This is a genomic window from Vibrio sp. PSi01, assembly GCF_054960695.1.
Genome location: NZ_JBHNYN010000004.1, coordinates 1 through 230,686 on the forward strand (window position 1 = coordinate 1; position 230,686 = coordinate 230,686).

Consider the following 230,686-nt stretch of genomic DNA (forward strand, 5'->3'; position numbering starts at 1 on the left):
TAACGAGTGCGGTATCGGGCTTTCGTGTTTCTATGCTAGGTAAACCTGAATGATGGGCCAGTTTACTTTTAATCGCGCATGTTCAAAATTAGAACCGCAGCTAATGCCAAAAACGCTGTCATCATTAGGAATACGTCGTTGTAGGCCATGATTGCGGCGTCACGTTGCATGGTTCCTAACAGGCTAGCCTGAGCTTGTTGCATTGCTGTTGCGGCATCGCTTCCTGATTGGATAAAGAACGCTTGTTGATCTTTGAGTGTTTGCCAACCTAATTGACTAACAGAAGGCAGTGATTCCTTAATATGAGCCAAATGCTCACGTGTTTTATTATCAAGTAGCGTCGCAATAATCGCGATACTAAAAGCACCACCTAAGTTACGCATCACATTGGTTAAGGTCGAAGCATCAGGTGTATCCATTTTACTGATGTTCTTCATCGCAACCAAAGACAGTGGAACCATAATAAATGGGCTGCCAATCGCGCGTAGAACCATCGATAGAATCAGCTGCTGACCACCAAAATCGATTGTCATGTGTGTGTTTACGTAACAACTTAAACCAAACATTGCGAAACCGAAGGTCACTAGGTATTTAGGTTTAATTATCTGTGTGAGCTTAGGTACAATCGGGAAAATCAGTAGCTGTGGAAACCCCATCCACATGAGCACCTGACCAATTTCCATCGCGTTATACTGTTGTATTTGTGTTAAGTACAATGGCAAAACATAAATGGACCCGAGTAACGCCATTCCTAAAATCAGGTAGGCGATACACGACATGGCAAATTGAGCATCCCGCAATAGCCGCAAATTAACCAAGGGCTTTTTGTGTTGGAGTTCGTTTATCACGAAGTAAACCAGACTCACCGCCGACACAATACTCAAGCCAATGATGAAACTTGAGCTGAACCACTCCTCGCGGTTACCTTCTTCCAGCACCACTTCTAAGCAACCCAATCCGAGTGCCATGGTGGCGATACCAAACCAATCGGCCTTTTTAAGGGTACCAAGATCGAGTTTTTCATCGTCTAAGCCATAGCGGATCATGGTGATCACGAGTAGGGCTGGCGGAATGTTGATGTAGAAAATATAGTGCCAAGAGAAGTTCTCCGTCAGCCAACCACCAAATGTCGGGCCGATCGATGGAGCAAAGGTCGCGGTTACACCAAACAATGCCATACCCACAGCCCGTTTGTTAACCGGCAGTAACTGAATCACCAATGAGAATGCGAGCGGGATTAAAGCACCACCACTGAAGCCTTGCATCGCACGGAACACGATCATCGAGGTCATATTCCAAGAAAATGAACACAGCAAAGATGAAATGGTGAAGATAGCCGTCGTCCACGTTATGTAACGGCGTTTACCGAGCGCTTTAGAAAGCCAACCACTGAGTGGGATAGCGATCATCTCTGCAACTAGGTAAGACGTAGAGATCCAAGAGCTTTCATCCAAAGTGGCAGATAGTGCGCCTTGAATGTCTTTAAGAGACGAGTTGGTGATCTGAATATCTAAGATCGCCATGAACGCGCCAACTAGCCCGCCAAATAGGGCAATCCAATGGCGAGTGGATACCTCGTGATCATCATTAGTTTGGGTGACAACACCAGCGTTGCTCATGGTCTAGCCTCGTTTGTCTATGGTCGCTACCACAGATAAACCAGGAAGAAGACGACCTTTTAACCCTTGCTGATCTGGAATCGTAATTTTTACTGGGACACGTTGAACAATCTTGGTGAAGTTACCCGTTGCATTCTCTGGTGGAAGCAGCGCGAATTTAGCACCAGTAGCAGGGGAGAAGCTATCGACCACGCCCTCAAGCGGCTGACCCGGAAAAGCGTCTAGCTCTACTTCAACTGTTTGACCTTTGTGTATACCACTGAGTTGTGTCTCTTTGAAGTTGGCTTCAATCCACACTTGATTATTTGGCACTAAACTCATCAACGGTGCTCCAGCTTGAATCAACAAACCTTCACGCACACTGCGTTTACCAATAACACCGTCGGTAGGAGCGTACACTTTAGTATAATCAAGGTTTAACTGTGCTTGTTCTCTTTGTGCTTGAGCTTCTGTTACCGATGCATTGGCTTGCTCTATCTCACTCGCAATTACAATTAACTGATCATTGGTCGCAACGAGATTAGCTTTTGCTTCTTCCAAATCGGCTTGGGTCACTTTTTGTTGTGCTACCATGCTGTCGACTTCATCTTGAGAGGCGTAATTGCGTTTTAATAGGCTACGAGAACGAACTACTTGTTGAGTCGCACGTTCGTATTCAGCTTGTGCGGAATCAACACGGCTTTCAGCTTGGTTTATTTTGCTACGTTGTAACGTCTGTTGTGCTACAAGGTTTTTCACATCGGATTGAACGACAGATAAATGGGCACTGGCCTGAGCAAGAGCCGATTGGTAATCACGGTCATCAATTTGCACCAACAAATCACCAGCTTTTACCGATTGGTTGTCACTCACGTAAGACTTTACAATATAGCCTGAGACTTTAGGGCTAATGTTAGTAATGTCGCCTTGAAGGTAGGCATTGTCGGTTGATTCAAAGTACTGACCATAACCGTACCAATATCCCGCGCCTGCTAAACCCAATGACAGCATGATCGCAGTGGCAATAAGCGGAGCTTTTTTACGTCTTGTTTTGCTTACTGTGTGCGAAGCGTTGTTTTTCTCTGTCATTTCTTTTTTTCATTTTGTTTTTATTTAGATGTAACGAATTGTAAATGAATATCATTAATTGATAAGATAGGAAAAAAGAGAAACACTGTTGCAAAAATTTTATTAATGATAGTTTTAGGAATACGTGATGGACTTAAATGCTGTAACTGTTTTTACACAAGTTGTTGATTGTGGGAGTTTTACGCAGGCTGCTGAAACACTTAACATGACTAAGTCGACCGTAAGCCGAAAATTGGCAGAGTTAGAACAGCATTTAGGTGTGAGGTTGATCACTCGATCGACCAGAAGTTTGCTGCTAACACCAGAGGGAGAACGATTTTATCAATCAAGTATTCAAATGCATGAAATCATGAGCCAAGCCGAACTCGAAGTATCCGCAAATCAAGATCTGATTCGTGGCCCTTTAAATGTGGTACTCCCCGTCGAACTAGGTCACCAAGTGTTGGCTAAATATATACACAGTTTCTTGAAAGAACATCCAAATGTCACATTGAATTTAGAGCTGACGAATCGCGAAGTTGATATCATTTCGGAAGGTATCGACCTTTACGCGCAAATTGGTGAGCTAGTGGATTCAAGTTTGGTTTCTCGATATCTGACAACATCAAAACGTGTACTGGTAGCGAGTCCTGAATATTTAGAACAGTTTGGTGATATCAAAACTCCTACAGATCTAAAGTCACCATTTAGGTTGATTGAAGTCGTTAACAAAGCAGCACGCTTACCTAAATGGCATTTGCAGCTGGAGGATGGAGAGTCGATTTTGATAGAGTTGCCGTGTCAGTTGAGGGTAAACACGATTACAGCCTGCCTTACTGCTTGTGTCGATGGGTTGGGGATAGCCGTTTTACCGGAGTTCATCTGTCGAGATCACTTTCAAACAGGCAAATTAGTACGACTATTGCCTGAGTATGACATGCCTGAGGTATCCGTGAGTTTGGTGTATGCAGACAGGCAGTTGATGCCAAAACGCAAGAAAGTCTTTATCGATTACCTATTAACAGCCTTTCAAAATAGAGTTAACGAAAGAACTGAATAAAGGCATATTGTATTGGAAGCAACAAAAGTAATCGGCTGCTTAACTCTAGCTATCTAGATATTCGGGTTAACTCATTAACAATGCTTAACAGCGCTCACAGAAAAACGAACTTTCTAACAAGTCCGTTTTTCTGTTTCTGATGACTCAATGTGGTTGTAAGCCAAATTTTAAATTAGCTCTTTTTCTCTGTGTACTCTAGCTTGTAGAAGTGAGCTTCACTTTGTCCATTTGTAAATTGGTTATATACGCCAGCTTTGAAGTAGCTTAATAGGTGGCGCCAATAATCAATATCCTGCTCAACTTTACGTTCACCGTTTACGTCAACAATGAGTTTCTTATCACCAACGATTAGGTCAAATGCTGTTGGTTTGCCTTCTGGCGCTTTACCTAAGTCGAACTGAGAATATGCTACGTCTGATTTGCACATTTCCTTATCTTTGTTCTTCTTACCAAACGTTCCTTTACAAATGACAGCGTTGTTTTTAACGATTGCCCAGAAATGCCCTTCAATACCATTATTGTCACGTTTCCACACAACACGCAGCAAAGGGTGAGGGACATTGTGAGTACCGAGGTTATCTAGGCCTTTGTTGTGTACTTGTAGAAAAGTAATCTCGTCTTGTTTAGAGTCTGAGTTCTTCATCGACTCTTCAGGGTTTATGATCTCCACTTCCGAACTCAATATGTATGTTTCATTTGCTAAGTCTGTGCGGAAGTTCTCCTGAACGCGTAGCTCGTTACGCAGGTGGTCATTTTTCATGGTAAAGACTAGCGCTTCACTTTCTTTGTCGACATAGAAATTGTTGTTCACTATGCCGTCGTAGTTATTATCGAGTGCAAAATAGCCTTTGTTGCCTTTCTTTCCGTTAGGATCTGAAATTTGAAGTTCAGATTCTGACAAAACATTTTGGTATTGAGAGTAATTAGAAGGTTCGCCTAAAGCTCCTTCTGGGTTCGAAAACTGAACATTAGCCGTTGCCGCAGAAGAAAAAGCAAGAAGGGCGTAGCAAGCGAGTAGGGTCTTATTCATCAAAAATATCTCTTTTGTATTATTATCGGTCAATATTGATATTGATATCACTTTTGAGGTTTATGTGAAAATATCTGTGTTTGAAATTGTGGTCGGTATCCAATTTTCTTGCACAAAAATAGAGAGAATTAGGTCTCGATAGGGATTGATGCTTGAAAGCCAAAAGGTGGATTTTTGCTTTAGTTAAATCGTGGTTGAGATAAGTGAGGTTATAGAGCCTGTTAAACGGAATATTTTGCAAAGAAAAATGGAATGTACAGTAAGTATCATTTTAATGAGTTAAACTAGATAATTGTGTACTTATTGTCGTTATCGGGCGGATGGAGGGGACTATACTGGACTCATACCTAATCAGAGGAACCACCATGAAAACACTCATTAAATCAGTATTGGCACTTAGTATCTTAACAGCTGGCTCGGCTCAGGCATTCGAATTAACGAGTAATGATATTCAAGACGGTCACCCAATGGCGAAGACGTTTGAATACTCAAGTTGGGGTTGTAACGGCGATAACCTATCACCACAATTGATGTGGAAAGATGCTCCAGCAGGAACCAAAAGCTTTGCAATCACGGCTTATGATCCAGATGCTCCGACTGAAAGTGGTTTCTGGCACTGGGTAGCGTTTGATATTCCAGCAACAGTGAGCGAGCTACCTCGTGGTGTCGACATCTCTAAAATGGGTGGCAAAGAAGGCCGCATAGATTATGGAACGGTAGGTTTCGGTGGCGCTTGTCCTCCTGAAAAAGATGGCATGCACCGCTACCAGTTCACGGTTTGGGCATTGCCAACGGATAAGCTCAACTTAGACGAAAACACGCCGTCGGCTGTGGTTGGATTCACGTTGAACAGCATGGCTCTAGACAAAGCGAAACTGACGGCAACTTATACACGTTAATAGCTTTATACACGTTAATAGCTTTATACACGTTGATAATTTACACACGCTAATAAAGCGACCAGTTATTGATGCGATAGCTGGTCGTTGATAATAAGTAAACAAGGGGATGAGATGAATCATCAATATCAAGTGACGATCTTTCGTGCAGAGCAGTTACAAAAGCTGCGTAATGTGAGGATTCTATATCCTAGTATCATTCAGATCATTACAGGCAGTAAGCGCCTGTTTTGGAAAGATTCAGCTGCAGAAATCTCACATTCTGAGCTGCTGTTGTGTGAGGCATCAGCGTCATTAAGTTTTGAGAATATGCCTCACAAAGGACGTTTCTTGTCGCGAGTATTCAGCTTTCAATTCCAACCTTCTCAAGGGATGCTTGATTTAAGTGAGGAACGCTCGAATGATCTGGGGCTGCCGACAGTACAAGCGGACAGAAGCTTACAAGACTCACTCAACGCTCTGTTTTCTTTTGATAGACAAAGCATGAGTAAAGAGACCCAACAGTTTTGGTTGCAGGGCTTATACCAGCAATTAGCCGAAAAAGGGGTATTGCATCGATTGTTTGCCAGTGCCAACGTTTCGTTTAGCCAAAAGCTCAGTCATTACCTTTCTCATTCACCTGATGAGAAACATCCGCTAGAGTCGGTAGCGGAACGCTTTGCGATGAGCCGTGCCACGCTTATCCGTAAATTGAAACTTGAAGGAATGCAATATCGTGAGGTACTGGCTGAAGTTCGGTTGAGTCATGCGCTTTATCTGATGCAAAACGGACAGCAGAATGTTGCTGTGTTGGCTCAATCTTGCGGTTACCAATCAGAAGGTCGTTTTAGTCAGCGCTTTAAAGGCAAATTTGGTTTGTCGCCAAGCGAATACATCAAGACAGTCGTCAGCAATAGAGTCGCGAGCAATAAAGTCGCGACGCCATAACCATTCGGTTTGTCCTAAACGCTCACTTTCTTATCTCGTGCTGCCAATGCCGCAAAAATCGTGCACGCGAAAGCAACAGATGCGATCAGCAGAATGGGAACACTCCAAGAATCGGTTTGAGCATGAAGCTTACCCACTAGCGTTGGGCCTGTTGCCGCTAAAGCATAACCAATTCCTTGAGCCATACCAGACAACGAAGCCGCTTGACTGCTATTCGATGTTCTCAGGCCAACAAAAGAGAGCGCGATAATAAACGTAGAGCAGTTGGCTAATCCAAAGAGTCCCACCCAAAAGATTGCAAACTCAGGCAAATACAACAGCCCAATTAATCCAAGAAATACACTCGAAGTACAAAGCGTGATGAGCCATTGTTGGTTATCGCTTTTACCTAAGAACGGCAGTAACAGCAATCCCGGAACCATGGTCGAAAATTGTAGAAATCCATAAATGTAGCCCGCGTCGATTTCGCTGTAGCCAAGGTCGTTCAAGATCTGTGGAAGCCAGCCTGCCAAAGAATAGAAGGTAAATGAGTTAAGCCCAAGAGCTAGTGTCACTTGCCATGCAACGCTACTCTTGATCATCTTCTGCATCGGAATAGGCTTTTCTTGATACTTGTTATTGGTTGCTGAAGAAGAGCGCTTTCTGATCTTAGGCAACCAAATCATCAAAGCTAATATTGGGAATATTAGGTTCATTAACAGTGCTAATTGCCAACCCGTAATCGTGAATAAGGTTAGATTCGAAAACGGCACCATCAAACTTGAGCCTAACGTCGAACCGATGCCCATCGTAAAAATGTACAAAGAAGTGACTGTCGCAATACGAGTAGGGAAGCTAATTTTCACTACTACGGGCAACAACACATTACCAATCGCGATACCAAGTCCAATCATTACTGTGCCGATGTATAACGTCGGAATTGCTCCAAAAGAACGCAGTGTAATACCCGTAGTGATCAAAACTAAGCCTAAGAGCAAGCTTGGTTCTAGACCAATTCGTTCGGATATTTTGGTGACTAATGGTGAAAATAAGGCAAAAGTTAACAGTGGCAAAGCTGTTAAGAAGCCAGCAGCCGACGACGTAAGGTTGAGGCCTTCCATAACCTGAGAAAGCACAGGAGCTAAGCTCGTAAAAGGCCCACGCAGGTTAAGTGCTAGAAATAGAATCCCTAACATGACGAAAATGCTATTACGAAGAGAGACGCTCATAGGTTGTTCTACTGTTTGCTTATGAGAAGAAAAGCTAGCCTACAGGTCATTGAATGATTACACAAATACCGTTTAAATAGGTTTACTAATGATTGAACGTGCGCAGTACGCGCTTTACCAGAGAAGGTCACCCATGACTGAATTGAATATCGATAAACTCATCTCACATTTCCCATTACTTCAACAAGTGATTGCATTGGAAGAAGTGGTTTGGTTTAACCCAAATGTGACGACTCTGGAGCGCGGTTTACCTTATGTGGGATTGGGCGAGCAAGATATTCATGATGCGAGTTTGAGGTTACAAAGGTTTGCCCCTTATCTGGCGAAGGCATTTCCTGAAACTCATGTGACGAATGGCATCATCGAATCTGAGCTTATCGATATCCCTGCAATGAAGTTGGCATTAGAAACTCATTATCAGCAGCCAATAAAAGGGCGTTTGATGATGAAGAAAGACAGCCATTTGCCGATTTCAGGTTCAATCAAAGCGCGCGGAGGTATTTATGAAGTACTAACGCATGCCGAGAAGCTTGCGATTGAAGCCGGGTTACTGTGTGAGAGCGATGACTACAGTAAGTTGCTCGAACCTGAGTTTCGTAACTTCTTCCAACAATACAGCATTGCGGTAGGTTCAACGGGTAACCTAGGTATGTCGATCGGTATCATGAGTGCCAAATTGGGCTTTACGGTCTCTGTTCACATGTCGGCAGACGCGAGAGCTTGGAAGAAAAGTAAACTGCGAGAGCACGGTGTTAACGTAGTCGAGTATCAACAAGATTATGGCGTTGCAGTAGAACAAGGACGGAAAGAGGCAGAACAAGATCCTCGATGCTTTTTCATTGATGATGAAAACTCACAAACACTGTTCCTTGGTTACTCTGTCGCAGGAGAAAGGCTTAAGCAGCAATTCGAGTTACAGGGGATTGTGGTTAATGAACAGCATCCTTTGTTTGTTTACTTGCCATGTGGAGTAGGTGGTGGCCCCGGTGGTGTCGCATTTGGATTGAAAATGGCTTTTGGTGATCACGTGCACTGTATTTTTGCTGAGCCGACTCATTCGCCTTGCATGTTGCTCGGTGTTCACTCGGGTTTGCATGATGAGATCGCAGTGCAAGATCTGGGGATAGACAATCTAACTGCTGCAGACGGTTTAGCGGTGGGGCGTGCTTCTGGCTTTGTTGGTCGTGCGATGGAGCGTTTGCTTGATGGTTACTACACATTAACCGACGAGCACATGTATCAATTACTAAGTGAACTGAATCAAGCCGAGGGGATTCAACTAGAGCCTTCAGCACTCGCGGGCATGCCGGGCGTGATTCATGTTGAGCAAAATAGCGAATACCTTGCTCGTCTACAAATTGATGAGTCGACGCTAGCGAATGCAACGCATCTTGTGTGGGCAACTGGCGGAGGCATGGTGCCGAAAGAAGAAATGGCCGCTTACTTGGAAAAATTGTCGGTTTAGCCCTAAAGCGTTTATAAGCTCGCTGTTTGTTGATGCTTAGCTGTTACAAATATAAGCATTTAAAAAGATCAGTCATGATAGAAGAGTGTTGTTTATCGGTTGAACGCACTCTTTGTTACTCCTAAATCCAGTCGTTATTCAAACAATAACTTGCGCAGATCGTTATCCGAAACACATATTTTATAAATTAGGCTTCTTAGGTGTTCTAACTATCAGTTAGGTTGAGTGGCATTCAACTTGATAGGGATTTAGCAATGCAAACGGATAAAGTGATGCAGACAAGACACATAAACACACCAGAAAAATTACTCCAGCGTTTAGATGCGATTGGGGAGTCTTTGGAAGCATCGGGTAAGGCTCATGCTTTACTGGGATTGGGCTCCGTAGGTATTGAAACGGAGCGACTTGATCAGTATTCAGATGTCGATTTTTTCGCGATAGTACAAACGGGACATAAGCAGTATTTCTTAGACAGCTTGCATTGGCTATCTGATATTCACCCAATCGACTACGCAGTGAGAAACACCGTCGATGGCTATAAAGTCTTATACGCTGACGGAATCTTTTGCGAATTTGCGGTGTTTGAATCCCATGAGTTAGCGCATATTCCATTTGCTGAAGGGCGCATTGTTTGGCAGCAACCTGAATTTGATACGCAGTGTTGTGTTCCACCAGTAAAAGGGGAGGCACACGCAAACTCTCAAGAGTGGATCATTGGTGAGGCACTAACCAATCTTTATGTCGGCATGTCTCGTTATAACCGAGGCGAAAAGCTGTCGGGCAGTCGGTTCGTTCAATCTTACGCACTCGATCGTTTGATCGATCTTGTGGATCAAACTGAACAATCTGAGCCTGAATTCGTTGATGAGTTTATGTCGGATAGAAGGCTAGAAGCACGCTTTCCTAAGTTTGCTCAATTGCTACCAACCTTTACACAAGGTTACGAGCGCACGGCTGAATCGGCACTTGCCCAATTAGCATTTCTCAACACCCACTTCACGGTCAATCAAGCCATGTGTGACCGAATTACTGAACTGTGTTCCGGTAAAGATTAAGCCTATAACCTGTTAATCTTAAGACCTATTTTCCTGGTGCGCGTAAATAACAGTTGTCGCTCGTCTGTATTGTTGATAGGTTTTAACCATGAAATTTAATTCTGCTTCAACTTCAACTTCAACTTCAATTTTCTTTTGGTGGTGCTCTCAATAGAGCAGCACGGAATACTTACATTCTTTAGCTGCTGGACGGTAGCTAAGAATGTCATCAAAAATGTCGCCTCTTTTTATCTCCAGTAGCCTTTTTAACTTGGAGATACACCATGAATACCAACTCAAAAAGCCATATCGACAGCAACAATAATACTGGCAGTAAGAACAATACCAACAAGCCTGAAATCATTCTGACTGGGGATAGGGCAACTGGGCCTTTGCATTTGGGTCATTATGTCGGTTCACTTAAACAGAGAGTCTCTTTGCAGCATATTCACAACCAAACGATCTTGGTCGCTGATATGCAAGGGCTTACCGACAATGCCCATAATCCCTCGAAGGTTTCTTCCAACATTCTCAATGTAGTCGCTGACTATCTTGCGGTGGGTATCGACCCGACCAAGACCACGATTTGTCTGCAATCACAACTGCCTGTGTTAGCTGAGCTCACGATGTTCTACAGCAATCTTGTTTCTATCGCTCGTTTGGAACGTAATCCAACGGTCAAAAGCGAGATTCAAAACAAAGCATTTGGACGCTCAATTCCAGCAGGCTTTCTCACTTATCCCATATCTCAGGCGGCAGACATCACCGCTTTCAACGCAACTTTAGTACCTGTCGGCGATGACCAACTACCGATGTTAGAACAAACCAATGAGATAGTGAGGAAAATGAATTCGTTGGCGGGTAAGCCAATCTTGAATGAATGCAGGCCACTTCTCAGTAATGCATCTCGTCTCCCTAGTACTGACGGTAAAAGTAAGATGTCTAAATCGATGGGCAACGCCATTAATTTGGGTGCGACAGAGAAAGAGATCAGAGCTGCCGTTAAATCCATGTATACCGACCCAAATCACCTACGAATTGAAGACCCTGGCAAGGTAGAAGGGAATATCGTGTTCACTTATCTTGATGCTTTTCACGCAGACGCTAATTATGTCAGTCAACTAAAAGAGCATTATCAAAAAGGTGGGCTGGGCGATGGTCAAACCAAAAAAGTATTGGAGGAGTGCTTGCAAGAAATGCTTCGTCCGATTCGCGAAAGAAGATCTGAGTTGCTGAATGACAAAGCGCAACTCATCGATATTTTACGCAGTGGCACCCAAGTCTCCAGAGAAAGAACGCAAAAGGTATTGTTCGATGTGAGAGAGGTATTCGGTTTAAATATACTTTAGCATACGGGCTTAAATTATCGATAAGGTATGAGTGCTTTTACTAGCAGGTTCCGTAATTCTAGCGACTGATATGTAAATAAAGTCAATTGATTTGAATGAAGAGGGCGATTGATTTATAAAATCGCCTTTGTGATTAGTTCTTGATGTTGATATGACCAAGCACACTGTCAAAGCCATATCTTCAAGTGTTGGTAATTAAATGAAAAATAAGGCATTACTCTCCATCTCATTTTCGGTTCTGGCTTTAATGTCTGGCTGTTCAGATGTCGTTAGGAGTGAATATGCGACTTATGCGCAAGCCAAAAAAGAGCGATTATTTGATAGAGGTTGGTTACCCGACATTCTTCCTGCCTCAACTAAAAAGATTGAAGTGAACAACAACCTAGATAGCAACACATCAGATGGGCGCTTTATTATCAATGACCCTGAATTATCGGAATTTATTGCAACATTGGAACCGAATGAATCTAACAGCGAATTTCAGTTTATCAAAGGCGACAATGTTTGGGTATTCAAGGTTGGAGACGACGATTTAATTACCTATACACTTGGTAAGCTCGAAGATCCTGAAAGCAATCTGATTGAGGACTCTCATTATTAAGCTTAATAATGAGCACTAAACCCGTATACTCTTTCGAAAGCGGACTTTTCATATTTACTTGTCTTATCACTGGATGTCGTCAACTAAATAAAATACAATCGAACAATGTTTTATTGATTCATGCGTTGTCATTATGGTGAGAAACTTAACCACATTCATCGTTAGCCTGTTTTTCTTAACTGCTTGTTCGACTGCGAGTAATAACAAGCTCGAAGACAAGGCTCTGAGCAACGAAGATACTGTGTCAAAAGGTGTAGTAGAGGAAGAAAGTCATCTCGATGTCATAAAGATACATGCTGACACAAGTGTTGCGCTTTTACATGACGAGGTAGCTAGCCACGATTCTAATGTGACTTTAGACTCCAACACGCAGTCTGACTCAAAGCAAGACTCTAATTCAAATACAAATACAGAAGCTGAATCTGTCGAAAACTCTCAAGCCGATGCGAAACTGGCCTCAGAAGATAGTGTTGAAGCTGGAAGTGAAAAAGGTATCGGAAGTTACTTTTTGCGCAATAACACACCGACCCAGAAAGTGATTAAATCTCTAGAAGGCGTGACAGACGCATTGAACGTCATGACATTTGGGATATTTGCTACAGGTCACGGGTAGCGGTTACACATTAGCTCCAACTCTACAGAACAAATCAAACGATGAAAGCGAGCCATGGGTTCGCTTTTTAGATCTTACCATTCTTTTTCATTGCTCTAATTGGTTTTCGTCAACCAGTGTTCTACGAGTTTGAGTCACGAGACCGTCAACGAAAGTAGGAATTTATTCGTTATGGAAGGGACTCGCGGAATTTGCTGCACTTGACTTGTTATATGCATCAAGGGTTCTAATATTCCTCCCTAATTAAGCAATGAAATCTAATCTTACAGAGACAACCCTTATATTCATTGGTGAGCATAGTAAAATCTTTGCTGTAACGTGTATTTGGGTTTAGTTATCAATATTCTAGGGAAGAGATATGAAGAATAAGAGTCTATTTTTAAGTGTCGCGATGGTGATGTTGTCAGCTCAAGCGAACGCATCAGATGCGAGTCATGAGTCTGTGGCAGACAGTGTTATCGCTGAACAAAGAGCGAACCTGTCCGAAAATACTCAAGGGAAAGGTTTCGGTCCGCAAGCCCCTCGTGATTTGGGGTCTTTAAAGGGGACCAACGCACGTTTGTTTTCGGATGCACCAGATTCTACCGCAATGAACTTGTGTAATATTCACTTCCACAAAAACGCTGAGCACAAAGGTGGAGAGTTTACTCAATACGCCGGCAACGGTGATGGTAAGGGCTTCCAAAGTGGTTTCAAATACACAGGTAAGCTAAGTGCGGCTGAACTTAAACCATTCGATCAAAAGGTTTGTCCAAGTGACCATGGTTCTCTTCACTCGGGAGATACTATTGAGGTGCATTACGTATATTCAACGGCGCAAGTTGAACCGGGTGAAACATTGGGCGCTTGTTTTAATAATGCAATTACCAACCCGCAGCTGCGTGTAGAAACCCAAGTTTTCGTGCTAGTCAATGACGGCAAAGCTCTCGACTTCGAAGCATTAGCGAAGCACTCTAAAGTCAACGGTTTAAACCAAGCTCCAAATATTCCACAAAATACGGGGTCAGCTATTCAATACGCAGGCTCTACAACGGGCCCTGGCTATAATGAACAAGGTTCGCCGTTCCAAGTAACATGGAGCGTGAGACCACAAGTAGCGAAAGTAAACATTGCGACGGTTGGCAGCTGGTGTGAAGGCAATGACTTCAACGAAGATCACGCGCATGGAGTGAGAAACATAGTTGTAAACCCAGAGTTGTTGTCACCAATAGCGAACTAATCTTGTCACGTTGATTTGTAATCAATATTTTTCAAAGGCGAGCCACTAGGTTTGCCTTTTTATGTCTTAACGAAAAATACCTTGGTTCTTGCTTACTAGACATGCTTACTGGGTAAATTACGTGTGACACTTATTCAAAACATGCGCAGCGCGAATCGTTGTTAGTCAAAAACGTTCTTTACCAGAATCAAGGCTGCATGGTACGTTCTGGATCAATCATGCTGACTTATAAGTAAGGACAAGCCGATGTCATTGGAAGGTGCAGTTACATTCTTTATTGCCATGTTTATATTTGGTATCACTCCAGGACCTGGAGTCTTTGCCATTTTAGCTCGTGGCATGGTTCAGGGATGGCGAAAATGCATCACTCTTTCGTTAGGAATGATATGCAGTGATCTTATTTATCTTACGCTTGCCTGTTTTGGTCTCGCGACGATTGCTGAGAATTGGTCGTTTTCTTTCGAGGTGATTCGCTACGTTGGTGCCGCTTATTTGATTTACTTAGGCTACAAGATGTTTAAGAGCCTACCTGAAGTGCAAGGTTCAGCGGAGCTCGCGGCCAAGCAAAGTCAGAAATCAGAACTCGCCAGTTTTGCGCAAGGGTTTTTAATTTCGGCATCAAATCCCAAAGTAATTTTGTTCTATATTTCGTTCTTGCCAACTTTCGTTGATCTAACGGTTTTGCGTTCACAAGATATCGTCTTGGTTTCTGTTTTAGCATCTGTTGCTCTGATGTCCGGTTTAATGCTAATTGCAATGGGGGCGGGCAGAATGGCAAGTTTACTTAAAACGCCACGCGCACATAAAAGATTAAACCAAAGTGCAGGTGGAATAATGATTGCGGCTGGATCATATTTGGCGATAAATCGATAAACATGACTTTTTAAGCACGATTTTCATACAAGAAGGCGAACCAAATGGTTCGCCTTTTTTATTAGACATAGACGGATTATTAGGTATCGATCAAAGCAATTTTCATAAAAATCTAGCGCTTACAAAAACGTTTACTGACGAGATCTAAGCGTCTACGAAAATTACTTCACCAGTAAGGAAGCCATCGACTGAACGCTCGAAGGCTTTGCCTACTAATTTGCTTGGTACAGGTTCAAAGCCTGGCATCATTTCACCGTAAACATCCCATGCTTCAGCAAGAACGGTCGGGTTAATGACATTGATACGAGTATTTCTTGGCATTTCATAAGCGACACACTTTACGAAGGTGTCTATCGCACCGCTGGTGGTTGCGTCGGCAATTGCAAAAGGGATTGGTTTAACGTTCAATATGCCACTAATCAGCGTAAATGAACCACCGTCAGCGATGTACTTTTGGCCGATACGAACAAGGTTAATTTGTCCCATCATCTTGCTCATTACCGTGGTCATCCACTGTTCTTCCGTCATATCCGCAAAGGTATTGTATTCGCAGAGGCCAACGGTGTTCACAACCGCATCAAAGTGTCCAACGTTCTTGTACAGCGCTTCAATTGATTGTGGGTCAGTGATGTCAACAATATGGTCTACATCGCCAGAGCGACCCGCAGTGATAACGTTATGATTGCCTAAGCCCATTAATGCTGCTTGACCCATCTTGCCACGTGCGCCAATTAGAATGATTGTTTTCATGTTGTTCTCCGATCTGTATGTGTTTCGTTTCGATGGAAGAACTTTAACCAAATAACTAAACAAGTAGAAACAAAGCTTAATTGTGAGTGTTACTGGTTTTTCTTGTGCAGTGTTACACTCACAAAGAATCCAATTTCAGAGCGGTAGGTAAGTTTGAGCAAATTAGACCGATTAGACATAAAGCAACTCAGGGTTTTCCAAGCGCTAATACGTGAAGAGAACGCATCCAAAGCCGCCAATCAATTGGGGCTGACTCAGCAAGCTGTTAGTGAGCATTTGAAGAAACTAAGAGAAGTGTTCGACGATAGGTTATTTGTAAGGAAAACTAATGGCTTTGTCCCGACGACGTTTGCACAAGAGCTATCGATAGGAGTGGATCGTTTACTTATCGATTTCAATTTGTTGTTATCAAAGACCAACTTTGTGCCGGAGAAAGCTAACGGGACGTTTGTGATTGCGGCGACGGATTATGCCCAGCAGATCATCCTACCAAGCTTAATTGCAAAGCTAAGGGAGCAAGCGCCAAAGTTAAAGTTGATTGTGCGTGACTTCGAAATCGATAATCTGCAGGAGCTAATGGAAAGCGGTAAGGTGAACTTAGCCATCGCATTCCCTGATTACATTCCAGATAGTTATAAAGTCATTAAGCTGTTTGAAGAGAACCATGTGTGTGTTACTTCACCTCATTCATCTATCGCACAAACCACGCCTTCATTAGAAGAGGTTGCAAGTTATCCAACCATAATTGCGTCACCATCACGTCCAAACTTTAAAGGGTCGATTGACGAATGGTTTGGGAAGTTCGGATTAAAGCGCAATGTCGTAGTATCCGCCCCGTGTTTCTCGATTGTACCTATGTATTTAAACACCACTGACTCGATTGCTTTCTTACCATCCAGAGCGATAGAAGGGCTGAACCTAGTCAAACTTCCAATGGAACAATCGCCTGAGAGTTTCGATGTGATAGCCGCTTGGCACCCGAGATATAATGACGATCCGCTACAAAAATGGGTTACATCTTTATTAGAAATCGATTAGTGGGAAGAGTGTCTTTGCATCGCAACGCATCAAGGAAGGCTCTTATTGGGCTGTCTATGTGATTTGATTATGTTGTTCCTACCTGAACTGACGCTACATTAACGGGTGTTTTTGCACTTATTTATTAAGCGATATTTCTTCCCTTTAACTTGATATCCAACTACTTGATTTCCAATTAATTGACTTTTTTGAATGATTTTTCGTGTTGCACAAATGTGATCAGCATATATTTTTTATATTCTTCAGCTAAAGTTATCGGGCTTTTAACAGATAAAGGAATAGTGGTGAGCTTGAACACGAGAGAAAACGTGCGAGCTTTGGTTTCATTTTTTGAAACCTTTAGAGAAATTTTAACAAACTTGCGTCGAGACAACCGAAATGAAGAAAACAATCCTATTTGCCGTTTTTATAATGTTTGGCATTGCCGTCGCTGCGAGTATGGCGTCAACTTATTTCATCTCAAGCGAAAAAATTGATGAGATAATATTGAACAAATCTCAAGTTCAAGCTGAGTTCTTGGCTGGGAACGCTGGGTATATCTTAGAGAATTCGGACAACCCAGTTCAAGATTTACAAAAGCTGGTGGGTGAACTGAAACAGCGATCTGATGTGACTTATGCCATTGTTATTGATAGCAACGTAAGTGCTATCGCACACAGCGATAAAAATAAGCTCAATAAAGTTTATGAAGATAGTTATACCGTTGAAGGTGCAACCAAAGGCGTACAACAGTATTCGAAGTGGTACGCAGATGTTCAACAAGTGTGGGTGTTTGACATCATGGCACCTATCTACGTCAACGGTGAGCTGTACGGTACTTTTGATATCGGTATCCCTATCACAGAGGTTAGCCAAGCAACGAATGGCATTATTAGCTATCAGCTCGCTTCGATGGTTTTCATTTTTGTTGTTTGTCTCGTTGTTCTATCGTTTCTTCTGAACAAACTGATGCAGCCTCTCTTGGTACTAAAAAACACACTACGAGATATTTCTGAAGGTGATGGCGATCTATCAGTACGTCTGCCGATCAAAGGGAATGATGAAGTTGCTCAAATCTCAACGGCTTTCAATGTGTTTGTTGGTAAGGTCCACGAGATAATTACCCAAACGGTGAATACGGGTGTTGAATTAAATAGCACCGCTATTGGTCTTCGTGAGCAATCGCAGCAAGCATTGCAAAGAGGACAAGAACAGAACGAACAAACTATGTTGGTCGTGACGTCTATGAATGAAATGATTGCCACGGTCAATGAAATTGCATCTAGCGCGGCCAGTGCGGCCAGTGCGGCAAATATGGCTGCGAGTGAAACTCAAGAAGGTCATAAGACAATCGAAAAAACGTCGACTTCAATTTTGAATCTTGAAGCAGAGATGAATAGTGCTTCTGACATCATCGTGAGCCTTGCTGATAATACACAGTCCATCGGTACGATTCTTGACGTTATTCGAGGTATCTCTGAGCAAACAAACTTGCTTGCACTAAACGCTGCAATTGAAGCTGCGCGTGCTGGTGAGGCTGGCCGAGGCTTCGCTGTCGTTGCTGATGAAGTTCGTAATCTTGCGACAAAAACTGCGCAGTCTACCGATGAAATTGACAACATGATCAACCAACTTCAAACCGAAGCTAAGAACGCTGTTAGCTCGATGAGTAATAGTAAGAGCTTAATTGAAGACGGTACGACTGAAACAGAAATGGCTCGCCAAGCTTTGGAGAAAATTTCTACACAAGTTTTGGCCATTCTCGATATTAACACTCAAGTTGCCACAGCAACTGAGCAGCAATCAGCGGTGGCGAATGAAATTAATATGAACATGGATACGGTTAATAGCTCAGTCAAAAACGGTTTGAGCGCAAGTGAGAAGTTAGAGCAATCAAGCCAGCAGCTGGCAGAGTTGTCACAAGTTCTCGATCGTTATGTTGGTTCATTTAAAATCTAGACTTCCCAACATACCTCTTTAAGAGATGTGTGAGTCTCCAGTTATTGAATAGCGCTTATGTCATACATGAGCGCTATTTTTTTGCGATATGCAGACGCAGATACTCCGATAGAGCGCAACAGAAATGAAGAATGTACCTGCAGTGTAATATCGTGACAATTTAGCTCATTCAAAACAACGCGATCAAATAAGACAGCGACAACAAGGCGTTAATTTTCATCCTCTCATGCGCAAGGTCTAAAAATCGACTAAACAACAACTCTGACGCGACACATAAGGTGTCCCGCATCTCATCACGATGTATAGTTATTGATAATTCATTCAGTAATTGTATCTGTAGTTGTCAGTTGATGTGGGTGTTATGAAGAAAAACGGATTTACTTTAATGGAATTAATCATTGTGATCGTGATACTTGGAGTATTGGCCGTTACAACAGCCCCGAGGTTCCTCAATATTCAAGAGTCAGCGAGAGAAGCAGTACTTGAAGGTGTTGCGGGTGCGATGGAAGGCGTGATCACGCAGGTGACTTCTAAAGCTATTATCGCAGGGCTTGATCCTGACGCATCAAATCCAGGTGATCAGAGTAACTATGTAATCGATTTTGGTATCGGTAGCGTTGAGGTTGATTGGGGAACGCTTTGCCCAGAGAGCCGGGGAGAGTCGGGCGACAAATTGACGATGATCGACTTTATGACTTTGTCAGATGATGACAGCTTAACTTCTGATTTTGGTAATCGACACACTGTGGTCGGGTATGACTACGATTTTACCCAAGCTGAATTAGATAGTACGAACATAACTGACGCGGATCTAGAAACGCGCCAAGGTTGTTATGTTCTTTACGATTCTTTTGGTGGGCGAGTAACCGGAAATGAATGTCCTGCTGGTGGTTGTGAATGCACCGTTCGTGTAGTGAATGACGAATGTTAACCCAAATACATTAACTGACTTATAGAAATTCAATAAAAAAGCGCGTTATTGCCGAGTAGCAATAACGCGCTTTTTTGTATTAGCTTAATGGTCTATCTTAGTTTGCTATTGCTGCATCTGCTGGCGGCAAGTCACGCTTCTTAATCACGTATCGCAAGCGAATTAACATCAGCGTCGCTGAAACGCTCAATCCCGTTAGGATACCAATCCAAAAGCCTTCTTCACCCATTGCAGGTACAATGTGGTCTGTTAAGCCCAACACCATGCCCAGTGGTAGTGCCAAGCCCCAATATGAAGCGATAGCTAAGATCATCGGGATCTTAGTGTCTTTATAGCCACGCAGTGCGCCGTTAGCAGACGTTTGCAATGCATCGCTGAATTGATACATAGCTGTAAAGGTCAACAATACCGCTGCCGTTGCGCTTATCGCAGGGTCGGTGGTGTAAAGCCTAATGATCCACTCAGGGAACAGAAGGAACATCGCAACTGAAAGTAATGAAATCAACGCCGCAACCAAGATGCCGACTTTGCTGCGTTCAATTGCGCCTAGTTCGTCCTTCTCGCCTAGTGCATGTCCAACACGAATCGTAATGCCAAATGAGATACTCATAGGAATCACGTAAGTCAGGCTCGAGATGTTAAGTGCAATTTGCGCGGCTGCCACGTTCTCTGCACCAATACGGCCAATCATCAACGCGATTACCGCAAAGATACTGCCACATACCGCGATGTTCATCCCGATAGGTAAACCTAATCTTAGAAGGTGAAGCATCTCTTTTGCTTTTGGTTTAGCGTCTGCAAAACTAATAATGGTTTTGTAGTGGTGATGACCTTTAATGTAGGAATAGAGCATTCCCGACATTAACCAATACACTAAGCTTGTTGCCCAGCCACAACCCACAGCGCCCATTTCAGGGAAGCCAAACTTACCGTAAATAAGCACGTAGTTGACTGGAATATTAATCAGCAAACCTATTACCGAAATGATCATCGGTACTTTGGTGTTGTTCATACCCTCACAGAAGCCGTTTAAGGTGTAGAACAGAGCAATACCCGGTACACCAAAGGCTAGGGCGAACGCATAGTCACTGCCAATTGGAATGATCTCAGCGGCTACACCAATCCATTCTAAGATCGGTTTTGCACTCACCAAATAAGCGATGAGTAATACGCTAGAAATTAATGCCAACCAAACCATCTGGAAGAATTCAACAGAGATACTTTGAAAGTCACGTGCGCCGCGGTGGTAAGCGACAACAGGCGTTAACGCCATAATCACGCCACGCAGTAGCAGTAACACTGGGATCCAAAGGCTAGTGCCAAGTGCAATAGCGGCGAGATCGGCAGGGCTTACTTGGCCAGCCATTGTCGTATCGACAAATCCCATGGCTTGGGTAGCTATTTGAGTCAAAATGATTGGAATCGAAAGATGCATAAGCGCACCCGATTCACGAGTAAAAGGACGAAATTTCGTTAGCATGGAAGTTCACAACACCAATATAAATACACGAATGATGGCAGGATGGCCGGTGTGTATTTTAGGATGTGCCCGTTGGGCGGGCGACAATATAAACACCTTACCGTATAGGGTCAAGCATTGGATTTATAGGGGCTAATTTGCTCTGGAAGAACGCCAGATTTACATGGTGTTAGATACTGTTTCTATGTACATAACCTGATGATTTTAATGTGAATCATACTAGATAGAAAGTTTCTATATTTGCTTGTTGAATTTCAATGCGCACATCATAAGTCACTGTTATAGATGAACCAAATTTAGTACAATTGATGGCATAAGAAACTAGATAGAAATATTCTATATTTAAATGCAGAATTTTCTATCTAATAGCTGTTATAACTTAGAGGGTTTAAAGTGTCAGTTTTACTTACAGTAGTTTCAGGTTTCTTAGTTTTTGTTTTGGGACAGTTTGTTTTGAAATTAGTGCTAGAACCGATAGTTTCCTTTAAAGAGGCTCTTGGTTCACTGTCAGCATTTTGCCTAAGAAATCGTGCAAAAATTACTAATGCAAACGCTTCTCTAGATGATCAAAATGAGCTGCGCCAGATAATATCTACAATTTTATCAAAAAAAGAAGCAATCCCATTTTATTCAAAAGTGGCACGCTTGCTGAAGCTTCCTCGTGAAGTAGATTTACTTAATGCTTGCAAAAACCTAAATTTTGTCGCGTATGAGATGTGTAAAGATACAGCTACTCACAAAACAGGTACGGTAGGTTGCACACAAATTGTGTTTGAACTTCATGCAACAAGCGACTTATTAGATTTGCGCTTGGATTTTGAAACGTTATAACAAACAATTTAAGAGTGACTCCCCACGCTTGGCATTTTTGGTTTGGGTCAAGTTCAGTGATTACGGTGTCTAAGTCTAGTTTAGTGGTAGCGTGGCTCACACCTTAATTGGGCGTTATAAGTACGTTGAGTTCTCAGTATGAAATTAGATTTTAATCTTGCTACAAAAGTTGAACATGGGTACTTATTGACCCCTGAGCCAGCAAAAGGGTTGGTAGATTTTCCAGATGTCTATGATCGAGTTTGCAGTGTCATTTACCATTGTTCGATGGTATCTGGTGAGCCAGTAAAAAAGTGTATACCTTTGAGTGCAAAGGAAGCGACTCATATACGGTCAGCTTTATGTGAATTTGTTGGTCTTGAAGATTTATTGAAACAACTATATCCGACGTTGAGCAATGCGGAGTTTGCTATATATAAATCTAAGAACCCTATTCTTCACATGATAAAGTTGTTAAGAAACTATAATGTTCACATTTCGAACAGTGAACTAAGTCAGAAATCAATGAAAGTTAGGACACTCGTTGACAAGTATGGTGAATTTGATGTGACTGTTAAATTTATTTCGAACCTATCTCTTGAAAGCTTGAAGCTAATGTACAGCGCGAATCAATATAGCGACTCACAGTTAATTGGTATGATCGACATATTTGAGATTGAACAACATGAGTTTGGTGTAACAACTCTTATCTTGAAAGCTGTCATCGACTACTCTGAACACTTAGCTAAAGTGCTCAGTTCAAATCAAGTAACGTAGAAACTGTACTTATAACAAACGACTATGGCGCCAATAGCAATTTGGCGCTATCTACCCCTTACTTAACCATCACTTCTTAGATTCAAACCTAGTTACATTAGCTTCTACTGCCACAACGCCAGCAGAAACACAAATAACCCAATCCCAAGCGTGACTTTTAGAAGCAGGCCAAGAGGGGCTCCACCTTTTGGCGCTTTGTTACAACATCCCATAATCATTTCCTAATTCAATGTTGGTTTAGATCAACCTTAAACCTTTCCCTTACGGTAAGGTCAATGCATTTGTTTACCGTGAATTTCGGAAAACAAAAAGGCGAACCGTTTGGTTCGCCTTTGTTATGTTTCGCTGCTTAGCGCCGCTACGAATTAGTCTTCGTAGTTATCGATGCTTGGGCAAGAACAGATTAGGTTACGGTCGCCGTATACGTTGTCTACACGGTTAACTGTTGGCCAGTACTTCGAGTTCTTAGTTGCTTTCGATGGGAAGCAAGCCAGTTCGCGAGAGTAAGGGCGATCCCATTCTGCGCCTGAAAGGTCAACTTGTGTGTGCGGTGCGTTCACTAGAGGGTTGTTGTCTAGTGGCCATTCACCCGCTTTCACAGCTGCCATTTCGTGACGGATTGCGATCATCGCTTCACAGAAACGGTCTAGCTCTTCTAAATCTTCTGATTCAGTTGGCTCTACCATTAGTGTGCCCGCTACTGGGAAAGACATCGTAGGAGCGTGGAAACCGAAGTCCATTAGACGCTTAGCAATATCTTCTTCGCTGATACCTGTGTCTTCTTTAAGCGGACGAATATCGATAATACATTCGTGTGCTACGCGGCCGTTAGTGCCACGGTAAAGAACAGGGTAGTGAGGACGTAGTTTTTCCATCACGTAGTTCGCGTTCAGGATCGCAACTTTAGTCGCGTCTGTTAGGCCAGGTTCGCCCATCATTGCGATGTAAGCCCAAGAGATAGGTAGGATTGAAGCACTACCTAAATCTGCTGCTGATACCGCGTAGTCAGAACCTTGTACACCGTTTTCGATATGACCTGGTAGGAAAGGTGCTAGGTGCGATTTAACGCCGATAGGACCCATACCCGGACCGCCACCACCGTGTGGGATACAGAATGTTTTGTGCAGGTTCAAGTGAGATACGTCTGAACCGATGAAGCCAGGTGAAGTTAAGCCTACTTGAGCGTTCATGTTCGCGCCGTCTAGGTAAACCTGACCGCCCGCTGCGTGTACTTGTTCACACACTTCTTTCACTTGCTCTTCGTATACGCCGTGCGTAGAAGGGTAAGTGATCATGATGCTTGATAGGTTTTCTTTGTGCTTCTCAATTTTCGCTGCTAGGTCTGTCATATCGATGTTGCCATCTTCATCACACTTAACAACCACTACCTTCATTGAAACCATTGATGCTGTTGCAGGGTTAGTACCGTGCGCAGAGCTTGGAATCAGACAAACGTTACGGTGAGCTTCACCGCGGCTTGCATGGTAACGTTGAATTGCGATTAGACCTGCGTATTCGCCAGATGCACCAGAGTTAGGCTGTAGTGAGAAATCGTCGTAACCAGTGATTTCACATAGCTTCTCTTTAAGATCTTTCGCTAGCGCTGTGTAACCAGCTGCTTGCTCTAGAGGTGCGAATGGGTGAATTGAACCAAACTCAGGCCATGTTACTGGAATCATCTCAGCAGCAGCGTTCAGCTTCATCGTACAGCTGCCCAGTGGGATCATGCCGTGCGTTAGTGAGAAGTCTTTGTTCTCAAGCTGTTTTAGGTAACGCATCATTTGCGTTTCGCTGTGGTGCGTATTGAATACTGGGTGAGTTAGGAACTCTGATTCACGACGGCAGTTTTCTGGAATTGCTGCAAACTCGTTTGATGCAATGTCAGAAGATAGTGCTTGAACGTCTTCTTTCACGTCGAAGATTGCAAACAGTGAGTTCACGTCGTCGATCGTTGTAGTTTCATCTAAGCTGATACCGATTTTACCCTTGAGAAGGCGAAGGTTGATGTCTGCTGCTTGTGCTTTCGCATACAGTGCATCTGTCTTCTCTTCAGAGTTGATCGTGATGGTATCGAAGAAGCTGTTGTTTGTTAGCTCGTAACCCGCTTTAGTCAGGCCAGCCGCTAGGATAGCTGTCATGTGGTGTGTACGACGAGCAATAGTGCGTAGGCCTTCTGCACCGTGGTAAACCGCGTAGAAAGACGCCATGTTTGCTAGAAGTGCTTGAGCTGTACAGATGTTCGATGTCGCTTTCTCGCGGCGGATGTGTTGCTCACGAGTTTGCATTGCCATACGTAGTGCTTGGTTACCGTGAGTATCGATAGATACACCGATTACACGACCTGGCATTGTACGCTTATGCTTTTCACGAGTACCCATGAATGCAGCGTGTGGACCGCCGTAACCCATAGGAACGCCGAAACGTTGCGCTGAACCGATGACTACGTCTGCGCCCATTTCGCCAGCTGGCTTGAGTAGAGCTGAAGCAAGTAGGTCAGTAGCAACTGTTACCAGTGTTTTGTTAGCTTGAGCTTTAGCAATGATGTCTGTTAAGTCGCGAACTTCACCCGTTGTACTCGGGTATTGAAGAAGCGCACCAAATACGTCTTGCTCAGGAAGTGTTTCAAGAGCGCCAACCATTACTTCAAAACCGATGTACTCAGCACGAGTTTTAACAACTTCTAGTGTTTGAGGGTGAACATCGTCAGCAACGAAGAATACTTTGCTCTTGCTTTTGCCAGCACGCTTACACAGTGTCATTGCTTCGCCAGCCGCTGTCGCTTCATCAAGAAGGGATGCGTTCGCGATTTCCATACCTGTTAGATCCATTACCATTTGTTGGTAATTTAGTAGAGCTTCAAGACGACCTTGAGAAATCTCTGGTTGGTATGGTGTGTAAGCTGTGTACCAGCCTGGGTTCTCTAAAACGTTACGCAGAATAACGTTTGGAGTGAATGTGTTGTAGTAGCCTTGGCCAATGAAAGTACGTTTTACTTGGTTTAGGTTCGCGATCTCCTTAAGAGAGGTCAGCATGTCCATTTCGCTCAGTGGCGCAGCAAGTGTCATTGGTTTTTCAAGACGGATTTGTGCAGGAACCGTTTCATCGATCAGTGCGTCTAAGCTAGTCGCGTTGATCGCTTCAAGCATTTTTTGCTGGTCTGCTTTATTAGGGCCGTTATGACGAGCAACAAACTCGTTTTGAGTACCCAGGTCTTTCAGTAATTGGCTTTGAAGTAATTCAGTCATGATATGTTCTACTTTCTCTCTGGAGCCGTGAGCTAGCCCCTAAAATTAAGCTGCTCACAAGAGCAGCTTTATCGTAATGAGGTTACCTATTAATCTTCTTCGATAGAGCTTAGGTATTCTTCCGCATCTTTAAGGTTGTTTAGTTCAGACGCATCAGACATCTTCACTTTAACAATCCAGCCACCTTCATAAGATTCTTCGTTAATTAACTCAGGGCTATCTTCTAATTCTTCGTTGATTTCTACGATTTCGCCAGAGATTGGTGCGTAGATATCAGAAGCTGCTTTCACTGATTCAACGAGAGAGAAGCTTTCACCAGCTTCTATTTCGTCTCCAGTGTCAGGCAGGTCAACAAACACAACGTCACCTAGCATTTCTTGAGCGTGCTCAGAAATACCGATAGTCACAGTACCGTCACCGTTGTCTTTTACCCACTCGTGGCTGTCTGCAAACTTTAGTGTATTGTCCATTGCTTATTCTCCAAAAATTTATGAGGTTTTAATTTAAATCTTAAAAACGGTTTAACGGTAAAGAGGGAAGCGCTTGCAAAGCTCTTTAACTTGTTTGCGAACACGTTGCTCAACTTCAGCGTTGCCTTCAGGGCTCTCAACTAAGCCATCAAGTACATCACCGATCCATTCACCGATAAGTTTGAATTCTTCAGTGCCAAAACCACGACTGGTTCCAGCTGGCGTACCTAAACGGATACCAGAAGTAATCATAGGCTTCTCTGTATCGAATGGTATGCCATTTTTGTTACATGTGATCCCTGCACGTTCTAATGCTTCTTCAGTTACGTTACCTTTCAAGCCCTTAGGGCGAAGGTCAACCAACATCAGGTGCGTGTCTGTACCGCCAGTCACAATGTCACAACCGCGAGTTTGCAACACTTCAGCGAGAACTTTTGCGTTGTCGATCACTGAATCAATATAAGTATTAAATTCTGGGCCAAGAGCTTCGCCAAACGCCACAGCTTTAGCCGCGATAACGTGCATTAGTGGGCCGCCTTGAAGGCCAGGGAACACTGCAGAGTTGATCTTTTTGTTGATGTCTTCGTGGTTAGTAAGAATCATACCGCCGCGTGGGCCACGAAGTGTTTTGTGAGTTGTTGTAGTAACAACGTGTGCGTGTGGTAGTGGGCTAGGGTGAGCACCTGTTGCGATGAGGCCCGCGATGTGTGCCATATCTACCATTAGGATTGCGCCAACTTCGTCAGCGATTTCACGGAACTTGGCAAAATCAATAACGCGTGGGATAGCACTACCACCAGCAATAATCATTTTAGGTTGGCTTTCGATAGCTAAAGCGCGTACCGCTTCATAATCGATTTCTAGAGTATCGCGGTCTACACCGTATTGTACTGCGTTGAACCACTTGCCCGACATTGCAGGACGTGCACCGTGTGTAAGGTGACCACCAGCGTCTAGAGACATACCTAGGATAGTGTCGCCAGGTTGAAGTAGCGCAAGTTTAACTGCTCCGTTTGCTTGAGCGCCAGAGTGAGGCTGCACGTTTACGTATTCACATTTGAACAGCTGTTTAGCGCGTTCAATCGCAATAGATTCAACGGTATCTACGTGCTCACAACCACCGTAGTAACGACGGCCTGGATAACCTTCCGCGTATTTATTGGTTAGGCAAGTGCCTTGAGCTTGCATTACTGCTTTAGAAACGATGTTCTCAGAAGCAATAAGTTCGATTTGTTCGTTTTGACGAGTGTTCTCTGCTTGGATTCCAGCAAATACAGCATCGTCAGTACCAGATAGGTTTGTAGAGAAAAAACTGTCTAAGCTATGGTTTTGGTAAGCGTTCATTGTCGAGACCTTTCATTAAGCTAATGGTGATTGTTTTTATAGTCCATTAGGTCTTACGTTGATTTCTGCATCGGTATCGTTTGCGCTATTATAGGTATAAATAAACGTGAATAGCGTTATAAATATACTCTTACAGCGTCTAAGCGATCGTTGTAGGGTCAATGCAGCACGAATTGTTTCCCAAAAAAGTTCGGGTAAAAACAGCTCTTACAAATGTTAAATTTATCATTTGCAGCAAGCTGAAGTAGCATCTCTTCATCTAACAAGTCGATAACATAGCTCCGTTAAATTCAATTTTCAACAAAAATTTCCAATAGGAAACAACTTTTCTGGTTTTGCTACGGGGAGCACGCTTTATTTCTGTGTGCGCTCTTTAATCAACAAAGCGCTTCATGCAACAATGAGTTTAATAGACAGGAAGTAAGAAATTAATGAGGGACCTATGTCAGAAGACATTTATGATGAGTACCCATCTTTAACGTTGGCGAAAGAAACGTTAGACCAGAATATTGAACCACTTAGGCTCGGTCAGCGTATTAAAGATATTCGCAGCAAGCTTGGGATTACGCTAGAAGAGGCGAGTCAGCGTACTGGCTTAGCTCGTTCTACGCTCAGTAAAATCGAGAACGAACAAATTTCGCCAACCTTTCAAGCTATGCAAAAATTAGCGATGGGTTTGCAAATAGATATGCCGCAACTATTTGAACCACCTAGAAAAAAAGTTGCAACAGGTCGGCGAGATTTAACTAAAGTCGGTCAGGGTAAACCTCATCCAACCCCAACATACGAGCATGAACTGCTTGCAACAGAGCTGTCTAATAAGAAGATGATGCCATTTAAGAGCCGCGTGAGAGCTCGTACTTTTGAAGAGTACAATGATTGGGTTCGTCACGACGGTGAAGAGTTCTTAATGATTATCTCCGGCGATGTGATGTTCTACTCAGAATTCTACGAACCGGTGCCTATGAGTGAAGGTGATAGCATGTATTACGATGCCAATATGGGTCACATGCTTATCTCGACTAGCGCAGAAGACGCGCTCATTTTGTGGGTGACAGCAAAATAAATTAACAAAGATCGAATTTCTTATAGTGGATGCAAACGTTTGCTTTTGTTTCTAACGTTTGCCAAATGACGCGATATTGATGTGAAAATCATCAATATCGCGTTTTTGTATGCATCGAATAATTGTTTTTAAATTGTTAAATGTCACATTTTGAGCTGTTTTAATCTTGTTAAGGGTGTAAAACTGACTCAGCCTTGTTTATTATAGTGAACACGGTTTACTCATGTTGATTGAAGTTTACTGAAGTGAATTCTTAGAAAGTGAGTTGTAGAGTTTTTGTACTGCTGTCTGTTTTTATAACGCTAGCTTTATAAACCTATATAAAAGACATCACTTTTTACTATCTACTGTTTCTAACGGTAATCACTATCGTTAGGGCGACTCTAAATAGAGATATAAGCGGCAGATTCGATTTAGGAAAGCCTGCAACGCTTCATGGAGAATAAAATGACTCAAGAACACGCAAATCAAGACCTACTAAAAACACCACTGCATGCACTTCACGTTGAAGAGGGCGCAAAAATGGTTCCTTTCGCTGGCTATGACATGCCAGTTCAGTATCCATTAGGTGTAAAGAAAGAGCACTTACACACTCGTGATGCTGCCGGTCTTTTTGATGTTTCTCACATGGGGCAACTTCGTCTTCATGGTGAAAACGCAGCTGCTGTCTTAGAATCTTTGGTTCCTGTAGATATTATTGACCTTCCTTCTGGTAAGCAGCGCTACGCGTTCTTTACTAACGAGCAGGGTGGCATTATGGATGACCTGATGGTGGCAAACCTAGGTGACCACCTGTTTGTTGTTGTTAACGCAGCATGCAAGACACAAGATATCGACCACCTAACGGCGCACCTTCCAGCTGACGTGGAAATTGAAGTTATTGATGATCGCGCTTTATTAGCACTTCAAGGCCCTAAAGCGTCTGAAGTTCTTGCTCGTTTCCAACCTAGTGTTGCAGATATGCTTTTTATGGACGTTCAAAAAGTCGATATCGATGGCGTTGAATGCATCGTGAGCCGTAGTGGTTACACGGGCGAAGATGGCTACGAGATCTCTGTACCGAACGATCACGCAGAAGCGTTAGCGCGTAAGCTGACTTCAGAAGCTGAAGTTGAGTGGATCGGCCTTGGTGCTCGTGATTCACTTCGTCTTGAGTGTGGTCTTTGCCTATATGGTCACGATCTAGATACAACGACAACACCAGTAGAAGCTAGCCTTCTATGGGGTATCCAAAAAGTGCGTCGTACTGACGGTGAACGTGCTGGCGGTTTCCCTGGCGCTGATATCATCCTTGAGCAAATCGCAACGAAAGACGTACAACGTAAGCGTGTTGGTCTTGTTGGTCAGACTAAAGCGCCAGTACGTGAAGGCGCTGAGTTGTTTGATGCTGAAGACAACAAGATTGGCGTAGTAACAAGTGGTACTGCGGGTCCTAACGCTGGTAAGCCAGTTTCTATGGCTTACGTTCGCACTGACCTAGCAGTTATCGGTACTGAAGTATTCGCTGAAGTTCGTGGTAAGAAGCTACCAATGACAGTAGAAAAAATGCCGTTTGTACCTCAGCGTTATTATCGTGGCTAATCTCTTCTGAGAGAATTATTCCACATTGACAAAAAGCCTATTGTGTTTTCTCTGGATGGAGAAATAAGACAATGGGCTTTTTTGTTATTTGGAGCGTATCTAATCCACTCAGCTTGGTTCGAAAATCAGCTTAAATAGTGAGATGTGTGACCATTTCGTTATAAATACTTACTATACTGATGGTTATGGCGTGTTATGGTGGCGACTCATCATTTTTGTGTATAAGTGGTAGGGGTTACAAGGAGTTAACTATGAATGTGAACCATACAATGAGCCCGGTTCGTAAGGCCGTTTTAGGACTTTTAGTACCATTGATTTACACATCCAGTGTAATGGCAACGGAAAGTGCGTTCGAAATTACTCCTGATGCAGGTGTAACACCTTATATTGTGAATGGCAGTAATGCATCAGTAACTGATTTCCCTTCGATGGCGAGCTTGTTCATTGATCGTATTGATTATGACGGTGTTTACTCTACAGGCCCATACTGTGGAGCAACAATTTTAGATCCAACGCATATTCTGACGGCAGCACACTGTATTTACGGCAATGAAGAAGGGCAGTTATTTACGGTTGTCGTTCCTCAAATTGAAGATACTTCTCAGTTTCCTAATGGGAATATTCAAAAAGCGCGAGTCTCAGAAGTTTACTATCGCAGTGATTATTCAAATGCGTTGAGTGATCTATTACGCAATGATGTTGCTATTCTTAAGTTAGAAAGCGCACTTAATATCGATTCAGTTAACGATGTGGTTAAGCGTCCTTCCGATGAGAGTTACCGTGTTGGTGTTAATGACTTTGTTGCTGTTGGGCATGGTGATACACGATCAGGCTTTGACGGGACAACTTTGTTGCAGAAGGCTGACTTGAATTACGTAGACAACGCTACTTGTGCTTTAGCCTTTACTGACGGTTCATCGTTAACTAATAATCAAATCTGTTTTGTTGGTGACAGGGCTACTTCTGGTTTGTACGGTGGTACGTGTCAAGGCGATTCAGGCGGCCCAGTGTATTGGAAAGATGGTGCTGATTATAGACAAGTTGGTATTACCAGCTTTGGACCAGATACTTGTGGTGGAAATTCAACCGTAACGTCTGTATTTACGGAAATCCAAGACTATGAAGCTTGGATTGACAGTGTTATTGCTGGTACTGAAACCGCTAAGTTCGTTTCTACTGATGCTAAGCGAACAGCTTATGTGAATGCACATACATCGACTGGCTCTGGTAGCAGTGGTGGTAGTGTTTCATTTGGATTGCTCGGGATGCTGATGTTGCTTGCAGGCTTGAGATCTACTCTATCACGCAGAACTTAATGTAATGTGTAAGTCGACATGATGTCTCTGGATATCGTCGACTTACCTGTTGTTCGCTTTTTCTGTCGACTATGCACCATCCCCAGATGGTAGCTCAAACCTTCTCTGTTAGTTCAATTCTAGGGTCGATTTCCTGCCGTATTTCTCAATGATCTCATCGATCTCTTTAACAGTATCGTTAATTGTCTTGATACCACTCTTTACTATCTGTTTCTCTGTTGAATTGAGTGCTTCAAAAGCTTGCTTCATTTCCTTGTCATCTAACATACTCTGGTGAAGTAATACTTCTTTATAAGTTAGAAGCCTATGTTGTATTGCTCTGATCTCACTTAGCGCATACTTTGATTTTAAAGCCTGTTTGATACAAGAAAAAGCCAATTCATATTGACTCGCAATTTCCCATTCGACATTTTTTTTATTCGCAATTTGCAATTTTAACTACTTCCCAATACTCGAATATTCAAGTTTTTAGACTGCTCGTTCATCACGGTTAATGTGTGAAGGTTTATGAAACATAACGCTTTTTATAGGGCGAATAATATGCCTTTGATAGCTTATGTAAACTGTTGTTCGTCAATATGGTCTGTTTCTTGCTGAAATTAGGTCATAACTGTCCATTTAGGAATAGATAATGTCTCAAGAACCTATCGTGATAGCGCTGATTGAACGTAGAAAACAAGCCAATTTATCGCAAGAAAAATTAGCTTTCAGTTCTGGAATGAGTTTAAAAACGTACCAACGTATCGAGCGCGGTGAAGCGGATATCAAAATGTCTCAATATCGTTCGATTATGAGAACCTTGAAAGTAACGGATTTGGATGTCGTTCTTGATGTTGTTGGGGCATCTCAACCGACAGAGGCAGACGTAGCCGCGGCGAGTCGCTTGTTAAGCAGTGAAGAAAGAATGTTGTTAATCAAACTGATTTTGTCTGTCAAAAAGCAGCAGTAGTGTCGGTTTAGTTATTCTTAAGGAACGTTGATTTACTATGTTTAGATATTCAATATTAGTGATTGTGTTGATGGTTCGATTTACTTGAATAAACAGAGCTGTGCTGCAGTAGAGTGGTGTTCTATAGACGGCTTAGAATCGCCTAACTTACTCTTCCACGGAGTTGTTTTGTTGTACTTCTTTGCTTCTTACTTTCCAAACGTCTCTTTTGAGATCCACGCGTCGGCTTAGTTGCTCTTCTGACTTTTTGCACTTTAGTCGCCTCCAAGATCAACTCCTTCAAACGCAATAGGGCATCATCTCGATTTTGTTCTTGAGTCCTATACTGTTGAGCTTTAATTATAATCACGCCATCTTTGGTGATGCGGTTATCTTTATGTGCTAACAGTTTTTCTTTATAGAAATCAGGTAGTGTTGAGTGGTTAATGTCAAAACGCAAGTGTATCGCGCTGGATACTTTATTGACGTTTTGACCGCCAGCTCCTTGTGCTCTGATCGCAGTTAACTGAATTTCCCAGTCTTGAATTGAAACAGAGTTTGAGATTTGTAACATAAACATCCATTTTGAACGGTAATATGGGGTCATGATACTGAATATTGGTTATGGTATCAGTAACTTTCTTAAAGAGTGGTAGTAGTGATGAAAATAGATTTGGCTGCATATGAAGGACTAATCTTTGATATGGACGGTACGCTGATCGATACGATGCCTGCCCATGTACAAGCATGGCAAAAAACGGCAGAGCAGTTCGGCTTTCATTTTGAGGCATCTTGGCTGCACAGTTTAGGCGGGATGCCTAGCTATAAAATAGCAGGTGAAGTGAACAGTAAATATGGCTTATCGCTTGACCCACAGGCTGTATCTACTTTTAAGATGGCTTCATTTGCGGCTATTGAAGACAAAGGCGATATTATTCCTTGTACGTATTCTTTGTTGTTAGAACACTTGGGTAGTAAGAAAATCGCTGTAGGGACGGGGAGCCAACGTAAAAGTGCCGAGCAATTGTTAGAGAAAACCGATATTCTAAACAAGCTTGATATTTTAGTGACCGCCACGGACGTTAAAAATCACAAGCCAAACCCAGATACATTCCTTGATGCTTGTTTTGGAATGGGTTTGAAGCCGGAACAGTGTGTTGTGTTTGAAGATACAAATCTTGGTAAGCAGGCAGCTCACGCGGCGAACATGGACTGTATTCTTGTGGTCGAAGGGAATAACTTAGAGTTTTATCCTGCGCCAAGTTGAATGAATTACTAATAGGTGGGCAAGCGCTTTGGTTAACAACCTAAAGGAACGGCCTTGATTTTCTGTTAGGCGATTTCACTCATCTCACTGTCTAGGAATAAACATACGTTGTTTCGACCCGCAGCTTTCGCTTCGTATAGGGCAAGATCAGCACACTTGTAATTGAGGGCAGGGTCGTTCGTTAGGTTGGTAATTCCACCACTAATGGTAACGACGTTGTCCAGTTCGATGCACACAGCGATTCTTAAACGGTTGAGTACGTATTCTGCTTCTTCGGTTGTGGTATGCGGCAGAATGATGCCAAATTCTTCACCGCCGATGCGCGCAACAACATCGGTTTCACGGCACTCACGTTGTAGTACCTGAGCGACTGTTTGAATGACGCGGTCACCGTAATCGTGCCCAAACCTGTCATTTATACGTTTGAAGTGATCAATATCTAAGATCGCCAAGCAAGATTGCTCTCGGGTTGGGTAACGGTTGACACGGGAACATTCATCGCGAAGTTCAAGATCGAATTTACGTCGATTCCAACACTCTGCTAGTGCATCTTTTTCACTCAGGTTTCGCAGCCTTTTCTCAAGTTCTTTGTGTTTACTGATATCAACAAAAGACGCGACATAAAATTGGATGACACCTTTAGAATCTTTAATGGTCTGAATTCGAAGTATTTCAGTAATTAAGGACCCGTCTTTGCGACGATTGACTACTTCACCTTCCCACATGCCTTTTTTCTGAATTACGCTCCACATTTTAATGTAAAACTCTTGATTATAGCGTCCAGAAGCAAACATTGATGGTTGGCGGCCTTTTACATCTTCCAGTTCGTAGCCACTGACACGAGTAAACTCTTGGTTCACCTTGATGATTCGGTTGTTTCTGTCGGTGATAACCAATGCAGACATACCGTTCATTGCTGCCTTGGCTAATTGGCTTTCAATACTATTTTTTTTATGGTTTATATTCCAAAGCACGAAACCGATTGAAATCATTGATATTAATACAACTAAAGTAATCGTCTGAACCAGGATTGAGTGTTGCTCTCGTTGGTATTGACTGTTTACTTGCTGATTTTTTATATGAAGAACCATATAAATAGGCCCTTCAAACTGTTTTATTTTTGGACTAATGTTTGAATGGAAATACCAGTTTTTGCCATCAAAATAGCTTGAAGAGCGATCATCTTGAATCGCTCGCCAAAGTTCTGGATAAAGCTTGGCGTAAGTTTTATCAGCACGAGATTCAATAAGGTGTCCAAATGATTCTTCAATATCGGGCCCCATGATGACATGCCCCGTTTGGTTGAGTATGACGGGAACAGCATACGATGTGCCGATTTGATACAGAAGGCGGTCGTATATTTCAAGCATGTTTAGGTTGGCAATAAAATATCCGAGAATACGGTTGCCTGAAGCAACTGGCGTCATTATTCGCAGTGCTGGGATCAGTGGGTGGACGATCTCACCATTTTCAATCTCCAGATCAATCCCATTAGAGCTAACTTCTCCAATTTTTAACTGCTGAAGTGTTTTAAAGTAACCACGAGCTGATTTGTCTTGTAACTTGTTATTTGGAACTATCTTTGCTTTTTTATTGTTGTAATTTATACGAAAAACTTCATTACCCTCTAGATCGAGATAGCGAAGTTGAGAGTAATATTGTTGGCCACGAGCCAGCATTACCCAAAGATCTTCTAATGTTTCTCTATTGATAGTTGAAGGCTCTTCAATTGCGCGTAGCAGTGTCCGTGAATCGGCAATGGCAGGAACAGAGTTTGAGATTTGATCGACAATAACAGCAAGCTCATTGAAGCTATATTCGATTTGATTTTGGCTAGACTGTTTAATATTTAACGCGTGCTGAGCCTCGACCCTATCAAGCTCGGAGTTAATATAGAGGGCAGGGACTAATCCTAGCGCAAATAAGGTGCACAGAAATTGACTGATTAGCTTTTTTATACTTGTATTCATCGCTGTCCTTAAAGAATCAGCGCAATACTATATATTTTATAGGGTTTTTAATGTGATCTTGACCCAGAACTTAAAACAAGATTTGCATATTATTATGGTTTTAGTGCAACTTTTTGCAATTGGGGTTGCTAATTGATTGATTAAGTAATAATAAACAACGCTAAATGATGCCTACTCGTAACAGGCTAATTCGTTAGATGGCGAGTAGGCAAATCGTTGGTGAGCTTCTCAATTGAACTAAGATATTGTATTGATTAACTTAACCCGATGATGTCCCCTTTGTCATCAATATCCAACGACATAAATGCAGGTTTATCAGGTAACCCAGGCATGGTCATCACATTGCCACACAAAGCATAAATAAAGCCCGCACCAGCACACAGTTTTAATTCTCTAATAGGAACGTCAAAATGAGCCGGCGCTCCTTTTATGTGTGCTTCTGTCGAGATAGACAACGGCGTTTTTGCCAAGCAAACCGATAGGCCGTTAAAGCCGTGTTTGTTAAATTCCTCAAGCTGTTGTTTCGCAAGATCTGATAATGTAATGCTTGATGCCCTGTAGCCAACTTCAGCAACTGCCATCAGTTTCTCTTCCAAACTCTGTTCAGATTGATACAACGGCTTGAACTCATTGTTATCTTGGCAAGCTTTTACGACGGCATGCGCTAGTTGAGTGGCACCTTCACCGCCTTTGCCAAATGCTTCGCTTATTTCAACGCGAACACTTGGGTCAAAATCGATGATCATCTGTTTTAAAGCGTTTAGCTCTTGAATTGAGTCTTGTGGGAAGCGGTTGATTGCAATGACAATAGATACACCGTACTGTTTGACATTGTTGATATGCCATTTAAGGTTTTCAAAGCCTGCTATCAGCGAGTCTTGGTCATCACTAAAAATTGAATCTGGTAAGGGATTCCCCGGTCTTAAATCGTATAATCCAGAGTTCGCCTTTAAGCCGCGTAATGTTGCAACGACAACTGCGCAGTCAGGTTTCTTGTTCGACGCCTTCACTTTTATGTTGCACGCTTTTTCAAAGCCCATATCTGAGCCGAACCCACCTTCAGTTACAACAAAGTCACTAAGCTTCAATGCTATTTTATCGGCAATGATGGATGAGTTGCCATGTGCAATGTTTGCGAATGGCCCAGCGTGAATTAACGTAGGAACGCCTTCAAGGGTTTGCATCAATGTAGGCTCGATAGAATCTTTCATTGTTACGGTCATCGCCCCTGCAACGCTGAAGTCATCTGCCGTTAGCGGTAAGCCGTGCTGGTTATACGCAAGTACCACTCGACCGATACGTTTACGCAAGTCTTGAAGGTTATTCGCCAATGCGAGTATTGCCATTAACTCTGAAGCTGCTGAGATATCAAATCCGTCTTCACGCTCAAAGCCATTAATCGTTTTACCGGCTTCATTTTTTCCAACGGTGAGCATACGAAGTGCGCGGTCATTGTGATCGAGCACACGACGCCACACGATTCTGTTGGGATCGATATCTAAGGCTTTTAAGCCAGAGCGCGCTTCAAAAGCTCCTAAACCTTCACGTTGCTCGTGATACAAACGTGCGTCAATCGCGGCAGATGCGAGGTTGTGAGCAGCTGTTACAGCATGAATATCGCCAGTCAGATGCAGGTTTAATTGTTCCATTGGGGCTACTTGAGAATATCCACCGCCTGCAGCACCGCCTTTAACGCCGAATACTGGGCCCATTGAAGGCTGACGAATACAGGCCATTGCCGATTGGTTAATCTTAGCGAGCCCTTGTGCTAGTCCGATTGTGGTAACGGTTTTACCTTCACCGAGCGGCGTCGGAGTAATCGCTGTTACGACAACCAACTTACCATCTTGTTGGTTAGCGAGACGCTCCAGTGACGTTAGAGACACCTTTGACTTATATTGCCCTAGTGGCTGGTGTTCGTTATTTTGTAAGCCAGCGTGTTTGGCAACCTCACTGATGTTTTTAAGGGGAGTTGAGCGACAAATATCAATATCAGATAGCATATTTGATCCTTATATCAGAACCGAAAGGTGGTACGTAAACGTTTGCGTGGCGATAGTACTGTATAAATTTGCCAAGTAAAGGCAAACCACACGAATTATGTGCTGGAAGATAACAGATCTAAAGAGTCATTGCGCGAGATCAAATCTTAAACGAGCAAAATATTCGATTTGATTACCTTCGGTTGTACTTACATTATCGTTTGATACAAAAAGGGCTGCATATAGCAGCCCTTTTAGTTCTGGAAAGTCTCACCAGCTAATAAAGCTAATTAGTTAATCATCTAATTAGCTAAAGCCTGATTAACGATCCCAGTATGTTTCTTCTAAACTATCTTCGCGTTCTGGTAGCGCACGAGAAAGGCGAGGAGAGTGCTGAGTCAACACTTCGTAGCTTACACGGTTTGCGTACTTACAAATTTGGGACAATGACGAGTACGTTAGGCACGTGTATTCATGTTTTTCTGAGTTCGGCACGTTCACGTGGTGGTAGCTGTTCGCTGCCATATCGTGTAATAGAGCAGAAAGCGCGCCATCGCCAGCACCGTTGGTGTTTTTAATCTCTAGTGGACCACCTAAGTAAGGGCCGATGTGAGAGTATACTTTCACTGGGTCTTGGCAGTCTTGCTTACGCATTGCACGGCTGAATTCATACTTATTGAACTCTGGGATGTTACCTGGTAACAATGGCAGAGTCGTTTCACGCTTCGCTAATTCGTCTGTGTAGCCAGCCATGTAAAGACCGATTGGGCCAGCAGTACATAGCACTAGGTCTACCCATTCAAGTGCTTTATTAGCCGCAAGTAGAGGATCTTTCTCGCCAGTTAGAGCTTCACCCTCATCTTCGTTCATCGCAACGATAGTAACGTTTTCTTTTAGGTATTCTTGCCACCATTCAGCATTTCCTTCGATCACGTATTTAGTACCAAGTGTGAGTACAACAGGCACATTGTGCGCTTTCGCGTATTCAATTGCTTTTTGCACGGCTTTTGGCATTGGATCTTCTGGCTTACCGCGCATTAAGTATGAAGAGACGACTAACGCTGAGGCCTTTTCGAAAACCTGCTCAGGAATGCTTTCAGGAAGCAGTTGATTCATGTGTCCTTCGTTGATCGCGAATGTACGTTCGCCATCTTCGGTAATGAGCGTATAACAACGACCAATAGGACCATCAACAGTTTGTAGGTGGTTTAAGTTCATACGAGAAGAAGTGCGGCATAGGTAACGATAACCAAATGAGCCAACTTCAATTTTCTTAGACATGACGCCAAGCAGAACAGATTTGCTGTCTGCGAGTACGGAATAATTGTGCAGTGTATTACCAATAGTATCGCCAGGGTATTGATGTGTGATCAAACCGCGCTCAACTAACTCTTCATATAGCGCATCTGCTTTACTTTCTTCCAATACTAGCGAGTGACCTTTACTCAGCTCGTATTTTTCTAAGAACGCGTTATCAACACGGGCTTCGATATCAACAATCGTTTGACCAACACCGACAATTGTTGCGCGGTGTAGCTTGGGTGTTTGTTGAATTTGGTTGACCAACGGATCACGTGCGTGAGTTGGAAAGTAGTGCTTAGATTTACGCTGTCCAGGAAACTTCATATGAAAAATACAGTGAAAAAATTTTGCCGCATGATATCACATTTTATTTCTGTTTCTTTCATTTTTATTACATTTTGAATCACCTGTACAATGTCTGTACAGGTGATTCGCTTGACTATTTACGTAAGACTATTCGCTTGTCGCTATTCTGTTGGTACTAACGTTGCGGGATCAACGTAAGCCTTTGTACCCCATAGCGGAACAGTTGAAAGGCTGTGTTTGAAGCTACCTTCTGTTTCCTTTGTAGTGTAAGACAAGTAGAGCAGTGATTGATTCTCTGCATCGTAAATACGGCGAACCTTCATTGTCTTGAAGAAAATACTCTTTGATTTCTTAAATACCACTTCGCCTGACTTGCTTTTGTCAATTTGATCAATCATTTCTGGTGTGATTTCACCTGTTTGACGACAAGAAATAGAGCTATCACTTGGATCAGAAAGGCTGAGGTTTGCCTCTATTGATGCGATATGGCAAGTCACACCTGCGATCTTATCGTCATCTAAAGAAGACATCTTGATATCTTTCATTGTGAAGAAACCCAGTGAGACGTCGCCAACCTCGTTGTCCGAACAGCCAGTTAACATTGCGATGATACCTGCTGTTATTAAGGCTTTTTTCATAAGAAGTCCTTTTTATTTATATAGTTCTGTTTACTATAAGGATATTGAAAGCTTGAATACGAGTGTAGAGCTTTTCGTTAAGTTCTTAAAGGATGTTGTTGGATAATGAAAAAGATGAAGCATTTAAAGTACTTGTTGGCTTTGATCATGCTCTGTATCCTTTCTGCTTGTAGTTCGGCACCTCAGTCGACCATATGTCTTCCAAATAACTGTGATATTTGGGGATACTAACCGTGGGTACTAAAAGAATGAATAACGAAATACCTGAAATTGCACACCAGAAAAATAAATGGCTATTTAGTCAACTCGATATTGCATATCCTGCAAAAGAGAGCCTCCTCGGTCGAGACATCTATAAAAACCAACTTTCTCAAAAGACTTACCAACTCCTCCCGCAAGACCAAACTCCTACTCAAATTGATGAATTGCACAAAGTCGACTTCCATAAACTGACCGTACTTTTCTCTCTTAACCAAGCCAGTGCCTATCAAAATGAAACCGAAAGAGCGCACATGTTGGAATTCTTAAGCCAGATAATGCTGTCGGACGAACATGAGCTTTATGTAGGGACAACAAAAGGCGATGTTGTGGCGAGTGCGATTGTGACTCAAGGTGCAAGTTGTCTGTTGATATCGGATGTTGTTAATAAGAATGATCAAGATATCAACGGCTTTGCTAAACAGTTACATGATTTTTGGGCACAAGATCATGCTTCTGGCGATCAAGTATGGGTTGAGAACTAAAGATTCTTTGAGAAAGCGTTAATCTGAGTACAATACCCCATCTTTTAAAAAGGGTTTTGTATGTACAAGCTATTGATATCAATCGCTGTATTGTGTGTTAGCGCTTTTTCTCCTGTTACACATGCTAAAGACTGGGATATTAAACAAATTCTAGTTCTGCACTCCTACGAACCTTCCTACCAATGGACCGCGGATTTCCAAAAAGGAATCGAAAACGCGTTCAAACACTCAAAAGCTGAAATAAAGCTCTCTGTAGAATACTTAGATACCAAGCGTATCCATAGCCCTGAGTATTACGACGCTTTGGCAGCATACTTCGAAACTAAATATTCGGAGTATAAGTTTGATGGCGTCATTGTCACTGACGATAACGCAGCAAATTTTCTTAAGTCGTTAAGCTCAGTGATTGATCGTTCGACACCTGTTGTTGCTGCTGGTATCAATGATATTAGTACTGATATGTACGCGGTCACCGACAAGGCGACCGTGCTGTATGAGAATGACCATATTGATATTAATATTGCGCTTATTGCGCAATTAAGACCAAACCTTAAGAACTTATATTTTGTAAATGATTACAGTGTCACGTCTGAGTTGATACGAAAAGAAGTGCATAAAGTAATGGCTGAATTTCCGCATATCAACTTGATTGAAATTGGAAGTCAAACGCTTGAACAAGCGAGCCAATACTTAAAGACAATTTCTGTTGATGACGCTGTGTTACTCAGTCACTACAACACAGAGCTACATAAAGCAATTTACCACTCTTACAAAGAGGTAGCGGAGATCCTGTCAACTTCGAGCGCGGCACCTGTATTTGCGCTTTGGCAATTTAACATCTTAGGTGATGTATTCGGTGGCTATGTAAATCATTCACAAAGTATGGGGGAAGAGGCGGTCAATGCTTTGGATAAATACGTGCCGCTCGGATTTTCTGCCCCTTTAATTCCGGGTGATAATATACGTTTTGTCTTTAATTACCCTGCAATGAATAAGTTTGGTATTAACAAGAGTGCACTTCCTGAACAATCGGTAGTCATCAATGAACCAGCTTCTTTCATACGTAAGAATTTCCAAATACTGTTGGGTTTGATCATGGTGATTGCAGGGTTGAGTCTGATTATCGTAATGCAGTTCATTACTTTACGTCAGAAGAAAGAGTTAGCGAAGAAGAACAAACGAATCCTAGCCCTTCAGAAGCAGACACTAAATGTTCAAAAGGACATGATTCATGTATTGGGTGAGGCCATTGAAACCCGCTCTGGTGAGACAGGGAATCACGTTAAACGTGTCGCTAAATTATCAGCATTACTCGCCAAGCATCACGGCTTAAGTCATCGTGAGGTCGAGATGATTGAGATAATCAGCCCGATGCATGATGTCGGAAAAATTTCGGTACCGGAATCGATCTTGGATAAGCCTGGCAAGTTAACGCCACAAGAGTGGGAGGTGATGAAATTACATACTACAGCTGGCTACAACTTATTGAAAAGCGGTGCTGGTGACATTACTAACCTTGCTGCGATCATTGCTAACGAGCACCATGAGCGTTGGGACGGAGCGGGTTATCCTAGTGGTAAGGTTGGTGAGGAAATTCATCTGTTTGCTCGCATTACTGCAGTGGCTGATGTATTTGATGCACTACTTAGTACTCGTTGCTACAAAGAGCCATGGCCATTAGAGATGGTTGTGGACTTGTTTGAGCGAGAGTGTGGTTATCAATTCGACCCTAAGCTGACCAAGATCTTATTGAATCACTTAGCTGAGTTCGTCGCGATAAGAGATACTTATCCTGATACCGAGGATTCACGTCACGTGATCAATTTACAAGGTCCTGTTGATTTACAAGCTACTGTCGCTCCAAAAGATGCAACTGACCTACAGCAAACAGTGTCTGCAAAGAGTGAGTTAAGTACTGTGTAGGCGATTGTCGCCATCATTAGCTTAAGCAGATGCTCTCTTTAACCTTTATAACACTCTCCAGTTGGCCTTTTTCTTCAGAACATTAGCCAAGTCCCTTTATATTTTGAACTGATATTCATTTGCTTTTGTAAACATGGCAGCATTTGGTTCTAATAAAGTTGATTTAATTTGGTGAAACCTGTTGCTTAACTTTAGCTATTAAGTGATCAGCTGCATATTTTGCGAAGATAAATAAGTGCGCATCGGTAAACTGTTACCTAAGTCATCTCTAGCATTAAGATAACTCTATAGGATAAAGCTTGGATTTGATGTGAGTGAAATACCTATGCGGCTAGAACAGACTAAATGTGTGATTTTTGATTGTGATGGAACGCTGATTGATAGTGAGAAGCTTTGCTGCCAAGCTTTAGTGAATGTGTTTGCTGATTTTGGAGCTAGTTTAAACGTCAATGATTGTTATGCTCACTTTCAAGGCGGGAAGTTAGCCGATATATTGATGGATACACAGGAACGTTTAGGGCTTTCTATCTCGATCGATACGCTTGAGCCGTTATATCGAACAGAACTAGAAGCAATGTTCCAGCGCCATTTAAAGCCAATGGATGGTGCTATAGAGCTTATTGAATTCCTTAAGCGACAAGATATCGAATTTTGTATTGCTTCCAATGCACCTAAATCTCGAGTTGAATCTTCATTAGCGATGACAGGTATGCTTGACGACTTCAAAGGCAAAGTGTTTTCGGCTTTTGACGCCAATAGCTGGAAGCCAGAACCTGACCTTATTATGTATACAGCTATGAATATGGGCTTTTTACCCAATGAATGTATTTATGTGGATGACACTTTGAAGGGGATTGAGGCTGGTGTGCGTGCTGGTATTCAATCGTTCCGACTGCGCCCAAGTATTGAAGAATTAAGCGTATATCCAGAAGCCGGCTCTACAGAACTAGCGGCTCAGGATATATACAGTTTGGAAGAAATTTCGGTTTGGATTAATGGCAAGCACTGTTCAAGTGGGGGTATACCGAGTTCGGGAGCTTTGGTGGGGTAGAGCCGAGCTCAAGACTAATGACTTTACTAAATTGTTTGGTATGAAAACCGCAAGATGCGCAAGTAAACTTCTCTCCACTTTCTGAAAGCAGATATTCGTCGTGTTGGCATAAAGGGCACGTGATGTTTTCGGTGTTCGGTGCTTCTGTTTTATTCATTATGTGTCACCTGCAGCAAGAGGGTAAGCGAAAATAAGACCCGTACTATTAGATTACTCCTAAGCTCGATTATTAGACAGTTTTGACTGCTTATAATCTCTCCTTTGCGACTAACTTCATGGTAATGATAATCTGATAGTTAACGGGCATACAGGTGGCCATGTTGCATTGTTTTTACTCTGTGAGTTTTCTGAGTAATGGGTTGCTTAGCAGTCTAACGATGTCTCTTTGAAGCATTCTGGACCAATTTTTCTTGTTTATTTTCTGTTTCCTTTACCCGCTATATCCCCAGTACTTAGTATCTTGCGACGCTAAGCTTAGTTATCTATGGTTAATTAGATACACAAAACCCCAATAAAAAAGGACTCTTACGAGTCCTTTTGGGTTAACTGGTTTTGGAACAAGTTGCTTCACGCTGCTTGTCTCGTATATCTCGTCGTTAAGTGCGGTATCTCGCTAGTGTCTGAGACAGAGAAACCGATGCTTCTGTCAGCTTAGATACACCATTTGAAGAATTCTGTGCGACGTCTTTAATTACATCAGATTGGCTGCGAATATCATTAAGCTCTGCAGCAATCGTGTTCGCAACATTACTTTGTTCATCGGCCGAGGTCGCTATTTGAATACTCATGTCCATTAACGCTTGCGCTGAGTCAGCGATAGAGTGAACGTCATGGCCAATATCCGAAATTAGATGACTACTGGTTTGTGCTTGGTCAACGGTTTGTTCGGTAATCTTTGCAATATTTTGGCTTTCTTGTTGAAGACGCTCAATCATTGTTTGGATCTCAACTGTAGCAGACTGAGTTCTACTTGCTAGGGTTCTTACTTCATCAGCAACAACAGCAAAACCACGACCTTGTTCACCCGCACGAGCCGCTTCAATCGCAGCATTTAATGCAAGTAAGTTAGTTTGCTCTGAAATAGCGTTGATCGTCGTGATGACTTCATTAATTTGACTAGTGTTTACGTTGAGGCTAGTAACAGAAGAAGAAGTTTGCTCAATCAAAGAAGAAAGGGTGGTGATCTCTGAGATGGCTTGCTGAACCTTAGCGTGGCTATCGTTAATTTGTTGTGCGTCTTGTTCTGTTTGTTCTGTTGAACGAGCTGAAATATTAGAAACTTCATTGGCTGACGCGGTCATTTGGTCCATTGCTGTTGCAACGGAATCCAGTGACGCGTTTTGGCTCATAATTTGAGTTTCACTGCGTTTCATCTCTGTTTCAAAAGATGCAGACGTTTCGCTTAGTGTCGCAGCGCTGTGGTTTACATTGTCTACGAGCTCGCTAAGTGTGTCCATTGAGCGGTCGAGTGCACAACCAATCGTACCAAACTCATCACGGCCTGGGTGGAAACCAAGTCGTGAGGTTAAGTCACCGTCACCAATCTTTTGAGTGGTTGAATAAAGTACCCAAAGCGCGCCGCCTAAGAAGGTCGCTACCCAATAGCAGAAAATACCAAAAGGGACACACCATAAGAGACTGAGTAAGAAGGTGTATAGTGCTTGTTGCTTTTGATTTTGTGTATTGATATCGGAAACAGTCAGTGAGTAGTAGTTACCATCTTTCGCTAACGCGGTTGCCGTAACAGAACCATTGTTGAGTACATTGGTTTCTTGAGGGCGTGATTGTTGGCGAACTGAGTCGATAGAGGCAGGTGATTCTGATGCAGACAAAATACCTTTAAGTTGATACTCAACCTGCTGTTTTGCACTAGCGTCAATTTGGTCCATTTTACTGACGTAGTTTAAACCAGATAAGCTTACCACTGCGGCCAAAAATATTAAGAAAATGACCCAAAACTTATCGTTAATAGACATTTTGATAAACAACTTGTCTATCGTTCGAAACTGTACTTCTTTCATAAAAACTCCACGGTAAATCCTTTACCGTGGACTCTAAATAACCGACCCTAATAAAAATGTGATCTAATCCAGGTAACTGTGAAAATTAATGATATGGAGATGTCAGTTATGAGATATCGATCAACTTATTCAATCTCGGATCCCTTTATTAGCCAAGTGACGGTAATAACCCTACTGAAATCAAGATTTGGATAGCAATGATAAATATACCAATAGTGCCAGCTAAAAACAGTGCTTTGCTTCCACCTAATACTTGGTAAGTCGTTCCTGTTCCTTGCGATTGAACAGAGAAGTCAGTGTAACGAATCTTGTAAACCATGACGGTAGGTAAAAGGATTGCCAGCACAGAAAGCGCAATAGCTGCGTAGCCCAATGCTGTGATGAATCCTTGAGGGTAAAACAGAGCAAAACCAAGTGGTGGTAAGAAGGTGATAGCCGCTGTTTTTGCACGTTTGCCGTTGCCAAGCTTATTGCTAAGAGAATCACCCATGAATTCAAATAGCCCTAAACTTACCCCAATAAAAGAAGTCAGTAGTGCAAGGTCCGCGAATACACCGACGATCACGCTCAGGTTGGATTGGTGAACGGTTTGCGATAGAGATACTAAAAGCGCGCCCAAGCTTGTATCTGACAATAGTTGTTCTTGGCTAATCACACCTAAAGTCACACTCTGCCAGAAAACGTAGATAACTAAAGGTAGTGCTGAGCCAATAATCATTACTTTACGTAAAGAGCGAACATCGCCATCTAAATAGCGAACGATCGATGGAATGCTGCCGTGGAAACCGAAAGAAGTAAATACGACAGGAATTGCTACAACAATAAGACCTTGCTGCAATGGCATACTCATTAGGTACTGAGAGGTAATGTTTGGTGCTAAGAAACTTAGAACTAAAACCATTGCGATTAGCTTTAACCCAAATAAAACGCGGTTAACTTTGTCGACACTGTGTGTACCAATAGTTACAACGCCTGCAACTAACAGTGTGAATAGAAGAGTGGTGATTTGAGAGTTGAGCTCGATACCCGCGATATCCGAAATACGTTGGTTAAACTGGGCACCACCGCCCGCGATGTATGCCGCACATAAAGCGTAAAACAGAAACATCACCGCGAAGCTCGCAATCCACTTTCCTTTTGTCCCTAAAATTGTGTGAGCTAAAGTGTGTAGGGTTGCGTCAGATTCTGCGAATTGATGAAGCTCTACCATTAATAGAGCCGTAAATGCCATTAATGCCCACAAACCCAACATCAAGAAAAGTGAAGTGGAAAAGCCGATACCTGCAGAAGCAAGGGGAAGAGCGAGCATGCCAGCACCAATCGTGGTACCAGCAATGATCAAAGTACTACCAAAAACCTTTGATTTATTCATTGTATATAATTCTTTACGTTAGAGTGTATTTTCATTGTAATTCTTCTAGCTTAAGTGCATAAACCCAAAGAATATCTCGATTTTCAAGTATTCTGATTGAGTTTAATTCCAAATGCAATGCTTTGTGTAATTAAAAGCATCCAGTGTAAATCTTGGTTTACACTGGGGCGTATTTTCAAAAACTTGATGGTCTAAGCAAACGTTTGACTATGATCTGGTTCAAAATTGTTAGAGTAAATGGTTGTACTTAGTGTAAGGTGGCAGTACATATGTCGTTCGCGTATACCCCTTTAGCGTAAAAAGGCGCTGATGACCGCGAGTAGCTTTAAGCTATAAATATGGAATGGGTAAAGTAGAGTGCGTTCATCAAAGTGACATAATATAAGTCCAAGATGGTGCACTAGTTAACAGGACATTATGTCCACACCAAGGAATAGAGGGGGCACTATGAGTGACCAATCTTTTAATGACGAAAGTCTTGAGTTGTTAGATGCCATGGAAATTGGTATTGATTTATCTGACTATGAGCAGACGGTTAAACAATTAGCAGAAGAACTTTTTAACTCTTCAAACTAAAGTTTTATTAAGTTTTGGGTATACTAAAGCTCAATACTTCCATAGCTCAATGTTTCCCAAATTAGACAACTCTTAAACTGAGCAAACCTCATTTGCTCACACGTCAATCAAAACTATCCTCATTAAAGTTCGCGAAGATAAACGAGTACGTTTACCATATTACTTAGTTCTCGATACTTTAATGAGGTTCAATGAACTTTCTCGCACATCTTCACATCGCGCAACATTGCAAGAGTAACTTGGCAGGAAATCTGTTAGGTGATTTTGTTAAAGGCGATCCGAATAAGCATTATTCAACTTCGCTTGCAAATGGCATCAGACTTCATCGATTCGTGGACAGTTACACCGACCTCCATGATGTGTCGCGCTCAGCCAAATCACTCTTTTCAGTTCAAACACGGCGCTTTGCTCCTATTGCTCTCGATGTATTTTGGGATCATTGCTTAGCCAATCATTGGGAGCAATTCTCACAACAGACACTGGAACGTTTTTGCCTGGATTCCCACCAACAAATTTTCGCACATCAAGAACCACATTGGCCTGAGAGTTTTATTACTATCCATCAGAAAATGGCGGAACAACGATGGTTAGAAAGTTATCAAGACATGTCTTCAATCGATATGGTACTGCAACGAATGGCTATAAGAAGGCCCAAACTAGGCATGCTCAAAAACTGTTATGCTGACCTTGAGTACCACTATGATACGTTGCAGTGTCACTTTAATGAGCTTTATCCATTGGTTTTAGAGCAAGCTAACCAGTTTAGTACGCTTCAATTGAAGAAAAATCAAAAGGAAAGGTAAACAGCGTAATGCAGGTTTGCTACAATCCGCGCCTATTTAATCGTTGAGCATCATACTATGTCTGAATCTACCAAATCTTTTAACCAACTTGGATTATCTGAGCACCTTCTTGCTACGTTAGCAGAGCTTAATTTTACGGCTCCTACCAGTGTTCAAGAACAAGCGATTCCATTGGTATTAGAAGGCAAAGATGTATTAGCTGGTGCTCAAACGGGTACAGGCAAAACAGCGGCATTTGGTTTGCCGATTATTCAAAGATTAATCGAGACCAAAGACAACATTATTCCAAATCCAAAGTTAGTGCGTGCGCTTGTGTTAGTGCCAACGCGTGAATTAGCACAACAGGTGTTTGATAACGTAACCGAGTACGCAAAAGGTACCGATATTAAAGTCGTTGTGGCTTATGGAGGTGTTAGCATGAAGGTTCAAACTGATAACCTGCGCGGCGGCGCTGATATTCTTGTAGCGACGCCTGGTCGTCTTATTGACCATATGTTTACCAAGAACATCATGCTAAGCCATACCGAAGTATTGGTACTGGATGAAGCGGATCGCATGTTAGACATGGGCTTTATGCCGGACATTAAGCGCATTCTTTCTCGCATGAACGAAGTTCGTCAAACCTTGTTCTTCTCAGCAACGTTTGATAACAAAATCAAAGCGATTGCACATCGTATGATGCAGTCGCCAAGTGAAATTCAAGTCACGCCAAAAAACAGTACAGCAGAGACAGTTACCCAAATGGTTTACCCTGTAGATAAATCGCGTAAGAGTGAACTGTTGGCTTACTTAATCGGATCGAAGAACTGGCAACAAGTGTTGGTGTTCACGAAAACTAAGCAGGGCACTGATGCTCTAGTTAAAGAACTTAAGCTAGATGGCATTAAAGCGGCATCTATCAATGGTGATAAGAGCCAAGGCGCGCGCCAAAAAGCATTAGACGATTTTAAATCGGGTAAAGTACGAGCGCTTATTGCGACAGACGTAGCAGCTCGTGGTATCGATATTCAGCAGTTAGAACAAGTTGTGAATTATGACCTGCCATTCAAAGCAGAAGACTACGTTCACCGTATTGGACGAACTGGCCGTGCAGGCAACAGCGGTTTAGCGATATCTTTGATGAGTCAGGATGAAGCTTATCTCCTGGGTGACATTGAGCGATTACTTGATACACGCTTGCCTCAAGAGTGGTTAGAGGGCTTTGAACCAAGCCTTGAAAAAGACGTGGCACCAGAACGAGGGGGGCGTAGTAAGAGTCGTTCATCAGAAAAACGTAAGATGAAAGCAAAGCTAAAAATTCACCAAAACCGCGGTAAAGCGCGACGCTAGTCTTGTTGGAGTTGATGTTTATCGCGTTTATTAATTCGAAAGTATTAACCTGAGCCAATATAAAAATGCCCCATGACTGTCATCAGTCATGGGGCATTTTCGTATCAAGGCAATTTAAATGTCGAGTACAAAGGCCTCAGCGTTACTTAGTCTTGTTCGCACTTCCATACGCAAGGTACGTCATAAACTAATTCTTCGATCGAGGTAGGATTCAGTGCCCATTCTTCATTGATGTTGAACGTGCTGAGCATTTGTGTGTTGAATAACTGCCAATGTTTTAATAATGCTTCTTCAGGTGTTGACTGCATCTCGCCTTCGTTCCATGTGCTTTCCATGAACGGAGTTAGGCATACGGCTCCATGCGCGTACATGATCATTTGCCACTTAATCTCATAAATGTTGATCAAGTTTTCAGGATTCGCCTCATTATACTGCTCAGCTAGCATATTGATTTCTTTTTCAACATTGCCAACATTGTCGATAAAGTAATCAACTAAGTTATCTTTTTGGCGAACAGAGTCGGTGATAAGTTGCATCGGCTTACGTGAGTGAATCATGTTGCTAAAGAGGCGCATACTAAATAAATAGATAGTAATGTTTGGCGCTGCATCTTTTGGAAGCTCATCCATGATTTTAGCAATATAAGACTGAAAATAACCATGTAAACAATCGCTTATAGCATGCCAAATCTTTTCTTTGCTACCAAAGTGGTGGCGGATAAGGCTATGCGATACGCCTGCTTTTTCACTGATGTTACGAAGCGAAACGCTATCATAACCATGCTCACAGAACATATCCGCAGCAACCGTCATGATCAAAAATCGCGTCTCCTCCGCGTCTTTTGCACTTCTTCTACCTTGTTTCTTTTCTGTCATCTTTACTTCACACGTTTACCTGATTACCACATTCTACACTGTTTTTATTAAAATAAAAAATACTGCACAGGTGGAAAGTAAAGCTTGAGAATTATCTAATTTTAAATATACTGCCCGCCTGTGTAATAAAACATAATAATTAAATGGAGAAGCATCATGCAATCCAATTTGTCTATCGAAACCAGTTTAAGAAAGAATGCGTTGCTAGCGATCGCCACGATCATGCTTGCGGGTTCTCTAACTGGGTGTAATAAAGCCCAGTCCGAAGAAACTATTCAAGTTGTTAAACCTGTAAAGCTTTTTGAAATTCCTCAACAAAGTGATGTTGACCTAGATAGCTTTATCGCCAAAGTTGACGCAACCGATCGTGCTGCGCTTTCTTTCCAAGTTAGTGGAGACATTGAAATATTTTCTGTTCGAATGGGGCAGGAAGTGAAGAAAGGCCAAGTATTAGCAGCGTTGGATGCAACGGATTACCGAATTGCGCTTGATGCGGCTCAAGCAAGATTTGACTTGGCGAATAGCCAGTTCAAACAAGCTTCAAAGTTATACGCGAAAAAGCTAGTAAGCACTGATTACTATGACCAAGCTTTAAATACATTTACTGCCGCTGAAGTTGAGTTGGACCAAGCAAAAACAAACCTTGGTTACACCACATTAGTTGCTCCATTCGATGGCGTAGTGTCTATGGTGTTCGGTAAGCAATACCAATTAATCGCAGAAAAGCAGCCAGTGCTTAACATTTTGAATCACAGCGAAATGGACGTGACGTTCTCTATCCCGGTATCAAAGCTTGAAGACCGTTCTATTCAAGACCTAACCAGTTCAAACATGTGGGTAGTGATGGATAGCCACCGAGGCATTCGTATTCCCACTCGTTTTAAAGAGATATCGACTCAGCCCGACGAAGACACCAACAGCTATCAAGCGGTTGTGTCTATCGTAAAACCTGACGGGATAAATCTGTTGTCCGGCATGACTGCCCAAGTTGAAGTTCAGAAAAGTAAATCTCAGCTAGGCATCGGAATCGTTGACTCTGCATGGTTAAGCAGAGAAACGAACCACGGCGAGCTTTGGCGTTATAGCCCAGAGTCTCAATTGATTTCTAAAGTACAAGTATCTCTTGACCCACAAGGCAACGTTATTGATGGCTTGTCTCCTGGCGACCTTATCGTTGAAGCGGGTGTCGATGTTTTATCTGAGGGCCAGCAAGTCAAGGCGTGGCAACGTGAGGGCGGTATTTAATGAACCTTTCTAAATTATCATTTGTCGTAGCATCTACTTTGTTTCTTCAAGCCTGTAACAGCGAGGCTGATCACCGCGAGCAACCTTCTCTTTTCGTTTCTACCTTTGAAGTTGGTGCTCCTCTCACTGAACAGTTCAGAAGCTTTAACGGTCAAGTGATGCCTGCTGAGTTAACGCCTTTATCTTTTAAGCTGCCTGGTGAAATTAAGCGAGTCTTGGTCGAGGCCGGAGACAGAGTAGAAAAAGGGCAATTGCTCGCAACGCTTGATAACGATACCTACCTGCAAGGTTTGACGGACGCTAAATCTCAATTTGAGCTAGCGAGTAAGCAACTTGCGCGTGGTACTGAGATGTTCAGCAGCAAGATGCTATCTCAATCTGAACACGATCAACTAACCGCTAACTACAAATTGGCATCGGCTAACTTGGCTGCGGCAGAGCGTAAGCTGAGTTACACCGAGCTTTTAGCACCATTTTCTGGAACGGTTTCAACAGTAGATAAACAGCGCTTTGAAAATGTAACACCGGGTGAAACTTTATTGAGCTTGTATCAAAACGAAAAGGTGTATGTGCGAATTCAAGTCTCAGATTCAATCTTAGCGTCAATCAGCCCAAATATGCGGTCAAACAGTTACCGCCCTCAAGCGACTTTCGGTGGGCATACTGGTCAATATCCATTGACGTATTTAGAACACACCAGTGAATTACACCCACAATCTCGTTCTTATGAATTTTGGATGCAGATGCCACAACCTAAGAACGAAGTTTTACCAGGTACAAGTGTTACGGTAAATGTAGATATGGCTAAAGCGGGTCTAAGTGATGTTCAAGGCTATGAATTACCAATGACAACGCTACAAGCTGGGGGTGAAGCAACCCAGTTTTTTGTATGGAAACTCGAAGATGGACAAGCGTTCAAAAGCGAAGTTGAAGTTGAAAAGATCAGTGGTAAAGGCGCACTTGTCGCTCACGGTGTTGAGCAAGGTGATCAACTCGTAAATTCAAATTTAAGAAAACTCCGTGACGGAATCAAATTGTCAGGAAAAGCAGAATGAACATCGCAGAATATTCAATAAAGAACAAAGTAATCAGTTGGTTGTTTCTCGTCATTTTGGCCATCGGTGGTGTCACATCTTTTGGTAATCTATCCCGTTTAGAAGACCCAGCTTTTACCATCAAAGATGCCATGATTATTTCAACTTACCCTGGCGCCACATCAATGGAAGTTGAAGAAGAGCTGACGTATCCACTTGAAAAAGAGATAAGACAGCTCCCTTATATCGATAAGATTACGTCGACCTCATCGAGTGGCATGTCTCAAATAATGGTCAGTATGAAGATGGACTACGGTCCGGACGAGCTACCACAGATTTGGGATGAGATGCGTCGTAAAATTAATGATCTTCAACCTACGCTTCCAAGTGGTGTTAATTCTGTTCAGATTATCGACGATTTTGGTGATGTGTTCGGTGTCATGATTATGCTAACGGGGGACGGTTATGATTCTGTTGAATTGAAGCAATACGCTGACTACCTAACACGTGAAATTGAACTTGTAGAAGGCGTTGGGAAAGTCAGCATTGCCGGTGATCAACAAGAACAAATGTTTGTTGAAATGTCACTTGAACGCTTAGCTGCGTTGAACTTAGATATGTCGACCGTAACCTCCTTATTAGCACAGCAAAACAGTGTGGTATCGGCTGGTGAAGTGATGCTAAACGGTCAAAGCTTAACGATTAGACCTAATGGTACGCTCAATACCGTTGAAGAACTTGAAAACCTGATCATTCATGGTCGTGACACGGGTAACTTAATTCGCCTTAAAGATGTCGCTGATGTTACGCGTGGCATTCAAGAAAAGCCTGGCAATGTGCTTACTTACAACGGCAAGCCGGCTATAAACCTAGGTATCGCCTTTTCGTCAGGTGTAAACGTAGTCGAAATTGGCAATGCGCTTGATACGGAGTTGGATCGCTTAGAAAGCATTAAACCTGCCGGTGTAGAATTGAACTACTTCTATAACCAGGCACAAGAAGTAGACAAATCAGTTGCAGACTTTTTGATTAGCTTAGTTGAAGCGGTTGCTATCGTTATCATTGTGCTGCTGTTTGCAATGGGTTTACGCAGTGGCTTAATCATTGGTTTGGTACTTTTATTGACGGTGTTTGGTACCTTCATTCTTATGGACTACAACGATGTAGAACTGCACCGTATCTCACTGGGTGCACTGATTATCGCATTGGGTATGCTGGTGGATAATGCGATTGTTGTTGTTGAGGGTATTCTGGTTGGCTTGAAAAAAGGTAAGACCAAACTTCAAGCAGCGAAAGACATCGTGACACAAACACAATGGCCACTATTGGGTGCGACCATTATTGCTATCACAGCCTTTGCGCCTATCGGCTTGTCGAAAGATGCAACAGGTGAGTTCATGGGCTCGTTGTTCTGGGTACTGTGCTTCTCGCTATTCTTAAGTTGGGTAACGGCGCTAACATTAACGCCTTTCCTTGCTGAAATGTTGCTTAAAGAAGAAGACAAAGTTGATGAAAACGAAGACCCTTACAAAGGCATCTTGTTCGTTGTATTTGGTGTGTGTCTGAAAGTAGCGCTTCGATTTAGATGGCTTACTGTTGTCAGTATGGTTGCGCTATTAGCAGTTTCCGTAGTCGGCTTTGGGATGGTGAAACAGCAGTTCTTTCCACCATCAAACACACCAATGTTCTATGTAGACATGTGGATGCCGGAAGGCACTGATGTTCGTGAAACGATCAAGCAGACCGAAAAGGTTGAAAGTTATATTCGCCAGCAAGATAACGTGGAGTTTGTGACAACAACGGTTGGGCAGGGTATGCAACGTTTTGCGCTTACATATCAACCAGAGAAAAGTTACGAAGCGTACAGTCAGCTACAAATTCGAACGACTGACCGTGACACCATGTTTGAAGTGCTAGAAGAGTTAGACAAGGATTTAGCCAACCAATTTGAACAACCGACGTTCCAATTCAAATTGATTGAGTTTGGCCCGTCACCAGCTTCAAAAATAGAAGCACGTATTAGTGGCGCAGACCCACAGATACTTCGCAGCATCGCGGTTCAAGTAGAAGATATTTTGTTAGCGGATCCGGGATCTCGAAATGTTCGTCATGACTGGCGTGAACGTACTAAAGAGTTAGTGCCACTGTTCAATGAATCAAAGGCTCGTCGTCTTGGCATTTCAAAGACTGATTTGTCTGAGACGTTACAAATGGCATTTGGTGGTTACAACATTGGGTTATTGCGTGATGGTACTCATATGTTGCCTATCGTAGCGCGTTTGCCTGAAGCCGAACGTTTTGATTTTGAATCACTGAATAATGTGAAAATCTGGAGTCCATCGTTGCAAACATACATTCCCGTTGAACAAGTGATCGATGGGGTTGAACTTCAATGGTCTGAACCGCTGATTCAACGTCGTGACAGAAAACGCACGTTAACCGTACTTGCCGACCACGATGTGTTGGGTGACGAAACGCCAGCTAGCTTGTTCGCTAGGGTAAAACCAAAGGTTGAAGCACTCGTTCTACCTGCAGGTTACGAGATTAGTTGGGGTGGCGAGTACGAAAGTTCCAAAGATGCGCAAGAATCTCTATTTGGTTCACTACCAATGGGTTACTTGCTGATGTTTATCATCACAATGCTTCTGTTTAACTCGGTTCGTAAGCCGCTTGTGATTTGGTTTACGGTTCCACTTTCAATCATTGGTGTTTCGATTGGTTTGTTAGGTACCAATATGCCATTCAGCTTCACTGCGTTCTTAGGCTTACTAAGTCTAAGTGGCATGATTTTGAAGAATGGTATTGTATTGCTTGACCAGATCAACACTGAATTATCAACCGGTAAAGACCCATACTTAGCGGTTGTGGATAGCGCGATCAGCCGTGTGCGACCGGTTTCTATGGCAGCGTTAACGACTATCTTAGGCATGATACCTTTGGTATTTGATGCATTTTTTGGCTCGATGGCGATCACCATCATGGCAGGCTTAGGTTTTGCTACAGTACTAACGCTAATAGTAGTACCAGTGATGTTCGCTATCCTTTATAGAATCAAACCGTCCACTGCGGGTTATTAGGGATTGATATAAAACAGATTCTTTTAAGCCAGCCCAGTCATCTTGACTGGGCTTTTTTATAAGTGCTAAGGCTAAGCGTTAAGTTTATAAAAGAGAGTTAACCAACAGGAGTTAAAAAGCCGCTAATCAATGGAAAAGCAGCTTCTATAGATAAGCGGTTTTAGATAGCGAGGCGTATATCCAACTCAATCGGCTGTGGCATGGCTAAGTGGTAGCCTTGATACATATCGAAGCCTAAACTTTGCATTGCAACGAGTTGTTGCTGAGTTTCAATTCCTTCAATTACGGTCTTGGCGCCAATTTGGTTAGCAAGCTCTAGTACTAAGGTCATTTCACGAGTGTTGCCTTTTTCGAAGTCGAGCATAACAGATCGGTCTATTTTTATTATATGAGGATTGATATGACGAACGCGTTGCTCGGTTGAAGCTTGTGTTCCAAAATCATCGACTGCGATTTGAAATCCATTTTGTGCGAGTGAGTGGGCGGCGTCTTTCAAGCGCTCTTCACTTTCTGCATTAAGTTCAACCAATTCCATTACTATTTGAGACGATGATAGGTTAAGTTCATGGAGGCGTTTAGCCAACAGACTGTCGCTTACTTTTTCTGCGGCAAACAGCTCACCAACGTTCGGGAGCACGTTCAAAAACAGGTGTAAGTGACGAATTTTTGATTGTGCAAAGTTGCGGATATGGATAGCTCTACTCAGCCTTTCTACATTGATCTTATCAACGCATAAAGTTTCGTCGGAATGGAAGAAGTGATCAGGACGAACAATTTCACCCTTGCCGTTCGATAGGCGAACTAAAGCCTCTACGCCTATCTGAGCCATAGAACAATCAAATATCGGTTGATAGACACTTTTAAGTGTTAGATCTTGGTATTTAGCAATAAACTGCATATCGGTATCCACGGATATACAGCTAATAAATTCACTTCTGTTTGATAGAATCATAGTCGTTAGTAAAGGTGTTTATTCAGTGACGAAAACATTCGCCATGGCTGTCACAATATTGACAGGTGTTAGTAAATTGTCAATTAATAAAAATTCATTTACAGCGTCAATATTTAAATAAATATAATTAACGAAAAATCAGGATGATAAATGATATCAGTAATTAGTCTCAATTATCACTTCCTGTCGTTTCATTGCTGCAGTGAATTTAATGGCTAAGGAACCTATCGCATAGTAACCACACCTAATATAAGGCTAGAGCACCAGTACACCAGAGAAAACTAGGGTTAAAGACTTAGATTTTGGGAGGGCATCAAAGTTAAGAATTAAAGAGACTGTACCAGTTACATAGAAATGATATCTATCTCTCATAATCGATAAAGTTAGCGTAAAGGTTATTAATCATTCAAAATTGACATTTGGATAATTAATGAACACAAGAAAAGTTTTCGGTTATAAAATACTTTGTGAAAGTCAAAAATTTACTTTAAATATTAAATTTAAAAATTGACTCGTATTCTTATTGCCATTGAAGTACTGCATAAAGTTGTAAGTATTTACGAACTAATTGTTGATTTCCTGACCGTTTTAAAGGATGTCCGAATTTAATAAAGCACGGGCTAATTCTAAAATTACGATTTAAATCAGTAGCAAACTGAGATTCGCTCTCTCTTAATGTGATGCCCTGTTGGTTGTATTCGGATATTTCGTCAGGCAACTCTCCCATCCACCAGTGCAAAAGCTCACCGCTAGTCTTACTTCTGCTGATCCAATGGTCAGAGACAATAATCAAAAGATCGTTAGGTTGAATGGCAAATCCGTACTCTGATTGCCATTTATGAATGTCTAGCATTAACTTTTTGCGGCACGTTTTTCCGGCGCTCACCATATGATGGCTAATCATCCAAACCGTACCAATTTCAGAAGAAATTCGGAAGTGACGAGGGCTATCACCAGAAGAGAACATTTCGAGTGGGCTGATGTTGCTCACATGATTAAAACTCACGAAGGTGTGTTCCATTCGTCGAGCAAACGCTTTTCCTATGTGGTGTTCACTGATCCCTTGGTTGTGTACGGTAGGGTAATGGTGTTCACAGAGCTTTAGACAGTCGTCTTGAAATTGATTAACGCTTTTAATCACGAGATCTAATAACAATGAAGTCCCTTATACATAGTTACTATCTTATTGATGGGCAATAGTACGGTAATTTGTGTGCCATTACCTATGAGCAAAACGTGAGTTCTTGATCCCTCTATCAAAATTAGCTATTCCAAGTCTTTTTTATGGATAGCACTGGCAGTCTAGTGGTCTGTCTTCTAAATTATGTGGAATTATAGTGAGTTACTAGGATTACAGTGAGCAACCAGAATTGTAGCCATCTCTCATTATCAATTGCGTTTAGCTCACCTAATCTTAGTCAGCTAATCACAGTTCTTCTACTCGTATTTATTCGGAAACATTTATGACTATTCAATTAGATTCAAAACAAAAGTCTGAGCTTACTGATGCTCTTCAAAAGTATCTGCAGGATGAGATCGATATAGAAGTAGGGCAATTTGATACCGAGTTTATAGTGGACTTCATCAGTAAAAAATTTGGTGCGATTTATTACAACAAAGGGATAGAAGATGCTCAAAAAGTGATGGAACGTAAAATGTTAGATATTGCAGATGAGCTTTACGAGATTGAACAAATCGTTGAAATTTAAAAACAATGCGCGTTGTTCAGGTAAAGAGCGACTGGTTCAAGAAAATAGTCACTTGTTCAAAAAATTTGAATAACTCGTTTAGATTGAAATGATGTAACTAATGTAAAGCTTGGTAAATAATATGTTACACAAACTTGGTGTAGGGTACGCTTTTTAAAACTACACTACTCGTTAACATTCGGAAAAGATGCATGGACAACAACGTTAGAAATTACAACCCTTTAGCACGAGCGATGCATTGGATTTCAGCTCTAGCAATTTTTGGCTTATTTGGTGTGGGCCTGTGGATGGTTGATCTTTCGTACTACAGCGAGTGGTACAAAACAGCACCAGACTATCACCGTTCGGTAGGTATTCTTTTAGCTACAGTGACCGTTGTTCGCTTGCTTTGGAAACTAGTTACCACGTCACCCAAGGTGGAAGGTAAAAGCTATGAAGTCGCAGCTGCTAAGATTGCTCACGGTTTTATGTACATAAACTTAGCGGTTTTATTTATTTCAGGTTATTTGATTTCTACATCAGATGGTCGCGGGATAGAGGTATTCAATTGGTTCACTGTCCCAAGTATGGGCGAACTGTTTGCAAACCAATCTGATCTTGCAGGAACGATTCACTACTACGCTGCATGGGTACTGATCATTATGGCATCAGTACACGCCTTAGCGGCGATAAAACACCACGTTATCGACAAAGACGATACGCTACGAAAAATGATAGGAGCTTCAAAATGAATAAGTCAATTATCGCTACAGGATTAGCATTTGCTATGGCAATGCCTTTCGCTGCGAACGCCGCTGATTACGTGATTGATACAAAAGGCGCACATGCTTCAGTTAATTTTAAAGTTAGCCACTTAGGTTACAGTTTTATCCAGGGTCGTTTTAATACGTTCTCAGGTGATTTTTCATTTGATGAAAGCAATATTGAAGCATCAAAAATAAATGTAACTATTGATACAACAAGCCTAGATTCAAACCACGCAGAACGTGATAAGCACATCCGTAGCTCTGACTTCATTGATGCAAGCAAATTTTCAGATGCCACTTTCAACAGCACAAAAGTGGTTGATAAAGGCGACGGCAAACTTGAAGTAATGGGTGACCTTAAACTTCATGGTGTCACTAAGCCTATCGTTATCGAAGCTGAATTTATTGGCGCTGGCCAAGACCCATGGGGTGGTGAGCGTGCTGGTTTCGTTGGTACGACTCGCCTAGAACTTGCTGACTTCAATATTCCTGTAATGGGCGCTTCAAGCTATGTCGATATGGATTTGCACGTTGAAGGTGTAAAGAAGTAATCTAGCTATTCACAATGGTCGTCTGATATCAACATTTTAAGAAGTATCAAAAGTTTAATTGATATCAAGAAAGCGACAGTTAGAAATAGAGAAAGGCGCAAAGTTTTCACTTTGCGCCTTTTTTATTGAGATAAATGGCAACGCGTTTAGGTCTGTTTTGTGTCAAACCTTTTGTTACGTCAAAAGCCACCATTTGCCTCTAGCCAGTCAACGTTGCTATGACTGAGTTATCCAGTTGAACTACTAATCCCTAATAGTTCAGCTTTAGATTCGTTAATCTGTTTCTAGCTTTGCAAGTAGCCGTTAGTTAAGCCGTTTCTAGCTCAGCTTGTGGAACCACGTTTAGTCGGTCGCCATAGATAGGACGCAGTGCTTGCATAACTTCAATGCGAGTCAGTACACCTACCATCACGCCATTTTCTAACACTGGAAGCATGTGTGGTTGGCTTACTTTCATCGCTTTTGCACGCTCTTCTAGAGAAAGAGAAGTCAGGCGAGTGGCGAAGCCCATACTTGTTGTTGGATATAGTTGCTCTTTGTCGATACATAAGAACTCAGCAACATCGACTAGCTTGTCGTTAGCATCGATAGCGACTACGTCACGACTCATTAGGTCTACCACTTTTTGACCTTTAGTAGGGATGTAATCCTGGCACCATAGGTCAACCATTACGTCATGAACAGAGAAGATACCTACAAGGCGGCCTTCAACATCACAAACAGGAGCGCTAACAAGTTGAGCGTCTAAAAGTGTATCAATTGCAACAGAGGTAGGCATTTCTACGCTAAGTGTAATTGGTTGAGTGTTCATGATTTGCTTGATAGTAGTTGCTGTGTTCATAGTGATTTCCTTAACTGACGTGATTTCTGTTGTTTGTGTAATTGCTGTAATTTTTGTTGCTTTAAGTTGTGGGCGACGGTAGATGCTCCAATTAGCTAAGCCGACTAATACCGAGCCACCTACGATGTTGCCTATTGTCACTGGTATTAAGTTTGCGGTAACAAATTGCACGACATTAAGGTCTGCGTACTGAGCTGGTGTCGCGCCAATCTGCATCCAAAAACTCTCTGGTGCGAACGCTTGAATCGTGATGCCTAGTGGAACCATGAACATATTTGCCACACAGTGTTCAAAGCCTGAGCTAACGAACATCGCTACGGGTAATACGGTCATCATTGCTTTAGTCATCGCATTCGCAGAACTAAACGTTAACCAAATTGCTAAACACACCAGTAAGTTACAAAGCACACCCAAAGCAAAAGCTTGAACAGGGCTGTGGTGTAGCTTGTGCTGAGCAATGTTAAGAGCGTTTAAGCCCCACTGTCCGCCATCAAGTTGATACAAGCCTGCGGCGCTGACTAACGCCAGAAGGAACATCGCACCAACAAAGTTACCTACGTAAACCTTGCCCCAGATTGAAAGCATCTTGGTGAAAGTAATCTGCTTGTTTGCCCATGAGATGCTTGATAACACCGAACTGGTAAACAGCTCACCACCACAAATAACAATTAAGATTAAACCCATACTGAATGCTAGGCCGCCAGCTAAGCGACTTAATCCCCATCCCGCATCAGCGCTACCGGTGGTAACCGTGATGTAGAATAAAAAAGCAAGCCCTATGAATGCACCAGCCATGATTGCCAAACTCAATGTCATGCTGCTGGTTTTACTTGCCTTACTTAGTGCAAACTTCTCTGCTTCCGCCATCATTTCTGTTGGTGAGAACAGTTGATGATTTTCAGAAGTGCCTGTTGCCATATTCCCCCCTTGAACAATCCGTCATGTTTAATTCCTAGTGTTAATGACTGAGTTAATCAGTAGTGTTTTACAGGGCTCGTTGTGTCCTGCCATTACAGATTAGGGGGTTGAGAGGTAGAGGTAAAATTGATAATTTTTAGAAACCACATCAAATTTATTGATATAGATTTGGTTACGCGTAGAATGAAATTGATTGCTCATCGGCTTTATAAAAAACGAGCATTTGGACACAAATAATTAGAAGCATTAAGGATCAATTTTGCGTTATTCATTGAAGCAACTCGCGGTATTTGATGCAGTAGCAGATTCCGGGAGTGTTAGTCAGGCAGCAGACAAGTTGGCGTTAACTCAGTCGGCGACAAGTATGTCTCTTGCACAGTTGGAAAAAATGCTTGGCAGGCCTTTGTTTGAAAGGCAAGGCAAGCAAATGGCCCTTACTCATTGGGGCATGTGGTTGAGACCAAAAGCGAAGCGTTTACTGCAAGATGCGCAGCAAATTGAGATGGGTTTTTATGAGCAGCATTTACTGAGTGGTGAGCTCAAATTAGGTGCAAGCCAAACCCCTGCGGAACACCTCGTCCCAGATCTCATCAGTATTATTGATAACGACTTTCCTGAGATGCGAATCTCACTTGGGGTGCAAAGTACGGATGCAGTAATAGATGGCGTATTAGATTATCAATACGACTTGGGCGTAATCGAAGGTCGTTGTGACGACAACCGTGTTCACCAAGAAGTATGGTGTACTGACCATTTAACGGTGGTTGCGTCGGCTCATCACCCGTTTGCCAAGCGAGAACGAGTAAGTTTGGCGCAATTAGAGCAAGCGAAGTGGGTATTACGCGAGCACGGCTCAGGTACCCGCAAAGTTTTTGATAGCTCTATTCATCATTTAATTGGCGATCTCGATGTTTGGCGAGAGTACGAACACGTTCCTGTTTTAAGAAGTTTGGTTGCAAACGGCCCATATTTAACGTGTTTACCTTATCTAGATGTCGAACAATTTGTTGAGTCAGGCCAACTGGTGACGTTGAATGTTCCTGAGCTAGAAATGGAAAGAACGCTGTCCTTTATTTGGCGTGCTGACATGGCAGAGAACCCACTCGCTGAGTGCATTAAGCGTGAAGGTAAACGCATGATGAAAGGTAAACGGTCGGTTCTGTAACCTAGATTTGATAAAACACTAATAACCAAATATGTTGAATAAGCGATTTCTGTCTCTATATAGTGATAAATGCACATTCGCATACATTATTAATGTGATCATGATCGGCTAAATCAGAGCTCTCTTCACATAATATACTCACTTGATTTTAAGTGAGGCTAAATCCGGTTGTAGAAACCCTACAGTTAGGCTTTAGAAATAGTATGAGTACATTAGTCGCGATTTCATTAACAACAGGTATCTTGTCAGGTCTATGGGGGTGGATTGCTATCTCTTTCGGTCTGTTGTCATGGGCAGGTTTCTTAGGTTGCACCAGTTACTTTGCTTCGCCAACGGGCGGTGTAAAAGGGCTAGCAAGCAGCTTATTAACCAATATGACAGGTGTATTCTGGGCAATGGTGATTATCGAAAGCTCAACCTTCGCAGGTCTAGAGATTTTAGGCTATATGATTACCGCTATCGTTGCTTTCTTTATGTGTATTCAAGCGAAACAAGCGTGGCTAGGTTATATCCCCGGCACCTTTATTGGTTGTTGTGCTACGTTTGCTGCAGGTGGCGATTGGCAACTTGTAGTGCCGTCTTTGCTGCTTGGTGGTGTATTCGGATACTTGATGAAAGCAACGGGGCTATGGCTTCACGAGAAATCGACTCAATCTTCGGAAGTTGTTGAACAACACGCTAAACAGGCAAAGGCTTAATAAATACGTTAAGTATTGACGCTTTAGTCACGGTTAACTCTTGCAAGATAATCCCCAATTAATTTGTATATCGATTTATACAGGCACACCGTTTGGTGTGCCTTTTTTGTTTGATTGTTATTGTGATAATAAGCTTAAGTATTTGTTTAAAATTGAAATTATAACATCGATCAGACAAATTGAATGCTAGGTGCTAGGTGCTAGGTGCTAGGTGCTAGTTATTTAAGTATTCCCGTTTGCCATAGTGATGACGCGTTTTAGGGTCCACCTCAGCAATAATGGAATACATTCTTGCCCCTGATTTTCGCAATGAGAAACTATCGCCAATGCAAGGTCGGGTTTTGCGTGTTTTTTGAGTACCTTAGCGACTACTTTCTTTGGAGGAATAGGGTGATCGTATGGAATTTTCACCATGTCACGGAAAAAGTTCTCGAAGCCATTCATATACAAGTAATGTTCTATGTCTTTATCAGGTAATTCAGTTAAGCGGTGTCGTTCTTGGTCATTACCAAGCTTTGATAAAACGGTCGCTGCGTATTTTTTACCTGCCGCGTCGCCATCGGTCACTACATGCCAGTCGATACCAAACTCTTGTGCAACCTTAATGAGCGCTTTAAGACCTGACTGAGCGAACTCGATAATTTGAACACCTTCAGCGGCAAGGTTATAGCCACATTGGTTAGCTAATTCGTTGAATAACCAAACTTCGGTTTCACCTTCCACTAATAACCAGCAGCGGGCAAACAATGCACCAGAGCGGTGGAAACGAATATGGAAACCTATTCGTCTCAACTCATCTTTGCTGAAGTGATTCATGTTGAGTTGGTTAGCGATGGTTTTGTCTGAATGGCGAACCAATCGACGAATCGATTGTAGAGGTACCGCAGCTAGAAGGTCACCACTGTTGGTGGTGAGGATTTTCTGCATCGGTAATTTCTGCATCAAGCTCCAAGCCCTTGCCAAGTGCGTTGGGTGTAAGCGGCCTTCTGGATCTTCGAGGATCAAAAGGGGGCGTGCACATCGCCTTAATTCATTCGGCCCTTTTGCTTGAAGGTAGGCATTGAGCAAACCCATGAATAATAGGCGAGTTTGTTTGTTTTTAGTTTCTTCTACAAGCTGATGAATGCTCTTATCGTTTGCGCCTGCAGAGTAGAGTAAACCGTCCCTCGGTTTTCTAGGGTTGCGGCGAGCAGTGCTTTTGAAAGAAAAGTAATGCTCAATTAGGCTTTGCATAGACTCTAGACTGCTACGCATTTCGCCTTTGTTTACATGGCCAGGGATTGCCATCAATCGTCGGCATGTATTATCAATTCGTTTCTCTATTCGAGCTTGACGCCCATTGCTATTGTGCCCGTTTCCATGACCAGTACTGGCGTGGCTATTCGCGCTACCATTTTCGTTGTTGCCGTTACCATTATGCCCATTGGTATGGAGATGAGCATTGTGGTTGAGTGATTTACTATTGAAAGGACGATCAAAATGTCTTGCATCACGCAGACGGATCACTGGGTGCAATGTCATCAACTCTTGAGCGAGCTTTTCAGAATGGTGCAACTTTAGTGGGTTTCCCTCTATATTTAAGAAAGCATAATGAGTGGTGGCTTCATATTGCTCTAACGTCGCACTGATTCGGTAATAGATACGGAACACACCGAACTCATCTTGAACCCAAATGGGTTTTAGTTTGCGATAACGCCCGGCATTTAGTTCACTTTTATCGCTGGCTTTTAATGCGAGAACTATTTGGAGGTGTTGAGATTGTGGGTGTGAAACAGAGTAATCGACATGAAAATCGGTCATTTTAAAATGATATGGAACGCCATCTGATGGAAGTACGACGGATAGAGCATCCAATAATGAAGACTTGCCCCAAGTGTTTTCACCAATCAGCGTGGTTAACTCATCAAACGCAAGAGACATGCGCTTTATACCTCGAAAGCCAGAAATCTCGATTCTTTCTAGTTGCATAGGCTTACTCCTAACGGAAGGCTCTGCTAATTGTTTGAAAGCTAACAGATATCTTTAATCATAATCGAAAAACACGTGTTCAGTATGTTCGCTTGTCACAAAAACCGCTCTTTATTAATACGGTGCAAAATCAGATTTTTGATCTATATCGAGTATTTTTTTGCAGTGCAGTTTCATAAAATTCACGATTCTGTCATGATTCTCGACCTAGTATGAAGGGACAAAGAGAGAACACAATATGACTAAAAATAATAAGCCGACCAAAATAGTGTTGGCACACATTAACGACACCCACTCATACTTTGAACCAACGTCATTACAGCTATCACTTAAAATGAATAACCACATCATTGAACCTTATGTCAGTGCTGGTGGCTTTGCTCGAATCTCAACGCGCTTTAAACAAATAGAACAAGATGCGCAACGACAAAAGGTTGGAACCTTGTTTTTGCATGCTGGAGACTGCTTCCAGGGCACCTTATACTTTTCATTATTTAAGGGGAAAGCAAACGCCGATCTGTTGAATGCTCTTAATATTGACGCCATGACGCTCGGTAATCATGAACTTGATATGGGTAACGAGCCAGTTGCAATCTTCGCCAAACGAATCAAATTCCCACTGTTGGCGGGTAACTGGAACTTATCGAATGAGGATATCAATAAAATTCATACTTTAGCGGACAACGACATTGTTAAGCCTTTCCTGACTGAAACCCGAAGTGCTTCTTTTATAACGAAAGAGTTTGATGGAGAGAAAGTTGCGATATTCGGTTTAAGCATCGACAAGATGGCGGGTATCGCTAACCCTGATATTGACACACCATTTGAAAATGCATTAGAAACGGCAAAAGCCACAATAGAGCAAATTCACCAAACGGGTATTAATAAGATCGTATTACTCAGTCACCTTGGTTATGAAGCTGATTTAGAATTAGCGGCAAACGTTACAGGCATTGGCGTGATTGTTGGTGGTCATAGTCACCGCCTGCAAGGTGACTTCTCTGATATTGGTTTAGTTAAAGATGACGATTATGGTGTGAAAGTTGGCGACACGTATGTGGTTCAATCTGGTTTTCACGCAATGAGCCTAGGGCACTGTGAAATCGAGTTCGATTCTAAAGGTAAGGTGACTCACTTTAATGGCAAAAACGAATTGCTGTTGGGGCGTCGACTGTTTATAGACGCTAAATTAAGTGAAGTAGGTCAAGACGATGCCCATGATATGGCGTGTGAGTTCTTGAACAACCACCAGAATATTGCGGTATGTAAAAAAGATCCTGAACTGCAAAGCATACTTACTGACAAATATCAGCCTAGAGTTCGAAAACTGCAGAAACAGGTTATTGCTCATGCAGATACGAAACTGCGTCATGTGCGCATTCCTGATGAAAAAGGGCCAAGCCAACTGGCACCGTTGGTTGCTCAGTCTTTCCATTACTTGATGAACGAAAAAGGTCATCAAGTAGACTTCGCTATTCACAATTCTGGCGGCGTTAGAAATTCGCTCAACAGTGGTGATGTTTCGGTTGCCGATATTGCCGGAAAACTGCTACCGTTTGCCGTACCTATTGGTGTATATGACGTAAAAGGTGAAACGATCGCGGGTATGTTAGAAGGTGCGATCAATAATGCGTTAGACAATGGCGTTGTTGGTACTGGCTCAGGTAGCTTTCCTTATACTCACAACTTGAGATTTTGTTATCACAAAGAGGCGCCATTAGGGCACCGAATTCACCACCTAGAAATACACACTGATGAGGCTGGTTGGCAAGATGTTGATCGTGAACAGGTATACCGCGGCGCATCGTCTGCCTACACAATGAAAGGTAAAGAAGGTTATGATGCAGTATTAGATATGATAGGGAATGGTACAGTGACCACCGATTCAATGTCAGACTGTTTTATTGCGTTTCTTCAAGACAACCCAGAGTCACTTCAGCAGAGCGAAATATTGAATTGCATGGAGTGTTTTAGGTAATCCCATTTAGCCTATTTAGACGTATTATTATTGCTTAAGTAAATCTATAAAATTGGCACTGTTTATGCTTAGTTTTCCATGTAACTTTCTGTGGAGGCAAAGCATGGATAAGAAAGATTGGTTCGACGCTGCAGCTGTTGTCGGTTGGGTGTCTGTTTGGTCTGCATTGGTGTACTTAGTACCTACTGCAGGTTTATAACTTGTCGATTTTATAACTTAACAAAGCTATAAGATGATTCGGTTTGAACGCGATTTTCAAACCACAACAACATAAGGGTTGCAGGCTTGGAATGACACTCAGTTTCAAAAATCGGTGAACCTCTTAGGGGGATTATTTGAATCAATACAAGTGTCGCTTTGATAAGCTTACAGCAATAAAAAAGGAGCCTTGTGCTCCTTTTTTATTTATTTTTAAAATTTATCTAGACGAAACAATGTTAGAGGAATATTATCCACGCGTTTGGGGAGTAGTTAGCGCAAGTTTACATATCGTCATCTCGTTAGGCCAAGAGTCTATCCGGTATGTAAAGGTGAAATCCCATATTTCACTTCAACGAGACCAACGCAATCACAATCAAGATCCGTCGTGGAGCTTGATATGTTTTGTTTGCGGAAGGTCTTTGTAAAGTTCTTCCGCCCGGAGGAATAATGAACTCAACTCAATCTCTATTATCTACCAATAGTGAATCCTTTTTTTCATCGCCAATCATGACGACATATGCGGGCTTTTTCCTGCTGACTGTGATTCTTGTTTCTATTGATATCTATCAGACTCGCGGAGGTAATGTCACCATCAAGAAAGCGGTGATCTGGAGTGTTTTCTGGTTTGTGCTCGCATTTTTGTTCGCTGGTTCTATTTACTTGTTTTGGGACCTCTATGCGCCGAATAGTGAATACACAGCTCAAAAAGCAACCGTGTCATTCATTACCGGTTACTTGCTAGAAAAATCCCTTAGCGTAGACAACCTATTTATATTCGCGATGATATTCGCTCAGTATCAAGTTCCAGAGCACTTAAGACCGCGTGCGCTTCTTTGGGGGGTTATTGGTGCGTTGGTACTTCGTGCAATCATGATCGCGTTAGGCGCGCAATTATTAGCTGAATACCACTGGGTACTTTATGTATTTGCTGCGTTTTTGATTGGGACTGGTATCAAACTGGCGTTAGATAAAGACGAAGAAGAGAGTATAAATACGCTACCTGAAAAGCTATTACGTAAAGTGATGCCGGTTACTGAAGACTTCCACGGCCTTGCATTAATGATTAAACAGGGCACTAAATGGGTCCTAACACCAATGATGCTGGTGATCGGTGCAATTGCAGTGATGGACGTAATGTTTGCATTGGATTCGATTCCTGCGATTTTCGCCGTTACGCGAGAGCCATTCTTAGTGCTGGCTGCAAACGTTTTTGCGTTACTTGGCCTTCGTTCACTGTACTTCGTACTCCAAGGTATGATGGACAAGTTCATCTACTTGAAGCCAGCGCTTTCATTCATCATGGTCTTTATTGGTGTGAAAATGCTGCTAGTTGATAGTGAGTGGGCAATCCCTACGCATTGGTCACTTTTGGTACTTATCTCTACGATGGCCATTGCTATTATAGCGTCGATTTATGCGAAGAAACCTGCCATTGAACAAGTAAATTAAACCAAATATAACTTATCGAAAACTCGATAGTAAGTCCGTGGCCGATGAAGTGGATAATTTATTTATGTAAATTTTCTGTGACATCGGCCGCTTTGTATAGGGGGTTATTTGCTCTAAATGCATGATTTTAACGTCTAAGTGAATTTATAAGCATAGTGGGTGAATATATATTTTCCTGGCTTGTTAATGGTTTGTTTTATTAGAAAAACTAATCTGAATTTCCAATTTTAGTCATTTTTTAACGGGTAAAATATCACCTATTATTCTTGTCATCAGAACGAAATACTTAAACAAGTTTATAGAGAGGCAATCATGGCTCAAGCAATGCAAATGAATACTATCGCTGTTCCTAACTCTATGGATAAGAAGACCTACTCGGTTAACTTCAAAGGATTGATTGCACACATTTTCGATATTCTTTTCGTAGACAACTCTCCACGTAGTTACTACGCAAGCGACCTATCGGGTCACATGCAGCGCGATATCGGTATCAACCGTTAATCTCAGCGTAAATGCATAGAATTAAAGAAATACAGAATTAAGAAACGCCAGCTTTTGAAGCTGGCGTTTTTGTATCTGAAATAAACTCTATCTTTTCGCAAACTAAGCTCCTGAAAGAAAAAGCTAGGCGTAACGGTCTGTATTTGAGCGCCAATCAATTCGCTTTGTACAAGGAGCTCGGTATGTCACACGCCAAACTCAATCCATCATTGATTAAACTTTGTTTATTTGCCTTACCGATCAGTTTGTATTCCTCAGTGTCGCTTGCACAAACCTGGAGTAATGAAGGGCAACCTGCTCAGGTGATCGAACTGTTCACCTCTGAAGGTTGTTCGAGTTGTCCGCCTGCTGATGAATACCTCAGCACTTTTGAAGAACATCCGAAACTCTGGACACAAGTTATTCCGCTCGCTTATCACGTTGACTACTGGGATTACCTAGGATGGGGAGACAAGTTTGCCAGCAAAGCGTTCAGTCAGAAGCAACGTTTATACAAAGCTTATGGGGTAACAAGTGGCGTTTATACGCCAGGCTTTGTTGTCGACGGTAAAGAGTGGCGCGGTTATTTCAATTGGCTTGATAGAACGCTGCCTTCGCTCCCCCAACAAAATAACCCCAAGCTTACAGTCAATCATAAAGGCGACACGTTCAGTGTCAGTTATGAAGGAAAAGGGGACTATGTCGCTCATATTGCCTTGTTGGCGATGAACGAAGTCACCAGCGTTAAAGCGGGCGAGAACAGAGGTAAGAAACTTGAGCACGATTTTGTCGTGGTTTACGATGGCTACCAACGTGGTGAGTCTGAATGGCAATTCAATATCGACTTCTCCCCGTTAGTTGCCACACCTGACGCAGTAGCCGTGTGGTTAACAGAGCCTAACTCGTATGAACCGGAACAAACAGTAGCAGGGTGGCTGAACTAAATTTGCGATAACTTGGTATCTGGATGTGTTTTAGAGGGGCTTAATCGCTGAAACACGGGAGAAAGGGGCGATTTAGTTACGTAATACGGCTGAAATACGTTAGTATAGCGCGCTATTATTTTAGCTTTGAGTTCCTGCAATTAATGACTAACACCACAACACCAACCAACTTTTCTGATCTTGGCTTAATTTCACCATTGATGGCTCGTCTTACCGAGCTTGAATACCAACAGCCAACGCCTATCCAAGCGCAAGTTATTCCGAGTGTGTTAGCAGGACGCGACCTAATTGCAGGCGCAAATACCGGTTCAGGTAAAACCGCGGCATTTGCACTTCCACTATTACAGCAGATCCATGAAGATGCACCTTTAGACCGTCGTTCGGGCAAAGGTAACTATGTTTCTGGCCTTATCTTGGTTCCAACACGTGAGCTTGCTAAGCAAGTTGCCGATAGCGTTAAGTCTTACGCAGTGCATTTCAACGGTGCAATTAAAACCGTTTGTGTATTCGGTGGTGTGTCGGTGAACACTCAGATGCAAGCGCTACGTGGTGGTACAGATATCTTGGTGGCAACACCAGGCCGATTGCTTGACCTGATCTCAAGCAACGCTATCAAACTCGATAAAGCAAAAACGTTAGTACTTGATGAAGCTGACCGAATGTTAAGCCTTGGTTTTACAGAAGAACTAGACGCGATCTTGAAACTTCTGCCAAGCAAAAAACAAACCTTGTTGTTCTCTGCGACTTTCCCCGAGCAAGTTAAAACGCTGACTCACGAACTACTGAATGATCCAATTGAAGTTCAACTTCAAAGTGCTAATGCGAGCACATTGGTTCAGCGTGTATTCGAAGTAGAAAAAGGTCGTAAGACAGCATTGTTAGCGCACCTGATTCAACAGCACGAATGGCGCCAAGCTCTTATCTTCGTAAACGCGAAAAACAGCTGTGAGCACCTTGCAGACAAGCTATACAAGCGCGGTATCATCGCAGAAGTATTCCACGGCGATAAAGGGCAGGGTTCACGTACTCGTATTCTTGAAGATTTTAAATCTGGCGAGATTGACGTTCTTATCGCGACAGACATCGCGGCACGTGGTCTGGATATCGAAAAGCTACCAGTAGTAATCAACTTTGATTTACCGCGTAGCCCATCAGACTACATGCATCGTATTGGCCGAAGTGGTCGTGCGGGTGAGGTTGGTCTAGCGCTATCTTTGATCGACCACGAAGATTACCATCACTTCACAATCATTGAGAAGAAGAACAAAATCCGTCTTGAGCGTGAGCAAATCGAAGGCTTTGAAGTAGATTCCGAAGCGGTTGCTGAGCTGGTTGCAGCGCTCAAACCTGTTGCGCCACCTGCTGGCACAGGCAAGAAGAAAAAGAAGAAAACACCTAAAAACCAAGATGTTTGGTTGAGAAATAACTAATATAGAGTCAGTAAAAAATAAAATTTATAAAGGCGCTTAATTGCGCCTTTTTTGTACTTACATTTTGGCTCTGGTAATAACCTAATCTTAGCAAAAAGCCCGGTCGCTAGTTCGTAGGGTCAGATCCTCCATAAGAGATTCAGCGATTTAACGCTTTGCTCATAACCTGTTCGGGTTTTGAGCAAATTGGGTAACCGCGTGAAGACCTCGATTAAACAATTAGTGCTGGTAGCTTCATTTTTCCTGTTTACCCAACACTCTTCGAGAGCTGCTGAATTTGAGACTAAAGGGGTTAATAAAACTCTCACCGAAAACGTAGAATTATACTTAGAACCTTTGGTTGATGTTCCTGCTTCACAGCTATCGAAAACTAAGCTATCTAAACGTATTCAAGATGCGCTCAATCCTTATGGTTATTATCACCCTCAGCTAGATATCGAATTCAATGATTCTGATAACGTGATCATTAACATCGATTCTGGCCCTGTCATGCGCATCGCAGAATCGATAGTAAAAGTCACAGGCGAAGCGAGTAAAGATGAAGAGTTCATCAACATACTCAACCATAGCAAGTTAGGCTCAGGTTTAACTTTGTCTCATCAAGAATACGACCATACTAAGCGTGCGATTTTTTCTTTAGCGAAGCGGAAAGGTTATTTTGACGGTAGGTTTATCGAGTCAAAGATTGAAGTTATTCCCAGCGAGAACATCGCCAACATTTACCTGCACTTTTCAAGTGGGCCACGATACAAGTTTGGTTCTATAAGTATTCCAGATGATGGCGTTGATCCTACCCGTATCGAGAAAATACCAACTTTCAAAAAAGGTGACGACTTTGACACTATCAAGTTAGGTGAACTGCAATCCGATTTGTCTGACACTCAATGGTTTCGAAGTGTCATCGTACATGGTGACTTTGATAAGCTTGATGACAACCTAGAAGTTCCAATTGATATCATTGCCGAGCCAAGTTCTCGTAATATTGTGCAGGTGGGTGGCGGTTATTCTACCGATCTCGGTTTACGAGCCTCGCTCAGTTGGTCAAAGCCTTGGTATAACCGAAGAGGCCACAGCTTTGAAACACAGACATATTTGTCTGAACAAGAGCAATCACTGCAGTTGGGGTACAAAATCCCAACGGAAAAGGTCACAACTGATTACTTTGGTATTCAGTTTGAATCGAAACGAATTGATCATCGAGACACCAATAGTTTTACAAACGATCTTAAGTTCGAACGTTACTGGCAATTAGATAGTGATTGGCAAAGCACCATTTACGTCAAGTACTTGCACGAACAGTACATTCAGGCGTCTGAGGAAGACCAATCGCAATTGTTGCTACCTGGCATCAGCTTCTCTCAGGTTGATCGTAAAAATGATCAATTGGAGATTAATCATCGACACATCTATTCTATTGAATATTCTGACCCTAATCTGTTCTCTGATTCAAGGCTGTTGCGGTTGGAAGGAAACAGTGTAGTTTCGTGGGATATTAGTGATAATCAGAAGCTCCATTTCCGTTCAAACGTTGGCATTAACATTGCGAAATCATTGTTGGACGTACCGTCTTCACTGCGTTATTTTGCTGGTGGTGATGGAAGCTTAAGAGGTTATGGTTATGAATCGATTTCTCCGAAAGACGATAACGGCGAACTAACCGGCGCGCGCTACATGTTAACGGCAGGCCTTGAATATCAGCATCAGGTGTATCAGTCAATTTGGATGGGCGCGTTTCTCGATGTTGGTGATGCGTTTGATGATGAAGCAGATTGGAAGCGTGGCACAGGCCTTAGCTTGATTTGGAAATCACAATTCATTCCTGTAAAACTCGATTTTGCATACGGTTTAGATGCCCCTGAAGGTGATGAGTTTCGTATTCACTTTTCTTTGGGTACTCAATTCTGATGCTCGTACTTTGTTTGAGCTCTCGCTAATGGGTATTCAAGCCAATTAAAGAGTCGAATCCAGAGTTGAAAGTCGGTATTTATCAACGGCAGGAGGATGTGGGCATACTTACGATGCGGACCTACTAAACTACGTTAGAATGGTCAATAACGTGGACAATAGAACCATTACACCAAGCATGTAAGATTAGTTTTTCTTCAGACAAAGAAACCGCGCATGTGACGCGGTTTCTTTGTTTTATGGTTCAGAGATTAGTTTACAGAGTTTTGCTCTAGCTAAGACAAGCATTCAGCCATTGGATTACAGCTCAAACTCGCCGTTCATTTTTCGAAACAACCAATCCGGAAATTTATTCAATGGACTGTAGTTTGGGCTCTTCGTGTGTGTTTGTTCGCCTGAAATCCAAATAGTCTCGCCTGATTGGGCTCGCGAAACAGCCCAGAACAAATCCTCTTTCTGACGCGTTAAGTAGTGTGTCACTTGCTTCGCAAACTCTTCACTCTCAATCAACACACCAAACTCAACGTTCAAAAAGTCTGATCTTGGATCGAAGTTAGAAGAGCCAATATAGGTCACTCGTTCATCTAAAATGACGGTCTTGTTATGGTAGTAGGTATCAACATGAAAGTAGTGATCATCATTGATAGCTTGGCTTTTGTACTCATAGATACTTACGCCTCTGTCGAGTAAAGTCTCACGGTGTTTTTCGTAATACGCTGGCACAAAGCCTGAATCATTGGAAGCAGATGAGTTGGTTAGTAAGGTTACTTCAGCTTGGTTCTCTCTAAGCGCACCGACAAACACAAACTGGTTATCGCTTGGCACCATATAAGGCGTAGAAATTATAGCCTTAGATGGGGTCGCTACTTTTTGCTTCATTAAGTACTCTGTACGTTGACGAAAGTAGGGTTTGTTGTCATCGAGCTTCTTTAACGAATCAAATAGAGGAGTAACCGATGCTTCAATAAAGTTTGGTTCACCTAGGTGATTTATCTGTTTCTCAACATCGAACGTGATCTGTTCTTTATTCTTTTCGCCATTGTTCATTGCTTTAATAAATGCTTTGTATTGACCTTTGACTTTAATTCGTTCTTGAATTGGCACAACATATTCGCTCTCCCAAAGTGCTTGGTAGTTGCGATCGAAAGACGCTATTACCGTACCTCGAAATAGAACGTCCATATCAAAGAAATTGGCATTTTCGCTATAACCAAAGTAATCATTACCGATGTTTCTTCCGCCCAAAATCATCGATTGATGGTCAACATTGAAGTACTTCTCGTGAAGTCGATTATCCAGTCGCTTTTGGTGAGTCGAGAAGTTGAACGCACGGCCAACCCAGCCAGCTTTACGTGACTCAAAAGGGTTAAACAGTCGAATCTCAATATTGGGGTGTGAGTCCAATTCCGCTAACCATTTATCATTAAAAACCAGTAGGTCATCTAAGGTCAGTCGGATGTGAACCTCACGATCCGCTGCTTGCTTTAGCTCGTTTAGAAGCATCAAACCTAGCGTGTCACGTTCCCAAGAGAAGTAAGTCATATCTATCGAATGTTGTGCTCGGCGAACGAGGTCGATACGACGAGCGAAGGCTTCTGGCGCAGAAGGAATCAAATACACTTCTGCTTGGTGTTCGGTGCTTTGCCAGTTTGCTTCGAAGTCTGTTTCAACATCGGGGTAAGGTTGGGCACATCCTGTGACCAAAGCAATTAACATCATTGTGCATGCTGTTTTTAGTTTGCTAAGTGTCATAACTAACCTGCGTTTGAGCGTAAAATTGGATATAAAAACGGCCAGCGAGCTGGCCGTTAAAGTAGGAGGGGGGGAATATGTTTAGTTTAGGTACCAGTCCCAAGGCATAAGACCTTGCTCTGTTAGACCCGTTAAGCGACCTTCACGAAGCTTAGGATCAACACCTGGGTTTGTGACATAGTCCCAGTCATAGGTTGTGTTATCGCTAAAGCCTTGAGATTCGATAACTAATACATTGTCGGCAGAATCGCTGTACTGGTAGTTAGTGAATAGTTCTTCGCTAAACCATAGGCGTGACATTTCGTTCATCAATGCCTTCTCATTACTTGTTGGGTGAATCTCACTACCGTCAAAACGTACAGCTTTGTTGAACATAAATGGTAGTTCTGAACCGTTACATGCACCGCTGATGCAACCAATCGTTTTGAATAGATCAATGATTGACAGTTGGTCGTATTCGCCCGTTTCTTCATTTAGAGCTGTTTTAAAGTTCCACATGTTAAAACTTGGTTTGTGCTCAAAGTAGTATAACGTTGCTTGTACTTCGCTGTTTGCTGCCATATAACGAGCAGGGCCATTGAATAGTGTGTCATTTAGCAAGGTTTTAAATTGCTTCATGTTCGCTGTTGCGTCGCCCAGAGTTGCTTCTGAGTTAGGGTAAAAATCAGTTAGAGCCAGAATGTCTTGGGTTTGTTGGTGGCTAGTTATATCAACAATGTCGACCAAGCAACCTAAGGTACCCGCAATATCACTGGTATCAATGCATCCAGTCATTTCAAGTAGATCTCCTTCTAGCTTGGCACCATAAAATAAACTCGTTACAGCGCTGTAAGCGCTGCTTGGCAATACAAGCTCTGCTGAAACTTCATCACTTGCTCGCTCAGATAGTTTTTGCTGAAGAAGAACGATGTTGTTTTGATCTTCTAACCAGTTAACCATTGCAAGTGCAAGCTGTGCTGGCTCTTCGTTAGTAAGCAGTTCAGGCTCATCATTTGCTAGTAGTTCAATGACTGTCGGAATCAAGAACGTTGTAGTAAAGAGCATGCCAAAGCTGTTCGCTTCATGTGCATTTTCACCGAAGACAGTAGGTACTGAGAAGCCTGCTTGTATTGGTGATTCTGCTGATTCGCTACAGCTACCAAGTAAGCTAGTTTTTTCACACAAGATGTAGGGAGCAAAAGGCATCAGGTTTGACATTGGAGTTTCATCTGCTGCTGGGCTCAGAATTGGGATTTGCAAAGAACCTAACAACCAATTTTTTAGCTGTTCAATACCATTCAAAGCTGTTTCTTGCGACGCCATGATCTCGTCGATCGAAGTGTTTGCATCAAAATCATTGTTGCGGTCCTTAGCCACGTCATAGCTAGCGTACTCAAAACCATACGGGTTGCTCTGCATGATGGAACGTTGGAAATATTGACCTGCGATATCGTCATCTTGCTGCAAGAAACCAATAGACATAGCACCTGAGCCTTGCCCAATAACGGTTACATTTTGAGCATTACCACCGAAATCGGTAATATTATTGTGTACCCACTCTAAGGCGCGCTTTTGGTCACCTAGGCCATAGTTGCCATCTTCGTTTGCGCCTTTAATCCATTGAGTACCTAACTGACCAAGACGGTAGTTCAAGCTTACATAGATGAAAGGCTTACCATCGTCGCTTCCTTGAGCAACCACGGTATCACCGTGCACAAGTGCTTCAGAACCTGAGCCATATTCAAAGTCACCGCCGTGGATGAATACATAAACCGGTAGATCTGCATCAGCATCTAAGTCTACTGGACGCCAAATGTTAAGGTTCAAACAGTCTTCAGATTGTGTCTGTGAAACGGTCTTCAATTGAGGGCAAGCATCACCAAACGCAGTCGCATCAATGTCAGTCCCAAGATCGATAAGTTCACTGTGCTCAAAGCGCTCTGCCTCAGCAAATTTAATACCTTTAAAAGACTCAACAGAAGTCAGTTTGTTGTCTTCGGTATTTGAAGTAATAACCAGTTCTTCTTTGGTCGCTTTAATCGTTACGTCACCGATTTGAGCGGTAAAAGGTTCAACAGGTGCCGGAACTAGCGGTTCTGGTTTGTCTGGCAATGGAACTGTAGGGGCAGTATCAGTATCGCAACCTGCTAACGCAGCAGCAATAGTAAGGGCGATCATAGAGCGGTATGCAATAGTCATAAAATGAGTTTCCACAATAGTATTCGGCGTAGTCTGTTTAATCGTCATCTACGTAGATAACAGAGCTACAAAATTTCTTATCAAGAACAACCTAGTTTTAAGGTTAGGCTGGTATCCCAAGCTCAGTGACTAGAATCGGTAGCCAAGATTCAGCGTTACAGCCGAACGAGTTTCACCTTTGGTGTACAACACGGTCATGTTGTAATGCTTGCCGATCTGTTTGTTAACCCCTGTTAGGAATGCCCACTGATCGATGTCGACACCAACGTCATAATCAAATTCGATGTCATCAGTTTTTACAGTGCCTTGCATACGAGAATTTAGACCTTGGTATTCAGCGCCAACGAAAAACTGAGCTCGATAATCGACTAATTGATAACCCAACATAGGTTGAACCGTAACAATGCCATCGCCCCAATCATCCATTCCTTTCAGGCGTGTTTGTGAATAGGTACCTGTGACTGAAGCAAAGAACTCTTTGTAACCAACAGATAATGTGGTGCCCGCACCGCGTAAGTCATATTCAAGATGAAGTGGTACATTCAAACGGCCACTGTTACATAAGGCAGAGACACCTTCGCAAAGTGCGTTACCTAGCCCAGGTAATTTGTCATTGAGTTTGTCTTTTAGGTATTCACCTGCTGCGCCGGTATAAGCCGCATCCACATTCGCATCAACGTTTACCTTTCCTACATATCCGAATACATTCCAGAATGGCAGGATATTAACGTCACCACGTATAGAAAGACTCTCAGCCTTAACCGTCGCAACGCTATCTTCAGGATCAAATAAGTCGTTCAAGCGAACACCACCAATCACGTAATCAGTCATTGGAATGTCCATGTCTTGGTTGCGATAAGCCACTGATACGCCGAATGGAAGAGGTAAATCAATGCCTTGACGTCGTACCATGTCACCCATTAACGGAAAAACTCGGTCTAGCTTGACGCTCGCTTCTAACATTCTTGGGTCTGATACTTCTTGAAGCCTCGCTTCGTTGACCACTTGTACGCCGTTATCCTCTTCATAAAACGCGACTGGTTCGATGATGCTCGTCATCTTCATTGGCTTGTTCTTGGTTGTACCAACCACTTCAGTTGTTTTATTTGCGATGACTAACTTATCCGTCGGTAAAGTGTGAAACTCAATCTCTTGCTTATAGCTTTCTACCTTGTAGGTATGGTGTTTGAACGGCTTGTCATTGCTGATCAGCATTCGTTTTGGTTCACCGTCGACTAACTCAATGTCGACATTCAAAAAACGGAAATATGCGATATCTTGAGGGAGTCCATACTTCGAATAATCGAAGCTGATGATTACTTTGTTATCGTCGATTTCTTTTACTCGAACCGAAGATGAATCAAAGCTTTCTGCATAGTGACGTAAGCGATATTCGGTACGTGTGAAGGCTTCTATTTCATCGAGTAGGTTTTCGTTATCATCCAGCTCATCTGGGTTATATTTGATACGAAGGTCGATGTTGCCTTTAGTGTCGGTGTTCTTGACGAGGTAGACGCTTGAGTCACGAACATCATCACCAACTTGCAGTGTACGATGTGCGTGTTCAACTAGGTGCTGACCTTGTACTAGTGAGCTTATTGCTAGCTTTGGCAAGTCATGACTTATGCCATATTTGTCAAACAGTACTCGACCTTGCTCTTTGACTTCGGTGTAAGTCTTGGTTTTTGCTGCTGACGCAAAAGTGGGAGTAATAAGTAATAGGGCGCTCGCTAACACAGAAAGAGTATGGGTCTTACAGGCGCTGGTGCGTATTTCAAAAAAACTCATGACGGTTTCCACGCTGAGTGGCCTCAAACCTTCGAGACTCAAACAGTCGATGTAATACTGAACGTCGTGTTCAGTTGTTATGTATTTATCCGTTAGGATTGCTAGTGTGAATGTCGCGACTAAAAATGCATTGCGTCAATCAATGAGAGGATTTTAAGAGGAGGTGGCAGATCGCGTTAATCGCGTTTGATGGACGCTATCCTACTTTAATGAATAACTACTCTAACATTCTGATTTATATGATTTATATGATTTATATGATTTATATGATTTATATAAGATAAAAAACGGCCTGCTAAGTAAAATACTGGGCAGGCCGTATTGTTGAAGTGGTTTATGTATTGAGCTTTAAGCGGTGACCTTCACCCTAAATAGATCAGTAAACAGCTTGGCTATCATTAAAATGATTAAGATATTAACCAACATTAATAGCGGTGTTTCAATTTGGTAAACGGGCGTAAGGTTGAGAGCTCCAGATGTCAGTACGACTAACAAATTAACACCTAGTATTCGATGCACCATGAGTTTAGGCGTGGCGAACACTTTCCATATCACCATAATGTTAAGGAAGTAGAATAGACCGAGCGCCCATAACTCCGTCATTGAGGGCATCACAAAGATGTACTGCAACAGAATCACCGATCCTGTGCCCAATACACCATAGAAGGCATCCTTAATAACGCTTGGTGGCATTGTCGGCACCATAGAAGAGAATACACCGGCTAACATAGGAAAGATAAACCCGCCCGGCACTGGAAGATAAATCCAAATCAATAGTGATGTGATAAACATCGACACGCCTTGCAGCACTTTGCGCCCATCTTCATTCAAATGTTCAACAAACGTGCGATGAGCATGATGCCAAGAAACTTCTTTATGATCGCCCATTACATTGAGTTCGCCTTCAACAAGAGATTGTTCTGGTGTTAAGACATCGAACGTCTTCAAGTTCTTAATAATAACCGACCACTGGATACCCAAGTTAGGTTCACTGTTACTTTGTTTGATTAATGCATCTTGGATATGCGCCATTTCATCGATACGCAAACGCCATGTTTGGATGTTCTCTTTAAGATGATAACTTCCGGTCAGTGGTAAATCTAAAAGTTGATACAGCTTATCAATATTTGCGGTGTTGCTTTCAAGTGCGGCAATATCGATGTCGTCTGATTTTTCCATTGCATCTAACAACGCTTGTTTACTTGTTTCGAAACGTTGTACAAAGTTGAGCTCAGTATTCACAGGCCACACGATGCGATACACAAAAGAGAAGACCACAACTCCTAGTAGTGTCTCTTGAAGCCTAAGAACAGCAAAGTGAAAGGTGGTTTGGCTATCAAACCCGCCCATGCATGAAACAATTGAACACACGGCAAATCCAATTGAAAAGATATAACCGTACTTCTCGTCGCTCGACATGAAGATACACACCCCAAGGAACAGCGTAAAAAATGCTAGAAACAAGAAACGATCTTGAGAAAACATGGCGATAAGGAAAAAGGCATAACCGGTCCCTAACAAAGTTCCCATTAACCGGTTATGGCCTTTGTTTATTGAATGGGCGAAGCTTTCGTTCAATGTCATCACTGCAACGGCTATCGCAGCCCAATAGGGTTTTTCCCAGCCAAACCACAACGCTAGGCAGATTGCAATAACGATAGACAGTGCGGCTTTAATCGCGTCTTTAGTCGATGCAGTGAACATTAGAACCACCTAGCTATTTTTGATTATTTTAATCGAGGCAGTCATACCAACACGCAGTTGTACGTCCTCAGGTATTTTGTCTAACTTAACTTTGATAGGAATGCGTTGAGCGAGACGTATCCATTGGAAATTTGGATTCACATTTGGCAATAAATCATTACCAGTGCTGCCGTCTTGCTTGGCAATACCAAAGCCAATACTTTTGATATGTCCTTCTAGTTGAACATTGTTGTGCATCATTAAGGTCACATAGGCAGTGTCCTGAACGTCGACGCCGACTAAATCAGTCTCTTTGAAATAACCTTCAATCCAAAAGCTATCTTCATCAATTAGCGCAACCACAGGTGAATTTGCGACGACTTGAGAACCCACGCGTAGGGTCAGGTTAGTAATATAGCCGTTAGTAGGTGCATATACCTTGGTGTACTCAAGGTTAAGATGTGCTTCTTCTACGTTAGCTTTTGCCAGTTCGACATTCGCGGCGCTTGTTTCTACCGCGTTGTTTAAGTTGTTTAGAGTAAGCACGGGCACGGCACCGGGCGTTCTTTTCTCTAAATTCAAGGCGCGTTGTTCTTCATTTTTGGCTTTGGCGAGTAGGGCAAACGCTTGTTTTTGTGTGGCAAGTGCTTTTCTGTAGGTCGCCTTGTAAATACTCGGATCGATTTCAAAAAGAAGATCGCCTTTTTTCACTTTAGAGTTGTCTTCGACATGTACTTCAATCACTTGACCCGTTACTCGAGGTGTAATCGAGACAATATAAGCACTCACTTGCCCGTCTCTGGTCCACGGGTTACTTGAGTACGACTGGTAATAGCTATAAACCACAGTTCCCGCAGCAGCCAATAATAAAAGTGTGATGAGATAACGTTTGATCAAAGTAAGTGCCTCAAAAAATGGTAATAAAATGGCCGATAGCGCCAGTAAAAATCACGATCAAGCTCAGTTCTGCTATTGCAGGAAAGGCGACGTACTTATGAAGGCCAAACCTGGTAGCGATTGACCCTGTTAGCATTGTCAATATGTAAGCCAGTGCGATAACCAATAACAGCGGTGGGAAGTAGACTTCACCCCACACAAGTTCATGTGGCATTGTGTTCATGGTTCTTTTCTCTATTTGTTTGATGAATACAAAGATAACGGAATTCGATTTATTGTGATAATCGCGTATAGAGGACCGGATCCATCAAAAAATCGACTTTACTAGGTAGCTATGCCAGCCATGTCTTTCTTTAGTATCGCAAGCCATTAGAACAAGGCCAGGTAGGTTACCGTTCAGGGTTTAAAAACAATTAATCGCAATTTATTTCGAAAATAACTCATTTCTGCTGGTGCCAGATGAATGCAGTTAAAACAACGACTTTAGAAGTAAATTACGCTTTAAGAGTTATCCAAATAGTCAAAGTGATGATCTGATCCATCAAATGAGATTACATATTAAAACCTTTTGTTCTTAATATTCGGTTCGAAGCAACGAGATGCTTTATTTATTTTGAATAATCCAACAAATATCATTATTAAGTTATTCGTTAGATTATTTACTCCTTATATTTAGTAACAAGAGTAAATTTGTCATGGACATTATTTCTAATCTGTTTGACATGGCACCATTTGTCGCACTATTTATTACACTCTCATTGGGTTATATGGTTGGTAAAATTACTATCGGCCGATTTGTTTTAGGCGGGGTAGCCGGAACATTATTAATGGGTGTAATTATTGGGCAATTTGGTGTTCAGATTGATCCCGGCGTAAAAAGTATTTTCTTTGCGCTCTTTATTTATGCTGTGGGTTATCAAGGCGGCGCGCAATTTTTTAAAGCCCTTAACTTCAGAACCATTAACATTCTGCTCTCTGCGGTTGTTATGACGGTTTCAGGCTTATTGTGTGTGCTTGCTGCCGCGTGGTTATTTGATCTAGATAGAGGTACAGCTGCAGGTCTAGCGGCTGGTGGCTTAACTCAATCCGCGATCATTGGTACTGCAGGCGATGCGATTGCACGTTTAGGCGGCGCATCTGAAGAAGCCAAGCACCTGATGCAAACAAACGTAGCGGTTGGTTACGCGGTAACATACATCTTTGGTTCTTTAGGACCAATCTTGATGGTGACTTGGGTATTCCCAACACTGATGAAATGGGACATTCGAGCTGAAGCGATAGCCCTAGAAGAGAAAAACTCTAACGGCAAACGCGATTTAGCAGAAGGCGAATTTAACGCAGTCACCGCTCTAGTGACACGTGCTTTTAAAGTAACTCACGACGATAAATTGGTTGGGAAAACGCTAGCACAACTGAATCAATCATCACTTGCTGCGTGTATCGAACTTATTGAGCGCGATGGAAAAGAGCTAAGTGCAGACAAGTTCACTGCGCTTAAAGCCGGCGACCTTGTTGTGGTTACCGGCCGTAGAAATGCGGTTCATGAGCTACAGAGCAAGGCACAAAGCAATGAAGTAGCATTACCGGAAAGCTATGAAGTTATTGAAGAAAATCGTCAACTTATCGCTGATAACCGCAAGCTAATAGGTCGCTCGCTAAAAGAAATCAAAGACAGCTCAAACGAACGCTCATTCCGTGGCGTGTATGTGACAGACTACATGCGTGCAGGTACTTCAGTGGCGATTACTGAAGACCTTATTGTTGAGAAGAACGATGTTATCCAGCTAACGGGTACCGCTCAAGACATTAACCGAGTTGAAAAATACATCGGTAAGCGCATGGGTTCTGCGACTATGACTGACTTCATCGTACTGGGTTTCGGTATGGTGTTGGGCCTTCTTATTGGCTTAATTAGCTTCAAGATTGCAGGCATTCCCGTCACGATTGGTTCTGGTGCAGGTTGTTTGATCTCTGGTTTACTTGTTGGTTGGTTACGTAGCCGAAACCCACATGTGGCTCAGTTCCCAGTGGGTGCAGCAAACTTCATTCGTGACTTTGGTCTAGCGGCATTTGTAGGTATTGTTGGCCTACAAGCAGGCCCTCAAGCGGTTGATACCATCAAAGAACACGGAATGTCACTTCTGTTCTTGGGTATGGCAGTCACCATCATTCCACAGATTATTTCATTCTTCTTCTCGTACTTTGTGTTGAAGATCAAGAACCCAGTAGAAGCTTTAGGTTGTGTGACTGGTGGTCGAAGTGCAAACCCAGCATTCGCAGCATTGATGGAGAAAACAGGCAATGCAACGCCAGTATTTTCGTTCACCGTGACTTACGCTGTAGCCAACGTGTTACTGACTCTATGGGGACCAATTATCGTCGGCATTATTACCGTTAATGCGGGTATGTAATTGAACCTAAGAATTCATTACAGATTTAAAAGACACTAAAAAATTATCACCTTATTTAAAGACCTGCCCAATAACGAAATAGGGTAGGCCTGAATAATCACACTTAAGTAAAACACTTCATTCTAATTGAAAGTGTTTAAGATTAAATTATTAGGTAAATATCATGACTACACAAAATACAACTATCGACTTTTCTAAATTCGCTGATTTAAGCCCGTTTGAATTAAAAGACAAATTAATTGAAGTTGCGCAAACAGTGCCAGACCGTACTTTATTAGATGCAGGTCGTGGTAATCCAAACTTCCTAGCAACATTGCCACGTAAAGCATTTATTCGCTTGGGTGAATTCGCCGTAATGGAAGCGGAGCGCACATACTCTTACTTAGACGGAAGTTTTGGCGGCATTCCAGATGGTGTTGGTATTGTTGAGCGCTTTGATTCTTACGCAAACAACAATCAACAGAACCCAGGTGTTCAATTCATTGAAAAAGCTCTGAGCTACGCAAAAGATCGCTTAGGTATCGAGAAGCAAGTGTTCTTAAATGAGCTAGTGAATGCGTATTTAGCGTGTAACTACCCAGTACCACCACGAATGCTGACGAATGTCGAAAGCGTTGTAAAACAATACATTGCAGAAGAGATGTACGGTCCTATGCCAATGACGACAGATTTCGATCTGTTTGCAACGGAAGGTGGTACGGCATCAATGACGTACACATTCCAAACCATGTTTCACAACGGTCTACTAAAGAAAGGCGATAAGGTTGCGTTAATCACACCAATCTTCACACCTTACCTAGAAATCCCTGAGCTTTCAGAATACGAACTTGAGATTGTAGAACTTCGTTTAGATGAGACAACATGGCAGCTACCTATGTCTGAAATCGAGAAGCTTGAAGACAAAGACATCAAACTGCTATGTGTGGTAAACCCAGCAAACCCTGCATCAGTGAAGTTCTCTGATGAGACTCTGAATAACCTTTCAGACTTCGTTAACACACAACGTAGTGATCTGTTCATTATCACCGATGATGTATACGGTACATTCGCAGACGATTTCGTTTCACTGTTTGCCAAACTTCCATACAACACGCTTTGTGTTTACTCATTCTCTAAGTACTTCGGTGCGACAGGCTGGCGCCTTGGCTCGATTGCGATTCAGCACAACAACGTGTTCGATGATGCAATGCGGAGCCAACCAGAAACTCGTCAGCTGGAACTGGATGATCGCTACAAGACGCTAGACCCGGAACCACGCGGCATTAAGTTCATTGACCGTATCGTTGCAGACAGCCGAAGTGTTGCATTAAACCACACTGCCGGTCTTTCACTACCACAACAAGTTCAAATGGCGCTGTTCTCATTGAACTGCTTAATGGACTCAGAGCAAAACTACAAAGAAGCGTGCAAACGTATTATTCGCGAGCGTTACAAAACTTTGTACAAAAATATGGGTATTGAAATTGAAGAAAACAAAGACCGTGTGGACTACTACACATTGCTTGAGCTCGACACTTTGGGTGGCAAATTGTATGGCCCAGCTTTCCTTGAATGGTTCAAAGCGAACGAGAAGGGTAAAGACTTCCTGTTCCGCCTTGCACACGAAACTGGCGTTATCTTGCTTCCTGGCAAAGGCTTCGATGTAGTACACGCTTCTGTTCGTGTGTCACTGGCTAACTTGACTCACCACGAGTACGAACTGATTGGCCGCGCAACACGCAAGGTGTTAGACGAACACTTCGCTGAGTTTCAAGGCGAATAAGTTTTAGTCAAACTTAAAACTGAAGACTCGATTTTAAGTCAATGACGTTCAACTCACTAAGAATAAGCCTCGGCGATGTCGAGGCTATTCCGACCAAATAAGCACAGTGGTTAGAAGGCAAAAACTGCCTATCTTGACGTTCCGTTGTGTTTATTTAGTCGTCTTACCCTAGTAATCCAAAATCTAATTAAAATTGAAAAAAGAGCGGCGTATGAAAAGCATTATTTCTATTCAATCTCACGTGGTTTATGGACATGCAGGCAACAGCTCTGTGGTTTTTCCAATCCAAAGAATGGGGCTCGATGTGTGGCCAATCCATACTGTACAGTTCTCTAATCACACTCAATATGAACAAGGTTGGACGGGGCAAACATTTAGTTCGGACGATATTCGAAACTTAGTTCGAGGCTTAGACAACATCAGTGCGTTGAAAGATTGTGGGGCGGTCTTATCGGGCTATCAGGGAAGTGCAGACCAATGCAAAGCGGTTGCCGAGGCGGTGAACCTCATCAAAGAAAAGAACCACAGTGCGCTCTATATTTGTGACCCTGTAATGGGAGACCCGGACAAAGGTTGCATTGTTGATGTAGGCGTTAAAGCGGCTATTGCTAAGCATTTGCTACCTATAGCTGATGTGATCGTACCAAACCAATTTGAGCTGAGTGAATTGACCGACACCAAAATTCACTCGCTTTATGATGCGGTTACAGCCTGTAAGAAAGCTCTGGAGCTTGGGCCAAAAATTGTGCTAGTGAAACATCTACACTCATTACCGGACGACGCATTCAGTATGATCCTCGCAACGAAAAAAGCATGCTATTTAGCTCAACGACCGAACATCGAATTTGATAAACAACCGGTTGGTGTTGGCGATCTTATTTCGGGCTTATTTACTGCAGGATTAATGAAAAAAATGTCTCCGGTGGCTGCACTCCGTCACGCAAACAACGCCGTCTACGGTGTATTGGAGCTGACTAAGAGCTATGGCACTTGGGAACTACAAACGATTAATGCTCAATATGAATTTGTTGAGCCTACTCACGACTTCAACGTAGTTAAAATAGGCTAGAGCGTTTAACTCCAACAGTGTTTAAGACGAAGGCTAACAGGGTGACTATTCGATGGATAGCGTCCTACAAACGAGATTACGAGTTAAGCCCGATTCTAGCTATATTACGACCACAAAGAGATGGACTTCACTTTATCCTATTTATTAACTTCTCTGCTTTTTAATTTTATTAAACAGAGTCTCTGAATCACGTTAGAGAAAATTAAATGAGCCTAAATATGAACCGTCTAATCTCTTCGGGTCTTACCGTTGCTTTGTCATTTCTAGTAGTGGCTTGTAGTTCACCTCACACACTGGATGTACGCGTAAACAAAGACAATTACAAAGACGTCATTGTAGAAGATGCATCATCAGTAGAAGAGCCACTGCGTATTTGGGCGAGTGAGGCGCCAGACTTCTTATACTCTGCAGACGATCAAACCACGCCGATTACCGTATCAGGCGATCAACTGAACATCTTGGCATTGTCAGGAGGTGGCGCAAACGGAGCTTTTGGTGCGGGTATCTTAATAGGGCTTGAAGAATCAGGCCAACTGAAGGACTACTCGATAGTGACTGGCATCAGCGCAGGAGCATTAATGGCACCATTTGTGTTTATCGGGGGAGATGCGTTTTCGAAGATGAAAGAAGTAATGTTGAACATCAATGATAAATCAGTGCTTGGAAAAAAGAACTTTTTAAATACTGTCTTTAAAGATGCGTTTACCGATGGAGAACATTTGTACCAGTTTATTGCTGAGGCTTTCCCTGAACCGATGATTGAGCAAATTGCAACGCAACATCGCAGCGGCAAACGTCTGTTTATTGGCACCACACATTTTGATTCTGGCGAGCTTGTCATTTGGAATGTGGGCGCAATAGCAAACAGTGAAATGCCAAATAAGTCTGAACTCATTTATAAGGTCTTGGCGGCAAGCGCTTCCATTCCCGGAGTATTCCCACCGCAGTTTATCAATGTGGAACATGAAGGTGTAATTTTTGAAGAGTTGCATGTCGATGGCGGTTTAGCGACTCAAGTGTTCTTCAATCCATCTAACTTCGATTATCAACAGATCTCAGATTCACTTGGGTTAGAGACATCACCACAACTCGATATTATTCGAAATGGCTCGCTGAAAGCACCGTATCACTCACTCAGAGATAAGGGGCTCGATTTGGTAGCAAAGAGCGTATCAAGCCTGACTCTTGCTCAAACACGTGGTGACCTATATCGAATGAAATACATCTGCGAAATCAATAATATCGATATGCAATTTACTTATATGGAACAAGACTTTAGTTATGCAAAACGCACCAAAGACATGTTTGATGAACATTACCTATTAACCATATACAAATATGGTTATCACAAAGCAACACGCGGGAAACCTTGGGTAACCGAATTACCTTAGTTAGGGATATTAGAAAATGAGAAAAACAACATTAGCGATACTTTTAATGACAACGTCTACCTGTGTAATGGCCCAAAACGCGACCTTAATGGAACAACAGAAAGTCGATAATGACATGCTACAACTGGCCGACGTTCAGCAAGAAGCGGCGTTGATCATGGTTGAGGAAAATTCAGACTATGTGGCGATTGATTACATTGGTCTGTGGGTTGAAGTGAACAATTACGTTACACACAAAGAAGCCAAGCAAAGCCAGCTTCAAAAAAACACCAAAAAATACATTTACTCGCAAACGGGTGAAACTCTAGAGTCCATTGAGCAGCGTATTGCTGAACATATTCAAGCGGATCAACCTAGATATTTTAGTGTCGATGTTTACCGCAATTACCACGGTGATTCAGGCAACTTTAACTACTTGGCACGAATTATCGAATACATTTAAGTATTCGTTACACGTCAATGATAGAACCTACTGACTTAAGTAGGTTTTTTTTTAAACCAGACAAATTCATTTCACTATTATTATTCTGACAAAGTAGATATTTCGTCAACCTGTGATAATTTAAATACATAACAACTAAAAGTAAGCACAACAAAATGAATTTCAGCATTGAACAACTTCTCGCGTTTGTGACTGTCTATGACCAACTGTCTTTTAGCAAGGCTGCGGTTAAGCTTAACAAGCACAGAACAACAATCGGCCAGGTTATTACTAACCTTGAAGACCAACTCGCGGTAAGTCTATTTGAAAGGGTTGGAAGATCGGTTAAGCCAACAGAAGATGGGCACCATCTCTATCACTATGCTAAGCAAACGATTGAACAAGCACGCACTTTCGACAAGGTAGCCTTGAGCTTGTCTTATGGCGGTTTGGAAAACATTACTTTTGCTTATTCAAGTGTGATACCTCATCAAATCCTTGTGGATATTCGAAAGAAGTTGCGTCGTGATTTCCCGATGATGCGAGTGAATTTTCTTGTACGAAATAAAAAAGACATTAAGCAAGGCCTTCAGAGCGGTGAGTATCATTTTGGATTGGTCAACGTGCATGACAGTCGTGGAATACACAGTTTTGATGCCACCTTTTTAGGCCATATAGAATTTTTTCCTTTCGTTCAAAAAAATGGTGAGTTTTCATCTTTGGCAAAAGAAGATGTACTTTTAGCGCTAAGAAATGCGAAGCAGTTTGTCTTAAAATCCTTCATTGAAGAAGGAATGTCCGAAAAAATAACCGTTAGTTCTGACAATGAAGAAGTCGACCAATTAGCGCTAGTTATCAAAATGGTTGAAGCAGGTCTAGGATGGGCACTTCTACCAAAAACGTTCGCTCATTCTGAATTTTCGCATTACGACATCGAACCTATACAATCGTCTGAAATGGAACAAGGATTTAAATTTGGCTTTGCACTATGGTGCCCTCATTCTAAACAAATTAGCGAAGTTAAGTCATCAGTATTATCAGTTATCAAAGAAAACGTAGAGCGATTGCTAAAGCGAGATTAATGAACCAATAACACAGTTTACTTGTTCACAGAGGCTCATTTATATGAGCCTTTTTCGTATTTGTCATCTTTAGAATGATTTGATTTTGTAGGGCTAGATCCTCCATATGAGAGTAGGGCAATGCCACAGTTTGACCTACTCTAACCCAGTCGATTAAGGACCCCCTTTATTGGCAATAAGTGTTTAATTTCTATGTTTATTGCAAGGAAGCAAACTTTCGGCCGGGTAATTACCCGGCCTTTTTATTGAGGCCAATCTTATGAATCGCTGCGGCGGCTTTGCTCTTTTTTCTTGCTCTTTGCTTACGATAACACCTTCCTTTGCATCGTTTTATGATCCTGTTGATAGTCAATTTGATATGGGACATCACATTGCAGAAAATGCGACGGGGTTTTTACCTATACCTATACTAATTACCGAGCCTGCGGTTGGTTATGGTGGTGGTGTTGCTGGGTTGTTTTTACACGAGGGCGAAGAAGAAAAACGAATCCGTAAAGAAGCAGCGTTAAAGGCTATTGATGGTGGTGCGCAACTTGTTCCATCTGCGATGAGTGTTGTTGGTGCTTTAGGAACAGAAAATGAAACCTGGTTTGTTTTTGGTGGCCACAGACGTTCATGGATGAATGATTCAATTCGTTATACCGGTGGCGGTGGTTTCGGTGTTGCGAATATCGATTTATATAAGCAACTTTCTTTTGGTGGCAAAGAATTAGACTTGAAATTTGGCACATCAACGTCGGTCGCGGTACTTTCACAAAAGGTGCAATTTAGAATCGGTGATACACCTTGGATGATAGGTTTGAAACAGTTATTCGCCAAGTCTAAAGTTGAATCTGATAATCGTTTGGTCGACAAACTCATGGAGTTTACCCTAGGCACTGAATCAGTGACATCTGGTTTAGGTATTGAAGCTGAGTTCGATACAAGGAACAATTTGTTTTATCCAACAAAAGGATACCGATTTTCTGCAGACTACATGGTATTTGACGAGGTGATTGGTAGTGATTCAAACTATCGAAACTTAAATATTGAAGGGGCAGGTTACATTCCAGTGTCAGAAAAGTGGACACTTGGGTTAGCGGGTAACTATCAAAATTATGAGCAAGGTGATGGATTTGTGTCTCCCACAGCTAAGCCCTATGTTGAATTAAGAGGTGTGTCTTCATTTCGCTATCAAGGGGATGAAGTTGAAACCCTTCAAGGGCAGCTGAGTTACAGTATCAATCATCGTTGGAAAGTATCAGGCTTCTATGGTTCAGGAAAAGCAACGGAGCGAGCTGATCAAAGTAACAAGGTGAATGCGGGTGGAGTGGGCTTCAGATATCAAATTGCGAGACGTTATGGTTTACACCTTGGTATGGACTACGCGCAAAGCCATGAAGAACGCGCTATCTACTTTAATATAGGCAGTGGTTTCTAGAACTACTAAATCGGTTTGATTTTTTCTAATAAAAAAGGCGCTAATTATTCATTAGCGCCTTTTTAGATTTTGTTCAGCTAAAAGAATAATTACTTTTTACGGCAGAACTCAGCGATTACGTACATTGATTGACCGCCGTTTGTTTTACCAGAAACAAGCTTAGGATCGTCACCAACGCTGATACCACGGATAACAGTACCTTGCTTAATCACTTGGTTAGTACCTTTGATTGGCAGATCTTTAATTACTGTTACGTCGTCACCTTTTTTTAGTTCAACGCCGTTCACATCAAGAGGCTTGTCATCAGCAGACATACCGATTTGTGCCCAAACTGATGTTTCTTCTTCAAGGTACATCATATCTAGCGCGTCTTGAGCCCAGCTTTCAGAGTTCAGACGTGTTAGTTGACGCCACGCCATTACTTGAACTGGCGCTTCTTGGCTCCACATGCTGTCGCTTAGGCAACGCCAGTGGTTGATGTCTTTAGGATCGTCAATCTCACCAAGGCATTTGTCACATACCATGATGCCGTGATCCACTGTTACGTGGCTGTGTGGCGGCACTGCGTATGCAGTAAGAGAAGAATCAGAACCACATAGTTCACATTTAGATTGGCAGCGTTCTAGCATAGTAGCTTCAGAAGACATAATGGACTCACATTTATTAGGTATTAAATTACGAGGCTATTATCCACTTTATTTACAATAAAGAAAGAGGTCGTACGGTATTCTGTCTTGATTAATTTTAGCTGAGATCAACCATTTGTGTTTTAAGGTTCTATGCAAACGGTTAACGAGGGAGATTGTTCGAACGACAGATACAAAAATGCCAGCGGTTAAGCTGGCATTGGTTTCATTTAAAACTCGTTGTTATTCCAATACGGAACCAGTAATAGACGCTGCAGTTAAAGCATTATCTATTAAGAAGTCTACAGCTTGCGTCTGCATACTTACGTGATGGTTTAAATCTAATGGTAGAGGCGTAGTATCATCTTGCGGTGCCACGAATGTGCTGTGAACAGCATCTTTGCCAAATTTAACAAAGTCGCTAGTACCGTTTGGCATTGTATTGCTTGCATCTACAACTGTTAAGCCAAGTTTTGTAGCAAGCGGTGTTGTTCCAGCAAAAGGAGCATTCGCAACGGTGTTTGGTACTGTTTCGTCACCTTGCACTTGACCCATGTAGATTGGCATAGGAGTAGTAGCATCCAACAAGTAATCAGCATTTGTGTAAGGGTCAATAGTATCTAACACGGTTTGAGCTGCATACGCGAACTGTTGGAATGCTGCGGTCATTGTTGCCAGTTGTGCTGTGGTTGCACTGCCTTCAAACATTTCGTAGCACAGTTTATCCGAGCTGTTTGTACAGCTAGCAGCTGCATAGCTTGCGTACTCTGTCGAAGCCCCCAAGGCTACGTTGTGCTTAACTTGTGGGCCAAAGAAAGGTGAACCCAACAGAAGGTTAGATATTTGGCCACCAGAGTTTTCGATAGCAGCAGCGCTGAATGAATAAAGAGCATCAGCAGTTGTACTACCTAACGTACGGTTAGAAGACGCAACAGCTGTCGTTCCGACAATACCTCCTAACGAATGACCTAGAAACTTAACTTGTGAGCCAGTAGCTATGTTAAATCCCTGCAAAGGTGAACTAGTAAGTAAACCAGCTTTCAAAGATGCTGTTAATGAAGCTCTCAAACCCATAATATCTAGTGCACTTTGACGAACGTTATCACGCGCTACAGGCAAGTTAGTAAGATTTAAATAAGCTAAGACATCGGCATTTGCTGAACGTTGGTCATCCAAACTACGAGTACCGTGTATTGGTAAGTCAATAGCTAAGACAGCAACTCCAGCTCTCGCTAGGTTGTAAGCGAACGCGTAAGCATTTTCTTTTGCAGAGGTGATACCGTGTTGGTAAATGACTATATCAGTAGGATCTGTACCATTAGGCGTAAATAGCAAGAATTCGACAGATTCTAATGATTTAACTTGAGGAACTGGAGAGTATTTCGTAATAACTCTTTCGCTATCAAGTGGAGAACCATCGGCCATCGTTAAGTTTAATCCGATTAACTTTAGTTGTTCGGTTTGCTCTGTCGCTAATATGCTTGTGTCGATACCAGCAGCAGCTAACTGAGTAGCCATATTTGCTTGCTCGGCACTATCACTTAAAGCACTTGAAATTTTTGCTAAGCTAGGCATGCCCGATTCGAATGGCTGTGAGTTCCATTCAGTAGCACTAGTTTCTAGATAATAGGGTAATTGAACAAAACCTTGGGTTACATCAACGTTGTCAGTAGCGCCATACAATCCATTAATCGCGCCTTTAAGGGTTGCGATCGTTGTTGCATCGTTACCTGCAACATACTTATCAAAGTCAGTATCGTTTGCTAAAGCTGTTGTGAACAGTTCTGTAGTACCAAATTGCATCACATAAGCTGTTGTCAGGTCAACAGAGTTAGGGTTCGCACCGCCTTTCCAGACACCATTAAGATTTGCTGAGGCCAATCCAGTTGCTGTAGCCGCTTTGGTAGCGAAAAGAGAATCGCCGACAGACTCTGTAGTAAACCACGTAGAGTAAATGATGTTTTCAGTATCAAGGTTAATCGCACCTGCTGCAGTCGCTCCGGCGAAGATCTTTTCAACACCTTGAGTGACTTGTTGTGCTTGAGCTAGGCTACCTTCAGTATACGTTACCGCACTAGATTTTAGTGCAGCATAACTTGCCGACATGCCAACAGGATCACCATTAACATCCGTGAGTTCATTTGATAGCGCCAACACGTATTCGCTCGAAGCAGCGAGTGAATCGTTGAAAACTATCGTAAAGGTGTCGGTTGAAGCACTAGACAGAACATTAAAATGAGTGCCTTGTTCCAATACGCCAGTAACAGTTGGTGCCGTCTCAGAGGTGAGTGAGTCGCTAAGCTTTAATAGGTAAACCCCGCCAGTAGCTACACCGTCAGCTAAGCCAGTACCTTCAAAATCCATGATGATTGGCATTGAAGTTGACCAGCCATCCATTGTATTCATTGCTGCGATAGGGTTAGTTAATGAGTCATCATCACCAGTCGGTAAACCAAGTGTCCCATCGGTTGCATCCATTAATGCGAAGCTAGGAAGAGGAACAGCAATATCAGCACCGGTTAGTTGAAACTTGATGTTCGTTGCTCGTGCAAGTGAATCTTGAATATATTGCTCATATTGAATTGTTGTTGAAGCCCCGGAGCTAGATGTGTCATCACCACAACCGGCAAGAAACATTGCTGAAGCAAGCAGCGAAATATTAAATAACTTTTTCATGTTTATAGTCCGTTTAGTTGAAGGTGTAGTTCATTTGAATTGCAGATAAGTAAGCTACGGCATCACCAGAGAACTCAAGTTTTTGACCTAGCTGATTAGTCTCAGTGAAGTCACCATCTTTACTTTGTACAAGTGCGAAGCCGGCGTCGATAGAAAGGTCAGGGCTGTATTGGTAAGTAAAGCCAGCGCTGTACCAGTAACGGTCACTGTCTGGGATACTCAACGTAGCTTCACCAGCTTGTTCGTCATAAGCCAAACCTGCTCTTAATGTCCATTGTTTATTCAACTGATAAGTAGCGCCTAGCGAGTATCGGTTGTTGTCATCGTAATGCTCTGTTTTTTTGAAACACTCCCCATTGGTACAATCTGGGCTTGTTGCTTTAAGCTCTTTAAAGCTGCTCCAACCAGTTTGTTGCCATCCGTAATGAATAGCCCATTGGTCTGTGAGTTGATGGAAAGCTGAGATTTCTATAATTGAAGGCAAGGTGATTTTAAGGCGACCTGTTGTCGTTGTCGCGTTACCTTGTACTATGCCGCCTGTATAATCAGTAAAGTCGCCATCGTCAAAGTCAAGATCTACCTCTGAACGATAAGCGATAGAAAATCGATTATTTTCGTTCAGTTCGTATAAACCTCCCACGTTCCAACCAAAAGCGAATGTTTCACCGGTCATGCTGATCAGTTTTGTAGAAGCTGGATCCCCCGTAATATTTGAAATAGAACCTTGGTGACGATTTAATTCAGCTTCAGCGTAAACTAGGTTTACACCACCACCGATGCTGAACTGATCATTAATTTTGTAAGCTACATTTGGGTTAAGGCTCACAGACACAAGAGAAGTATCACCCGCCAAGTCTCCTGCATATATATCGTCAGGATAGTCAGTTGCAACTCCGTAATTTGAAAACATGCCAAGACCCCAAGCCCACTTATCGTTAATCGGGCTGATGTAGTAAGCTGCTGGAACAACCTGGAGAGGAGCCACATCTTTTGAAGTTTGACTTTGACCACCAGAACCTGGGACGTTGTTTTGAGTAATATTTACCTCTGGATCAACGATAGAAACCGCGCCTGAAAATTGGGCTGTATCAAATAGGGTCATCGCGGCGGGGTTTCTCGCTAGTACACTTGCGTTGTCCGCTACCGCGCCTTCACCTGAAAATGCGCGACCAAGACCTGAGGCAGAGTGCTCAGCAACTTGGAAACCAGCCGCAAGTGAGTTACATGCAAATAGCACAGAAAGTGAAACGAGAGAGCGTTGTATTGTTTTCATCCTTGACCCTCCTAGGGCATCAAATCTCATTCTTATTGTTGAAAACACAGGGAGCATTCTTGTGAACGATGCTCTAATGTAAATAACATGTTAAATTCATGTTTCATGTAAAGTCAAAGAATGAGTTATCATTTTGTGAAGTTATATTTTTAGGGGGCGGGACTTTAACATCAATAATATGCATGTAATCAATGATTTGTTCGTGGTTGGAGGTGTGACCAGAATGTTTATGCGCACTATCGGCATAAATAGTGTCCAATTGCTCAATATGTAACAGTTTTGTTTATGTTTACCGTTTGTCACTAAATCGGCATAATGTTGATTCGTTTTGAAAGTCATTAGATTGGAATTTAAATTTGGAATTACTCGCTGTAGAATTTCTTGGGAAGCCACTTCGTTTAGAAGGGTCAATGGCAGGATGGCAGCAATTATTTTGGGACAATACGTTAGTGTCGCAACTTGATGCAACTACGGAGTTAGATAACGCTCGAATTCATACATTTACGCTACGTGCTGGTGAAGATACGTTGCAGTGTCACGTTGAAGCCTTGGTTCAATGGCAACCGTTTGAGATGACGTATAAAGCGTCAGTTAATGGCCAAACCATTACTGAAGGCACTCGTAATACTAAAGATATCGAGCAACAAACACCCGTTGTAGCACCTAAACCAGAGAAGCGTTTTAGCTTAATCGGTTTAGTATCACTTGGTATGAAAGCGCTCAAAAGCGCTAAGTTGATTAAAGTAGTTTTAGCCTCTGCAAGTTTAGCGGCTTATTCATGGTTGTTTTCTATTCAGTTCGCTTTGGCCTTGATCGCTTGTCTAATGTTTCATGAATATGGTCATATCAGAGCGATGAAGTACTTTGGTATGAAGACTAAAGGCATCTATTTAATACCATTCCTCGGTGGCTTGGCTCTCTCTGACGAAAAGATTAATACACGCTGGCAAGACGTGGTGATCTCGATTATGGGACCACTGTTTGGGTTGATATTGTCGTTGGTATTTATGGTGTTGTATTGGGCAACTGGTGAGATGTTCTTTGCCGGGCTTGCAGTATTTAATGCCTTGTTAAACTTATTCAATCTGCTACCGATCTTGCCTCTTGATGGCGGCCACGTGTTGAAAAGTATCAGCTTTTCGATGAACAGCGTGTTGGGTATTGTACTCTGTGTCGCAGCCGCCGTTGCAGGTGTCGTGTTGAGTTACCAATTGAACTTAACCCTGTTTGGTTTCCTATTAATTATGGGTAGTGTTGAGATTCTGTTCGAATGGAAAGGGCGTCATCACAGTCACTTGCTGCCGTTAGATAGGTATGGACAAGTAGTGTCATTCGTCTGGTATGTTGGTTCGGTGAGTAGCTTGATTGGCGTTATTTGGTATTTCGCGTCAACAGGTGATGAACTACTAAGCCTTCCGTTACAAATTCTAGGCACTTAATCTGTGAGTTGAGCCAGTTCGAATAGCTCATGAAACCAACAAAAACGCCCTAACCAAAATGGATAGGGCGCTTTTGTATTAAGCCATGTTACTGATGGGTAAATTATGCTTTGCAATTTGGTTTCGTGGCACCAGACTGAGGTAACGTTTTGATGGTTGCTTGCAGATCCTTGATACGCGTGCTGTGAGAAGGGTGCGTAGACAACAGTTCTGGCGGTTGACTTCCACCTGATGCTTTTGCCATGTTTTGCCACAAGTCGACGCTCTGGTTAGGATCGAAGCCAGCCTGAGCCATATACTCTAAACCTACGACATCGGCTTCTGACTCTTGAGTTCGGCCATAAGGTAGAATAACACCGTATTGAACTCCTAAACCTAGGGCTGCCATCGTCATCCCTTGGTACTGTTTGTACTCCGAAGCTCCCAAGGCGACGCTAGTGATAGATAAACCTGTATTAGCTATTTGAGACTGAGAAAGACGCTCATTACTGTGATCCGCTAATACGTGTGCAACTTCGTGGCCGATAACTGTCGCCAATTGGTCTTGGTTAACCGCAACATTGAGCAAACCCGTGTATACGCCAATTTTTCCGCCAGGTAGCGCAAAGGCGTTCACTTGGTCGCTATCAAAAACAACGACTTCCCATTCACTAAAGCCTTGTTTAGGAATGTGTTGAGTAATACTGTTCGCTACACATTGAACGTACGCGTTGGTTTTTGCATCTTTACTGATTGGTTGTTCTTTCTTCATTTGTTCAAAAGACTGTGCTCCAAGCTGAGACATGTCTTGATCTGAAAAAAGCAGCAATTGGTTTCTTCCTGTCGGGGAAGCGCTACATGCGGTTAGGCCTGCAAGTGTGAGAAGCGAGGCAAACTTCATCCATGACGTCATACAATATCCTCTGTATATTCGGTTTTTATGCATGTTAACATCAACTTGCGTAATAACTAATAGTTGTAAGATAACTTATAGCTTTAAGACAAAAAAAGCGGCTCACGCGATAGCAAAATCAATAATTAAGGACCCAACATGACGATCTGGAAAAAGCCCGTTGACCTCGATATTTTCAACGCGACCTCAAAGAATACCTTAATTGAGCACCTCGACATTGTTTACACTGAAGTTAACGATCGTTCTTTAGTGGCGACGATGCCGGTTTGTCACTTTACGCACCAACCGCTGGGCATGCTTCATGGCGGTGCATCGGTAGTTTTAGCCGAAACGCTAGGTTCACTCGCAGCAAACTTCTGCGTTCCTGATGGTTACTATTGCGTTGGATTAGACATAAATGCCAACCACGTTCGTTCAATGCGTGAGGGCCATGTTATCGGCACTGCCGAGCCTATTCACCTTGGCGTGTCTACCCAAGTATGGCAGATAAACATTACTGATGAGCGTCAACGCTTAGTCTGTACAAGCCGGCTAACTATTGCAGTGAAGAAGCACAAACGTTAATTCGATAAGAAAGGCTGGGGACAGGAATCAATCCATCCTCAGCTTATTAACCTCATATAAACTGTTTATTTTAGTTAGAGAAATCCATGGTCATAACGTTTAAAAGTGGAAAAGTCATCGCAACAGCACATGAGCTAGTTGTTCGTCTGAATGGTGAGCATAGAGTCACACTGCAAGCGCAAGTTGATGCGATTCAACTGATCGGAAAAGGGGCAAACGTTATTTCTGCCAACGGTTCAGAATGTAAATGGTCGATTAAATTAGACAATGAACAACAGCTCCGTGACATCGCCAATGAAATTGGCTGCGATGTGATGTAATTACTGGCTATGACAGCGTTTATTCAAACCTTTCGCTTTCTGTTAAGGATACTAAACCGACTCACATTCATAATCTCTGCGTAATAAATCATAAGTTCGATTGATTTTGACTCGTAAAATAGGGAAACTGAATTCAATATCCTTTGAATAAGTTTTCCTCTTTATGAGTAGCCCAAGACTTCGTGTTCAATTTGAAACTCTATTTGAACATTTTGACGGTAAAGATTCTGATGTTCAGTTAGACGACATCACAGATGTCCTTTGTTGTACGCGCCGAAATGCCCGAATGGTTCTCAACAAGCTCGAAGAAGAAGGGTGGGTAGAGTGGTTACCTGCTGCGGGGCGGGGTAAATTATCTCAACTTATCTTTAAGCAGAATCGTTGTGATGTAAGCGAAAACTTAGCTACGCGCTATTTACAAGAAGGCAAAATTGGACAGGCACTTTCAGTGCTCGACCACAATGCTGCAAAACTCACTCAAGTTATACAGAACTATTTAGGTGTACAGTATCAAGAGGGTGAACAGGTCATACGTTTACCTTATTATCGTCCACTATCAATGCTCAACCCTACCAAATCAATGCGCCGTTCTGAACAACACATTGCTTGTCAGGTTTTTAGTGGTTTAACCCGCCTAGACGAAAATGATCAACTACAGCCGGATTTAGCTCACTCTTGGCAAAAGATAAATGACTATCAATGGCGATTTTTCTTGAGACCGGGGGTCCGCTTTCATAACGGAGAACCGCTATTAACTAATCATGTAGTGGATACGCTTTTACAACTTGAGCCGCTCAATATGTTCTCTCATATTAAAGATGTCTCATCGCCAGCAAATTGCGTCGTCGATGTTTTTTTAACGCGTCCGGATAGGCATTTCCCCCTCGCTCTCACTGAATCGGTTGCTAAAGTCACGTTACCGATGACTTTACGTGGCGAAGATTATGATATTAGACCTATCGGCACCGGCCCGTATCGCGTAGAGAAGAACGACGAAAAGCAACTCGTGTTAAATGCTTTTAATGGATACTTTGGTTTTAGGCCTCTGATAGACCGTGTTGAAGTTTGGGTTGTCGATGAGGCGTATTCATCAATGGTTTATCCAAGTCTTTCTAAGCCTGTGATGGCAGACCGTGGCGACAGTGATGAAGTTGAACTTGATCCTGGTTGTACGTATTTGTTACTGAACAGAAAAAAGGGGATTGCAAAAGATCCGGCGTGGGCAGAGTTTTTATCGAACACCTTGAATGCGGCTGATCTGTTTGTGCATATTCCCAAAGAAACTGTCATAGACCTGGGCGTACTTCACGCATATGGAATCAAGCCTGGTTGGTATGACATCAAATTGAAGACTCCAGTTTGTCCACCAGCAAACAGTAAACCGACTATAAGACTGGCGTACCAATGCCAGCATCCAATGTTTCCAACGTTAGCAAAAGCGATTGTCACAGTATTAAAGCAATACAATGTTGATGTTGAACTTCACGGTTACAAAACCGAACCACCACATGCCGATGACGTTGATATTTGGATCAACCCAATGGGTATTGCTAATAATCGAGACGATGCGTTGGCGGGTTGGTTGATGGATTACAGTTTTCTCGATGAATCTAGCCCAGCGGACGATTTTGACCAGTGGTGTCATATGATTGATCGTTGGCGGTCCGGTGAATTTGAGCAATTCCCTGCAAGACAACTTGGTAAACAACTCGTACAAAGTAATCAATTGATACCTATGTTCCATTGCTGGTTAGGTGTTAATAAAGATCAATGCGGTACGCTGCAAAATGCCAAGTGCAATGCACTTGGTTGGTTCGACTTTAGCCAAGTTTGGGTTAAGCCTGAAGTTGATTGAAATACTAGAAAATGCAATTAGGACAAAACAATGCAAACTGCGATGATCACACTTATTACGCTGGTGGCCTTTGCTGCCAATTCAGTCTTGTGTCGCTGGGCATTAATGGATCAAACGATTGATCCTTTGAGTTTTTCGATCGTGCGTATCTTGTCTGGTGCGGCGACACTTCTGATTTTATTAACCTTATCTTCCCAATCTAAATCGACATCTGAACCTAAGCTTGTGGAGTCAAAAACAAGTGCATCCGCTCTCACAAAGCTTAGGTCTCAATTTCAATTGACTTCAATATTGTCGCTGCTCGTTTATATGTTTGGTTTCTCGTTTGCTTACTTGGAACTTGGAGCCGGGCTTGGTGCTCTCGTGCTCTTTGTCGCTGTGCAATTTACTATGATTGCGGCACACTTGTTGTCAGGAAATAGAATGTCATCACTTGAGTGGGGGGGATGTCTATTGTCTGTCACAGGTCTCGCTTACTTATTGATGCCGACAGGATCTGCTCGTTCACCAGATTTGCTCTCTATTGTATTGATGTCATTAGCAGGAATCGCGTGGGGTATTTACACGTTAGCAGGTAAAAAATCCACAGACGCTCTTCAATCAACGACTGCCAATTTTGCATTCGGTTCACTAGCCATTATCGTAGTGTTAAGTATATTAGTTGTTCTACCTAGCGTGTTACCTCAAATATCTATCACCGAACAAGGCATGATTTACGCGGTTATGTCAGGTTCTGTTGCTTCGGGAGTGGGTTATAGCGTGTGGTATTACGTCGTGAAAAAGCTCAATACTGTGGTTGCGTCGATCGCGCAGCTTTCTGTGCCAGTAATAGCAACGCTTGGAGGCGTATTATTACTATCTGAACCAGTAACCATGCAGTTTGTTGTTTCATCTACGGTTATTTTACTTGGGATCAGCTTGGTTCTTGTCGCACCTAAACTTAAGAAATAAAGAGTTGAATCATTAACTTCTATGGCTAAACCAAATAAGAAACAACCGATCAAAACGGTTCAGATTTTCTGTGCGAAATGTAAAACGCAACTTTTTAAGTATCGCAAAGGTGGCAAAGGTGCACTCGTGAAGTGTTTTAAGGAGCGTATTGTTGAAGACTTCACGACAGAGCCATGTGTGTGCCCTGAATGCGGGGTTGAATTTGCGCGAGACACCTTGGTTCGAGGGACGCCTGCTTACAAATTTGTTGGTGGAAAGGTCACAATGAAATAAACAGTCATTATCAAATACCAAGTATGATGACCCACTAAAAATGCCACAACACTGTTTGTGTTTGGCATTTCAACGTTGCTTTTGATACTCAGAATAAAAGATTGAGCTCAATAAGCTCTGACAATCCCTTGAAGCTTAAGAAGCAGTAGTGAAACAATTGCACCCGTGGTATCACACAGCATGTCTTTCTGTGCATCCCAAATATCACCTTGTGAACCAAGGAACGAGATACCTTCATCACCACCTGCAATCTCCGCGTACCACCACTCTATAATTTCATAACTTGCAGCCACACTCATGATCGCAAATAGCGCAAAGAAACAGGCCAATATCGGTTGAGCCAGCTTTTTACGAATCAAGAACTCAGCGAGTGGGTAAGCATAAAGACCAATAGAGAAGTGCGCCACGCGGTCAAAGTTGTTACGTTCAGAACCTATCATGTTATTGAACCAATCAAATGGCACTTCTGCGAAAGTATATTTCGCGCCAATCGTGTGCAAGATAAGCCAGATAAACATTAGAGCATAAGACGTTTTTGAGAAAGTAAGCTTAGTCGAAAGCCACCAAATACCAACGAGAATACATAATGCAGGTACAATTTCCGCTATCCACACAGCTCTCGAAGAAGGCGAAAATGCAGAGAATAGAAAGATAACCAAATAGAAGGCGGTTAACGTAAGTAAAGGTCTATTTTGAACAAGTGGTGTAGTTGTCATCATCAGATCCCAATATAAGTTTCATTAATAGTTACACAGTTTTGAACACTGTTCAATTGGGGTGTATTACCAAATTTGTTGAAAATTAGTGTTGTAGCCCAGTATCTAGACAAACGATTGCGAGAGTTTCACAAAAGTTTGATTTACAACAAAGCGAACCATAAAATCTCTCAATCACTACATAACAAGAAAGAAAGTCATGAAACTGGAAACTGTCGATTATCTTGCTGACGACGCAGCAGAACAATTTGTTCGCTCTCTACGTGAAACTGGATTTGGCGTACTAAAAAACCACCCAATTCCGAAAGAGCTTGTTGAGTCTATTTACGAAAACTGGTACCAATTTTTCATCTCTGAAGAGAAAGAGAACTTCCACTTTAATGTTGAAACACAAGATGGATATTTTCCACCTTCAGTGTCTGAAGTTGCAAAGGGCCACACTGTAAAAGATATCAAAGAGTACTTTCACGTATACCCTTGGGGCCAGATTCCTGATCAGTTGAAAGAACAGATTCTAGATTACTACCAACGTGCTAACACTTTTGCTCAAGAGCTATTGGGTTGGGTTGAGGCGCATGCTCCTAAAGAAGTACAAGAGAAATTCTCAATTGCTCTGTCTGAAATGATTAACGGTAGCGAGCAAACATTACTTCGCGTACTTCACTACCCACCAATGCAAGGTGACGAAGAGCCAGGCGCTATCCGTGCAGCAGCACACGAAGATATCAACCTACTGACTGTTCTTCCTGCTGCAAACGAGCCGGGCCTTCAAGTTAAAGCTCAAAATGACGAGTGGTTAGATGTTCCATGTGACTTCGGTAACATGATCATCAACATCGGCGACATGCTTCAAGAAGCGTCAGGCGGTTACTTCCCATCAACGACACATCGCGTGATTAACCCATCGGGCGAGCGCCAAGAGAAGTCACGTATCTCTCTTCCGCTATTCTTACACCCGAAACCAGAAGTGGTATTATCAGAAAAATACACTGCGAATGAATATTTAATGGAACGTCTACGAGAGCTTGGCGTTATCTAATTAAATAAGTTTTATTCTCTAAAGGGCCAGCGTAATGCTGGTCCTTTTGCTTATATACGTTTAACTGTTTGAATTTTTTTTATTTGAAACTCGACAAATTTCCATAAATCGCTTTCAATTAAAGAACTTCAGGTACTTGGCCACGGGCCCATTCATTATGCTAGACAAGCTAAATACATCGAGCAATCAAGACATAAGCTGTAGTTTCCAAGCTCATATGGAAAACCCTTTGCTTTGGCCAATTATGGAAGTACTCAAACATAAGCCAAGTGGCTGGAAAGTGCATACACTAGCAGCGCACCTCAATGACCTTGGGCTTGTTCCAGTGTTAGATGCTGTGGCTGAGAAAGAGTTGTTCAAAAAGAACTTCCTCATCATGAATGCGCTTTATCAGCTTCAAGAAACCTTACACCCTGATAGCTGGCTGCAAGTCCAAGCGATGGATATCGAATTGATGAATGGTCGTTATCACGAAAGCAGTCACTGCATCGATCATCAAGACCCACTTAGAGACTACTACATTAACTGGGTTAACTATGAAGCTGATGAAGGCGAAGTCAAAAGGCTGTTGAACGAATTTTGGACTCGATACAGGAAGTTTGTTGGTGGTGATGAGCTCGATATGGATCGAAACCGAGCGTTGAGCTTATTTGAGTTACCTTTAGACGCCACTCACCATGAGATTAGAAAACGATGGAGACAACTGGCGTTGAGATGGCATCCAGACAGAGACGAAGGCAACACGGCAAAATTTCAAACGCTCTGTGAAGCGTGGCATGTATTGCGAAGCTCGTAATCGAACGTAACTTTTTGATACCTAGTTGATTTGAAGCCCAAAATAGAAGGCCCTACCTAGTGAGTGAAACAAGTAGGGCTTTCTTTGTCGTCATTACGTCTATGTGCTTTAACATACGTTATGTGTTGGTGCTATTTTATTTGTTAGTGCTAGGAGTGATCTTTGTTCTGACCACTTTTATGCTCAAAAGCATAATCCAGAACTTTGCGGATATAAGGCGCACCTACTTTTGAACCACCGTTACCATGTTCAATTACAACAGTTGCGACATATTCAGGGTGTTCATAAGGTGCAAAGGCTGTGTAAAGAGCGTGGTCGAGTAGGTGCGTTGCGAGCTTTTTAGAGTTGTAAACTTGATCCTTCGCCAGATCAAACACCTGTGCCGTCCCTGATTTCCCACCACTAGTATAATTAGTTCCCTTAAATGCACGTCTGCCGCTGCCTCTACTACCGTGGTTTACGAGTCGCATTGCGTTGATCGGCACATCCCATATATTATCTGGCACCTCAGTGATAGACGGCATTGAATCAGATTTAACAAGTTGTTGCGTGTCAAAATCTTCTCCGTGATCTAACGTTGCTCGTAAAATATGGGGAGGCATGACTTTACCGTGATTAACCAAAACTGACGTTGCTTTAGCTAATTGTAGAGGTGTAGAAGTCCAGTAGCCCTGGCCAATACCGATTGGAACTGTATCACCTTGATACCAAGGCGTACGATAGCGCATCATTTTCCACTCACGTGTCGGCATATTGGCGTTACTCTCTTCATAGATATCAATTCCTGTTGGTTTGCCAAAGCCAAAGCGATTCATCCAAGTTGAAATACGATCGATGCCCAGATCAAAAGCGGTTTGATAAAAGAATGAATCAACCGATTCTTCAATCGCTTGTGTCACATCGACAGGACCATGTCCCCAACGCTTCCAATCTCGCCATGCTTTCGAATTGGATTTAGAACCTGGAATTCGCCATATACCATGATCATTACGAACGGTATTTTCTGAAATGACATGCTCTTGTAGCCCAGCAACGGCCATAAATGGTTTAACTGTAGAGGCGGGCGGGTACACGCCTAACGTTGTGCGATTCACCAAGGGATGAGCAGGATCGTTCAGTAATACTTGATAGTTTTTACTCGATATACCATCAACAAACAGATTTGGGTCATAACTAGGACTGGATGCCATCGCTAAAACACTGTTGTCTTTCGGATCAAGAATCACAGCACTACCAGTGCGATTTTCGAGTTGCTCGAACACGTACTTTTGTAACTCGATATCGATGTTGAGAACGATGTCTTTACCTGCGACGGGGGGGACGTATTGGATTGTTCTCACAACACGACCACGGCTATTGACTTCAACTTCTTGATAACCTTTTTGTCCGTGGAGTAAGTCTTCGTAATATCGCTCCACGCCGAGTTTACCTATGGTGGTAGTGGCTTGATAGTTAGCGTCTTTACCTTGTTCTTCTAGCTTTTTTAGATCGCTATCATTGATATGAGCAACATACCCTAAAACATGAGTTAGTATTTCACCGCTAGGGTAAAAACGTTTTAGGCTGGTATTGATGGATAAACCCGGAAATTGATATTGATGAACAGAAAACTTAGCGATTTCTTCTTCTGTGAGGTTTTCCAGTATTGTTACCGACTTAAAACGGCGAGTGTTCTTAAAGCGCTTTGTGAAACGAGCGATTTGTTCCTCATTTAGAGGAATAAACTTATTGAGCTTTTCGATCATCAACTCAACGTCATCCGTTTGTTCAGGAATCATTGTCAAATCATAGACGAGTTGGTTTTCAGCCAATAGCACACCATTGCGGTCGTATATCAGCCCACGAGTCGGAGCGATTGGCAGTACTTTGATTCGATTACCATCGGCGCGAGTTTGGTAGCTCTCAAAATTTTGGACTTGGAGTCTATAAAGATTTCCAATCAAGACGAGGGTGAAGATCACAATCCCGAGAAATGCCACGATGACACGATTTCTGAATAAATTTACTTCGCTTTTATGATCACGCATTTTTACGCGTTTGTGGTTCATCAAAACCTCAGTCAGTTACATTTAGTTACACTTGTCGAGGCAGGACTTTATCTGAATATCACCATGGCTTTGTAAAAGCTGTGTCATTATTTACAAGATTGTCTGATATTACGAATGCAATAAAGAAAACTGAATTAAATTAGACGGGGATCCACGAGAAATTTAGAGAATACACGCGAAAAAATGGCCCTCATGAGTGAGAGCCGAAGATATGTATTAGTGCTGTTGGGTATATCTAGTTCGAAGGTTTGAACTGAGATTTACGCATACGGTTTAGAGCCGCCATTACATCGAGTATTCTTGGTTTTGCTAAGTCACCATATTTCGGCATGTTTGCGTACCATTCATCACTTAGAATTGCGTTGAATTCTTTTGCAGGGTTGTTTGACCAGCCCGGCGTTTGTGCAAACTGGAACCAAGCCCAACCAATCGCGTTCACTTCTGAAGTCGACTCTAATTGCTCTAATGCTGAAAGGTCTGCAAATTCCTTACCAAAACGCAGTGACTCTTTGCCTTTCGCGTTAACTCGGAATTTTCCGTCAGTAAGAATGTTCATTAGTGCAGCGCGGTTTAACGAGCGAGGAACAAACGTTTCTAATGCCGTCTCACATTCGTTAGTTCGCTGAGTAGGATGTTGAGCGATCACTTCTTGAGCTTTTTCAGTGACGTCTACGGCTTGGTAGTCGTGCATTTGAATCACAGTATCTGCCACATCTAAGTAATCGCCAGAACCACCCATTACTACGATAGTTGATATGTCCATCTCTTCGCGAAGTTGACCAATACGGTCAACAAGTGGAGTGATAGGCTCAGCCCCTTTTGATACCAGCGCTTGCATACGCTCGTCACGAATCATGAAATTAGTCGCTGACGTATCTTCATCGATAAGGAGCGTTTGTACACCCGCTTCAATCGATTCTTGTAACCAAGCAGCTTGAGACGTAGAGCCAGAAGCATCTTGAGTACTAAAATCAGACGTATCTTTTTGCATCGGTAAATGGTTGATGTAGTTAGATAAGTTCAAGTTATGTACGCATCGGCCATCTTCCGCTCGGATCTTCATTGTATCCGTAGCTGTAACAATGCCTTCACGACCATCACCAGGAATATGGTTGTAGATAGAACGTTCAACGGCGTTCAATAGTGTAGATTTACCATGGAAACCACCACCAACAATCAGTGTGATACCTTTTGGAATACCTAGGCCTGTCACATCACCTTGGTTTGGTGTGTTTAGCGTCACACTCAAAGACTCTGGTGCTAAGAAAGGAACCGCACCTTTCATTGGCAGGTCACAGTTACCTGCAATACGAGGTAATACACTGCCATTTGCAACGAATGCCGCTAGGTTGTTTTCTTCTAATTGAGCACGTAATGCGTCTTGGTCTTCAACAGCTTCACAATGTTTAATCATCGCTTCAATGTTGAGTTCGCGTTCAAGCGTTGCGCGACGAATAAACTTAGGCAAATAGAATGTAATGATGTTAATTGCTTTCTTTGCAAGAATACTGCGACCATCAGCAGGTAGGTTGATACGAAAACGAATTTCGATACCGTGATCAGTGAAAACAACAGCAGTATTGTCTAAAACGGTTTGACCTGTCAGTGCAATAGAGACCGTCGCTTCTTGCTTAGCAAACTCAGAGAAGCTGCGTGCAATAAAATCACGAGCTGCTACTTGGTATTCATAAGATTTTTCTTTAAGCCAATCTAACCCTGTTAACGACCAGGCGCGTGTTGCGCGAAAACGTGAAGATGATGCATACGGGTCACCTTGAACGTGGTCGATGTGTAATTCGAAATCAGCAAAGTCGTATTGACCTTTAATTTGTTGATATGCGCGGAAGTTTTGTTTTTCGAGCTTTTTAAGCTTTGCAGTCAACTGATCCATAACGAGGAATGCCTATATAAAGGGAAGATAAAAACAGAAAGGCGGCGATTATAAAAATCACCACCTTTAGAGTAAAGAGAAAGTAGGCATAAATCCAAAACTAACTGATCTTTTTCGCTTTAAGCGTAACGAGTTGTCCCTAAATAGTTTTGATTGATTAAGCTGTGTTCGAATTCTTGGCTCGGCATTGGTCTACCGTAAAGATATCCTTGAGCCACATCACAACCCTCATCAATAATAAACTTCTCTTGAACTTCAGATTCTACTCCTTCAATCGTCACTTTTAAGTCGAGCTTTTTGGCTATTTGAACAATAGATCGGACAATTTCTGAGTCTTCATTTGACTTGAGCATTTGGTCGATGAAACTCTTATCAATCTTAATAACATCAAACGGAAATTTCTTAAGGTAACTGAATGATGCGTAACCGGTACCAAAATCATCTAGTGACAATGTAACGCCAATGTCGTGTAGTGATTCCAATGTATTCTTGGCAACAACTTCATCTGCAATCAGTCCACTTTCAGTGACTTCCAGTTCTAATAAATAGGGCTCAAGGTGGTAAGTTTCTAATAGGTGAACGACTTGTTCTGCAAAGTGGACGTTCTTGAGTTGGACTGCTGAAACATTAACAGCCATTTTGAAGTCTTGAACGTGTTTCGACCATTCTTTGGCTTTTTCGATCGCATGACGTAGAACAAAGCTACCGACTTCAAAAATCAAACCGTTTTGCTCAGCCATGTGTATCAAAGTTTCGTTGGAGATGTCTCCCAAAACTGGGTGACGCCAACGTAGTAGAGCCTCTGCACCAACCCAGCGATGAGTTAATGGACAGACTTTGGGTTGAAAATAGAGCATGAGGTCATCATTACGAACGGCCTGTAGTAGGTAACTCTCAATCTTATTGATGTGACTTTGTTCTTCGGCATGGGTTTGCGAGTAGTAAGCAAATTTTTGTCCTGAATCTTTACAAGCAAGCATCGCTTCTGATGACTTTTGCAATACACTTTCCGCATCGTCTTCACTATCCGTTACCGCAATCCCAATAAATGCATGTAAGTGAATTTTATCGTTTTCAATATCGAACTCGGAATGTCCCACTCTAACCAAAGTTTGACAAAGCTCTTCAAGGCGATGGTCTAAATCTTTAACACTGAACGCAAGTACGAGGTCAATCGAAGTAGGGCGCGCGGTTAATACCTCAAGATCGGCTATGCTGTCGATTCGTTGTCGATATTCGACGAGCACTTGATCTAATGCGTTGTAACCATAGCGTGCTTGGATGCGTCTTCCGTTAGTAAATCCAATATGGACGACAGCGAATGAACGGCCAGTTAGCGTTGTTTTGGCTGAAAGTTTGTTGTTTAAGCGGGATTCAAACGCATTGCGGTTTAAAAAACCGGTTCCTAAATCATGATTCTTTTGAAAGTTTATCTTTTGCTCAGCGGCTTTTCGTTTATCAATTTCTTGATTTAAGGAATAGTTGAGGCTTGCGAGATCCTTGGTTCGAGTATAAACGCGATTTTTCAAGTCTCGATTCATTTGAGTCAGCTTAGCGTGTTGAAACAGGGTTTTTAGCTGAGATTCTATAGAGATTCGAAAGCTTTCTAACAGCTTGATGTAGGTAGGTGTGTAATGGTTTTCTTTAGAATCTAAAATACATATGGTGCCGAAAAGCTCACCATTAGGCCATAGCAGCGGAATACCACAGTAAGAAACTAAGCCGAGCTCGACATCTGGGTTGTTTTTCCATTTTGGATCGGCCAAAGCGTTGGGCACAACGAGCTGTTGTTGAGACTCCATAACGCTTTCACAATAAAGCCCGTTTCCCAATATTTCTGTATCGCCTTTCTTATATGGGTTGTTTTCACTGCTGCTAGTAGAGAATACTTCAAGGTAATTGGTGTGAACACGCATGATGAGTGCAGCGGGCACTTGAGTGATTTGAGCTAAAAGGTCAACAATATTTTGCCAACTAGACTCCATATCGTCTGGGATGTCTAAATCTAGAGTTTTGATTTTCTTCATATGACTCCGAGTCTATTATGCTAAATGCATCAACACATCCTGTGTCAATTATGATGAACCAAAAACTGTGAATCTTACGTAAACTAAGTATAAGAAATGTTATAGAAAAAAACCTCTGCAATTTCACAGAGGTTTTCAAATATGAATCTGGGTCTCAGTAATGAGATAAGTTTCAATTAAGGCTTTAACTTTATAAAATCTTCAGTGTTAAGTTTCTGATTATAGTCTACGGATGGCTGAGCAAATCCATTTAACTGCAGAAACTCCTCTTTAAACCCTTTGTAGTCACCCAGGGTTTGGAAGTTATTTCCATCCATAACATCAAGTAACTCTGCAACATGCGCTTGTGTCTCAGGATCTAACTCCCAATCATCCATTCTTATCAGGCGTTCACCATCAAGTGGTACTTTTGATTGGCCATATAATTTGCTGCTAAAAAGACGCTGCATCTGCTGGATACAACCTTCGTGTGTCTCCTTTTCTTTCATTACTTTATACAGAGCAAGTAGGTAAGGACTTAATCCTGGAATGAATACGCTTGCCTTAGTCACCAATGCCTTACAAACCGTCGCGTAAGCGTTACCATCAAAGTTTGCCAACTCAAGGTTGAGCGCGTGGCTGGTTTGGTGAAGATCTATCTTGGCACGACCTAAAGTGCCGTCTAGATAAATAGGGTGTGTCACTTCTGGGCCAACATAAGAAAACGCAATTGTCTTACACCCTGGGGCAATAGATTCTGCGTTAATGAGCTCATCTATCCAGTTTTCCCAATCTTCTCCGCCCATTACCTTGAGTGTACTTTCGGCTTCTTCTTCCGTCGCAGCTTCAAGCGTATTGGTCACCCAGTTGTCATGTTGAAGAGAGATGGTGGCGCCAGTAACGCTTTCGCCAATAGGTTTAATCGCGGAGCGCCAGAATTCATCGGAATCGGGTTTAGGTCTAACGCCAGCAGCTAAGCTGTATACAATGAGATCGACTTCACCTTCGAAGTAAGTTTCAATGGCTTCGACAACTTGTGCACGTGTTTCTTTTGAAAAAGCATCTCCAACGATGTTTATCGCAGTACGTTGTTCACGTTCGGCTTCTTTTTTGAAATAGATGTTGTTGTACCAACCGGCGGTCCCTAGCGATTTTTCATTAGGACCACGTTCAAATGAAACACCGATGGTGTCTGCTTTAGCCCCGCCAAAAGTAAGAGCGATACGAGAGGCGAGGCCGAAGCCCGAGGAAGCGCCGAGAATCAGTACTCGTTTAGGGCCATCTTTGATTTGCGGCGCACTCTTAACAAATTTAATTTGTTGCTTGACAGCTTCTTGACAGCCGAGAGGGTGTGCGCTTTTGGCTACCACACCCTTGATAATAGGTTCGATCAGCATAAATAACCTTACAGTTAACGGTGATATGCACTCAGGCTAACGTAAAGCTGTGTAAAATTTATTGAGCTAGACCATTAAAACCTAAAGATACTGATATAATTCTTCGGCGACAAATTCAGCGATCCAAGGTTGAGCTTCAGGTTTTGGATGCAATCCATCGTTCATCATCCACTCAGGTTTAAGGATGATATGCTCCAGGAAAAATGGCAAAAGCGGTACATTTTTTTGATCAGCAAGTGACGTGAAAACGTATTCAAATTGTTGGTTATAACGCTTACCGTAGTTAGGTGGGATTTTTATCTGCATCATGATTGGTGTGGCGCCCGAGGCTTTTATCTGCTCAATGATTTGGTCTAAATTTGCAGACATCAGCTTAGGTGGGAAGCCACGAAGTCCGTCATTCGCTCCTAGCTCAATAAGAACGGTGTCAGGCGCATGCTCTTCAAGTAGCTGCGGTAAACGTGCTAAACCGTTGCCTGTTGTGTCACCAGAGATACTACCATTAACCACGGTAATCGCTTTATCATGCTTCGTAAGAGCGTCCGGCAGCAAACTTGGCCAACTCTGTTTGATATCCATGTTGTAGCCAGCACTCAAACTATCGCCAAGTATCAATAAAGTAGCGCTTGGAGCTAACGTAGGATTTCGAACTAGGTCAGTATTTTGAGCCAACGAAGCGGTTGAAAATAAAATAAAAAATAAAAAGGAAATTAGTCGAGTCATGCATACATCCATCATAAAAGCAGAAGCTGTTTCCAAGACAGTGTCTACTAATCAAGAACATTTAACAATCTTAGAACACGTCGATATCGATATTCGTGAAGGCGAAACTGTGGCGATTGTGGGAACATCCGGTGCTGGTAAATCGACCTTAATGACTTTGCTTGCGGGTCTTGATGTACCAACAATGGGCGAAATCAGTTTATTAGGCCAGCCTCTATCACAACTTGATGATGAAGCTAGAGCAAAAATCCGCAGTGAATCTGTCGGGTTTGTATTTCAGAGCTTTTTGTTAATCCCAAGTTTATCTGCACTGCAAAATGTCACACTACCTTGTTTGCTTAAAGGTGAAGACGAAGACATCGAACGTGCGACCGCTTTATTAGAGTCTGTCGGATTAAAAGACAGGCTCGATCACTTACCATCTCAACTATCTGGCGGCGAGCAACAAAGAGTAGCTTTAGCCCGTGCCTTTATGATCAAACCAAAAATCTTGTTTGCCGATGAACCTACCGGCAACCTAGACCAACAGACGGCAGCAAAAATTATCGAGCTGTTGTTTGAGCTCAACTCTTCCCACGGAACAACGTTAGTCTTAGTGACACATGATCCTAAGCTTGCACAACGTTGCCAGCGAACTTTGAAAATGCACGTCGGTCATATAGAGGAAGTCTAAATTGAATTCATCAAAGGGACTCAACAAACGCCTGTTTTCATGGAGTATAGAAGAGATTCGACACGGACAACTGTGGCCAGTATCGATCGCTTTAACGCTAATTATTGCCTGTGTATTCGCGTTGTCAGCGTTGGCGGAGCGTATGGAACAAGTCATTGTTAAGCAGGGAAAGGATGCTTTAACAGCGGACAGTGTGTTTATTTCGGCGAACCCAATCCCACAGCTCTTACTCGAACTCACTGAAGCTGAGCAGTTAGAAAGCTCCCAATTAACCCGTTTTTCAACCATGGCATTTAGTGACCACTCAATGCAGTTAGTCACGGTTAAGGCTGTTGAAAGCAATTATCCATTACGCGGCGAAATGATACTTCAGCAAGCTAATGATACGTTTAGAAATCACGTAGAGCCGGGGGAACTTTGGCTGGATGAACGTATATTTGCTCAACTTGAAGTTGAAATTGGTGACAATGTCACGATTGGCGATGCGGATTTAACGATAACAGGGCGAATCACCCAAGAGCCTGGGTTGAGCTTTAACCCATTCCAACAGATGCCTGCAGTATTGATACACGAAAGTGATATCGATGCCACAGGTGCAATTCAACCGGGCAGTCGCGTTAGCTTTAGATTGTTTTTGAACGGCGATAAAACACAGCTTAAATCCGCTCAAGACAGTATCGAATTAACACCAAGCGATCGATGGCGCACGCAAGATTCAGCAAGCCGCACCAATGAGATGTTTGAAAGCACCACGCAATACCTGTCACTGACCGTTGCCATCGTGGTGATTATGGCTGCAACGACTTTAGTTTTAACTTGCCAGCACTATGTGGCGAGTCGTCGTAAAACCATCGCGATGCTTAAAAGCTTGGGGGCGAGTAAGCAATGGATCATTAAATGGCTGTCAGTACAGGTCTTTCTACTTGTGGTTATTGGCGCAGTATTAGGCATCGCTATAGGTATAGGCCTAGAGTTTTTGCTTCGAATTCCGCTCGGAGACTTACTGCCAACGCCGCTTCCTAGCTATGGTGCAGAACCTGCTATTTTGGCCATTTTATCTAGTCTTTTGATTGGTGTTCCTGCACTCGGAATTCCATTGATTGGCTTGGTCTCGACCTCAGCAATCAGCGTGATTCAATCGAGCCACCAGTCAAACGAAAGTTATAAGAAGTACTTGTTATTGCTCGTTCCTATTATTCCAATGATGTTGATGTACGGCGATAACTTGTTGGTATGGATAGTCTTAGTGGGTATTGCATGCCTGTTCCTAGTGCTAGCAATAGTGAGTACGGTTGTTCTTCGCCTATTCAGTAAGTTGCCAACGTCAACATCGATGCGCTTGGCGTTAAGCCGAATTAATCGGACACCATTAGCAACGGGCATCCAATTTGGCTCTTTGGCTTTGTCTTTAATGTTGTTATCGATTATTTGGTTAGTAAGAAGCGATTTATTATCCGATTGGCAACAAACCTTACCTGAAAACGCACCCAATGCTTTCGCACTGAATATTGCGAGCTATGAAAAAGACAGTTATCTCGCGACCATTGACTCGAATGAAGTAGAGCGTACTCAAGCGTTTCCAATTATTCGTGGACGATTGACGACAATCAATGGCGTAGAGGCAGCAGAATACAGCGATACATCTGATCAGACCGACGCCCTTAGTCGTGAGATTAATTTCACTTGGGGTGATAGTTTGCCTGAATACAATGAGGTGCTAGAAGGCAGTTGGACACAAGAGCAGGGCGTGTCTGTTGAATCTGATGTGGCTGATCAACTTGGATTGAAGATTGATGATGAACTTTCGTTTACCATTAATAGCCAAAGCGTTTCCGCAAAAGTGATTAGCATCCGAGAAGTAGAGTGGCGCGAAATGAAACCGAACTTCTATTTTATCTTTACTCCTGATGTTTTGAGTTCGATTCCGTCAACCTGGCTAGTGAGCTTCAGGCTCGAAGAGCAACACAATCAAATGCTCAACGAACTGTCCCGAAAGCATCCAACCGTCAGTTTGATGGATATTCGTAAAATGGGTAGTAAGATCCAGGAACTACTCAAGCAGATTGTTTGGTCTATTACCGTGCTTGCGGCTTTGGGTGTTGTAGCGGGGCTGTTACTCATTTTTACCTTACTAAGGTTGAGTTTATCCCAAAGACAACAAGAAATACGCTTGTATCGAACTCTAGGGGCAAGTAAGAAGCGGATTCTCAACACGATTTGGTGTGAATATGGCTTAATGGCTTTAGTCGCGGGTTCTATTGCTGCTCTAGGTTCAGAACTTAGCGTAGCCGGTGTAATGAACTTTGGTTTTGAGTTAGAACCATCGCTTCACCCAATGCTCTGGGTTGTTTTACCAATTCTTACTTTCATCACGCTAGCTGCTGTCGTGAATAGTTTGATTAAACGATTGTTAGCGCCAATGAACAAAGATTTTGGTTAAAAACCAACAGACGGCAAGTAAAGATTAAAAATTAACGAAATCGAGTCAAACGGTCTAAAGTGAATTTTTTATACTTAATCATGCACTATCTATAATACACCGCTTTAGATCGTTTTTTATTTGACCAACTCGTAGTATAAGTAAAAAATTTCACACCTTAAAATCGACATTTTTTAGCATTAATTAAAAGTTATTGAGCAATAATGCCGATTTAATGAACAACGGTTAGTCCCTGTAAACAAAGGGTTTGCGCAACTTAGCAAGAACGTTATCAACAGTTATCCACAAAAACGGTGGATAACTTTAGGGATAAGTTAACATCATTGTTTTACAAGTATTGAGGCAGCCTTTATGTGGCGTCACTTAGGGCAAATTCGACTGTTAGAATAACCTTTAAAACTCTATCTGGAGTTATTGAGTCAAGAGATTATTTATATTTTTTACATAGATATTAATAAGTGCCCAACTAAGACCTTGATAAAAATGTGTTTTAATTCGTCGCAGAACAAAAGTAGAATAGAGACAGTTAATCATATTCTACAGAACACGATGAACCACAACAAAACGGATACAAATCAACCTTCTATTGCCATTGTTGGTGGCGGCATTGCCGGAACGACAAGTGCGATTCACTTTAGTGAGTTGGGTTTTAATGTCACTATCTTGGAAAAAGGGCCGAGTTTGGTTAATGGCCCACCTATTTGCCACCTGCACGCGGGCGGCAATTTGTATCGAGATATTTCTGTAGAGCAATGTCTACAACTTCTCACTCAGTCTATTGATACCGTCCGTTTATTCCCACACACCATCAATATACGCCCAACAATCATTGCTGTGCCGCATAGTGATGGTGGGGAACCAATGGATCTACTTCCTCGTTTAAAGATAATCAAAAACGCTTACGCTGAGCTTGTTAAACAAGATAACAGCAATCAAGTGCTTGGTGACCCGGATGAGTACTACAAACTTTATAGCAAAGATGAGTTGTTAGCCCTTTCTACAAAAACTCAGCCTCTAAAACCGATTTCACTCGACGACTGGTGCATTCCTTTTGCTAAGCATACTAATTTAGATACGCTTAAATACCCGGTCGCAATGGTTCAAGAGTATGGCTGGAGTGTATTTCGACTTTCGGCGACGGCTCAACTGTCTTTAGGTAAGCAACCGAATTGTACTGTGTTGACCAACAGTCGCTTAAAGTCTGTTGAATCGACAGGACAAGGCTGGTCTTTGACTTACTCAGACCATGAAAACCAAAACCAACATCTGACGACTGACTACTTGATCAATGCTAGTGGGTTTGAAACAGGTATTGTGGATGATTTTGTCGGTTCGAAACAACAAAGACTTGTTGAGTTCAAAGCTGCATACGTGACAGAGTGGCCATATTCTCAAGAATGCAAAGAAGAGTGGCCAGAGGTAATCTTCCATGGCCCGAGAGGCACCCCGCAAGGTATGGCGCAATTAACGCCGTATGCTGATGGTGTGTTCCAACTTCACGGTATGACAGAAGGGATTACTCTGTTTGAGGGTGGGCTAGTTTCTTCATCAACAGATTCGTCCCAGCCACAGTTGCCTTCAAAGCTTCTTAAGAAAATCGTATCCGGTTGGAGCGAAGAGCAACTTGAATTAAGAACTCGTGCTGCAATTACGCATATGTCTCAGTTCATCCCAAGTTTTAGTTCTGCAATGGTTGGTGGCAAACCTCTGTTTGGCGCGCAGCAGATTCCAGGAACCGATCCGAGTCTAAGAGCTTCAGATGTTTCATTCTGTGGTGATCGCTATGCTCGACTTGAAGTCGTAAAGGCGTCTTCAACACTAGAGGCCGCGCAGAAGGTTGCTCAACGTTGGTTTGGTGTGACCGAGACTATGCCGATTGAAAGCGCACACTCAGTGACAATGTCACTTAACATAAATGATATTGAAAACAGTGCGATAGACTTGACCAAGGAACGTGGTTACCCGGACGCTCTTGCTAAAATATCAGGGCAAGAGCACCACTAAAAGCTTATTCAGCCTTGTTTGTTACCCAAACCAAGATGCCAAAAGTCAAACCCAGCTTACTAGCAAGTAGTAAGCTGGGTTTATAATTTAAACGCCTTTTTATGCGAACATAGTCGCGGAAGCTTCGAATAGCCATTCTAAACAGAAAAGATCAATAACCAAAAAACTGTGCCCACTGACACCATACATCTTGAAGCCCTAAGCGATCGCCTCTACTAAACGAAATTGGATGCCCTGGTTTGGCTTGTGCCAAGCGCGGTAAGTCGATTCTCGCAACACATCCAATCTTTGGATAACCCCCAATGGTCTGTCTGTCATTGAGCAATACGATCGGTTGCCCATCTCGTGGGATTTGAATCGCACCAAGGGCGATACCTTCGGACAATAGAGAAATATCAGGGGAATCGACTGGCTCGCCATTGAGTCGATAGCCCATTCGATTCGAATTCTGGTCAACGTTATATTGCGTATTATACAACGTCTCTTTTGCTGGTTCTGAGAAGAGGTTGCTTTGGTAACCTTCGATAACTCTTAAATTTACTGGTAGGTTGTAATCCGGTTTATAGCGGAAGGTCACACTCAACGCTTTAAAAGGGCGAGTAATACGATGCTTGGAAAAACCAATTTGTTGCCCTTGTTTACAGGGTTCTCCATCTTGATCAAGCCCACCAATCTGTTCTCTCGTTACAGTCGAACAGCTATGAAGGGTGGAAGGAACATCGAAGCCTCCTTTAATTGCCAAATACGCTCTTAATCCATTTTTCGGTAGACCAAATGAGAGGACTTGTCCTTTAAAAGCTTGGAAAGTACTCCAGTTCCCTAAAAGCATACCATCTAACTTCGCTTGTAGATCGCCGCCGCATAACGCCATCTCACAATCAAAATCTATTTTTAGCGCACATTGACCGAGTGTAATTTCCAACGCCGCTAAGTTAACGGCATTTCCTAATAGATAATTAGCCCAACTATAAGAGTAATCATCAACTGGCCCGCCTTGTGTCAACCCAAGGTGAGCGACACCAAATCGGCCAAAGTCTTGAATCAAACTCAAAGGGCCTGGTTTAACTACTGTAAGTGTCGGTTTATTATTTAATTTACCCATATGTGATATCTCCACCAAGCGCTATAAACCTAAGATCCATAAACTCATGTTTTGATATCGCTTTAAAACGGACAGTATCACCTACATTCAGCAGTGATAGCGGAACTTGTGTAGTATCTGCGTTCTTCAATTGGCTGTGGTCAAACAGCGACAAAGGGCAGTTGCCAATAATGTTCCAACCACCTGGTGACTCCGATGGGTAAACCGCCGTTTTTGATCCTGCAATTGCGATACTTCCTTTAGGAACACTTAAGCGCGGGGTTGAGTGACGTGGTAACGCAAGCCTACTCACCACATCCGACATAAAGGCAAAGCCGGGAATAAATCCTATCGCGCTGACACTGTAGGTCTGAGAGGTGTGATATTCAATGATATCCTCAATCGATAAGCCTTTCTCCTGATACCTATCTAAATCAAGCGCGGTTTCAGGTGAGTAATAGGCGGGTAGTTCAATAACATTGAGCGTTTCTTGAGTCTCTGAGAAGGAAGAAAGCGCTGCAGCTAATAGCGAATTAAGCTGTTTGATAAACTGTTGCTCTGAGATTCGATAAGGTAAGTAGTCAACCAATATAGTGTGGTAAGCGGGTGTCACATTCATCAATACGGTTGTTAAGTTCTGGCGAATGGCATCAGCAAAATGAGCCATATACTGCGCATTGATCGCATTAGTATCACCTTTTAAATGCGGCAACGTTAACGTGATTAAAACGCTACATTCGGCAACCGGCGCTATATTAAATTCAATCGGATTCGTCGTCATTTCGTTTCCATACATTTTGATATTCTTGTTTTTCAACTTAGCTTTAGCTTTTTAACTTCCATGTCCTAAGTCACATAGGATTTAACAATCATTACTTAATAATTAGCGTGCGATAGACTTACGCTTCGTACTAATTAAACGTATTAAGATCTTGTCTGATTTTTCTAATCAGAGCGATGGATTGAGGGTTATCACCATGCACGCAAATTGTATCTGCCTCAATGGGCAGTCTTTCACCCTCAATCGTCGTTACTGAACCATAATTAACAATTTGCATGACTTGGTTATAGATGTCATCTTGATTAACGTAAACCGAACCTTTCCGGGTTCGCGGCGCAAGTTGGCCATTATTCAAGTACGCTCGATCTGCGAAAGCTTCAAACAAAAGAGGTAAGTCTTGATCATCAGCAATATCTAAATACTGTTGGTTATCAGAAGAAGAGAGAATCATCAGAGGAATATTAAACTCAGCTACCGCTTGAGCGACTGCGTTAAAAACATCGGTGTTCGCCATCATATCGTTATAAAGGGCACCATGAGGTTTCACATACCCAATAGAGGTATGGTGATAGCGGCAAAGCGCTTGTAATGCGCCCACTTGATAACAAACTAATTCACTTATTTCATCCATGGTATGCGGGATTGAGCGACGTCCAAACCCAACCAAATCTTGGTAGCCCGGATGAGCACCAATTTGAGTATGGTAATGCTGCGCAAGTTTGATTGTCTTTGACATCACGTGAGGGTCAGACGCATGGAAGCCACAAGCAATGTTTGCCATATCGACCCATTCCATAACCGACTCATCATCGCCCATTTTCCAGTTGCCGAAACTCTCTCCCATATCGCAATTAAGCAAAATCTTCGTCGTCACTTGTCGCTATTCCTTTAGGTTTGGGTATCTGATGACACTCGTATATATGAATAAATTAAACAGTGACCGAATTCAAATTTTTACTACTGTTAATCTAGCACTCATTATTAATGCAGAGTGAACGCTTAATGTTCGGTTAAAGAATGTTCGATTCTAAATTTTGTGACTGGACCACTCAACATAATCACACGATATATTGAGCCAAATGAAAAGAATGTGGCCAGTTGATGCTCTTTAAAGAGCATCAATGAAACTAGGCGTTTGTGAACTCACTGTAAGTTGTTGTATCATAAGTGATAGGTTGAATATTTTAATTAAAAGGTCTGCTAAACATGAATGTTTTAGTTACAGGTGGCATGGGCTACATTGGTAGTCATACAAGTATCCAAATGATCAATGCAGGCATGACGCCTGTGCTTTTTGATAACTTGTACAACAGCAAACCAAGCGTTCTAGAACGTATCGAGAAAGTGTCTGGTGTTCGCCCTAACTTCATTGAAGGTGATATTCGCAATAAAGCGCTTTTAACTGAGACGATGAAACAACACGACATCGAAGCAGTTATTCACTTTGCGGGTTTAAAAGCAGTTGGTGAATCAGTTGCTAAGCCTCTTGAATACTACGACAACAATGTTAATGGTACGTTAGTTCTTGTTGATGCGATGCGCGAGGCTAATGTTAAAACGTTGGTCTTTAGTTCGTCAGCGACCGTTTACGGTGATCCTGCAAGTGTACCAATTACTGAAGACTTCCCAACAAGTGCGACTAACCCTTACGGGCGCAGTAAGCTAATGGTTGAAGAGTGCTTAACAGATTTCCAAAATGCAAACCCAGATTGGAGCATCACTTTGTTGCGTTACTTTAACCCTGTTGGTTCTCATCCCAGTGGTGAGTTAGGAGAAGATCCACAAGGTATTCCAAACAACCTAATGCCATTCGTATCTCAAGTAGCTGTTGGCCGACGTGAATTCCTGTCTGTATTTGGTAGCGATTACCCAACAAAAGACGGTACTGGCGTACGTGATTACATCCACGTTATGGACCTGTCTGATGGGCACATTGCAGCACTGGAGAAAGTAGGGCGCAAAGATGGTCTTCATATCTACAATCTTGGTACGGGTAACGGTTCAAGTGTGTTAGACATGGTTAAAGCATTCGAACAAGCAAGCGGTAAAGAGATCCCTTACAAGCTAGTTGAACGCCGTCCTGGTGACATCGCAGAGTGTTGGGCAGATCCAGCTAAAGCTCAGAAAGAACTGGGCTGGAATGCAAGCCGCACATTGGCTGAAATGACCGAAGATACATGGCGCTGGCAGTCAACAAACCCGAATGGATTCCCTGGTTAACCTAGTGGTTTCGTGAATGATTCAAAAATTAAAAGATGCTTTCGGGCATCTTTTTTGATCTTAATCGAATAAAAAGTAAATTAGTGGTTAAAAAGTATCATTCTGTATCCGCTGTGTTATTATGCTCGCGAATTATATGTTTAATGTTAATTTTCTTTGGAGTTAATCATGGAACTAGGCCTAATCATCACTTTCATCGTTGCTGCTGCAGTAATGGTTAAAAAAGAGATGGCAGAGAAGTAATTTCACTTATTACCTTTTTTATACAATTTTTTAGTGAAATAAATTAAAAGCCAGCAATTAAGCTGGCTTTTTAGTTTCTGCTGTATCAGATTCTGTCGTTAAGTTTTCTAACGAGTTAGAATTCGTATTTAGCTGAAATACCGTAGTTTCTTTCCGCTTGAGTGTTCTCTTTGTAAAGTTCATCATCACCGCGAATATCATTCCAACGGTAGTACTCTTCGTTAGTTAAGTTGAACACACCACCACGAATCGTCAGATCCTTCATTGGTTTGTAGTAAGCTGTTAAATCAACAACTGTTGCGCTTGGAAGCTCAGCCTGGCCTGCGTTACCGCCACTTTCGTCATCGAAGTTGATGTCTGAACCAGATTTGTCAGCTGTGTAGTTTAACTTAACGCTAGTACCCCAATTTTGGTTTGGCGCATCATAGTTAAGACCTAACACCGCATTCCAAGGGTTAACACTATTTAGTGCATTTCCGTTTCCGTCCTCACCCTCTGTGTATGAAGCTACGAAGTGAGTTGAAATACCCTTAGGCGCACCAACCAAGACATCCCAAAGTAACGTGTTCGAGAATTCAATCCCCTTTATCGTTGCCGAATCCAAGTTAACGTTAGAATAGTGCGTTGTTCCACCAACCTTTTTCGTAACCACTGTCTCGATAAAGTCATCGTAGTCACTGTAGTAGGCCGCGATTTCAGATGATGAAGCTTGAGTGTTGTGACGATAGCCTAGCTCGTATGAAATACTGGTTTCTGATTTAAGATCTGGATTTGGATCATTTACGTACCCATGTCCAGGGTTATCATATGTATAGTAAAGTTCATCAAAAGAAGGGGCTCTAAAGCCTTGGCTAATTTGGCCAAAAATAGTGCCTGTATCTGTAAGTTTGTATGTTGAACCTAAACGACCAGTTACCGCAGAATCTGAGAAATCACTCAACGTCTCAGTGGTGTTGTTACCAGGATCAGTTGAGAAATAGTCAAAGCGTACACCAGGGGTAACAATAAGTTTGTCATTCACTAAGCTAATTTCGTCTTGAATAAACAAGCCAAATTTTTGCTCCTTAGCATCTGGAGTATATACATAAAGTTGGTTATCAGTAGCAGGATCAGAGTTATACTCCATATTGGTGTTGCTGATGTCACTATGTGTATAAGTTGCACCATACACTAGGTAATGGTTATTAATTTCTTTATCTAACTGAGTCTCGATTTCAAGCTTATCTTCAGTGTACTCGTAGTCTTTTGTTTGTAAGTTGTCGTTGTTAGCTGGTACCCAAGGTGGCATACCTGGGCCTGCAGGTTTAAAGCGCTTAGTTACACCATTCTCTTCTTTGGAAATGTACGATACTTTACTCGTTACAGTATCGGCAATTGTGCCATCAGCGAACCAAATGTGCTTAATAGCGAATCGATTTTGCGTTGTGTCATCAGCACCTGTATAGCTATCGTAGCTTGAGTGGTAGATGTCAGAGTCTGAAGTATCTTTGATTAGCTCAGCTAAAAACTCGATACGATGACTTTCGTTTAACTGATATTGCAACTTAACCAAAAGATTATCTGCTGAAGTATCTTGACCTTCTACAGCGTAGTTCTCTAAGTCGTTAGGGTTACGGAAATTTTGCAACTCTTCACCATCTCGACGAGTGTAGGCTACCAATGTTTCTAGGTCATCGAATCGATTAGCTAATGCAACGTGCTCACTGAAAGAGTTATCTTCTGAAGAGTAAGACAGTTTCGCTTGACCGCCAAAGTCTTCTCCATCTTTTAAGAAATCAGAAGGGTCTTTAGTTTCAAAGGCGACAACACCACCAATAGCGTCGCTTCCGTGTAAACTTGAAGCCGCACCTTTGATAATTTCGACACTTTTCAGCATATCGGGATCGATTGAAATACCGCTAGAGTTAATAAATGCGTAAGGGCCACCATCAAATGAACCTGGTTGCGATGAGCCATCCACTAAAATCTTTACGCGCTTACCTTCCATGCCACGAATGTTGATGGTTTGTGCACCTTGTCGAGAGCTCGAGTTCATCGTTACACCTGGAGTGTATTCGAAGATTTCGTTAACATTTTTTGCCATGTTCTCTTCGATTTGCTCATCGGAGATGACTGCAACAGAAGCCGCTGTATTGATAAGTGTTTGATTCGTGCGCGTCGAGGATACAACAACCTCATCAAATAGGGCATAATCTTCAGCAAAGGCTGACGTTGATGAAAGCGCTAAAACGATTGAAGCAGAGAGTAGGGATTGCTTATACATCTGATAGTTACCTTAGTTCCATAGTATTATCTTGATTTGCGAAGATGATATTGGATCTAAATGATAATTACTATTATTTGCATTTAATTAATTTTCAACTTTATCAACTAATTCATAATTAATGCTCTTAATCACTTGTATTAAAAAGACTTATTCAGTTCCATTCATTTTGTGAATGCTTCTGTTTTTGTGATGTAAATCTCAATTTATAGTAGGAAAGCTATGCATAGCCCAATAACACTTGAAGCATTACACATACTAGATGCTATCGATCGTCGTGGAAGTTTCGCCGCAGCAGCGAATGAAATGGACCGAGCGCCATCATCATTGAGTTACCAAATTCAGAAGTTGGAGCAAGATCTAGACATCATGATTTTTGATCGGTCTGGGCATCGTGCAAATTTCACGGAAGCGGGGCAGTTAATACTAGAACAAGGCAGGATAATTCTTGGTGCGACTGAACAACTCGTTAACGATGCGAGTATTCTTGCTAATGGTTGGGAGCTAGATCTAACTATCGCCTTTGATGGTATTATTCCGATTAGTAATTTTTTCTCACTGGTTGATGAACTAGGTAAAATCAGTAAAACACGCGTTCGTTTACAAGAAGAAATCTTAGCTGGATGTTGGGAATCTCTGGCCGATGGCCGAGCTGACTTACTTGTGTGCCCAAAGCTTGATACGATTCCAAACGACATTAAAAGTGACGTAATAGGTAAAATAGAAATGGTTTGGGTGGCAGCATCAAACCATTATGTTCACAAACGTTCTGGTGAGTTCGACCAGAAGGCCAGAGAAAGTTACATGGTTATTGCAATTGCCGATACAGCACGCGATCAACCCGCACTAAGTATTAATATATTAGAAAAACAACCACGCTTAACCGTAACGAGTTTCCCAGCAAAAGTAGAAGCTCTAACAACAGGGTTAGGCATAGGCACTTTACCGAGTGTTATCGCGGAACCACTGATTGAATCTGGTGTGCTTCAGCGAATTGTAGGAACGGAACCCCAAGCTATTGATATCGTCATGGCTTGGCGACGCAATAAAATGGGCGACGCCAAATCATGGTGTATTCAGCACATTAAAAAGACATGGTCACTCAAGTAACGGCAACACCATATCCGCAGTACCGTCTTCAAAACTAATATCTAGCTCAAACCCCAACTTTTGAGCTAGTGTTAGCATGCCTCTGTTCGTTGGCATCGTCATCCCAGACATTTGCTTGGTCTGCTTTGCTCGGCAGTAGTCGATAACTTTAGTCAGAAGAATTCGACCTAATCCGACACCTTTCAGATCAGACCTAATTAATATCGCAAACTCTGCATCTGTGTTTTCTGGGTTAATTAGCGCTCTTGATACACCGATAATAGCCGGAACACCTTGTTCTTTGCGAACAACCACAAAAGCAATTTCTCTGTCGAAATCAATCTGAGTAAAATTAGCCAATGCCTCATGATTGAATTCACCCACATCACTAAAAAAACGCTTATAAAGATCTTCTTTCGATACTCTATTAATGAAGTCTGCGTGAAGTGGTTCATCTTCAGGGAGAATAGGGCGTAACAGCACCTCTGTGCCATCCTTGAGTTGAATGTTTTCTTCGAGCTCTACAGGATAAGGACGTATTGCCAACCGTTCTTGAGGATCACCTTCATAAGCTTTCAAGATAATATCTGCGTCTAATATTGTGAACTTGTCTCCATTGGCTAGTACTGGATGGATATCCAAATCATGTATTTCAGGGCAATCAACCACCATTTGAGATATACGAACCAGCAGTTCTGAGAGTCCCTCTATATCAATCGGATTAGGAAGCTTTTGCAGACGAATTTTGCCACTTTTTATTGCTCGAATGATTAGGTAACGAGCCAGTGTCATATTAAGTGGTGGAAATGCAGCTGCCGCATCAATCGATTCATCCCACTCTGAACCTCCTTGACCAAGTAAAATAATAGGGCCAAAAGTCTCATCGGTTGTGACCTTTACACGTAGTTCTTGCCCGCCCGCGAGTTTCGCCATTCCTTGAATCAACAAACCATGTATATGCGCCGTAGGGTACGACAGCTGAGAACGATCAAGGATCGCTTGAGCAGCATTAGCCACTTCATTACTGTTTCGTAAGTTGAGCATTACACCTTGCACATCTGATTTATGCGCAATGTCTGGAGAACGAAGTTTAACGGCAACTGGGTAACCAATCGTTTCAGCAATGTGTACCGCTTCACTTGGGTCTGAAGCAATCCAAGTTGGTAAGACATCAAGATTGAAGTGTTTGAAAAACTGACTGTTTTGGTGAGTATCAAGACTAACTGTTTCTTTATCCAGTAGTTGTCGCTCTATCCAATTTCTCGCATCAGCTAAATCTTCAATATGAACTTTCTCAGCTGTGGTCGGTGTTTCCATCAATTGGCGTTGGTTACGTCTGTATTCGACCAAGTGCATGAAAGCAACGACTGAACTTTCTGGTGTTCGATACGTTGGAATCCCGGCTTCTGTAAAAAGTTTTCTTGCAGGCCTTGCTGTCAGCTCGCCCGACCAATTGGTTAGAATGTTAAATCGCTTATGTCGAGGGTGTTTTTTAATTGCTTTAATAATTCGCTCAGCTGTCTGGGCTGAATGAGCAATCGCAGAAGGGCTGTGCATAATAAGAATCGCGTCAGCTTCATCCCCGTCGAGTAGTGCATTTAGTGTATCGATATAACGCTGATCACCCGCATCACCAACAATATCAATCGGGTTGCTGTGTGACCAACTCGATGGCAAGACTTTGTTTAATTTTTCTAGTGTTTGTTCTGATAAATCAGCGAGTTTGCCGCCACGATCAAATAAAGTATCCACGGCCATAATTGCGGGGCCACCACCATTGGTAACAATAGCAAGACGCTCGCCACGTAAGGGCACCGAATGAGTCAGTGTTTCTACCGCGGCAAACAGCTCATGTAAGTTCTTAACTCGTAACATACCGCTACGTCGAATAGCTGAGTCATAGATAATATCTAATGTGTCAGCACCACCAGTATGCGCTATGGCAGCGGCTCGACCTTTCGCTGTTCGACCTCCTTTCAACACCAGAATTCGTCGGTTACGAGATGCTGCACGCGCAGCCGAAATAAAGCGTCTTGCATCTTTAATGCTGTCAACATAAAGCAAGATGGCTTCAGTGTGAGAATCAGTACTGAGATAATCCAACAGTTCAGAGAACTCAATATCACTGCCGTTGCCGATCGAGATAAATGCAGAAAAACCGATTTCTTTGTCGTTCGCCCAATCGAGAATGGTGGTACAAACAGCGGCAGATTGAGAAACAAAAGCAATTTTACCGGGCAGCGCAGTCACGGGAGAGAAAGAGGCATTCAACTTTAACCACGGAACAATGATGCCAAGGCTATTTGGGCCAAGCACTCGGATGTTATGTTTTTTGGCTATAGTTAGGCATCGAGAATCAATTGTTTCGCCGTTGTCACTTATTTGGTGCATGTCTGATGACAGAACGATCACGGAGGCAATGCCTTTCTCAGCTAACTCTTCAAAAATGGCCACATTTCGCATAGCATTAGTACATAAAACCGCGAGGTCAGGAACGATAGGAAGCGATAGAATGTTCTTGTAAGAAAGTACGCCAGCAACAGAGTCGTATTTTGGCGTAACAGGCATCACTGCACCTTTGAAATCCCCGTGTAATAGGTTGTTCATAACGATATATCCCGCTCGTGTTTCTTGTTGGGAAGCACCAACAACGGCAATCGAACGGGGTTTAAGTAGGGGATCAAGATGATTCATAGACATATCCTAGCAATGCACGTAAGTTCATCGTAACTTACTTTCCCCTTGCGGGTTGATGGCAAATTCACCGAATTAAGATGAATAAGCAAACACTGCATAAAGTTTGTGAAATAGGTCACCCACTAATGGTGTATAATATCAAAGTTAACTTGATTCTAAACCGACGTATCGGCATGATTTATAGTAATTATTATTAAGGATATAGAGCTTTCCATGAAAAAATTTGCAATTGTGACTTTGCCACTGCTCTTGGCTGCATGTGTATCAGACGATTACGTTACAAATGTAACTTCAGATAGCTATCAAGAAGAGTACAAAACTGCCAAAGTTGAAGCTCCAGTTGTATCTCAGTCTGAGCAAACAGGCGTTGTAGAAGAGAATGTCGTCAACGTTATTAAGTCAGAGCCTGTTGAACAAAAAGTGACTCAAACAACGAGAACTAAGCCAGTAGCAACAGTGACTGGTCCAACTCAGAAACAACAAGATATGAACCAGCGCTTTGGTTACACGGTTCAAGTCGTTGCTGTTGGCAGCCAGAGCAAGGTCGACTCTTTCGTGAAAATGCTACCAACGACTTCACAACCCGTTTGGGAAAACTACAAAATGGTTAACGGTACTAAGTGGTTCACAGTTCTTTATGGTGACTACGCGACACGCTTAGAAGCTAAGAAAGCAATTTCGACCCTGCCAGCAACTTTCCAAAATCTGAAACCATTCGTTAAGAGCATTGATGACATCAAGAACTCTGAATACCCAACGCTTAACAAGTTAAACTAAGTTTTAATTCAGAAAGAGGGAGCAAATTGCTCCTTCTTTTGTTTTATGACGAGCCGTTTTGTCTAATAGTTAATCGCTCGATCTTTAGATGGCGATTTTAGCTTTCAAAACACTGTACCTATTTCGACTTTTGTTTATCATTGAAGTCAGTATTCCTAGTTTCAAGGACCGAATTTACCCATGAACACCACAAACATCCTTCTTCTTTGCGGCGGTGGATCTTCAGAGCATGAAGTGTCTTTAGTTTCAGCCAATTATCTTTTTGCACAGCTCGACAGCGTTGCTGATTTTAACGTTGTGAGAGTTGAAATTAAGAGTGAAGGTTGGTGTCTAGATTCTGGTGAATTAGTTTACCTTGATATTAACGATCAAACACTACGTGGCGATAACTTCGAGTCTAAAGTCGAATTCATTGTACCTTGTATTCACGGGTTTCCTGGCGAAACAGGTGACATCCAGTCATTGTTTGAAATGGCTAAGATTCCGTATCTAGGTTGTGGCTCTGAAGCGAGTAACAATAGCTTTAACAAGATCACTTCAAAGCTTTGGTACGATGCACTTGGTATCCCAAACACACCTTACTTGTTCCTATCAGACAACACAGAACAAACACACGCACAAGCAACCCAAGCTTTTGAAACTTGGGGGAAAGTCTTCGTAAAAGCCGCTCGCCAAGGCTCTTCTGTTGGTTGTTACCAGGTAAATGAAGTTGAAGAACTGAGTGAAGCGATCGATAAGGCGTTTACCTTCTCAGATCAAGTACTTATTGAAAAGTCAGTCGTACCAAGAGAGCTAGAAGTTGCCGCATATGAAATCGATGGTGAGCTACACATTAGTAAGCCAGGCGAAGTGATTGCACCAAATGGCGCATTCTACTCATATGAAGAGAAATACAGCGCAGACAGTCACTCAATCACTGAAGTGGAAGCAAGTAATCTAACGGATGAGCAGCGTGAATTGATTGCAGACAGTGCACGCAAAGTATTTACACAAATGAAGCTACGTCACTTGTCTCGTATTGATTTCTTCTTAACGCAAGACAACGAGATCTACCTAAATGAAGTCAATACTTTCCCAGGTATGACGCCAATTTCTATGTTCCCTAAAATGGTTGAACACGATGGACATAAATTTAGCCAGTTCTTAGAAAACTGCGTAAGAACCAGTCTTGCTTAGTTCGCTTTATACCAAACGAATCTAAACGGTTATCTGCATAGTGCCTTGAGCTTGATCAACAAGGAACTAGCCGTTTTATAACAAGTCATACCTTGGGTCACGCGATAATTTGATCGTTATGCGTTTGCTGATCTCGTTAGCGGTTGTACCTTTGCATTATCAACTTATTGCCAAGGTACAATCGCTTTAAATTTCATTTTCTCGCTCTCAGCAGTACCGGTATAGCCCACATATTGCGCGGGCATTGCAGGACTGAGCCAACGTCCAAAATCCTGAATCTCTCTTACCTTAAGACCCTGTTTTGATAACTCTTGTGCGGCACCCACACGAATCGAGTTACCTGAAAAATGGTGGTTATCTGCTAAACCTAGTATATCACTCGCTCTTCTTAATATTCGGTATATAGAAGAATCATCCAAAGGTTGAAGCCTAATATTTTCGTGCTTATCTATTGCACGAAACATAGGAAGTTCATCTTCTGAACCAGTAAAAGAAAGCCATCGCTGTAGTGCAACACTAGCCACTTGTGACAGCTTGTAAGCCGAATCCTTAATGGTTATCTGATAGCCTTCATCGTAACTCTCGATATCATTCATCTTTAACGCTTTAAGCTCAGAACGTTTTAACGCACACTCGAACATCACATTATAGATAGCAATATCACGAACCTCTTTTAAGTTTGCTTTTTGATGAGAAAGCAACATGTTCAATTCAGTCAGGTGTGCAGATGTCATCGCATTAGTTTGTTTAGCGTCACCGGCCATTTGAGCTTGCAAGTGGAGTAGGGTAAAGCGAACTTGCCTATGTTTAATCGGGTTGGCAAAGTTAAGCACAGTATGCAACAAACTAAGTGTTGCAGTGTAACGTTTTAGAGAGGCGTACTTTCTGTCATTGGATTCAGTTTCGAGGAAACGACGAACAGCAGTAATAGATGCAGGGAGTGTGTTGATACGATGTTTAGTACAGAACGCATGGTAGCGATTCCAATCACTATAGATACCTAACAGTGAATTATGAGAGTACTGATGTCCTGTTAACTCATCTATAATTTCAATTGTCGCTTTGCTGTTTAATTTTTCAACAAATGAATTAATTGTCACAAAGTCAGTTAAAATAGGGACTTTTTTTCTCAAATTACCGTACCTGAACAGCTGTTTTTACCATATTATGCTTGATATCATTAAAAGTATACTTATGATTAATGCAGTGAAAACAAAAAGATGATTAATAGATATGGCTAATTCAATTTACCGAAGCGTCCATCTTCAGTCGATAGATGCAAATAACACGGTTTGGCGTGCGAAGTTAAAAAACAATGTTATTCAAGGCAATCTAGCTGCCGTGAAGAAGAGTATTGATTGGTGGATTGACACCGCATCTATTATTGATCCAAAAGAGTTCACAGCGTTAAGTAAGTCCAGAGGAGCTGGCGGCGCAAGTGAAAACTTTAACGGCTACCAGATAAAGAATGACACCGGAGAGCCTAATGCGTGGTATTGCATGTTTAACGGTCGCTTAATTAAAGGCGGCAAAATTGCAATCCAACGTCATATAGAAGCTTACTTACTCGCTAAACAAAAAGCAGAGCAACAAAAGAAGTAATTTATGAGCCTAGTATATTCAACAGAAACAGGTCGCATTAAACCTGAAGAAGAGAAAGTCCAACGTCCTAAAGGCGATGGTATCGTTCGAATCCAAAAAGAAACCAAAGGCCGCAAAGGCAAAGGCGTTTCTGTCGTAACAGGCTTAGATCTAGATGACGCACCATTGAAACTAATGGCTGCAGAACTTAAAAAAGTATGTGGTTGCGGTGGCTCTGTAAAAGATGGCAACATAGAGATTCAAGGCGACGCTCGCGACAAGATTAAAGCGCACCTTGAAAAGAAAGGCTACAAAGTTAAGTTTGCTGGCGGTTAAGCTCTAACTAATGCCAGGGGTAAAATCGAAGATTATTATCACTGGTTATTAGGTATTTTATGGTAAATAGCCAACATGGTTAAATACACAGTATAAATCAGAGAATACCGACACCAAATAAGGGCAGGGCATCACACAAAGATACCTGCCTTATAAACGTCAAATCATATTTAACATAACGTACATAATGCGCACTTAGGCTGTAAGCGCAAAGTTGTAATGTCACTATTTCCCAAAGTTAAAATGTCCCTTTAGCTCATCACCACTAGGCTTAATTGATATTGGTAAACGCTATGGACATAACAACATGCTGGTGACTATGAGTGATTCAGAGATCAATCGTTTTAAAGTAATTGAAGATGTGTGTCAGCGACGGATACGTCGGGCCGATGCTGCCGAGATCCTCAGCTTGAGTGTCCGTCACATCCAACGCCTGATGAACCGACTTCGTAAATACGGTGCGAGCGGATTGGCTCATCGCGCTCGCGGTAAGCCTAGCAATCATCGTTATTCAAGTGGTTATCGAAACTCGGTGCTAAGCCTTGTCCGTGAAAACTACAGCGACTTCTCACCAACGTTCGCACTAGAAAAATTGACTGAACTACAAATCTATCAGTCTTAGAGAGACACTCCGTCAATTTCTAACGTTGACTATCACCAAAAGTAAGTGTGTCGAAGTCTTAATATCTAACTAAGACTGAATCCCTATCAGCGACTTTTCCTTTGTCGTTTGACTCTCAAACTATCGAAAAATTAACTTCACGATACTTCAATTATAACGCTTTAAATACAATAGGTTGTATTGAGTTAAGTAGATATGCACCATTAGATATAACCAGACATAATACGTAGCTGGATGGCTATTGTGTAATGTTAGTGCTTAAACTAAACCCACGGAAATGCCGAAGTTTAAGCATGAGCAAAACGATTTGTATGACATATTAACTCTAAGTAATATGTGCCGCCTCTCATCTAGCCAAGCAGAAAACCGCTAGTTTACGCTATTCAAACAAATCAAATTGGTTATCATATTTAATGAAAAATCGTTCTAAAATACTTGTCCCTTTGACATTCGGCATATTTTCATCGTTGTCGGCCTACTCCAATGAAACAACACCCGACCAAAACACATCATACGACAGGATTTACGTAGGTTACCAAGCTTTAGATGATAAGTATTCAGAATACAATGGTATTAAGATCGGTTATACGAACCAAATACCTAACAGCGGATTTTTACTTGGCGGTGAATTTAGCTATAACAAGTCAACCAACACTTATTACGACGCAACATTAGTTGACTTAAACTTCAATGCTGGATTTGATGTTGTATCGTTGTGGTCTGAAAGTGAATATAAAATAGTTCCTTACATCAAACTTGGTTTTGGTTCTTACAAGGAAGATTATGGAAATGTAGACATTTCGGATTTCGGTATCAGCCGTGGTTTAGGAATACGCTATCTAGGAAAGCATGGCCTGTACCTTGACGCGAGCTTACAGAAGCAAAACGTTGATGTGATGAATTTAACTACTGTGGACATAAAATGGACAGGCCTATCCCTCGGCTGGTCATTCTAAAGCTCATCTACTAATGAAAGTTTAAAAAAAGCTAACACCACCATAGATCTTATATTCTATGTGATTGCAAAACTAAAGGAGCCAGTCAATCGTAAAGACGATGAATAGTAAGGACTTATTTCATTTAACGTAACTTTATAAGCAATTAGACTGTAGTTAATTTTAAAGGCTTCCCATAAACTGGCTCCTAAAACTTTGGTTCGCTTTTCTACAACGTTGTTTAAGTTGTTAGCCGAAAAAGTTTTGAGAAGTAGAATTATCAAATTTGTAGCACGAATACGGTACAGGTTTTAGTCAATAAACCATTTAATAACAATGATTTAAGTCGATATCGATAAAGGTTGAGGCTCATAAAAGTCCTAATTATAACTCCAGCCATATAAAAGTGACACTGCAACTAAAGCGCATGCAAAGATTGAAAAGTAATAAGCTTTGCATGTTCTAATACTGAATCAAGTCTAGCCGTATAAACATGTGTTTAGTTTTATTTTCACACAACGCTATACGCTGCCAGTTACACTGTATAAATAAACAGTACAATCTTTACACCCCGTAAAAACCGCACTTTTTGCTCAAATTCCATTCAAAATCAATGTAATATCGCTTCAATTTGATTTAATTACAGGTTCAACCTATCTCTTTCCTGTATAAAGTAAGTGTGGGTATGTAGATTCCACCGAGGCTAATCAATAGAGCCTCGGACTGCGCCAACGGCATAACATTCACGTCACGTGCGCAGGTAATATAATGAGTGACAAAGCATTCCGAAAACTCAACATATTCCTTTCGATTTTTTGACTCGCAATCACTCTAGTGTCGTTGATCTCTTTTAATACGCTCATGAATAAGAGCTACGTTATTACACCAGACAAATACCCTATACGCGTTAACACAGACAGAGACCACGATGGTGGTACCGTAGGCTCATTACATAAGTCAGAGGATGGCATTAAGTTACAGTGTGACTTTGAACGGACCTATAGTTTAGAGTTCGTTATATCGACCCAAGGTAAAGGGCTCAATCTCTCTACGTTCGATTCGGACACCTCTAAGCGCGCTTTCACCATCGGCATTGCAATAACGCATATGTTATCACGTCATCGATAGCATTCTCTGCTTGATACGTATCCCTCTATAAACAGCTCCCTACGCCTCTAAGTCTCCTAAACACTTGCTCTTAAAGACGCGTATTTGGCTAGTAAAGCTTGCTCTAAGCGGTGGTAAGTCACTCGCGGTATCGGTTTTAAACATTACCGTCGTCACTTATCTCGCACTGTTCTTATATGAAATCCTCATTTGTCTGATTATAAACATTCATGTACTCGTATCCGCTAAAAAAAGAAGTCACAACGTCACTAGTCTTAAAAAACACCATACATTGAACCACTGACACAAATGCTGACACCTAAAAATAGCAATTGTTTTACTTTCATATCTTGCTGTAATTTAATTACAAATATAAACCGAGAAAAGCCTGTAAAGTAAATTACTCCGCTGTAACTTGCTGAATTGACTAAATTTAAGGGTTTTGATTAGGCTGGAAATTAGGGTGACTAAAGAGTGGGTATGTACGAGATAATATGCTAGAGGGCAATATATTTAGTTATAGTGCATTAAGGTGTTAAAAAAGAAGGGCTGATGCCCTACTCTTCTTTTTTACTCATTTCTTCACGAATTTGCTCAGCAACCATTTTGATAGCTTGTGCTGTGCTGATGCCCTGAGTCATCATTTCTTGAATTCGTTCAACAGCTTTCTGTTGTTCTTCGTGAGAAAGGGTTGGTAAGTCGTTTAACATGCTCTGCTCCTTTGTTTAGGAGCAGAATCATATAAGGAGTATTAGTAACTAGCAAGGAAATTGATTGAAGCACCCATAGCGTTTTCATTCGTGTAGTTAGCGCTGATGTCTAGCTGGAATAAATTTAGCGGTGACAAACCAATACCGGCTGTGACAGTACCTTCTGAGTCAGAGTAAGCGAGGTTCTTGTAGTACCCTCCCCTTAGCTTTAGCTGACGCAACAGATCAACTTCAGTACCGATACGAATCATCTGTTCGTTGTCATCAAACGATGTGAATTTTTCAGTCTCATTCAAATCGTAATCAACACTTAACGTAAAGTAGTCAGAAACGATACCCGCACCAATTGTGTAAACTGGCTCAAGTTGGTAAGTGTATTTACCGCCGACTTGGTGCATTGCACCACCAGTACTCGTCAGTGTTTTAGTTGTATCTTTGGTTTCAATGTCTCTAGAGATTAAGTTAGTTGCCGCAACGCCGACTCGGAACGGGCCGAAGAACCAAAGTGCACCAGCATCCATGTTAAAGGCAGTTTCTCCATCACTGTTCTCTCTCACATCAGACAAGTCGTAATCATTAACTGAAGCAACGTAGTTGTATGTGTATATACGTTGGATCTTTGGTGTGATACCAAATGAAATGTGTTGGCCTATAAAGGTTTGGTATTTAGCTAAAGAAAGGCCAACCTCAGTTACACCAATAGACACTGCTTCAACGGTAGACAACTCGATTTTATCTGCATCTGAACCTGTGGTGTAAACATTCGGCGTCGCGAAAGATTCTGTGTAAGCTTTAGCGAAAAGGTTTGCCGCGACAAATTGATTAGGAAGCGCAAATGCGACCACACCACCCAGCTCAACATTGGCTTGGTTTCCGTCTAGTTTATTAAGAGCAGCATCTAACTCGGCGGTGCTTGATGCGTCAACAACACTATCAATGTTCGATTTCATGTCGTTGGGGTCGTTATAGCTACCACCAAAACTTGGCGTGATCATACCCATATCATCATTACGACGATAGATAGCAACCAGTGCTGGGTTATAGAATGGAGCTGTTAGGAAGTTTGCTGAAACAACACCAACACCACCCATCGCATCACCACGCGCTTCAATGGCGTAGTTTGCTGCTGAAAGAGGAAGACTGGCGAATGCAATTGACGCTGCGAGTAGTTTTGTAGTTTTTTTCATGCCGTTTATCTTTGTGAGATCCCTTACATAGTTAACGGCACAATTCTAAATTACTTTAACTCTTCTTCGCTAGAAATATCATAAGTTTTACTGATAGTTTGTGCTTGTTCTATCGCTATGTCACCTTGCCAGCGAGAATGCACCATCGAAACGGCTAATACATAACGATCATTAGGCAGTTCTTCGCCCGTCAAACTCATTGGATAATCAGATTCGTAACTCTTACCCCACACCTTATCGTAGTGTTCGTCGACATAATCGTACAAACCGACTTCAAGCTTAGGTAGCGGACAGTATGGATTTAGCAGTTCTTTTTTATCGATTCGCCACGTGTCTTTTGATGCCCAACGAACTTGTTGGCGCATGACAATTTCACCAAGGATAACCCAAGTGCTCCACGAGTTTCCTGCATCATCTTTAACGCTTACACGATACAGGCCCGAATCTAGTTGAGACGCTAAATTATAACGCTTATGGTAAAGGCTTGCTGATGCGTTATTGACGAGTTCGTCGTCTTTGGAGAATTCACTATCAGACGAAACAACTCTATCAACCCACTTTTCAAAGGTGATGTCTTGAATGTTGTTTTTAGATTCAACATCAATCGCTACTCGAAACGTATCACGTCCAGGGCTTTGAATGATGTGTCTTTTGACAACTACCGAACTTATCCAATCAGGTAAGGTCTTCTTGGTTAGGGTTTTACCACAATCTTTGTTCAACGCTTGAGCGAACAGTTCATTGAGGTGATCCTCTCGAGATTGAGAAGAGTTGATTTGCCAAACTTCCACTAACGAATCAAACATCTGAGACAAGTCGTTATCTAACAGGTGCTTGTGAACTTGAGTTAGAGCGTCGCTGCTCTTAAACCAATCCGCTGCGTGCGCCGTGTTTATAACGCTCGACAGCATTAATAGTGGAAGTAAGGCTTTTTTCATTATGCTTTCATCTTATAACCAACGCCACGTAGCGTTTCAATTTCTAGACCTGGCAGCTTCTGTCTTAGTTGAAGAACATGTGTGTCTACAGTACGCGTTGTTGGGAAATGGTTGTAACCCCAAACGTGGTCAAGCAGCTCATCACGTGTAAATACACGGCCAAGGTTACTTGCTAAGAACAATAGTAGGTCAAACTCTGTTCGCGTTAGCGTAATTTCTTGTTCATTAAAGAACACTTCACGAGTCGCTTTATCAATAACAAGATTTTGAGCGATAACTTTTGAGTCATCTTGTTCTTCAGCGTCTGGTAGGCGAAGTTGGGCGCGAATTCGAGCGAAAAGCTCAGCTTCTGCAAATGGCTTAGTTAGGTAATCGTTCGCGCCTGAATCTAGGCCCGCTACTTTGTCCTTTACTGTGACGAGAGCCGTCAACAAAATAACCGGGATATCTTTCTTTTTCTTCCAGCTTGGAAGCGAATCTACTGAGTCACCATCAGGAAGTTGACGGTCTAGAATAACCAGATCCGCTTGTTCCCAATAGCCTTCAACTTCAGAGATCAGCTCAGCATGCAAACATTCATATCCAGCTTGCTCAAGGCTAACTAATAAACCGTCAGCTAAATTTTTATCATCTTCAACGAGAAGCAATGTCTGTTTCACAAGGTATCTCCAAAATAAATGTTGTTGGGGGGCCAATAAGCGTCATGTGACCGCCCATTTTTCCGACCATAGATTCAACTATTGTCAGACCTAAACCTAGTCCACTCTTACTAACGAATGGCTTTCTTAGCTGTCCCCAATCTTTGCGGGATAAGTCTCCATTATCTATAACTTTGAATGTCAGCTTCTTGTCAGAAGTATTCAGTTCTAGTATCACTGGAGCCACACCGTACTTCACGGCGTTTCTGATTAGGTTGTCGATACACGTTCCTAACCAATATACGTTCACTTTTGCAGCAATGTCTTTATTCACACGTAACTCAATTCCCGGTGCGAAATCTTCTTCAACTTTATATTGCAACCACTCCTCAACACTTGGCACCCACTCAGTGGCTAGTGGTTGGTTATCCGACTGCAAATAGTCTTTACTAGCTTCCGCCAACTGTCTTAAACGACGGGTGTCTTCACACAATCTACGGAACTCATCATATACCGATTCTGGCAAGTGTTCGAATTCACGCCTAAACCCTTCAACCGTCAAAGATAAGCTCGCGATGGGCGTTCTTAATTCATGCGTTAAAATTTGAAGCACCAACATCCGGCTTTTCATTTCTTGTTTTTTGCTATTCCAGCGGTAAACCGCCCAGCCTAAAACCAGCATGATGTTGGCGATAACCAAGATAAACATTGCGACTTGTAGCAGTTCTGAATGATCTTCGATTTCCCAACACACGTTACCGCGCTGCACGAAACAGCTGTTGCCTTCTGACGACAAACTGAAAGACAACCCGGCTAGCGTTGCATTTTCATTCCACACCGATTCTTTGTATAGATAGTAGCGGTCACCGCGTTTTACCCACATCTCATTAAGCTCAACAAACATACTCGCGCCAGCTAACAATGCGGTTATGGCCTCGTTATCCATTTGTTGTAAACGCGATAAGAGTTCGTCATGCTCTGTATTTGGTCGTTCTTGGATGTGCATGAAGCGCTTCAAATCATCAAACTTTTCTGGGTACTTCTCAACGTACCTTGCAGCATAAGAGCCGCCACCAGGGTGAATCAAGCCACTGCGACTAAACCAACGGTCGGAAAGTTTCGTTCCCTTACATAATGCACGAGTGAAAACTAAAGGCTCTGTGATCAAAGGACTTAACGGCAACTTTCCGCTGCAAGTTTTAGATAATTGGTATAGGCGTTGGATGTCTTTCAACGGATACTCTGCTGTTTGTGGCAGCATAGAAGATGGCATGATCAACCGAGTTGGATAATCAGCCTGAAGCAGTCGAATATCATAAGATTCAACGGCCGTTTCATGATCAAAGAGTTTGGTAAAGTTATCGATACGCTCAGGCAAAGAGTCAGCAAAGGCGTTTACTGAGACTGATAACGTAGCAATAAGAAGAGTCAATGTTTTTTTGATGATCACAAACCAACGCAAATTCATATAGATCAAACAAATATATACCATTCGCTATCAAAGATAAATTTTTAACCGCGTGAAAAACAATGTTGATTCAAGGGACAACGATTGCCTTGCGGGATTGTAGACAAATACGCCGAGATATTTAGAAACATACCTGCCTACCTACTTACAAGAGAGCAACTGGAACTTTCATCAGTTAAGTAAGAGCTCCAAATACGTGCAACATCGTTACGAGCAAAAAAAGGAGCTCAATTGAGCTCCTTAGTATTACAACATGTTCTAACTTTTATAGGTGCTCTAAAATACCCAAGCAACTCTGTTTAGCATCACCAAACAGCATCTGCGTGTTCTCTTTGAAGAACAATGGGTTTTGAACGCCAGCGTAACCGGTATTCATCGAGCGTTTGAACACGATAACATTTTGAGCGTTCCAAACTTCCAATACAGGCATGCCAGCGATTGGGCTGTTTGGATCTTCTAATGCTGCTGGGTTAACAGTGTCATTTGCACCAATAACCAATACAGTATCTGTCTCATTGAAGTCATCGTTGATTTCGTCCATTTCAAGAACGACATCATAAGGTACTTTTGCTTCAGCAAGCAGTACGTTCATGTGACCCGGTAACCTACCCGCAACTGGGTGGATACCAAAGCGAACATTGATACCTTGTGCTCTTAGTTTTTCAGTAATCTCATGCACCGGGTATTGAGCTTGAGCTACTGCCATGCCGTATCCTGGAGTGATGATAACTGACTTAGAGTTTTTCAGCATGTCCGCAACATCTTCAGCCGATGTTTCACGATGTTCACCCTGCTCTTCATCACCATCAGACACAACCACTTCTTGACCGAATCCACCAGCGATAACGCTAATAAACGATCGGTTCATTGCTTTACACATGATGTACGACAGAATGGCACCTGACGAGCCAACCAATGCACCCGTTACGATTAACAGGTCGTTTGCCAGCATGAAACCTGCCGCCGCCGCCGCCCAACCAGAGTAAGAGTTCAACATAGAAACAACCACTGGCATATCTGCACCACCAATCGATGCCACTAAGTGGTAACCGAAGGCGAATGCGATCAGAGTCATTACCATTAGCGCAAACATGCTGCCATCGGCTTTAACAAACGTGATCATTAACAATGTAGAGGCAACAATAGCTGCTAGGTTCCACTTATGCTTATGAGGAATGTTTAATGCTGACGAAGAGATAACGCCACGAAGCTTACCAAACGCAACAATAGAACCCGTGAAGGTAACCGCACCGATGAACACACCAAGGAACACTTCCACTAGATGGATGACGTGTTCTGCATGTGTTGCCGCTTCAGGAGCATCAATGTAACTGTTGTAACCAACAAGTACCGCCGCCATACCTACGAAGCTATGCAAGATAGCCACCAGCTCAGGCATTTCGGTCATTTCTACTTTCTTTGCGTAGTGGATACCAATACCGCCACCGATCACCATTGCAATGATAATCCACACAATACCTGACGAGTGAGGGCCAAAGATCGTCGCGATCAACGCGATTGCCATACCCGTGATACCGTAATAGTTACCTGCACGTGCAGATTCCTGCTTCGATAATCCAGCCAAGCTCATGATAAAGAATACAGCAGCAACAATATAAGCTGCTTGTACTAATCCTTCAGACATCTGTTACTCCTTAGTCTTTACGGAACATTTCAAGCATACGTTTGGTCACAGTAAAGCCACCAAAGATATTGATACTTGCAATTAATACGGCAATAAATGACAAGAACGTGACTACACCACTTCCTTGTCCTATCTGTAACAGTGCACCTACTACAATGATCCCTGAGATCGCGTTAGTAACGGACATCAAAGGTGTATGCAGAGAATGGCTTACATTCCAAACTACGTAATAACCCACCACACAAGCGAGAACAAAAACGGTAAAGTGAGATAAGAACGCAGCAGGCGCAACCGACGCTATCCAAGCAAAAGCACCAACGGCAACCGCCATACCGGCCACTTTTTTGATTGGAGAGACAGGCTCTTCAACTTTTGGCTCAGGTTTCACAGCTTTTGGCTTAGCCTGTTGTTGTGGTTGAGCTGAAACTTGAATTGGTGGCGCTGGCCATGTGACTTCGCCTTCTTTAACAACTGTAACGCCACGCAGTACAACATCATCAAAGTCAATGTTAATGTTGCCATCTTTTTCTTTGCAAAGTAGTTTCAGTAGGTTAACTAGGTTAGTTGCGTACAGTTGAGATGACTGAGTCGGCAATCGACCAACCATGTCTGTATAACCAACCACCTTCACGCCATTCGCCGTTGTGATCACTTGATCTGCAACCGTGTATTCACAGTTCCCGCCATTTGCAGCAGCAAGATCCACAATCACGCTACCTGCACTCATGCTGTCTACCATCTCTTTGGTAATCAGCTTAGGTGCTGGACGCCCAGGGATAAGAGCGGTTGTAATAATGATGTCGACGTCTTTCGCTTGAGCCGCGTAAAGTTCTTCAGCTTTCTTATTGAATGCCTCAGACATCTCTTTTGCGTAGCCGTCACCAGCACCTGTGTCTTCCTGGAAGTCGACTTCCAAGAATTCAGCGCCCATAGACTCTACTTGTTCTTTTACTTCAGGACGAACGTCGAACGAACGAACAATCGCACCTAAACTACCTGCGGCACCAATCGCCGCTAGGCCCGCAACACCCGCACCGGCAACCAACACTTTCGCTGGTGGAACTTTACCTGCTGCCGTGATTTGACCTGTGAAGAATCGACCGAATTCGTGCGCCGCTTCAACAACAGCACGATAACCCGCGATGTTTGCCATAGAACTCAAGGCATCTAGCGCCTGAGCTCTCGAAATACGTGGCACAGAATCCATCGCCATCACGTTGATGTTACGAGTGGACAGTTGTTCCATTAATTCTGGGTTTTGAGCGGGCCAAATAAAGCTGACCAATGTGGCGCCATCTTTAAGCAATTCGATTTCATTTTTAGACTCGTCAACGATTGGAGCGTTAACTTTAAAGATAATATCGGACTTCCACGCTTCATCGGCGGTAACAACTTTTGCTCCAGCTTGTTCATAAGCTGTATCTTCAAAACTTGCTAACGCGCCGGCTTGTGATTCAACACAAACTTCAAACCCTAATTTTAGAAGCTGTTCTACCGATTTCGGCGAAGCAGCGACTCGCGTTTCTCCCGCGAGTGTTTCTCTTGGTACACCAATTTGCATAGCGATTCCTTGACTATTGGCACAATGACTTATTCGTTTGTATCTAACGAGAACTAATACTTCAAGCGTTTTGTTCAAAGAACAGGAAAAGTTATTACTTATAACGATTTAGTTGAGTTTTCGGCGCTTCATTTCAATCAATATTGGCCATCTCAAACAAAGAGGTCAAACCACTTTCTGGTAATCCTTTAAATAACAACCTACTAGCTGTTCTTTATCCCTAAAACTAAAAAGAGCTTTCAGCATATACACTGAAAGCTCTCTAAATGATGACCAACATCAATTCTAACCCCAATTGGTTAGCTAAATATATTGTCGCCCATTTGATCAATGAACATCTGCGATTTCTTGAGCATCAATTCGTTGGCGTCTTCTTTGTTTGAAACAACATCAGAACGAATAAAACGATGAGTTTTGATTTCACCGTCGACTTCTTTCTCGATTCGCCCAGCGACACGGTATTGACCAGATTCTGCAATGGCATCTTGGTAAATATTAAACCCTTTGTATTCTACTGGCTCAATGTCTACTTTTTGTTCGGTTTTTTCTTTGCCACCAAATAATCTAGAAAAGAATCCCACGTTTTTACTCCTTAAATGACCGTACTGACTCTAAACTATCATGACTATTTGCTGTTCAACAATGGCTTTTCATACCATTGCAATTCTACGTCATCATCAAAATTGTGTTGACTAAATATAACGGGCACATTGTCGTCACGTTCGCGTCTTCGGTCGTCAATGATCATGCTTTCTGCATTTTTGACCGCGATCTCACTATTTCGTTTATAGAGCACTAACTTGTCTTCTGGTAGGGCTGCAAGAAAATCGATATCAAAGCGAATGTAAATCGGTTTAAGTTGGCCTAACGCCAAACACGCGAGATCCGCCAGTTGTTCGTTGGTGTAACTAGACACATATTCCTCGGTAGTCAAAACATGACCAACAAGCGTTTCCATGTAATTGTGTACATCCACACTGATTTGCATACTACATCTCCGTTTGTAGTGTTTTATGATATTGCTCTTAACAACTTATTATAACTAACCGCTTGTTGTCACTTCCGTTTTTCATAACTGCCCATTTATCAGAATGGCCTGATTACCCTAACTGTCTGTTTATCAGGGCTATCAGTTCACTGTGACTATTTGCCTGTTATTACGGTTCGCTTATTCGTGATTAACCATTAATTGATACTATCAGCCTACGTTTTGTTAAGTATCTATAACAGCGAATTAATTTCTCATATATACTGTGTAGTTCGTTCTACGGTTAATAGCAACTCAAATACATATAAATATGGTTGCACCAATCTCGCCCTATGGCCATGTTTTTGCTCTAATTTACGCAAAAAACTTGGCAATCGCTTGTTTAACCGTATCCTAAGTATAAAATTAAATTATAAGATCATCAGTACACTTTAGGCTCTCCACATAAATGGCATCTTCTTTTGTAACGTCGAGCTTGTTTCGATTTTGCTTTCCCTTACTTTTATTAGTAATGTTACTCGTAGGTATGAACAACGTCATTCTCGTGACGGAGTCAAACTTAGGGTTTGCTAGCAACCTCCCATATATTCTATTGAGCGTTGCCGTTCTGTTGTGTCATACATTCAGACAAGGCCGCATGGCAATGGTCTCTTCGACTATGCTTGTCGCATATCTCATTATCCAAGTTCGTTTGCAAACACCGCTAAACACAGGCACTACATTATTAGAGTTGTCTCTCCTTGCCACACTACTGCCAGTTACCTGCTTATTAGTCTATGCCTTCCCCGACAATGGCGTTAACTCTAAATCGATGTTCTTATATGCGTTGGTTGTGGTGTTGTTTATGGTCTGGGCACAGCTTATTGTTTCTCACTTCCATGCGGGCGGTTTTGAGTCGTGGAGCGAAGGCATACTGTTTACGGTAAGAGATTTTTCTAAGCTGCCATTTGTGCTCGTGTTGTACAGCCTTTGTTTATTAGGCTTAACGGCCATTTTGGTTTTGGTTTATAACCGCTCTATCGACGTTGTGGTTTATAGCGCTATCTTGCTTGCTTCATCTACCTTCACATTTTTTGATGTACAGTATATTTCGAGTACGATGTTTTCTTTGTCTGGAACATTGATAATCATCTATGTGATGTCAGCAAGCCACGATATGGCTTTTAATGACCAACTCACTAATATTCCTGGCCGACATGCCTTAGAAGTCGATATGAAGCACTTAGGGCGTAAATACTCGATGGCGATGGTCGATATTGATCACTTCAAGACGTTTAATGATACCTACGGACATGACATTGGTGACGATGTTCTCAAGTTAGTCGCACGACTCATCACTGAGACTGGTGGCGGCGCACGTGCTTATCGCTATGGCGGTGAAGAGTTCACGATCATCTTTAAAGGTAAATACGCTGACCAAGTTAAAGCTGACCTACAGGCACTCATCTCCGATATCCAAAATTACGACATGATTATTCGTAATACTCACGAACGCCCTGATGATCATGAAGTGGGTATGAAAAAGCGCGGCCAAAGTAGTAACCCGACAGAAGTGGTGAATGTTACGGTAAGTATTGGAGTATCTGATAGTACGACGACCAAACACCCTGAAGAGGTTTTAAAATTGGCCGACAACGCACTGTATAAAGCCAAAGAAACGGGTCGCAACAAGTTGATTGTTAGTAACTAAGTAACTAAGTAATTTAATCGGGAATGGCTAAAACGCTTAATAGCTCGATTCATTAATCAGAATAAAATTAATGAATACCAGAGAGGAAGATCAATCTTGGTTAAAGAAGATAACTAAGCTCCCTCCTTTCAAACTGCTTCCATAATTAATCGTCAATCCAATCCCGACATTGTCCACCCAATCATTAAACAGATTAGGATTGAGCAACCAGCCTACACTGCCTTCGTAATAGGATGATGTTCCCATAGATGCAACCGTATCGCCCCCGATATCAATTCTTCTGATACTTGAATACATCGAAGTAATGTTTCTATCCCAGCGTATTAAGTCGTAAAAAATCTTGGCTTCGTTTGCGATGTACCAGCCTTCAGGGTGCCCAATGTTGCCTTCATTCGCCTCACCCCAACCAATACCATTAAAGTAATGCCAACTGGTGCTTAGTTTGTATTTTCCCCAGTCATTCTTGTCTTCAAAGGTCAGTTTTACCTTAGGTTCTACGATGTATGCCCATGCGTCAGTATTCAGATACACGCCATCCAGTTGATCTTTATAAGGCTCAAGTAATGATGAGCGATATTCAAAGTCATTGCGATAATAAGAGATGTGGTTACCAATCGCCGAGCTAAAGCTCCAGTGTTCATCCAACTGGGTAACATTGGCAAATTCAAGATAACCAGAAACTACTGATTCTTTTTGAAAATCACTTTTCGTTGTCGATGCGTACACAACATCTTTCTCGATACGCAACGCTGATAGACGTAATGTTATTTCTTGATGATTATCTTCAATGTACTCTGGAAGTTCAAACGTATACGGAAAGCTGATCGAAGCAATATCTTTTCTTCGGCTCACAGAATCATTGGAACCAATGTCTTCGTTATCTAAACGAAAAACTTTATTGGGATCAAAGTTATTAATACCAAAAGTAAACACATCCGTATCGTTAAGCAATACGCTCGTCGCGAACGTGCGTTCGATATCCTTTCTAACTAGATCAGACAACGTAGTGGCACTCACTATTGCAGGGAAAACAGAGCAAAACAGCGGTAGGACAATCGCCTTGTTTGTTTTTACCAAAGGGCATAACTTTGAGTGTGGCATTTCTCTTATCACTAAATAACTTCCTAGCAGGCTGCTATCAGAAGTCTAAATTCAAACATAGAAAGGAGCTTGTCTATTAACGAGCAAGCTCCAAAATGTTGCGCTGTATAAAGGTATTTCTACCGCTTTGTTTAGCTTGATAAAGCGCTTGGTCAACCTTATCGTAGATAGACGCAATTGACTCATCGCCTCCCGGTATAAACGACAACACACCTTGTGACACTGTCACCCTATCAGACACCGTTGAATGATCGTGTGCGTAATTCATCTCATGAAGCGCTTCTTTGATTCTCATGGCCTGTAGACTAGCCGCTTCACTGTCCGTATCACTCAGAATTAAAACAAATTCTTCACCGCCATAACGACCAACATACTCACCCGCACGGACAAAGAGCTGTTTAAGGGTGCTTGCAAGCCCCTGTAAGCAACTATCTCCTTGAATATGGCCGTAATTATCGTTGTAGGGCTTAAAGAAGTCTACATCCAGTAGTATGACTGTCATAGGTATATTACGTCTTCCATGCCATGCAATACTTTCTTCAAGCTTAGTATCCATATATCGACGATTATACAATTTGGTAAGGCCGTCTTCGTTGGCCTGTTGTTGAAGGAGAATGTTGAGCTCTTCGAGTTTGGCGGTACTCTGCTTTAATTCTCGTCGCATATGAGCGATACGCTGCATCGCAATCAACTTGGAATTTAGAACAACTTTGTTAACTGGCTTAATCAGGTAATCGTCACCGCCAGCATCGATAGCCTTAGCGATCATTGCTGGCTCTTCGTGACCACTCAAAAATATAATAGGAACCCATTCAGGGAACCGACTACGAACCTCGTTAGCGACTTCAAAACCATCCATGTCTGGCATGCTAATATCGAGTAATACGAGTTCAGGATCAAAGTCAGAATAAACATCCAGGGCTTCTCTGCCGCTGCCTACAGCTTCAACAATATGACCCAGTTGCTTAAGCCGAATCGCAAGTTGCATTCTGTCTAGTTGAACATCATCAACCAGCAATATGCGCATCGAAGATCCCTTTTCTATCATCACATCACCTTTATCTAGTGTTGAATATTCAAAGTAGCTCAAATTTGGGCTTAAATCATGCCCTAATCTCTATATTATATTGACTTTTTTACAGATCTTTTTAGCATTGTTTCTTTTTAAAGAGAAATACTATGTCAGACGCTACAAACAACGAACCACAAGAAATCGATTTAACGACCATCTCGCCAGAGCTTCGTCAAGTTATCGAATTTGATGAAGTGCCAAAAGAGATGCACTTTATGGTTACTTCTATTCATGAAGTGTCTGAAGAAGCAGTACGTGAAGCATGGAATAGTCTTCCAGCAAGCGCACAAAATGTTTTGGACAACTTCGAGCAGTTCCAGGCTCTAATCAGTGTTAGCCAAGCTTTCGCTGGTGTTAACGTGATGGAAGAGTTCCCTACTCTTAAACTTCCAGAAGATATGTCTGACGAAGAAAAAGAAGAGTACCGAGCTCAACTGCTAGACCAAGTTCTACACAATTGTGTAAAAGACATGGTTAAACAAATCAAGAAAGCTCGTCGTGATGCTATCTTGAAGCGTGATTTTAAAGAAGTTTTTACTAAGTAAGTCGGGGCTAGCCTAGATTAGGCTGAGCGCTAACAGTATTACTTATTGACTAAGCCGCATGTTGCTTCAAACACGCGGCTTTTTTGTCTTCATTAATCTTATGTTTGCTAATGGTATCAGCGCTGCCATCGTGTCATGTCGTTCGCTGTTATGCTCATAAACTCATAAAGTCTGGCGTAAAAAATACATTAACACCGTACAAACGTAACGCGTGTTTCCATTCATGGAATCAAGATCGAATTTTAGTGTACGAACACGTAAGGTATCAACGATGCACACTACCTAAGCTACAATTCCAATCTAAAAATAAGCCGAATCTTAAATCCAAGAAGCCTGAACTAAAACATCAAAACCGCTTTAATGCGTAACCGCAATATCTCGCTGCGTGACACTCACACCTTTGATTTGTGCGTAAACTTGTTGACCAATTTCTAGGTTTAACTCATCCAGCGCCCACAGTGTGATCGTGGCCCACAGATAACATCCAGGTTCTAGTTCCAATTCGACAGCGACAGACTGTTTGTTAGAGCCCTGCTGATGCGTCTCTACGCTTCGAATGGTCACAGGAAGAATATTACGTATCGAAGTCCTTTGTGGCTGTTCTAGTGTGATAGAGACGTCATTTGCCCTAACTTGCAGCCTTACCGAAGCACCAATCTCACTTGACACTTTTTGAACCCATAACGATGTCGATTTTCCTAGCATTAAGCGAGACAGCGCATAATCATCATTGTGCTCAGCTAAAGTCGCTTCAAAAAGCGAACTTTGTTCTGAGAAAGATTGCCACGGCTGCATTGCTCTTGATGCCCATACCTCTTCGGTTACTCCCGATGAAATAACTTTGCCTTGCTCAATAATCACTAAGTGATTGGCTAAGCGTAAAATCTCATTAAGACTGTGAGTAACATAGATGATCGGGATCTGAACAGTTTCAGATAAATTTTCCAGAAACGGCATCACTTCACGTTTACGCGGCAGATCCAAAGACGCAAGTGGTTCATCCATCAACAGAATGCTTGGCTTAGATAACAGTGCACGGCCAATTGCCACACGCTGCTTCTCTCCGCCAGATAAGCGAGCTGGATAACGATCAAGTAACAAACCCAAAGATAACAACGAAACAATTTGGTCAAAATGCGCTTGATCGGCTCTTTTCATACCGTACTTAAGGTTCGCCGTCACCTTCATGTGCGGGAACAATCGAGACTCTTGGAACACATAACCGACATTGCGTTGGTGAGTCGGTAAATTAACGCCATTCTTGCTATCAAACAGAGTGGTTCCAGATACACTGATCAAACCCTTATCTGGCTGTTTTAGACCACTAATCGCATTAATGAGTGAAGTTTTTCCCGCGCCAGAACGACCAAAAATTGCAGTAATACCGCTACTTGGCAGCTCCAAGTCGATATCGAAAAAGGTTTCACCAAGTTGTTGTTGATACTGGAGGACTAATGCACTCATGCGTTTCCTCCCAATCGCTGTGATGATTTTCTATTTAGCCATTCAGATAACATCAACGAACTAAGCGCAATCACAATAGAGATGACGCACAAACGCGCCGCTTCCATTTCTGCACCAGGGGTTTCGATAAAGGTATACATGGCCAATGGAATAGTTTGTGTTTCACCGGGGATATTGGAAACAAAGCTTATCGTCGCGCCAAATTCACCTAAGCTTCTTGCAAAAGAAAGCATTGTGCCGGTGATGATCCCAGGGATCATCAAAGGTAACGTTATGGTGAAGAATACACGGATCGGAGAAGCGCCCAATGTAGCTGCAGCTTCTTCGAGTTTACAGTCTACTGTTTCTAAGCTGAGCCTGATAGAGCGAACCATTAGCGGCAACGCGACGACAACACAAGCAAGTGATGCACCCTTCCAGCTAAAGCTGAATACAATACCAAACACGTCATTGAGCCATGCACCTATTACCCCTTGTCTGCCCATCATCACCAACAACAAATAGCCGATAACCACAGGAGGAAGCACCAAAGGCAGATGCACGATGCTTTCTATAATACTTTTGCCAATAAACTGCTTTTTAGCAAGCAGCCACGCTAAGCCAATGCCGATAGGAATAAGCCATAAGATCGCAAACCCAGCAACTTTCAAGCTCAACATTAACGCTTGATATTCGTATTCCGATAAATACATCATTTAGCGCACTTCAAATCCAAAACTGTTCAAGGTGTTCTTCGCGTTCTTGCTCCTTAGAAAAATATAGAACTCTTCGGCAACCACTTTATCGCTCAATTTCGCTACAGGGTAACGTATCGGGGTATGTAAGTCTGATGGGAATGTCGACACTAGGTTCACTTCTTTAGAAAGCAGCGCATCTGTTTTGTAGACAATGCCAAGTTTAGCTTCACTACGCTCTACCAATGCCAACGCCATACGCACATTGTTGCTTGGCGCTAATCGAGCTTTAACATCATCCCAAACACCTAAAGCTTCTAACGCTTCTTTCGCGTAGATACCCGCAGGAACCGACATTGTGTTCCCTACAGCAAGTCTTTCATTGGTAAGCAGTTTAGCCCATTGTTCACCCTTTGAGAGATTCAAAGATACTGGCACCTCTTTCGGAGAAATCAGCACAAGCTCGTTTTCACACAAATTTGTGACATTGTCACTATAAACCAATTGGCGGTCTACTAAATACGTCATCCATTTGTCATTGGCCGAGATAAAAATGTCTGCTGGCGCGCCTCTTTCAATTTGGCGCACCAAAGAAGAGGTGCTCGCATAAACAGGAATCACATCGACAGAATGATTCTTTTCAAACTCTTCAACCAACAAATTTACTGCATTCGTCATCGATGATGCGGCATAAACTCGTAGTTTTTCAGCAGCAAAAAGATGAGTCGAACTCAACGATGTCGCAAATACTAAGGTGACAAGGGTGACGAGTTTTTTCATTTTAATCACTTATCTATTATTCGTTTTATTTATGACCTAGAACGCTAGGCTCAGGCCAAAACCTTTAATTCAGGCCAAAGCAGGTCAAGATTTAAATGCTCTTCGATAGCATCAGCGATTCGATTAATACCCAACTCTTTAAGTTGTTCATGGTCAATCGCTTTTACGCCGTTGGCTCCCGCCCATCCGCAAATAAGCGACAACGTATCACTGTTATCGAATACGCCATGCAAGTATGTGCCAAATATCGAGTTATCTTGATTCACAGCGCCATCAAGGTTGCCTGATTCTAACTGAACTGGGAATGACGTTTCATTGACATCGGTCCTACCTACGTGAATTTCATAACCTTTTACTGGTGCTGTTTTTCCATCAAGTGTCATGTTGCCGCGTACGTTGGTTAAGGTCTTCTGCTGCGTTAAGATCGTTTCTGTATCTAAATACCCCAATCCTTTACTACTGCCCGGCTCACCTTCCACACCATCTGGATCGTGGATGATATTGCCTAACATCTGATAGCCACCACAGATCCCCATCACCTTGCCGCCTAAGCGAAGATGACGCTGAATGTCTTTATCCCAACCTTGTTCTTTTAGGTAATCTAAATCCGATCTTACTGATTTTGTACCTGGCAAGATAACCAAATCCGCGTTATTTACGCGCTCGTCTTTGCCTACGTAACGTAAATCAATTGAAGGGTTGAGTCTTAGTGCATCAAAGTCTGTGTGATTGCTGATTCTAGTTAACACCGGAACCACGACTTTAAGTTTAGCTTCTCCGTCAGACTCTTGCGCAGATGTGATGGCATCTTCCGCTTCAAGGTTAAAACCATGCAGGTATGGCAGTACACCAATTACTGGTTTACCGGTTTTCTCTTCTAACCAATCTAGACCCGATTGAAGCAGCGCAATATCGCCTCTAAAGCGGTTAATCACAAAGCCTTTTACTCGAGCTTGTTCAGATTCAGATAATAGAGCCAATGTTCCATATAGGTGCGCAAACACGCCGCCACGGTCGATATCAGCCACGATAATGACTGGGATATCCGCTTTCTCAGCAAATCCCATGTTGGCGATGTCATTTTCACGTAGATTGATTTCAGCCGGGCTACCTGCACCTTCAATCATCACACTTTCATATTCGGCAGAAAGTCGATCGAATGAATCAATTACCGTATTCATCGCAACTTTTTTATAATCGTGGTAGCCGGTCGCTTCCATGTTGCTCAGTGCTCGACCTTGAAGAATCACTTGCGCGCCTGTATCAGAATTGGGTTTTAGCAATACAGGATTCATGTGAACCGTCGGCTCAATATTACAAGCTTGCGCCTGAACGGCTTGAGCGCGACCTATTTCACCGCCATCTTTCGTCACAGCACTGTTTAAGGCCATATTCTGTGGTTTGAAAGGTGCCACTTTGATTCCTTTCCTTGCCAAGACACGGCATAAACCTGCCGCCAAAACACTTTTCCCGGCATCTGACGTTGTGCCTTGAACCATAAGGGCGCTTAAAGGTGATCGCATTTGTACCTAAATCCTTAATTTCTTGATTTGTAATTGCTATCTGTTGGCAATATTTCTCTGCCACCATCTTAACGCCATTGCCGAGTAGATGCTCAATAAAATGAATGGAAAATGAATGTGTTACTCACTCTGCATTCAAACCGAGTGTTGTTTAATAGCCTCATCGAAACAAAGCTTCCAAGCGAAAAGAAGCGTATCAACTAAATGAAACGTTTCAACAAAACAACACTTAAGGATTCATCATGAAAAAAACTGTATTGGCTATCGCATCTACTATTATTCTTGCACCTACTTTCGCAATGGCTGGTGACCACCACAGCAATAGCAAACACGAGAACGCTATTGCTTACACAGGTCCAATAGAGACAGTTTCTGTTGCAACTCTACTTTCAGACACAAGTATGTTTGCAGAACAAGACACGGTTGTTGACGGCAAGATTGTTCGTCAGTTAAAAAGCGATACGTTTATCTTCTCTGACGGACAGAGCGAGATTCAAATTGAGTTGGACGATGACATCCGCCTAGCTGCACCTTTGACTGCAGACACAAAAATTCGTATCTTTGGCGAGTACGAAGGTGGCAAAACACCTGAAATCGAAGTTGATCACATTCAAGTTCTTTAAGCAGCAATCATAAATAACTTACTGTAATTAATAAGCTTCAATAAATTGGCCTGCATATTGCAAGCTTTTTTGTATATAATGCCGAAAATACAATTTATATGGAGTCACCATGCTAGGTCGCGCAAACAAGACAGTCCTTCTAGGGCTAGCTGCACTGTGTTCATTCTCTGCGTCTGCAAACAACTTTAACTACAACACATTCGAGCTACGCATGGGTACGAGCCCGAGTACGTTTGGTGGTGAAGTCACAACCATGTTTACCCAGAACTCTCATTTTGTTGCTCGTATCGATTCAGAATTTGAAAGTGATTGGGACGCAGCGGTAGGTATGGGATTCCACGGCCCAATAAGTCAATTTGCTGACGTTACAGGTCAAATGTTACTGCATAACATCGAACGTAATGACGACAACCACATCAAAACTGAAGTAAACATCGGTTTAAGAGCATGGATTTTGGCGAATGTTGAAGTCAATGCACGCCTTGGTCAGTTGATCGATAACGATGACACACGTTCGATTGTTGGTGTTGGCGCACGTTTTCACTCAACAGATCAGCTTTCTGTAGGCCTAGATATGCGTAATAACGGTACTTACGGACACCAAATTTTGATGTCAGCTCGATTCGGCTTCTAGGCTAGATTCGATTTATTACCTTGATCTAGTTGATTATCCTTATCCAGTTGAATCACTTTATCGAGTTAACTGACCTGGTCTCGCTTCATTTACTTAAATCTACACCTCAGAGATAATCCATCCATAAGTAGGTCTCGTTGATAAGTAGCTGTCGTTGATAAGCAACTTGGTGCTTTGAGAAGTAATACGTAACAACTCGAATTAAAAAAGCCCCGAGCATAATCATGATCGGGGCTTTTTATTACTTTCAATTATCGCTCGCTATTAGCTGTGTTAACACTTAGCGAGCAATTTGCTTCTACAGAGCAACCATCAGCATCTTTTTCTGATGATCTAAGTACTCTTCGTAAGTACCTTGGAAGCTAATCAGTTGCTGGTCTTTCACGTCAATAATGTGTGTCGCCAACGACGAAACAAACTCACGGTCATGACTGACGAAAATCAGCGTGCCAGTGTAAACCTTTAGTGCATCGTTCAGCGCTTGGATCGCTTCCATGTCCATGTGGTTGGTTGGTTCGTCCATCACAAGTACGTTAATGTCTTGCATCATTAGCTTGCCGAATAACAAACGGTTCTTCTCACCACCGGAACAGTTACGAGCCTTTTTGTTCGCATCATCAGCGGTAAACAGCAAGCGACCAAGAATACCACGTACCATTAGGTCATCATGTTTCACAGTACGCCACTGTGAGATCCAATCGAAAATGCTCAAATCGTTATCAAAGTCAGCTGTGCTGTCTTGTGGGCAATAACCTACAGACGCATTTTCAGACCATTTAACGATACCTTGGTTTTGCTCAAGCTCTTGAACTAAACATTTCAGCAATGTGGTTTTACCAACGCCATTCTCACCGATAACCGCAAGACGAGTACCCGCTTCAAGTAATAAGTTACCACCAGTAAACAGAGTTTCACCATCGAAACCATGGCCAAGGTCTTGAATCTCAAGCGCTTGACGGTGTAACTTCTTACCTTCACCAAAATCAATTGATGGGCTCATACGACTTGACGATTTCACTTCATCAAGCGTGATTTTGTCCATTTTCTTAGCACGAGAACTGGCTTGTTTCGCTTTAGATGCGTTCGCGCCAAAACGGTTAACGAAATCTTGAAGTTCGCTAATCTCAGCTGCTTTCTTCGCGTTACTTGCTAGAAGTTGGTCACGAATCAAACCCGACGCCTCTAGGAAGTACTCGTAATTACCAGGATAAACACGTAGCTCACCGTAATCGATATCCGCCATATGCGTACAAACAGAGTTCAGGAAGTGTCTATCGTGCGAAATGATGATCATTGTACACTTACGCTGGTTTAGCTCTTCAGCAAGCCAGTTGATCGTGTGGATGTCCAAGTTATTGGTTGGTTCATCAAGAAGCAGGATGTCTGGGTTTGCAAACAATGCTTGTGCTAATAGAACACGTAGTTTCCAACCCGGTGCAACTTGCTGCATTAAGCCGAAATGGAACTCTTCTTCGATACCCGCTTGGATTAGAATGTCACCGGCACGGCTTTCGGCTGTGTAGCCATCCATTTCCGCGAACTCACTTTCAAGTTCCGCGACTTTCATACCATCGTCTTCGCTCATTTCAGGCAAAGAGTAAATGCGATCACGTTCTTGTTTTACTTCCCACAATTTTCTGTCACCCATGATCACAACGTCGATAACGCTGTATTGTTCGAATGCGAACTGATCTTGGCTTAGAACACCCAGTTTTTCCCCTGGAGTGATAGAAACATTGCCCGAGCTTGGCGTTAACGCACCACTTAGGATTTTCATGAACGTTGATTTGCCGCAACCATTAGCGCCGATCAAACCATAGCGGTTGCCGTTACCAAATTTAGCAGAGATGTTTTCAAACAGCGGCTCTGCGCCAAATTGCATTGTGATGTTCGCGGTAGATATCAAAGAACTAATTCCTAAGCGTGTACTGACAGATAATTATTAGACGGACTAACGCGCCTAAATGAGAAGTACGAAAGTATGGATTAAACATAAAACGAAGCGCGGATTATATAGAGATCAGGATCACATTGTCGAGGTTAAACAGTGAACGGATAGCGAACAATGCACAATTAAATGCATTTCGTCGGTTATTCGGCCATAAAAAGAAAAAATCCCCACTAATTCCATTAGCAGGGATTCGATTTATCAAAAGTAAAAGTGTTAGATCTCGTTTTAACTAAAACCGCTTAACGCTATTTAGTTATTTTTTTCTGAACGTATTTTTGTCCTACATCGACAACCGCAACGTCTCTAAAGAAGCTTCTACCCAACAGAAGTGGGAAAGCAAGATGCGTTCGGTCTGCTAATGTAAACTCGGTTTTGTCTTTTAGATCACCGATTTGAATCGCAGCCACAACAACGGCACGTCGTTGTGTACCTTCAGCGCTTGATTGCTTGATCTTAACCCAGCGTTCTACAGGTAAACTGATCTCTTTGGTTGTGATGCCGTCATGTTCAATCTTGAACTTAACCCAGTCTTTTCCGTCACGTTCAAAATCAACAATATCAACCGCACTGATTGATGATGTTGTTGCACCCGTATCTACACGTGCTTTAAACGCTTCTTTCAAGCCCGGAACAAACACCCATTCTTCTTCTCCAAGAATAAGTTTGCCATCGCTTGTCTTCGTTGCTTTTTCTACTGGTTTCTCAACCGGTACTGGCTTTTTCTCTGGTTCGGTTGGTTTTACTTCTTCAGGCTTCTCTGTAGGTTCCGTGACCTTCTCACCTTCAGTTGCGTCAGTCTTTGAAGAGTCATCCACAACAGGTTGTTCTATTTGAGGCTTTTGCTCTGGTTCGACAGGAACTTGAGTCGTCGTGGAGCAAGCAAAAAGGCCACCACTTAGCATTAGAGTTACAATCGCTTTCCAATTATACATTCAGTCACCTTCTATTTTGAAACGTTGGCTATCGCTTTCGCTACATAAGGAATATGAGATTCAGAAAGACCTGCAATATTGATGCGTCCATCACCAACACCGTAGATTCCATATTCTTCACGTAATTGATTCATTTGAGTTTCTTTAAAGCCTAGTACAGTAAACATACCTTTATGGCTTTCAATGAAATCAAATTGTGACGTGTTATAAGTATTTCGCAATTCATCGCATAAACTTTGGCGCAGATTTAACAAACGCTGTTGCATTTCACTTAACTCTTGCTTCCAAATCGTTGTTAGCTCTTGATTCTGAAGAATTGTTTTCACTAGAGCCGCACCATGATCTGGCGGCATAGTGTAAGTTGAACGGGCCAGAGTTAGAAGTTTACCTTTTGCGTTACCAACGTGTTCGCTGTTCTTACCAATAACGATCGCAGCACCTGCTCTTTCACGGTACAAACCGAAGTTTTTCGAGCAAGATGTCGTGATAAGCATTTCTTCAACATTGTTAGCCATATGCTGAAGACCTTTTGCATCTTCTTCTAGGCCATCACCGAATCCCTGGTAAGCGATATCAACAAACGGTAAGAAACCATTTTTCTGCGATAACTTAGTAATTTCCTGCCACGCTTCAAAATCGATGTCAGCACCCGTTGGGTTATGGCAGCAACCGTGCAGCAATACTACGTCTGAAGGGCCCGCTTTCGATAGGTCTTCTAGCATTTTTGCAGTATCAACTTGCTTGGTTTGAGGACTGAAGTAATTGTAGTAGCGAACTTTCAAGCCAGCCGCTTCCATGACCGGTTTGTGGTTAACGTAGCTTGGGTTTGAAATCCAAACTGTCGTGTCAGGTTGAGAAACTTTCATTAAGTCTCCCAACATACGAAGTGCACCACTTGCACCTGGTGTTTGAATCGCAGCAACACGACCCATTGCAGAAGTCCCTTTAAGCAAAAGATCAACCATGCTCTGGTTGAACTCTTCACAGCCTGCTAGGCCAACGTAAGCTTTGGTTTTCTGAGTCTCGACAACAATATCTTGAGCCATAGAAACGGCTTTCATGATAGGTGTTTCGCCTTGGTCGTTTTTGTAAACGCCAATACCTAAATCGACTTTGTCAGTACGAGGGTCGCCACGGTAAGCGACAGAAAGAGATAAAATTGGATCTAAAGTTGGTTTTGGTAGATGTGAAAACATGAAAGTCACAACCCTTTGAAATTCAAGTAATGGCCTCCAAGTTATCATTTTATTTACAATTTAAGAAACAGAAATTCATCAAAGTTTTGATTTTTAGGAGATAACTCTAGTTGAGACTGGTGCAATCTAATATTCCCTATTCCATATAGTTCAATATTCAATCAATTTACAAATTTAGAACGTCATAACATAAAAAGCCTCAACAGAGAAGTTGAGGCTACTAATTTGCACCAATGTAGGTTGACGTTAACTAACGAAAGTCTACTAGAGTCGGAACCGATGAATAATTTGGTTTGAACTACCACGCCAATCTAACATTGGGTCTGCTTTATCTTGTTCAAAGCGACCGTCAATCAAGGTATCAACGTATTCCAATACTTGCTTCTGCTTATCATCAAGCTCATCGAGTTCATAGCCAGTCCACATCCAGATGTCTTTACCTTCGCACTCCGCTTTCACACGCTGAACAAGCTTCAGTACTTCAGACACGTTTGCAGGATGCATAGGATCACCACCAGAAAGCGATAACCCACGACGTTTAATTCGCGGATCCTGGAGATCTGCGATAATTTGGTCTTGCAGTTCTTGAGTGAACAAATGCCCAGAGTCTAACCTTTGCGTCGATTGGTTATAACACCCGCGACACTGGTGCACACAACCCGACACAAACAACGTGCAGCGTGTTCCTGGGCCATTTACAACGTCGATTGGATGATATTGATGATAATTCATAAGACAGTATTGAAAACTCGTTATTACTTAATAGGTTAAAGTGCAGTGCTGTAAGAACTGAAACGAAAGAATTGGTACCGACATGAAGCCGATACCAATCTTATTTCTTGAACCGTAGCTCTTCTAAGTGAGCGAGCTAAAGATCGCAGACCTTAACTAGGATCCTTTGTTAGATCAAAGGTGCTTCACGCGGCGTTTAACTTCTTCTTGCTTACCGAAGTTAAACGGTCGTGCATCTGGGCTACCAAGGTAACCGCATACACGGCGTGTTACGGATACTTTGGTTGAGTCATGGTTGCCACACTTAGGACACGTAAAGCCCTTACTTGTACAGTCAAACTCTCCGTTATATCCACACTCGTAACATTCATCAATCGGCGTGTTGGTGCCGTAGTAAGGAACACGTGTGTAGCTGTAATCCCATACGTTTTCTAGCGCTTCGATGTTCTTCTGCATGTTCGGGAATTCGCCGTAACAGATAAAACCACCACTAGAGATTTCAGGATAAGGCATCTCGAAATCGATCTTGTCGTATGGGTTCACTTTCTTCTGTACGTCTAAGTGGAAGCTGTTTGTGTAGTAACCACGGTCTGTTACGCCATCAATCACACCAAACTCTTTGGTATCGATGCTGCAGAAACGGCTGCATAGGTTTTCACTTGGTGTTCCGTATAAGCTGAACGCGTAACCTGTTTCTTTCGTCCAAGATTCTACTTCACGCTTCATGTACTCCACCAGCTCAAGCGCTTTAGTGCGCATTTCGCCGTCGTCGTACAGGTGAACGTCAGTGCCGTAAAGTGCGGTCATCGCTTCGTGGATACCAATGTAACCAAGAGAAACAGAAGCACGGCCGTTCTTGAAGATATCAGCGATTGAGTCGTCTGCTTTCAAACGAACGCCACATGCACCTTCCATATATAGGATTGGAGCAACACGCGCTTTCACGTTTTCTAGACGAGAAATACGAGTTTCTAGAGCACGACGAGCCAGCTTCAGTTTTTCATCAAGCAGCTCATAGAACTTAGCCATATCTTGCTTCGCGTTAATCGCGATACGTGGCAAGTTCAAGCTAACTACACCTAAGTTGTTACGTCCTTCATGAATCAACTCACCGTTTTCTTCGTAAGTATTCAAGAAGCTACGGCAACCCATAGGCGTTTTAAATGACCCTGTCACTTCTACTACTTTGTCGTAGTTAAGAATGTCTGGATACATACGCTTAGACGCACACTCAAGCGCTAATTGCTTGATGTCGTAGTTTGGATCTTGCTTCTGGTGATTCAAACCATCTTTAATCGCAAACACCAGTTTAGGGAACACGGCTGTTTTGCGGTTCTTACCCAAACCTGCAATGCGGTTTTTCAAGATAGATTGCTGGATAAGTTTTGAACCCCAGCTTTCGCCTAGACCAAAACCAAATGTTACGAATGGTGTTTGACCGTTAGCTGTGTGCAGCGTGTTTACTTCGTACTCCAGAGATTGGAACGCGTCGTAACACTCTTTCTCTGTACGAGAGATAGCAAAAGCTTCTGGGCTATGAATCTCCCACTCTTTCGCTAGAGATAAATGCTTCTCGTAGCTCGCCATAACGTAAGGTTCAAGAACCTCATCGATGCGGTTAATCGTAGTACCGCCATAGATGTGGCTCGCCACTTGCGCGATGATCTGCGCTGTTACCGCTGTTGCCGTAGAAATAGACTTAGGTGTGTCGATTTCTGCGTTACCCATCTTGAAGCCATGCGTTAACATGCCTTTCAGATCGATAAGCATACAGTTAAACATTGGGAAGAACGGTGCGTAGTCTAGATCGTGGTAATGAATGTCACCACACTCGTGAGCTTGTACGATGTCACGCGGCAAAATGTGAGTTTTTGCATAGTGTTTAGCCACGATACCCGCCAGCAAATCTCGCTGAGTAGGGATTACTTTACCGTCTTTGTTGGCATTCTCATTGATCAGATCAACATTGCTTTCTTCGATCAAGCCTTCGATCTCACGAGTTAAAGCGCTTTGCTTTTCACGTGCGATGTCACGGTCATGACGATATTCAATGTAGGCACGAGCCAGAGACTTATACGGTCCCTGCATTAGCTCATTCTCGACCAAAGTCTGAATTTCAGAAATATGAACTTCATCGTAGTCTTCGAGCTTCAACTCAACTGCTAATGCCACATTCAGAGCATAAATAGCAATTTCCTTATCGGCTTTGTCTGATGCTGCTTCCACTGCAGCTTGGATACGATCTCTACTGAATGGAGCTCTTGAGCCATCACGCTTGATTACGATTGATTTCACCACTTCTCCTTACTCTTGAGGTATTCACAGACTTATCCACAAACACACTATATAGAGCGATTTATCGTTTAACTAACACTAGATATTGTGGCGTATTTAACGAGAACCACCAACTTTGAGTATTGATTTGGATCAATAAAACGCGCACGCTGAACAAGATAAATCCAATATTATTACGTGAGTTCTCAAGTCGAAAAGAAACAATGCAACAATAAAAAAACTGCTAAAAAGAGTTGAATTTTTGGTAAGTGTTGTAGGATAACGGCTCAACTATATTGGACGACAAAATTAGGGATATTTGGAATGAAACGACTTCAAAAGTGGGTAATGCTAAGTTGCTTACTCAGTAGCCACGCATTTGCTGAACCTTTGACCATATCCAGTTGGAATATCGAATGGTTATCAACCAATGTGGCTGTGAATAAGTTTTCTGCCCAACGTGATCAAGCGGATTTCGATAAACTCGAACAGTATTTCCAATCCTTAGATGCGGATGTGGTTGCTTTTCAAGAAGTCGATGACGTCAATGCCATTCAACGCATCGCTGGCGATCAATATGAAACCTTGATGTCTGATCGTTCATTGCCCAAAAACAGTAACCGACAATTCAAAGAAGTGAACCAATATACGGGCTTCGCGGTTCGTAAAGGAATCGCTCTCACTGACTACGCTGACTTTCCTCTAGAAACGAGTGCTAACAGCAAGCTTAGGTTTGCCAGCTATATGGTTGTAGAAACGGACACAAAACCAATTCATATGTTGTCAGTGCATTTAAAGGCGGGTTGCAGCGGCGCGTATAAGTCTAACCGCGACTGTTCAAGGCTCAAAGACCAAGCTCAACAACTGAATAAGTGGATACAGCAAAGAGAACGTAAAGGCGAAGACTACGCGATTCTGGGCGACTTTAACCATAACCTCTCCTATTCAAGAGATTGGATGTGGAAAGATATGACGCAAAATACCGATGCTCAGTTGGCAACACGAAAAACTCGAGCAGATTGTAAGGTACGCTCAAACCGCAATAATCACCGTACACATCAGTTTCGTTCAGTGATTGATCATATTGTGGTGAGCAAATCCTTGAATGCTTCTCCTGCGAAACAAAAGGTATTTGAAACGCAAGATGTGCTGGACTACAAACTCAGTGACCACTGCCCAGTTTCAACGACTATTAAATAGTAGATTTTAGATAACAGCAGATTGTAGATAACAGCAGATTGTAGATAACTGAAAATAATAGAAACAGTAAATATAGAAAGAGGCTGACTGACTTTCGTGCTGAAAGCGAGTCAACCTCTATGCTTGGTCAGCTCAGAACGGATAACGTCAAAGCCAATGTAATCAGCTATAAGCTTGCTACTAACAGGTTTTGTTCATACGATCCGCCAGCCACATTCCCACCAGCATGCTTATCATAAACACCCACACCGTCGGGTTGCCGCCACTTAGGCTGGTTACCGCAGGGCCTGGACAAAAGCCTGCAATCCCCCAGCCTAAGCCAAACGCTGTAGATCCAAGAATCAGCTTTCTGTCTATCAACGGATTGTTACGGCTATCTAACGGCTCGCCATTGATGGCTTTAGCGCGCTTTTTAATGACCAGATGATAAAACGGTGCAAAGACCAATAGCGCGCCACCCATGACGAATGCCAAACTAATGTCCCAGTTACCGGTAATGTCTAAGAAGCCGAGTACCTTCTCAGGATCAACCATCCCTGAGATGATCATGCCAGAGCCAAAAAGAATACCTGCGACCAAACCGATAACGATAGTAAATGAAGCGTTTTTCATTATGCCCCCAAGCCAGTCAGATTCTTGATAAACACGGTTACGATTGCCACACCCATAAATACACAGGTCGCAACAATAGAACGTTTAGATAAACGAGCCATTCCGACAATGCCATGCCCGCTAGTACAACCGTTCGCTGTTTTAGTACCAAAGCCCACCAGAAGGCCAGCAATAATCACTAAAGCGAGATTCATCTCTTCTAACTGCGGAAGTTGGTAGCCCGTCGGAATTAATAGCCAACCACTTGCGACCATTCCCACAACAAAGGCGATACGCCAGTGTTTTTCGGTGTTTGCTGTATCCGCATCTTTACGTTCTTTGTTGCTGGTGCCAGTTGGCAATAATCGGCTGACAATGCCACTAATGCCAGCAACTCGACCAATCCCCAACATTAAAACAATGGCCGACACGCCTAACAACATGCCGCCGAAAAAAGCATCCCAAGGAATCAAACTAAGCACAAACCTCTCCTATCCACAAACATCATAAACTCATAACAACCTATAAATTAGAGTTTACTAATAAATATAAATTAGTCAATGCTAATGTACTGCGAGTATGTGTCGTTTTGTAAGTCTGGAATTAACAAGCGCCCTGCATGAAAAAAGCCCCTAGGCGTTAACCTAAGGGCTTATGATTTAATTCGGTTGTATTGGTTGTATTATGTAAGCTACTTAGTCTTGTTCTTTTCAGCTATCCACTGGGACATATACTTCGTGCTCGCCATGCTGTGGTGTTTGAGCATCGAACCAAAGAAGTTATCCAGTCGATGAGATTCAAGATCCGACTCTAACGCAATCAATCGCTCAATCAATGTGTCGCCCAGTTTATTCTGCTCGTAGTGCGCTTCAAGGATTGAATGACATCGGCTTTGTGCCTTAAGCCACTTCTCTTCATCTTTATAAAGGGCAACTGCAGCTTCAACAAATTCGTCGATATCATCAGCAACCGCACCTGGCCATTGCAGTTCTCCTTGTGGCAACATGCCTTCGCTGCCGATTTCACTGGTCACGTTCGGAGTCTGTAGCTTCATCGCATCAAGTAACTTGCCTTTAATGCCTGCGCCAAATCGTAAAGGTGCAACACAAACACGAGCCTGCTCCATCACTTCTTGAGCGTTTTTCGCCCAACCTTTGATATGGAAGCCAGTTTTAGGGTTATGCAAAGCCGTCGCTTTCGGTGGCGGGTAAGATCCATAAATATGAAGTTCAGTGTCTGGCAACTGCTTGCGAATCTTCGGCCAAATCTTCTGTAACTGAAGTACGGCATCCCAGTTCGGTGCGTGTCTAAAGTTACCTATCGTCATGAAATGCTTACGTTCTTCAAAGCTTTTCGTGCTTTCAGGTAGAGTGTTGAGATCAACCATGAACGGCAAGTGATGAAGCAGTTTTGGATCGATATTGAACTCAGCTTGAAGCAGTTCCATCTCGTAGCTAGAAATGATCAACGAAAGATCACAGCGTAGAATCGCGGCAATTTCACGTTTAGCCAAGTCACTGTACAAATGCGCTTTAGTCAGTTCTGTCTCTTTCTTAACCGCTTCGTGTCGAGCATTACGTAAGAACTGTAAATCTTCCGTATCCAGTAACTTAAACGCATTCGGGCATACCTTTTCCACGCGCCAACCAAACTGCTCTTCCATCATGAAACGGTCAAACATCACGACATCGGGTTGCAGCTCTTCGATGTACTGGTCAAAGCTATCGCAATTCAACTGTATAGATTGGCTTGTGATGTCCTCTTCAGAGAGATCAATCATGTGCTCGGTTTCTTGAGCTGGCGTTGCAAATTCAACTGACCAACCTTGTCTCTTGAACAATCGTAAAAGTGACATCATATGGCTGCCAGCCGCCGATGAATTCGGTTCAGGCCAAACGTAGCCAATTGCTAAAACTTTCTTCAAAACACTTCCTAAGAAATAACAAAAGGGACTAGATTAGTCCCTAATTAAACGTTTATCGATGACGGTCGGTTTGTACCGCTGATTATAATTGGTTCTAAGAACTCAGCGATCAGATCCGCTCACCCACATTGCGAGCTATCATAAGCACTTCGTCAGCAGAGTACAGGTTTGAAATCGTGGTTTCGACCTCTGCTCCCAATGTCGACTGATACAGCTTCAGCGCAAAGTTATCCGCTCTGGTGGTCACTAAAACATGCTTTAGTGTTGAGCCTTGCTCCGCCAAATGCTGTTTTACCTGCGGCAGGGAATCTAGAATCAGCTTTTTGCCCAATCCTTTACCCTGTGCGCTTGGTAATACCGCAAGTTGTTCTAACTCTAATACAGCTTCAGGTCTAAACCCACTCTTCTGAACCCAGATGATGTAACCCACGATCTCACCTTCACTCTCTGCAACAAAGTTAAGAAAGCGTGGCGCGGCATTTAAGTTACATTGTAACCAATCGTTTGAGTTCTGTTGTCGAACAAACGTTGCTTGGTGGACTAAAGCCGCCCCATCTAGGTCGGCTTTAGTCATAAGACGTACTTTGGTTACTGTATCCATCAGCGTTATTCGCTCGCTGAATTCGGGTGTGTTTTACAGTGTAAAATGGCTCTTTCTAAAAGCTCTAACGCAGATTTGTCGGCTTCTGGAAGCTTAGCATCTGATTGACCTAGTGGTTCAACACGGCTACCCCATTTAATGTGGCCAGCACCCCACGTTAAACCCGCTCCAAATGCCGCAACAAGAATGTTGTCGTTAGGCTTAACGAAACCTTGTTCTAGCGATTCACACAATGCGATTGGCACAGTCGCTGCGGATGTGTTGCCGTAGTTTTGGATATTAACAAACGCTTTCTCGCGATCGATACCCGCCATATCACACAGAGTTTGAATGATTCGGATGTTCGCTTGGTGCGGAATCACAACGTCAATGTTGTCGGTTGAGATACCTGTGCGGCTCAATACTGTGTGTGCCGCTGCGCCCATGCCTTTCACTGCACGTTTAAAGATCTCTTTACCAACGAAATCAAAGTCCCAGTAGCCGTTATCAGCGGCAAAGCGGTCCATAGAAGTACCGAATTTTGGTACCGCTAGAATATCACGGCCTTCAGCATCACAACCGATCTGAGCTTCTTGTAAGCCAACTTGCTCTTCAGTGCGAGATAGAACCACTGCACCAGCGCCATCACCGAACAGAACTGCAGTATCACGCTTGGTCCAGTCGATGAAGAATGACAGACGCTCAGCACCGACAACGATAGCATTGCGGTAGTTACCCGCTTGAATAAGTCGAGTCGCGGTTTCAACACCGTAAATGAAGCCAGTACACGCTGCGTTAAGGTCGAAAGCCGCTGCACTTTTAATGCCTAGGTTCTGTTGAACCTTAGACGCAGTATTTGGAATAAGAGAATCTGGGCTGCACGTCGCGATGATCACGAGGTCGATATCTTCGGCAGTAAGGCCGGCACACGCCATGGCATGTTTTGCTGCAACAGTCGCTAGCTCAGAGGTATTTACATGACTGATACGACGGTTTTCGATACCAGTTCGAGTTCGAATCCACTCGTCAGACGTATCAATGAAAGTGCTTAGATCATCATTGGACAGCACGGCTGGTGGTAGACACTTTCCCCAGCCAGTAATTTCGGCGTAAAATTTTGTCATCATTTACCTGTTTATTGTTTGTTTTTATTTAAGTATCGTATTCTAGTTTTAAACAGTATAAGCGCTCCGTGCGTGATTCGTAAATCGCGTTAGCAACGGAGTTACAATAAAAAGAGAAAGTTATGTCTACATTCAACACACGCTGCCCTTCTTGTAATGGCGTAAACCGAGTTCCTTTAGAAAGAATTTCAGAAAGCCCAACTTGTGGTAAGTGCAAAACAGCACTGCTCGATGGCGCTCCTATCGAGGGAACGTCACTTAATTTCCAATCTATCTTGAACAGTTCACAACCTGTGGTTGTCGATTTCTGGGCAACATGGTGTAACCCATGTGTGGGCTTTGCGCCTGTGTTCAGCGACGTAGCAAAAGAGCGTTCTGGAGATGTTCGATTCGTTAAGGTTGATACCGAAGCTCAACAGCAGCTTGCCGCAATGTACCAAATCAGAAGCATTCCTACTGTGATGGTATTTAAGGACGGAAAACGTGTCGACACGATCAACGGTGCGTTACCAAAAAATCAATTTGATCAATGGCTTAATCAAGCTCTGACTAAATAAGTTTGTTTCGATTCTTTCAGTAATCAACAAACAAAATAGGTTAAGGAACCTTAATGAATAAGGCTCCCTAACCTATTGTAAATACGCCTGTTATCTCTAATCTGTGCTTCTAACCCGTCATTTCATGTTCTGCGCTTTCATTCGCGCCTTGCTCGTTTATAGTGTCTTTCTTATCCAAGCTATATTGCTCTTTCATCTGATCAGCTATTTTCTCAGCAATCATTATGGTTGGCGCATTGGTATTGGCCCCGACTACTGTCGGCATAACCGACGCATCAATGACTCTTAAGTTGTGTACCCCATGGACTTTAAGATCTTTATCTACCACAGCTAGTGAATCATCAGCGATACCCATTTTACAGGTTCCAACAGGGTGATATTGAGTATCCGCCCGGTTACGGATGTCTTGCTCGATAGCTTTGTGATCATTAGCATCGACAGGATAAAAAGCATTGCCACGGATATCATCGAACGCCGAGCTCTCTAGCATTTGATACTGCTTCTTCCAGCCTTTAATCATCACGTCCATGTCTTCAGGGTGACTGAAAAATGCAGGGTCGATCTTAGGCGGATCATAGGGATCACTACTATTGAGCGTTACCGTGCCTATACTTTTCGGTCGTAGCAAGGTGACATGAGACGTAAACCCATGACTGGTATGTATTTTTCGGGCATGGTCATCAACCACAGCGACCACAAATACAAACTCTAAATCTGGCACGGCGATATGATCTTCGGAACAAAGAAAGCCTATCCCCTCAGCAAAATTGCTGCTCATTTTCCCACGGCGTTCTTTATGCCATAAGGGTAAAGCTTTGGTCATTTCAGAGGCCATTTGCAACGAGATACCGAAAGTTTCACGCTTTTCACTGCACTTGTACGAATGTACCAAGTCGATATGGTCTTGGAGGTTCTTGCCCACACCGGGTAGTTCGTGAACCTGCTCAATTCCGTGCGTCTCTAGTTCACCTTTAGCGCCGACACCCGACAGTAACAGCAATTGGGGGGAACCAAAGGCACCAGCGGATAGAATCACTTCTTTGTTGCATTGGATCTGGTAACGCTTGCCGTTAGAACCATATTCGACACAAATCGCCTTCTTGCCTTCAAACAAGACCTTATGCGTGGTTGCCTTGGTCACGACCGTTAGATTTGGTCTCGAAAGGTTTGGTGTTAAATAAGCCTTGGCAGCACTGCATCGTTCGCCATTAATCTGAGTCACCTGAGTCGGCATCGCACCAAATTGAGCCGCACCGTTGATGTCTTTATTACGAGGAACCCCTATCGACTCACATCCCGTTAAGTAACGTTCCAACATCGGGCTTGGCGATCGAAGGTTCGCCACATTCAAAGGACCACCTTGGCCATGGTACTCATCTTGGTGAACTTCGTTATTTTCCGCTTTCTTAAAGTAAGGCAAACACGATTCATAATTCCAGCCAGTGTTACCCAAGCTTTCCCATGTGTCATAGTCGTAACGGTGCCCACGAGCATACATCATGGCATTGATAGAGCTAGAACCGCCCAGTGTCTTACCTCTCGGTTGGTAACCTTTACGACCATTCAAACCCGGTTGTTCAACGGTTTCAAAGGCCCAGTTGTTGAGTTTGGTTGGCATCATTGCCACCACGCCAACCGGAGTATGAATGAACGGGCTGCTGTCTTTACCACCCGCTTCTAATAAGCAAACCGTGATATTCGGGTCTTCAGACAGCCGCGAAGCCATGACACAACCCGCAGAACCACCGCCAACAATAATAAAATCATAACTATCCATTGGTTGCCTCCGCTATTTCTAGTGGGTGTAACTCTCGCTTCAAAATCTTGCCTGTCGCCGTCATTGGTAGCGCTTTACGAATAAACACCTTACGAGGGTATTTGTAATCCGCTAATTGCTCACGACACCAAGCTATCAGCGCCTTGCTATCAGGTTGTGTATGTTCATGAAGCACAACATGGGCATGAATTTCTTCGCCTAGACGATCATGATATTCACCCACCACCGCGACCATTTCGACATCGGGATGACACATCAATACTTCTTCGATTTCACGCGGATACACGTTGTAACCACCACGGATGATCATGTCTTTAACGCGATCGACAATGAATAAATTGCCGTGCTCATCGGTGCGTCCGATATCTCCCGTTAGGAACCAACCGTCCCTGATGGCTTCTGCCGTGGCTTCTGGCCTTTGATAGTAGCCTTTCATGACACTTGGACTCTTGATGCATACCTCACCCAGTTCACCCATGGCGACTGAGTTACCTTGGATGTCTGTAATCTTTATAAGGTGACCACATAAGGGTTGACCCACACTGCCAGACAATCGGTCACCATCAATATGATTAAACGTGGCAACTGGCGCAGTTTCAGACAGACCATAACCTTCCAATACCGGAAGTTCGAATCGGGATTCAAATTGTCGGATAACCTCAAGAGGCATAGACGCACCACCAGACACACCAAGCCTTAAGCTATGTTTAACCTGTTCAGATCGTTTGGTTATTTCTAAACTACTAGAGGACTTTTCTCCCGCTTTTAGAAGCGCAATATACATAGTAGGAACACCCGCAAATACGCTTACTTTATGGTTAATGATCTGTTCGATCACCAGTGAAGGTTCGAAACGCGGAATCAACACCATGGTCGACCCCGTTAACACACTCGCATTCATCATCACTGTCTGGCCGAAGCTATGGAACAGAGGAAGCGTGGCCATTGTCGTATCGCTGTATTCCAGTCTCATTAAATACTGTGACGACATCGCATTGGTTTGCATGTTGGTGTGGGAAAGCTCTGCGCCTTTTGGCTGACCTGTAGTACCTGAGGTATACAGAATTACAGCTGTATCATCACCATTGCACGCCACAGACTCAAACGAAGCCAAAGGTTGTGCCATCCAGTCGGTAATCGATTCATGTTGCTGATGTGCTTCTGAAGGAGTTCCTGAGCTTGTTGGGATTGGCATATGAATAAAATGTTCACACTGATTTGCCTGCTCGAAGCCTTGTAATCCATAGCGTCCAATTGGCAGCTCTTCACTGCCCTCAAAGCATAAATAAGCTTTCGTATCTGAATCATTAAGGTGATAAGCGATCTCTCTGGCCTTGAATAACACATTCAAAGGCACCACCACACAGCCCGCTTTTAGAATCCCGTAATAAGCGATTGGAAAATATGTGACGTTCGGACACGACAACGCGACCTTATCTCCCTTCTTTAACCCGAGTCTTTTTAGATTCGCGGCCACGTTTCCAGAAAGTTGTTCTAACTGAGAAAAGCTGACTTCATCCGATCCCATACGCAGAGCGGCTTTAGTTGGAAAAAGCGAAGCGCTGCGCTCCAAGTTAACAGCAAGATTGTGCATCCATGGTCTCCTTATTCGGCTTGACCTAGCGGTCACATTAGCCTTAGACGTTTTAATCGTTGTAATAAGTGTTGTCTTTGTTGCTATCAAAGCCTGCACATTGGTGTGTCATGTAGGTAAGAATATTTATTGAGCAAAACAGTAGGTATTGAGCAAAATGTTTGAGATGTTCCAATATGCAACCCATCAAATTACAACATTTTGATAACATTTCGAACAGGTTTCAAAAAGACAAATACCGGTGATATTCGGACACAGCTTTATCAGGCCTTGTAAAACCTTGCACACATAAAGCAAAAGTTTGAACAAGCTTGGGAAAGTGAGAACAGGCGACAAGCGTAAATGTAAAAAGTTCGGTTAAGATGGGAATATTCAACAAGAGGCATCCTATGGAATACACCGCAGTCTACGAACCCGATATGCAAGCATTCGGTATTCTTGATCTTCAATTACTGCATCGCTATATGTCACCCGCCCTCAATATCGAAGCATTATTGGAAGGCAGTAACATTGATGCTCTGCAACTCAACACGCCAGATACCCACATTACCTTGGCGCAAAAGTTGGCGGTGTTCAGTAACGCATTGGCGAACACTGATGAAGGCGGTTTAGGGTTAAGAGTCGGCCAACAAGCACGGTTTAGCGACTTTGGTGTTCTAGGTTATGCGGTATTCAGTAGTGAAACGCTTTTAGATGCTTTGCTGATTGGATTTAAATATATGCAGCTTGCAGGCCCAGTACTAAGAAAAACCATGTCTGTTGAAGACAACGTGGGGCACTTTCGCGCAGAACAACTTATCGATTTAGATTCGCTGCTGCCTTTTTGCTGTGAATACTGGTTCACCGCAATTCAAAGCTTGTGTGAAGAAGTGTTGCAACAACCCTTCCCCTCACAAGTGATTCGCTTCCCTTACCCAAAACCTGAATACGGCGACCTCTACACAGAGATTTTCCGTTGCCCCGTTGAATTCAATAGTGATCGCCTTGAATGGCAGTTTGATGCAACAAGTTTGTACTCGCCTCTTCCTACCGCCAATACCATCACGCTGCAGATGTGCCTGAAATCATGTGACGACATGTTGGCAAAAGTCAGTGCGTCAACAAGCCTAAAAGAAAAAGTCTCTCAAATGCTGTTAGAGAGACCCGGATGCTACCCTTCGATAGAATCTATTTCATCAGAATTGGGGATGTCTTCTCGAACACTGCGCCGACACCTCAAAGCCGTCGATACGAGTTACCAGAAGATACTTGACCACGTTCGTTTTCACCTTTCTCGACACTACCTTTCTTCAACTCAAATGAGCATTGAAGAGATATCTGAGCGCGTTGGGTTTTCAGACAGCGCTAACTTTCGACATGCCTTTCGTAAGTGGAGTGGAAGCTCGCCCAGACAATACCGAAAAGAAGTGGTCTAACACGATTAAACGCCCTAAATTAAAATCTGATGAATACAACGAACCTCTCTCCGTCTTTCAAATTAAATAGTCGTTTGAACAACGCTTTATCGGCTATTTAACCGCAGAAAATATCGCGAAAACATGAAATATCACAACGGTGTTTTAGCCAACAAACACGATAAATTTCTTTTATCTTCACGACCATTTTTATTCGTTTTACCCAATTCAGTTTCTCCCCCATAGTCGCGGAAAATTCATCGTTTCTTTCACTATTTAGAGGCTCCTGCATTGGACAACATCCAACCAACAACTCGCATAACTGTTCCTGTTATTGCATTGTCTTTTTACGCGATCGCTTCAGGCTACTTAATGAGTTCATTACCATTAATGCTGTCTGAGTATGGCTTAGACAGTAACCTATCGAGTTGGTTGGCGAGTGCCTTTTATGCGGGTCTTCTCGCGGGTACGCTATTGATCGAACGTACGATTGCTCGTGTTGGCCATAAAGATGCATTCGTTATGGCGCTTAGCGTATTTATCGCAACGATCCTTGTGTTGCCATTGCTCCCACATCAAGCCGTATGGCTACTTGCGCGTTTTGTTGCGGGTGTGTCTGTCGCAGGGATCTTTGTGATTGTAGAGTCTTGGCTAATGAGCGGGGACGAATCCCAACGTGCGAAACGTTTAGGGGTTTACATGTGTTCGCTATACGGCGGTTCTGCCGTTGGTCAGCTTGGTATTGGATACCTTGGAATTACAGGTGGCGTGCCGTTCATTGCAATGTTCACTCTTTTATTCGGTGCGGTCATTGTATTAATGTACGGCCAAGCGACACCTCCACAGATCCACGATGCAAAGTCTTTGTCTTTAAAACAGATCAGCAAATTGAGCCACAGCGCTTTAATTGGTTGCATCGTATCAGGGCTTACTCTAGGTGCTATTTACGGTTTGATGCCAGTAGAATTAGCGCAGCGTAACATTGCGCACGAAGACATCGGAGGTTTGATGGCTTTGGTAATCATGGGTGGCATGGCTGTACAGCCAATGGTGACTTGGTTATCTCACCACATCGGACAAGTATTATTGATGGCTTTGTTCTGCTTGCTAGGAGTAGCAAGTATTGCAGTGCTAACTTTGAATCGTGATTTCTACGTATTAGGTATGAGCCTATTCGTTTTGGGCATGGCAACATTTGCACTGTACCCTATTGCGATTAACTTAGGCTGTCGTAACTTAGATCCAAGCTACTTGGTTTCCGTAACTCAAATCATGCTGCTTTGCTACAGCATCGGTTCTGTTGCTGGCCCATTGATTGCTGACACCTTCATGAGTTCACAAGCAGGGTTATTCACTTATCTGTTTGCGTCTCTGTTAGCGACAACAATTTACATGTTAATTGCGAGCCTAAAGCGTTCTCCACTTCAGATCGCAGGAGAGTAACCCCTGTATATAAGAAATAAAATCGACAACTCGGTATGAAAAAACATCGTTGATTAACAGTGAAATTTGGGGCTCTGAGTTATGACTTTTCGTCTAAACTAAGGGCCCTTTGTCGTTGGTCATCTGGCGGAAAGATCGACTACCAAGATCATAAAATAGAACAAAGTTAAGGTTGGAATACGTATCCTTCACCTGTAATCGTAATGATCAAACCGTCTCCGAATAACGATCTAATTTCAGATATTGCGACAATCACAGACGAGTTAGTCACTTTTTCGTTCTCCCAACCAATCTTTTTTAATTGGCCAACGCTGAATAATTCACCACGATGTCGATTCATAAATAGAATAATTTTTCGATAGGCTAACGGCAGCGTTGCTAACACATATCCATTTTCTACGTTTCGAATGAGCTTGGTGTGGAGTTCAACTATCTTACCATTGAGTTCAATTACTACGTTATTTTCAGAGTGGTTCGTTTCTAATGCAGGATAAGAGTCCATTTTTATATAATTCCCTTACTATATAGCCAGCGACAAAGTCAGATTCGGTATTTTTAATATAACGTCGCTTATAAGTGGACGTTTTAAAAATGACGATAATCAATGGAACTCGTACGGTAAAGAGATTAAATTTTTATTATTAAAATATTAACAGGATATCAATAGAGGATTATTTCTTTGCTCCATAACATAACCTTCATTTGAAACAGTTTGAATGCAGCGACAATCGAGAATCCTTCTGATCTCATAAATAGCGACAAGCACTGAGGCAGACGTGACAGCTTTACCAGCCCAACCAACACTCTTCAAAATTTGCTTGCTGACCACTTGCCCTTTATTTTGGTATAGATAGAACAATACTTTACGGTGAGGTTCTGAGAGCGTCCCAATAATCGACCCGCAACCCTGTTTTCTAACAATCTTAGTACCTGATTGAAACTCTCTATTATTTAAAACAAGTTTGGACGGCAGCACAAAATCACCTAATTCGTTGGTAAGTTGTTCCATATATACCTCGTATTGCATAAGTAGACGTATTCTTAAATGTTTACGATATTACATAATAGAGTAAAAATACTAAACTGATAAACATCTCAATACCGTACTTTTACTGCTTAGATCAATTATTACACGCTGATACTGAACATCGCCTTATATCCTCGGGTAAAATAGTAGTCGCACAAATGTCTGATTTAGATTCCAAGACCCGAAACTGCAGACCAAAGGTCTAATCCGAGGTTTGATTACGCTTGCGATATTGACTTGGCGATAAACCAAAGTGCTTTTTAAACCGATGTGAGAAGTTATATGGGTCTTTATAACCCAGACGATTGGCTATCATCGACACCGACCAATCTTGTTGCTTCAACAAACTGGTCGCTTTGTCCATTCTCAGCTGAATCAATTTGCTGCGCGGAGAAACATTAAACAGCGACTTCGTGACTCGATTTAACTGTTCTTCACTGATAAAAACACGCTCGGCCATGCCTGCTACTGTCCACGCTAAATGCAGACTGCTCTCGATTTCGTTGTATAACGCCTGAACACGTGCCGTGGTGCTGGTCGATTTAGGTTCAAACCCTGTTAACGTGCGGATGATTTCACTCATCAGTAGCTTTCTGTAACTTGCCCTGCCGCCGATTTCAAAGTGAACCAAGTTCATTAGTGACCAGATTTGTTCGCACTCGCCGAAAGGCACAATGCTCTGACCCAAGCTCGCGATATGTTGCCACTGCGGGGTATCAGGCGTCAGCATCCAAGCCATTTTCCAATAGTTGTATTGAGGATCAAGTTCAAAGCGAAATGGCGTTCCAGCGGGAAGAACCACCAGCGTGTATGGCGTAATCGCTTGTACTGAGGTTGCGGTGGTAAGGATTCCGCCCCCTTCTTGAGTAAAAATCAAGGTATGAACATTCACAGATTCGCGTTCAACCCAATACGCATCATGCAGCTTTGCCATACCACCCATGTAAACACCGCAGCTTTTCATTTCTGGGATATCTTCAACGGTCAAAAAACGTTCTTTACATTGTTCCGCGAGAAAAACATCATCTTGCCACGTTGATTTAGGCTTCATGGTATCAATGACGGATTCGCACAGGTTTTGTTGTTTTTTAAACATGTTGTTACTTCGCTCAAATCACTATAGTTCTGCCATAAATCGGAGAGCTTATGACAACTAACATCAACCCTAACTCATCTATGAATAACAAGCCAGAGAGCATATTACCTCGTATCGTTAAACTTGGTTTGCCTGTTGCTTTGCAAAGCGCGCTGGTTGCTATTCTTGCCCTTGCTGACGTCTTAATGGTCAGTGGTTTTGGCATGGAAGCAGCTGCCGCTGTGGGAATTGCATCAAAATGGCACTTCGTTGCTATTATGATTATGGCAGGGTTGGCCTCAGCAAACGGAACATTAGTCGCTCAATATTGGGGAAAGAACGACCGCAAAAGCGCGCGCACAGTGTCATCTATCGCAATGGTATTTGGCTTAAAAGTTCTGCTGCCTGTAACGGCAATCATCACTCTTGGTTCTCAGTTTTTGATGATGTTGCAAACCAGCGATCAAACTGTGATTGAACTTGGTGCGACTTACCTTTGGTATGGATTCCCTGTCCTTCTGCTGACTCACATTGTCGTCGTGGTAGAGGCAAGCATGCGCTCATCAGGTGACACCGTAACTCCACTATTGCTTGGTGCGGTGACGATTGCCCTCAACATCGCACTTAACTTCGTGCTCATCAAAGGTGCCTTCGGTATTCCAGCGATGGGTGTTGCAGGTGCGGCATTAGCAACCACCCTAGCGCGCTTGATTCAAGTGGGCTTGATGTATGGCTACATGCGTATGCGTAACCACTGGTTGTTAACCACGCCTAGCTCACCACATCGTCCGTCATTGTGGTTGTCTTACCGTCGTATTGCTCTGCCGCTGACCATGAATGCCGTTTTATGGGCAATGGGTACTATGGCTTACCAAATGATATTTGGTCACATGGGCACAACGGAGCTCGCAGTCTTCTCAATGCTCGCGCCTTTTGAGTCGCTGTGTTACTCAATATTCTTTGGTATCTCGGTTGCGTGTTCTGTACTGCTTGGTCACTCACTCGGTCGTGATGAGTTTGATGACGCTATGAGTATGGGTCTGACCTTCATCAAAGCCGTAGTTGTTTTTGGTGCGGTTGTCGGTTTGATGCTGTTTATGGGTAAAGAGCATGTTCTATCATGGCTAAACCTGACCACTGACGCTTTATACCCGCTCGCTTCCCCTGCAATGATGATCATGTGCTTTGCGGTTGTGATTCGCATGCTCAACATGGTGATCATTAACGGTATTATTCGTGCTGGTGGTGATAACGCGTTCTGCCTTCGTATGGATTTCATCGCGATGTGGATGGTGGGCATTCCAGTATGTGTTTATGGGGCGTTTGTCGCTGGATGGGACTTCAAATACATCTATGGTCTGATGTTAGTAGAAGAAGTGGTGAAATTGGCTATCTGTTCACACCGTTACTTGAGCAGACGATGGATCAACAACCTAACGGTGACCTACGAAGAGCCACAAGCTGCGTAAGTTTGAGTTACCTGGCTATATTCGAGCTTAGATAAAACGTATCTACATCAAAAAGGTCTGAGAAATCAGACCTTTTTCGTTTCTTTAGGAATTACTTTAAAGCGCCAGTTACTTCTTGTTCATTCGGATATGGCGGTTCGACACATTCGGCAGCGGTTTTTCGGGTACTTTCCGCTTCTCATGAATCAAATGCCTGATCGCTAATATCGGATGCTTAAATAGCATCCTTGGCCCGGCATAGCGCATCACTAAACGCATTTGCTCTTTCGGATCGGGTTTATAGCAGTGAATCGGACACTTGTTACAGGTCGGTTTTGCTTCGCCATAAGGACATCTATCCAGCCGTGTTTCGGCATAACGCAACAGCTGCTCACACTCCTCACATAACGCGTTATTCTGACGAACTTCACCGTGGTGATCTTTGCAATAGATGTGCACCATCGCAATAACGGTTTTGTACTCCGTTGCAAGCTCGCCTTGTAGAATATTGTTATGTTGGAACATGTTTTAATTACCTAATGAGAAACCGTACAGGTTGAGATTAACGCTTTCGCTGATCACATCTTCAACTCGCTCGAACACAAAACCTAACTTAGTCAGTAATGCGATACTTCGAATGTTATCAGAGGTTGTGATGGCAACTAAATGATCGATATCAGCATTCTGCTTAGCTTGTTCAATTATCGCCTTTGCTGCTTCTTGGGCAAAGCCTTGACCATAAAACTCAGGAACAAACCCGTAGCCAATATCATGCGACTCTAAGGTATCCCTTTTGATTAGTCCGCAGATACCAATTGGCGTTGAAGTCTCCTTGATTTCAACCATCAACAAACAAACACCCTTCTCTTCGTGCATCTTAAGAATGTTGTTTTCGATGTACTCGACAGCCTTGTCAGTGTCATTGATTTCCTTATCACCGATGTAACGCAAGAAATCTTCTGAGCTGTATAATCGTTGAATAAACGTCGCATCTTGAGGTGTGATCATTCTTAATCTTAAACGTTCGGTCTCGACTGCCTGCATAGTGATATTTTCCTTGCTGAATACCATGTAAATATTGAGTTCTAGAGCTAAAATGATTATCCTCCACCGCCTAAACTAAATACAAGGCTATGCAGCAATGAACCGTAAGAAAAAAATCAATCAAATTCTAAAAAAGAAGCAGAAACAGGCGAATTCTAAACTGCATAGTAGCAACAAGCCTCGCTACATTTCTAAAGCTGACCGCGCAAAAATGGAAGCTGAAGAACAAGCGAAAGCAGCTCAAGAGCAAGCTGAAGGTTCAGTAGAAACAACTGTTGAAGCTGAAGAGACAAAAGCTGCAGAGTAAGTTTAAACTCGCAGCCCTCTTGTCTGACACTCTTTTCAGAGCCAACAGACAAGAACAAAAAAAGCAGCCTCTATTTGGGCTGCTTTTTTGATCCTACCATTTGTAATCACGCTGATTAGCCTTTGAATGGCTGCACTTCCCAGCGGGCAAACGGTGCTTTTCCATTAATCCCTGCTCTACCCCAACGATCAACAGAATCCACCACTAAGATACGCTCATTCGGTACCAATGATTTAATCAAATTGCTTGGCTTTTTCGCTGTGACTAACCATAGAGCATCATCTTCCGAAAACATCGCTTTTAACTTCGCTGTGTCTTCCTCTGTCCATTCCAGTTCAGCTTTGAACATACGATCTTCAACAAACAGTTGGCTGCCAGAGGCGAAATCTTCCAAGCTTTCTGAAAGCAGCAATACTGAATCTACGTCGTTATCTAGCAATACTGCTTGCTGCTTGTTGATCAGTTCACGAACATCCAACATCACGCGTTGTAAATTGCTATCAATCGTTTCAGCTTGCGCAGGCCACAACAACTTAAAGTCGTCAGCCACAATCGCCGCCATACGCGTTAAGTTGGTCGGGTTTAACCACGCATATTTAGACACATCACCATTCGACAATGTAAGTGCTGCAACACCCTGTGCTCGCGGTGTAATCGCTTGAGCCGCATCAACCTCAACTAAGCGGATATTGCCTTGTCTTGCGTATACAAACGTAGGGTCGGCTTGCCAGATCGATGACAGCGTTACCGCAACGGTCGCCTTTTCGCCCGATTGAAGCACTTTACTTGCGCCCTTGGTACCGAACCAATTCGGCAGACGGTCAATACCGTAGCGCTTCGGTGGTAGATATTCGGTCGTAATGTCCGTGCCTTTGGTTAGCTCTGTCGCTAGTGCATAGGTTACAGGTGTACTCGTTAGAATATCTTCTGCATTCACGTTCAGTGACATCACAGAACCAGCTATTAACACACTACCAAGCACACCTACTTGAGCCGCTGTTTTTGCTGAACTAGCGATAAGTTTTATTGAGCTAGTGATACGATTCATTAAACAAGTCATGATTACGCCTTTCTTACAATTCGGTATAACGTTGCTGCTAGGAAAAACGTTGCAGAAACGATGATGATTGAAGCACCTGACGGTACTGGCAATTTAAGTTCCATTGGTAATACCGTACCAACCAGACAAGCAATGGTCGCAAGCAGAGCTGATAACAGCACAAAGCTACCCATGCGTTTAGTTAGTAGTCGAGCCGTCGCACCTGGAATCAATAACAAAGCGCCTACCAAAACTGCACCCACGATCTTCACGGCAGCAATCGTGACTAACGTAATCATCATGACAAACAGGTAGTCGTAGAAACTGGTGTTGTAACCGCGAACCTTCGCAATATCAGGACTGATACAGGTAAGCAGGATACGGTTGAATGTCGGTATCAAAAGCAAAATGATGATCGCGCAACTGCCTGCGAGAATCGCTAAGTCTTGGTCCGTTACCGTAAGGATCGAACCAAACAGTACGTTCTCAAGCATGTGAATATTGATCTTACGAGCCACGTACATCAGTAACGCTGCACCCACTGCCAATGCCAGCGCAAGGAACACACCAACCAAGGTATCGTATGGAACGTTGGTTCTATTTCTTACAAAATGAAGAAGCAGAGCGAAGATCATACAGAAGCTAAACAGACCAATGATTGGGTTTTCTGGTGGCTCACCAAGCAAAACACCAATTGCAATACCAGTTAACGCGGCGTGACCAACGGCTTCTGAGAAGAAAGCCAGACGCTTGGCAATCACCAAAGTACCCAGACCACCTAACAGAGGACCAAGTAGTAACGCTGCAACCAAAGCGTTTACCATGAAGGCATACATGAAGCTTTCTGATAACAGACCCGCTTCAACACCACTAATGGCAAGTTGTCGTAACCAATCCATTACGCAACCTCCTTCGATTCAGAAATTGCAGCGCCACTGCTGTAATGCTGGAACAGACGCTCAATCTTAGTTGGATGCAGAACTTGCTCATGCGGGCCACTATCTACTAAGAATCGGTTAACGACATGTACATTCGCTTCAAGTCGACGAACTGCCGTGACATCGTGGTGTACCGCAAGAATCGTACGACCTTCATTAACACATTCACGAATCAGCGATTCCAGATAACGCACGCCCTGCTCGTCCATACCGGTCGTAGGTTCATCCAACACCAATAGACTTGGGTTATCCAATAACGCTTGAGCAAACAACACGCGTTGCTGCTCACCACCCGATAACTGTCCCATGCGGCGGTCGCTGCGTGTCGCCATGCCAACGCGGTCTAACTGGGCAAGAGCAAGATCCAATTGCTTAGATTTACGGCGCCAAAACAATGGGATTCGCGTTTGATTAAGCAATACGAAGTCCATTACCGTCAAAGGTAAGCTCGATTCGAAAGTCGCTTTTTGCGGAACGTAACCAATACTGGGCTTTTCTGGCCAGTGGATATTGATTTGACCAGAGAAAGGCGTAAGTCCAAGTACAGATCGCAACAAAGAAGTTTTGCCTCCACCGTTTGGTCCCATAATCACATGACACTCACCCGCTTTAAGTTCTAGTGAGATATCATCAAGAATCACGTTGTTATCGTATTGCAGGCCGAGTTTATTAATTGAGATTGATGGACCTAGCATTATGCGTTCCCGCTTTTAGCTTGGTTCGCCGCCGCAAATTTCATGGCTTCGATTAACGTCTCTAGGTTCTTCTTCATCTCAACTTCTACTTTATCGTCTTCGTATTCGCCGTGAGTCATGTGAGAAAAGCGGTAAAGCTGCACGCCTGTTTCCGCTTCAATCGTGTCAACAAAGCGGTTTGGCATGTTTAGCTCGTAGAACAGAACATCAATGCCTGATGCGCGGATCTTCTCGATCGTCTCTTGCAGTTGGCTAGCACTTGGCTCAACACCGTGTGCAGGTTCGATTACTGCCGCGACATCCACACCAAACTCTTGAAGGATGTAGCCATAAGCATTATGTGTAGTCGCGACCTTCATACCTGATGTATCGAGTTCGCCCAGTGACAGCATCGCGTCACGCTTCATAAAGCGGAATTGCTTAGCGTACTTACGCGCATTCTTGCGATAAAACGCAGCGTTGTCTGGATCGAGCTTAGAAACTTCACTGGCTATGGTGTAAACCTTTTGAATAGTTGTCGAAAGCCCCACAAAGGTATGCGGGTTAACGGCACCTTGACCAACAGACTGTCCAAGAGCAGGAAGTAGAGGCACTTCTTTGTTTGCTTCGATCACGACTAAGTCATCACGTTGCGCTGCTGAAATCACTTTAAGCGCGAAGTCATCGTGACCAATACCGTTTACTACGATTGCATCCATTTGGCTCAATCGCTTTAAATCATTGGGTTGTGGTAAGTAGTTATGTGGGTTGAAACCTGCGTCAACCAAAGGAAGAATGTTCACTTTGTCTCCTACTACTGCTTTTACGTAGCTGTAGTAAGGTTGAAGCGTGATACCAATCGTCAGTTTATCGCTGTCGATCTTATATTCTTTTGCCAATGCATCGGGTGCCATGAACACCGCTAATAACGACATGAACAGAGTCATAATTCGCATAGTAATTCTCTTATTATTAGTGAGCATCACTTTCATGATGCTGTTCAATTTCTGATTCGTTCACGACCATTTTCCAACCAGTAGACTCAAGCGTGTGTTGGTCAAAAGTAGCTGGCTGTTTCGCTACACCACCCAAGAAGATCCAGATTTCAGGGGAAACGCTGTTCGCGTTCAAAATAAAGGAATCCGCAGAACCATGATCGGTTGGTTTAGCTTGTTCACTTGGTGTCGCAGATTCACTTGGAGCAGAGAAATAGTAACCACGCTCATCTAGTACCCAAGCATGAGAGCCTTTGCGCTTCCAACTCTGATCTTCTACAAACGGGGCAACCCACTCATCTTTAAGTGATGCAACACTCGGCCACTCACCGTCTGAGTCCATGCGCAGATCTCGAATTTCTTCATGAGCTAAACGCAGCTCTGATAGCATCGCCAAGTTTTCTTGTTCAACATCAGTCACAAGAATTTGATGATCAAGCACTGCTTTAACGTGAGATTCTGCCTGATGAAATGGGATCGCAACGGTTGTAAAGCAAAGGATGAATACAATGACCAGCCCTACCCATTTGCCCTCTCTACCGCCCGTATCAGCACGTACGCTTTGAATCATCATTTTTCGCTGATCTCAACAACATCAACTTCAACGGGAAACTCATGGCCTGAATCGAACACAAGGTAGAACTCAGTGTCAGGATGTGGGAATTCAACGATAGAGCGTTTATCTGTCATCTCTTTTGCAATCAAGTTGTCTTCGTAATCGTACATCTCAACCGCGTAATCAATCGCTTTGCTGCCATCCGAATAACCCGCTTCACAAGCAACGGTCTTACCTTCAAACCAGCAACTCATCAGTGGGAAGTGTGCTTGCGCAGGCAATGCAGCGAAACCAAGTCCCAGTACTAAGCAAGGAGTCATTAAAGCGTTAAGTTTTGTTTTTATTGTCATGGTTCGTACCCTAGCCACAGTGCAAATTCTCAGAAATAAACTGAGCGATAAAGGGCTCAAATGAGCCCTTAAGTTTTTTGGTTCTTAATCAGGGCTCTAGCCCCGATATCACAGACTATTGAAGCAGTGCTTCGAACGTTAGGTGAACGTTCGCACTTGCTTTATCTGCCAGTGGGTTGTCAATCAACTCACCTTTGTAGTTCGCTTTCATTACGTAACGACCTGCTACGTCTGGAGTAAACGTGATTTCACCGTTCTCATCACTCACCACATCAATCTGCTCTTGGTGGTTGCGGTAAAGCGTACCTTCACGAGTAATCTCCGCTTTCACGTCTTTTTGGATTTGACCGTTGTAGAAGAATTGGAATGTTACTGGTTCGCCCTCAACGATATCTGAAGGGTGAGTCACCGGCTTCATCTCAAGAAGCTTGCCTTCAATTTTGAACACTGAATCCGTTGGCTTACCTACCGTGATGTAGCTTTCTGCACGAGTGAAGCTGATTTGTGTTACCACGTCACGTGATTTTTCAGGAAGAACAGAGTCACGCTCTGCTTTGTTTGCTTTAATCCACTTCACCGTGTCACGGCGACCCGCTTTGTATTGCGTGTAGTAAGATGGCTGGTTGTTGATCGCCACTTTGTGTGTACCTTCTTCTTCAAAATAGAAGTCGAAGATTGAACGACGCTTGCCACGAATCACAAAGTTAGGACGCTCGCTGCGACCATCAGGCATGATGACATGCGCATTTTCGCTGCCAGCAGGCTTATCAAAAACAAACGTACCGTGAGACGCAGTAACATCGAACGTTAGCCAATCACCACCTTCTTTAGATACAGTGAAGTGAGATGGCAAAATCCAACGTGGGTGAGCTTGTGCCGTTGTCGTTGCTGCTAGGCCGAATGCCATCACACCCGCTAGAGCAAGTGCTTTGATTTTTGTCTGTTTCATCATGTTCAATTCCATTATTTATAATTGTTAGCCGTGTCGCTCTATCTGAGCCTACGATGACCACTGTCTATTCTGTTCAGCTTGGTTTTAGTTCGTACTTACTAGTTACTGTTCGCACTTACTATTTAGCGATGTAGTTCAGGGTGATTTCACCCGTCTCTTCCGTTGCTTTTAATTCGTAAGATGCGTTTGAATCTGTGAGTGATACTTTTTGGCGAAGGTAGTTGCGGCCACCGTGTTCGCGAACCACTTCGATATGAACCGTGTACTCGCCTTGTTCTAACGTTTCACCGCTGTCGCTCTTGCCATCCCAAACGAAACGGTACTGACCAGCAGGACGTGTTGCAGACGTCACAGCATCAACCAGTTCACGATCGTAACGGCCAACCTTTCTCCACCAGCTACGCAGATCCTTAAGCCATTCGTCTTTACCGACCCAAAGCTCGATGGTTTTCACTGACTTTCGTTCGCTATTCTCTACCCACACCGCCACATAAGGACGTGCATACATAGAGGTATCAATCTTTGGAAGCTCGAAGCTGACATCAAGTTTTGCCGTATCAGGAATCGCTTGTGCCATACCTAGGCTTGGCAAAAGGGATAAAGCAAGAAGCGCCTTGCTCCAGTTCATTTTTTTCATGTTTAACAACCTTTTAAATCCGTTTAACCTTGAGTTCGCTCTTCAATCCGATTCATCAATCGAATCAAGCGTTAAGGCACGGCGACAAAATAGATAACAAGTGAGATTGCAGACCCAAACACCGTCCACTTGATGGAGGTATTAAGCGTCTTTTTCTTAGGTAACAGTAAGCACACGCCAGTAAGCACAAAGAAGATCATCAATAGCGCAGTGATATCGATAAACCATTTCCATACTTCACCGCTGTTACGACCTTTATGTAGATCGTTCAACAATGCGATAACGCCGTATTTCGTGGTTTCGACTTCTACAAATTCAGACGTAACGTCAACAAACACGGAAGCGTTGTAGCCTGGTCCCTTGAAGTCCATGGATACCTCACCGATGAGCAACTCACCGTCTTCAATCTCTGCGTAGATGTCCAAACCTGAAGGAACGCCAGATAAGTTGGCTTCTTTAAACAGAAACGTTTCAAAGGCCGTTTCATCGGCTTTTAATCGTCCTTCTTGTATCATGAATAAATTAGTAGGAAGCGTTAACGTCGATCGTTGGATATTGGGTTGCGTTGATTCAAATAACTCAGGCCGGTTCAGGGTGATACCTGTCACTGAAAAGAAAAGAACAACGAACAGAAGCGCCATTGAAATATAAACATGAAGTCGACGAGCCCATGATTGAACCGCCCTACTTTTTAACGACATACAAACCAATACCTATAAATTTTATGGCGACAATTTAGTTGATAATCATTCGTATTGGCATTCAATTTACATTGTTTACGTTTACCGAGCGGTAGAAGAAAATTTACATAACATTACACGGGAAGTAATCGAACTGTATGCATATTCTTGCTAACTTGTATTCATGGTGCTTAGTCGCCGTTTAAAGTTCGACAAAAGCTGAAGGTCAACAAGAGCTAAACAGGTGGATTGAGCAACTTTAAGACAAAGGACGCAGTGTGCATGGATGAGTACTTACGAGGTTTTGCACTGAGATCACTATAGACATCATTGAGGTGTGTATGTGTTCAGCGATTGATGTGATGCGGTTTAGAGTAGATTAAACTTATTGATTATAAATTAGGTACAGTTACACAAGTTTAAAAGGATTTTAAAATGCGTATTATTATTTTAGCTTTTGCCATGTTGGTGACGGCTTGTACCAGCCAAATAGCAAGCAAGCAAGACCGCCTCCAAAAACACATCGGCTCAAACATAACCGATATACAAGCACTGTACCTAACTGAACGTTCGCGCCCTATCAGTTTTTGGGAATCGCGAAACTATGCTTGGGTTGAGACTAAAAAGCCTTTAGATAATGGCAATACTTTGCACGCCTTTAAAGACCCGTATCGTGATTGCACTATAAACTGGATCGCTGATAAAAGTGGTGTGATTCAAAGTGCAATTCCAATCGGTACGATGTGCAATCCTTGAGCTTAGAATGCTCACGCTTAGAACTTAGTTTTCGCTGTTTGCCCTCCCGGACAGTCAAGCGCGCAAAACTTTAACGCAAGATATCAAAAAGGGTGCCATTTGAACGTTCAAATGGCACCCTTTTGCTTTTCTCATTTTTATGTACTATATCTTATCTTTTGTTTACAGCTATTAGACATTTCCATTGTCGGTTACTGTTCGTAGTTGAGTTAGATATTTAATCCAACCTTTTGCTTCAGAAGAGGGTTCAATGTTATTCGCATGCTTAGCTTGAGCGAGTGCGTTATCTAAGTTTTTCAACTTATACCAAGAACGCACTTTTGCCAATGCTACGTCGGCCTGTTTATTTTTGTCTTTCACTTTGTCTAAAACAACCAACGCTCGATCATAATAACCCTGCTGAACCAAAAGCTGAGCTACATTCCAGTGGTATCGAGTGTCTTTTTTAGACGCTAACGTCCACACTTCAATCGCGTTGTCCCACTCTTTCGCTAGCTGCCAGTAAGTTGCTTGCTCCGCCAGAAGTTGAACATCACTGTTCGCACCATCTAACTTAGCGATCTCTTGAGCAGCACGCTCAGGAATGCCTCGTTTCGCATATAATTGAGCAAGCAGCCTGCGGTCTGAATCTTTTAGCTCAACACCATGCAGATCAGCCAACGCCAGCGTATTCAATGCATCACGATTACGCTCCAGTCTTAACTGGATACCAACAAGCTGACGCCACCAGTTATCTTTCTCTGGTTGAAGTTCAATGAGGCTTTCTAGTGTTGGAATAGACTGTTTCCACTGTTTTAACTGAAGCTGCGCGCCCAACTTCAACGATAGAGGTGACAACTCTACTTTCGAATTGAATTTGTCTCGATTACCAATTGCAACTAGGGTTTTTGACCAGTTTTCAATTTGGTATTCAGCTTGGGCAATTCGCATCCACAGTGTGCCTTTCTTTTCCTTTTCTGGCGCTGTTTTCACTAACTCGTAATAGTGCGGAAGTGCTTGTTTGAACTGCTGATCATTCAGCAACAAATCAGCAAGCATACGCTTCGTTACCCAAGCTTGTTCATCCACCAGTAAATTAGTATCGACGGCATAAGTCAGCTGCTGAATCGCCTTATCAGTTTTACCATCTTGCCAATAAAACACCCCCAGCATGCGAGCTACATATGCTTTGTCGTATCCTTTAGAAAGCTCTAAACCTGCAAGTACTTCAATCGCCTGTTTAACCTGTTCATCTTGAGCAAGCTTATGCGCTTTTTGAACACGAATAGCAGTATATTGGGATAGCTCTTGCGCCTGTGTCGTAAGGGGTAATAATAACAAGCCCATTAATATCCATATCTGTTTCATCATTTATCCAACTTGAATTCAAAGGTAAATGTTTGACCAAATTGAGGGGTTGATTTTCCATCCACAACCTTAGGCTGATACTTGTATTTTTTCAGTGCACGTATCGCTTCACGTTCAAACATGCGACGTGGGTTGGCTTCAATCACTTCAATATCGATTGGGCGTCCTGTTTCATCTATGGTAAACGACAAACTGACAAAACCTTCAGCGCCGCGCTTCAACGCTTTAGCTGGGTAACGAGGTTCTACTCGATACAGAGGCATTGCCTGTTGGTTCGACCCAAAATCAGAAAATGTCGGTGCGTTAATCGCTAGGCCGTCAATCGATGTATTCAAATCCAATGAAGGCAGCGAAGACATCGAATTCAGAGGCGTAACTTCAGCCTGTGACTGAGACGTTTGCGCTTCCGGTGGTGGCTCTGGCATTTCTGGTTTTTCAGGGATTGCGCGTTGTCGTCTTTGGACTTCTTGTTCTTGTTCCACCATTACCATGTTGAAACTTAACGTCTCGCTATCGTCTGGTGAACGTTGATGGCCATTGTCGACCATCCAGGCCATAAAAGAAAACAGAGCTAAGCCCAATGCACCCGCTAACGGTAAAGCAAGAAATAGGCGAATCATTTATGAAGATCCTCCAAGATCATCGCTTATCAGCAGCAAGCGCAATGTTTTTAACACCTGCACCTTTCGCGGCATCCATCACTTTAACAACAGTACCGTTGTAAGCGTGTTCATCCGCTTGAATAACCAAAGAAGCATCAGGTTGTTCTAGCAACAAGTGCTCTAACGTCGCTTGTACACGTTCAACATCAACGACACGCTTATCAATGAAAATGTCATTTGCAGATGTAATCGCAACAAAGATGCCCGCATCCTTTTGGCTAACTACGTTAGAAGCTTGTGGGCGATTGACTTCTACCCCTGATTCACGAACAAATGAACTGGTCACAATAAAGAAAATAAGCATGATAAAGACAATATCAAGCATCGAAGTAAGGTCTATTTGAGCCTCTTCGTTTTTAGAATGACGTCGACCGAGTCTCATCGTTGACTCCTTAAAGATTTTTCTAATTTTAATTCTAAGCGGTTACACACTTTCGCTAAACGTGCATGGACAAACATGCCCGCTAATGCAGCAACCATACCTGCCATGGTTGGCAGCGTTGCTAACGAGATACCTGAAGCCATCAATTTAGGGTCACTGCTGCCTTGTGTCGCCATAACATCAAAAACAGAGATCATACCGGTTACAGTGCCTAGCAAACCCAACATTGGACAAATAGCGACTAACAGCTTAATAAAATTCAAGTTTTGGTTAAGCAAGATACTCGCTTGCCCTAACCAACCTTCACGAATGGCTTTGGCATGCCAAGAAGAGTGATCTTCTCTTTCATGCCATTTCGCTATCCAAGCTTGGCGTTGCTTAGGAAAGTAGAACGCAAGATAAAGCACACGTTCAACCACAAGCACCCAATACACTAGGACAACAGCCGCTAGCCACCACAAGACGAAACCGCCCTGCTCCATAAAGCTTGATAAAGACAGCAGCCAGTCACTCGTTAACCAACTCGCTGGTAATAGAGAACCCGACAAAATATCCATTACGCAGCAGTCCCAACTGGTGAAACAACAGCGTTTGATTCAACGGTCTTTTCTGCCTGCTCAGCAACAAGACCAATACCTTGTTTCTCAAGAATATTGCGAATGTTTTCTGCTTGAGTGCTAAGAATGTTGTGTGCCAGTAGAAGAGGCATTGCCGCAACCAGACCAAGTACCGTAGTTACAAGTGCCATCGAAATACCACCCGCCATTACTTTAGGGTCACCATTACCAAACTGTGTGATCACTTGGAATGTTTCGATCATGCCAGTTACTGTACCTAAAAGACCCAACATTGGTGCTAGTGCCGCCAATAGCTTGAGCATCGATAAGCCTTTCTCTAAGTGAGTCTGTTCATCAACAACCGCTTCTAAAAGTCGCAGCTCTAGAGCTTCAACCGTTTGGTTTTGTTCTTTGTTGTAAACCGCAAGAACACGGCCTAGTGGGTTATCACCCGCTTGCTCAGGGTTCTTAAGTTGCGCACGGATTTTCTGGCGTGCGATAGCTAGTGAAACACCACGAACCAATGCGATGATTAGACCAATAGCCAATAAACCAAGAATCACTTTACCAACCACACCACCCGCTTGTAGACGGTCAGTTAGGCTTGGCGTAAGTGCTAATTGCTCTAGCATGAACCCGCGAGAAGGATCGACAACTACATTAGATACGTCACCATTCGCAAGTGAAGAAAGTGACGCTAACGTTGGACCATTTGATGGCTGTTTCAGATACGCAATTGCATCTTCACGCTGAGTGTTCCAGCTAACATAGCCTTGGTCTGTTACTAGGCCAATTGAACCTAAACGATAAGCGTCGACAGACTGTGTGTTGCCTTCGCCATTGATGAATGCAATTTGAGATTTGCTAAGCTCTGAGCTTGCTTGGATCTGTTCCACCATGCTCATCCACAAACCAGAAAGTTGTGGCATTGATGGCAGGGATTTAGCATCGATAATTTGGTCAACGGTCGCTGTGTGCTCAGCGCGATCAACGCTATTTACTGTTGAACTAAGCTCTGCGCCTAGTTCTTTCGCGTTTTGACGAACGACACCGAACAACTCACCAAGGCTACCCGTTTCTAAACGCAGTTTTTCTTCTAAACGAGCAAGCTTGTTTTCGTTGTCGCTGAAGGTTTGAGTAAGAACGTCTGTCGCGTTTTGAACCGATGTACGTTTCGCTTCAAGCTCCGCTTTGATCGCTTTAAGTTCTTGTTCAGTCTTTTTGAAATCCGCTTCACGAACTACGTTGTGAGAAGCTTGAGTACGGTTCTCTGATTTTGCTTTGTTAACGAGCTGAGCCGTTGAGTCGGAAGCTGAGAAAGCAGAAAATGAAAGTGACGTAATGCAAAGCAATGCTGCTAATGGTTTTAAGTTCATTACTTAACCTCCGCAACAGTTAAAGAAACAGGTAAAGTAATCAAGCTTGGGGCTGCTTGTTGGCTAGCAATATCATACGCTTTATCGAGCTCAGATTTCATAGAAGAATCAAGTTCTTGCCACTGAGCATCTGTTTGATTCCAAGCCCAGTACTGGCTGCCATTTAGGTTACGAGCAACCAAAGAGATACGACCTAAGTGCAGAACATCTGCCTCGATCGTTTTATCACTCGCCAATGCGACACGACCTTGGTACACACCAAGCTTGATGCCGTAGTCCATCTCGATTTGGTATGCCTCTAGGATGCGACGGTATTTCTCTGCATCACTGACATCAGCACGAGTCATCATTGCTTGTAGCTTTTCAACTCTTTCTAGACGCTCCTCTTTCTTAATCGGAATATCTTGCTCGACTAACTGTTGAAGGCCATCGATCATTTGATACATCAAAGGTACAACACCTTGACGTGTGTATTTGATTTCGTCGATCTGCGCTTCAATGCTCTGAGCTTCTTTGTTTTGGCTATCAACCAATGCTGCAAGATGGTCGTGATAGATTTCTAGATTCTTCACTTCTTCTTGCAGACGCTCAATCTCAGCTTGCAGCATCAAGGTCGCTTGCGAACTTTTATCAATAACCTTTTGGCTTGAAGCCGACGCGTTATTGGTCTTATTTTGAATTGATTGAGCTTGATCCAAGCTGTTTGCCATAGAGGACGTTGCAACCAAACTGATGGCAAGTGCTAGGCTAGTTTTTAAAAGATTCATAATTGTAGTCATTTACTATAGAAGAAGGTCAAATGAGTTTTATTGATAAGCAGTCTCATTATCATTAAAAGTCACTCACATTACTAGGGATATTTTACGAAATAGCAGAATCACGAAAGGGGAAAGTAGAAACCCTCCCCTTAATATTTAGGCTAACAATAGTACCCTACTAACAAATTAGTATTTTACCTGTAACGTTGCCATGTAGTTGCGGCCTTCGCCAATAACTACGTCCTCAGCAAATTGGTGACTTGAAGAAGTAGAACCACCACCCGCTAGGTATTCTTTATCAAATACGTTCTCTACTGTTAGACGCGCTACGAAATCAAGAGAGTCGTCGTACTTAAGTGTGTATGCTGCGCCCATATCAACACGAGCGTAACCATCTTTCTTGAAAGTATTCGCATCATCACCGTAACGAGAGCCTTCATAGATAAGACCAAGGTTTACATCAACTTCATTTGTTGCGGCATAAGTAGACCAAACACTTGCTGCAAATTCAGGTACATCTACTGGACGATTGCCCGCGTATGTTTCATGATTAGCAATTTCCGCATCTAAGTACATTGCAGAACCAGACATTGAGAAGCGCTCTGAAATAAAGCCTTGTGCAGCTAGTTCAGCACCACGGTGAAGTTGTTCGCCGCCTTGTGTCTTCGTCCAATCACCTGATGCAGTGTCTTCTACATCCATCGAGATATTTTCTTGCGTAATATCGAATACTGCGCCGGATACGAATAGACGCTCATCCATTAGCTCCCACTTAGTACCTACTTCATATGATACACCTGTTGCTGCATCAAGAAGTTGACCATCGTTGGTGTAGTTACGGCTTCCGCTAGAAACAACACCTTGTGGTTCGAAGCTTTCAGAATATGAAGCGTAGATGCTACCGTTTGATACTGGGTGGTAAATCACGCCAAGCTTAGGTGCTACGTTTTCTTCTGCAACGCCAGAACTTACTTTACGATCGAAACGGGCGCCTGCAAGAACTTGCCATTCGTCATTGATAGTAATTAGATCTTGAATGTAGAAGCCCCAAGTATCGTAAGTGCTCATCTTACCTAGCGATGTTGCTCCTACTGAAGGTACTGGTACTGTTGCATCTGGTGCATATTCACCACTGCTGAAACGATCCATACCACGGTAGTAGCTGTAACCTAACCAGTTAGCACCGAATAGTAATTGGTGTTCTGTGCCCGCAAGATCGGCGGTTGTCGTTAGATCTACGTAAGCCGTTCTAAAACGCCATTTGTCATGACGGTAGTTACCGCCTTGAGTCACGGTACCCGTACCGTCAGGGTTCATATTTGAAAAGCTTGGGTAGCTTTCCATATCGATACGTTCGAAATCTTGGTAGTTGAAACCTGTTTTCACTGACCATGTATCAGTTAGATTAGCAGCAATATCAAAACCTACGTTTTCAACATCATTTTCAATCTGTGACCACTGCGCATCCCAGATCTGTTTATCGTTACCAACTCGGTTACCATCCAGTGTGTATAGTGCACCAGAATCTACGCTACCTTCGTCGTTCGTCTTATCGTAATGAACGGAAACCGTTACGTCTTCAGTAACATCGTAATCAACATATACACCACCAACAAAACGTTCTGTTTGTGGCTCAGTACCATCTCCGTACTTTCTCCAAGAACCGTAACTTTCTTTAGATAGAATTGCGCGGCCGCGTAACGTTTCAGCATCGTTTAATGCGCCACTTACATCTAGAGTCGTGCGAGTGTGATCATTAGAACCGATGTCTTGGCTAAGACTTACTTGTGTATCGTAAGTTGGCTTCTTGCTTACCATGTTGATCAAACCACCTGGCGCAGAAATACCGTAAAGAAGGCCAGATGGTCCTTTAAGTACTTCAACACGCTCTAACAGTTCGATTGGTTGGCGGTAGTGAGACCAGTGTTGTTGGCCATTTTTCAGGAAGCCTGAAGAGCTCTCTACCGAGAAACCACGCAGAGAAAAACGCTCACGGTTACGACTAGTACCACCAGCACTGACACTCGCGTCATTCTTAAGAACGTCACCTAAGGTTGTTGCACGCTGTTCATCGATGATTTGCTCATCAATTACTGAAACTTGTCCCGGAGTCTCTAATTGAGTCGCCTCCATGCGCATTGCTGTTGTGTTCGTGTCGGCTTTGTAGCCGTAATCTCGACCTTCAACAACCATATGTTCATCTGTTTTTACTGTTTCTGCCAGTACTGCCGGTGAAGCTAGTACCGCGCCGATCACTAAAGCCAATGGGCTCTTTGAAAACATGTCCTTTACTCCGATTTATTCTTTATTCGAACACTTTTTATTTTGTTGTGTCCGTTGTTGTCCCGTTTCCGGTACCACTGAGTCATTTCGGAGGTGAATATAAGTGATAATTATTACCATTTGCATTAAATTTACATTCTTTGCATTCGTAAAGTTTTGTAAAGCGCTTAGAAAGACTTTGTCCTCTCCACCAGAAATTGTCGTTCAACACATCATTTGATCCTCTGACTTAATGATTCATTCACAAATAAGTGCACAACACTTTATTACAAGGTTATTTGCTCCATCAATCCAACCCCAAAACCGATAAGAAAACCTTCTATCTTATTTACTACCTTTGAAACGATGTTTTTATGTATAAAAGCCTCGATAAATGTAAATAAATAGTGAATAAATTTAATTACACTTGTTTATTTTACAAATTTATCAGTGATTTTGATCACATCTATAATGCCTAAGCAATTTTTTGTTTTTCGATTTAATCAACCGACTGCTAATCTCCTGCTCACTTTGAAAAGGTGTCAAAGTTATAAATAATAAGGAGTGTTCTAAATGAATACCAAGAAACCTATGTCTCTGACTGGACGAGTTATCCTCGGTATGGTCGTAGGTATATTTACGGGATTTGCCATTCAATCTCTTTTTGCAGACAGCGGATTTGTTAACAACTACATCGTTAACGGACTCTTTGAAGTAGGCGGACAAATCTTTGTCGCCAGTTTGAAAATGCTTGTTGTTCCACTAGTCTTCGTTTCACTAGTGTGTGGTACAAGCTCACTGAAAGACCTATCAACTCTTGGTCGTATGGGCGGTAAGACGTTAGCACTTTATATCGGTACGACTGCCGTTGCTATCACACTGGCTCTGACTATCGGTAACTTATTCCAGCCAGGAGCAGGTGCAGATCTTACTGCTGCAAGCTCTTTCAAGTCAGCGGACGCACCATCTTTGGGTCAAGTCATCATCGACATGTTCCCTACTAACCCTATCCAGGCGATGGCTGAAGGAAAAACACTGCAAGTTATCGTTTTTGCCGTGTTGTTTGGTATTGCTATTAGTGCTGCAGGTAAGCCAGGCGAACGTATCGCTGCGGTTTTCTCAGATCTGAATGAAGTTATCATGAAGTTAGTAGCGCTACTAATGAACCTAGCTCCTTACGGTGTGTTCTTCTTAATGGCAAAACTGTTTTCAGGTCTTGGCTTAGGTGCAATTTGGAACTTAGCAGAATACTTCTTAGTGCTTGCTGGTACCCTACTTCTGCACGGTTTGGTTACCTACAGTGCGATGTTGAAAGGTTTCACCGGTTTAAGTCCTATTACGTTCTTACGTAAGATGGAAGATGCAATCATGTTTGCATTCTCAACGGCTTCTTCGAACGCAACCATTCCAGTAACAATGGAAACAGCTAAGAACCGCATGGGTGTAGACAATAAAGTAGCATCATTCACTGTACCCCTAGGTGCAACTGTGAACATGGATGGTACGGCTATCATGCAAGGTGTTGCGACAGCGTTTATCGCACAGGCATACAACATTGACCTTACTATGGGTGACTACCTGATGGTTATCCTAACGGCGACATTAGCGTCTGTTGGTACAGCGGGTGTTCCAGGTGTTGGCCTTGTTATGCTGGCGATGGTATTGAACCAAGTAGGCCTACCGCTTGAAGGTATCGCGCTTATCATGGGTGTTGACCGTCTTCTTGACATGATTCGTACAGCAGTAAACATCACAGGTGATAGTGCCGTAACGATCATCGTTGCGAAGTCTGAAGGTTCTTTCGACGAAGCTCGCTTTAACGACCCAGCAGCTGGCGAGAAAGAAGAAGAAGTTAAACTAGCACGCCAACAGGCATAATCTAGCTTCTTTGATGCTCTTGCTTTTAAGTTAAGGCGTAATTAATGGCTATGCCTTAGCTGATAAAAATAAAACGCCACTGCATCTGCAGTGGCGTTTTTTATTGTGTATTGTTTTACAGGGACGGGCAGCTAATCGGCGATTGGGAACATCAGGTTTACTCTAAGGCCTCCACTGTCTCTATTCTCAGCAGTAACGTGCCCATTCATCACGCCCATTGCTTCTTTAACAATCGCAAGGCCTAAGCCGTAACCACCGGATTGTTTATCTCTGGCTGACTCTATCCGTGTAAACGGGTCAAAAATGCCTGCAATCTTGCTATGAGGAATGCCTTCACCATCATCTTCTACACATATGACACTGTAACTTTTATCGATAACGAGTTCGCGCGTTGATATAACGATATGAGCATTCTCGCCAGCGTACTTAATAGCATTACCAACCAAATTTCCAATAACTCTTAAAAGCAGTCGCTCATCAACGTTAACCATCGGCGTAGGCATCGTTAGATCACTAACCAAAGTTTGATTCGGTTTTAAGTCGTTTTGCATCTGCGCGATCAACATCGAGCAATAGTGCTCGAGGTGCATCAGGCTAAATTTGGAATCATAACGAGAGGTTTCTAAGCGGCTAAACTCGAGTATTTCGCCCACCAGCTTATTCATCTCTTCTGTTTCGCTTTCCATACGATCTAGTAAGCCTATACTCTTCTCATCAACTTTATTACGCAATAAGTGCAATGCGAGGTTCTGCCTTGCTAATGGAGTCCTGAGTTCATGAGAGACATCTCGTATTAATCGACGCTGCTTCTCTGCGAGAGATTTGATCTCAAACGTCATGTGATCAAAATCCACTGCTAATTCATTAAATTCTCGTGTATTTGATTTCAATTCAGAGACGACTTGTACCGAAAAGTCACCTTCCGCTAAACGTCGACTCGCTTCTCGCAAACGATCCAAAGGTTGTTGTAACCTACGCGCCATAATTAAAGAGAACAAAGACAGGATGATGAAAGCGATAAAGACCTTCATTAAGGACGAGTACAAACCAAACGACTTAGCGGGATGGAACCGGTGCGGTAATTGGATAACTAGGCTTTTACCGTCATTTAAAGGTAGGCCAAATATCGGCCGATTCACAACGGCATCCAATTGATGATCTAACGTTCTTAAGAAACGCAACTTGAATTCAAAGTGTGGGTGCATGTGCCTATGTGTGATCGGGTGATTGTCTTTTCCCAAAACAAATAGGTAATACTGCTGAGCGTTTGCCCAGTCGGCAAGTTCATCCATGTCCCCTTCTTCGATTAACACATTAGCTTGATATGCGAGGTCTAGCATCTCGTGCTTCACAGAGTCTGGGACTTTTAGTAATGCCTTCATCAAGGCCTTCTCAGCTACAGCTTGGAAAATAAAAATGCTGATAATGATAATCGTCAGGTACGAGAAAAGTTGGAATGTTAAACCATCTTTACGCTTGGCGATAAAGTCAGGACAACGCAGCAGTTTTTTACTCATGCTCCTAACGACTCTAGGTAACTGTAACCTTTACCACGAACAGTTTTAATATGTTGTTTTGACAAGCCCGCCTGCACAAGCTTTCGGCGTATATTGCTGATATGCATGTCCAAATTACGATCAAAAGGACACAGTTCTTTCTTAAGTACATGGATTTGGAGATCAGATTTGGAGACAACGATGCCATCATTTTTAACGAGATAATCGAGCAAGTCTTTTTCAGTACCGGTTAACGGTAAACGAGCCAACTGCTCGCCTAATCCCTGATTGGATGAAGCCAAAGATTGCCTCTGACGTTCAAATCCTACTCTTCGTAAGATAACCTTAATGCGAGTCAACAACTCAGGAACGTTGAAAGGTTTGGCTATGTATTGGTCTGCGCCAGCTTGATAACCATCTAACATTGAAGCGTCATCATTAAGAGCCGTCAACATGAGAATGGGCGTTGCGAAACGCTGACAAATGCGTCTTGCCACTTGTATCCCACTGAGGTTAGGTAGCATTACATCAAGCAAGACTAAATCAACGGGATGAGATTGGATAAACTCAAGCGCAGACTCACCACAATGAACGGTATCGACGTGATACCCTTCATTCTCCAACACTTCACCCAACAATTCACATAACTGAATATCATCATCAACAACTAAAACGCGCGACATCATACAAACCGATAAATAATAATAGTTTGCATTCTAATTATCGTTATTATTGATTTCAATTATAAAATGCGAGATTTCTCTTATAGTAAGAAATCTTTTTCAATCGGTACAAATTTTGAGGCAGAATCGATAAGATTTTGAGCCGTTAATCCGGGAACGCCGTATACTTCAACAGGTTTACCAAAGCGCTCTTTAATTCGTTCAACCAAGATTTCGAAATCACCATCACCTGATACCAAAACAATTGTATCAACCGTCTCGGCAAGTTCTATCGCATCTAACGCAATGCCTACATCCCAATCCCCTTTTGCGCTGCCGTCTCGGCGCTGGATAAACGGTTTTAACTTCACATTAAAGCCAACACCGCGAAGAATATGGTGAAATTGACGCTGTTTAGGATCTTGACTAGAGATAGCGTAGGCATTGGCTGCAATTACGTTACGTCCTTCCGTGGCAACATACCAAAACTGGTTATAGTCGAAGTTAGAACGGTATTTATCGCGTGTCGTATAGTAAACGTTCTGAACGTCGACCAAAATTGCTATATTTTCCATAAATTCATACCTTTAGATTTTCCGTAAACCCTATTCTATTCAATTGTGAAATGCGAGTCGCTTTATTTAATAAAATGAACCTGTTGGCTATCGTTAACGTAAGTTCACCTATACCAAAGCGATCTATGCTCGATGTTCCCCGATAGAATTGGAATGTAGTGGTGTTGGATTCTACACTTTATAGAGAGAGTTGTTAGTTCGCTCTTGAGCAAAGGCTTATTAAATGGAGTTTGGCTATGCAACAACGACAGATACTCAAATCATTCTCAAACATCGTCCTACCAAGCCGATGGCGAGGAACAAGCGATTCATACAACACAAGTTGGTGGTTTTCGCTACTAACACTACTGACTATCAGTACGGTATTAATTATGAGCTTAACGATCAACTCGGCCTTTGCTTATCCTGCCTACTCTCATTCAAAAGTTTTACCACATCGAAGTGTGATTTATTTTGCTCCCACTGAAGACTCAGTGGTTAAAGACTTTTTAAACGAAGTTCTAATTAATAATTGTCAATTGGACGAGCGAGATGTCGTCGTCATGGTAATTGCAGAAAGTGGTTACACCGTTCCGACTTGGCTAAATGAAGAGTTCAATCTAAAGGCCGTTACCAGCAGCTATCAGATCCCTAAAGGGTCACATACGGCTGTTTTAATAGGAAAAGATGGAAAAGAAAAACATAGATGGAATGGAAAAACAGATTGGAATTTGCTTACCAACCTCATTGACGAGATGCCAATGAGACAGCAAGAAATGCAGCGACAAAATAGCCGCTGCAGTATTTAATCCGCTTTTAGTCAACCTGAGAGCAAGTCGGCTATCTATTGACTTGATTAAGCATTGAGCCAGTTACCAGTTACACGCTAAACTTGTTCTTTAAACCAAGCTAGCTTTTCATGAAGTTGAGCGACACTGCCTACAACAATCAAAGCTGGGCTTTTTGCCTGACTAGCTAAATTCGCCAAGTCACTTAGCCCACCGCGAAACACCTTCTGTTCCTTACGTGTACCATTTTCAATAATGGCAACAGGCATATCAGCACGCATACCATTCTCAAACAGATTCTTTTGAATATTAGGGCTCTCTTTTAAGCCCATGTAAAACACGATGGTGTGGTTGTGTTGAGCAAGTGAACGCCAGTCAATATCTTCGCCATCCTTCTTCAGGTGGCCCGTAATAAACTGAACGCTTTGCGCATGATCTCGATGCGTCAGTGGAATACCAGCATAGGCAGTGGCACCAGCTGCAGCGGTAATGCCAGGAATGACTTCAAATTTTACGTCATTTTCGGCAAGTGTTTCACACTCCTCACCACCACGCCCAAAGATAAACGAATCTCCACCTTTAAGGCGCACTACGTGCTTATTTTCTTGCGCTTTAGTAACAAGTAGTTGGTTGATCTGATCTTGTGGTACACAGTGGTGATCTAGCTTTTTGCCCACATACAGCATTTCTGCCTCTGAGTTTGCCATAGCCAAGATATCTTTTGATACCAAACGGTCGTAAACCAAAACATCGGCTTGTTGAATAACACGCGCCGCTTTAACCGTTAATAAATCGGGATCACCTGGACCCGCACCCACTAATGAAACAAATCCTTTGTTTCCTGTATTAACATTCGATGGCGATACTTCTGACATGCTTTGCTCCGAAAGTTAGCTTGTTATATTTCAAGCTTAATTCTGTTTAGCCACCCACAGTAAAATTCTATGAGTTACCAATATCCCTACCTCTAGACTACCAGTTGTTTCGATAAAACTTCACGATTAATTCTAAACAAGATAGAAGTTTATATAACAAAACAATCTATTACGGCCCAAATAGATCATCGATTCCCTTAACATCGATGGTTATTAGGCCTCCCAATAGGCTAAGTCTTAACTTCGAAATACGATCAAAAAAGCCCCAAACATGATGCGAGGGGCTGATTAATTTTGTTTTAACTGCTAGCTCTATTCAACAGAGGTAGTCAATTACTTAGCACCTAGAGAAGGAGCAGTTCTAGCGTGTGTTAGGAACAAAGGAACACATGCTAAGAAAAGACCACCAACGATGTTACCTAGGATGGTTGGGATAAGGTTGAAGTTCAACCAAGTTGCGATACCGAAGTCAGCGCCAAGAATCATACCTAGTGGGAATAGGAACATATTTACTACTGTGTGCTCAAAGACTAGTGCGAAGAAGATGAAGATTGGGAACCACATCATCGCTACACGGCCAGACACTGTGCGCGCAGTCATGTTACCGATCACACCTAGGCATACCATTAGGTTACAGAAGATGCCGCGCACGAAACACGTGATCCACCCGTCCATGCCCATGTTTTCAAAACCTAAGCTACGACCAGTAGAAACAGCAATGAACTTTTGAGCAACTGCGTTTGGTTCAAGGGAGAAATTACCCGTTAGTGATACTGCAACAAGGAAAGCGACAATTAGAGAACCGATTAGGTTCCCAAGGCCAACAAGGCCCCAACAACGTAAAACACGACCCCAAGTAATGCCAGGGCGATTGTCGAATTTCGCTAGAGGTGCCAAGCCAAATACGCCAGTAACCAAGTCGTAACCCATCACACTTAAAATAACAAATCCGACTGGGAACACTAGTGCGCCAACAATACCAATACCTGTTTGTACGATAGTTGTAATAGCAACAACAACAGCAAGAGAAAGAATGATACCTGCCATTGTACTTCGAATCAGAAGATCACGCGTACTTGTCTTTGTTTTAGCTTCACCCACATCGATCATCGTTTGAACGAATTCAGCTGGTTTGAAATCAGGAGACATAAGGTTGTCCTTAAAAAAGTTAAAAGTAAAAATTGGGTAGGAAAAGGTTCTAGTTGCCGAATTAAGGCAATACCGGGAACTAGAACCCTTGATCTATCGAATCTTGCGATTTAACTGACTAGGTCGATGTTAAACTAAGCAGCGATTTCAACCGCACCTTTAGTTACGCGAGCTTTGTACGCTTTTACGCTGAAGCTCTCATCTTCCATACACACACCAGTCGTGAGATTAAAGCGTTGCTTCTTAAGTGGGCTCGCCACCCAAAGCTCACCTTTGTGCTCAACCGTTAAACCACGAGATAAAACGTTTGATTGGAAAAACGGGTCAGTATTACTAATAGCAAACACTTCTTCGGCTTTAGTTGGGCGGAAAATAGCAACTTGCTCACCACCAACCAATGCACAAACACCGGTACCTGGAATAATATCTTCGATCTTACAAACTTTGGTAAATGCCATGATGTCGTCTCCCAATTAAACCAGTTCAACGTGAAGGATGTCGCCCTTCGCTTCTGGGTGTTTTTCTGTGAATGTTGCTGGGCGGTGTTGTTCACGGCCATCATCAACGAATACAACGTTCTCATCACGGTCATCGGCATTGATGAAGTGGGCAAAGCGCTTAAGTTGAGCTTCGTCGTTGATAGTATCAGTCCACTCACAAGCAAAGTTATCAACTAGTCCAGCGATGTCAGCTTCAAGTTGATCTTTAAGGCCAAGTTTGTCGTCAACAATGACTTCACGTAAATATTCAACACCACCTTCTAGGTTATCCATCCATACCGAAGTACGTTGCAGTGGCGCAGCCGTGCGGATGTAGAACATCATGAAACGATCGATGTATTTGATCAGCGTTTCTTGGTCTAGGTCGCTTGCTAGTAGGTCTGCGTGACGAGGCTTCATACCACCGTTACCACATACATACATGTTCCAACCAGCATCCGTTGCGATGATACCTAAGTCTTTACCTTGCGCTTCGGCACACTCACGAGTACAGCCAGATACACCAAACTTCATCTTATGAGGCGTACGGATACCTTTGTAACGGTTCTCGATCATCACGCCTAGGCCAACTGAATCTTGAACGCCGTAACGACACCAAGTTGAACCGACACATGTCTTAGCCATACGAAGTGCTTTTGCGTAAGCTTGACCCGTTTCGTAACCGGCTGCGATTAACTTCTTCCAGATTGCTGGTAAGTCATCTTTCTGAGCACCGAATAGACCGATACGTTGTGCACCAGTGATCTTCGTATATAGGTTGTATTCAGCCGCAACATCCGCAAGAACGCTTAGAGCTTGAGGCGTTACTTCGCCACCCGCCATGCGAGGGATAACCGAGTAAGTACCATCTTTCTGAATGTTACCTAAGAAGTTGTCGTTGGTATCGTGCAGTTTTACTAGCTCAGGCTTAAGGATGTGCTCACCCCAGCAAGAAGCAAGGATAGAACCCGCTAGAGGCTTACAGATTTCACAGCCGTAGCCTTTACCGTACTTCTCAAGTAGCTCGTCGAATGTTTTGATTTCTTCGATGCGGATTAGGTGGAAAAGCTCTTGGCGAGAGTAAGCAAAGTGCTCACAAACGTCATTTTTTACTTCAACACCTGCTTTAGCAAGCTCAGCATTTAGTACTGAAGTTACTAACGGGATACAACCACCACAGCCAGTACCTGCGCCTGTTACTGCTTTAATATCACCAATTGTGTGATGACCTTCAGCAACCGCTTGTGCAATCTTGCCTTTGGTTACATCGAAACAAGAACAGATAACTGCAGTTTCAGGTAGAGAATCCGCGCCAAGGGTTGGTTTTTCTGCACCCGCATGAGCAGGAAGAATCAATGCATCTGGGTGTTCTGGTAGATCGATTTCGTTCAACATAAGTTGAAGAAGATCACCATAATCAGAAGTATCCCCTACCATTACTGCACCAAGAAGCTTCTTGTTGTCTTCAGAAACGATTAGGCGTTTGTAAATTTCCTGCTCTTCGTTTTGATAAACGTAGCTCTTACAACCTGGAGTTCGACCATTTGCATCGCCGATTGAACCTACTTTTACGCCCAGAAGCTTAAGCTTCGCAGACATGTCAGCACCTTCAAATGTGCTTTCGTTACCTACAATGTGATCGACTGCAACAGTCGCCATTTTGTAACCTGGAGCCACTAGGCCATAGAAAGTTTGGTTCCAAGACGCACACTCGCCGATGGCATAGATATCTTTATCCGTTGTTTGACAGTGATCGTTGATCTCGATACCGCCACGAGGTGCAATACCCAAACCCATTTGACGAGCAAGTTTGTCCTGTGGACGAATACCAGCAGAAAATACGATGAAATCTGTTTCAAGTTCTGTTCCGTCAGCAAAACGCATTACGTTACGAGCTTCAGTGCCTTCAGGAGCAATTTCAAGCGTGTTCTTGCTTGTATGTACGTTTACGCCCATACGTTCGATTTTTTGACGAAGTTGGTTACCACCAGCTAGGTCAAGTTGCTCAGCCATCAACTTAGGAGCAAACTCAACCACATGTGTTGTCACGCCAAGTGCTTTTAGAGCGCCTGCTGCTTCAAGACCAAGTAAACCACCACCAACAACAACACCAGATTTTGAATTCTTAGCGGTTGCTTCAATAGCTTTCAGATCTTCGATGGTACGGTAAACAAAGCAGTCTTTACCTTCGTTGCCTTTAATTGGCGGAACGAAAGGGAAAGAGCCAGTAGCAAGAACAAGTTTGTCGTATTGAATTTCACGGCCAGTGCTCGAGTAAACTGTTCTTTTCTCACGATTAACGTTAATTGCACGCTCACCGATCAGCATGTTAATGCCGTGTTTCTCGTAGAAACCTTCTTTAACTAAAGAAAGTTCATCCGCAGTATGGTGTGAAAAATAAGAAGAAAGGTGTACACGATCGTACGCAACACGTGGCTCTTCACAGAACACAGTAATGTCCATGTTCGCAACATCTGTCTTCTCGACTAAATCTTCGATATAGCGATGACCTACCATCCCGTTACCGATTACGACTAGCTTCATCTTGCTCATAAGAATTCCTGAAGGTTATATATTTCTTAACTAACCGAATAATGAATTATGAAAGAAAATGAAAATATGATGTAAATCAATTACGAAATCGAACTACCCGAAAGGGGTAGAACAAAAGAGGTAGATGTGCTTAATTTTAACGCAAAGCAAACGAATAACCGTAGTTTTGATAGGGTTTAGAGGGGTTTTATATACACTTTAGTGCATCAATCATTGTGTTGTAAATTTTCACAATAGATTAGCAATAACATAATTGAATGACAATCATTTTCATTTAATTGCACAAGAAGTGTAATATGGTATGAAAGGGTTACAGCTTCATGATCAACTATGTATAAATATGAATAACTTAATGATTCGAATCACAACCGCTGTTTTCCAACACTCCCCCCCACTCCATTTACATACATCTCGGTCAGTTAACAGGTGTATTTGTTTGCTTAGTAACCGTAGACATTGAGAAGAGACATTTTACAACTCAAGACGCATCACAAGGTTCTGAGACAACGAATCAAACTTGCCAGTTGCCTATTTCCAAAGATGTAATGAGTCGCTTCAAACTAAGCTTGATCTGGTCTAAATCACGTACTCAGACACTGCCTTCCCTGAGTTATACACGATTTGTGACAGTGCAAACCCTCATGTATAGGTAAAGAAAACTATTCGATCTTCCTAGGAGAATGAAACGGGGAGCCGCGTGCTCGATTTCTTATTTAATAGTTTGGACATGTTATTGATTAAATTAAGCTTTCTAGATTCGGCCTTCGCCACCGATCAGGTATTTTATCTACGACATAACGTTTGAAAGCCTAACCAATTGATGTTAAACATGCAGTTTACAAAATAACAACAAGATCTTTCAATGGATCTGCCCCATTGCCTGCTGGCTAGGTACCTCTATGACAAAAAATACTCAACACCTTCAACGCTCCTCGACTGAGTTACACGAGTTTACACGTATCGACGTCTGGAACGGCTTCACACAGCTTCTTCCTCTTTCTATGTTTGTGATCGTATTTGGCCTCGCATTCGGTGTTGCTGCTGTACAAACTGGACTAGATGCATTTCCAACTATGTTAATGAGCACACTTGTTTTTGCAGGTGCTTCACAGTTTGCTACGTTGGATATGTGGGGAGCAGAAGTACCCCTTATTCCAGTTCTTATTACCGTATTCGCGATCAATGCTCGTCATCTTTTGATGGGGGCGACACTATATCCTTGGTTACGTCAACTTCCTCCGACAAAACGATATGGTGTGATGTTGATAGCTTCGGACGCAAACTGGGCAATGGCACTCCATGCATTTGGGAGGAAGGAGCCCGGTTTTGGATTGCTCGTTGGTGGTGGTTTAGCACTTTGGTCGTTTTGGATCATTGGCACTTGGGTTGGCATATACTTTGGTAGCGCAATCCAAGATCCTGTCGGCCTTGGTCTCGATATGGTTATGGGTTGTTTTTTACTTTCCATGGTCGTCGTTGGACCTAAAAGTTTAAGAATTTTTACTATTTGGACCTCAGCAGCAGCATCTTCAATGTTGGCATATTGGTATTTACCTGAAAACAGCCATGTTGTAGTTGGTGCTATCTCAGGTGGAGTCTTGGGAGCTTGTTGGAAGGAGAAGAAATCATGAATATCGAAACAAATGTTGGTGGTACATTATTGATAATCATTGCAATGGCATTAGTCACATTAGCAACACGCTGGGGTGGTGTGTATGTCATGTCATTTGTTCCAATTAGCGAGCGTGTTCAACGTTTTATTACAGCGATGTCAGGTTCTGTATTAGTCGCCCTTCTAACACCTCTTGCCGTAGAAGGTGACAACGGAGCTAGAGCGGCACTATTTTCTACAGCACTCGTCATGTTCGTCGTTAAAAAACCTCTACCAGCAATCGCAGCAGGAATCATTGCCGCAGCGGCAGTACGATCTTTTTAGCTGTTATCAATACTACGACACTCCCTCAAATAGCTAAGCCTTGATAACATATTTCGATGCTATCAAGGCTAGCCCCATACCTAAAAGTGACTGATATAACCCATTGAAGATAGAAAGATTAATAAACTTATCAATTTTCAGATACAAAAAAACCAGCTTTCGCTGGTTTTGAGTTGATGATTTTTACACTGAGATATCGTAATTACCATATCTGAATAATTTGGAGCGATACATCGGGTTCGAACCGATGACCTCAACCTTGGCAAGGTTGCGCTCTACCAACTGAGCTAGTATCGCATTGTCATTCTTCTACTCTTCCCTTTGCCTAGGCAAAAAGAAGAAAGAGAATGGAGGCGCCTCCCGGAGTCGAACCGAGGTCCACGGATTTGCAATCCGCTGCATAGCCACTCTGCCAAGGCGCCTTCAATGAGTGTTTTAAGAGAACTACTCTGTTGATCTCTACCAAAAGTAGCAATCAAATAGATGGTGCCCCGGGCCGGACTTGAACCGGCACAGCGCGAACGCCGAGGGATTTTAAATCCCTTGTGTCTACCAATTCCACCACCAGGGCACGCAATTCTTTATTGCGATGCCGATTACTGAAAAGTAAAACACCATCTTAATGTCAAAATGAATCAACATTACAAAATTTGGAGCGATACATCGGGTTCGAACCGATGACCTCAACCTTGGCAAGGTTGCGCTCTACCAACTGAGCTAGTATCGCATTATCATTATTCTAATCATCCCTTTGCCTAAACAAAAAGAAGAAAGAAAATGGAGGCGCCTCCCGGAGTCGAACCGAGGTCCACGGATTTGCAATCCGCTGCATAGCCACTCTGCCAAGGCGCCTTATCAACATAAAAAATATATTGAAGTGTTTAAAGAGAACCACTCTTTGTTCATCACTCTACTCTCAAGTAAAAACTAAATAGATGGTGCCCCGGGCCGGACTTGAACCGGCACAGCGCGAACGCCGAGGGATTTTAAATCCCTTGTGTCTACCAATTCCACCACCAGGGCAACGCAATTAAGCAATGCTGATTACTGAAAAGTAAAACACCATCTCTCAGCGACCTAGGCCGTGAGAACGAGGTGTACTTTAACGGATGGAAAAAATTCGTCAACAATAAATTTTATCTTTTAATTCAAGTGATTAAATATCGAACTTTACAGGCTTAAATTACTGCAGCTTGTATGGTTATTATACATAGTTCTTAAGTTTCAATGGCATCACCACAGGTGGGGAATTCAATTTATAGACTGGACATTATCGTTTGAAGTCAGTTCTTCCCACTGGTTATCTGTAGCGTAAGAAAGACAACGTCGTTTTCATGCACGTTTCACATTCAACCTCTAGAGTTTTAAGTAACTCTTATTACGAAGTGAAAATGTGAAACCACTAAAACGATACCAATATGAGCGTTATGCCGTCCTATGTAACCTCGCTTACCCTAGAGTTTTTAAACAAACTCGTTACGGGTTTGACCCTAATGGACAACGCATCATAAAGAATCAGTTTGGTAAAACCATGATTCGAGTCTTATGGAGCAGCAACAAAGATGAGGTAGTCGTGGTTATCAAGGGATCACACAGTATTTCTGACTGGCTACTCACCTTCGCATTATGGACCAGAAGCTGTAGAAGGATTGGACTGAACTATCGTGTTCATGCTGGTTTCTATCATCTCATGTTTCAAGAAAGCCAACCAAGTCGTAACGAAGATAAGCTAGGGCAAACCGTTATAGAACGTTTAGAAGCCACGCTCATACCTTTGTTAAAAGAAGGAAAAAAAATTTCCATCACCGGCCACTCATCTGGCGGCGCTATTGGTTGTGTATTTGCTGACTACCTAGACCAAAAGTATCCCGGTTGCATCAAACGAGTCGTCACGTTTGGCCAGCCTGCAATTGGTGATTGGAGCTTTAAAAAGAACTACCGTTTAAGCAAGAAAACTTACCGCATCTGTTGTGACATAGACATTGTAACCTTCATGCCGCCATTACCTTTAATGTATTGGCATACAGGAAAAGTGCTTTGGCTCTACAACGGTAGAATCTATGAAAACACCCCAACACTCATTCGCCTTGGTCGCTCTATCTTTAGTTGGTTGATTCGGCCTTTCTCTTATCACCTTATGAGTAAGTATATCCGTAATAAAGATTTCTTCGATAAACACTGAGACAGCAAATCAAGTTGACGCTAGCTGCTTAAAAAAGAGCACAAGCTTGTAACGACTTGTGCTCTGTATGGTTGTAACTGGACTTATAATTTAAATCTAGAGAGTTCCTGTTTGAGATCGTTAGCTAAGTGACTGAGTTGGTCGGCTTGCGAGACTGCATCTGACGCATCAAGCGCCATCACGTCACTTACTTCACGCACCGACTCAGTATTGGCGTTGATTTCCGCGGTCACTAAAGATTGCTCTTCTGCGGCTGAGGCAATTTGAGTCGCCATGTCGCTGATCATCTGAATCGCTTCGCGTATTTGAGCCAAGCTTTCTCCGGCCATATCCACATCGCGTACGCTAGTTTTTGCCATATCGTGACTTTGTGTCATTACTTTAACAGCACCGCTAGTCGCTTGTTGTAAACGCTTGATCTTGTCTTCAATCTCTTCCGTTGAAGCATGAGTACGTTGTGACAATACTCGTACTTCGTCAGCAACCACCGCAAAACCACGACCTTGCTCTCCGGCCCTCGCTGCTTCAATTGCCGCATTGAGTGCAAGCAAATTAGTTTGCTCTGCGATCTCACGTATTGTCGCTAAGATTGACGCGATTTGTTGACCGTGTTCTTCAAGCTCACTAATGATAGAGACTGCGCTGGTTAACTCAATAGACAGCTCATTGATTGATGATTGACTCTTCGCCATTTGTTGGAAGCCTTGTTCGCTTAACTCAACAGAATGACTTGCACTTTTTGCTGTATTGTCTGCATTAGACGCGATTTCAGAGGTTGCTGTCGCCATTTCGGTTACAGCTGTTGCTACCATAGTGATCTCGTCTTGTTGTCGGCTTACGCTATCGCTACGTTTCAATGCGCTTGTGTTCGCATGTTCTGCACCGTTATTCATGGCAGTTGAAACTTGGGTAACATTTTTCATCATCTCATGTAGCCTATCGACAAACACATTGAACTTATCGGCAAGTTGCCCGACTTCATCTTGACTCGATACTTGGAGGCGTTGTGTTAAATCTCCTTCCCCTTCAGCAATATCAGCTAAAGCTTCGCTCACTCGTCCTAATTCCACCAATTGACGAGCGACAAACCACGACGTTGCCGCAGCCATAACGATCAATACGATCAATCCTGTCGTTACCTGACTGATCAGCATATCGAACAACGGTTGTTCTAATACGTCTTTGTCCATTTCAATCACAAGAAGCCAGTCGGTGCCTTTAATAGGCTCAGCCATGATGACGCGCTCATAACCATCAACTTTTGTAAAAATTGTCGTTAAGTTTTGTGCGGCACTATTTAATCCAGCAACACTTAATTCTGGTGCTATCTCTTTGACTTGCTTAAGGATGAAATCTTTATTCTTATGGGCAACGACCGTACCTTGCTTATCTATTAGGATCGCTCGCCCATTACCTGGAACCTGAATGGCCAAGACATCGTCAATAAGCTTGTCTAATGCGAGATTTGACGCCACCACACCAATAATCGAACCATTTTCGGTCACAGGATCAGTTAAGGTCACCACTAAGGTTTGCATAGTGACGCTTACATATGGCTTAGTAGTGACCGCGCGATTTTCTGCTAAAGTTTGTTTGTACCAACCTCGAGCTCTAGGGTCATAGCCCGCTTTATTTAATGAAGGATCGTGGCGAAACATCTCACCTTGTTTGTTACCGTAGTAACTCAACCCAAACCCACCAGACACAAGGGTTTGACGTAAGTGTGGCACTATATCTAATGACGGGTTAAGTTGAACTTGTTGTTTTAGTCCGTGTACTGCTTGTTTCTTATCATAAAACCAATCGCTGATGCCCTTTGCATGCGCTTGGAGTGTGTTTCGACTCTCACTCTCTATTGATTGCCAACTGTTACTTTGAAAAGTCTTATAACCCATAAAAAGAAGGATGGCAGATGTAACAGCAATCGCTAAAACTACAGAGAAAACCATTTTTCTCTTTAGACTAAATTGCATATTAAGAACCTCTTATAGAACAATTAAAGAAATATAAAGTTCTATGCTCTCACCTATATATATGAATTAAAGAGAGTTAACACTCATATAAATGAAACAAATTGAGTACAGTAATAATTTGTGACTTCTGTTTATTTACATATTACTCAGCCGACAAACTCAAAGTAACGCAGAGTAATGGTAAATAATGGCACAAGTGCGAAACAGGTGACATGAATAATGATTGAGTTGTTAAATAAGTGGGCTAGAAGGCAGGTTGTTCGGTGGTATATCTGAAACGAAAAAACCAGCCACTAGGACTGGTTTTTTCTGAAGATTGGAGGCGCCTCCCGGAGTCGAACCGAGGTCCACGGATTTGCAATCCGCTGCATAGCCACTCTGCCAAGGCGCCTTCAATGAGTGTTTTAAGAGAACTACTCTGTGATTTCTACCAAAAGTAGCAATCAAATAGATGGTGCCCCGGGCCGGACTTGAACCGGCACAGCGCGAACGCCGAGGGATTTTAAATCCCTTGTGTCTACCAATTCCACCACCAGGGCACGCAATTCTTTATTGCGATGCCGATTACTGAAAAGTAAAACACCATCTTAATGTCAAATGAATCAACATTACAAAATTTGGAGCGATACATCGGGTTCGAACCGATGACCTCAACCTTGGCAAGGTTGCGCTCTACCAACTGAGCTAGTATCGCATTGTCATTCTTCTGCTCATCCCTTTGTCTAAACAAAAAGAAGAAGAGAATGGAGGCGCCTCCCGGAGTCGAACCGAGGTCCACGGATTTGCAATCCGCTGCATAGCCACTCTGCCAAGGCGCCTTCTTACATCAACACTTTAGGGAGTTAAATAAGCTACCCCTGTGTTCGGGTGCTTACTTTACGGATTGAGGGAAGATAGTCAAACAAAAAAGTGAATTTAAATTCCGTTTGCTGACATTTAAATCAAATTGCTGCATGTTCGATCTCTTGAGTCAAAAAACACACAGCAAAAGGGATTTAATTGGAGTGGTCGAACGCTACCACTTTTTCATAAAACGGCCAACAAGGCTTGGGTGGTAAGCCCAACAATGGTCAAACATGGTCATAAGTTGTGGGTTGCCGTACTTAGATAGGCTTACCGCGTGGAAACGGTTTTTGTGCTCTTTCAATTTTTCGACTTGAGCAATCATTTCGTCAGATTGTTTTGGTGCAATAAAATCAGAAAGCACAATCAAATCTGCGTTCTTGTATTTATCTCCGGTCATCAAATCAATTGACTTCATCAAAACAGGTTCTAGATCAGTACCACCGTGGAATGAGTAGCTTAAGAAGTCACTCGCTTCACGTAAACCATCTTGTTTTGTTAACTCATAGGTAATCTGCTCAGAAGAAAACAGAATCACGTAACAGTCTCGCTCTTCCGCGAGAGCGATTTGCATCAGGGCATAAGCCATTGCTTTGGCAGATTGCTCTGGAAATCCACTCATTGAACCTGAAGCATCCACACAAACGATGAACGGTCCTTTTTCAATATCGATATTCTTACTATCTGGCTTTTGCGCTTTCACTTTGCGTAAAGTACGAGATTTACCTTGAGATCGATAACTCAGTAAGCGCTTGTCCGCCAGATGTTTATAAAAGATAACTTCGAGCTCAGGATAAGCTAAGAACATAGTTTCGTTTGGTAGCATCTTGTTCAAGTCATCACTCTCGTGAATCCCGACAATATCATCTACCGCTTCATCGCTTTTCTCTTCAACCATCTGTAGCTCTTCTACAGGGGCTTTGTGTAGCGAAGGATCGTCTTCCTCACCCGCCATACGGCCGAGTTTTTCAGCTATTTCTTGCAGGCCTTTATGTTTATTTAAGAACTCTGCATGACGCTTCATTACGGTTAGGTCAGTTTTACTCAACTTAGCTGAAGCCATATCCCACAAGCGCCCTACGCTGCCTTCATCACCTGACTCAGTCACTTTGTCCATGTTCTTCATGGTTTCCATGCGCTGATAAAGATCCGCTAAGACTTTTTCTTTGCTTGTTTCAAGTTCGGTTACTTGAGCTTGCTTAATGGCTTCAGATAACGACTGATACCATTGATCACAAAAGTAATGTGGAAACATAGCGTTATAAACGCCTTTGTTGTTTTCCATTAAACGTCGTGCTTGTAGATAGAACGCAGAGTGCCACTCCAACTTTTTGATGACTCCGTCTATGTCATCAAAAAACTGGCCTTCATTCCAATAAATCACTTCTTGATAAAGTGCTATTTCCTCTTGGAAGCGGTCGGTCTCACACACTTTGGTCACGCGTTTTTTCACTTTTCCGCGCCATTTAACTAAATGGTTTTTTACCGATGTTTTGACGCCTTTGTTCTCAGCAGCCATCATAACTTGAGAACGAGCGATGAGATCATTCATCGCCGTATCAATGATGCCCGAATCAGCAACCATCAAAGCAAGGTTTAAGCCATCTGCTCCTAACATACTTGTCTCCCCTTACTCGAAGTACTGACTCATGAACTTGATGCGTTGAGCGATCTTACTGCTCTTCACTTTTGTCGTTTCAAGGTCTTGAGTTACTGCTTGTAAGCTTGATTCCATCGCTTTTGGTAGCTCTGGATCAATGTAGTTATGAGGTAATGCGTCGTGGAACTCGGTGCGGACTCTCTTTAACTTGAACTCAGCTTCAGTCAACTGTTCTAGTGCTCTCTCAGCGCCACTTAACCATTTGTTATACAATTCTTGATCTAACCCATCAGTCGTTACAACGCTAACCAACACAGAGCGGTTCGCAATATCTTTGATAACGAGCTGATTAGAGGCATCAAGATCCAACTTTAGACGACATAGATTTTTGTTTTCGTTGACGTAGCCGTAAATATCACCGTGCCCTTCTTTAAGAACACGGTCAAAATCATCTTTCGCCACGTATACCCAGCGGCTGTCACCTTTCTCTGATTCAGATACCGACATGTTGCTTTGCAGTAAGACCAGTTTCACTAAATTGTAAGCACTACCTACGCTGTACATCTTCGCGTTCTTAATATCATGTTGATACACGTCTTTACGTAACAAGCCACTGGTTGATTCCATCGATAACGAAACCGACAACGTCGATTCAACATCATCTTGAATTTCTTCTAGCTCTTCACGAGACATTTCGATTTGAGCTTTCGACTCTTGTTGGTCAAATGCTCGGTTAAGTGCGAAATCTTTTACAACACTACGAACCACATCACGCGACTCTGGGCTATGCCATAAGCAATCTTGCAGGAGCATGATATCTAATGGATTCACGCTATCTCTGCCACTGAAGAACGCACTCGCTTTCAACAGTTTGACGGCTTTCTTCCAGCGTCTGTCTGACACATACAGATCTGATTCTGAAGAGGAGCCTTGTTTCTTAACTGTCTCCTCAAGCATGGTTTTTAGTTCAAACAGCTTGTTGAAGGAATTATCTGTCAATTCCAACTTATCGAGTTCTTTCTGCCATTGGTGGTATTCAATGTCGGTAATCGCTAAACCTTTTGGAATCACGGCTTCTTGAGATGTACCAGTCGTCAGCATTGATTTGAAATTTTGCTTGTTTTGAATACGGTTTACAAACACACGGACTAGCATCCGGTCATACAGCGCTTCTAAGCCACTATCTTCATCTGGAAGTTCGTTGGATGCCGAGACTAATAAACGCATCGGCACACGTTCAATGTCACTGCCGTTTTTGAATGTTTTCTCATTAACTACTGTAAGTAACGTATTTAGGATGGCAGGACCAGCTTTCCAGATCTCATCAAGAAATACGACTTGCGCGGTTGGCAAGTAACCCTCAGTTAGTCTTACGTAACGTCCGTTGTCTTTTAATTCTTGGATACTTAGCGGGCCAAACACTTCCTCTGGAGTAGAGAAACGCGTCATCAGATATTCGAAGTAGCTGCTGTTGTCAAAAGCCTGTATGAGACGCTTAGCGATAAGGCTTTTTGCGATACCCGGAGGACCGAGTAAAAACACACTTTCACCCGCTAAAGCAGCCAGTAAACAAAGCTTAATCGTGTCTTCTCTTTCATAGACACCGTCAGACAGAGCTTGCGCTAATTTATTGATTCTTTCAGAGAGTAGCGCCTTGTCAGCATGTGAAGAAATAGAAGGGTTCATGCGTTACTCCGAAAATCTTTGAACAATTGAGAGTGTAGATATGTTTTTATACATTTGTTAGCACTTTGTTACAAGTGTATTTTATTATTGAGTTGCATTTATATCAGATGGTTACGGTCGTAATTTTGGCGCAATCATAGATTCCAAATATGAGAGTAACCTCACGAACGGTGTGAAACTAAATCGGTAACTGAGCCTAAATTTTCTTTTATTTTCGACACCATAGACGTTAAGGTGGTGCACGTCTTCAGTAACGCGATAAATTGACAAGGAATGTGGCAAGACTGCATGAGTAAAGTTATCCATCAATGGAAAAGTATTTCTCTCGTAGAAGAGAACGTGACGCTCCCTACGAACGTCGTGGTAAAGCATACAACAATACACCACCCTGGCGCGGCTGTTATTCTACCTATTACGTCGTCTGGAAAGATTATCCTCATTAACCAGTTTCGTCCTTCACTCAAAAAATGGCTATTAGAACTACCAGCTGGAACGATGGAAGTTAATGAGACACCACTTGAATGTGCACAACGAGAGCTCGAAGAAGAAACAGGCTACAGTGCCAAATCATTCCAAAGCTTAGGGCAAGTTACCCCACTTGCAGGGTTCTGTGATGAGATACAACACCTATTCGTCGCAAAAGACCTCAATCATACGACTCGCTTTGAGTGTGATGAAGATGAAGTAATAGAGGTCATCGAACTTAGCTTAAAAGAACTGCACGATAAAATTCGCTGCGATCAAATTACCGATACCAAAACCATCGCTTGTTTGAGCAAAGCACAACTATGTGGCTATTTATAAAACTCTAGGAGAGAAACATGGACTTTCGTTCTGATACCGTAACCAAACCTTCACAAGCTATGCGTGATGCAATGGCAAACGCAGATGTAGGTGACGATGTCTACGGAGATGACCCTACCGTAAATGAACTAGAGCAATGGGCCGCAACTGAAACAGGCTTTGAAGCTGCAATGTTCACTTCTTCGGGTACTCAAGCCAACCTTCTCGGTTTAATGGCGCACTGTGAGCGTGGTGACGAGTATCTGTGTGGCCAACAAGCTCACAACTACAAATACGAAGCTGGCGGCGCTGCAGTATTAGGCTCTATTCAACCTCAACCAATAGAGAACAACCCGGACGGCACATTAGATTTTAAAAAGCTTGCTTCTGCGATTAAGCCAGACGACAGTCATTTTGCGCGCACTAAACTTCTGAGCCTAGAAAATACGATCAATGGTAAAGTGCTGCCAATGTCATATTTAGCTAACGCTCGTGAGTTCGTAAACCAATATGGTTTACAAATGCACTTGGATGGCGCTCGTGTATACAACGCGGCAGCCGCTTTAAATGTCCACGTGAAAGAAATCGCACAGCACTTCGACTCGATGACGATTTGTTTATCAAAAGGTTTAGGCGCTCCGATCGGCTCACTGCTATTGGGCAACAAAGAGTACATCGCTAAAGCACGTCGTCTGCGTAAGATGGTTGGTGGGGGTATGCGTCAAGCCGGTATTCTTGCCGCTGCAGGCAAAATGGCACTAACAGAAAATGTTGCTCAACTAAAAGTCGATCACGAGAACGCAAAAAATCTAGCGATTGGTCTAAGCAAGCTAGAAGGCTTCTCTGTCAATCCTGACTTCATTCAAACCAACATCGTGTTTGCTAAATTAGATGAGTCTGTTGATATTAACCGCATCGCAAGTGAGCTGAGTGAACAAGGCATTACAATGTCGCCAGGCAACCCTGTTCGCTTTGTCACCCATAGAGATATTAGCGCAGAAGATATCGTGACTTTCTTACAAAAATTGGAAAATGTACTTTAACTTTAGGTTAATTTGTCATCGATAAACTATTAATGATGAAGCTTCTCTTCAAAGGGGAGCCTTTTTTCGTCTTAAAAAGAGTCATCAACCGTTCATATAAGGAAAATAACACCTTTACACCAGCCTCAATGTCTTAAAAAACACCACATTAACGCCAACAAAACTAAATCTCGTTTTGTCCTATATAAATATCTTCAATAAATCATCCAAACATAGCAGGGTGACCTTTCCTCCCAAATTCAAGCGATATCCCGTGCGTTAAATAGAGTTAGGCTGGTGATGAAAAAAACCAAAATATGCACTCAGAACAACTTCGCTATATTTAATTGTCATTCGTACGGTAATTAGTGGTTAACATATTGCATTTATAAGATGTATTTTAAGGTGTTAATTTAAATAGAAAATAATTTTCAATTTCTAATAATTCATCATCCTTCATTGCTATTTCACTTCGCTCCATTGGATTTATCTACAAACATTTTAGACGTTGTATTTATTTTTTAGGACCATCACGTTAATAGAGTTATTTAGGTAAAGTCACCATAATCTAAGACTTTAAACAAACGCGTAGACCATAGTTTAAATTTTATCAATTCAATAAAAATTCTCAATCAAACTGGTACTTAGGTAAATTCTATGTATCTAATTGAATATGAAATTGTTATCTAAATTTTTGTATCACTCTTCCAACTCAAAATCATACGAAATCTCATACTTCTGAATAATAATCAACTTTTTTTACTACTTCGCCATTTTTTGTAGCTCTTATAGTTTTGTTAACCAAGCAACACGTTACATTCGATTAGGGAGAGGTGAGCTTATGTACAAAGTATGTTGGTTTCTTCATAGCCTCACTCTCTCCACGTTAATTTTGGGGTTGTCACTTTCATTTAATGTCAGCGCCAATACTTTAACGTTAGGAATTAACGGCAAGATCAAAGATCGATGCGAAATAAATTTTTTCTCTGGCAACGTTATGAAATTTACCGAACATCTCGATGTTCAATCGTTACCTTTTAATGTGTATTGTAACCGCCCATTGGGTATAACGATTAACTCCAAATACGGTGGCCTAAAATATCAACAACAAGGCGTTGATATTATTGAAACTTATAATTTGTCATTACAAATAGATGAGCTTCGTCTTAACGAAAGTCGACACAGCAGTCAACTCTTATCACCTGTAATGATAGACAGTTCTGGTGTAATTCCTTTCTCTCAACAAGGGAGCCTTAGGGTTGCACTTGAAAATAGCTTGCACTTCGCAGGTTATTATAAAGACGTGATTGAAATCGAAGTTTATCCCTCGATTCATAGCGTGACAAAGTAAGACCTCTGCAATGTATCTGCAGAATAACAAATGCTCAGCAGTATTTGAGCCAATCATTTAAGATAAAGGAATTTCTAATGAAAAAGCTAACAATCTACGCAGCAACAGCCACTGCTATTTTTGGTGCTCAAGTTCAAGCCGCTCCTGGTGACGTCCAGTTAGTTGGTTTTGTTTCACCTGTATGTGAAGTTACCGGCCTTTCAACACAACTCATGGACTTTGGTAACGTGTCTCAAATTCAAAACATTTCTGTTGGCGGTCTGAACATGAAGTGTAATGACGTCGATGGTGCAACTGTGACACTAACAAGTGCTGAAGGTGGTCTAGAGTCAGACGATAGCGAAGACTACGCTCTTACCTACGATGCAACATTTAGCCCTTCGGGCCTAGCTCCTTTCACACTTAATGCTCCTGGGGGCCCAGGTCAAAATGATGTTTCAGTGAGTAACTCTTATGGTGGTTCTGGTGCATTAGCTACTGGTGTTGCCGCGACCATTGATATTGTTACGACAGAAACCTCGCCATGGGCAGGTGGCTACTCAGATACATTAACCGTAAATATTACCTCAAATTAGAGGTCAGTAAGTCGGAGGCCACTAGTTGGCCTCCGACTTAATCTGAATCTTAAACCTTACCGACATAAGTTTAGTTTGGAGCTCCTCGATATGTATAAATGGATCATGCAGAAATGGATTGTTCTTCTTTTATTGTCATTTACGTGTTTATCTGCCCATGCGTTCAAGGTAGAGCCGATGTCTATGGAAATGACACCGCTTGGTAAAAGGGCTCAAATGACAATGAGAGTGGATAATTCATCTACCGAACCACTAACAGTGGAATTGTCTCCAGTATTTATGACGATGAACGAATACGGGAAAGAAACTACGACGCCTGCAGATGACGAGCTATTAGTAATTCCGGTGACCGCGATTATTGAGCCTGGACGATCGCAATCAATTATGGTGCGATATTTAGGTGATCCTTCCATCACAGAATCAAAAGCGTATCGTATCGCTGTTAAACAGGTGAAGGTAGAGAGAGCGAGTAGCAACCAAGGACAAGTAAGTCTCTTGCTTCAGTTTAATACGCTGATCAACGTACGACCACAAAACACGACTTCTCAGTTAGAGATAAAAAGTATCGAGCAAAATGACAAGAACAACAAATGGGTTCTAGAAGTGCTTAACAGTGGTAATAGTTATGGTCGATTAACGAATACAACATGGAAAGTATCAGACGGTACACACTCAACGTATTTGAAAGGCGTAGAAATCGCCAAGCGCATTCCAGGAACTTTAGTGCTTCCGTATTCCACGCGTTTTTTTGAAATGATGCCACTTAAAAATTATGACTTTAAGACCCTATCGATTGAAATAGAACAGGATCAGTAGTGATGAGACGTTGTATTTTCGGAGGGCTCGTTTATTGCTTTTTATGTGCACAGACGTTTGGCATAACACTATTTCCAACCGTCATTGAGCTCAACACTGATCATAGAGCAACATCACAGCTGGTTGTGACTAATAATTCGACACAGACTCTCCCTCTTGAAGCCAACGTTCGCCGTTTGAATTTTTTATCCGATGGCACATTTGAAACATCGGAACTGTCGAATGAAGAAATGTTTGTGTTTCCTCCGGCTGCAATGCTAGCACCTGGGGAGCGTCAAGTATTCCGTATACAATGGTTGGGCAATAGATTACTCAAAACGTCTCAGAGTTACTTCATTCGCTTTAGTACCGCGAATATTAGCCAGAACAACGCCAAATTTGATATGCCGACAGGTTTAGCTACGGGTATCAACTTACAAGTTCATTACAATGCGCTATTGCATATTCACTCTTCTTCGCTTGAGCCAGACGTGAAATTGCACATAGGTGAAAAAGGGCAACTCACATTGACCAATACAGGGACGCGGTTTACCTACACATCGTTACTTAATTTTACAGGGCTTGAATCTCAAAACCAAAAAGTACACGAAGCTTTAGGTGAACAATTTGTCCCACCGCGCTCAACTATAACTTTGCCTTCTTCTTTAAATCACTTACCAGTGGGCACTTACCATGGGTATGAAAACTAGAACCTATCACAAGACATGGCATTTTTTGTATATCTTGGTATTGATACTTTTTTATTTTGCCGCCTTCATTCCTAACGTTTGGAGTCAAAAAATGGTATTGAATCCGACAGGGCGAGACATTCAACTCACCTCGTTACTAAGAATAAGTGACACTATATTGGGTGAAGCGGATATTATCATTACCGCTAACAATGAGATATTGCTGCCTAAAGAAAGCACTCTCACTCTCCTTTCTTCAGTGGTGACTCAAGAAGGTATCAATAAACTGAGTAACACGACAGATAACGAGATGTTGTCTCAACATCAATTTGAACTCGTAGGGTTAGGTCTTAGTTTCGACTTTTCGTCATTAGAATGTATCGTGACGGTACCGCCTGAATTTAGCTTAACACAGCAACTGTCGATGAATGGCGCGAATGATTTTTATAATTATGCAGAGCCAAGTATGTTCAGTGGGTACATTAACTTGGCCCTCTCCGCGAACGAGAGTCAATATATCGATCAAAACTCCTCAAGACAGGATCTTTATCGTAGCCAATTCGACTCCGCTCTTAACATTGGCTTTCTAAATTTTGAGTATGAATCCTATTTAGAAAACGGCTCATCGCAAGAATCGAGATACATAAGAGAAGGCTCTCGCCTAAACATTGATTTTGCCGAACAAGGTACACGACTGGTACTAGGCGATATGTACAACAGCGGTCAATCTTTTCAAGATAGCACCGACATTCTTGGTATTGGCTTAACTCGAGATTTCACCCTTATTCCAACTAGAAACGCGCGTCCAAGAGCTAATCAATCATTCACACTACAAAGAGCATCTAATGTCGATGTCTATATTGATGGGATCGCAGTTCAACGGTTAACCCTAGGGGCCGGTAGCTATAACCTTAGTGATATCCCTCTTGCGCAAGGTAGTAATGATATTGTGCTGGTCATCACCGATCGTTCGGGTAATGAAGAACGCATCGAGTTTTCGATTGCGACAGGTAACGACTTGCTCAATAGCGGCGAGTTCGAATATAGCATTATGTATGGAGCACCATCTGAATTACAGAATGGGCAAATCGAGTATCTAACCGACGAACGCATTTTGCATGGTTATATCGATGTGGGTATTAACCCTTGGTTAACTTTAGGCACTAATTTCCAATCCCGTGAAGATCTATACCAATATGGTGCCACCGCTTTAGTTGCTTCTACATGGGGTGTCACTGAATTCAATGCTTCACGTAGCGAACACCCTACATTTGGAACTGGCGATGCTTATAAATTTGCTTTCGATGCAGAGTTTTCCAGTGCAAATACGCTGACCCCACAACTAAGTGTAAGTTACGAATATCTAACCAATAACTTTACGGGTGTGACAGGATTTGATGCTTCCAATGTCGATATAAACTTAACCACCCATTTTGCCTCAGCATTCGGCTCCATTTATCTAGGCCAGTCTTTACGCGCGGCTATGACCCTCAACTACCGAACAGGAGTCGATGAAGAGAACGATTATTGGTTGATCAGTCCGAGCCTATCAGCAGGGCTATTTGATACTCCCGCTACATGGAGTGCACGCTTGAGCTATCAACATAACGCAACCGAAGACGATGACATTAGTACCACAGTCACAATAAGTTGGCCTCTTAGCCGACAAACTCGCGTAGTCGGTCGTTACACAACAGAGCTCAACGAAGCAGCATTAGATTACAGTTATCAAAATAATATTGGTAACACCGGCGGTATATCAGGCTTTGCAAGTATTGTAACTAACGAAGAAACAGATGCAGATATGGATGCCGGTATTAACTATACGGCCAACCGTTATGAATTGAATGCGACTCACGCTTCACGGCTTGAAGATATTAGTGGTGAAACACGAAACCATAGTACAGACGTGACGATCAGCAGCGCACTTGCTTTTGCAGGTTCATCTGTGACGATCGGCAGACCAGTTCGTGAAGCATTTGCGATTGTTAGCAAACATAAAAGCCTTAAAGAGAATGATCTGGCTATCGACCCGACAAAAGATGCTGAGTACGCACGTGTCTATCTTAGAGGAGATGGCAATGCTATGGTCCCTGATCTTGTTGCTTATAATGGCCAAGTGATCGGTTACGAAGTCGATAACTTACCGCCTGGGTATGACTTAGGTGATGGTGCGTTCTGGGTTAAGCCTGGTTATAAACAGGGCTACCAACTACAGATAGGCTCCGATGCTGTCTTAACCGTTATTGGCAAGCTATTCGATCGTCAAAGTAACAACCCTATTTCACTTGTCGCAGGCGTAGCACATTACCTTGGTGAAGCAAAACAATTACCGATTGATTTCTTTACTAATCGTAACGGAATTTTTGCAATCTCTGGATTAAAGCCAGGTAAATATCAATTGGTACTCGACACCAAAGGACAGGAATCAGTCATCATCACCCTCAGTGAACGCAGTGACAACTTGATAAGACTAGGAGATGTGTATGTGGAATAAACAACTTCTTTGTGGAGCATTAAGCCTCATCGCCATAAGCCATGTTTCTTCTGCATTTGCGTGTGAAGCTAGTGCATTGGCTATTCAACCCGTCTCCTCACAATCACAGTATGACGTTTTCAGCGCAGGGAATTTTGCGACAATAAATACTTACCGTATAGATGCAAACATAATCGGCGAACCCTGTGAGTTGAGCCTGATTTTACAACTTAGCGATACAAGTCGGTCGTTAAAAGGGTCAAACCAAGACAGGCTCAACTTTGAATGGAGTGGGTTCGTTGGCATGCCTGTGGCTAATCAGTGGCATCTGTCATTAACCGACAGTCAACAATCCGCAACGATACAAATGCGCTTTCCAAGCAAACAATGGTTAGAGTCAGGAACCTATCGAGGACTTTTAGAGGTCTCGCCTTCTTATACTTCAGACAACAAACAAATAGAAATCAGCCCAAGCTCACTGCCTGTTTCAGTTAACGTCCCACCCGCTGCAAAAATTCACTTTTATGGGCTAACCCAACAACACTATGACCTTGATCTCGGTACATTATATTCAAATAAAGTGATTCGTTCTGCACCTAACTTGTGGGTTCAAAGTAATACAGGCTATACCATTGTTTTGGAATCAGCTTATCAAGGAAAGTTACGCCATGAATCAAATGACACTAAATGGGACATCCCATATCAACTCTCCCTAGATAATGACAGAGTAAACCTTGATCAGTTGGATGCACGAATCCAACGTCTTGCTTCGACAATTGGTCAGCCTATTCCTTTGAGTTTTGTCATTGGAGAAACAGAGAATAAACCAGGAGGGCAATATGACGACACATTACAAATTTCTATTGAACCTCGCCTTTCACAACAACCGTAAATATGTAATTATATAAAAAATGAGACATTGCACCCAATTATATAAAATCCAACATCATAAAATTAAAAATCAATTGTTAGTTGCGGAGTAAGTTATGTATGACCATAAGAATAATTTAAAACACATACTCCTAATTGGTGACAACGGTATTAACAACCAGTTTATCCAACGAGAAATAGAAAAATACAGTGATTTCTCCTTTAATAGGGAATGTATTTTAGATATTGAACGTTCACTTAATCATAAAGAATTTGATGTCGTTATCATTAGCTATTTATTGTTGACCGATATAAAAGATATCAACGTCACTCTATCAAACCTAGAGTCCAGTAAGTGGGTGGTCTATGACGTTCCTGAAGATATCACAGGACAAAGCATTACCGTAATGCAATTATTCAATTTATTTAATTTAAAAGGGGTAATCTATCAAGATGCGCCTATCGATCACCTTACACGTTGTTTGAAAACAGTATGTGACGATGATTTATGGTTACCGAGAAAGCTGATGTCACATATTTTGTCCAATGCACGCTCGTATACTGTCAAGTCGGAGGTAATACTGTCCAGCCTAACAAAAAGAGAAATTCAAATATTTAAACGAGTCATTAGAGGTGATTCAAATTTAGAAATATCAAGCGACCTGTTTATTTCAGAAAGCACGGTAAAAACACATGTATACAACATATATAAGAAAATCAATGTTACTAATCGAAAAGAAGCAATAAAAAAAGCAAATTTTATCAATAGTTTAGAATCTATTATACAACCAGATGTAAAATTCAAGGCATGACTATAGATATAAAAATCAATTGAAGCCTTAATCTTCCAATTCATCAGACGCTTCACTATTTTACCTTAAACAAGCATTCCTCAGAAAGTTTGCTAGAAAGGAATAAAAACCGCTAACTCACAAATTCATACGTTGACGTAATGAAGGTTCGACTAAGTCAAAGTTGGACAAAATTTAAAGATGTTGCTGTTACTTAAGCGTCACAACAGACATGAATTCATCTTTACCTCACCTCCCTACTAAGAATTAATTCTAGAGTCGATTGTAACGATTTTTTGAAACCAAACATCTAAAAACAACTAAATCCTCTCTAAATATGTGTAATCCCACCGACCCTACAAAAGTGACATTTAATAATAATTATTAAATATCAATAACTTAATTAAAAACCATAAAGTCATTTTTTGTCATTAGCCTTATTTTCCGGTTCCATGAATAATTCACCTCTCATTCATGAGTTCAAGCCAATACGTCGAACTCTCTAATGTGATGTCGATACCAGCAATCCAATCACCTCAGGTCGAATCGCATGTTTTTGAATTGATTTAATAGAACGGATTTCTAACCATACGACAAGGAAAGTTGAAGGTAAGCCTAATATTGAGATTGTTATGAACGCGACAAAAATGTCTTTAATTGCCCTGACAGCTATACTTACAGCCTCGGTAACAGCGACTGTACATGCGGTAGAGTGGGATCAACTCAGCGGCGAAATACTCTTCGCTACTCTCTACACACACTCAGATTCAAATCTCTACACCGAGGGCAACCCAAATTTAGGTAAAAAATCAAACCGCGGCGACTATGGTGACAAGGCCATTTTTACTCCTCTGGGAAATTTGAATTTTGATTTCGGTGCAGATCGAACTCACCGTTTATATGTGGGTACATCTCGTGATGATTTATCGGTCGGTACGCTGGCATTCGAGTTTGGTTACCAAAAACAATTAGACTCGGGCACAACCGTTGATGTGGCCTACTTGCCAACCGTAATTCCAGGCGAAGTATGGACTAACCCATATGAAATCGACGAAAGCCGCACGAAAACCGATGTTGATGGCGGTGCTGTACGCATGAAATTAAGTAACCTTTCACAAACGAATATTTCGCTAGATATGGCATACGCCTACGCAGACGTAGAGGAAGACAATGTCCCTAGTCAGCTTCTAGAGCGAGATAGCCAGGCGTACTTCATTAAAGCTCAGTACCTTTCGATGTTAAGCCGTCAATCGGGCATCAATTACGGTTTAAGCTACACGTTCCATGATGCTTATGGCAAAGCAAATCAACACAACAGATATGGTATTGAAGCATCGTACTTCTTTGTATCTTCATCGTATGCTGTAGCTATCACAGGTAACTACGCTCACAGCGATTACCGTGCAGATAATCCAATATTCGATCAAAGCAGAACCGACAATAGTTATAGATTATTCATCGCTTATGAGTACAAAGATCTTGGAAGTTGGGAAAATTGGAGCATCGCGACGTTTACCGGAACTCGAAAGAACCACTCAAACATAGACTTCTTTACACATCGAGAATGGTTAGTGTCAGCTTCTTTAAACTACGCCTTCTGATCGGTTTCACAAGTTGGTTCACTTATCAGTTAGTATCACGATCGCCTTAGCGAAATACTGACTGGTACTAAAACCTATAAATTTGATGACGATATGACGACTAAAGTGCCATAATTAAATAAGTTTCTATTCCGCAATTTGCCCACTTATTATTAATTTATGACCAAACTCACTTTAGAGCCACCTGTGTACCTTATTGGTGAATACTTGTACTCATCAACCTCAGGAGTTTTATCCAAAAACCAAGTTCTGACTCAATTAAGAGCAAAAGAATCGGCTTTGTTGAATGCGTTGATCAAACGAGTTCCTGATGTACTATCTAGAGAAAACATAGTTAAGGAACTTTACGAAAACACGTATGCCACAGACGTAACGATCAACCAATTGGTCAAACGATTAAGAACTGCTCTGGGTGATGATAAACGTTCATTGATTCGTACGATCCCCAAGACAGGGTATTTGTTGGCTATCGAACCGAAATTAGTCAAAAACAACACTGAGACTTGCTCAGTGGAAGCAGCATTCATAGCTCCCGTTGCCAACCACTTACCATTGGAAGTTCAAGCAGAAGAATCCAAGCCTTTAGAGTCGCATAAAATCGTACAGCAAGACGAAATCCGTTTACAACGTTTTGGAGCCCTTGTCGTGATTGGTTGTTTACTAGCGATTGCGATTGGCTACCGGTTAGCTTCTTTGCTTACCCCACCAATACGATATCTAGAACGAGTTTCTATAATCGAAGCAGAAAACCAGCACATCGATACCCTATCCCAAACGCCTACAATAGTAATAGATGAAAACCGCCAGGTTGAGGCTATATATTTAAAAGACGATGAAGTAACCGTTCATTGCACTTATCAAGAGCAAGTTACCTTATGCGATTAAAATCCAAACATCATAAAGTTCTCGTAATCTGGACCGTTTGTGTGGTCGTTGGTTTTCTCTTATTCCAACTCAGCTACACACCAACGAAACCATTTACTGGCTTTTGGAGCGGACACTCGGTCGTTAATTATGGCGAACGCTCTCTGCTTATCAACACACAACTGATCATCGATAGCCCTGAATCAGAAAGTGCTCGCTTAATTACCACATTCGAACCCAAATCCGATGTTACTACGCCTTTTCAAACCAGCGTTACCAGCAACATACAAGTGCAAAGACGAGTCGACTCAAAAGTCACCTTCTCATTAACTGAACTGAATTACACCAATAAGGAAGCGCTTGAAATTTACTTAAACCGTGAGTTACCGCAGACGGGCAGCTTAGTTTCAGGTGAGTCATGGGCGGTCGATGACGATGAAATATTCATGTATTTAACCCTCGCATTCGGCGAGAAGATGGGCGTAATTCTCAAGCGTCATCAATAGTTGTTGGAAAAATGAAGACTTACCCATGCATATCAACCCGAGTGAAGCTAGCATCGACTGAAATCATTGTGAGGTGGCGATAAGTTCATATCTTTATCATCACTATATAGATATGGCTTTACACGCCCTATCGAACCCTTACAATGTGCAGCAAATATATTTATCAAGGTTTATCTCTATGTCTATTCAATGGTTTCCGGGTCACATGCATAAAGCCCGCAAAGAAATCGAAGAAGTTATCCCACAGGTTGATGTGATCATCGAAGTATTGGACGCTCGTATTCCGTTCAGTAGCGAAAACCCAATGATCTCTTCACTGCGCGGCGATAAGCCTTGTGTCAAAGTCTTAAACAAACGCGACCTTGCCGATCCGGAACTCACTCAACTTTGGATTGAGCACTTTGAGAAAGAACAAGGCGTTAAAGCGATTGCAATTACCACTAGCGTAAAAGAAGAAGTAAATCACGTAATGGAGCTAGTGCGTAAGCTAGCACCTCACCGTGAACAGATGGGCAAAAACATCCGAACTATGATTATGGGTATCCCAAATGTAGGTAAGTCGACCATCATCAACTGCTTAGCTGGGCGTACAATTGCGGTAACGGGTAACCAACCGGCAGTAACTCGTCGCCAACAACGTATCAACCTACAAAATGGCGTAATCCTTTCTGATACTCCTGGAATCCTTTGGCCTAAAGTGGAAAACCCACATAGTGGTTTTCGCCTAGCAGCAACTGGTGCAGTTAAAGATACAGCAATGGAATACGACGAAGTTGCTTTTTATACAGTTGAATACTTAGCGAAACAGTACCCTAACCTACTTAAAGAACGCTACCAAATTGAAGAGCTACCAGAGTCTGACATTGAATTAATGGAAGCGATTGGTCGCAAGCGTGGAGCACTTCGAGCTGGTGGTCATATCGATATTCATAAATGTTCTGAAATCTTACTTCACGAACTTCGTAGCGGCACTTTAGGTAAAGTAACGCTTGAGCTGCCAGAAATGATAACAAAAGAGCTGATCGAAGTTGAAGCTGCGGCTGCGCTAAAAGCAGAACAACAAATTAAGAAGAAAGAAGAACGTCGTAAGCGTTACTTAAAAAACAAACGCTAATCGCTGTTCTTCACTTTTACTCCTGCCTCTAAGCTATTCACGTTCTATTTCGGTAGAACGTGAATGTTTTCGCTCTACGTTTTTTGATCTAGCTAACATACTGACGAATCAATAGAAACTGCCGTTTACAATCTGAAACACTGTGACATACTACGCAAATTATTGTGTATCAATTTCGGCTAACTTCTTAATGCGCGCTTATTCTGGGTTCAAAAATCAGAGATTTAAAACCTATTTCGATAATGAAATTTATTTGCCGTACGTAAAATCCATCTACATTCCAATCACAATATTTTTTGCGTTTATGATCACCGATTTCATACACTTCGGTGCTGAATGTATCATCCCAGCTCTACTAAGAGCCATAATCGTTATTGCCATGTGGTTTACTGCATCTTACTGCATTAAATACAAGCCCAGCTCGTTACAACAATTAGAAGCGGCTTTCTTAATAATCAGTGCTCTATTTCTAGTTTATGTTGGTCGTTTCGCTATTGAGCTTGGGGATTTTGATTACCAAGGTGGCATCATCATTGTGATGATCTATGTCGGAACCTTCTCAAGGTTGTCAGCGAGTTACAGTATAACCGCGCTCACCTTCATATTTTTAAGCTACATTATTGGTTTATCCCCTTATCTGTACGCGGCTGAACCTAACCATGAAATTGAAACGATTTCTGTTTACATATCCGCCTACATCCTTATAGCGGCGGCGTGCTTAAGACGAGATTTTGAAGTACATAAACGCTTTATTCAATCGGAACAACTGCGAAAACAAGCCATCCAACTGCGTAAACAATCTAGCCAATACGAAGCGCTTTCATATAGAGATGCGCTAACAGGTTGTTATAACCGTCTATATCTTCATCAAGTCATAGAACCCAGTATTAACCGTCAGTTATCCATTACATCAATCATGATCGATATAGACCATTTCAAGTCGATTAACGACACTTACGGACATCAAATGGGTGATATGGTTATCAAAGAATTGGCTAACGAGATTAAACAAAGACTACCGAGCAGCAGTAACTGTTTTAGGTATGGCGGTGAAGAGTTCTTGATCATGGTGCAAGGCGAAACCGAAGCCTCAATCAGATCATTAGTTGGTTCTCTTTTAGAGTCGCCCTCTGACCTTAGATTGGAAGTTACCATCTCAATTGGTGTGAAACATTCGCCTCAAGCTCTTGGGTCTGTTGAGCAACTCATCAACGACGCCGATCAAGCGCTATACATTTCGAAGAAAAACGGTAGAAACCAGATCACTTGGTGCGACTAAACGCACAATCATTAGAAACATCTACCCTAATCAAAAAAGCCCCGAACAATCTAATGCTCGGGGCTTTTATTTTTATTCTTAAGCTTTAAAGGAGCTTTGGTTGAACTTTATTATTTAGTAAGGAACAATTTCACAACGAGAAGCGACTAAGAATACACAGCACTCGCTGTCTTCTGCTCAAGTTCTACGGGAGATTCCCAAGAGATTACTTTCTCGGTCACTTGACTTCCACATGGTGCATTCCAAACCTGTTCCAGTTCTTCTTTTCCACCAATCGCTTGATAAAAAGCAATAGCTTGGTGATTTTCAGACATCACTTCTAGATAAAGTCCCGAATCCGAATAATATTGTTGCAACCACTTAGATAGTTCAGACAACAAGCGCTTGCCTACACCACGGCCACGATAGGCATTATCCACATGTAAAGCATCAATGAACGTACCACGCTCAAAGTTGTGATTGCCAAACGCACAGACAAAACCAACCAGTAAACCACCCTCTTCAAGCAATAATACATGTTGGTTAAAAGGAGGATTAATCAAACGAGTCTGCCAAATAACAGATCTGTCCTCCAAAACATCATTTTCCAAGTAATCATCAGCGAGAATCCCACGGTAATATAGCTTCCAGCTATCCGCATGTAATTGGGCAATCCGCTCATAATCTTTATATTCAGCTACCTTAATTTCCATTTATTAGCCCTTAGTACTTCCATTTCTGACTTGCTACTACATTTCATACTACCTTTATACAATATTTAAGCAAAACATACTAATACACGTTTACACTTTCAATATTGACTTACACGTGTACGCTGATATTCTAGCGTACAGATGTAAGCCCAATGGAAATTTGCTAATGAATAGTGCCGACAAATCATCAACAAAAAAGCCGCCATTAATCTGGCTCAATATTTTTGTATTCTCTTTTAGTATGCTGCTTGCTGTTGTCGCAGCTCCCATTTATGGCTACTTTTTTGGCTATGGTATGGAGCACTGGATATGGCTAGCGATCTGTTTTACTTTCTGCAATCTGTCAATCACTACAGGTTACCACCGCCTCTGGTCACATAAAGCGTTTGAAGCGCATTCAAGCCTCAGGTTTCTATTTGCCTTGGGTGGTGCATTTGCTCTCCAAAATAGCGCACTGCATTGGTCTTCTGATCACCGTGTGCACCACAAACATGTCGACAATAACGACAAAGACCCTTATTCAGCCAAGCGCGGTTTTTGGTACTCACACATCGGTTGGATGATTCGTAACTACAACACTGCGATGTACACCGATTACGAAAACTGTCGTGACCTTAAAAAAGATAAAATCGTGATGTGGCAACATAAGCACTACGTGTTACTTGCTCTTCTCATGAACTTTGGAGTCCCTATCGCATTAGGTGTGATTTACGGCGATGTGATTGGCATGTTGTTAATCGTGGGTGCGGTACGCTTAGTGCTTAACCATCACACAACCTTCTTTATTAACTCGCTTGCTCATATCTGGGGTAGCCAACCTTTCACAGATAAAAATACAGCACGTGATAACGGTGTGTTAGC

The 230,686-nt window shown here is 42.5% G+C and carries 201 protein-coding genes and 10 tRNA genes (1 of these 211 cut by a window edge); 98 read left to right on the forward strand and 113 right to left on the reverse strand.

Annotated features, from left to right (window positions below):
* Positions 1-68 precede the first annotated feature (68 nt).
* Both ACFI6G_RS07210 and ACFI6G_RS07215 read right to left on the reverse strand, forming a co-directional pair.
* Positions 69-1,619 carry a DHA2 family efflux MFS transporter permease subunit gene (locus ACFI6G_RS07210; protein WP_010429371.1) on the reverse strand — a complete coding sequence of 517 codons (1,551 nt, stop codon included), beginning with the start codon at positions 1,617-1,619 and terminating at the stop codon, positions 69-71.
* A 3-nt stretch (positions 1,620-1,622) separates the two neighbouring features.
* Positions 1,623-2,687: an HlyD family secretion protein gene (locus ACFI6G_RS07215; RefSeq protein WP_010429374.1), complete on the reverse strand. Its 1,065-nt coding sequence runs from the start codon at positions 2,685-2,687 to the stop codon at positions 1,623-1,625.
* A 127-nt stretch (positions 2,688-2,814) separates the two neighbouring features.
* Here ACFI6G_RS07215 and ACFI6G_RS07220 point away from each other — a divergent pair, with 127 nt between their 5' ends.
* Entirely contained in the window at positions 2,815-3,726 is a 912-nt protein-coding gene (locus ACFI6G_RS07220; protein ID WP_010429377.1) for a LysR family transcriptional regulator, read from the forward strand.
* Between the two features lie 172 nt (positions 3,727-3,898).
* On the opposite strand, the gene ACFI6G_RS07225 is transcribed toward ACFI6G_RS07220, so the two are convergent.
* Positions 3,899-4,756 (reverse strand): polysaccharide lyase family 7 protein, encoded by an 858-nt coding sequence (locus tag ACFI6G_RS07225; RefSeq protein ID WP_010429379.1) that lies wholly within the window; start codon positions 4,754-4,756, stop codon positions 3,899-3,901.
* A gap of 365 nt (positions 4,757-5,121) precedes the next feature.
* On the opposite strand from ACFI6G_RS07225, the gene ACFI6G_RS07230 reads away from it, so the two are divergent.
* On the forward strand, positions 5,122-5,655 hold the full coding sequence (locus ACFI6G_RS07230) for a YbhB/YbcL family Raf kinase inhibitor-like protein (RefSeq protein ID WP_102270593.1): 534 nt from the start codon (positions 5,122-5,124) through the stop codon (positions 5,653-5,655).
* Positions 5,656-5,769: 114 nt separating this feature from the next.
* A complete protein-coding gene (locus tag ACFI6G_RS07235) occupies positions 5,770-6,582 on the forward strand; it encodes a helix-turn-helix transcriptional regulator (protein WP_102270594.1) in 813 nt (270 codons plus the stop codon).
* Between the two features lie 14 nt (positions 6,583-6,596).
* On the opposite strand, the gene ACFI6G_RS07240 is transcribed toward ACFI6G_RS07235, so the two are convergent.
* Positions 6,597-7,790, reverse strand: a complete 1,194-nt coding sequence (locus ACFI6G_RS07240) for an MFS transporter (protein WP_016768832.1) — start codon at positions 7,788-7,790, stop codon at positions 6,597-6,599.
* 133 nt (positions 7,791-7,923) lie between these two features.
* On the opposite strand from ACFI6G_RS07240, the gene ACFI6G_RS07245 reads away from it, so the two are divergent.
* From ACFI6G_RS07245 to ACFI6G_RS07275, 7 genes are all read left to right on the forward strand, one after another.
* Complete coding sequence (locus tag ACFI6G_RS07245) at positions 7,924-9,255, forward strand: D-serine ammonia-lyase (RefSeq protein WP_016768833.1); 1,332 nt, start codon at positions 7,924-7,926, stop codon at positions 9,253-9,255.
* Between the two features lie 254 nt (positions 9,256-9,509).
* A complete protein-coding gene (locus tag ACFI6G_RS07250) occupies positions 9,510-10,310 on the forward strand; it encodes a hypothetical protein (protein ID WP_016768834.1) in 801 nt (266 codons plus the stop codon).
* Positions 10,311-10,573: 263 nt separating this feature from the next.
* Positions 10,574-11,638: a tryptophan--tRNA ligase gene (trpS, locus tag ACFI6G_RS07255; protein WP_010429395.1), complete on the forward strand. Its 1,065-nt coding sequence runs from the start codon at positions 10,574-10,576 to the stop codon at positions 11,636-11,638.
* Between the two features lie 199 nt (positions 11,639-11,837).
* A complete protein-coding gene (locus ACFI6G_RS07260; protein WP_016768835.1) occupies positions 11,838-12,239 on the forward strand; it encodes a YbbD family protein in 402 nt (133 codons plus the stop codon).
* Positions 12,240-12,372: 133 nt separating this feature from the next.
* The gene (locus tag ACFI6G_RS07265; RefSeq protein ID WP_016768836.1) at positions 12,373-12,852 is read left to right on the forward strand and encodes a hypothetical protein; all 480 of its coding nucleotides are present in this window, start codon (positions 12,373-12,375) and stop codon (positions 12,850-12,852) included.
* A 358-nt stretch (positions 12,853-13,210) separates the two neighbouring features.
* On the forward strand, positions 13,211-14,071 hold the full coding sequence (locus ACFI6G_RS07270) for a delta-class carbonic anhydrase (protein ID WP_010429404.1): 861 nt from the start codon (positions 13,211-13,213) through the stop codon (positions 14,069-14,071).
* A 246-nt stretch (positions 14,072-14,317) separates the two neighbouring features.
* Positions 14,318-14,944 carry a LysE family translocator gene (locus ACFI6G_RS07275; protein ID WP_016784203.1) on the forward strand — a complete coding sequence of 209 codons (627 nt, stop codon included), beginning with the start codon at positions 14,318-14,320 and terminating at the stop codon, positions 14,942-14,944.
* Between the two features lie 144 nt (positions 14,945-15,088).
* Here the strand turns inward: ACFI6G_RS07275 and ACFI6G_RS07280 are convergent, their stop codons facing one another.
* Positions 15,089-15,694 (reverse strand): short chain dehydrogenase, encoded by a 606-nt coding sequence (locus ACFI6G_RS07280; RefSeq protein WP_010429409.1) that lies wholly within the window; start codon positions 15,692-15,694, stop codon positions 15,089-15,091.
* Between the two features lie 153 nt (positions 15,695-15,847).
* Here ACFI6G_RS07280 and ACFI6G_RS07285 point away from each other — a divergent pair, with 153 nt between their 5' ends.
* The 3 genes from ACFI6G_RS07285 to ACFI6G_RS07295 all read left to right on the forward strand — a co-directional run bounded on the left by ACFI6G_RS07285 (position 15,848) and on the right by ACFI6G_RS07295 (position 19,601).
* The gene (locus tag ACFI6G_RS07285; RefSeq protein WP_010429411.1) at positions 15,848-16,732 is read left to right on the forward strand and encodes a LysR family transcriptional regulator; all 885 of its coding nucleotides are present in this window, start codon (positions 15,848-15,850) and stop codon (positions 16,730-16,732) included.
* Between the two features lie 411 nt (positions 16,733-17,143).
* On the forward strand, positions 17,144-18,670 hold the full coding sequence (locus ACFI6G_RS07290; protein WP_016768838.1) for a methyl-accepting chemotaxis protein: 1,527 nt from the start codon (positions 17,144-17,146) through the stop codon (positions 18,668-18,670).
* A 385-nt stretch (positions 18,671-19,055) separates the two neighbouring features.
* A complete protein-coding gene (locus ACFI6G_RS07295) occupies positions 19,056-19,601 on the forward strand; it encodes a type II secretion system protein (RefSeq protein ID WP_010429415.1) in 546 nt (181 codons plus the stop codon).
* A 97-nt stretch (positions 19,602-19,698) separates the two neighbouring features.
* On the opposite strand, the gene ACFI6G_RS07300 is transcribed toward ACFI6G_RS07295, so the two are convergent.
* Positions 19,699-21,081 (reverse strand): MATE family efflux transporter, encoded by a 1,383-nt coding sequence (locus ACFI6G_RS07300; protein ID WP_462710203.1) that lies wholly within the window; start codon positions 21,079-21,081, stop codon positions 19,699-19,701.
* Positions 21,082-21,474: 393 nt separating this feature from the next.
* Here ACFI6G_RS07300 and ACFI6G_RS07305 point away from each other — a divergent pair, with 393 nt between their 5' ends.
* Both ACFI6G_RS07305 and ACFI6G_RS07310 read left to right on the forward strand, forming a co-directional pair.
* The gene (locus ACFI6G_RS07305) at positions 21,475-21,912 is read left to right on the forward strand and encodes a hypothetical protein (protein WP_016768841.1); all 438 of its coding nucleotides are present in this window, start codon (positions 21,475-21,477) and stop codon (positions 21,910-21,912) included.
* Positions 21,913-22,050: 138 nt separating this feature from the next.
* A complete protein-coding gene (locus tag ACFI6G_RS07310; protein ID WP_010429442.1) occupies positions 22,051-22,668 on the forward strand; it encodes a hypothetical protein in 618 nt (205 codons plus the stop codon).
* 365 nt (positions 22,669-23,033) lie between these two features.
* Here ACFI6G_RS07310 and gcvP read toward each other — a convergent pair whose 3' ends face one another.
* From gcvP to ACFI6G_RS07325, 3 genes are all read right to left on the reverse strand, one after another.
* On the reverse strand, positions 23,034-25,913 hold the full coding sequence (gene gcvP / locus ACFI6G_RS07315; RefSeq protein WP_016768711.1) for an aminomethyl-transferring glycine dehydrogenase: 2,880 nt from the start codon (positions 25,911-25,913) through the stop codon (positions 23,034-23,036).
* Positions 25,914-26,002: 89 nt separating this feature from the next.
* On the reverse strand, positions 26,003-26,383 hold the full coding sequence (gene gcvH / locus ACFI6G_RS07320) for a glycine cleavage system protein GcvH (protein WP_004730871.1): 381 nt from the start codon (positions 26,381-26,383) through the stop codon (positions 26,003-26,005).
* Between the two features lie 51 nt (positions 26,384-26,434).
* Entirely contained in the window at positions 26,435-27,727 is a 1,293-nt protein-coding gene (locus ACFI6G_RS07325) for a serine hydroxymethyltransferase (protein ID WP_010429450.1), read from the reverse strand.
* Between the two features lie 442 nt (positions 27,728-28,169).
* Here ACFI6G_RS07325 and ACFI6G_RS07330 point away from each other — a divergent pair, with 442 nt between their 5' ends.
* The 3 genes from ACFI6G_RS07330 to ACFI6G_RS07340 all read left to right on the forward strand — a co-directional run bounded on the left by ACFI6G_RS07330 (position 28,170) and on the right by ACFI6G_RS07340 (position 31,690).
* Complete coding sequence (locus ACFI6G_RS07330) at positions 28,170-28,793, forward strand: helix-turn-helix domain-containing protein (protein ID WP_010429452.1); 624 nt, start codon at positions 28,170-28,172, stop codon at positions 28,791-28,793.
* Positions 28,794-29,240: 447 nt separating this feature from the next.
* Positions 29,241-30,374, forward strand: coding sequence for a glycine cleavage system aminomethyltransferase GcvT (gcvT, locus tag ACFI6G_RS07335; RefSeq protein WP_010429454.1), 1,134 nt, complete (start codon positions 29,241-29,243; stop codon positions 30,372-30,374).
* A gap of 251 nt (positions 30,375-30,625) precedes the next feature.
* The gene (locus tag ACFI6G_RS07340; protein WP_016768714.1) at positions 30,626-31,690 is read left to right on the forward strand and encodes a S1 family peptidase; all 1,065 of its coding nucleotides are present in this window, start codon (positions 30,626-30,628) and stop codon (positions 31,688-31,690) included.
* Positions 31,691-31,798: 108 nt separating this feature from the next.
* Here ACFI6G_RS07340 and ACFI6G_RS07345 read toward each other — a convergent pair whose 3' ends face one another.
* Entirely contained in the window at positions 31,799-32,122 is a 324-nt protein-coding gene (locus ACFI6G_RS07345) for a hypothetical protein (protein ID WP_016768715.1), read from the reverse strand.
* Positions 32,123-32,321: 199 nt separating this feature from the next.
* On the opposite strand from ACFI6G_RS07345, the gene ACFI6G_RS07350 reads away from it, so the two are divergent.
* Positions 32,322-32,639, forward strand: a complete 318-nt coding sequence (locus ACFI6G_RS07350) for a helix-turn-helix transcriptional regulator (RefSeq protein ID WP_010429462.1) — start codon at positions 32,322-32,324, stop codon at positions 32,637-32,639.
* Positions 32,640-32,781: 142 nt separating this feature from the next.
* On the opposite strand, the gene arfB is transcribed toward ACFI6G_RS07350, so the two are convergent.
* The gene (gene arfB, locus ACFI6G_RS07355; RefSeq protein ID WP_016768716.1) at positions 32,782-33,192 is read right to left on the reverse strand and encodes an alternative ribosome rescue aminoacyl-tRNA hydrolase ArfB; all 411 of its coding nucleotides are present in this window, start codon (positions 33,190-33,192) and stop codon (positions 32,782-32,784) included.
* An 87-nt stretch (positions 33,193-33,279) separates the two neighbouring features.
* On the opposite strand from arfB, the gene ACFI6G_RS07360 reads away from it, so the two are divergent.
* Positions 33,280-33,885, forward strand: a complete 606-nt coding sequence (locus ACFI6G_RS07360) for a beta-phosphoglucomutase family hydrolase (RefSeq protein ID WP_016768717.1) — start codon at positions 33,280-33,282, stop codon at positions 33,883-33,885.
* Between the two features lie 65 nt (positions 33,886-33,950).
* Here ACFI6G_RS07360 and ACFI6G_RS07365 read toward each other — a convergent pair whose 3' ends face one another.
* From ACFI6G_RS07365 to ACFI6G_RS07380, 4 genes are all read right to left on the reverse strand, one after another.
* Positions 33,951-35,855, reverse strand: a complete 1,905-nt coding sequence (locus tag ACFI6G_RS07365; protein WP_010429468.1) for a sensor domain-containing diguanylate cyclase — start codon at positions 35,853-35,855, stop codon at positions 33,951-33,953.
* 254 nt (positions 35,856-36,109) lie between these two features.
* Positions 36,110-37,858, reverse strand: a complete 1,749-nt coding sequence (locus tag ACFI6G_RS07370; protein ID WP_462710204.1) for a formate--tetrahydrofolate ligase — start codon at positions 37,856-37,858, stop codon at positions 36,110-36,112.
* Between the two features lie 300 nt (positions 37,859-38,158).
* Positions 38,159-39,463 (reverse strand): inosine/guanosine kinase, encoded by a 1,305-nt coding sequence (locus ACFI6G_RS07375; protein WP_016792005.1) that lies wholly within the window; start codon positions 39,461-39,463, stop codon positions 38,159-38,161.
* A gap of 143 nt (positions 39,464-39,606) precedes the next feature.
* Entirely contained in the window at positions 39,607-40,083 is a 477-nt protein-coding gene (locus ACFI6G_RS07380; protein ID WP_462710205.1) for a CreA family protein, read from the reverse strand.
* Between the two features lie 248 nt (positions 40,084-40,331).
* On the opposite strand from ACFI6G_RS07380, the gene ACFI6G_RS07385 reads away from it, so the two are divergent.
* The 3 genes from ACFI6G_RS07385 to ACFI6G_RS07395 all read left to right on the forward strand — a co-directional run bounded on the left by ACFI6G_RS07385 (position 40,332) and on the right by ACFI6G_RS07395 (position 43,800).
* Positions 40,332-40,826 (forward strand): hypothetical protein, encoded by a 495-nt coding sequence (locus ACFI6G_RS07385; RefSeq protein WP_010429480.1) that lies wholly within the window; start codon positions 40,332-40,334, stop codon positions 40,824-40,826.
* Positions 40,827-40,886: 60 nt separating this feature from the next.
* On the forward strand, positions 40,887-42,749 hold the full coding sequence (locus tag ACFI6G_RS07390; protein ID WP_102402108.1) for an HD domain-containing phosphohydrolase: 1,863 nt from the start codon (positions 40,887-40,889) through the stop codon (positions 42,747-42,749).
* Positions 42,750-43,074: 325 nt separating this feature from the next.
* A complete protein-coding gene (locus ACFI6G_RS07395) occupies positions 43,075-43,800 on the forward strand; it encodes an HAD-IA family hydrolase (RefSeq protein WP_462710250.1) in 726 nt (241 codons plus the stop codon).
* Between the two features lie 596 nt (positions 43,801-44,396).
* Here ACFI6G_RS07395 and ACFI6G_RS07400 read toward each other — a convergent pair.
* Together ACFI6G_RS07400 and ACFI6G_RS07405 are read right to left on the reverse strand one after the other, a co-directional pair.
* Complete coding sequence (locus ACFI6G_RS07400) at positions 44,397-45,821, reverse strand: methyl-accepting chemotaxis protein (protein ID WP_010429493.1); 1,425 nt, start codon at positions 45,819-45,821, stop codon at positions 44,397-44,399.
* Between the two features lie 148 nt (positions 45,822-45,969).
* Positions 45,970-47,193 carry an aromatic amino acid transport family protein gene (locus tag ACFI6G_RS07405; protein ID WP_462710206.1) on the reverse strand — a complete coding sequence of 408 codons (1,224 nt, stop codon included), beginning with the start codon at positions 47,191-47,193 and terminating at the stop codon, positions 45,970-45,972.
* Between the two features lie 447 nt (positions 47,194-47,640).
* On the opposite strand from ACFI6G_RS07405, the gene ACFI6G_RS07410 reads away from it, so the two are divergent.
* The 3 genes from ACFI6G_RS07410 (at position 47,641) to ACFI6G_RS07420 (ending at position 49,901) form a co-directional block, all read left to right on the forward strand.
* A complete protein-coding gene (locus ACFI6G_RS07410; protein ID WP_010429500.1) occupies positions 47,641-47,769 on the forward strand; it encodes a hypothetical protein in 129 nt (42 codons plus the stop codon).
* Between the two features lie 191 nt (positions 47,770-47,960).
* Positions 47,961-48,572 carry an acyl carrier protein phosphodiesterase gene (locus ACFI6G_RS07415; RefSeq protein ID WP_010429502.1) on the forward strand — a complete coding sequence of 204 codons (612 nt, stop codon included), beginning with the start codon at positions 47,961-47,963 and terminating at the stop codon, positions 48,570-48,572.
* Between the two features lie 57 nt (positions 48,573-48,629).
* On the forward strand, positions 48,630-49,901 hold the full coding sequence (locus tag ACFI6G_RS07420; RefSeq protein ID WP_010429504.1) for a DEAD/DEAH box helicase: 1,272 nt from the start codon (positions 48,630-48,632) through the stop codon (positions 49,899-49,901).
* 146 nt (positions 49,902-50,047) lie between these two features.
* Here the strand turns inward: ACFI6G_RS07420 and ACFI6G_RS07425 are convergent, their stop codons facing one another.
* A complete protein-coding gene (locus ACFI6G_RS07425; RefSeq protein ID WP_016785211.1) occupies positions 50,048-50,776 on the reverse strand; it encodes a TetR/AcrR family transcriptional regulator in 729 nt (242 codons plus the stop codon).
* A gap of 156 nt (positions 50,777-50,932) precedes the next feature.
* Here ACFI6G_RS07425 and ACFI6G_RS07430 point away from each other — a divergent pair, with 156 nt between their 5' ends.
* From ACFI6G_RS07430 to ACFI6G_RS07440, 3 genes are read left to right on the forward strand one after another with little or no spacing between them, the layout of a single operon-like run.
* On the forward strand, positions 50,933-52,021 hold the full coding sequence (locus ACFI6G_RS07430; protein WP_016768768.1) for an efflux RND transporter periplasmic adaptor subunit: 1,089 nt from the start codon (positions 50,933-50,935) through the stop codon (positions 52,019-52,021).
* Positions 52,021-53,076, forward strand: a complete 1,056-nt coding sequence (locus ACFI6G_RS07435; RefSeq protein ID WP_280572461.1) for an efflux RND transporter periplasmic adaptor subunit — start codon at positions 52,021-52,023, stop codon at positions 53,074-53,076. Before ACFI6G_RS07430 ends, ACFI6G_RS07435 begins: the two co-directional genes overlap by 1 nt.
* Positions 53,073-56,132: an efflux RND transporter permease subunit gene (locus ACFI6G_RS07440; protein ID WP_016793677.1), complete on the forward strand. Its 3,060-nt coding sequence runs from the start codon at positions 53,073-53,075 to the stop codon at positions 56,130-56,132. Before ACFI6G_RS07435 ends, ACFI6G_RS07440 begins: the two co-directional genes overlap by 4 nt.
* Before the next feature lie 160 nt (positions 56,133-56,292).
* Here ACFI6G_RS07440 and ACFI6G_RS07445 read toward each other — a convergent pair whose 3' ends face one another.
* Together ACFI6G_RS07445 and ACFI6G_RS07450 are read right to left on the reverse strand one after the other, a co-directional pair.
* Positions 56,293-57,030 (reverse strand): EAL domain-containing protein, encoded by a 738-nt coding sequence (locus ACFI6G_RS07445; protein WP_016768771.1) that lies wholly within the window; start codon positions 57,028-57,030, stop codon positions 56,293-56,295.
* 574 nt (positions 57,031-57,604) lie between these two features.
* On the reverse strand, positions 57,605-58,240 hold the full coding sequence (locus ACFI6G_RS07450; RefSeq protein ID WP_010429523.1) for a hypothetical protein: 636 nt from the start codon (positions 58,238-58,240) through the stop codon (positions 57,605-57,607).
* Positions 58,241-58,547: 307 nt separating this feature from the next.
* Between ACFI6G_RS07450 and ACFI6G_RS07455 the strand changes: the two genes are divergently transcribed.
* From ACFI6G_RS07455 to ACFI6G_RS07465, 3 genes are all read left to right on the forward strand, one after another.
* A complete protein-coding gene (locus tag ACFI6G_RS07455; RefSeq protein WP_010429527.1) occupies positions 58,548-58,793 on the forward strand; it encodes a DUF2164 domain-containing protein in 246 nt (81 codons plus the stop codon).
* Between the two features lie 191 nt (positions 58,794-58,984).
* Complete coding sequence (locus tag ACFI6G_RS07460) at positions 58,985-59,524, forward strand: cytochrome b (protein ID WP_010429530.1); 540 nt, start codon at positions 58,985-58,987, stop codon at positions 59,522-59,524.
* A complete protein-coding gene (locus ACFI6G_RS07465) occupies positions 59,521-60,090 on the forward strand; it encodes a YceI family protein (RefSeq protein ID WP_010429532.1) in 570 nt (189 codons plus the stop codon). The genes ACFI6G_RS07460 and ACFI6G_RS07465 overlap by 4 nt, the downstream gene beginning before the upstream one ends.
* A 307-nt stretch (positions 60,091-60,397) precedes the next feature.
* Here ACFI6G_RS07465 and focA read toward each other — a convergent pair whose 3' ends face one another.
* The gene (gene focA / locus ACFI6G_RS07470; RefSeq protein ID WP_016768772.1) at positions 60,398-61,849 is read right to left on the reverse strand and encodes a formate transporter FocA; all 1,452 of its coding nucleotides are present in this window, start codon (positions 61,847-61,849) and stop codon (positions 60,398-60,400) included.
* Positions 61,850-62,108: 259 nt separating this feature from the next.
* Here focA and ACFI6G_RS07475 point away from each other — a divergent pair, with 259 nt between their 5' ends.
* Positions 62,109-63,014 carry a LysR substrate-binding domain-containing protein gene (locus tag ACFI6G_RS07475; RefSeq protein WP_010429535.1) on the forward strand — a complete coding sequence of 302 codons (906 nt, stop codon included), beginning with the start codon at positions 62,109-62,111 and terminating at the stop codon, positions 63,012-63,014.
* Between the two features lie 203 nt (positions 63,015-63,217).
* Positions 63,218-63,712 (forward strand): DUF1097 domain-containing protein, encoded by a 495-nt coding sequence (locus ACFI6G_RS07480; RefSeq protein WP_010429538.1) that lies wholly within the window; start codon positions 63,218-63,220, stop codon positions 63,710-63,712.
* A gap of 222 nt (positions 63,713-63,934) precedes the next feature.
* Here ACFI6G_RS07480 and ACFI6G_RS07485 read toward each other — a convergent pair whose 3' ends face one another.
* Positions 63,935-65,680: an ATP-dependent endonuclease gene (locus ACFI6G_RS07485; protein ID WP_016767453.1), complete on the reverse strand. Its 1,746-nt coding sequence runs from the start codon at positions 65,678-65,680 to the stop codon at positions 63,935-63,937.
* Positions 65,681-65,918: 238 nt separating this feature from the next.
* Between ACFI6G_RS07485 and ACFI6G_RS07490 the strand changes: the two genes are divergently transcribed.
* The 6 genes from ACFI6G_RS07490 (at position 65,919) to ACFI6G_RS07515 (ending at position 74,067) form a co-directional block, all read left to right on the forward strand.
* Positions 65,919-67,658 carry a bifunctional metallophosphatase/5'-nucleotidase gene (locus ACFI6G_RS07490; RefSeq protein WP_016767452.1) on the forward strand — a complete coding sequence of 580 codons (1,740 nt, stop codon included), beginning with the start codon at positions 65,919-65,921 and terminating at the stop codon, positions 67,656-67,658.
* Positions 67,659-68,306: 648 nt separating this feature from the next.
* Complete coding sequence (locus ACFI6G_RS07495; RefSeq protein WP_016794776.1) at positions 68,307-69,308, forward strand: TerC/Alx family metal homeostasis membrane protein; 1,002 nt, start codon at positions 68,307-68,309, stop codon at positions 69,306-69,308.
* A 312-nt stretch (positions 69,309-69,620) separates the two neighbouring features.
* Positions 69,621-69,809 carry a hypothetical protein gene (locus tag ACFI6G_RS07500; RefSeq protein ID WP_010429554.1) on the forward strand — a complete coding sequence of 63 codons (189 nt, stop codon included), beginning with the start codon at positions 69,621-69,623 and terminating at the stop codon, positions 69,807-69,809.
* Positions 69,810-69,991: 182 nt separating this feature from the next.
* A complete protein-coding gene (locus ACFI6G_RS07505) occupies positions 69,992-70,732 on the forward strand; it encodes a DUF1223 domain-containing protein (protein WP_016767451.1) in 741 nt (246 codons plus the stop codon).
* Between the two features lie 143 nt (positions 70,733-70,875).
* Positions 70,876-72,162 carry a DEAD/DEAH box helicase gene (locus ACFI6G_RS07510; protein ID WP_016798903.1) on the forward strand — a complete coding sequence of 429 codons (1,287 nt, stop codon included), beginning with the start codon at positions 70,876-70,878 and terminating at the stop codon, positions 72,160-72,162.
* A 186-nt stretch (positions 72,163-72,348) separates the two neighbouring features.
* On the forward strand, positions 72,349-74,067 hold the full coding sequence (locus ACFI6G_RS07515) for an autotransporter assembly complex protein TamA (RefSeq protein WP_462710207.1): 1,719 nt from the start codon (positions 72,349-72,351) through the stop codon (positions 74,065-74,067).
* A 300-nt stretch (positions 74,068-74,367) separates the two neighbouring features.
* Here ACFI6G_RS07515 and ACFI6G_RS07520 read toward each other — a convergent pair whose 3' ends face one another.
* The 6 genes from ACFI6G_RS07520 to ACFI6G_RS07545 form a co-directional block, all read right to left on the reverse strand.
* Entirely contained in the window at positions 74,368-75,819 is a 1,452-nt protein-coding gene (locus tag ACFI6G_RS07520; RefSeq protein ID WP_016796513.1) for a phospholipase D family protein, read from the reverse strand.
* An 81-nt stretch (positions 75,820-75,900) separates the two neighbouring features.
* Entirely contained in the window at positions 75,901-77,997 is a 2,097-nt protein-coding gene (locus tag ACFI6G_RS07525; protein ID WP_462710208.1) for a carboxylesterase family protein, read from the reverse strand.
* A gap of 129 nt (positions 77,998-78,126) precedes the next feature.
* A complete protein-coding gene (locus tag ACFI6G_RS07530; protein WP_016788239.1) occupies positions 78,127-79,785 on the reverse strand; it encodes a hypothetical protein in 1,659 nt (552 codons plus the stop codon).
* Positions 79,786-80,133: 348 nt separating this feature from the next.
* The gene (locus tag ACFI6G_RS07535) at positions 80,134-81,489 is read right to left on the reverse strand and encodes an FUSC family protein (protein WP_016785221.1); all 1,356 of its coding nucleotides are present in this window, start codon (positions 81,487-81,489) and stop codon (positions 80,134-80,136) included.
* A gap of 9 nt (positions 81,490-81,498) precedes the next feature.
* Positions 81,499-82,365 (reverse strand): HlyD family secretion protein, encoded by an 867-nt coding sequence (locus ACFI6G_RS07540; protein WP_016785222.1) that lies wholly within the window; start codon positions 82,363-82,365, stop codon positions 81,499-81,501.
* 10 nt (positions 82,366-82,375) lie between these two features.
* On the reverse strand, positions 82,376-82,588 hold the full coding sequence (locus ACFI6G_RS07545) for a DUF1656 domain-containing protein (protein WP_010429574.1): 213 nt from the start codon (positions 82,586-82,588) through the stop codon (positions 82,376-82,378).
* A 472-nt stretch (positions 82,589-83,060) separates the two neighbouring features.
* Here ACFI6G_RS07545 and aspT point away from each other — a divergent pair, with 472 nt between their 5' ends.
* The 7 genes from aspT to ACFI6G_RS07580 all read left to right on the forward strand — a co-directional run bounded on the left by aspT (position 83,061) and on the right by ACFI6G_RS07580 (position 91,921).
* Positions 83,061-84,776 (forward strand): aspartate-alanine antiporter, encoded by a 1,716-nt coding sequence (gene aspT / locus ACFI6G_RS07550; protein ID WP_010429578.1) that lies wholly within the window; start codon positions 83,061-83,063, stop codon positions 84,774-84,776.
* A 163-nt stretch (positions 84,777-84,939) separates the two neighbouring features.
* The gene (locus ACFI6G_RS07555) at positions 84,940-86,538 is read left to right on the forward strand and encodes a bifunctional aspartate transaminase/aspartate 4-decarboxylase (protein ID WP_016785223.1); all 1,599 of its coding nucleotides are present in this window, start codon (positions 84,940-84,942) and stop codon (positions 86,536-86,538) included.
* 211 nt (positions 86,539-86,749) lie between these two features.
* Positions 86,750-87,607 (forward strand): pyridoxal kinase PdxY, encoded by an 858-nt coding sequence (gene pdxY, locus ACFI6G_RS07560; RefSeq protein ID WP_010429583.1) that lies wholly within the window; start codon positions 86,750-86,752, stop codon positions 87,605-87,607.
* Positions 87,608-87,825: 218 nt separating this feature from the next.
* Positions 87,826-88,998: a patatin-like phospholipase family protein gene (locus ACFI6G_RS07565; protein ID WP_016767439.1), complete on the forward strand. Its 1,173-nt coding sequence runs from the start codon at positions 87,826-87,828 to the stop codon at positions 88,996-88,998.
* A gap of 16 nt (positions 88,999-89,014) precedes the next feature.
* Positions 89,015-89,440, forward strand: coding sequence for a hypothetical protein (locus ACFI6G_RS07570; protein ID WP_462710209.1), 426 nt, complete (start codon positions 89,015-89,017; stop codon positions 89,438-89,440).
* A 155-nt stretch (positions 89,441-89,595) separates the two neighbouring features.
* Positions 89,596-90,501 (forward strand): LysR family transcriptional regulator, encoded by a 906-nt coding sequence (locus ACFI6G_RS07575; RefSeq protein WP_016767437.1) that lies wholly within the window; start codon positions 89,596-89,598, stop codon positions 90,499-90,501.
* Between the two features lie 259 nt (positions 90,502-90,760).
* Positions 90,761-91,921 (forward strand): BamA/TamA family outer membrane protein, encoded by a 1,161-nt coding sequence (locus ACFI6G_RS07580; protein WP_462710210.1) that lies wholly within the window; start codon positions 90,761-90,763, stop codon positions 91,919-91,921.
* An 89-nt stretch (positions 91,922-92,010) separates the two neighbouring features.
* Here ACFI6G_RS07580 and ACFI6G_RS07585 read toward each other — a convergent pair whose 3' ends face one another.
* From ACFI6G_RS07585 to ACFI6G_RS07595, 3 genes are all read right to left on the reverse strand, one after another.
* Positions 92,011-92,568: a PhnA domain-containing protein gene (locus ACFI6G_RS07585; RefSeq protein WP_004730927.1), complete on the reverse strand. Its 558-nt coding sequence runs from the start codon at positions 92,566-92,568 to the stop codon at positions 92,011-92,013.
* Positions 92,569-92,790: 222 nt separating this feature from the next.
* The gene (locus ACFI6G_RS07590; protein ID WP_016767435.1) at positions 92,791-95,223 is read right to left on the reverse strand and encodes a VolA/Pla-1 family phospholipase; all 2,433 of its coding nucleotides are present in this window, start codon (positions 95,221-95,223) and stop codon (positions 92,791-92,793) included.
* 13 nt (positions 95,224-95,236) lie between these two features.
* Entirely contained in the window at positions 95,237-96,496 is a 1,260-nt protein-coding gene (locus tag ACFI6G_RS07595; protein ID WP_016792033.1) for an outer membrane protein transport protein, read from the reverse strand.
* Between the two features lie 356 nt (positions 96,497-96,852).
* On the opposite strand from ACFI6G_RS07595, the gene ACFI6G_RS07600 reads away from it, so the two are divergent.
* Positions 96,853-97,935, forward strand: coding sequence for a site-2 protease family protein (locus ACFI6G_RS07600; protein WP_462710211.1), 1,083 nt, complete (start codon positions 96,853-96,855; stop codon positions 97,933-97,935).
* A 103-nt stretch (positions 97,936-98,038) separates the two neighbouring features.
* Here ACFI6G_RS07600 and ACFI6G_RS07605 read toward each other — a convergent pair whose 3' ends face one another.
* A complete protein-coding gene (locus ACFI6G_RS07605) occupies positions 98,039-98,827 on the reverse strand; it encodes a M48 family metallopeptidase (protein ID WP_016767433.1) in 789 nt (262 codons plus the stop codon).
* A gap of 138 nt (positions 98,828-98,965) precedes the next feature.
* Here ACFI6G_RS07605 and ACFI6G_RS07610 point away from each other — a divergent pair, with 138 nt between their 5' ends.
* The 5 genes from ACFI6G_RS07610 (at position 98,966) to ACFI6G_RS07630 (ending at position 102,790) form a co-directional block, all read left to right on the forward strand.
* Complete coding sequence (locus tag ACFI6G_RS07610) at positions 98,966-99,391, forward strand: hotdog fold thioesterase (RefSeq protein WP_010429610.1); 426 nt, start codon at positions 98,966-98,968, stop codon at positions 99,389-99,391.
* 86 nt (positions 99,392-99,477) lie between these two features.
* On the forward strand, positions 99,478-99,711 hold the full coding sequence (locus tag ACFI6G_RS07615; protein WP_010429612.1) for a DUF3389 domain-containing protein: 234 nt from the start codon (positions 99,478-99,480) through the stop codon (positions 99,709-99,711).
* Between the two features lie 163 nt (positions 99,712-99,874).
* Positions 99,875-101,566, forward strand: a complete 1,692-nt coding sequence (locus ACFI6G_RS07620) for an SgrR family transcriptional regulator (RefSeq protein ID WP_010429613.1) — start codon at positions 99,875-99,877, stop codon at positions 101,564-101,566.
* Between the two features lie 30 nt (positions 101,567-101,596).
* Positions 101,597-102,517: a DMT family transporter gene (locus ACFI6G_RS07625; RefSeq protein WP_462710212.1), complete on the forward strand. Its 921-nt coding sequence runs from the start codon at positions 101,597-101,599 to the stop codon at positions 102,515-102,517.
* A gap of 21 nt (positions 102,518-102,538) precedes the next feature.
* The gene (locus ACFI6G_RS07630) at positions 102,539-102,790 is read left to right on the forward strand and encodes a hypothetical protein (RefSeq protein ID WP_010429617.1); all 252 of its coding nucleotides are present in this window, start codon (positions 102,539-102,541) and stop codon (positions 102,788-102,790) included.
* 107 nt (positions 102,791-102,897) lie between these two features.
* Here ACFI6G_RS07630 and ACFI6G_RS07635 read toward each other — a convergent pair whose 3' ends face one another.
* Positions 102,898-103,506, reverse strand: coding sequence for a DUF2238 domain-containing protein (locus tag ACFI6G_RS07635; protein ID WP_016794767.1), 609 nt, complete (start codon positions 103,504-103,506; stop codon positions 102,898-102,900).
* A gap of 199 nt (positions 103,507-103,705) precedes the next feature.
* On the opposite strand from ACFI6G_RS07635, the gene ACFI6G_RS07640 reads away from it, so the two are divergent.
* A complete protein-coding gene (locus ACFI6G_RS07640; RefSeq protein WP_016785231.1) occupies positions 103,706-104,545 on the forward strand; it encodes an isopenicillin N synthase family dioxygenase in 840 nt (279 codons plus the stop codon).
* A gap of 157 nt (positions 104,546-104,702) precedes the next feature.
* Positions 104,703-105,341: a DNA-J related domain-containing protein gene (locus tag ACFI6G_RS07645; RefSeq protein WP_016767430.1), complete on the forward strand. Its 639-nt coding sequence runs from the start codon at positions 104,703-104,705 to the stop codon at positions 105,339-105,341.
* 149 nt (positions 105,342-105,490) lie between these two features.
* Here the strand turns inward: ACFI6G_RS07645 and mrdA are convergent, their stop codons facing one another.
* From mrdA to ACFI6G_RS07670, 5 genes are all read right to left on the reverse strand, one after another.
* Entirely contained in the window at positions 105,491-107,389 is a 1,899-nt protein-coding gene (gene mrdA, locus ACFI6G_RS07650; RefSeq protein ID WP_010429629.1) for a penicillin-binding protein 2, read from the reverse strand.
* Positions 107,390-107,624: 235 nt separating this feature from the next.
* Positions 107,625-109,280, reverse strand: a complete 1,656-nt coding sequence (locus tag ACFI6G_RS07655) for an ABC-ATPase domain-containing protein (protein ID WP_010429631.1) — start codon at positions 109,278-109,280, stop codon at positions 107,625-107,627.
* Between the two features lie 119 nt (positions 109,281-109,399).
* A complete protein-coding gene (locus tag ACFI6G_RS07660) occupies positions 109,400-111,307 on the reverse strand; it encodes a sensor domain-containing phosphodiesterase (RefSeq protein ID WP_102336752.1) in 1,908 nt (635 codons plus the stop codon).
* A 176-nt stretch (positions 111,308-111,483) separates the two neighbouring features.
* On the reverse strand, positions 111,484-112,683 hold the full coding sequence (gene fabV / locus ACFI6G_RS07665; protein ID WP_010429635.1) for an enoyl-ACP reductase FabV: 1,200 nt from the start codon (positions 112,681-112,683) through the stop codon (positions 111,484-111,486).
* Positions 112,684-112,764: 81 nt separating this feature from the next.
* The gene (locus ACFI6G_RS07670) at positions 112,765-113,406 is read right to left on the reverse strand and encodes an arylesterase (protein ID WP_010429638.1); all 642 of its coding nucleotides are present in this window, start codon (positions 113,404-113,406) and stop codon (positions 112,765-112,767) included.
* Between ACFI6G_RS07670 and ACFI6G_RS07675 the strand changes: the two genes are divergently transcribed.
* The 3 genes from ACFI6G_RS07675 to ACFI6G_RS07685 all read left to right on the forward strand — a co-directional run bounded on the left by ACFI6G_RS07675 (position 113,405) and on the right by ACFI6G_RS07685 (position 118,523).
* The gene (locus ACFI6G_RS07675) at positions 113,405-114,079 is read left to right on the forward strand and encodes an ABC transporter ATP-binding protein (RefSeq protein WP_010429639.1); all 675 of its coding nucleotides are present in this window, start codon (positions 113,405-113,407) and stop codon (positions 114,077-114,079) included. The genes ACFI6G_RS07670 and ACFI6G_RS07675 overlap by 2 nt on opposite strands.
* A 1-nt stretch (position 114,080) precedes the next feature.
* Positions 114,081-116,519, forward strand: a complete 2,439-nt coding sequence (locus ACFI6G_RS07680; protein ID WP_462710213.1) for an ABC transporter permease — start codon at positions 114,081-114,083, stop codon at positions 116,517-116,519.
* 549 nt (positions 116,520-117,068) lie between these two features.
* The gene (locus ACFI6G_RS07685; RefSeq protein ID WP_016793696.1) at positions 117,069-118,523 is read left to right on the forward strand and encodes an FAD-dependent oxidoreductase; all 1,455 of its coding nucleotides are present in this window, start codon (positions 117,069-117,071) and stop codon (positions 118,521-118,523) included.
* 151 nt (positions 118,524-118,674) lie between these two features.
* On the opposite strand, the gene ACFI6G_RS07690 is transcribed toward ACFI6G_RS07685, so the two are convergent.
* The 3 genes from ACFI6G_RS07690 to ACFI6G_RS07700 all read right to left on the reverse strand — a co-directional run bounded on the left by ACFI6G_RS07690 (position 118,675) and on the right by ACFI6G_RS07700 (position 121,259).
* Positions 118,675-119,625 carry a 5-oxoprolinase subunit C family protein gene (locus tag ACFI6G_RS07690; protein ID WP_010429646.1) on the reverse strand — a complete coding sequence of 317 codons (951 nt, stop codon included), beginning with the start codon at positions 119,623-119,625 and terminating at the stop codon, positions 118,675-118,677.
* Entirely contained in the window at positions 119,618-120,385 is a 768-nt protein-coding gene (locus ACFI6G_RS07695; RefSeq protein WP_010429648.1) for a 5-oxoprolinase subunit B family protein, read from the reverse strand. Before ACFI6G_RS07695 ends, ACFI6G_RS07690 begins: the two co-directional genes overlap by 8 nt.
* 130 nt (positions 120,386-120,515) lie before the next feature.
* A complete protein-coding gene (locus ACFI6G_RS07700; protein WP_010429651.1) occupies positions 120,516-121,259 on the reverse strand; it encodes a 5-oxoprolinase subunit PxpA in 744 nt (247 codons plus the stop codon).
* Positions 121,260-121,591: 332 nt separating this feature from the next.
* On the opposite strand from ACFI6G_RS07700, the gene galE reads away from it, so the two are divergent.
* Complete coding sequence (gene galE / locus ACFI6G_RS07705; protein WP_010429653.1) at positions 121,592-122,605, forward strand: UDP-glucose 4-epimerase GalE; 1,014 nt, start codon at positions 121,592-121,594, stop codon at positions 122,603-122,605.
* Positions 122,606-122,963: 358 nt separating this feature from the next.
* Here galE and ACFI6G_RS07710 read toward each other — a convergent pair whose 3' ends face one another.
* A complete protein-coding gene (locus ACFI6G_RS07710) occupies positions 122,964-125,111 on the reverse strand; it encodes a TonB-dependent hemoglobin/transferrin/lactoferrin family receptor (protein WP_010429656.1) in 2,148 nt (715 codons plus the stop codon).
* A gap of 222 nt (positions 125,112-125,333) precedes the next feature.
* Here ACFI6G_RS07710 and ACFI6G_RS07715 point away from each other — a divergent pair, with 222 nt between their 5' ends.
* On the forward strand, positions 125,334-126,221 hold the full coding sequence (locus tag ACFI6G_RS07715) for a LysR family transcriptional regulator (RefSeq protein ID WP_462710214.1): 888 nt from the start codon (positions 125,334-125,336) through the stop codon (positions 126,219-126,221).
* Here the strand turns inward: ACFI6G_RS07715 and ACFI6G_RS07720 are convergent.
* A complete protein-coding gene (locus tag ACFI6G_RS07720; RefSeq protein WP_010429661.1) occupies positions 126,210-128,894 on the reverse strand; it encodes a bifunctional acetate--CoA ligase family protein/GNAT family N-acetyltransferase in 2,685 nt (894 codons plus the stop codon). The genes ACFI6G_RS07715 and ACFI6G_RS07720 overlap by 12 nt on opposite strands.
* 216 nt (positions 128,895-129,110) lie before the next feature.
* Here ACFI6G_RS07720 and ACFI6G_RS07725 point away from each other — a divergent pair, with 216 nt between their 5' ends.
* Together ACFI6G_RS07725 and ACFI6G_RS07730 are read left to right on the forward strand one after the other, a co-directional pair.
* Positions 129,111-129,674, forward strand: a complete 564-nt coding sequence (locus ACFI6G_RS07725) for an SPOR domain-containing protein (protein ID WP_010429664.1) — start codon at positions 129,111-129,113, stop codon at positions 129,672-129,674.
* A gap of 180 nt (positions 129,675-129,854) precedes the next feature.
* On the forward strand, positions 129,855-130,850 hold the full coding sequence (locus ACFI6G_RS07730) for a D-alanine--D-alanine ligase (protein WP_010429666.1): 996 nt from the start codon (positions 129,855-129,857) through the stop codon (positions 130,848-130,850).
* 164 nt (positions 130,851-131,014) lie between these two features.
* Here ACFI6G_RS07730 and ACFI6G_RS07735 read toward each other — a convergent pair whose 3' ends face one another.
* Complete coding sequence (locus tag ACFI6G_RS07735) at positions 131,015-131,983, reverse strand: tyrosine-type recombinase/integrase (protein ID WP_010429669.1); 969 nt, start codon at positions 131,981-131,983, stop codon at positions 131,015-131,017.
* 100 nt (positions 131,984-132,083) lie between these two features.
* Between ACFI6G_RS07735 and ACFI6G_RS07740 the strand changes: the two genes are divergently transcribed.
* From ACFI6G_RS07740 to ACFI6G_RS07760, 5 genes are all read left to right on the forward strand, one after another.
* Positions 132,084-132,452 (forward strand): DUF3319 domain-containing protein, encoded by a 369-nt coding sequence (locus ACFI6G_RS07740; RefSeq protein WP_010429671.1) that lies wholly within the window; start codon positions 132,084-132,086, stop codon positions 132,450-132,452.
* Positions 132,453-132,455: 3 nt separating this feature from the next.
* Entirely contained in the window at positions 132,456-132,767 is a 312-nt protein-coding gene (gene yciH / locus ACFI6G_RS07745) for a stress response translation initiation inhibitor YciH (protein WP_008221404.1), read from the forward strand.
* Between the two features lie 307 nt (positions 132,768-133,074).
* The gene (locus tag ACFI6G_RS07750) at positions 133,075-133,389 is read left to right on the forward strand and encodes a helix-turn-helix domain-containing protein (RefSeq protein WP_016785952.1); all 315 of its coding nucleotides are present in this window, start codon (positions 133,075-133,077) and stop codon (positions 133,387-133,389) included.
* 413 nt (positions 133,390-133,802) lie between these two features.
* Positions 133,803-134,345: a hypothetical protein gene (locus ACFI6G_RS07755; RefSeq protein ID WP_010429678.1), complete on the forward strand. Its 543-nt coding sequence runs from the start codon at positions 133,803-133,805 to the stop codon at positions 134,343-134,345.
* A gap of 840 nt (positions 134,346-135,185) precedes the next feature.
* Positions 135,186-135,452, forward strand: coding sequence for a hypothetical protein (locus ACFI6G_RS07760; RefSeq protein WP_371956739.1), 267 nt, complete (start codon positions 135,186-135,188; stop codon positions 135,450-135,452).
* A 536-nt stretch (positions 135,453-135,988) separates the two neighbouring features.
* Here the strand turns inward: ACFI6G_RS07760 and ACFI6G_RS07765 are convergent.
* From ACFI6G_RS07765 to ACFI6G_RS07805, 9 genes are all read right to left on the reverse strand, one after another.
* Positions 135,989-136,141 (reverse strand): YoaH family protein, encoded by a 153-nt coding sequence (locus ACFI6G_RS07765; protein ID WP_010429681.1) that lies wholly within the window; start codon positions 136,139-136,141, stop codon positions 135,989-135,991.
* 41 nt (positions 136,142-136,182) lie between these two features.
* A complete protein-coding gene (locus ACFI6G_RS07770) occupies positions 136,183-137,328 on the reverse strand; it encodes a conjugal transfer protein TraF (protein WP_462710215.1) in 1,146 nt (381 codons plus the stop codon).
* A 50-nt stretch (positions 137,329-137,378) separates the two neighbouring features.
* Positions 137,379-138,266: a DUF2861 family protein gene (locus ACFI6G_RS07775; protein ID WP_016767199.1), complete on the reverse strand. Its 888-nt coding sequence runs from the start codon at positions 138,264-138,266 to the stop codon at positions 137,379-137,381.
* Positions 138,266-138,925, reverse strand: a complete 660-nt coding sequence (gene vxrB / locus ACFI6G_RS07780) for a response regulator transcription factor VxrB (protein ID WP_016767198.1) — start codon at positions 138,923-138,925, stop codon at positions 138,266-138,268. The genes ACFI6G_RS07775 and vxrB overlap by 1 nt, the downstream gene beginning before the upstream one ends.
* Entirely contained in the window at positions 138,900-140,372 is a 1,473-nt protein-coding gene (vxrA, locus tag ACFI6G_RS07785; protein ID WP_010429689.1) for a sensor histidine kinase VxrA, read from the reverse strand. The genes vxrB and vxrA overlap by 26 nt, the downstream gene beginning before the upstream one ends.
* Positions 140,373-140,637: 265 nt before the next feature.
* Entirely contained in the window at positions 140,638-142,017 is a 1,380-nt protein-coding gene (gene pntB, locus ACFI6G_RS07790) for a Re/Si-specific NAD(P)(+) transhydrogenase subunit beta (protein WP_010429692.1), read from the reverse strand.
* Positions 142,018-142,027: 10 nt separating this feature from the next.
* A complete protein-coding gene (gene pntA / locus ACFI6G_RS07795; RefSeq protein ID WP_010429694.1) occupies positions 142,028-143,578 on the reverse strand; it encodes a Re/Si-specific NAD(P)(+) transhydrogenase subunit alpha in 1,551 nt (516 codons plus the stop codon).
* Between the two features lie 299 nt (positions 143,579-143,877).
* Entirely contained in the window at positions 143,878-144,159 is a 282-nt protein-coding gene (locus tag ACFI6G_RS07800; RefSeq protein ID WP_010429698.1) for an HlyU family transcriptional regulator, read from the reverse strand.
* 44 nt (positions 144,160-144,203) lie between these two features.
* Positions 144,204-144,566, reverse strand: a complete 363-nt coding sequence (locus ACFI6G_RS07805; protein WP_010429701.1) for a late competence development ComFB family protein — start codon at positions 144,564-144,566, stop codon at positions 144,204-144,206.
* Between the two features lie 448 nt (positions 144,567-145,014).
* On the opposite strand from ACFI6G_RS07805, the gene ACFI6G_RS07810 reads away from it, so the two are divergent.
* Positions 145,015-146,256 (forward strand): GGDEF domain-containing protein, encoded by a 1,242-nt coding sequence (locus ACFI6G_RS07810; RefSeq protein WP_171342274.1) that lies wholly within the window; start codon positions 145,015-145,017, stop codon positions 146,254-146,256.
* A gap of 90 nt (positions 146,257-146,346) precedes the next feature.
* On the opposite strand, the gene ACFI6G_RS07815 is transcribed toward ACFI6G_RS07810, so the two are convergent.
* Positions 146,347-147,357, reverse strand: coding sequence for a Solitary outer membrane autotransporter beta-barrel domain (locus tag ACFI6G_RS07815; protein WP_016767197.1), 1,011 nt, complete (start codon positions 147,355-147,357; stop codon positions 146,347-146,349).
* A gap of 76 nt (positions 147,358-147,433) precedes the next feature.
* Complete coding sequence (locus ACFI6G_RS07820) at positions 147,434-148,405, reverse strand: GGDEF domain-containing protein (protein WP_016795356.1); 972 nt, start codon at positions 148,403-148,405, stop codon at positions 147,434-147,436.
* Between the two features lie 131 nt (positions 148,406-148,536).
* Here ACFI6G_RS07820 and ACFI6G_RS07825 point away from each other — a divergent pair, with 131 nt between their 5' ends.
* Positions 148,537-148,974 carry a DUF3069 domain-containing protein gene (locus ACFI6G_RS07825; RefSeq protein WP_462710216.1) on the forward strand — a complete coding sequence of 146 codons (438 nt, stop codon included), beginning with the start codon at positions 148,537-148,539 and terminating at the stop codon, positions 148,972-148,974.
* A 357-nt stretch (positions 148,975-149,331) separates the two neighbouring features.
* Here ACFI6G_RS07825 and modC read toward each other — a convergent pair whose 3' ends face one another.
* From modC to ACFI6G_RS07845, 4 genes are read right to left on the reverse strand one after another with little or no spacing between them, the layout of a single operon-like run.
* Positions 149,332-150,438, reverse strand: a complete 1,107-nt coding sequence (gene modC / locus ACFI6G_RS07830) for a molybdenum ABC transporter ATP-binding protein ModC (RefSeq protein ID WP_016767195.1) — start codon at positions 150,436-150,438, stop codon at positions 149,332-149,334.
* A complete protein-coding gene (gene modB, locus ACFI6G_RS07835; RefSeq protein WP_016767194.1) occupies positions 150,435-151,133 on the reverse strand; it encodes a molybdate ABC transporter permease subunit in 699 nt (232 codons plus the stop codon). The genes modC and modB overlap by 4 nt, the downstream gene beginning before the upstream one ends.
* Complete coding sequence (modA, locus tag ACFI6G_RS07840; protein ID WP_016767193.1) at positions 151,134-151,892, reverse strand: molybdate ABC transporter substrate-binding protein; 759 nt, start codon at positions 151,890-151,892, stop codon at positions 151,134-151,136.
* Between the two features lie 50 nt (positions 151,893-151,942).
* Entirely contained in the window at positions 151,943-153,415 is a 1,473-nt protein-coding gene (locus ACFI6G_RS07845; protein WP_462710217.1) for a cobyric acid synthase, read from the reverse strand.
* A gap of 242 nt (positions 153,416-153,657) precedes the next feature.
* Between ACFI6G_RS07845 and ACFI6G_RS07850 the strand changes: the two genes are divergently transcribed.
* Positions 153,658-154,038: a YgiW/YdeI family stress tolerance OB fold protein gene (locus ACFI6G_RS07850; protein ID WP_010429722.1), complete on the forward strand. Its 381-nt coding sequence runs from the start codon at positions 153,658-153,660 to the stop codon at positions 154,036-154,038.
* A gap of 109 nt (positions 154,039-154,147) precedes the next feature.
* Entirely contained in the window at positions 154,148-154,672 is a 525-nt protein-coding gene (locus tag ACFI6G_RS07855) for a hypothetical protein (protein WP_010429725.1), read from the forward strand.
* Positions 154,673-154,970: 298 nt separating this feature from the next.
* On the opposite strand, the gene ACFI6G_RS07860 is transcribed toward ACFI6G_RS07855, so the two are convergent.
* The 5 genes from ACFI6G_RS07860 to nrdD form a co-directional block, all read right to left on the reverse strand.
* Positions 154,971-156,578, reverse strand: coding sequence for an ABC-F family ATPase (locus ACFI6G_RS07860; RefSeq protein ID WP_010429727.1), 1,608 nt, complete (start codon positions 156,576-156,578; stop codon positions 154,971-154,973).
* 290 nt (positions 156,579-156,868) lie between these two features.
* Entirely contained in the window at positions 156,869-157,555 is a 687-nt protein-coding gene (locus ACFI6G_RS07865) for a putative ATP-dependent zinc protease (protein WP_016785261.1), read from the reverse strand.
* A gap of 11 nt (positions 157,556-157,566) precedes the next feature.
* On the reverse strand, positions 157,567-158,751 hold the full coding sequence (locus ACFI6G_RS07870) for an amino acid aminotransferase (protein WP_462710218.1): 1,185 nt from the start codon (positions 158,749-158,751) through the stop codon (positions 157,567-157,569).
* 264 nt (positions 158,752-159,015) lie between these two features.
* Positions 159,016-159,483 carry an anaerobic ribonucleoside-triphosphate reductase-activating protein gene (nrdG, locus tag ACFI6G_RS07875; protein WP_010429735.1) on the reverse strand — a complete coding sequence of 156 codons (468 nt, stop codon included), beginning with the start codon at positions 159,481-159,483 and terminating at the stop codon, positions 159,016-159,018.
* A 174-nt stretch (positions 159,484-159,657) separates the two neighbouring features.
* Positions 159,658-161,778, reverse strand: a complete 2,121-nt coding sequence (gene nrdD / locus ACFI6G_RS07880; RefSeq protein WP_462710219.1) for an anaerobic ribonucleoside-triphosphate reductase — start codon at positions 161,776-161,778, stop codon at positions 159,658-159,660.
* A gap of 303 nt (positions 161,779-162,081) precedes the next feature.
* On the opposite strand from nrdD, the gene ACFI6G_RS07885 reads away from it, so the two are divergent.
* Positions 162,082-162,957: an endonuclease/exonuclease/phosphatase family protein gene (locus ACFI6G_RS07885; RefSeq protein ID WP_462710220.1), complete on the forward strand. Its 876-nt coding sequence runs from the start codon at positions 162,082-162,084 to the stop codon at positions 162,955-162,957.
* A gap of 180 nt (positions 162,958-163,137) precedes the next feature.
* Here ACFI6G_RS07885 and ACFI6G_RS07890 read toward each other — a convergent pair whose 3' ends face one another.
* From ACFI6G_RS07890 to ACFI6G_RS07910, 5 genes are all read right to left on the reverse strand, one after another.
* Positions 163,138-163,569, reverse strand: a complete 432-nt coding sequence (locus ACFI6G_RS07890; RefSeq protein ID WP_016787649.1) for a YeeE/YedE family protein — start codon at positions 163,567-163,569, stop codon at positions 163,138-163,140.
* Positions 163,569-164,030: a YeeE/YedE family protein gene (locus tag ACFI6G_RS07895; protein WP_010429747.1), complete on the reverse strand. Its 462-nt coding sequence runs from the start codon at positions 164,028-164,030 to the stop codon at positions 163,569-163,571. Before ACFI6G_RS07895 ends, ACFI6G_RS07890 begins: the two co-directional genes overlap by 1 nt.
* A gap of 209 nt (positions 164,031-164,239) precedes the next feature.
* The gene (locus tag ACFI6G_RS07900; protein ID WP_102357851.1) at positions 164,240-165,472 is read right to left on the reverse strand and encodes a glycosyltransferase; all 1,233 of its coding nucleotides are present in this window, start codon (positions 165,470-165,472) and stop codon (positions 164,240-164,242) included.
* Positions 165,473-165,581: 109 nt separating this feature from the next.
* The gene (locus tag ACFI6G_RS07905) at positions 165,582-166,046 is read right to left on the reverse strand and encodes a GNAT family N-acetyltransferase (protein ID WP_462710251.1); all 465 of its coding nucleotides are present in this window, start codon (positions 166,044-166,046) and stop codon (positions 165,582-165,584) included.
* 32 nt (positions 166,047-166,078) lie between these two features.
* Positions 166,079-167,176: a ketoacyl-ACP synthase III gene (locus ACFI6G_RS07910; RefSeq protein ID WP_016785269.1), complete on the reverse strand. Its 1,098-nt coding sequence runs from the start codon at positions 167,174-167,176 to the stop codon at positions 166,079-166,081.
* A gap of 122 nt (positions 167,177-167,298) precedes the next feature.
* Between ACFI6G_RS07910 and trxC the strand changes: the two genes are divergently transcribed.
* On the forward strand, positions 167,299-167,733 hold the full coding sequence (gene trxC / locus ACFI6G_RS07915; RefSeq protein WP_462710221.1) for a thioredoxin TrxC: 435 nt from the start codon (positions 167,299-167,301) through the stop codon (positions 167,731-167,733).
* 109 nt (positions 167,734-167,842) lie between these two features.
* Here trxC and ACFI6G_RS07920 read toward each other — a convergent pair whose 3' ends face one another.
* Both ACFI6G_RS07920 and ACFI6G_RS07925 read right to left on the reverse strand, forming a co-directional pair.
* Positions 167,843-169,510, reverse strand: a complete 1,668-nt coding sequence (locus ACFI6G_RS07920; protein ID WP_462710222.1) for a GMC family oxidoreductase — start codon at positions 169,508-169,510, stop codon at positions 167,843-167,845.
* A complete protein-coding gene (locus ACFI6G_RS07925; RefSeq protein WP_462710223.1) occupies positions 169,503-171,104 on the reverse strand; it encodes a long-chain-fatty-acid--CoA ligase in 1,602 nt (533 codons plus the stop codon). Before ACFI6G_RS07925 ends, ACFI6G_RS07920 begins: the two co-directional genes overlap by 8 nt.
* A gap of 389 nt (positions 171,105-171,493) precedes the next feature.
* Here ACFI6G_RS07925 and ACFI6G_RS07930 point away from each other — a divergent pair, with 389 nt between their 5' ends.
* The gene (locus ACFI6G_RS07930; RefSeq protein WP_065099661.1) at positions 171,494-172,519 is read left to right on the forward strand and encodes an AraC family transcriptional regulator; all 1,026 of its coding nucleotides are present in this window, start codon (positions 171,494-171,496) and stop codon (positions 172,517-172,519) included.
* Positions 172,520-172,789: 270 nt separating this feature from the next.
* On the forward strand, positions 172,790-173,941 hold the full coding sequence (locus ACFI6G_RS07935; RefSeq protein WP_010429769.1) for an MFS transporter: 1,152 nt from the start codon (positions 172,790-172,792) through the stop codon (positions 173,939-173,941).
* Positions 173,942-174,107: 166 nt separating this feature from the next.
* On the opposite strand, the gene ACFI6G_RS07940 is transcribed toward ACFI6G_RS07935, so the two are convergent.
* The 3 genes from ACFI6G_RS07940 to ACFI6G_RS07950 all read right to left on the reverse strand — a co-directional run bounded on the left by ACFI6G_RS07940 (position 174,108) and on the right by ACFI6G_RS07950 (position 176,064).
* A complete protein-coding gene (locus ACFI6G_RS07940; protein ID WP_010429772.1) occupies positions 174,108-174,443 on the reverse strand; it encodes a winged helix-turn-helix domain-containing protein in 336 nt (111 codons plus the stop codon).
* 147 nt (positions 174,444-174,590) lie between these two features.
* Entirely contained in the window at positions 174,591-174,950 is a 360-nt protein-coding gene (locus ACFI6G_RS07945) for a winged helix-turn-helix domain-containing protein (protein ID WP_016767178.1), read from the reverse strand.
* A 220-nt stretch (positions 174,951-175,170) separates the two neighbouring features.
* Positions 175,171-176,064: a helix-turn-helix domain-containing protein gene (locus ACFI6G_RS07950; RefSeq protein WP_462710224.1), complete on the reverse strand. Its 894-nt coding sequence runs from the start codon at positions 176,062-176,064 to the stop codon at positions 175,171-175,173.
* A 50-nt stretch (positions 176,065-176,114) separates the two neighbouring features.
* Between ACFI6G_RS07950 and ACFI6G_RS07955 the strand changes: the two genes are divergently transcribed.
* Entirely contained in the window at positions 176,115-177,512 is a 1,398-nt protein-coding gene (locus ACFI6G_RS07955) for an MATE family efflux transporter (protein WP_462710225.1), read from the forward strand.
* Between the two features lie 108 nt (positions 177,513-177,620).
* Here ACFI6G_RS07955 and ACFI6G_RS07960 read toward each other — a convergent pair whose 3' ends face one another.
* A complete protein-coding gene (locus ACFI6G_RS07960) occupies positions 177,621-178,016 on the reverse strand; it encodes a nitrous oxide-stimulated promoter family protein (protein WP_462710226.1) in 396 nt (131 codons plus the stop codon).
* 3 nt (positions 178,017-178,019) lie between these two features.
* Positions 178,020-178,535, reverse strand: coding sequence for a GNAT family N-acetyltransferase (locus ACFI6G_RS07965; RefSeq protein ID WP_462710227.1), 516 nt, complete (start codon positions 178,533-178,535; stop codon positions 178,020-178,022).
* A gap of 97 nt (positions 178,536-178,632) precedes the next feature.
* On the opposite strand from ACFI6G_RS07965, the gene ACFI6G_RS07970 reads away from it, so the two are divergent.
* A complete protein-coding gene (locus ACFI6G_RS07970; RefSeq protein WP_008219706.1) occupies positions 178,633-178,842 on the forward strand; it encodes a DUF2986 domain-containing protein in 210 nt (69 codons plus the stop codon).
* 115 nt (positions 178,843-178,957) lie between these two features.
* On the opposite strand, the gene ACFI6G_RS07975 is transcribed toward ACFI6G_RS07970, so the two are convergent.
* The 9 genes from ACFI6G_RS07975 to ACFI6G_RS08015 all read right to left on the reverse strand — a co-directional run bounded on the left by ACFI6G_RS07975 (position 178,958) and on the right by ACFI6G_RS08015 (position 185,684).
* Positions 178,958-179,902 (reverse strand): ABC transporter substrate-binding protein, encoded by a 945-nt coding sequence (locus ACFI6G_RS07975; protein WP_462710228.1) that lies wholly within the window; start codon positions 179,900-179,902, stop codon positions 178,958-178,960.
* A 2-nt stretch (positions 179,903-179,904) separates the two neighbouring features.
* Positions 179,905-180,780, reverse strand: coding sequence for a metal ABC transporter permease (locus tag ACFI6G_RS07980; RefSeq protein WP_004739197.1), 876 nt, complete (start codon positions 180,778-180,780; stop codon positions 179,905-179,907).
* Positions 180,780-181,514, reverse strand: coding sequence for a metal ABC transporter ATP-binding protein (locus ACFI6G_RS07985; protein WP_327784935.1), 735 nt, complete (start codon positions 181,512-181,514; stop codon positions 180,780-180,782). The genes ACFI6G_RS07980 and ACFI6G_RS07985 overlap by 1 nt, the downstream gene beginning before the upstream one ends.
* A complete protein-coding gene (locus tag ACFI6G_RS07990) occupies positions 181,514-182,449 on the reverse strand; it encodes a metal ABC transporter solute-binding protein, Zn/Mn family (RefSeq protein ID WP_008219713.1) in 936 nt (311 codons plus the stop codon). The genes ACFI6G_RS07985 and ACFI6G_RS07990 overlap by 1 nt, the downstream gene beginning before the upstream one ends.
* Positions 182,450-182,465: 16 nt before the next feature.
* Positions 182,466-183,062: a DUF6162 family protein gene (locus ACFI6G_RS07995; RefSeq protein ID WP_462710229.1), complete on the reverse strand. Its 597-nt coding sequence runs from the start codon at positions 183,060-183,062 to the stop codon at positions 182,466-182,468.
* Positions 183,059-183,394 (reverse strand): hypothetical protein, encoded by a 336-nt coding sequence (locus ACFI6G_RS08000; RefSeq protein WP_048662828.1) that lies wholly within the window; start codon positions 183,392-183,394, stop codon positions 183,059-183,061. Before ACFI6G_RS08000 ends, ACFI6G_RS07995 begins: the two co-directional genes overlap by 4 nt.
* Positions 183,395-183,509: 115 nt before the next feature.
* Positions 183,510-184,346: a DUF4198 domain-containing protein gene (locus ACFI6G_RS08005; RefSeq protein ID WP_462710230.1), complete on the reverse strand. Its 837-nt coding sequence runs from the start codon at positions 184,344-184,346 to the stop codon at positions 183,510-183,512.
* 118 nt (positions 184,347-184,464) lie between these two features.
* Positions 184,465-184,983, reverse strand: coding sequence for a DUF2271 domain-containing protein (locus ACFI6G_RS08010; protein WP_102425150.1), 519 nt, complete (start codon positions 184,981-184,983; stop codon positions 184,465-184,467).
* Positions 184,984-185,054: 71 nt separating this feature from the next.
* Entirely contained in the window at positions 185,055-185,684 is a 630-nt protein-coding gene (locus ACFI6G_RS08015) for a PepSY-associated TM helix domain-containing protein (RefSeq protein WP_462710231.1), read from the reverse strand.
* A 414-nt stretch (positions 185,685-186,098) separates the two neighbouring features.
* Between ACFI6G_RS08015 and ACFI6G_RS08020 the strand changes: the two genes are divergently transcribed.
* A complete protein-coding gene (locus tag ACFI6G_RS08020; protein ID WP_010429815.1) occupies positions 186,099-186,419 on the forward strand; it encodes a hypothetical protein in 321 nt (106 codons plus the stop codon).
* Positions 186,420-186,590: 171 nt separating this feature from the next.
* Here the strand turns inward: ACFI6G_RS08020 and ACFI6G_RS08025 are convergent, their stop codons facing one another.
* The 7 genes from ACFI6G_RS08025 to ACFI6G_RS08055 form a co-directional block, all read right to left on the reverse strand.
* Positions 186,591-187,745: a tetratricopeptide repeat protein gene (locus ACFI6G_RS08025; RefSeq protein WP_016789138.1), complete on the reverse strand. Its 1,155-nt coding sequence runs from the start codon at positions 187,743-187,745 to the stop codon at positions 186,591-186,593.
* Positions 187,746-187,765: 20 nt separating this feature from the next.
* A complete protein-coding gene (locus ACFI6G_RS08030) occupies positions 187,766-188,386 on the reverse strand; it encodes an energy transducer TonB (RefSeq protein ID WP_016767170.1) in 621 nt (206 codons plus the stop codon).
* 19 nt (positions 188,387-188,405) lie between these two features.
* Positions 188,406-188,810, reverse strand: a complete 405-nt coding sequence (locus ACFI6G_RS08035) for an ExbD/TolR family protein (RefSeq protein ID WP_004739212.1) — start codon at positions 188,808-188,810, stop codon at positions 188,406-188,408.
* Complete coding sequence (locus ACFI6G_RS08040) at positions 188,807-189,367, reverse strand: MotA/TolQ/ExbB proton channel family protein (protein WP_010429842.1); 561 nt, start codon at positions 189,365-189,367, stop codon at positions 188,807-188,809. Before ACFI6G_RS08040 ends, ACFI6G_RS08035 begins: the two co-directional genes overlap by 4 nt.
* Positions 189,367-190,743: a MotA/TolQ/ExbB proton channel family protein gene (locus tag ACFI6G_RS08045; protein ID WP_016785284.1), complete on the reverse strand. Its 1,377-nt coding sequence runs from the start codon at positions 190,741-190,743 to the stop codon at positions 189,367-189,369. Before ACFI6G_RS08045 ends, ACFI6G_RS08040 begins: the two co-directional genes overlap by 1 nt.
* Entirely contained in the window at positions 190,743-191,510 is a 768-nt protein-coding gene (locus ACFI6G_RS08050) for a DUF3450 domain-containing protein (protein WP_016785285.1), read from the reverse strand. The genes ACFI6G_RS08045 and ACFI6G_RS08050 overlap by 1 nt, the downstream gene beginning before the upstream one ends.
* A gap of 177 nt (positions 191,511-191,687) precedes the next feature.
* Entirely contained in the window at positions 191,688-193,784 is a 2,097-nt protein-coding gene (locus ACFI6G_RS08055) for a TonB-dependent siderophore receptor (RefSeq protein ID WP_016785286.1), read from the reverse strand.
* 552 nt (positions 193,785-194,336) lie between these two features.
* Here ACFI6G_RS08055 and ACFI6G_RS08060 point away from each other — a divergent pair.
* Positions 194,337-195,641, forward strand: coding sequence for a dicarboxylate/amino acid:cation symporter (locus tag ACFI6G_RS08060; protein WP_010429854.1), 1,305 nt, complete (start codon positions 194,337-194,339; stop codon positions 195,639-195,641).
* 131 nt (positions 195,642-195,772) lie between these two features.
* Here the strand turns inward: ACFI6G_RS08060 and ACFI6G_RS08065 are convergent, their stop codons facing one another.
* The 3 genes from ACFI6G_RS08065 to ACFI6G_RS08075 form a co-directional block, all read right to left on the reverse strand.
* A complete protein-coding gene (locus ACFI6G_RS08065) occupies positions 195,773-197,158 on the reverse strand; it encodes a sensor histidine kinase (RefSeq protein ID WP_010429856.1) in 1,386 nt (461 codons plus the stop codon).
* Positions 197,155-197,820 carry a response regulator transcription factor gene (locus tag ACFI6G_RS08070; protein ID WP_016785287.1) on the reverse strand — a complete coding sequence of 222 codons (666 nt, stop codon included), beginning with the start codon at positions 197,818-197,820 and terminating at the stop codon, positions 197,155-197,157. Before ACFI6G_RS08070 ends, ACFI6G_RS08065 begins: the two co-directional genes overlap by 4 nt.
* A gap of 80 nt (positions 197,821-197,900) precedes the next feature.
* A complete protein-coding gene (locus tag ACFI6G_RS08075) occupies positions 197,901-198,374 on the reverse strand; it encodes a LabA-like NYN domain-containing protein (RefSeq protein ID WP_010429860.1) in 474 nt (157 codons plus the stop codon).
* A gap of 236 nt (positions 198,375-198,610) precedes the next feature.
* Here ACFI6G_RS08075 and ACFI6G_RS08080 point away from each other — a divergent pair, with 236 nt between their 5' ends.
* Positions 198,611-199,162, forward strand: a complete 552-nt coding sequence (locus ACFI6G_RS08080; protein ID WP_016789134.1) for a DUF4174 domain-containing protein — start codon at positions 198,611-198,613, stop codon at positions 199,160-199,162.
* A 77-nt stretch (positions 199,163-199,239) separates the two neighbouring features.
* Here ACFI6G_RS08080 and cobA read toward each other — a convergent pair whose 3' ends face one another.
* The 4 genes from cobA to nirB form a co-directional block, all read right to left on the reverse strand.
* Positions 199,240-200,016 carry a uroporphyrinogen-III C-methyltransferase gene (gene cobA, locus ACFI6G_RS08085; RefSeq protein WP_016767164.1) on the reverse strand — a complete coding sequence of 259 codons (777 nt, stop codon included), beginning with the start codon at positions 200,014-200,016 and terminating at the stop codon, positions 199,240-199,242.
* A 333-nt stretch (positions 200,017-200,349) separates the two neighbouring features.
* Positions 200,350-201,165, reverse strand: coding sequence for a formate/nitrite transporter family protein (locus ACFI6G_RS08090; RefSeq protein ID WP_010429867.1), 816 nt, complete (start codon positions 201,163-201,165; stop codon positions 200,350-200,352).
* 134 nt (positions 201,166-201,299) lie between these two features.
* On the reverse strand, positions 201,300-201,623 hold the full coding sequence (gene nirD / locus ACFI6G_RS08095; protein WP_010429871.1) for a nitrite reductase small subunit NirD: 324 nt from the start codon (positions 201,621-201,623) through the stop codon (positions 201,300-201,302).
* A 15-nt stretch (positions 201,624-201,638) separates the two neighbouring features.
* Positions 201,639-204,197, reverse strand: a complete 2,559-nt coding sequence (nirB, locus tag ACFI6G_RS08100) for a nitrite reductase large subunit NirB (RefSeq protein WP_016767163.1) — start codon at positions 204,195-204,197, stop codon at positions 201,639-201,641.
* 899 nt (positions 204,198-205,096) lie between these two features.
* Here nirB and ACFI6G_RS08105 point away from each other — a divergent pair.
* Together ACFI6G_RS08105 and ACFI6G_RS08110 are read left to right on the forward strand one after the other, a co-directional pair.
* Positions 205,097-205,828, forward strand: coding sequence for an AzlC family ABC transporter permease (locus tag ACFI6G_RS08105; RefSeq protein ID WP_016789131.1), 732 nt, complete (start codon positions 205,097-205,099; stop codon positions 205,826-205,828).
* Positions 205,825-206,133 carry an AzlD family protein gene (locus ACFI6G_RS08110; RefSeq protein ID WP_010429877.1) on the forward strand — a complete coding sequence of 103 codons (309 nt, stop codon included), beginning with the start codon at positions 205,825-205,827 and terminating at the stop codon, positions 206,131-206,133. The genes ACFI6G_RS08105 and ACFI6G_RS08110 overlap by 4 nt, the downstream gene beginning before the upstream one ends.
* A gap of 221 nt (positions 206,134-206,354) precedes the next feature.
* On the opposite strand, the gene ACFI6G_RS08115 is transcribed toward ACFI6G_RS08110, so the two are convergent.
* From ACFI6G_RS08115 to ACFI6G_RS08140, 6 genes are all read right to left on the reverse strand, one after another.
* Positions 206,355-206,430, reverse strand: a tRNA-Gly gene (locus tag ACFI6G_RS08115).
* A 51-nt stretch (positions 206,431-206,481) separates the two neighbouring features.
* Positions 206,482-206,555: transfer RNA gene (locus ACFI6G_RS08120), tRNA-Cys, on the reverse strand.
* Positions 206,556-206,617: 62 nt separating this feature from the next.
* Positions 206,618-206,704: transfer RNA gene (locus tag ACFI6G_RS08125), tRNA-Leu, on the reverse strand.
* A gap of 80 nt (positions 206,705-206,784) precedes the next feature.
* Positions 206,785-206,860 (reverse strand) — tRNA-Gly (locus ACFI6G_RS08130).
* Between the two features lie 51 nt (positions 206,861-206,911).
* Positions 206,912-206,985, reverse strand: a tRNA-Cys gene (locus ACFI6G_RS08135).
* A gap of 84 nt (positions 206,986-207,069) precedes the next feature.
* Positions 207,070-207,156 (reverse strand) — tRNA-Leu (locus ACFI6G_RS08140).
* A 370-nt stretch (positions 207,157-207,526) separates the two neighbouring features.
* Here ACFI6G_RS08140 and ACFI6G_RS08145 point away from each other — a divergent pair.
* Positions 207,527-208,315, forward strand: coding sequence for a lipase family protein (locus ACFI6G_RS08145; protein WP_010429969.1), 789 nt, complete (start codon positions 207,527-207,529; stop codon positions 208,313-208,315).
* Positions 208,316-208,398: 83 nt separating this feature from the next.
* Here ACFI6G_RS08145 and ACFI6G_RS08150 read toward each other — a convergent pair whose 3' ends face one another.
* The 7 genes from ACFI6G_RS08150 to ACFI6G_RS08180 form a co-directional block, all read right to left on the reverse strand.
* Positions 208,399-210,288, reverse strand: coding sequence for a methyl-accepting chemotaxis protein (locus tag ACFI6G_RS08150; protein ID WP_456303206.1), 1,890 nt, complete (start codon positions 210,286-210,288; stop codon positions 208,399-208,401).
* Positions 210,289-210,605: 317 nt separating this feature from the next.
* Positions 210,606-210,679, reverse strand: a tRNA-Cys gene (locus tag ACFI6G_RS08155).
* 61 nt (positions 210,680-210,740) lie between these two features.
* Positions 210,741-210,827 (reverse strand) — tRNA-Leu (locus ACFI6G_RS08160).
* Between the two features lie 79 nt (positions 210,828-210,906).
* A tRNA-Gly gene (locus ACFI6G_RS08165) sits at positions 210,907-210,982 on the reverse strand.
* Between the two features lie 50 nt (positions 210,983-211,032).
* A tRNA-Cys gene (locus tag ACFI6G_RS08170) sits at positions 211,033-211,106 on the reverse strand.
* A gap of 197 nt (positions 211,107-211,303) precedes the next feature.
* Positions 211,304-212,749 (reverse strand): ATPase RavA stimulator ViaA, encoded by a 1,446-nt coding sequence (gene viaA, locus ACFI6G_RS08175; protein ID WP_010429977.1) that lies wholly within the window; start codon positions 212,747-212,749, stop codon positions 211,304-211,306.
* A 12-nt stretch (positions 212,750-212,761) separates the two neighbouring features.
* Positions 212,762-214,417: an ATPase RavA domain-containing protein gene (locus ACFI6G_RS08180; protein WP_010429979.1), complete on the reverse strand. Its 1,656-nt coding sequence runs from the start codon at positions 214,415-214,417 to the stop codon at positions 212,762-212,764.
* Between the two features lie 288 nt (positions 214,418-214,705).
* Here ACFI6G_RS08180 and ACFI6G_RS08185 point away from each other — a divergent pair, with 288 nt between their 5' ends.
* The 14 genes from ACFI6G_RS08185 to ACFI6G_RS08250 all read left to right on the forward strand — a co-directional run bounded on the left by ACFI6G_RS08185 (position 214,706) and on the right by ACFI6G_RS08250 (position 229,133).
* Positions 214,706-215,221 carry an NUDIX hydrolase gene (locus ACFI6G_RS08185; RefSeq protein ID WP_016768092.1) on the forward strand — a complete coding sequence of 172 codons (516 nt, stop codon included), beginning with the start codon at positions 214,706-214,708 and terminating at the stop codon, positions 215,219-215,221.
* Positions 215,222-215,238: 17 nt separating this feature from the next.
* Positions 215,239-216,243, forward strand: coding sequence for a low-specificity L-threonine aldolase (ltaE, locus tag ACFI6G_RS08190; RefSeq protein ID WP_016768093.1), 1,005 nt, complete (start codon positions 215,239-215,241; stop codon positions 216,241-216,243).
* A gap of 820 nt (positions 216,244-217,063) precedes the next feature.
* Complete coding sequence (locus ACFI6G_RS08195; protein WP_010429985.1) at positions 217,064-217,573, forward strand: hypothetical protein; 510 nt, start codon at positions 217,064-217,066, stop codon at positions 217,571-217,573.
* A gap of 77 nt (positions 217,574-217,650) precedes the next feature.
* Positions 217,651-218,148 carry a hypothetical protein gene (locus ACFI6G_RS08200; RefSeq protein WP_010429987.1) on the forward strand — a complete coding sequence of 166 codons (498 nt, stop codon included), beginning with the start codon at positions 217,651-217,653 and terminating at the stop codon, positions 218,146-218,148.
* A gap of 90 nt (positions 218,149-218,238) precedes the next feature.
* A complete protein-coding gene (locus tag ACFI6G_RS08205) occupies positions 218,239-218,964 on the forward strand; it encodes a fimbrial biogenesis chaperone (protein WP_010429989.1) in 726 nt (241 codons plus the stop codon).
* A gap of 2 nt (positions 218,965-218,966) precedes the next feature.
* On the forward strand, positions 218,967-219,653 hold the full coding sequence (locus ACFI6G_RS08210) for a fimbrial biogenesis chaperone (protein WP_010429992.1): 687 nt from the start codon (positions 218,967-218,969) through the stop codon (positions 219,651-219,653).
* Between the two features lie 91 nt (positions 219,654-219,744).
* Complete coding sequence (locus ACFI6G_RS08215; protein WP_010429994.1) at positions 219,745-222,129, forward strand: fimbria/pilus outer membrane usher protein; 2,385 nt, start codon at positions 219,745-219,747, stop codon at positions 222,127-222,129.
* Entirely contained in the window at positions 222,119-223,000 is an 882-nt protein-coding gene (locus ACFI6G_RS08220) for a hypothetical protein (RefSeq protein ID WP_010429997.1), read from the forward strand. The genes ACFI6G_RS08215 and ACFI6G_RS08220 overlap by 11 nt, the downstream gene beginning before the upstream one ends.
* A 94-nt stretch (positions 223,001-223,094) precedes the next feature.
* Positions 223,095-223,790 carry a helix-turn-helix transcriptional regulator gene (locus tag ACFI6G_RS08225; protein WP_010430000.1) on the forward strand — a complete coding sequence of 232 codons (696 nt, stop codon included), beginning with the start codon at positions 223,095-223,097 and terminating at the stop codon, positions 223,788-223,790.
* A 611-nt stretch (positions 223,791-224,401) separates the two neighbouring features.
* Positions 224,402-225,370, forward strand: coding sequence for a DUF2860 family protein (locus ACFI6G_RS08230; RefSeq protein WP_010430002.1), 969 nt, complete (start codon positions 224,402-224,404; stop codon positions 225,368-225,370).
* A gap of 159 nt (positions 225,371-225,529) precedes the next feature.
* Positions 225,530-226,255 carry a winged helix-turn-helix domain-containing protein gene (locus ACFI6G_RS08235; RefSeq protein ID WP_016768095.1) on the forward strand — a complete coding sequence of 242 codons (726 nt, stop codon included), beginning with the start codon at positions 225,530-225,532 and terminating at the stop codon, positions 226,253-226,255.
* Positions 226,246-226,740: a hypothetical protein gene (locus ACFI6G_RS08240; RefSeq protein ID WP_010430006.1), complete on the forward strand. Its 495-nt coding sequence runs from the start codon at positions 226,246-226,248 to the stop codon at positions 226,738-226,740. The genes ACFI6G_RS08235 and ACFI6G_RS08240 overlap by 10 nt, the downstream gene beginning before the upstream one ends.
* 178 nt (positions 226,741-226,918) lie before the next feature.
* Positions 226,919-227,854, forward strand: coding sequence for a ribosome biogenesis GTPase YlqF (gene ylqF / locus ACFI6G_RS08245; RefSeq protein ID WP_010430008.1), 936 nt, complete (start codon positions 226,919-226,921; stop codon positions 227,852-227,854).
* A gap of 253 nt (positions 227,855-228,107) precedes the next feature.
* The gene (locus ACFI6G_RS08250) at positions 228,108-229,133 is read left to right on the forward strand and encodes a GGDEF domain-containing protein (RefSeq protein ID WP_010430010.1); all 1,026 of its coding nucleotides are present in this window, start codon (positions 228,108-228,110) and stop codon (positions 229,131-229,133) included.
* 146 nt (positions 229,134-229,279) lie between these two features.
* On the opposite strand, the gene ACFI6G_RS08255 is transcribed toward ACFI6G_RS08250, so the two are convergent.
* A complete protein-coding gene (locus tag ACFI6G_RS08255; RefSeq protein WP_010430012.1) occupies positions 229,280-229,825 on the reverse strand; it encodes a GNAT family N-acetyltransferase in 546 nt (181 codons plus the stop codon).
* 166 nt (positions 229,826-229,991) lie between these two features.
* Between ACFI6G_RS08255 and ACFI6G_RS08260 the strand changes: the two genes are divergently transcribed.
* Positions 229,992-230,686: the 5' portion of an acyl-CoA desaturase gene (locus tag ACFI6G_RS08260; RefSeq protein WP_462710232.1), read on the forward strand. The gene runs 448 nt beyond the window's last position; the window shows 695 of its 1,143 coding nt (coding positions 1-695); the start codon lies at positions 229,992-229,994; its stop codon lies off the right edge, out of view.

Bases quoted from the DNA above. Each gene is read 5' to 3' on its own strand.
- ACFI6G_RS07725 (WP_010429664.1), top strand. From the start codon at position 129,111: ATGAAAAAATTTGCAATTGTGACTTTGCCACTGCTCTTGGCTGCATGT.
- ACFI6G_RS07770 (WP_462710215.1), bottom strand. From the start codon at position 137,328: ATGAAAAAAACTACAAAACTACTCGCAGCGTCAATTGCATTCGCCAGT.
- ACFI6G_RS07640 (WP_016785231.1), top strand. From the start codon at position 103,706: ATGAAACTGGAAACTGTCGATTATCTTGCTGACGACGCAGCAGAACAA.
- ACFI6G_RS07965 (WP_462710227.1), bottom strand. From the start codon at position 178,535: ATGCAGGCAGTCGAGACCGAACGTTTAAGATTAAGAATGATCACACCT.
- ACFI6G_RS07975 (WP_462710228.1), bottom strand. From the start codon at position 179,902: ATGACTTGTTTAATGAATCGTATCACTAGCTCAATAAAACTTATCGCT.
- ACFI6G_RS07660 (WP_102336752.1), bottom strand. From the start codon at position 111,307: ATGAAGAAAATCAAAACTCTAGATTTAGACATCCCAGACGATATGGAG.
- focA (WP_016768772.1), bottom strand. From the start codon at position 61,849: ATGGCAACAGGCACTTCTGAAAATCATCAACTGTTCTCACCAACAGAA.
- ACFI6G_RS07605 (WP_016767433.1), bottom strand. From the start codon at position 98,827: ATGACGTCATGGATGAAGTTTGCCTCGCTTCTCACACTTGCAGGCCTA.
- pdxY (WP_010429583.1), top strand. From the start codon at position 86,750: ATGAAAAGCATTATTTCTATTCAATCTCACGTGGTTTATGGACATGCA.
- ACFI6G_RS08010 (WP_102425150.1), bottom strand. From the start codon at position 184,983: ATGAAAAAAATGAACTGGAGCAAGGCGCTTCTTGCTTTATCCCTTTTG.
- ACFI6G_RS08035 (WP_004739212.1), bottom strand. From the start codon at position 188,810: ATGAGACTCGGTCGACGTCATTCTAAAAACGAAGAGGCTCAAATAGAC.
- fabV (WP_010429635.1), bottom strand. From the start codon at position 112,683: ATGCTGATCGAACCTATTATCAAGGGTGTGGTAGCCAAAAGCGCACAC.
- ACFI6G_RS07290 (WP_016768838.1), top strand. From the start codon at position 17,144: ATGTTTGGCATTGCCGTCGCTGCGAGTATGGCGTCAACTTATTTCATC.
- viaA (WP_010429977.1), bottom strand. From the start codon at position 212,749: ATGTTAGGAGCAGATGGCTTAAACCTTGCTTTGATGGTTGCTGATTCG.
- ACFI6G_RS07520 (WP_016796513.1), bottom strand. From the start codon at position 75,819: ATGACACTTAGCAAACTAAAAACAGCATGCACAATGATGTTAATTGCT.
- ACFI6G_RS07710 (WP_010429656.1), bottom strand. From the start codon at position 125,111: ATGTATAAGCAATCCCTACTCTCTGCTTCAATCGTTTTAGCGCTTTCA.
- ACFI6G_RS07425 (WP_016785211.1), bottom strand. From the start codon at position 50,776: ATGACAGAAAAGAAACAAGGTAGAAGAAGTGCAAAAGACGCGGAGGAG.
- ACFI6G_RS07405 (WP_462710206.1), bottom strand. From the start codon at position 47,193: ATGAATAAATCAAAGGTTTTTGGTAGTACTTTGATCATTGCTGGTACC.
- ACFI6G_RS08200 (WP_010429987.1), top strand. From the start codon at position 217,651: ATGAAAAAGCTAACAATCTACGCAGCAACAGCCACTGCTATTTTTGGT.
- ACFI6G_RS07580 (WP_462710210.1), top strand. From the start codon at position 90,761: ATGAATCGCTGCGGCGGCTTTGCTCTTTTTTCTTGCTCTTTGCTTACG.
- ACFI6G_RS08220 (WP_010429997.1), top strand. From the start codon at position 222,119: ATGTGGAATAAACAACTTCTTTGTGGAGCATTAAGCCTCATCGCCATA.
- ACFI6G_RS07545 (WP_010429574.1), bottom strand. From the start codon at position 82,588: ATGAACACAATGCCACATGAACTTGTGTGGGGTGAAGTCTACTTCCCA.
- gcvH (WP_004730871.1), bottom strand. From the start codon at position 26,383: ATGGACAATACACTAAAGTTTGCAGACAGCCACGAGTGGGTAAAAGAC.
- ACFI6G_RS08110 (WP_010429877.1), top strand. From the start codon at position 205,825: ATGAATATCGAAACAAATGTTGGTGGTACATTATTGATAATCATTGCA.
- mrdA (WP_010429629.1), bottom strand. From the start codon at position 107,389: ATGAACCACAAACGCGTAAAAATGCGTGATCATAAAAGCGAAGTAAAT.
- ACFI6G_RS08055 (WP_016785286.1), bottom strand. From the start codon at position 193,784: ATGTTTTCAAAGAGCCCATTGGCTTTAGTGATCGGCGCGGTACTAGCT.
- ACFI6G_RS07390 (WP_102402108.1), top strand. From the start codon at position 40,887: ATGTACAAGCTATTGATATCAATCGCTGTATTGTGTGTTAGCGCTTTT.
- ACFI6G_RS07525 (WP_462710208.1), bottom strand. From the start codon at position 77,997: ATGACTATTGCATACCGCTCTATGATCGCCCTTACTATTGCTGCTGCG.
- ACFI6G_RS07930 (WP_065099661.1), top strand. From the start codon at position 171,494: ATGGAATACACCGCAGTCTACGAACCCGATATGCAAGCATTCGGTATT.
- ACFI6G_RS07245 (WP_016768833.1), top strand. From the start codon at position 7,924: ATGACTGAATTGAATATCGATAAACTCATCTCACATTTCCCATTACTT.
- ACFI6G_RS07310 (WP_010429442.1), top strand. From the start codon at position 22,051: ATGAAATTAGATTTTAATCTTGCTACAAAAGTTGAACATGGGTACTTA.
- ACFI6G_RS07215 (WP_010429374.1), bottom strand. From the start codon at position 2,687: ATGACAGAGAAAAACAACGCTTCGCACACAGTAAGCAAAACAAGACGT.
- ACFI6G_RS07295 (WP_010429415.1), top strand. From the start codon at position 19,056: ATGGAATTAATCATTGTGATCGTGATACTTGGAGTATTGGCCGTTACA.
- ACFI6G_RS07230 (WP_102270593.1), top strand. From the start codon at position 5,122: ATGAAAACACTCATTAAATCAGTATTGGCACTTAGTATCTTAACAGCT.
- ACFI6G_RS07415 (WP_010429502.1), top strand. From the start codon at position 47,961: ATGAACTTTCTCGCACATCTTCACATCGCGCAACATTGCAAGAGTAAC.
- ACFI6G_RS08040 (WP_010429842.1), bottom strand. From the start codon at position 189,367: ATGGATATTTTGTCGGGTTCTCTATTACCAGCGAGTTGGTTAACGAGT.
- modB (WP_016767194.1), bottom strand. From the start codon at position 151,133: ATGATGTATTTATCGGAATACGAATATCAAGCGTTAATGTTGAGCTTG.
- ACFI6G_RS07655 (WP_010429631.1), bottom strand. From the start codon at position 109,280: ATGGATCAGTTGACTGCAAAGCTTAAAAAGCTCGAAAAACAAAACTTC.
- ACFI6G_RS07645 (WP_016767430.1), top strand. From the start codon at position 104,703: ATGCTAGACAAGCTAAATACATCGAGCAATCAAGACATAAGCTGTAGT.
- ACFI6G_RS07465 (WP_010429532.1), top strand. From the start codon at position 59,521: ATGAATAAGTCAATTATCGCTACAGGATTAGCATTTGCTATGGCAATG.
- ACFI6G_RS08070 (WP_016785287.1), bottom strand. From the start codon at position 197,820: ATGTCGCGCGTTTTAGTTGTTGATGATGATATTCAGTTATGTGAATTG.
- ACFI6G_RS07380 (WP_462710205.1), bottom strand. From the start codon at position 40,083: ATGAAAAAAGCCTTAATAACAGCAGGTATCATCGCAATGTTAACTGGC.
- ACFI6G_RS07945 (WP_016767178.1), bottom strand. From the start codon at position 174,950: ATGGAACAACTTACCAACGAATTAGGTGATTTTGTGCTGCCGTCCAAA.
- ACFI6G_RS07445 (WP_016768771.1), bottom strand. From the start codon at position 57,030: ATGCAGTTTATTGCTAAATACCAAGATCTAACACTTAAAAGTGTCTAT.
- ACFI6G_RS07460 (WP_010429530.1), top strand. From the start codon at position 58,985: ATGGACAACAACGTTAGAAATTACAACCCTTTAGCACGAGCGATGCAT.
- ACFI6G_RS07270 (WP_010429404.1), top strand. From the start codon at position 13,211: ATGAAGAATAAGAGTCTATTTTTAAGTGTCGCGATGGTGATGTTGTCA.
- ACFI6G_RS07845 (WP_462710217.1), bottom strand. From the start codon at position 153,415: ATGCGATCACCTTTAAGCGCCCTTATGGTTCAAGGCACAACGTCAGAT.
- ACFI6G_RS08205 (WP_010429989.1), top strand. From the start codon at position 218,239: ATGTATAAATGGATCATGCAGAAATGGATTGTTCTTCTTTTATTGTCA.
- ACFI6G_RS07695 (WP_010429648.1), bottom strand. From the start codon at position 120,385: ATGACGACGAATCCGATTGAATTTAATATAGCGCCGGTTGCCGAATGT.
- ACFI6G_RS07235 (WP_102270594.1), top strand. From the start codon at position 5,770: ATGAATCATCAATATCAAGTGACGATCTTTCGTGCAGAGCAGTTACAA.
- ACFI6G_RS07820 (WP_016795356.1), bottom strand. From the start codon at position 148,405: ATGATAGAAAAGGGATCTTCGATGCGCATATTGCTGGTTGATGATGTT.
- arfB (WP_016768716.1), bottom strand. From the start codon at position 33,192: ATGTTACAAATCTCAAACTCTGTTTCAATTCAAGACTGGGAAATTCAG.
- ACFI6G_RS08045 (WP_016785284.1), bottom strand. From the start codon at position 190,743: ATGAACTTAAAACCATTAGCAGCATTGCTTTGCATTACGTCACTTTCA.
- ACFI6G_RS07980 (WP_004739197.1), bottom strand. From the start codon at position 180,780: ATGGATTGGTTACGACAACTTGCCATTAGTGGTGTTGAAGCGGGTCTG.
- ACFI6G_RS07340 (WP_016768714.1), top strand. From the start codon at position 30,626: ATGAATGTGAACCATACAATGAGCCCGGTTCGTAAGGCCGTTTTAGGA.
- ACFI6G_RS07420 (WP_010429504.1), top strand. From the start codon at position 48,630: ATGTCTGAATCTACCAAATCTTTTAACCAACTTGGATTATCTGAGCAC.
- ACFI6G_RS07750 (WP_016785952.1), top strand. From the start codon at position 133,075: ATGCTGGTGACTATGAGTGATTCAGAGATCAATCGTTTTAAAGTAATT.
- ACFI6G_RS07535 (WP_016785221.1), bottom strand. From the start codon at position 81,489: ATGTTCACTGCATCGACTAAAGACGCGATTAAAGCCGCACTGTCTATC.
- ACFI6G_RS07370 (WP_462710204.1), bottom strand. From the start codon at position 37,858: ATGCTATCTGATATTGATATTTGTCGCTCAACTCCCCTTAAAAACATC.
- cobA (WP_016767164.1), bottom strand. From the start codon at position 200,016: ATGTCAGAAGTATCGCCATCGAATGTTAATACAGGAAACAAAGGATTT.
- ACFI6G_RS07530 (WP_016788239.1), bottom strand. From the start codon at position 79,785: ATGAGTTTTTTTGAAATACGCACCAGCGCCTGTAAGACCCATACTCTT.
- ACFI6G_RS07760 (WP_371956739.1), top strand. From the start codon at position 135,186: ATGAATAAGAGCTACGTTATTACACCAGACAAATACCCTATACGCGTT.
- ACFI6G_RS07685 (WP_016793696.1), top strand. From the start codon at position 117,069: ATGAACCACAACAAAACGGATACAAATCAACCTTCTATTGCCATTGTT.
- ACFI6G_RS08235 (WP_016768095.1), top strand. From the start codon at position 225,530: ATGACCAAACTCACTTTAGAGCCACCTGTGTACCTTATTGGTGAATAC.
- ACFI6G_RS07870 (WP_462710218.1), bottom strand. From the start codon at position 158,751: ATGTTTTCACATCTACCAAAACCAACTTTAGATCCAATTTTATCTCTT.
- ACFI6G_RS07455 (WP_010429527.1), top strand. From the start codon at position 58,548: ATGACTATTCAATTAGATTCAAAACAAAAGTCTGAGCTTACTGATGCT.
- aspT (WP_010429578.1), top strand. From the start codon at position 83,061: ATGGACATTATTTCTAATCTGTTTGACATGGCACCATTTGTCGCACTA.
- ACFI6G_RS07495 (WP_016794776.1), top strand. From the start codon at position 68,307: ATGAACTCAACTCAATCTCTATTATCTACCAATAGTGAATCCTTTTTT.
- ACFI6G_RS07950 (WP_462710224.1), bottom strand. From the start codon at position 176,064: ATGTTTAAAAAACAACAAAACCTGTGCGAATCCGTCATTGATACCATG.
- ACFI6G_RS07330 (WP_010429452.1), top strand. From the start codon at position 28,170: ATGTCAGAAGACATTTATGATGAGTACCCATCTTTAACGTTGGCGAAA.
- ACFI6G_RS07350 (WP_010429462.1), top strand. From the start codon at position 32,322: ATGTCTCAAGAACCTATCGTGATAGCGCTGATTGAACGTAGAAAACAA.
- ACFI6G_RS07505 (WP_016767451.1), top strand. From the start codon at position 69,992: ATGTCACACGCCAAACTCAATCCATCATTGATTAAACTTTGTTTATTT.
- pntA (WP_010429694.1), bottom strand. From the start codon at position 143,578: ATGCAAATTGGTGTACCAAGAGAAACACTCGCGGGAGAAACGCGAGTC.
- ACFI6G_RS08195 (WP_010429985.1), top strand. From the start codon at position 217,064: ATGTACAAAGTATGTTGGTTTCTTCATAGCCTCACTCTCTCCACGTTA.
- vxrA (WP_010429689.1), bottom strand. From the start codon at position 140,372: ATGAATTTGCGTTGGTTTGTGATCATCAAAAAAACATTGACTCTTCTT.
- ltaE (WP_016768093.1), top strand. From the start codon at position 215,239: ATGGACTTTCGTTCTGATACCGTAACCAAACCTTCACAAGCTATGCGT.
- ACFI6G_RS07555 (WP_016785223.1), top strand. From the start codon at position 84,940: ATGACTACACAAAATACAACTATCGACTTTTCTAAATTCGCTGATTTA.
- ACFI6G_RS08060 (WP_010429854.1), top strand. From the start codon at position 194,337: ATGAATACCAAGAAACCTATGTCTCTGACTGGACGAGTTATCCTCGGT.
- ACFI6G_RS07275 (WP_016784203.1), top strand. From the start codon at position 14,318: ATGTCATTGGAAGGTGCAGTTACATTCTTTATTGCCATGTTTATATTT.
- ACFI6G_RS07575 (WP_016767437.1), top strand. From the start codon at position 89,596: ATGAATTTCAGCATTGAACAACTTCTCGCGTTTGTGACTGTCTATGAC.
- ACFI6G_RS07890 (WP_016787649.1), bottom strand. From the start codon at position 163,569: ATGAAAAACGCTTCATTTACTATCGTTATCGGTTTGGTCGCAGGTATT.
- nrdG (WP_010429735.1), bottom strand. From the start codon at position 159,483: ATGAATTATCATCAATATCATCCAATCGACGTTGTAAATGGCCCAGGA.
- ACFI6G_RS08025 (WP_016789138.1), bottom strand. From the start codon at position 187,745: ATGGGCTTGTTATTATTACCCCTTACGACACAGGCGCAAGAGCTATCC.
- ACFI6G_RS07940 (WP_010429772.1), bottom strand. From the start codon at position 174,443: ATGGACTCTTATCCTGCATTAGAAACGAACCACTCTGAAAATAACGTA.
- ACFI6G_RS07480 (WP_010429538.1), top strand. From the start codon at position 63,218: ATGAGTACATTAGTCGCGATTTCATTAACAACAGGTATCTTGTCAGGT.
- ACFI6G_RS08240 (WP_010430006.1), top strand. From the start codon at position 226,246: ATGCGATTAAAATCCAAACATCATAAAGTTCTCGTAATCTGGACCGTT.
- ACFI6G_RS08180 (WP_010429979.1), bottom strand. From the start codon at position 214,417: ATGAACCCTTCTATTTCTTCACATGCTGACAAGGCGCTACTCTCTGAA.
- ACFI6G_RS07720 (WP_010429661.1), bottom strand. From the start codon at position 128,894: ATGAATCATCTTGATCCCCTACTTAAACCCCGTTCGATTGCCGTTGTT.
- ACFI6G_RS07885 (WP_462710220.1), top strand. From the start codon at position 162,082: ATGAAACGACTTCAAAAGTGGGTAATGCTAAGTTGCTTACTCAGTAGC.
- ACFI6G_RS07395 (WP_462710250.1), top strand. From the start codon at position 43,075: ATGCGGCTAGAACAGACTAAATGTGTGATTTTTGATTGTGATGGAACG.
- ACFI6G_RS07910 (WP_016785269.1), bottom strand. From the start codon at position 167,176: ATGACAAAATTTTACGCCGAAATTACTGGCTGGGGAAAGTGTCTACCA.
- ACFI6G_RS07435 (WP_280572461.1), top strand. From the start codon at position 52,021: ATGAACCTTTCTAAATTATCATTTGTCGTAGCATCTACTTTGTTTCTT.
- ACFI6G_RS08225 (WP_010430000.1), top strand. From the start codon at position 223,095: ATGTATGACCATAAGAATAATTTAAAACACATACTCCTAATTGGTGAC.
- ACFI6G_RS07250 (WP_016768834.1), top strand. From the start codon at position 9,510: ATGCAAACGGATAAAGTGATGCAGACAAGACACATAAACACACCAGAA.
- trpS (WP_010429395.1), top strand. From the start codon at position 10,574: ATGAATACCAACTCAAAAAGCCATATCGACAGCAACAATAATACTGGC.
- ACFI6G_RS07995 (WP_462710229.1), bottom strand. From the start codon at position 183,062: ATGATGATTCAAAGCGTACGTGCTGATACGGGCGGTAGAGAGGGCAAA.
- ACFI6G_RS08000 (WP_048662828.1), bottom strand. From the start codon at position 183,394: ATGACAATAAAAACAAAACTTAACGCTTTAATGACTCCTTGCTTAGTA.
- ACFI6G_RS07440 (WP_016793677.1), top strand. From the start codon at position 53,073: ATGAACATCGCAGAATATTCAATAAAGAACAAAGTAATCAGTTGGTTG.
- ACFI6G_RS07810 (WP_171342274.1), top strand. From the start codon at position 145,015: ATGGCATCTTCTTTTGTAACGTCGAGCTTGTTTCGATTTTGCTTTCCC.
- ACFI6G_RS07365 (WP_010429468.1), bottom strand. From the start codon at position 35,855: ATGAATACAAGTATAAAAAAGCTAATCAGTCAATTTCTGTGCACCTTA.
- ACFI6G_RS08090 (WP_010429867.1), bottom strand. From the start codon at position 201,165: ATGTCTCCTGATTTCAAACCAGCTGAATTCGTTCAAACGATGATCGAT.
- ACFI6G_RS07675 (WP_010429639.1), top strand. From the start codon at position 113,405: ATGCATACATCCATCATAAAAGCAGAAGCTGTTTCCAAGACAGTGTCT.
- ACFI6G_RS08020 (WP_010429815.1), top strand. From the start codon at position 186,099: ATGCGTATTATTATTTTAGCTTTTGCCATGTTGGTGACGGCTTGTACC.
- yciH (WP_008221404.1), top strand. From the start codon at position 132,456: ATGAGCCTAGTATATTCAACAGAAACAGGTCGCATTAAACCTGAAGAA.
- ACFI6G_RS08255 (WP_010430012.1), bottom strand. From the start codon at position 229,825: ATGGAAATTAAGGTAGCTGAATATAAAGATTATGAGCGGATTGCCCAA.
- ACFI6G_RS08185 (WP_016768092.1), top strand. From the start codon at position 214,706: ATGAGTAAAGTTATCCATCAATGGAAAAGTATTTCTCTCGTAGAAGAG.
- gcvP (WP_016768711.1), bottom strand. From the start codon at position 25,913: ATGACTGAATTACTTCAAAGCCAATTACTGAAAGACCTGGGTACTCAA.
- ACFI6G_RS07715 (WP_462710214.1), top strand. From the start codon at position 125,334: ATGCATAGCCCAATAACACTTGAAGCATTACACATACTAGATGCTATC.
- ACFI6G_RS07590 (WP_016767435.1), bottom strand. From the start codon at position 95,223: ATGAAAAAGTTATTTAATATTTCGCTGCTTGCTTCAGCAATGTTTCTT.
- ACFI6G_RS07265 (WP_016768836.1), top strand. From the start codon at position 12,373: ATGGTGAGAAACTTAACCACATTCATCGTTAGCCTGTTTTTCTTAACT.
- ACFI6G_RS07500 (WP_010429554.1), top strand. From the start codon at position 69,621: ATGGCTCAAGCAATGCAAATGAATACTATCGCTGTTCCTAACTCTATG.
- ACFI6G_RS07855 (WP_010429725.1), top strand. From the start codon at position 154,148: ATGCTAGGTCGCGCAAACAAGACAGTCCTTCTAGGGCTAGCTGCACTG.
- ACFI6G_RS07990 (WP_008219713.1), bottom strand. From the start codon at position 182,449: ATGCGAATTATGACTCTGTTCATGTCGTTATTAGCGGTGTTCATGGCA.
- ACFI6G_RS07925 (WP_462710223.1), bottom strand. From the start codon at position 171,104: ATGCACAATCTTGCTGTTAACTTGGAGCGCAGCGCTTCGCTTTTTCCA.
- ACFI6G_RS07570 (WP_462710209.1), top strand. From the start codon at position 89,015: ATGAGAAAAACAACATTAGCGATACTTTTAATGACAACGTCTACCTGT.
- ACFI6G_RS08230 (WP_010430002.1), top strand. From the start codon at position 224,402: ATGAACGCGACAAAAATGTCTTTAATTGCCCTGACAGCTATACTTACA.
- modC (WP_016767195.1), bottom strand. From the start codon at position 150,438: ATGAGTGCATTAGTCCTCCAGTATCAACAACAACTTGGTGAAACCTTT.
- ACFI6G_RS07985 (WP_327784935.1), bottom strand. From the start codon at position 181,514: ATGCTAGGTCCATCAATCTCAATTAATAAACTCGGCCTGCAATACGAT.
- ACFI6G_RS07325 (WP_010429450.1), bottom strand. From the start codon at position 27,727: ATGAACGCTTACCAAAACCATAGCTTAGACAGTTTTTTCTCTACAAAC.
- ACFI6G_RS07490 (WP_016767452.1), top strand. From the start codon at position 65,919: ATGACTAAAAATAATAAGCCGACCAAAATAGTGTTGGCACACATTAAC.
- ACFI6G_RS07280 (WP_010429409.1), bottom strand. From the start codon at position 15,694: ATGAAAACAATCATTCTAATTGGCGCACGTGGCAAGATGGGTCAAGCA.
- ACFI6G_RS07815 (WP_016767197.1), bottom strand. From the start codon at position 147,357: ATGCCACACTCAAAGTTATGCCCTTTGGTAAAAACAAACAAGGCGATT.
- ACFI6G_RS08075 (WP_010429860.1), bottom strand. From the start codon at position 198,374: ATGGAAAATATAGCAATTTTGGTCGACGTTCAGAACGTTTACTATACG.
- ACFI6G_RS07485 (WP_016767453.1), bottom strand. From the start codon at position 65,680: ATGCAACTAGAAAGAATCGAGATTTCTGGCTTTCGAGGTATAAAGCGC.
- ACFI6G_RS07220 (WP_010429377.1), top strand. From the start codon at position 2,815: ATGGACTTAAATGCTGTAACTGTTTTTACACAAGTTGTTGATTGTGGG.
- ACFI6G_RS07565 (WP_016767439.1), top strand. From the start codon at position 87,826: ATGAACCGTCTAATCTCTTCGGGTCTTACCGTTGCTTTGTCATTTCTA.
- pntB (WP_010429692.1), bottom strand. From the start codon at position 142,017: ATGTCTGAAGGATTAGTACAAGCAGCTTATATTGTTGCTGCTGTATTC.
- ACFI6G_RS07620 (WP_010429613.1), top strand. From the start codon at position 99,875: ATGAGTAGCCCAAGACTTCGTGTTCAATTTGAAACTCTATTTGAACAT.
- ACFI6G_RS07955 (WP_462710225.1), top strand. From the start codon at position 176,115: ATGACAACTAACATCAACCCTAACTCATCTATGAATAACAAGCCAGAG.
- ACFI6G_RS07905 (WP_462710251.1), bottom strand. From the start codon at position 166,046: ATGACTAAAGCCGACCTAGATGGGGCGGCTTTAGTCCACCAAGCAACG.
- ACFI6G_RS07850 (WP_010429722.1), top strand. From the start codon at position 153,658: ATGAAAAAAACTGTATTGGCTATCGCATCTACTATTATTCTTGCACCT.
- ACFI6G_RS07670 (WP_010429638.1), bottom strand. From the start codon at position 113,406: ATGACTCGACTAATTTCCTTTTTATTTTTTATTTTATTTTCAACCGCT.
- ACFI6G_RS08030 (WP_016767170.1), bottom strand. From the start codon at position 188,386: ATGATTCGCCTATTTCTTGCTTTACCGTTAGCGGGTGCATTGGGCTTA.
- ACFI6G_RS07970 (WP_008219706.1), top strand. From the start codon at position 178,633: ATGAACCGTAAGAAAAAAATCAATCAAATTCTAAAAAAGAAGCAGAAA.
- ACFI6G_RS08150 (WP_456303206.1), bottom strand. From the start codon at position 210,288: ATGCAATTTAGTCTAAAGAGAAAAATGGTTTTCTCTGTAGTTTTAGCG.
- ACFI6G_RS08215 (WP_010429994.1), top strand. From the start codon at position 219,745: ATGGTATTGAATCCGACAGGGCGAGACATTCAACTCACCTCGTTACTA.
- gcvT (WP_010429454.1), top strand. From the start codon at position 29,241: ATGACTCAAGAACACGCAAATCAAGACCTACTAAAAACACCACTGCAT.
- ACFI6G_RS07775 (WP_016767199.1), bottom strand. From the start codon at position 138,266: ATGAAAAAAGCCTTACTTCCACTATTAATGCTGTCGAGCGTTATAAAC.
- ACFI6G_RS07625 (WP_462710212.1), top strand. From the start codon at position 101,597: ATGCAAACTGCGATGATCACACTTATTACGCTGGTGGCCTTTGCTGCC.
- ACFI6G_RS07385 (WP_010429480.1), top strand. From the start codon at position 40,332: ATGAATAACGAAATACCTGAAATTGCACACCAGAAAAATAAATGGCTA.
- ACFI6G_RS07805 (WP_010429701.1), bottom strand. From the start codon at position 144,566: ATGCAAATCAGTGTGGATGTACACAATTACATGGAAACGCTTGTTGGT.
- ACFI6G_RS07615 (WP_010429612.1), top strand. From the start codon at position 99,478: ATGGTCATAACGTTTAAAAGTGGAAAAGTCATCGCAACAGCACATGAG.
- modA (WP_016767193.1), bottom strand. From the start codon at position 151,892: ATGAAAAAACTCGTCACCCTTGTCACCTTAGTATTTGCGACATCGTTG.
- ACFI6G_RS07730 (WP_010429666.1), top strand. From the start codon at position 129,855: ATGAACACCACAAACATCCTTCTTCTTTGCGGCGGTGGATCTTCAGAG.
- ACFI6G_RS07740 (WP_010429671.1), top strand. From the start codon at position 132,084: ATGGCTAATTCAATTTACCGAAGCGTCCATCTTCAGTCGATAGATGCA.
- ACFI6G_RS07920 (WP_462710222.1), bottom strand. From the start codon at position 169,510: ATGGATAGTTATGATTTTATTATTGTTGGCGGTGGTTCTGCGGGTTGT.
- ACFI6G_RS07360 (WP_016768717.1), top strand. From the start codon at position 33,280: ATGAAAATAGATTTGGCTGCATATGAAGGACTAATCTTTGATATGGAC.
- ACFI6G_RS07400 (WP_010429493.1), bottom strand. From the start codon at position 45,821: ATGAAAGAAGTACAGTTTCGAACGATAGACAAGTTGTTTATCAAAATG.
- ACFI6G_RS07630 (WP_010429617.1), top strand. From the start codon at position 102,539: ATGGCTAAACCAAATAAGAAACAACCGATCAAAACGGTTCAGATTTTC.
- ACFI6G_RS08015 (WP_462710231.1), bottom strand. From the start codon at position 185,684: ATGTCGTTAAAAAGTAGGGCGGTTCAATCATGGGCTCGTCGACTTCAT.
- ACFI6G_RS07410 (WP_010429500.1), top strand. From the start codon at position 47,641: ATGAGTGACCAATCTTTTAATGACGAAAGTCTTGAGTTGTTAGATGCC.
- ACFI6G_RS07595 (WP_016792033.1), bottom strand. From the start codon at position 96,496: ATGAAAACAATACAACGCTCTCTCGTTTCACTTTCTGTGCTATTTGCA.
- galE (WP_010429653.1), top strand. From the start codon at position 121,592: ATGAATGTTTTAGTTACAGGTGGCATGGGCTACATTGGTAGTCATACA.
- ACFI6G_RS07240 (WP_016768832.1), bottom strand. From the start codon at position 7,790: ATGAGCGTCTCTCTTCGTAATAGCATTTTCGTCATGTTAGGGATTCTA.
- ACFI6G_RS08210 (WP_010429992.1), top strand. From the start codon at position 218,967: ATGAGACGTTGTATTTTCGGAGGGCTCGTTTATTGCTTTTTATGTGCA.
- ACFI6G_RS07765 (WP_010429681.1), bottom strand. From the start codon at position 136,141: ATGTTAAACGACTTACCAACCCTTTCTCACGAAGAACAACAGAAAGCT.
- ACFI6G_RS07430 (WP_016768768.1), top strand. From the start codon at position 50,933: ATGCAATCCAATTTGTCTATCGAAACCAGTTTAAGAAAGAATGCGTTG.
- ACFI6G_RS08005 (WP_462710230.1), bottom strand. From the start codon at position 184,346: ATGATGAAACAGACAAAAATCAAAGCACTTGCTCTAGCGGGTGTGATG.
- ACFI6G_RS07755 (WP_010429678.1), top strand. From the start codon at position 133,803: ATGAAAAATCGTTCTAAAATACTTGTCCCTTTGACATTCGGCATATTT.
- ACFI6G_RS07510 (WP_016798903.1), top strand. From the start codon at position 70,876: ATGACTAACACCACAACACCAACCAACTTTTCTGATCTTGGCTTAATT.
- ACFI6G_RS07610 (WP_010429610.1), top strand. From the start codon at position 98,966: ATGACGATCTGGAAAAAGCCCGTTGACCTCGATATTTTCAACGCGACC.
- ylqF (WP_010430008.1), top strand. From the start codon at position 226,919: ATGTCTATTCAATGGTTTCCGGGTCACATGCATAAAGCCCGCAAAGAA.
- ACFI6G_RS07225 (WP_010429379.1), bottom strand. From the start codon at position 4,756: ATGAATAAGACCCTACTCGCTTGCTACGCCCTTCTTGCTTTTTCTTCT.
- ACFI6G_RS07865 (WP_016785261.1), bottom strand. From the start codon at position 157,555: ATGTATAATTGGAAAGCGATTGTAACTCTAATGCTAAGTGGTGGCCTT.
- ACFI6G_RS08080 (WP_016789134.1), top strand. From the start codon at position 198,611: ATGCAACAACGACAGATACTCAAATCATTCTCAAACATCGTCCTACCA.
- ACFI6G_RS07300 (WP_462710203.1), bottom strand. From the start codon at position 21,081: ATGCTAACGAAATTTCGTCCTTTTACTCGTGAATCGGGTGCGCTTATG.
- ACFI6G_RS08065 (WP_010429856.1), bottom strand. From the start codon at position 197,158: ATGAGTAAAAAACTGCTGCGTTGTCCTGACTTTATCGCCAAGCGTAAA.
- ACFI6G_RS08105 (WP_016789131.1), top strand. From the start codon at position 205,097: ATGACAAAAAATACTCAACACCTTCAACGCTCCTCGACTGAGTTACAC.
- ACFI6G_RS07260 (WP_016768835.1), top strand. From the start codon at position 11,838: ATGAAAAATAAGGCATTACTCTCCATCTCATTTTCGGTTCTGGCTTTA.
- ACFI6G_RS07375 (WP_016792005.1), bottom strand. From the start codon at position 39,463: ATGAAGTTTCCTGGACAGCGTAAATCTAAGCACTACTTTCCAACTCAC.
- trxC (WP_462710221.1), top strand. From the start codon at position 167,299: ATGTCTACATTCAACACACGCTGCCCTTCTTGTAATGGCGTAAACCGA.
- ACFI6G_RS07960 (WP_462710226.1), bottom strand. From the start codon at position 178,016: ATGTTCCAACATAACAATATTCTACAAGGCGAGCTTGCAACGGAGTAC.
- ACFI6G_RS07210 (WP_010429371.1), bottom strand. From the start codon at position 1,619: ATGAGCAACGCTGGTGTTGTCACCCAAACTAATGATGATCACGAGGTA.
- ACFI6G_RS07585 (WP_004730927.1), bottom strand. From the start codon at position 92,568: ATGTCTTCTGAAGCTACTATGCTAGAACGCTGCCAATCTAAATGTGAA.
- ACFI6G_RS07635 (WP_016794767.1), bottom strand. From the start codon at position 103,506: ATGACAACTACACCACTTGTTCAAAATAGACCTTTACTTACGTTAACC.
- ACFI6G_RS08050 (WP_016785285.1), bottom strand. From the start codon at position 191,510: ATGAATCTTTTAAAAACTAGCCTAGCACTTGCCATCAGTTTGGTTGCA.
- ACFI6G_RS07825 (WP_462710216.1), top strand. From the start codon at position 148,537: ATGTCAGACGCTACAAACAACGAACCACAAGAAATCGATTTAACGACC.
- ACFI6G_RS07690 (WP_010429646.1), bottom strand. From the start codon at position 119,625: ATGGGTAAATTAAATAATAAACCGACACTTACAGTAGTTAAACCAGGC.
- nirD (WP_010429871.1), bottom strand. From the start codon at position 201,623: ATGGCATTTACCAAAGTTTGTAAGATCGAAGATATTATTCCAGGTACC.
- nirB (WP_016767163.1), bottom strand. From the start codon at position 204,197: ATGAGCAAGATGAAGCTAGTCGTAATCGGTAACGGGATGGTAGGTCAT.